Here is a 225782-nt window from a genome sequence, read left to right on the forward strand (position 1 = left end):
CGAGGTCAGCGGTACCAGTCAGGACTGACCGACCCAGGGCAACAGCGTTCGGGACGAAGAGGTCGCAGGTTCAAATCCTGTCACCCCGACACTGATCAGGGCCTGTCCAAAGTGGTTTTGGACAGGCCCTGAGTCGTCTGTACAGCAGTGAAGTACAGCAGCTAGCCGGTCAGGCTGTCGTTGAGCTTCAGGAGCGCTGCCCGCGCCACGTCGGTGGAGACCTGGGTGTAGATCTCCATCGTCACGTCCATCTGCGCGTGCCGCAGGATCTTCATAATCCACCCGAGGGTGTACTTCCAGCTCGACACCGCGATGTGGGGCGGTGTTGGCGGGCGGGGGCGTCAGGGTTGCCTTTCAAGTCGACGTGCGACCACGTCAGCGGTCGGGCTCCTCGGTCCGAGGTCCGCCAACCAGGGACATCACGATGTAGGCCCCGATAATCGACTCGTCTGCTTCCGCTCGGAGTAGGACGGCTTCGGCGTAGCGAGCGCCATCCGTCGGCTCTATGGCGGCGGACACAGCGACGGAACACCCCCGCGACGCGGGGAAGACGAACGACGGCCCGCGTCCCGCCACTGTTGCGCGGGAACACCCCCGCGTACGCGGGGAAGACCTCGCGCACGCCGAACTGTCCGGCCACGACGTCGAACGCGTGCTGACCGATGGGAACACCCCCGCGTACGCGGGGAAGACCCCGTCGTCTGGCAGTGCCGACTGCGACTCCCCGGAACACCCCCGCGTACGCGGGGAAGACACGGCAACGGTTTCCGCCTCTCCACAGACAGGAGGAACACCCCCGCGTACGCGGGGAAGACCTGGCCGTAGCCGGTCACGGCCGCGTGCAGGTGGGAACACCCCCGCGTACGCGGGGAAGACGGCACCGAGAGGTTCCTGCGCGCGGCGAAAGTCGGAACACCCCCGCGTACGCGGGGAAGACACTTCGTATGCAGGGACTTTACCTGTTGGTGCACGTGTTTTCATTCGGTGCGCCACAGTCTCGAATATCGCCGGTGGGCCTAGCCCTATGAGGTCATCCGCCGCACGTTCGGCGTGTTCCAGGAACTTGACGTCATGCGCGGCGGTGGGCACGCCCGCGAACAGCTCTCCACCTACCTGACGTCTCAGGTCGTGCCCCCTGCTCCGCAGCAACGAACCCACCACCGAGAACGGACGGGCGCTGTTCGAAGCAGCCGCAGAACAGCTCTACCTGCTCGGCTGGATGGCGTTCGACAACGGGGAACACTCTCTGGCCCAGCGCTACCTGATCCAGTCCTTGCGCATGCCCCAGACCGCCGGCAGCCCCGAGCTGAGCGCGCACGGTCCTGGCTGGGCTGTCCGATCAAGCGACGCTTACCGGCAACCCCGACCACGCCGTCCAACTCGCCAAGGCCGGCCGCGCCGGTCTCGCCCACGGCCACTCCGATGCCTGCCTGGCCGACCTCTGGGCGTTGCAGGGCCAGGCCGAGGCAGCGATGGTTGACGCCAAGGCAGCAGCCCGCAGCGTGCACCGGTCCGAAACCGCGTACGCCGACGTCGACCCCGAAAGGCTTCGAGTTCAAGGGGTCGAACGAGGTGCGGTCCACGTTCGACCCTTCGCCGTTGACCGTACTGGGGCGGGTTCGCGCGGGCGGTGGGGTTATTCGCCGGTTTTCCTTGCCGCCAGCACGATCTCTGTGTCGCACGGTACTTCTTTGCCCGCTTCGACGTTCTGCGCGGTCGTCGTCCAGTTCCGGTCCACTACCAGGAGGCGGCCCTGGCCTGTGGCGTCTTCTTCTTTCAGGCGGTAGAGGCCGGCGGCTTGCATGGTGTCCTGCGCCGTCTGGTGGACCAGACCGACCACGTTCGGGACCGTGCACGTCTTCGCGCCCGACGAGTCCGGGGGTGGCGTGGTGGCGGGCGGGGTGTCGGCGGGCGGGGTGGTGGCCGGGGCGGTGGCCGCTGGTGGGGGTTGGGTGACCGTTTCGGTGACGGTCGGGGGTGGGGTTGGGGTGCAGGCGGCTAGGAGGGTGAGCGTCAGGGCTGCGGCTAAGCGGGTGGGGCTCATGTGGGCACCTTTCGGGTCTTAGGACAGGTTCAGGAGCTTGGTAGCAGGCGGGTCAGGTGCGTGTGGCCCTCGGGTCTCAACGGTGCCGGGGGCCTGGGGTGCCGGGAGTCTGACCGGGTGCGCCGGGGTACCGGGGTTCATGTGGGTCAGCGTCCCCCTCCCAGTCTTGATGATGGCTACCTCGTGGGCACGTCGACGGAGCCGGGATCGTCTGCGCGTACGTGACGTCGCGCTTGCCCGCTTCGCTCCCTCACGCGCTCTCGGATGGAGTAGATCGATTACTGCGTGCGGTTATCTACTCGCGGTGGACTAGGTCGCACGATGGAGTGAACTTTGACCCGAGTAGCCGATTCCTGACGTAGCGTGGTGGAGTGTGCGAGCACTCGTCACTTTCTGTTACACCAAACGAGTGAGTATTGCTGATTCAACTCACGGAACGTAACGAGGGTCGGGACCGGCGCGAAGACGAGACAAGGCCTCGGTCACGAACGCTTCAGCGCTAGGGAGAGCCGAACATGAGCATCGTCTCCGCGATCAAACCCACCTCCGACAACTGGGTCCACCTCGTCGCCTGGGGCATGGTCGTCGCGGGCCTGGCCGGCGTGATGGTCGTGCTCGCCTCGCCCACGGCGGGCGTCGTGACCGGTCTCGTGCTGGCCATCGCGGGCCTCGCCGTGAACGCCCTCACGAAGGCCTCGCGCAAGATGGACCAGATCTTCGCCGAAGAACTCGATTAGCCAACGTCCGCGTATGACCGCGTATGACCGCGTACGAATCGCATGAACCGCGCACGGCGACCTCCGCACCGCCGCGCACCACACACCGCACCGCACCGCACGACGTCCGCAGCGTCGTGCCGGCACGGGGAGTTCCGACACGATCGGCCCCGGCACGATCGGGGGCATGGCAGACGACACGACCAGGGCCGAGCTCCTCCGGATCTACGGCACGGGCGACCTGGCGAACCACCCGGCCTTCTCCGGCGGCTTCATCAACTTCGGCTACTGGGCGGGCATCCCGCTCGACGGCGGGCTGACCACCGAGCAGCGCACCGCCTCCCAGGAGGCCCTGTACGACGTCGTCCTGGACGCCCTGGCCATCACCCCGCACGACCGCGTGCTGGAGGTCGGCTGCGGACGAGGCCGGGGCGCTCGGCGAATCCTCCTGCGCGACCCGCGCGGCCTCGACGGCATCGACCTGGTGCCCGAGCAGGTCGCCCGCGCCCGTGCGACGGCTCCGGCGGGGGTCACCTTCACGGTCGGCTCGGCGTCGCGGATGCCGTTCCCCGACCGCACGTTCGACCGGCTGCTGTCCGTCGAAGCCGCCCAGCACTTCGACGACCTCACCGCTTTCACGCGGGAGAGCGCCCGGGTGCTCGCGCCCGGTGGACGCTTCGCCGTCGCCTCGTTCTTCGCCTGCCACGACGGCGCGGCCCCACGGCTCGCCGAGCTCCTCCACACCTTCGCCAACGGTCTCGACCTGCCCCACCCGATCGACCTGTTCACCGCGGACCTGCGCGCCGCCGGCTTGGTCGACGTCCGCGCGGACAGCATCGGCGAGCACGTCTGGGCGGGTCTGGACCGGTGGTTGGAGCTCGGCGACACCCCGGACCGCTGGGACCGCCGGTGGCGCACCGCCGCCGACCTCGGCCTGCTGGACTACTACCTGGTCACCGCGCGCCAGCCGGCAGGATCGGAGGGGTGACGACGCACCCGACCGCCGATATCCCCGACCCGCTCTTCGACGACGCCGGAGCCGAGGCCCGCTGGCGGGACCGGTTCACCGCGCCGCGGGTCAGCCTGCCCGGCTGGGCGGACGACGCCCCGGACCGCAACCTCTACCTGTCGAACTCCAGCGGTGTCTGGGAGATCTACGCCTGGGACCGGGGCGCGGACACCCACCGCAAGGTCACCGACCGCCCGAACGGCACGTCGCACGGCGCGCTCAGCCCGGACGGCGAGACCATCTGGTGGTTCGCCGACAGCGACGGCGACGAGTTCGGCGTGTGGGTCAGCGAGCCGTTCCGCCCCGGCGCGGACGCGAAGCCCGCGGTCGAGGGCGTGCCGGCCGGTTACCCGGCGGGTCTGGAGATCGGGCACGGGCTGGTCGCCATCGGCACCTCCACCGACGACGGCACCACGGTCTACGTGTCGCGGGACGGCGGCCCGGCCGAGGTGGTCTACGCGCACGAGAACGACGGCGGGATCGCGGCGCTGTCCAAGGACGAGTCGCTGCTCGCGCTCGCGCACTCCGAGCACGGCGACAACCGGCACACCGCGCTGCGCGTGGTCACGCCGACCGGCGAGGCGGTCGGCGAGAAGTGGGACGGCCCCGGCAAGGGCCTGGACGCCATCGCCTTCAGCCCGGTGCCCGGCGACAACCGGCTGCTCGTGCTGCACGAGCGCCGGGGTCGCGAGGAGCTGCTGATCTGGGACGTCGCGGCGGACACCGAGACGGAGATCGCGATCGACCTGCCCGGCGAGATCAGCGCCGACTGGTACGAGGACGCCCGCTCGCTGCTGGTCGTGCACACGTTCCAGGCGCGCAACACGTTGCACCGCTACGACCTGGAGACCGGCGCGCTGTCCGCTCTGGACACCCCGCACGGGACGGTCGGCTCGGCGTCGGCGCGCCCGGACGGCGCGGTCGAGTTCTCCTGGTCGTCGGGCGCGCGGCCGGGCGTGGTGCGGGTGCTGGACGTGGACGGCGACGAGCGCGTGCTGCTCGAACCGCAGGGGCACCGGGCGGCTCCGTCCGTGGAGCTCCAGGACGTGTTCGTCGGTGACGTGCACGCGCTGGTCGCCCGGCCCGAGGGTGCGCCGGACGGCCCGCTGCCGACGGTGTTCAGCCTGCACGGCGGCCCGCACTCGGCGGACGAGGACCGGTTCTCGGCCTACCGCGCGGTGTGGCTGGACGCCGGGTACGCCGTGGTGCACGTCAACTACCGGGGCTCCACCGGCTACGGCTCGGCGTGGCGGGACGCGATCGAGGGCCGGCCGGGCCTGACCGAGCTGGAGGACGTGGCCGCCGTGCACGACTGGGCCGTGTCGTCCGGTTTCGCGGACCCGGCGAAGTGCGTGGTCAACGGCGCGTCGTGGGGCGGGTACCTGGCCCTGCTGGCGCTGGGCACGCAGCCGGAGCGCTGGGCGGCGGGCGTCGCGGGCGTGCCGGTGGCCGACTACCTGGCGGCGTACGAGGACGAGATGGAGCCGCTGCGCGCGTTCGACCGGGCGCTGTTCGGCGGTTCGCCCGAGGAGGTGCCGGACCGGTACCGCGAGTGCTCGCCGCTGACCTACGTGGACGCGGTGCGCGCGCCGGTGCTGGTGCTGGCGGGCGAGAACGACCCGCGCTGCCCGATCCGGCAGATCGACAACTACCTGGACCGGCTGGCGGCGCGCGGGGCGGCGTACGAGGTGTACCGGTACGACGCCGGGCACGGGTCGCTGGTCGTGGCGGAGACGATCCGGCAGACGGCGGCCGAGGTCGCGTTCGTCCGGAAGTTCCTCTGAGCCACCGGCGCGGACGGGCCCGCGGACCCGGGTGACCGGGTCCGCGGGCTGCCGACGGGGTGTGCGGGCGGGTCAGGCCTGCTGGGCCTGCCACATCCAGTGGGCCTGTTCGAGCTGCTTGGTGATCTCGATCAGCAGGTCCTGGCTGACCAGGTCGGACTTGTCGGTCTCGTCGATCCGGGAGCGCATGCGCTCGACCAGCTTGGCCAGGGCGGTCACGACGGCCGCGATGACGTCGTCCTCCTTGAGCCAGTTGTCCGGGATCTGCGGCACACCCGACGACTCGGCCACGGTCTTCGCCTTGCCGTTCGGCGAGATGCCGAGCGCGGACGCCCGTTCGGCGACCTCGTCGGTGTAGGTGCGCGCCGTGGTGACCAGTTCGTCGAGCTGGAGGTGGACGCTGCGGAAGTTCTTGCCGACCACGTTCCAGTGCGCCTGCTTCGCGACCAGCGACAGGTCGATCAGGTCGACCAGGGTGGCCTGGAGCACCGCCGCGACGGCCTTCTTGTCCGACTCGGACAGCGGACTGGTGATCGGGGACTTGGCCATGGTGCTAGCGCCTCCTTCACACGGTGGCGGTGAGAGCCACCTCGATGTTGCCGCGCGTGGCGTTGGAGTACGGGCAGATCCGGTGGGCCCGCGCGACCAGGTCGTCGGCCACCGGCTGCTCCACCCCGGGCAGGTGCGCGTGCAGGGCCACGGTGAGCTGGTAGCCGCCCCCGCCGTCCGGGCCGATGCCGACCCTCGCGGTGACCTCGGTCGCGGGCGTCGGCACCTTCACCTGGCGGGCGGCGACCTTCAGCGCGCTGTGGAAGCACGCCGCGTACCCGGCCGCGAACAACTGCTCGGGATTCGTCCGGTCACCGCCGGGACCGCCCAGCTCGGTGGGCGTGGTCAGCCGCAGGTCGAGCACGCCGTCCGCCGAGCGGACCTCGCCGTCGCGGCCGTCGCCGACCGCGGTCGCCTCCGCCGTGTAGAGCACCTGCATCACGTTCTCCTTCGAGCTGGTGGCTCGGAGTTCCTCTTTCCCCTCGACACCCGGTTCGCACCGGACCGCTCCGCGTGGGGCGGCAGCTCACGCCGGTCAAGGCTTACCCGTCCAGTAGAGCCGTCAACCGGCTTGTGACATGGCGAACGTGGCGACCTGTCGCCCGATCGTGCGCAAAGTGTCCGCGACCGTGGGATCGGAGCAGCCCCCTTCGAGGTCGAACTCGACCTCGCCGGAGTTGATCGCCGAGCCGAGCGGGGTGGGCCAGCCGCGCAGCGCGTGCACGATGGAGCGCAGCGCGGTCAGCGTGGTGACCGACGCCTGCCAGCCGCGCGCGGTGGCCACGCAGCCGACCGCGCGGCCGTCCAGGTAGACCCGGGAGTCCCCGCGCAGGTCCTCGACGTAGTCCAGGGCGTTCTTGACCAGGCCGGACACCGTGCCGTGGTAGCCGGGCGAGACGAGCACCACGCCGTCCGCCGCGCGCAGCGCCTCGACCAGGCGGCGGGCGTTGTCCGGGCGGTCGGCGACGGCCGGGTCGTAGAACGGCAGCACCAGCTCCGGGCCGCTCACCTCGATGACCTCCGCGCCCGCGTCCGCCGCACCGGAGAGCGCGATCCGCAGCGCGCGTTCGGACTGCGAATTCGGGCGCAGCGATCCGCCGATGCCCACCACCGTGACCGTCATGCCCCCGATCCTGCCACCTCGACCTAGCTGGAGGTCCACACCCTGGCAGCGGGTCCTACTCGCGGGTAACCTGCGTCTCATGTCGAAGCTCGCCGAGTCGTTGCCCCCCGGTTTCCTGGCCGGTGCCCTGCGATTCGCGTTCGGCCTGCCCCGGCCGCTGCGCAGGCTGATCACCGGCCCGCCGATCACGTTGGACGGCCAGCGCCTGCACCCCGAAGCCCACCTGCTGCTGCGGCTCCAGCAGCTCAGCGGCGAGGACTGGCGGACCACTTCGCCCGCCGCCACCCGGGCGGCGCTGACCCGGAGCAACGCCCTGGTGTCCGGACCGGCGGTCGAGGGCGTCGCGGTCCGCGCGGTGACCATGGACGGCGTCGGCGGCCGTTTCTACACCCCGCACGGCCTGCCCGGTGGCTCGCCGCTGCTCGTCTTCTACCACGGCGGCGGCTGGGTCAGCGGTGACCTGGACAGCCACGACAACCTGTGCCGGTTCCTGGCCGTCGAGGCGGGCGTGCGGGTGCTGTCGGCGGACTACCGGCTCGCCCCCGAGCACCCCTTCCCGGCCGCGACCGACGACGCCCGCACGGCGTTCGAGTGGGCCGCGGCGAACGCCGCCGAACTGCGCGTCGACCCGACCCGGATCGCGATCGGCGGGGACAGCGCGGGCGGGAACCTGGCGGCCGTGACGGCGCTGCACGCCGGCGCGGTGAAACCGGTGTTCCTGCTGCTGTTCTACCCGGCGGTGGACGCGACCGCGCGACGCCGGTCGCGGGAGGTCTTCGGCAACGGGTTCTTCCTGACCGACGCCAAGATGGACTGGTTCCTGAACCACTACGCGCCGTCCCGCTCGGCGCACGCCGACCCCAGGCTGTCGGTGCTGCTGGCCGAGGACCTGAGCGGGCTGCCGCCGACCTACCTGGCCACCGCCGGGTTCGACCCGTTGCGCGACGAGGGCGAGGAGTTCGCGGAGAAGCTCGCGGCGCAGGGGGTCCCGGTGGTGCTGCGGCGGTACGAGGGGCTGTTCCACGGCTACGCGAACATCCTCGGCGTGGGCGGCGTGTTCCGGGAGGCGGTCGCGGAAGCGGTCGGGGCGTTGCGCACCGGACTGGCCCTGGCCAACGCGCGCAAGGGCGTGGCCGAGACGGCGTGAGGGTCCGGCCGGCCCCGGCGCGGGTTCGCCCCGGGGCCGGGCGGGCGGACAGCACGGCGGGCGGACAGCGCGGCGGGGAGGAGCCGGAGCCCCTCCCCGCCGTGACGACCGATCCGGTCGGTAGTGCCTACTTGCCGAAGGCGGCGGCGATCTTGTCGCCGATCTCCTTGTCGACGCTGCGCCAGTACGCGAAGACGCGCTCCAGCACCGGGGCGGACACGCCGTTGCCCGCGTGGTTGATCACGGTCTGCACCAGGCGCTCGCGCTGGGCCTCGTCCATGACCTCGCGGACCAGGGTGCCGGCCTGGCCGAAGTCGTCGTCCTCGGCGTGCAGCGTGTACGCCGAGCGCACGACGCCGTCCTCCACGCCGTACGCGGACACCGTCTCGCCGGCCGTGGCGGCGCTCGCGTGCGGGCCGCCGTACGAGTTCGGGGCGTACACCGGGTCGGACGCGTTGGAGTACCGCATCGCGCCGTCCTTGGAGTACGAGTTGACCGGGGACTTCGGCCGGTTCACCGGGAGCTGGGCGTAGTTCGCGCCGATCCGGTACCGGTGGGCGTCCGGGTAGGCGAAGATGCGGCCGATCAGCATCTTGTCCGGGGACGTGCCGATGCCGGGCACCAGGTTGGTGGGCTCGAACGCGGCCTGCTCGATCTCCGCGAAGTAGTCCGCCGGGTTCCGGTCCAGGACCAGCTTGCCGACGGTGATCAGCGGGTAGTCCCCGTGCGGCCAGACCTTGGTCAGGTCGAACGGGTTGAAGCGGTAGTCCTTGGCGTCCTCGTACGGCATGACCTGGACCTTGAGCGTCCACGACGGGAACTCGCCGCGCTCGATGGCGTGCCACAGGTCGGCGCGGTGCGCGTCGGCGTCCTCGCCGGCGATCCGGGCGGCCTCGTCGGAGGTCAGGGTCTCGATGCCCTGGTCGGACTTGAAGTGGTACTTCACCCAGAACTTCTCGCCGGCCGCGTTCTCCCACAGGTACGTGTGCGAGCCGTAGCCGTTCTGGTGCCGCCACGTCTTCGGGATGCCCCGGTCGCCCATCAGCCACGTCACCTGGTGCGCGGTCTGCGGCTGCAACGTCCAGAAGTCCCACTGCATGTCGTGGTCGCGGCGGCCGGTGTCGGCGCGGCGCTTCTGGGAGCGGATGAAGTCCGGGAACTTGATCGGGTCGCGCAGGAAGAACACCGGCGTGTTGTTGCCGACGAGGTCGTAGTTGCCCTCGCTGGTGTAGAACTTCAGCGCGAAGCCGCGCGGGTCGCGCCACGTGTCGGGCGAGCCCAGCTCGCCGGCGACGGTCGAGAAGCGCAGCAGCGTCTCGGTCTTCACGCCCGGCTGGAACAGCGCGGCCTTGGTGAAGCGGCTGACGTCCTCGGTGGTCTCGAAGTGGCCGAACGCACCGCCGCCCTTGGCGTGCACGACCCGCTCGGGCACGCGCTCGCGGTTGAACTGGGCGTTCTTCTCGATCAGGTAGTGGTCCTGGAGCAGGATCGGGCCGTTCGCGCCCAGCGTCAGGGAGTGGTCGTCGCTGGCGACCGGGATGCCCGCGTTGTTGGTCGTGTGACGCACTTCGGTCACGCTTGTAGCTCCTTCTTCGGATGCGGCGGTCAGGTGGTCGGACGACAGTCCGGGCACGTACCCCAGAACAGGACCTCTGCCTCGTCCACGGCGAAGCCGACCGTGTCCGAGGGCTCCAGGCAGGGCGCGGCACCGTGGACGCAGTCGACGTCCTCGGTCCGCCCGCAGTGCCGGCACACGAGGTGGTGGTGGTTGTCACCGATCCGCGTCTCGTACCGGGCCGGGTGCCCGGCGGGCTCGATGCGGCGCAGCAGGCCGGTTCGCGCGCACACGTTGAGCACGTCGTAGACGGCCTGCGTGGACACGGCCCCCAACCTGGCCCGCACGCCTTCCGCAACCTGGTCGGCGGTCGCGTGCGGGTGCTCGGCGAGCCAGCCCAGGACCGCGATCCGGGGCGCGGTGATGCGCAGTCCGGCGTCCTTGAGCAGCTCACGTGGTCCTGGGGTCATAGCTCCACCACCTCATCACGTTTTCTGGAATCAGTCAAGAAAACGAAGGGTTAAACCTCTTGCCCGCACGCGTGAAGATGGGCTGGTGAACCTCGCGCCCTACCTCGCGGTCCTGCGCACGCCCCGGCTGCCGTCGCTGATGCTGCTGATGCTCGTCGCCCGGGTGCCCGCGACGGCGGCGGGCATGACGATCACCATGCACGTGCTGCTCAGCCTCGAACGGGGCTACGGCGCGGCGGGCCTGGTCGGGGCGATGGCCACCGTCGGCATCGCGGTCGGCGCGCCGCTGATGGGCCGGCTCACCGACCGGCGCGGGCTGCGCGCGATGCTCCTGCTCTCCATGCTGTCCGAGGCGCTGTTCTGGTTCATCGCGCCGTTCCTGTCGTTCGAGGTGCTGCTGGTCACCTGCTTCGTGTCCGGGATCGCGGTGATGCCGGTCATGCAGATCGGCCGGCAGGTCACCACCGCCCTGGTCGGCGAGGCGGGGCGGCGGACCGCGCTGGCGATGGACTCGATGGCCGTCGAGGTCGCGTTCATGGCCGGACCGGCGCTGGGCGTCCTCCTCACCACGCACTGGCACAGCCGGGTCGCGATGTGGGCGATCGGCGCGTCCATGGTGGTGTTCGGGCTGGTCCTGTACGCGGTGAACCCGCCCATCCGGGACGACGCGGACCACGGCGCGCCGGTGCCGCGCGCCCAGTGGCTGACCGGCCCGGTGGTCGGCGTGCTGATCAGCGCGGGCGGCGCGACGTTCGTGCTCTCCGGGGTCGAGGTCGCCGTGGTCGCGAGCATGCGCGGGATGGGGTTGACCCCCTGGACGGGCGCGCTGATCGTGGTCATGTGCGTGGCGTCGCTGATCGGCGGGTTCGTCTACGGCGGCCTGGACCGGGTGCCGCCGGTGTGGGTGATGATGGGCCTGATGGGGGTGCTCGCGGTGCCGATCGGGCTGTTCGTCGGCACGCCGTGGGTGCTGGCGCTCGCGCTGGTGCCGACGAACCTCCTGTGCGCGCCGACCATCGCCGGCACCGGCGAGGCGATCACCCGGATGACGCCGGGCTCGGCGCGGGGCGAGGCGATGGGGTTGCAGGGGTCGGCGTTCACGCTGGGCGCGGCGCTCGGCGCGCCGTTCGCCGGGTTCGTGATCGACCACTCGTCGCCCGCGTGGGGGTACTTCGTGGCGGGCCTGGGCGCGGTGGCGATCGCCGCCGGCTCGTTGGCGCTGACGTCCAGGAGTCGCGGACCGCGCGTGGCGCTGCCCCGGTGAACACGCCCCCGGGGCCACCGGCCGCCGCGCTCAGAAACCCAGCGCGCTCAGGGCTTCGTAGAGCTGCTCCACGACCGGGCGGTGCCGGGCGTAGTAGTGCTGCGCGACGGCGTCCGGCTTGATCACGTGCGTCGGCTTGATCAACGTCGCCGCCGCGCGCAGGTCCGGCAGCTCGCCCAGCGCGTACCACGCCAGCAGCCCCGCGCCGACGCCCGAGCCCTCGCTGTCCTCGGCCGCCTCCAGGTCCAGCCCGAGCGCCGACGCCAGCACCGAACCCCACAGGGCGCTGCGGAACGCGCCGCCCGTCACCCGCACGGCGTGCACCTCGGCCACCGACCGCACCGCGTCCAGCACCAGCGCCATCTGCTGCGCCACGCCCTCCACCAGCGCCCGGGTGATCTCCGCGCGACCGTGCTCCCGCCGCACCCCGATCAACGCCGACCGCGCGTCCGGGTCCCACCACGGGGCCCGCTCCCCCAGCAGGTACGGCAGCGCGACCACGCCCGCCGCCCCCGGCGGGACGCCCTCGGCCTCCCGCAGCAACGTCGGCACGTCCACCTGGAACGTGTCGGCGGCCCACTGCGCGACGACACCGCCGTTGCTCACCGCACCGCCCGAGACCCACAAGCCGTCGGCGATGGCGTAGCAGAACACCCGTCCCCGCTCGTCCACGGAGGGCCGGTCGCGCACCACCCGGAGCGCACCGCTGGTCCCCATGGACACCGCCGCGACGCCCGGCACCACCGCGCCGACGCCGAGGTTCGCCATCGGGCCGTCACCGCCGCCGAGCACCACCGGCACCCCGCGCGGGATGCCGGGCACGTCCAGGACGAGCGGGAACGCCGTGGTGGGCGGCAGGAGTTCGGGCAGCGCCGCCGCGCGCACCCCGGCGAACGCCAGGGCGTCGGGGTGCCAGGCCAGCGACCGCAGGTCCATCAACCCGGTGCCGGACGCGGACGAGTGCTCGGTGGCCAGTCGGCCGGTCAGGCGCAGGGCGACGAAGTCCTTGAGCCCGCACCAGGAATGGGCCGTGATCCCGTGCGCGGTGAACCAGGCCAGCTTCACCAGCGGCGACATCGGGTGCACGGGCGTGCCGGTGGCCCGGTGCAGCGCACGGCCCTCGGGCGTGCCGCGCAGGCGGGACGCCTCGGCCACCGCCCGGTTGTCGGCCCAGCTCAACGACGGGGTGACCGGCATCCCGCTGGAACCCAGGCCCAGCAACGTGTGCATCGCGCCGGTCAGCACCAGCGCGCGCACCCGGTGCCCCTGCGCGGCGACCTCCGCCAACGCCCGGAGCGCCGCCTGGAAGACCACTTCGGGATCGTGCGTCGCCTCGCCCGACGGCGTGGTGCGCATCGGGTACCCGTGCTCCGCCGAGGCGAGCACACCCGCGTTCCGGTCGACCGCGATGACCTTGGTGGCCGTCGTGCCGAGATCCACTGCCAGCACTGCCTCAGCCATGCCGCGAACCTACCCGCCCGCCGCCCGCGCCGGGCCGTCCCGCCCGTACCCGGAGGAACCGACGACCCCGCCGGAGCCCGGTGGACCGGGTTCCGGCGGGGTCGGGAGGGGGTGGTGGCTAGAGCCGGCCGACCAGTTCTTCGGCGATCTCGTAGGTGTTCAGCGCCGCGCCCTTGCGCAGGTTGTCCCCGCACACGAAGAAGTCCAGCGTGTTCGGGAAGTCCAGCGCCTGGCGCACCCGGCCCACGTAGGTCGGGTCCTCGCCCACGACGTCCACGGGCGTCGGGAACTCCTTCGCCGCCGGGTCGTCCACCAGCACGATGGTCGGCTGCTCGGCGAGGATCTTGTGCGCCTGCTCGACGGTCACCTCGCGGGCGAAGGTCGCGTGCACGGCCAACGAGTGCGTGGTCACCACGGGCACCCGGACGCAGGTGGCGGACACCTTGAGGTCCGGGATGCCGAGGATCTTGCGCGACTCGTCGCGGACCTTGAGCTCCTCGCTGGTCCAGCCGTCGTCCTTGAGCGACCCGGCCCACGGCACCACGTTCAGCGCCAGCGGGGCCGGGAACGGGGAGTCGGAGACCGGCAGGCCCGCCGCCTCCAGGGCTTCCCGCACGTCGCCGGCGCGGACGCCGACCTCCTTGCCCGCCAACGCCTCCAGCTCGGCGTACAGCCGGTCGATCGCGGACTGGCCGCCACCGGACGCCGCCTGGTACGACGCCACCACCAGCTCGCGCAACCCGAACTCGCGGTGCAGCGCGCCGAGCGCGGCCATCATGGACAGCGTCGTGCAGTTCGGGTTCGCGATGATCCCCTTGGGGCGCGCGGAGATCTCGGCCGCGTTCACCTCGGGCACCACCAGCGGCACGTCCGGGTCCATCCGGAACGCGCCGGAGTTGTCGACCGCCACCGCGCCGCGTTCCGCCGCGATCGGTGCCCACTGGGCGGACACCTCGTCCGGCACGTCGAACATGGCGACGTCGACGCCGTCGAACGCCTCCGGCGACAGCGCGACGACGGTCAGCTCCGCGCCGCGCACGGTGATCTTCCTGCCCGCCGACCGGGGCGAGGCGATCAGCCTGATCTCGCCCCACGGCACCGACGGCCGGCGGTTGATGATGTCGATCATGACGGTGCCCACGGCACCGGTCGCGCCCACCAGGGCCAGCGTCGGGCTCATCGTCCACTCCCCGCGTACACCACGGCCTGCTCGTCCCCGCCCAGCTCGAACGCGTCGTGCAGCGCACGGACCGCGTCGTCCAACTGGGTGTCCCGGCAGATGACCGAGATCCGGATCTCCGAGGTCGAGATGATCTCGATGTTGACCCCGGCCGTCGCCAGGGCCTCGCAGAACGTCGCCGTCACGCCGGGGTGCGAGCGCATCCCCGCGCCGATCAGCGACACCTTGCCCACGTGGTCGTCGTAGAGGACGGCTTCGAAGCCGATCTCCGCGCGCACCTTCTCCAACGCCGCCACCGCGCGCGGGCCGTCGTCCTTCGACAGCGTGAAGGTCACGTCGGTGCGGCCGGACACGGCCTGGGAGACGTTCTGCACGACCATGTCGATGTCGAGTTCCGCCTCGGCCACGACCCGGAAGATCCGAGCCGCCACGCCGGGGTGGTCGGGGACCGCGGTCACGGTCACCTTGGCCTCGGACCGGTCGTGCGCGACGCCGGTGATCATCGCCTGTTCCACGGGAAGGTCCTCCACTGACCCGGACACGATGGTCCCGGGCTTGTTGCTGAACGAAGATCGGACGTGCACCGGGACGCCGTAGCGACGGGCGTACTCGACGCAGCGGAGCATGAGCACCTTGGCCCCGCACGCGGCCATTTCGAGCATCTCCTCGTAGGTGATGGTCTCCAGCCGGCGGGCGTTGGGCACGATGCGCGGATCGGCGGTGAAAACGCCGTCCACATCGGTGTAGATCTCGCACACGTCGGCTTTGAGGGCCGCCGCCAGCGCCACGGCGGTGGTGTCGGTGCCGCCCCGGCCGAGCGTGGTGATCTCCTTGCTGTCCTGGCTCACGCCCTGGAAGCCAGCGACGATCGCGATGGCCCCCTCGGACAGCGCGTCCTGGATGCGGCTGGGCGTCACGTCGATGATGCGCGCCTTGCCGTGCACGGACGTGGTCAGCACACCGGCCTGCGAGCCGGTGTACGAGCGCGCCTGCGCGCCCAGCGAGTGGATCGCCATCGCCAGCAACGACATGGAGATGCGCTCACCGGAGGTGAGCAGCATGTCCAGCTCGCGGGCGGGCGGTACCGGGGACACCTGGCGGGCGAGGTCGAGCAGCTCGTCGGTCGTGTCGCCCATCGCGGAGACGGCCACCACGACGTCGTTGCCGGCTTTGCGGGTCGCGACGATGCGCTCGGCCACCCGTTTGATCCGCTCGGCGTCCCCGACCGAGGAACCGCCGTACTTCTGGACGACGAGCGCCACAGATCCTCTCCCTCCGAGCCGAAGCCTGAGCGGGGAAACCCCAGCTCGAAGGGCAGACTACCCGTCCGGCGAGGCGGACAGCGGGGACCGTGACGGGCACTACCCTCGTGGTCGTGTCAACCCTGGAGGCCGTCCACGTGGAGCCGGAGGGCGCACCGGTGCCGGTGCGCGAGCGGCTGGCGCGCGCGGCGAGACACCGGGTGACCTCGGCGCTCGCGCCGGCCGTGCTCTACCTGCTGGTCCGGGAAACCGGGCTGCTGGTGCTCCGGGTGATGTCCGAGCGGTGGGACAAGGACCTGACCCGGGTCCTCACCGCGTGGGACGGGCAGTGGTTCCTGGGCATCGCCGAGGGCGGCTACGCGAACGTGGACCGCGGGCTGGTCGACGCGTTCTCCCGGCGCACCGACGAGACGCCGCTGGCGTTCTTCCCCGGCTACCCGGCACTGGTGCGGTGGGTGGACCACCTGCCCGGCGTCACGCCGGTCGGCGCGGGGTTCGCGGTGTCGCTGGTGAGCGGGCTGTGCTGCGCGTACGGCCTGCACCGGCTGGGGCGGCGGGTGTTCGGCGGGTCGCGCCGGGCCGGGCTGGTCCTGGTGGTGCTGTTCGCCGCGTCGCCGATGGCGGTCGTGCTGTCGATGACCTACTCCGAGGCCACGTTCTGCGCGCTGGCGGCGTGGTCGCTGGTCGGCGTGCTGGAACGGCGGTGGCTGCTCGCGGGCGCGTGCTGCGCGGCGGCCGGGCTCGTGCGGCCCACGGCGGCGGCGCTGGTCCTCGCGGTGTGCGCGGCGGCGGTCGTGGCCGCGATCACCCGGAAGGACGGCGTCCGGCCGTGGGTGGGCGGGGCGATCGCGCCGCTGGGCCTGCTCGGCTACCTCGGGTACGCGGCGGTGCGCACCGGCCGGTGGAACGGCTGGTTCGCGGTGCAGCAGGAGGGCTGGGACTCCCGCTTCGACGGTGGCGCGGCCACCTGGAAGTTCGCGCTGCTCGTGCTGGGCGACCCGCGCTCGGTGCTGGAGCTGGCCACGGTGTGGTTCCTGGTCGTGGCGATCGCGCTGGTGGTGGTCGGGCTGCGGCGCGGCCTGGAGTGGCCGCTGGTCGTGTACGGGGTGGGCGTGCTGGCCATGGACCTCGGGTCGAACGGGCTGATGAACTCCAAGGCGCGGCTGCTGCTGCCCGCGTTCACGCTGCTGGTCCCGGTGGCGCTCGCGCTGGCGCGGCGGCGGACGTCCACGGCGGTGGCGGTGCTGGTCGGGATCGCGGTGTTCAGCGCGTGGTTCGGCGCGTACGCCATCACGGCTTGGCAGTATGCGATCTGATGAAACTCAACCCGATCATCGCCGACCGCTGGAGCCCGCGCGCGTTCGACGCGGACGCCACCGTGGACCAGGCCGACCTGACCCTGCTGCTGGAGGCCGCCCGGTGGGCTCCCTCGCACGGCAACACCCAACCCGCGCGGTTCCTGGTGGGACAGCGCGGCGACGACACCTTCCGACGGATCTTCGACGTGCTGCGGCCCGGCAACCAGACGTGGGCGGGGCGCGCGTCCGCGCTGCTGCTCGGCGCACGGGCGACGACCGACGAGCGCGGACCGGTGCCGAACACCGAGTTCGGGCTGGGGCTGGCCGTGCAGAACCTGGCGCTGCAAGCCGTCGACCTGGGTCTGGTGACCCACCAGATGGGCGGTTTCGACCACGAGGCCGCAGCGCGGGAGTTCGCGCTCCCCGAAGATGTTGTGCCCGTCGTGGTCGTCGCCGTAGGAAAACTCGGTGACGCCGACCTCCTGCCGGAGGAACTGCGGGCGCGGGAACTGCGGGAGCGCGAGCGCAAACCGCTGTCCGAGATCGTGTTCACCGGTACGTGGGGAACGCCGTGGTCCACCGGAGAGCGGTCCGACCACCGCTGACCGGACCACGTGCCGCAACGACGTCGGCGGGCCGGGGCTCGTCCGCCCCGACCCGCCGACGTGACCGCGCGGACTACCTGGCCACGGCACGGGCCAGCAGGCCGGTGACGACCAGCCAGAACACCGCCGCCAAGCCGTAGTTGACGATGACGTCGAGGTTGGCGTTGCCGAACTGGAACAGGCCGGGGAAGAACAGCGCCAGCGGCTCCGCGAGCTGCTGGATGAACCGGAAGAACGCGTTGGCCTGGTTCGCCCCGAAGAGGAGCATGAGGATGTAGAGCACCTCGATGAGCGCGAAGACAGCGCCGACACCGCTGATCACCCGGGCAGCGGTGAAGCCTCCGCTGCGCGTTGAGGTTCGTGATCTGGACATGCGAAAGAGATGCCCGACGCCCTGCCGGGTGAAACACGAACGGGTGAAATTCCACCATCTGGGCGCTCGGTTCCACCTACGGGCGGATTCCGGTTATTGTGTCGGCGTGGCACGTGCCCTCCTGCTTCGCCGCCGTGACGGGGTCTGACCAGACCGGCCCCCCGTCGCGGCTTCGAGCGTTGCCGCCGGTCGTCATCCCACGGCCCGCAGGAGCCTTTTCGCCATGACGACTTCACCCGACGCGTACACCTCGGGCGTCAGCCGCATCCGTCCCCCCGCCCGCCCCGCGCCGGCCGACCAGCCCGCGTGGAACCCGCAGCGCGGCACCTCGATGCCCGTCCACCGCTACCGGCCCTTCCACGAGCTGGTCGAGGTGGTCGACGTACCCGACCGGACCTGGCCGGCCAAGCGGATCACGCAGGCCCCGCTGTGGTGCGCGGTCGACCTGCGGGACGGCAACCAGGCGCTGATCGACCCCATGTCGCCCGCCCGCAAGCGCAAGATGTTCGACCTGCTGGTGCGCATGGGCTACAAGGAGATCGAGGTCGGGTTCCCGGCCGCGTCGCAGACCGACTTCGACTTCGTCCGGGAGATCGTCGAGGACGGCGCGATCCCGCCGGACGTGACCGTCCAGGTGCTCACCCAGTGCCGCCCGGAGCTGATCACGCGCACGTTCGAGGCGCTGCGCGGCGCGGGCAGGGCCATCGTGCACTTCTACAACTCGACCTCGGTCCTGCAACGCCGCGTGGTGTTCAAGGCCGACCGCGAGGGCATCAAGAAGATCGCCACCGACGCGGCCCGGTTCGCGCTGGAGGAGGCGGAGAAGTACCCCGAGACCGAGTTCCGCTACGAGTACTCCCCCGAGTCCTACACCGGCACCGAGCTGTCCTACGCCCTGGAGGTGTGCGACGCCGTCTCCGAGGTCATCCGGCCCACGCCGGACAAGCCGCTGATCATCAACCTGCCGGCCACCGTCGAGATGGCCACGCCGAACGTGTACGCCGACTCGATCGAGTGGATGTCGCGCAACCTGGCCCGCCGCGACTCGATCCTGCTGTCGCTGCACCCGCACAACGACCGGGGCACCGGCGTGGCCGCCGCCGAGCTGGGCTACCTGGCGGGCGCGGACCGGATCGAGGGCTGCCTGTTCGGCAACGGCGAGCGCACCGGCAACGTCTGCCTGGTCACGCTGGCGATGAACCTGTTCAGCCAGGGCGTCGACCCGCAGATCGACTTCTCCGACATCGACGAGATCCGCCGCACGGTCGAGTACTGCAACCAGCTCCCGGTGGCCGAGCGCCACCCGTACGGCGGCGACCTGGTGTTCACCGCCTTCTCCGGCTCGCACCAGGACGCGATCAAGAAGGGCTTCGAGGCCCTGGAGGACGCCGCCAAGGCCGCCGGGCAGCACGTGGACGAGTTCCCGTGGGAGGTCCCCTACCTGCCGATCGACCCGAAGGACGTGGGCCGCAGCTACGAGGCCGTCATCCGGGTCAACTCGCAGTCCGGCAAGGGCGGCGTGGCCTACCTGATGAAGACCGAGCACCACCTGGACCTGCCGCGCCGGCTCCAGGTCGAGTTCTCCAAGGTGGTCCAGGAGGTCACCGACACGCACGGCGGCGAGATCTCGCCGAAGGACATGTGGGACTCGTTCTCGGTGGAGTACCTGGACGGGGCGGTGCCGCTGAAGCTGGTGCGGCAGAAGGTGAGCGCCGACGGCGGCGGCCACGAGAAGATCAAGGCCGTGGTGGTCGTGGACGGGGAGTCCCAGGAGATCACCGGCACCGGCAACGGCCCGATCGCCGCGTTCGTGGACGCCCTGGCCACCGTCGGCTACGACGTGCGGGTGCTGGACTACTCGGAGCACGCCATGGGTGCGGGCGACGACGCCCGCGCCGCCGCGTACCTGGAGTGCGCCGTGGGCGACCGGGTCCTGTGGGGCGTCGGCATCGACAGCTCCACGGTCTCCGCGTCCCTGCGCGCGGTCGTCTCAGCCCTGAACCGGGCCCACCGCTGACCTTCGCCGGCCGCGTTCACCGACCGCGCGCCGGCCGCGTTCGTCAGCCGCGCTCGGCGGCGAGGAAGGCGGCCCACCGCGCGGCCGGGAAGCCGAGCGCGGGGCCGTCGGCGTTCTTGGAGTCGCGCACCCCGGTCCCGGCCGGGGTCGCGCGGACTTCGACGCAGTTGCCGTTGTCCGCCGAGTACGTGGACTTGATCCAGCGGGGGGCGGGGACGGTCATGGTGATCTCCGGTTGCTACAGATCCCTGAGCCGCGAGGTGATCAGGGATCGGGACTCCCGGCGCGACAGCGCCGCTTCGCGAAGATTCTTCGCGGACATGCTATAGGAACGGACCTGCGCGGGGTCCTGCACGTTGAGCGCCCCCTCCTGGAGTTCGACGTACACGGCGTCGCGGAAGTTGTCGAAGCCGAGCAGCACGAACGGACCCGTCGAAGCCGAGTGCACCCCGACGCCGGTCCGGATCACCTGGATGTCCACATTGGACCGCCGGTCCAGTTCCAGCAGGTGTTCGAGCTGGCCGCGCATGGTGTCGTCACCGCCGACCGGCCGGTGGAGCGTGGACTCCTCGATGATCGCGTGCAGCACCAGCGGGCGCTCGACCTCCGACAGCCGCCGCTGGCGCTCCATCCGGAAGTGGACGACGCGGTCGCCCCGGTCGGGCCGGACCCGCCGGGAGAACGCCGTCACGGCGGTGGCGTACGCCTCCGTCTGGAGGAGGGCCGGCAGCACGATCGGCTCGTAGGTGAACTCGGTCGACGCGAGCCGTTCGAGCCCGACGAACGTCCGGAACCAGTCCGGGACCACGTCGGTCCACGCACCCCACCAGGTGCTCTCGTCGTCCTGGCCGGCCAGGGCCACGACGCGGTCGATGTCGGCGCGGTCCGCGCCGTAGAACCCCAGCAGCATGGCGACTTCATCGGGGCGCTGGCGGTACAGGCCCGCCTCGATCTGGCTGATCTTGCCCGAGGTGCACCCGATGACCTTGGCCGCCTCGGTGCCCTTCTTCCGCGCCCGATCGCGGTGCTCGCGCAGTTCGTTGCCGATCAGCCAGCTCAACGCCGAGGCCTCAGCCACCCGTCCTCCTCCGTGTCGGGGCAAGTCTGCCCGGTGGCGCGGCCGGCTCGACAGTCACCCGATTGTGGAATACCTAAAATCTTAGGTGTGTCTATAGCTTAGTTCTGTGCACAGGACGGTGCCCGAGTCGCCGGGAGGCGTGATGTTCCCAGAACCGGATGCCCGGACGCGTGACCGGCCGGGCCTGATCACGTGGACGACCGCGTGGGAGGACGCCGGGCCGGCGCTGGACCTGCTGTGCCGCGCGGCCGAGCGCATCGACATCCTGTCCCCGACCGGAGTGCCCGCGCTGACCGGGCTCGACCCCGCCCGGTGCACCGCCTACGTCTCCGAGGGCACCACCGCCGACCGGTCCGACGTCACGGTCCGCGTCATCCCGTGGCGGGTCGGGCTCTACCCGGGGATCGGGCGGGTGGTCACCCTCTTCCGGCTGCCCGGAGGCCGCGCGGTCGTCCACTACCCCTGCCCCCACGGTGCGGTCTTCACCGAAGACCCCGCCGAGTGCCGCGCCGCGCGCGAGGTGTTCGACCGCCTCCCCGCCTACGCGGCTGAACGTTCGCTGAAGAGGCCGGCCGGTGGGGAGCGATCCGGGCCCGGTTAGCGTTGCCGGGTCATGACCGCCCTGCTGGTGCTCTTCGTGGTCGCCGCCGTGCCGCTGCTGCCCACGGAGGCGGTGCTGATCGGTGCCGGCGTGCTCGCCGCGTCCGGCGAGCTGCCGCTGCTCGCGGTGATCCCGGTGGCGGCGGTCGGGTGCTTCCTGGCCGACCTGGTCAACTACGCGCTGGGGCGCAGCGCCGGGATGCGGGCGCTGCGGCGGTTGCGCCGGCGGCCGGGGCCGCGCGCGGTGGTCGAGTGGACCGCCGACCGGCTCGCCGATCGCGGGGAGCCGGTCCTGATCGCGGTGCGCTGGGTGCCGGGCGGCGGGGTGGTGGCGGCGCTGCTGGCCGGTGCGGTGCGGTGGCCGGTGCGGCGGTTCGTGCCGGTCGCGTTCGCCGGGTCGGCGCTGTGGTGCGCCTGGACCGCCCTGCTCGGGTACTTCGGCGGGCAGGTGGTGGAGGAGCCGCTCGCCGCCGTCGCCCTGTCGTGGGGCGTGGCGCTGCTGGTCGGCGTGCCGGCGGGGATGGCGGTGCGGTCCGCGCGGCGCAGGGCCGTCACGCCCGCCGGGTAGCCCGGTCCAGAGCCGCGCGCACGGCCGCGCGGGCGTGCGCGTAGACGTCCGGGTCGTCGTGCAGCACGGACCGGGCGTTGGCCAGTTGCAGGTAGGCGACCAGCTCGAACGCGAGCTGCGCCGGGTCGGCCGCCAGGTCCGGCACGTCCGCCGCGGCGGTCCGGATCAACTCGACCCAGCCCCGGTCGAACTCGGCGATCGAGTCGCGCACCCGGCCGGTGCGGGCGTCGAACTCGGCCTGCACGGAGTAGAAGAAGCACCCGCCGGGGAACGTGCGGCGCTCGGAGTACGCGAGCCACCCGTCCAGCAGGCGTTCCAGCCGGGCCAGGCCGGTCGCCGCGCCGGCGGGGGTGATCACCTCGTCGACGAAGATCCTGGCCGCCGCGCGCACGGTGGCGAGCTGGAGCTCCTCCTTCGACCCGAAGTGCGCGAACACGCCGCTCTTGCTGATCTCCAGCTCGGTCGCCAGCCGGCCGATGGACAGCCCCTCCAGCCCCTCCACCGACGCGATCACGGCGGCCCGCCGCAGGATCTGCCGCCGGGTCTGCTCGCCGCGCTCCACGCGTCCGTCGACCTTCACCCCACCCACGCTAGCCCCCTTGACCACCCGGCAACTAATTGTACGATCGTTCGTACAACTTCCAAGGGGGCCTCGTGGACCTGCTCGAACTCGACCGGACCGCCATCGACCGCACCACCGCGCTGGTCGCGGCACTCGACCCGGAGCACTACGACCTGCCCACGCCGTGCGCGGGCTGGACCGTCCGGGACGTGGTGCGGCACCTGGTCGACATGGCGATCCAGTACGACGCCGGCGCGCGCGACGGGAAGCCCCGCGCGCGGATCTCCGACGACCTCGTCGCGGCCTACATGGCGGCGGGCGACCTGGTCACCGGGTCGTTCCGGGCCGAGGGCTTCCTGGACCGGGACGCGCTGCTGCCCGGCTTCGGCACGCACCCCGGCCGCAACCTGGTCGGCGCGCACCTGGTGGACACCGTGGTCCACTCGTGGGACCTCGCCCGCGCGCTGGGACGTGACGGCGTTGTGGAGGACGACCTCGCGCTCGTGGCCTACCAGGTGGCCCGCCGCTACCCGGACACGCCGGACGTGCGGGGCCCGGGGGCGGCGTTCGCGTCGCCCGTGGACGTCGCCGAGGACGCCCCGACCACCGACCGGCTGGTCGCGCTGCTCGGCCGTTCGCCCGACTGGCGGCCCTGACCGACCGCGCGGGGTGCCGCCCAGGGGGAGGCACCCCGCGCGGGGGTCACGGGTTGAGCGCCTCGGTCACCGACGCCGGGCCGACCAGGGGGACGTCCGGCGAGAGGCCGTCGTCCTCCTGGACCAGCACGGCCTCGACCTCGTGCGGTCGGATCTTCCCGGCGCGGATGTCCTCCGCCCAGTGGCAGGCGACCTTGTGGCCCGGCAGCACCTCGCGCAGCGGGGGGCGGTCGGACGCGCACTTCGTGTCCTGCTTCCACGGGCACCGGGTGTGGAACCGGCACCCGGTCGGCGGGTTCGCGGGCGAGGGCAGGTCGCCCTTGAGGAGAATCCGCTCGCGGCGGTCCTCCACCAGCGGGTCCGGCACCGGGATCGCCGACAGCAGCGCCCTGGTGTACGGGTGCAGCGGCTCGGCGTAGAGGGCGTCCGAGGTCGCCTCCTCCACCAGACCGCCCAGGTACATCACGCCGACCCGGTCCGAGATGTGCCGCACCACGGCCAGGTCGTGCGCGATCACCAGGTAGGTGAGCCCGAACTGCTCCTGCAACTCCTCCAGCAGGTTCACCACCTGCGCCTGCACCGACACGTCGAGCGCGGACACCGGCTCGTCGGCGATGATCAGGTCCGGTTCGACGGCGAGCGCGCGGGCGATGCCGATGCGCTGCCGCTGACCGCCGGAGAACTCGTGCGGGTACTTGCGCAGCGACGTGGACGGCAGGCCCACGGCGGTCAGCAGGTCCCGCAACCGCTTGCCGGTGGCCTCCTTGCCCTTGTCCAGGCCGTGCGCCCGCAGGCCCTCGACCAGGATCGACTCCACGGACTGCCGGGGGTCCAGGGACGACATGGGGTCCTGGAACACCATCTGCATCCGCCGCCGCGTGGTGCGCAGCGCCTCGCCCTTGAGCGTGGTCAGGTCGGTGCCGTCGAACACCACCCGGCCGGCGGTCGGCTCGGTCAGCCGCAGGATCGCCCGCCCGAGGGTGGACTTGCCGCAGCCGGACTCGCCGACCAGGCCGTAGGTCTCGCCGCGCCGGACGCTCAGGTCCACCCCGTCCACGGCGTACACGTACCCGACCGTCCGGTCCAGCACGATGCCCCGCTTGATCGGGAAGTGCACCTTGATGCCCTGCACGGACATCAACTCGTCCGCGACGGGCTCCGCGACAGGCTCCACGACCGCACTCAGCGGCCCGTCGGGCACCGCCGCCGCTCCGCTCTGCGAGCTCATGCCGTCACCTCCTCGGGCACCGGGGGCTGGACCGGGTTGTGGCAGCGCAACAGCCTGCCGGAGCCCAGGTCCTCCTGCTCGGGCGTCGTCCGGACGCACACGTCCAGTGCGTTCGGGCAGCGCGGCGCGAACGCGCACCCGTGGTCCCACGGGATGTTGTCGGCCACGGACCCCTTGATGGGTTGCAGCTTCTCGCCGCGCGGCGCGTCCAGTCGCGGGATCGAGGCCAGCAGCCCGTGCGTGTACGGGTGGCGCGGCTGCGCGAACAGGTCGTGCCGCTGCGCCTTCTCCACGACCCGGCCGCCGTAGAGGACGTTGACCTCGTCGCACAGCCCGGCCACGACGCCCAGGTCGTGCGTGATCATCACCAGCGCGGTGCCCAGGTCCTGCACGAGTTCCTTCAGCAGGGCCAGGATCTGCGCCTGGATGGTCACGTCCAGGGCGGTGGTCGGCTCGTCCGCGATGAGCAGCCGGGGCCGGCACGCCAGCGCGATCGCGATCAGCGCGCGCTGCCGCATCCCGCCGGAGAGCTGGTGCGGGTACTCGGTCAGCCGCCGGGTCGGGTCGGGGATGCCGACCTTCTCCAGCAGTCCCGCCGCCTCCACCATCGCCTTCTTGCGCGACATGTCCCGGTGCCGCTCCAGCACCTCGGTCACCTGCACGCCGATCGGGATGACCGGGTTCAGCGACGACAGCGGGTCCTGGAAGACCATGCCGAGGTCCCGGCCGCGCCGGTCGCGCATCTCCTTGTCCGACAGCGACAGCAGGTTCGTGCCCTCGTAGGACACGGTCCCGCTGACCCGCGCGCCGCGCTTGGGCAGCAGCCCCATCACGGCCAGCGAGGTGACCGACTTGCCGCAGCCGGACTCGCCGACCAGGCCCACGGTCTGGCCCGGCTCCACGTCGAAGCTCACGTGGTCGACGGCGGTGAAGGGCTTCTCCCCCTTGCGCTCGAAAACCACGGTGAGGTCACGCACTTCCAGCAACGCCATGACTCACCGCCTGCTCTTGGGGTCGAGGGCCTCGCGCAGGGTCTCGCCCATGAGGGTGAACCCGAGCGCCACCACGATGATGCAGCCCGCCGGCCAGACCGCCAGGTGCGGGTGGGTGTCGAACACGTTCTGCACGTCGCCCAGCATCTGCCCCCACTCCGGAATCCGGTCGTCGGGGTTGCCCAGGCCGAGGAACGACAGCGCCGCCGCGTCGATGATGGCCGTGGCCAGCACCAGCGTGGACTGCACGATCACCGGGCCGAGCGAGTTGGGCAGCATGTGGCGGAACACGATCGCGCCCGGCTTCACGCCCAGCGCGGTGGCCGCGAGGACGTGGTCGCTGTGCCGCTGCGCGAGCATGGAACCGCGCAGCAGCCGGGCGAAGACCGGGATCTGCACCACCGCCACCGCGACGATGACGGTGAACTGGTTGGGACTGGCGAACAGCGCGCTGATGCTGAACGCCAGCAGCAGGCTCGGCAGCGACAGCATGACGTCGACGATCCGCATGACCGCGGAGTCGACCCAGCCGCCCAGCGCGCCGGCCAGCGTGCCCAGGGTCAGGCCGCCGGTCAGCCCGATCAGGGTGGCCAGCACGCCGACGATCAACGTCTGCTGCGAGCCGACCAGCAACCGGGAGAAGAAGTCCCGGCCCTGGAGGTCGCCGCCCAGCGGGTGGCCGTCCTGGGGCGGCGGGATCTCGTTGCGCGCCTTGACCACCTGGTCGATGAGCATGGGTTGGGACGGGTCCTGCGGTGCCAACCACGGCGCGAACAGGGAGATCAGCACGAACAGGCCGATGATGACCGCGCCGGTGAGGAACACCGGGCTGCTGCGCAGCGTCCGCCACGCGCTCGCGGCCAGGCTGACCCCGGCGTCGTCGGCGCTCGACGCGGCGAGCGCGTCGATGCGGTCCTTCTTGTTGCGTCCGACTTTGTCGGTGGGAGTGACCATCGCGGGCTACCTCGTCCTGATCCGCGGGTCGATGAACGCGTACGAGAGGTCCACCAGCAGGTTGACCAGCACGTAGACGACCGTGGCCATGATGATCAACAACAGCAGCACCGGGTAGTCCCGTCGTTCGAACCCGATCGCCAGCGCCTGGCCGACCCCGGGCAGCGAGAACACCTTCTCGGTCAGCACCGCGCCGGCGAGCAGCGCACCGGTCTGGAGACCGATCGTGGTGACGACGGGGAGCATCGCGTTGCGCAGGACGTGCCGCCGCCGGATGGTCGGGGCGGTGAGGCCCTTGGACTCGGCGGTGCGCACGTAGTCCTCTTCGAGGACGTCGAGCACGGCCGCCCGGGTGATCCGGAAGACCACCGCGAACGGGATCGTGGCCAGCGCGACGGCGGGCAGGATCAGGTGCTCGATCGAGTTCCACACGGCGTCCCACTCCTGGGTGATGACGCCGTCGAACACGAAGAAACCGGTCACCCGGGTCGCGCCGATCTCGTCCTGGCGACCCTCCGTCGGCAGGCCCAGCACCGAGGACAGGGTGTCCTTGAGGACGTAGGCCAGGAAGAACACCGGGACGGCGACGCCGATCAGCGAGCCGCCGACGCTGAGGTTGTCGAACCAACCGCCGCGCCGCTTGGCGGCCATGTAGCCGAGCGGGATGCCGATCGCGATGGCGATCACGATCGCCAGGAAGCTGAGCTCGATGGTGGCGGGGAACCGCTGGAGGAAGACGTCCATGGCCGGCTTGCCGGGCTGGACACCGGTCGAGGTGCCGAAGTCGCCGGACAGGGCGCGGCCGAGGAACTTGAAGTACTGGACGACGATCGGCTGGTCCAAGCCGAGCTGTCGGGTGAGGGCTTCCCGCGACTCGGGCGTGGCGCGCTCTCCCAGGAGGGCCGAAACCGGCCCACCCGGGAGAGCGCGCAACCACGCGAAGAGCAGCAGGGACAGCACCAGCACCACGCCGACCAGCTGGATGAGCCGTCGGATCGTGTAGCGGAGCATTGAGCTACCCCGTTGTCTCAGTCAGCTCGTCAGCCCTTGGAGGCCGTGCCGAACCGCTCGTCGGTCAGCGGGCTGGGCGTGACGCCCTGGATCTCCTTCTTGAACACGATCGCCGGCGGGGAGTGCGAGATGGCGATGGCCGGCAGGTACTCCTGCATCAGCTTCTTGTTCAGGTCCTCGTACAGCTTGGTCCGCTTGTCGGCGTCCGGCTCGGCGTTCGCCGCGGCCAGGCTCGTCGCGAGGGTCTCGCCCCACGGCGACTTGCCGGTGCTGAAGCGGTTGTCGGTGCGGCCGAAGAACGTGCCGACCCAGTTGTGCGCGGTGCCGTTGTCACCGGTCCAGCCGAGCAGGAACAGGTCCGGGACGTGGCCGTCGACGTCGGTCAGGTAGCCGCCGTTCCACGGCTTGCTGACGGCCTCGACCTTGACGCCGGCCTTCTGGAGGTCCCCGGCGATCGCGCCGTAGAGGTCCTTCGGGCTGGGCATGTACGGCCGGGTGACCTCGGTCGGCCAGTAGAACTTCAGCGTCAGGTCGGACGCGCCGGCCTCGGCGAGCAGCGTCTTGGCCTTCTCGGTGTCGAACTTGACGGCGGTCAGCGACTTGTCGTAGCCGTCGACGCCCGGCGGCATGAACTGGGTGGCGACGGTCGCGCCCTCCGGGAGCTGCGACTTGACGAGCTGCTCGCGGTTGATCGCGTACTCCAGCGCCTGGCGGACCTTGAGGTCCTGGAGCTTCGGGTTGTTCGACTGGTTGATGCCCAGGTACAGCACGTTGAACGGCGGGCGGACCTTGACGTCGAAGCCGTCGCTCTTCAGCCCGGCCCAGTCGGCCGCGTTCGGCAGGTCGTAGCCGTCGATGTCGCCGGCCTTGAGCGCCTGCTTGCGGGCGGTCTCGTCCGGGATGATCTTGAAGACGACCCGGTCCAGCTTGGCCTTGGTGCCGTGGTAGTCGTCGTTGCGGACGATCTCCACCACGTTGTTGGCCTCGTCGAACTTGCCGAACTTGAACGGGCCGGTGCCGGTCGGGTGCTCTTTGGCGTAGGCCGGGTAGGTGAACGCGTCACCGGCCGTCGCGACGTTGTCCGCGTCGTACTTCTTCAGCGCCTCGGGGCTGGAGATCGAGAACGACGTGAAGCCCAGCACCGACGGGAACTGCGAAGTCGCCGAGGTCAACTCGACGACCGCGGTCTTCGGGTCCTTGGCCGCGCACGACTTGAACAGCGACGGCTTGTCCGGGGTGTCCGCGAAGCCGCCGAAGTTGTCCAGCCAGTACTGGGAAACCGCTTCGCTCTGCGCGGCACCCTTCTGGTTGTACCAACGGTCGAAGTTGGCGCAGACCGCTTCAGCGTTGAACGGAGTGCCGTCGTGGAATTTCACATTTTCTTTGAGTGTGAACGTCCACGTCTTGCCATCCGAGGAGGAGTCCCACTTCGTCGCGAGAGCGGGCTCTACGTCGGCGGTGCCCGGCTTGAAGCCGACCAGGCCCTCGAACAACTGGCGGGAGACGCGGAAGGTCTCGCCGTCCGTGGCGTAGAACGGGTCGAACAGCTTGGGGGCACCGGCTGCGCCGAAGGTCAGCGTGCCACCCGACTTGCCGGACCCGGATTCGTCACCGCGCTCGGATTGCGCGCAAGCGGACAGTGCGAGCGCGGCGACGCCGGTCAGGCCGATCGCGGCCGTCCAGCGACGCCGGGCCGTTCGGGAATGAGCCATCAAACACCCCTAGTGGAAATCCGGGATCTCACGGTGTGGTCAGCGACCCTAACCGGTCACCACAACCCTTCAGAGGTAACACAGGTCACGATCCGGCCACGTGAATGACCATTCTCGTACTTCTGGCGCACGTTCGCTGACCCAACGTGACGACATCCCGGCGGGCAAACGCTCTCCTACGCTGTACAACGGACAACAGAAAGCCGCACGCACGCGGAGGGGAGGTCGGGGATGGGCCCACAGGTCGAGTTCCGCGTCCTCGGGCCGTTGCAGGTGCTGGTCGACGGCGAACAGGTGGTCGTCCGCGCAGGTCGTCAGCGGTCTCTGCTGGTCTCGCTGCTCATGCGGGCCGGCTCCAGCGTCCCGGTCGACGAGCTCGCGGAGCACATCTGGGGCGCGGAACCGCCGGCCCGCGCGCGCGGCACGCTCCAGACCTACGTGATGAGACTTCGGCAGGTCCTCGGACCCGCCGTCCCGATCCGCACCGTCCCCGACGCGTACCTGATCGACGTCGACGAGCGGACCATCGACGTCGTCCGCTTCGAGCAGCTCGTCGAGGAGGGCGAGCAGGAGCGCGCGGCGGGCCGGCTGGAGTCGGCGTCCGCGATCTTCACCGCCGCCCTCGGCCTGTGGCGCGGCCCGGCGATGGTCGACGTGCCGTCCGAGGTGCTGCACCGCGACGAGGTGGCCCGGCTGGGCGAGCGCCGGCTGCACGCCGAGGAGCGCCGGGTCGAGGTCGACCTGGAGCTGGGCCGGCACGCCGAGCTGGTGCCCGAGCTGTACCGGCTGACCGGCGAGCACCCGCTCCGCGAGCGGCTGTGGTCGCAGCTCGTGGTGGCGCTGTACCGGTCCGGCCGGCAGGCCGACGCGCTCGGCGCGTACCGCAAGGTCAGCGGCCTGCTGGCGGAGGAGCTGGGCATCGACCCCGGCGACGAGCTGCGCCGGGTGCACCAGCAGGTGCTGGCCGGCGCGCCGGCGCTCGACCTCGGTGCCGCCGCGCCCGCGCGGCGCGACCGGGTGGTGCCCTCCCAGCTCCCCGCCGACATCGGCGACTTCGTCGGCCGCGAGCAGGCCGTGCAGTTGATCGAAGCCCTGCTGCGCACCGCGCAGGGCGTGCCCGTGGTGACGCTGGCCGGGCCGCCGGGCGTCGGCAAGACCGCGCTGGCCGTGCACGCGGCGCACCGGATGCGGCGGCACTTCCCGGACGGCCAGCTCTACGTGAACCTGCGCGGCTACGCCCAGGGCCCGCCGCTGAACGCGGTGGACGTGCTGCCGAGGTTCCTGCGCGCGCAGGGCGTGCCGCCCGAGTCCGTGCCGCTGGACCAGGACGAGCAAGAGGCCCTGTTCCGGTCCCGGCTCACCGACCAGCAGGTGCTGCTGGTGCTGGACAACGCGGCCAACGCCGAGCAGATCCGGCCGCTGCTGCCCGGCTCGCCGGGGTGCGCGGTGCTGGTGACCAGCCGGGACACCCTGCGCGGACTGGCGGTCAGCCACGCCGCGTCCAACGTGCGGCTCGACGTGCTCGACCGCGAGGAGACCCGGGCGCTGCTGGCCGGGATGCTCGGCGAGGAGGCGGTGGCCCGGCAGGCGGACGCGGCGGCGGAACTCGCCGAGCTGTGCGCGCACCTGCCGCTGGCGCTGCGGATCGCGGCGGCCAACCTGCTGTCCCGGCCGGAGACCACCATCGCGTCGTACGTGGAGGAGCTGCGCGCGGGCAACCGGCTCGCCGCGCTGGCCGTGGAGGGCGACGAGCGGGCCGCCGTGCACGCCGCGTTCGACCTGTCCTACACCGCGCTCAAACCCGAGCTGGCGACGCTGTTCCGGCTGCTGAGCCTGGCACCCGGCGACATCACGCCGGACGTGGCGGCGGCCCTGGGCGGGCTGACCACCCAGGACGCCCGGCGCAGGCTGGACCGGCTGGCCACGGCGAACCTGGTGGACAACCACGCGCCCGGCCGCTACCAGTTCCACGACCTGCTGCGGGACTACGCCGCCGAGCGGCTCGCGTTCGACGACGGGCCGGTGGAGGGCGACCTCGCGCACCGCCGGCTGCTGGACTGGTCGATCCGCTCGGTGGACAACGCGACCGAGGCGGTCAAGTCGAGCATGATGCGGCTGCCGCGCGAGTCGGCGGTCACCGGCGTGACCCCCCGACTGTTCTCCACCCCCGCCGAGGCGCTGGCGTGGCTGGACACCGAGCGGGCCAACCTGGTCGCCCTGGTGCTGCACGCGTCGAACCGGCGGCCGGACACCGACTGCTGGCAGCTCGCGGACGCCCTGCGCCGCTACTTCTACTCGCAGGGCCTGCCGGTCGAGTGGCTGGCGACGGCGAAGGCGGGGCTCGCCGTGGCGCAGGTGATCGGGGACCCGGTCGGCGAGGTCGCGATGCTGGCCTCGCTGGGCACCCTGTACTGGGTGATCGGCCAGCACCGGGTGGCCGTGGACTACTTCCGCCGCGCCATCCCGATCCAGCAGCGCACCGGGGCCGCCCCCGACGCCGAGGCCGGGGTGCTGATCAACCTGGGCGGGGTCTACATCGACCTGGGCGAGCTGGAGACGGCGGCGGACTGCCTGGAGCGGGCGCTGGTGATCACCCGCGAGATCGGGGCGCTCCAGCAGGAGGGCATCGCCCAGATCAACCTCGGCGGCGTCTACCTCCAGCTCGGCCAGCTCGACCGGGCGGTGTCGTCGTTCGAGCAGTCGCTGGACGTCGGCAACCGGCTCGGCGTGTGGATCACCCAGGCCGACAGCTACCGCTCGCTGGCCGAGGTGCACCTGTTCCAGGGCCGGCCGGAGCGCGCCGCCGAGCTCTACGAGCGGGCGGGCGACCTGTACGAGCGGGCCGGTGCCCGGGGCTTCGCGCACATCCCGCACGAGGGGCTGGCGCACACGTACGTGATGCGCGGCCGGTACGCGGACGCGATCTCCGAGGCGTCCCGGGCGCTGGCGATGGCGGAGGAGCTCGGCAACCTCAAGGGCGTGTGCGACGCCAAGAACGCGCTCGGCGAGGCCCTGCACGGCGTCGGGCGCACCGACGAGGCCGTGCAGCGGCACACCGAGGCGCTGCGGATCGCCGAGGAGACCGGGTACCCGTGGGGGCTCTGCGCGGCCCGGCAGGGCCTGGCCCACGCCCACCACGCGGCGGGCCGGCTGGACGAGGCGAAGTACTCGGCGAACCAGGCGCTGGACAGCGCCGTCCGGTACCGGCTGCGGCTGGCCGAGGTCGGCGGGCTGGCGCTGGTCGGCCGGGTCTGGCTGGAGCTCGGCGACGTGCCGCAGGCCGTGGACTACGCGAAGCGGTCGCTCGACCTGAGCCGCGGCACCGGGCAGCGGTTCGTGCAGGCGCGGGCCGAGCACCTGACCGGCGACGCGGCGGCGGCCACCGGCGACCGGGAGACCGCCCGCGCCCACTGGACCACCGCGCTGGAGCGGTTCACCGCCATCGGCTCGCCCGAGGCGGCCGTGGTCGGGGCGGTGCTGGACGGGCTCAGTCGACCGTGACCACCCGGTCGGCGCGGGCGCGGGTGCCGTCCACGGCGAACCAGCCCCGTTCGAAGGACTGCCAGCGGACCAGGTGGGCGCGGCTGCGCTCGCCGTCGCGGGCCACGGCCCGCTCCAGCCGGCCCGCCGGGTCGGGGTGCTCGACCCAGACGGCCTCGTCCAGCCGGTCCGCGATCGACCGGCGGGCCGCCGAGACCCCCTCCAGCACCAGCACCTCCGGCACGGCGAAGGTCACCTCGGCACCCGGCCGGGGCCACCCGTGCGACCAGTCCACCCGCCGGTAGCGCGCGGGCCGGCCCGCCCACAGCGGGTCGAGCACGCCGGAGACCAGGCGCGGCCACCACGACACCGGGTCGTCCCAGGTGGCGAAGTGGTCGGTCGGCACCAGCGCCGCGCCGAGCCGCCCGGCCAGCGCCGCCGCCCACGTCGACTTGCCCGACCCGGACGGCCCGTCGACCGCGATCAGCCTCACATGCTGCGCCGGCCGGACAGCGCCCGGCCGAGGGTGAGCTCGTCCGCGAACTCCAGGTCGCCGCCCATCGGCAGACCCGACGCGAGCCGCGTCACGGTCAGGCCGGGGAAGTCGCGCAGCATCCGGACCAGGTAGGTCGCGGTCGCCTCGCCCTCGGTGTTCGGGTCGGTGGCGATGATGATCTCGTCGACCTCGGTGCCGATCCGGGTCAGCAACTGCCGGATGCGGAGCTGGTCGGGGCCCACCCCGGACAACGGGTCCAGCGCGCCGCCCAGCACGTGGTAGCGGCCCTTGAACTCGCGGGTCCGCTCGACCGCCAGCACGTCCTTCGGCTCCTCGACCACACAGATCAGGGTCAGGTCGCGGCGCGGGTCGCGGCAGATGCGGCAGGTCGTCTCGGCCGAGACGTTGCCGCACACGTCGCAGAACACCACGCCGTCCTTCACCTTCTGCAAGACGTCCTGGAGCCGGCCGATGTCGGCCGGGTCCGCCGCGAGCAGGTGGAAGGCGATGCGCTGGGCGCTCTTGGGACCGACGCCCGGCAGCCTGCCGAGTTCGTCGATCAAGTCCTGGACGGGCCCCTCGTACATCAGCCGAACAGCCCGCCGAGGCCGCCCATGTCGTCCAGGCCGCCCATGCCGGACGCGAGCGGGCCCATCTTCTGCGAGGCGAGCTCCTGCGCGGCGCGGTTCGCGTCCCGCACGGCCGCGACGACCAGGTCGGACAGCGTCTCGACGTCGTCCGGGTCGACCGCCTTCGGGTCGATCTCCAGGCTCTTCAGCTCGCCGTTGCCGGACACCACGGCGGTCACCAGACCGCCGCCCGCGGTGCCGGAGACCTCGGCGTCGGCCAGCTCCTGCTGGGCGACCGCGAGTTGCTGCTGCATCTTCTGCGCCTGCTGGAGGATCTGTTGCATGTTCGGCCCACCGGGTTGCACCGCGGGTTCCTCTCCGTCGGGGGTAGGCCACCAGGGTAGCCGCGTGGATCAGCCCTTCAGCGGGCGCGCACCGAGCTGCTCGGCGAGCAGCTTCAGCACGACGGCCTCCGGGTCGAGCCGTTCGCCCGTGTCGTCGTCACCGGGCCGGGCGGCCTCGGCGAGCATCTCCTCCTCGTCCACCGGTTCCGGCGGAAGGGGCTCGTCCGGGTCCGGCGGCTCGGGCGGCAGCGGCACGTCGTCGGCCGGCGCGGCCCGGCCCGGCGCGGGCCGGGGGGGTTGTTCCGGCGCGCGGGCCTGGCTGGGCCGGGTCGGCGCGGGCCGCTGCGGGCGGGCCTGCTGGGGCGGGCGGGCGGACGCGGGGGCCGCGTCGCCGTGCACGCAGGAGACCTGCCAGGTGCCGCCGAAGGTCTGGCCGAGCGCGGACGCGATCGCGTCGACGTTGCGCTGCTCCGCGAGCCGGCGGGCCAGCGGGGCGGACTTGTGGCTGATCGTGACGGACGTGCCGACCACGTCGCCGATCGTGGCGCTGGTGAGCAGCGCCCCGGCACTCGGCCCGGCGATCCCCCGCACGATCCCGCACAGGTCGGGCCACCGCCGCCGGATCTCCCCCGCGTCCGTACCCGGCGCGCTCGCGGGGGCGGGTTCGGGCTCGGCGGACGCGGACTCGGCGGACGCGGGCTCGGCGGGTTCGACCTCGGCGGGCTCGGGGTCATGTTCGGGTTCGGCGGGCTCGGGCTCGTAGCCGGCCGGTTCGCTCGGAGGGGGCACGCTGTCGAGGGGCGAACTGCCGACGACCTCGACGGGCGCGGCCTGAGCCGGCGCGGGCCGGGCCGACGCAGGTTGTGCCGACGCGGGCTGGGTCGGCTCGGGTTGAACCGGTGCGGACTGGGTCTGCGCGGGTTCGTCGGCGGGGGCCGGGCGTCGGGAAGGCCGTTGGAAGGTCCGCCCGCTCTCCGGCGCACCACCCGCAGCGCCGACCGGCGCGGAGCCACCGTGCGCAGCACCACTCACAGCACCGCCGCCACTCCCCGCGCTGCCACCCACAGCCCCACCCACGGCACCACTCGCAGAACCGGCGGGTGCGGCATTCCCGGCCGGCGGGCCGTGCTTCTCCAACTGCTCGATCCGTTGCAGCAGCGCCGCTTCGGTGTCGCTCGCCGAGGGCAGCAGCATGCGGGCCGCGACCAGCTCCAGCAGCAGCCGGGCCGCGGTCGACCCGCGCATCTCGGTCAACCCCTGGTGCAGGACCTCGGCCCACCGGGTGACCGTCGCGGGCCGGGTCGCCTCGCGCTGCGCGACCATCTTGACCACCACGTCGTCCGGCGCGGACACCAGGCCGCGATCGGCGGCGTCCGGGACGGCGTGCAGCAGCACCAGGTCCCGCAGCCGGTCCAGCAGGTCCGAGGCGAACCGGCGCGGGTCGTGCCCGGCGTCGACCAGCCGGTCGATGGTGCCGAACACCGCCGACCCGTCGCGTGCCGACAGGCCGTCCACCACGTCGTCGATCAGCGCCACGTCGGTCACGCCGAGCAGCGAGATCGCCCGCTCGTACTTGACACCGTCCGCGCCCGCGCCCGACAGGAGCTGGTCCATCACCGACTGGGTGTCCCGCGCCGACCCGCCGCCCGCCCGGATGACCAGCGGGAACACCGACGGCTCCACGGCGACGCCCTCGGCGGCGCAGTTGCGCTCCAGCAGCGCGCGCATCGAGGACGGCGGGATCAGCCGGAACGGGTAGTGGTGCGTGCGCGACCGGATCGTCGGCAGCACCTTGTCCGGCTCGGTGGTCGCGAAGATGAAGATCAGGTGCTCCGGCGGCTCCTCCACGATCTTCAGCAGGGCGTTGAAGCCCTGCGTCGTGACCATGTGCGCCTCGTCGATGATGAACACCCGGTAGCGCGATTCCGCCGGCGCGTAGAACGCCTTGTCGCGCAGCTCGCGGGCGTCGTCCACGCCGCCGTGCGACGCGGCGTCGAGCTCCACCACGTCGACGCTGCCCACGCCGTTGGGCGCGAGGCCGACGCACGAGTTGCACTCGCCGCACGGATCGGGCGTGGGCCCGTTCACGCAGTTCAGCGAGCGCGCGAGAATCCGGGCGGAAGACGTCTTGCCACACCCGCGCGGCCCCGAGAACAGGTACGCGTGGTTGACCCGCCCCGCCCCGAGCGCCGTGCGCAGCGGGTCGGTGACGTGCTCCTGCCCGACCACCTCCGCGAAGGTGGCCGGCCGGTACTTGCGGTAGAGGGCGAGCGCCACAGCGCAGACCCTACCGAAGGGGTCCGACACAGAAAGGGGACCCCGTGCACCCACCAGAGCCCGCTTATCCTTGCTGCCTTCCGGCCCTGGGGAAGTTCGCGAGATGTGTGCCGCACGAGGTCCGCAGCAAGTCTAGCCGATGGCCGGCACCGGCCGGCACCGGCCGGCACAGACCCGACCCCACCGGGCGCGGTGGGGTGCGGACCAGGCACGACGTCCGGGAGGTTCCCGGCCGGCGCGGTCAGGTGCGCACGTCGTTCCACGCCTGGATCAGCTCGTCGATCGCGTTGACGTCCAGCGGCACCGGGTCGCGCGGGTCGCCCGTGCGCCAGTAGGTGATGAACCCGTCCTGGACGCCGTACACGAGCGCGGTCCGCTGTCGACTGTCCACTTCGGTCACCACGACGCAGCGGAGCTGGTCGGTGGTCGCACCGTCGCGGAGCATCCGGCGCAGGTCGTCCCACAGGGTCAGCAGCCGGTCGGACTCCTGCCGGGTGAACTCGACCGCCGTCAGCTCGCTCTCCTCCAGCCAGGCCCAGACGCCCCCGTCGGCCAGGGCCTTCAGCCACAGGTGCAGGCGCTCGCCGGACGCCGACGAGCACAGGTAGCACTCCGCGTCAACGGACGGCACTGATCCCTCCAGCCGTGGGTGCGGTGGTCAGGTCAGGTCCGGTGCCGGGCACCGAACCTGCGCGCGATCTCCGTCAACAGGTCCTCGTCGGACACGGTGGACAGGTCCCATGGTCGCGCCCGGCGGCCGGGCGCGCTCGGGTCGTCGGCGACGATCCCGACCAGCCGGAGGGCTTCCGCGACGTCCGCCCCCACGGCGCGCGCGACCCGCTCAACAGTGGTTTTGGTGGTGCCGACGGCGTAGTGGGCACCGTCGCGGACGGCGTAACCGCGCTCCAACTGCCGCACCTTCGCGTGACTGACTTCCGCCAGTCGGGCGACTTCCGCCACGGACAGCCCGGTCACCCGGCGCGCCTGCCGTAAGTACGGGCCCAGCGGCCAGTCCGGCAGTCGGTCCGGGCCGTCCTCCGGGTGGGTCATGACCCCCAGCCTTCCGCAAACAATCGCAAACCGGCAACCCGGCGTCGTGCGCCCCAAACTCGGACTTGCGCGGGCGCAACGTCGACCACCTGGGCAAACTCCGGCAAACGCCTTCCCTGTGTTTGTTAGTTTGTCTACAGTTTGCGTCATGACACGGTTACCGATAGATCGCGTCCGCCTGACCCACCTCCGGGTGGTGTCGCGCCGGACCCTGACCCAGTTGGCCGCCGAGGTCGGCTGCACGAAGGGTGCGCTGTCCGGCATCGAACGCGGGCACCGCGCGCCCAGCCCCGCCCTGCTCGGCAAACTCGCCGACGCCCTCCACGTCACCCCGGACGACCTGCTGCTCCGGGAGTGCCGGTGACCGGGGAGCACACCCGATGAACCGAGCCCAGGTAGCCGCGCTGCTGGCCGCCGCGGCGGCGCTCGACCCGGCGTTCCCGCCCCAGGACGACGCCGGGTTGGCGACGTGGGCCGCGCACCTGGCCGACGTGCCCGTGACCACGGCGATCGAAGCGCTGCGAACCCACTACCCGGACCGCGCCCGGCCGATCGTGCCCACCGATGTCGTCGCGTACTGGCAGTCGACCCTGGCGCACTCGCCCGGCCGGCGGTGCACCGTGCTGGTGCTGCCGAACGCCCGCCTGCCCGCCGACCCGCGCCACCGCGTCCAGGCGTTGACCGACCTGCGCGCCGCGACCGCGACCCTGGCCCGCGCCACCGGCGTCCCGCCGCTCGGCCCGTGCGCGCTGCGCCTGAGGTGGACCGTCCCCGACGGCCACCGCCGCGACCCCGACCACGTGACCGCGAGCGTGATGGCGTGCGCCGACGGCCTGGCCGACGCCGGCGTGCTCGAAGAGCTGGTGGACCACGGGGCCGAATTGGCGCGCGGCGACGCGCCGACCCTGGTCATCGAACTCCGGCCCGCACTGTGACCAGCCGTTTTGGTCGGGCCATCACCCGTTGGGTAGGCTCCTCCACGGAGGATTCGCATAGCGGCCTAGTGCGCACGACTGGAAATCGTGTTGGGTTAACCCCCTCACGGGTTCAAATCCCGTATCCTCCGCCACGACGAGGCCCCGCCCGGTACACCCGGACGGGGCCTCTCGCGTGTCTACCCGGCGCGTTCCCGCCGGTCACGGCCTCGGCAGGCGCTCCAGCAGGTCCTCCAGCAGGAAGACCAGCCGGTCGACCTGCGCGTGCCCCGTGCTCGGGCGCAGCTTCACGACCTGCGGGTCGTGGTCGCTGGCCTGGTCGGCGAACTCCGCGTTGACGTGCACCACGTCGTACCGGTAGCGGTTGATGTTGGCGCTGATCAGGATGTGGTCCAGGGTCTGCGAGTTGCCGTCGAACACGTAGCTGTAGCGCTCCGCCGGCGGCAATGTCGAGATCAGGTCGACGACCGAACCGCCGGCGGTGAGCGTGGCGATCACGGGCGAGAACTGGAAGTCGTTGATGTCACCCGCCAGGACGACGTTCGCGCCCCGGTCGACGGCCTTCACCTGGTCCACGAACCCGCGCAACGCCGTGGCCTGCGCCGCGCGCTGCACCTCCGACGACCGCACCGGCTCCTGGTAGCGGCCGTGCAACGACTGGTCGCCGCCCTTCGAGTTGAAGTGGTTCGCCACCACGAACACCGTGCGTCCCCGGAACGTGAACTGGCCCGCCAGCGGCTTGCGGCTGGCGTTCCACGCCGGGTTCGCGGGGTCGATGCGGCCCGGTGACGCGGACAGCGCCGCGCGGCCGTTCTGCTTCACCACCGACACCGGGGTCGTCGCGTCGCCGCCGGCGCGGTCCACGAAGGACACCCGCGCCGGGTTGAACAGGAACGCCACCCGGATGTTGCCGCCCGGCTCGCCGCCGTCCGCCTTGTTCGACGGGTCGATCTGCCGCCACTCGTAGCGCGGACCGCCCGCCGCGACGATCGCGTCCACGAACTTCGTGAACGTCGCGTCGGCCGCGACCGTGCCGTCGTCCGTCGCGCCGTTGTTGTCCTGGATCTCCTCCAGCACCACGACGTCCGGCGACGACAGGTTCTTCACCACGGCGGCGGCCAGGCGGTCGAACTTGGCCTGGTCGTTGGTCGCGGCGAGGTTCTCGACGTTGTACGTGGCGACGGACAGCTCGTAAGAGCGCGCCGCGTCGGTCTTCTCCGGCGTGATGCCGCCGGACGCGTAAGTGCCCACGGACTTCGTGGCCAGCGTGTAGCCGCCGAAGTTGGTGTACTCGACGTTGCCCACGGTCGCGCCGCGCCACACGTCACCCACGTTGCTGACCTGCGGGGCGGCGCTGCCCGCCTTGACCTTGATCCGGCCGCTGTTGGGCTGGTCGTAGCCGAGGTAGTTGGTGCCGCCGCGCGCGGTCGGGTTCTGGGTCGGCTTGGTGGTGATCCACGACTCGCCGAAGGAGTTCGTCGGGCCCACCACGCGCGCGTCGTCCACCTGGACGTACATGCCTTCGAGGGACTCGTAGTAGTCCTGGCCGTACGTCGCCGGGACGAGGTCGAGCGCCTCGATGCTGCCACCGCCCGCAGTCGGGAGGAAGCCGTCCGGCGGGGCCAGCACGACCGGCGCGGGCAGCGCGTTGCCCTGGGACAGCACGGTGACCGTCGCGTTGGTGATCTCGGTGAGCGTCAGGTTGGCGTTGCCCGCCGTGTCACCGCCCGGCCGGTACTCCGCGATCGTGCCGCCCACCAGGACGGAGTCGCCCGGGGTGACGGTCGGCGCGACGTCGGCGGTGTAGACGAAAACGCCCTCGCTGGTGCGCGGGTCGGCGTCCGGGGCGGTGTCCTGCACCCAGAAGCCCCGGTCACCGGTGGCGCGGGTGGCCGTGACGACGCCGGGGACGCCCGCGACCTTCGCGCCGGTCAGCGGCGAGACGCGGGTGGTGCCCTGGATGTCGCGAATCCGCTTGTCGCCCGGTTCCGGCTCCGGCTCCTCGTCGCCGGGGCCCTGGCCGCCGGCGTTGACCGGCGTGGGCGCGCCGACGGTGAAGTCGGCGGCGTTGTCGTCGGTGTCGGTCAGCGACGGACGCGCGGCGGACGTGGTGTTGGTCAGGTTGCCGGTGGGCGTGCCCTCGCGGACGACGGTCGCCGTGCCGTAGCCGACCAGGTCGCGCACGCGGGTGTCGGCGGCGCAGTCGGCGGCGGTCTTGCAGGTCAGCGCCGTGGAGGTGGCGACGAGCGCGACCGTGCCGCCGGTGGCGGACAGGGCGGTCGTGCCGGTGGCGTCGGGCGCGGGCAGCGCGACCGTGCCGCCGGCCCCCTTCGCCCCGGCCACCAGGTACCGCCCGCCGGGCCCGACCGCGCCGGTCAACGGCGTGACCTGCCACTGGCTGGCCGGACTGGCACCGGCCGGCAGGTACTGGACGCTCCAGCCGGCCAGCGAGACCGGCGCGGAACCCCGGTTGGCCAGCTCGACGAAGTCCTGGGTGAGCGTCGCGCCGGAGTTGCCCCCGCCGCCGTAGACCTCGGCGATCAGGGCGTCCGGACTGGGTGCGGCGGACGCGGGCGTGACCAGGGCGAGCGACACGGCCGAAGCGGCGGTGACCGCTAATCCGACGCGGAGCGGAGTGGGTCTCAACGGAGCCTCCGGAAGTGGGCGGGTCCGCGCATCCTCCCCGGAACGAGTGAACTCCGGAAGAAGCCGTCACTAACTGTTGCCCATGCGTACGAGTGTTTTCCGGGCTTCGGCGGCCCGGCGGACGAGCGTGACCGGCGGCGCTCCGGTCCGGGCGCGGAATCGAGGTCAACACCCGTTCGAGGCCGGCGGACCACGGTGGTCACCGAGTGTCGTGCCGCATCGGGCCGCCCGTCGCCGTGCGCCTAACTCGCCCGGGGGATTCCCACGATCACTCGAACGTGTGTTCGATATTAGGGTAGGGTTGAGCACGTGCCCGTCCGGTGGCCCTCCCAGCGCCGGCCGGCACAAGCGCGCACAACGGGGGCGCACACGCCTGACGAGGCGGGTCGCGCCCCCGATGCGCGACCACCATCGGACCACACCCGGTCAGCGCGGAGGCCCGGCACCCACACGGGTGCCGGGCCTCCGCTGCACGGACCTCGCCCGCCGACCTTCGCCCTGCCGGCAGACCTCCGCGCCGTTACCGGGCTGCGTCCCGCTAGCGGGGCTTCCGCAGCAGGAGCAGGTAGTAGCCCAGGTGGTCGCGGGTGTAGGAGCACATCAGCCGGATCACCGGCCGCATCCGCTCGAAGAACTCCGAGCCGTAGCGGTCGACGACGTCGTCCTGCCGCTGGGCGTAGAGGAGCTCCATCAGGTCCCCGGAGAAGGACAGGTTCTGCGTCTGGTTCTCGACGTCGACCACTTCGAGGCCGGCGGTGTCCGCCATCTCCAGGAGCTTCGCCGGGGTGGTCGGGAGCCCGCAGAGCCACGTCTCCCGGAACGCGGCCACCTGCTCGTCGGTCGGCGTCCCGCGCGCGGTGAAGTCGCTGACCAGGAAGTGGCCACCGGGCCGCAGGACCCGCGCGACCTCCCGGAAGGCTTGCTGCCGGTCGTCCAGGTGCGGGAACGCGTCGATCGACAGGGCGGCGTCGAAGGAGTCGTCCGCGAAGTCGAGGGCCAGGACGTTGCCGTGGCGGAAGGAGACGCGATCGGCGAGCCCCGCCGACCGGGCCGCCTCGCCGGCCCGGGTGACCTGGTCGCGGCTGACGGTGATCCCGGTGACCCGAGCCCCGCTGCGCCGGGCGATCCGGACGGCGGGCCGCCCGTTGCCGCACCCGATGTCCAGCAGGTGGTCGTCGGCGGTGAGGGCGAGCAGGTCGAGGTGGTGGTCGGTCTGCCGCTCCTGGGCGCGGTTGGCCAGGTCGGTGAGCGTGCTCGCGGGCTCGGTCTCCCCAGGCCGGGACCACAGGCCGATGTGCAGCCCGACGTCCCCGACGGTCAGGGCGTAGAGGTCGCCGAACTCGTCATACGCGGCCCCGACCTCGTCCGGACTGGGCGCGGCGTCGTGACCACCTGTTTCTGCCATCTCCGTGACCCCCTCGACACTCGCGATTACGTGACCTAAGTCACGCTACTTGGCTCAGAGGCGCACGGAACGCCGCCGACAAGGGGACTCATCTAGGCCAAGCGCGGAGAACCAACCGCGCGCAAGGGACTGCGACACCGCCCATGCGCCCACCCCAGGCGGCGCGCCCGAACAAGGACCGCTACAACGCTCGCTGAGTGCGTTCCCACCGAGACTGGCCGTCGCCGACCCCTTCCGACGGCCACGGCGCGACCGTGCGTTCAACCGCCCTCGGGGCACCCCCGTATCGCGCGTTTCGATGGAGACGCGGCGTGCGGTCGGTGGGACACTGGGGTTCATGAGCGAACAGCGGACGCTGACCGCAGCGGTGCACCAAGAAGAGGATTGGTACATCGCCCAGTGTCTTGAGGTCGACGTGGCAAGCCAGGGCCAGTCGATCCAGGAGGCGTTGGCCAACCTCCGCGAGGCTGTCGCGCTGTACCTGTCCGAGGTGCCCGAACCCGAGGTCACCGCCACCCCGCTGGTGACCTCGTTCCAGGTGCCCGGCACGGCCGCGTGAGCCCGGCTCTGTCCGACCTCCCCGTCAGGAAGGTCACCCGCGCACTGGAGTCGCTGGAGTTCGAGCACACCCGCACCAAAGGGAGCCACGCCGTCTACCGCCACCAGGACGGCCGCACGGTCATCGTGCCCCTGCACGGCACCGTCAAGCGCGGAACTCTCGCGTCGATCATCCGTCAGGCGGGGCTCACCCCTGCGGAGTTCCTCGCTCTCCTGTAGCCGCCGCCCCCATCCCTCCCCGGAATCGGTAACTGCGGTAACCGCACAGGTCACACACGACGAATCTTGGCATGGGTACTCCTTGACGGTGCACGGGCCGAACTACGGCAAGACGTTCACAGGAGGGAAGCGGCCACCGTGGCGACGCTAAAGGTTTGGTACGACCAACAGCCGGAGAACGACCTCGGCCCCGGCGACCCCGCCTTCATCGTCACCACCGAGGACGAACTCACCGCCTTGATCGACCGCGTGAATGCGACATCAGCCATCCAGCCGTGCCCGTCGCTGATCGAGGTGTCGATCACCGAAGACCCCTACGGCTTTCCCACCCTGAACGCCGGCATCGGCCATGACCGTGGCCACGTTCGACTCAGCGGACGAGATGAACTCCGGGCCACACGTGGGGACTCGACTGCGGCAGGGACGGGCGTCTACGACTTCCAAGGACACGAAACCCTGGTCCCCGTGAGCTACGAGGTACCGCCGGCCACGGTTCGCGGCGTCCTCGCAGCGTTCCTCGAACACGGCGGCAAGTGGTGCGGGAAGCGTCCGGCGACCCGTTCGCGGAATTCCGCGTAGTCGACGGCGGCCAGGATGAACTGATGCCGCCCGAGGTCGACTCGCAGGCTCAGTGCGAAATGCCCATCCAGATCGCCTGGTACACGCTTTCAGGAATTCCACGGTCGCGTCCACGATGGAGTACTAGCCCAGGAACAGGAAGAGGATGGCGACCCGTCGTGATTGGTACGACCTGCCCGAGGAGCTGCGGCAGGCCGTGGAGCACCGGACCGGGCAGGTGACGGCGACGACCTCACCGGAGGCCGGCCGGAACTCGGAACTGGCCGTGACCCTGTCGACGGCCTCGGGGCCGGTGTTCTGCAAGGGGATCACGACGGGCTCGCCCCTGGTGACCATGCACCGCAACGAACTCGCCGTAGGTCCCCACCTCCCCGCCGACCTCGCGCCGCGCCTGCTGTGGCACATCGACGCGGCGGGGTGGCTGCTCCTCGGGTTCGAGCACCTCGCCGGTCACCACGCCGATCTCTCCCCCGAATCCGACGACCTCCCCGCAGTCGCCGACGCGGTGGCCCGACTCCACCGCACCACCCCGCCACCGACCCCACGACGCCCGATGGCGAACCAGTGGGCGCACGGCCTCAGGACCGAACTCGCCTCGCCGCTCCCGGACGACGCCGACCCGTGGTCCGCGACCAATGCCGACCTCGTCTCCGACTGGGCCGCGAAAGCCCCCGACCACATGCACGGCGACCACCTGGTCCACTCCGACCTCAACCCGGCGAACTTCCTGATCACCGACACCGCGAAGGTCGTCGACTGGGCCTGGTGGCGGACCGGAGCCCCGTGGATCGACCCCGCGTTGCTCGTGATCCGGCTGATCGCCGCCGGACACCCGCCCGACGCGGCTGAACACTGGGCAGCCCGCCATTCGCCCGATTTCGCCGCGACACCATCCGACGCGCTCACCGCGTTCGCCGCGTCGACACTTCGCCTCTGGGAGCGCCGATTCGCGAACACGCCACCCACCGCAGCCGCACGCACGTGGACGCGGCACCGAATGAGCTCAGACGCCCGCTGAGAAGCAGGCCGAAAGCACGGGGGACGTGTGACCACCGGACCACCCGCGCCGCCCACCTGACGGGCCGACTGCCACCGGGGCGGCCACCGAACGTCAGAGCCCCGGTTGCCATGATCGGCAACCGGGGCTCTGAGCAGCGGTGGCGGTGGGATTTGAACCCACGGAGGCGTTAACCTCACACGCTTTCGAGGCGTGCTCCTTCGGCCGCTCGGACACGCCACCGCCGAGAACAATACAAGACCCCCGCACCCGATCTCCAGCGGGGTCAGCGCCACACCTTCATCACCTCGGCCAGGCGCACCCTGGCCCTCGCCAGCCGCCCCCGCACGGACTCCTCGGTGGCACCCACCACCACCGCCATCTCGGCGTACGACAGGCCGTCCACCTCGGCCAACAGCCACACCGCGCGCTGCGGCCCGGGGAGGTCGCGCAGGGCCGCCCTCAGCGCCGCCACGGCCGCCACGGTCTCCGCCACCGTCGACGGGTCGCGTGGTGCCTGGCCCAGGCCCACGGGGGTCGCGCCGCGATCCGGCAGTTCGCCGACCGGCTCCGTCCGTGAGCGCCTCAGCACCCCCAGGCACTGCCGGTACGCGACGCGGAACAGCCACGTCCGGACCGCAGCGGGCTCGGTGAGGGAGTCCAGTCGCCGCCACGCGGTGGCGAACACCTCCTGGGTGACGTCCTCCGCTTCGGCCCGGTCACCAAGGACCCGGTACGCCAGGCCGAACACCCGCTTCGAGTAGCGGCGCACCAGCACCTCGAACGCGGCCAAGTCACCCCGGGCGACGCCGCCTGCCAGTGCGGCGTCCGCGATCTCGACGGACACCCGTCCAATCGTGGCAGCGGGCGCACCCCCGCGCAGATCAGCGGGTTCCCCCACGCGGGGGAATTCCACGCCGATCCGATTCGACCGGCACGGGGGCTCGCATCACCCGAATCGGCGGGTGAGAGCCGCACACGCACCAGAACACAGGGTCGCCGCGACCCGAATCCCGATCAAGCGGCGACGTGCTCAACGCAAAACCGCTCAGCGCAAACCGCTCAGCGCACAACCACTCGGCGCGCCACCGTTCACGCACCGAGAAGCCGGGCCGGCACCCTCGTGGCACCGGCCCGGACCTCTGCCTACCTGTTGAACTTGTCCTTCGCGTCCTGCACGGAGCCGGCTGCCTTGTCCCGCAGGTCGTGGCCGGTTTCCTTGACCTCGCCCACGGTCTGGTCCTTCTTGCCGGAGGCCTCAAGGTCTTCGTTGTCGGTCTTCTGGCCGAGCTTCTCCTTGGCCTCGCCGATCAACTGCTCGGCCTTGTCCTTGGCCTGGTCGAAAACGCCCATGGCGGCTTTCCCCTTCCCGACAAGTGTCCTTCCACCCGTGGGGTGCCTCCTCCGAACGGCCCATAACGCATATGTGATGGGCGTCACAGGTCCGCGAAGAAGGATTCCACCAGTTCCGCGCACTCCTCGGCCAGCACTCCCCCGACCACTTCGGGCCGGTGGTTGAGCCTGCGGTCGCGCACGACGTCCCACAGCGAGCCGACCGCGCCGGTCTTGGGCTCCCACGCCCCGAACACCACCCGGTCGACCCTGGCCAGCACCAGCGCGCCGGCGCACATCGTGCACGGCTCGACGGTCACCGCGAGGGTGCACCCGGCCAGTCGCCACCCGTCGCCGAGCACGGCCGCCGCCGCGCGGAGGGCCAGCACCTCGGCGTGCGCGGTCGGGTCCCCGGTCGCTTCCCGGGCGTTGCACGCCCGCGCCAGCTCGACCCCGTCCGGACCGACCACGACCGCGCCGATCGGCACGTCCCCGGTCAGCGGCGCGCGCCGGGCGACCTCGATGGCCGTCCGGACCAGCTCCCGGTCCCGGCCCGCCGCACCGGTCACGCCTGGATGGTGTCCAGCAGCTTGGTGAACTCGTCGCCGAAGCCGCACCGCTGGGCGATCATCTGGAGCTGCTCGTCCGGGTACAGGTCGACCTCGTCCACGATCACCTGCAACTCGTGCTGCGGCATCCCCAGATCGGTGAGGACGGCCAGGTCACCCTCGGGCCACAGCTCCTCGTCCTCCTCGTCGGGTGGGTCGACCCGCAGGAGGTCCAGCACGTCGGCCGCGATGTCGTAGTCCAGCGCCGCCGCCGCGTCGGACAGCAGCAGCGACACCCCGCCGGGCACCGGGCGCAGGACGATGAAGAACTCGTCGTCTACCGCGAGCAGTCCGAAGACGGCACCGGTGGAGCGGAGTTGGCGCAGTTCCGTGATCGCCGCGTCGAGCTCGGACAGCGCCGAGCCGTCCATCCTGCTGCACCGCCAGCGGCCGTCTTCCCGAACCACCGCGACGGCGAAGCCGTTCACCGGCTCCTGGTGTGCCATGTGCACACCGTAGGGCCACCGCACCGCACCCGGTAGCACGGGGGCCTCGGCCGGAGGCAGCAGGGGCTTTCCGGTGCCACTATCGAGGGATGAGCACAACGCTGCCGAACGCACGGACGAGCGCACCCGAGCCCCGGTTCACCGGGCTGGTGGAGGCGGCTCGTGCGCTACAGCCCCGGACGGTCGCCTTGCGACGGCAGGTGCACCGCAACCCCGAGCAGGGGCTGGACCTGCCCGCCACGCAGGCGGCGATCCAGCACTCGTTGGCGGGTCTGCCGCTGGAGATCACCACGGGCAAGTCCAGCACGTCCCTGGTGGCGGTCCTGCGCGGCGCGCGGCCGGGACCGACCGTCCTGCTGCGGGGCGACATGGACGCGCTGCCGCTCCAGGAGGAGACCGGCCTGGCGTACGCGTCGGAGGTCGCGGGCTCGATGCACGCGTGCGGGCACGACACCCACGTGGCGATGCTGGCGTCGGCCGCCCGGCTGCTGTCCTCCCGGCGCGACGCGCTGACCGGCCAGGTCGTGTTCATGTTCCAGCCGGGCGAGGAGGGGATGCACGGCGCGAAGCACATGCTCGACGAGGGCCTGCTCGACGTCGCCGGCACCCCCGTCGAGAAGGCGTTCGCCCTGCACATCACCTCGACGCTGCAATCGGGCGTCGTGGTCTCCCGCCCCGGACCCACCATGGCCTCGGCGGACACCTTCCACGTCACGATCACCGGGCGCGGCGGGCACGGCGCGATGCCGCACGACGCGACCGACCCGATCCCGCCGGCCGCCGCGCTGGTCGGCGCGCTCCAGACGATGGTCGCCCGCCGGGTCAACGTGCACCGGCCGGCCGTGGTGTCGGTGACCAACATCAAGGCGGGCACCACCACCAACATCATCCCGGAGACCGCCCTGGTCGAGGGCACGATCCGGACGTTGAGCGAGGACACCAGGGCGCTGGTGCACCAGGAGCTCCAGCAGGTCTGCGAGCACGTCGCCGCCGCGCACGGCTGCACGGCCCGGGTGCGGGTCATCGCCGGCTACCCGGTGACGGTGAACGACGACGAGGTCGGCCCGCACGTCCTGGACGTCACCGCCGCCGCCCTGGGCAGCCGCTGGGCCGCCCCGATGGACGACCCGCTGATGGGCGCGGAGGACTTCTCCTACGTGCTGCAACGCGTCCCGGGCGCGATGTCGTTCCTCGGCGCGTGCCCGCGCGGCGTGGACCTGGCCCAGGCCGAGCCCAACCACTCCAACCGGGTGCTGTTCGACGAGGCCGCGATGGAGCACGGCGTGGTCGTGCACACCGCGTTCGCGCTCGACGCCCTGCGCTGACCCGCGCGGACCGGGGCGCGGGACCGGGCGAACCGCCCGCCCGGGACGGGGTCGCGCCCCGGTTCCGGGCGGCCCGGCGGCGAGCGTGGCCGTGCGGGGGTGCCGCTTCCGGCAGGATGTCCCCGTGCGTGACGTGTGCGTGGTCGGACTCGGGTTGATCGGTGGTTCGGTGCTGCGCGCGGCAGCGGCGGCCGGGCGGGCGGTGTGGGGCGCGACGGCGTCCGAGCAGGACGCGGAGGCCGCGCGGGCCGACGGGTACGCCGTGACCGGCCTCGCCGAGGCGCTGGAGCGGGCCCGGGAGCGGGACGCCCTGGTCGTGGTGGCCGTGCCGCTGCCCAACGTGGAGGACGTGCTCCGCGCGCTGCCCGCCGGCGTGCGGCTGACCGACGTGGTCAGCGTGAAGGGCCCGGTGCGGGACCTGGTGGCACGGGTCGCGCCGGACGCCCGGTACGTCGGCGGCCACCCGATGGCGGGCACGTCGGCGTCCGGCTGGGCGGCCGGGCGGTCCGACCTGTTCCGCGACGCCGCCTGGGTGGTGTCGGCCGAGGACGGGACCGACGTGGACGTGCTCACCGACGTGATCGGGCTCGCGCTGGCCGCCGGGGCGCACGTCGTCCCCGCCACGGCCGACGAGCACGACGCCGCCGTGGCCCGGATCTCGCACCTGCCGCACCTGCTGGCCGCCGTGCTGGCCAGCGTCGGCGCGGACGGCGGGCCGCTCGCGCTGGCCCTGGCCGCCGGGTCGTTCGGCGACGGCACGCGGGTCGCGGGCAGCCGGCCCGAGCTGGTCCGGGCGATGTGCGAGGGCAACCGCTCGGCGCTGCTGGGCGCGGTGGACGACGCGCTCGGCCGGCTCGGCGCGGCTCGCGGGTCGCTGGCGTCCACCGGCGGGCTGGCCAAGACCCTCGACGCCGGCCACGAGGCCCGGCTGGCGCTGGTCGAGCGGCAGGAGGCCGGCGGCACGAGCCTGACCGTCGACCTCACGTCCCCGGAGGCGTTGGCGGCGCTGCGGGCCCTCGGCTCGCGCGGCGGGCGCGTCGTCGGGCTGGACGGCAGCACCGCGCTCGCGCGGACCACCTAGGGTCGACGGGTGAAGCTCGGCAAGCTCGCCGCCTGGGTCGGCGGCCTCGCGGTGATCGGCGGCGCGGTGGTGGCGCTGCGCCACGAGTCCGCGCCGGCCGTGCCGCCGGAGTTCACCCGGTACCTGGACCAGCGGGTCGAGTACGTCGCCGACAGCGCGCCGGTGCGCGAACCGAGCGACCTGCACCTCACCGCCCTGGACCGGACGAGCCTGCGGGTGGACTGGACGGCCACCGGCGGTGTCGCGTACGGCGGGTTCGAGGTGCGGTGGTCGGACCGGGTGCGGCTGGTGCAGTCGACCGAGACCGAGCTGACCGGTCTGGACGCCGACACCGACGTCGAGGTCGAGGTGCGGGCGGTCGACGGGCTGGGCCGGCGGTCGTCGCCCGCCTCGGCCAGTGCGGTGCCCCGGCTGCTGCACGACGAGTCGTGGGACGACCACCTCGTGCCGCCGCTCGACGTGCTCGACGGCCCGATCGCGCTCAACCCGCTCCGCTGGCGGGTGTTCGACGGCGGCAACGCCGACTGCCTGGGCCTGCGCGCGCTCAACGGCCGACGCCTCGAAGTCGGCTGCGACGCCCTGGACCTCCAGTCCAACGTGCCGCTGCGGCTGGGCGCGCCGCAGCCGGACGGCGCGGTCGGCCGGGTCGTGTTCACCACGGACGGCCCGAACTTCGCGCGGTCCGGCGACGCCGAGATGGTGCTCGCGCTGCTGCCCGACCCGTTCCACGACATCGGGCGGCTGAGCCGGCCGCACCCGCCGGGCGCGCTGGCCCTGCGGATCACCTCCTACGGGGCGAGCTTCGAGGTCGGTCCCGGCATCCCGACCACCTCCCGGGTGGTGCCGATCGGCGGCACGTCGCGGCTGCCCGCACCGGGCGTGCGGCACCGCTGGGAGCTGCGGGTCCTGCCGGACGCCGTGGTGGCGCTGCGGGACGGCGAAGCGCTGGCCGCCGCGTCGGTGGCGGTGCCGTGGGCGGTCGCCCGGCCGCGCCTGGCGTTCCGCAACGCCCGGCACACCCAGCTCGACGTGTTCGGCGTCGGCGGCGCGCCGGAGGGCCCGGTGCCGTCGTCGGTGGTGCCGCTGGGGCTCGGCGCGGTGCGGGCCGAGGCGGTCGCCCTCGGCACGGTGCCCGCGCCCCGGCTGGCGGGCGGCACGTCGGCCCGGGTGACCGCGTCGGTGATCGCGGTCAGCGGGGACGTGCGGGACGTGCCGATCACCGTCGAGTTCGGCGGGCGGTCCGCGCCGGCGGCGTTCATGGCCTCCGGCGGGTCGGACAAGTCCGCCGTGCTCTACGCGGACTTCCCGCTCACCGAACCGGCGGGCGACACCGAGGTCCGGTTGCGCGGCGCGCAGAAGTTCCTGGTCAACGACTCGCACGTGGTGGTGGCCGACGGGCCCGACGCGCCGCGCCCGCTGCCCCGCCTCACCGATCGCGGGCTGCCGGACGTGCGGGCGGCCCCGGCGACCGTGGTCGTCGTGCACGACACCGGGCCCACCGGCGTGTTCCCGCGCGGCGGCCGGGCCAGGCTGGTGGTCGAGCTGCTCGCCGAACCCGTCCGCGAGCTCGCCGCGATCAAGGGCGTCGAGGTCGACCTGGACGGCGAGCGGATCGTCACCCTGCCGACCGGCGGCTCGGTCGGCGGGCGGCACGAGTTCCTGCTGGACCTCGCGGACCTGCCGAGCGGCGCGCACCGGGTGGCGGTGCGGGTGCTCCCGGTGGACGACCGGGGCGGGGTGCGGGCCGCGGACCAGTCCTTCGAGATCGGCGCGGGCTAGGTCTCGGGTGCGCAACACCTGGTGACCCCGATCACCCGGGCGCATAGCTTGACGCCATGGACCGTCGCCGGATCGCCGTCATCGCCGCCGGCCTGGTGCTCTTCGGCGGGGTCGTGGCGGTGCTGCGCACCACGGGCGCGGACGACCCGTCCGCCGGACCGCCCACGTCCGTGCCGCCGCCGACCTCGCTCGCGCCGTTCGCCGCGGAGGGCGTGCTGGTGCCGACGCCCGGTGCCGCGCCGAACACCCCGGAGGGGGTGCGGGTGCTGCCCGGACCGGGCCGGGTGCAGGTGCTGTGGACCGGTGACGCGCCCGGCTACGAGATCGGGTGGGGTCGCGACGGCCGGATCGACCACCACCGGCTCGTCGCCCAGACCGCGACCCAGCTCGACGGGCTGGACGACGGCGCGGAGTACCAGGTCGAGGTGCGCGCCGTGGACGCCTACGGGCAGCGCTCCGAGCCGGCCGGCGGACGGGCGACGCCGAGGTCGGCGCGGTCCGGCGAGTACGCGGTGCTCGACCTGTTCGACCAGGCGGACGCGCCCGACCCGGCGCGCTGGCGGCTCGCCGTCCGACCGAACTGCGCCCGCGCCACCCCCGGCCGGGGCGACGACGGCCGGCGGCTGGTGATCAGCAGCAACTGCGCGGCGGCCCCGGCGGTGCTGCGGTCGCGCACGCCGTTCGTGCTGCGCGACGCCGACGACCGGGGCCGGTTCATCGTCGAGACCGACGCGCCCGGCGCGGACGGCGAACTGACCCTGGACCTGGTGCCCGGCCCGGTGAGCACGGTGAGCGGCGACGGCCTGCCGCCCGGTGCGATCCGGCTGCGGGTGGCGTCCGGCAACGGCACGACCACCGCCGAGGTGCTGACCGCCGAGGGCGCGCCGACCACGTCGGTGCGCGCGGTGCCGGTGCTGGAGCGGGGCCTGACCCACCGCTGGGAACTGGCGCTGCGGCGGGATGGCGCACGGGTGCTGGTGGACGGCGAGGTGGTGGCCACCAGCCCGGCCGTGCCGACCTGGACCGAGGCGACCGCGCTGGTCTCGGTCTCCGGGCCGACCGGCCAGCGGGTCACCCTCAGCCTGGCCGCGTTCGACGCCGCGCCCGCGACCCCGCCGCCGGCCGTGCCCGCGCCGGAAGTGCGGGTCGTGGTCGCGCCGGAGCCGGCGCAGGGCGGCACCACGCCGATCCCGGGCGTGACCGGCGGGCAACTGCGGCTGACCCTGCTGCACTCCGACCCGTCGCCCACCGCGCCGGAGTTCACCCTGGCGGTGGGTGAGCAGCGGGTGCCGCTGCGCCCCGCCGTGCCGGGCGCGCCGTGGCGGGCCGGGGTCGGCTACCCGGTGGTGGCGGACCTGCCGGCGGCGGCGCTGGTGCGCACCGGCGACCACGTGCGGGCGACCGTGGTGACGCCGCTGCGCGTGCAGGCCACGCACGCCGACCTGGAGCTCACCGCCGCCCCCGGCGCGTCCACGAGCCCGCCGAGCACCGAGACGACCCCGTTGAACGGGCTGGAGGCGGTCCTGGCGCGGGCCGACGGCACGGTTCTGGACGCGGCCGGGCGGCCGGTGCCCGAAGGTGCGCCGATCCAGCGCGGGCGGGTGGTGTTCGACCTGGTGCTGGACGGGCGGTCCGGGCAGCGCGGCACGGGCCTGGCGGGCCTGGCCGGGTTCGTCGTGCGGCTGGACGGCGACCGGGTGGCAGCGGTGCCGACGAACCTGGCCGGACCGGGCATCGCCGGGAACTACCGGCTGGCGCTGGACACCGGAGGGCTGTCGTCCGGACCGCACATGATCGAGGTCAAGCTGTTCGGCACCGACCCGGCCACCCGCCCCACCTCGGCGTTCGTCTCGTTCTCAGTCGACTAGCCAGGCTTCCGCCGGCGACCTCCGGGCGGTTCCCCGGCCGCGTGACGGCGTATCGGGACGGTTGCTGGTCCACGTGGCCGACGGTTTCGGTCCATGTGGTCGACGGTTTGGGTCACGCGGCCGACGGTTTCCGGTTCGCCTGGCTGACGGTTTCCAGTCACGCGGCTGATGATTTCCGGTCACGCGGCTGGTGATTTCCGGTCACGCCGCTGACAGCTTCCGGTCACGTGGCTGACGGTTTCCGGTGCACGTGGCCGGGAGCCTGCGATGGCCTCCGGTGCCAAGATGAGAGCCATGCACCGCCCGCTGATCCTCGACGCCGCCCGCACCCCGTTCGGCCGCTACCGCGGCGGGCTGTCGGGGGTGCGCGTGGACGACCTGGCCGCGCTGCCCATCACCGAACTGCTGCGCAGACACCGGGTGGACCCGGCGCGGGTGGACGACGTGCTGTACGGCAACACGAACGGCGCGGGCGAGGAGAACCGGAACATCGGCCGGATGGCGGCGCTGCTCGCGGGCCTGCCGCCCACCGTGCCGGGGGTCGCCGTGAACCGGCTGTGCGCGTCCGGCGGCGAGGCGATCGTGCAGGCCGGGCGGGCCCTGGCGACGGGCGACGCGGACCTGCTCGTGGCGGGTGGTGTGGAGGGCATGACGCGCGCCCCGTTCGTGGTGCCGCGCGCCGACAAGGCGTTCGCGGACCGGATGGAAGCGGTGTCCACCACCCTGGGCTGGCGGCTGGTGAACCGCCGAATGCGTGCAGAGTGGACGGTGCCGCTCGGCCGGGCCGCCGAGGACGTGGCGGTGGCGCTCGGCATCACCCGCGAGCAGATGGATTTGTACTCGCTGCGCTCGCACCGGCGGGCCTCGGCGGCGTGGGACGCGGGCGTGCACGTCGGGTTCGCGTTCCCGGTCCAGCTACCGGACGGCTCGGCGGTCCGGCGCGACGAGTCGGTGCGCCCGGAGACGTCCCTGGAGAAGCTCGGGAAGCTGGCGTCGGCGTTCTCCGACTCGGGCCCCGTGACGGCCGGCAACTCGTCCCCGATCAACGACGGCGCGACGGCGCTCCTGATGGGCACCGAGGAAGTCGCCACCGACCTGGGCATCACCCCGCTGGGCGAGGTTCTGGGCAGCGCGGTCACCGCCGACGAACCCCACCGCTTCACCCTCGCCCCGGTCGCGGCGATCCGGAAACTGTTGGCGCGCCTGCGAATCTCCGGCGCGGACGTGGACCTGTGGGAGATCAACGAGGCATTCGCCGCGATGGCGCTGTCCGTCCTGCACCACCTGCCGGAGGTGGAGCGGGAAAAGGTGAACGTGCACGGCGGCGCAATCGCCTACGGCCACCCCCTGAGCGCGTCGATGCCCCGAGTGGTGGTCGACCTGTGCCGACACCTACGAGCACGCGGCGGCGGCCTGGGCATCGCGGCGGCCTGCGTAGGCGTAGGCCAGGGCATGGCCATCGCGGTCCGCGTCTAGCCACACCCACAGCGCCCCGGCAGTCAGCACGCCCCGCAGAAGCCCCGCGCCAGGTTCGCCCGCAGCCCTGCGCTGGGTCCGGTGGTGGGCCTCGGTTCGGCCTTCCGGGCTGGGTCCGGTGTGGCCTGGCGGACTGGCCCGGCGGACTGGCTTTGCCGACTGGTCCGGCGGACTGGCTTTGGCGGCTGACCTTGCGAGTGGCCGGGGGCGCGTTCCTCATGACTGTGAGGGAGGGGTGGGGGGGCGCGGGTGGTGGGTTCAGTGGTGTGGGGTTCAGGCGGACGTTCATTCTTCACCGAGTGTCGGAAACAGTGTTTCCGTACGTATTTCCGACTTCTTCACTCGGTTGTGGGACGAATGGCGCTGTTGCCGGGGCATTGACGTCCCACTGGTGCGGATTACCGCACCAGTCTAGCCCGCGTGCGTTGGCCTGGGGTCGATCAGCAGGTCGCCAAATCAGGCTGTGGGGCGGCAATGCCCCGTTCGACCCTCCCGAAAGGACTGCGGGCGGTCGGATGCGATGCGCGGTCAGATGCGGTGCACGGTCAGATGCGTCAAGCGGTCAGATGCGGTGGGCGATTCGCGGGTAGTCCAGCACCAGGCCGGCCTTGTCGACCGTGATGTCCTGTTGGAACTCACCGCTCTCGAACGACACCACGGACTGCTCCTCCCCCACCGACACGGTCCGGTACGTCTGGTGCACCAACCGCACCGACAGGTCGGGCAGCGTCACGTACACGACCGGCAGTTCCTGTTCACCCGGCTCGTTCTGCAAGCCGAGCCGGCGGATCGGGATCGCGTTGAACAGCACCGCGAATTGCACGTCCACGTCGACCGCGCCGTCGAAGTCGACCCGTTCCGCGCCTCGGCCGGAGTCGACCAGCCACACGCCCTCGGACGACCGGGACACCGAGATCTGACGCTCTTCGGACACCGTCGCGGTGCGCAGCAGGAGCCGGGTGACCGCGCCGGTCTCGCCGACGGACACCTCGAACGACCCGCTGAACTGCTCGTCGGGTCCGGCCGACACCAGTCTGCCGGACGCCCGCAGCCTCGGTTCGGACAGCAGGAACCGGACCTGCTCCAGTCGGGCCACGTCGTAGCCCTGCCAGGTCACGATCTGCGCGGAAGGCGAGCGGGTGTCTCCCTGGGGCACTGCCCGCTCAGCCGTGTTGAACGAATTCACTCTCCACCCGGAAGGATGTCCTTGGCCTTCTCGGCCACGCCCTTGACCTGCTCTTCGTGACCGAACCTGCCGGCGATGAAGCCGGCTGCGGCGTCGATGCCCTGGTCCACCTTCTCGTGGTTCTGCTCGGCCAGTTCGAGCGCCTTGTTCTTGATCTCGTCGAAGTTCATCGTGCTCCCTCGCACTCCTGACGCAGGCTACCCGAATCGCCCTCGCGTCCCCAGCTCCAAACGCTACCTCCGGCACCTGACGGGAGCCCAGCCGCCGCCGGAGCGGACACACCGAGCGTGGTCCTCACCACGGCACACCGCCACCCGACACCGCCACCTGATACTCCAAGCAGGCACCCAGCCGGCGCACCAACTCGCAGAGCCGCCTGGCAGTGCTCTCGCGGCTGTGGGCAACCGGTCCGACGTGACCGGCTCCGGAAGACCCCGTCGTGGCCGTGGGGCGGGGTGGGGAGGGTTCGGTGCCCGGACCACCGTCGCTTCGGTCACCGCGCGCGGCGACCACCGGTCGGAAGCCCGGGGAGCCGGTCAGCAGCTCCCGCACCGTGACCGCCTTTCGCACAAGCCCGTGAACGCGGAACGGGCCCCCTCGGTGTTCCGAGGGGGCCCGTTCCGAGACCACAGGCGAGGCCGCGACTTCCTGGCGGCCCGCCGACCTGCCGGAAGCAGGTCCGTCACCTGCCGGAAGCAGGTCAGTCTTACGCGACCGGTAGTACGCGGCCGGTACTACCCGGCCCCGTACTACCCAGCCGGTACTACGCGGTCTTCTTGCGGCGCACGATGATCATTGCCGCGGCACCCGCGCCGAGCAGGCCGAGGCCGATCAGCAGCGGCACGAAGATGGACGCACCGGTGGAGGCCAGGTCGTCCTCGTTGCCGCCGGGGCCCGCCGGGGCTTCGGTCGTCGTCGTGGTGGGCGCGACCGTGGTCGTGGTCGTGGTGGTGGCCTCGGCCGGCGAGGTGGTCGTGGTGGTCGGCGTGGTGGTGGTCGTGTTCTCCGACCACTTGGCCTTCGCCTTGTCCAGGGCGTCCACCTGCGTCGGCTTGGCGATCACCAGCGACTGGGTCTGCTTGTTGCGGTCGCTGGCCACGAACAACCGGCCGTGGTGCAACTGGGCGGTGGCGCGGACGGTGAACTCGACCGAGCCGGGCGCGACGCCCTCGTCGACCTTGATGAAGATCTCGCCGACCTTGGTCTCGGCCTTCGCCGACAGGTCACCCTGCTGCACGACGTCGAGCGGCTTGCCGTCCTTGTCGGTGAGGGCGACGCCCTGGGGGATGCCCGCCTCGACGATGACCTTGTCCGCCGTCGTCTTGACGGTGAACGGGCCGATCAGCGAGCCCGCCGAGCCTTCGAGCTCCTTCGGGTCGACGGTCAGCGTCGGGGCCGGCTCGTCGCCGATGCCGACGTTGTCCGGACCGGTGAGCTTCTTGTAGATCGCGAGGACGTCCTCGTCGACGTTGTCCTCGTCCTCGACGGTCGAGTTCTTCTCGTCGAGGGTGATCTCGTCGGTGAAGTGCCAGATGGCGGCCTGGGTGGCCACGATGACCGCGCTGACCTTGACGGTCTTGAGGTCGGGGACCCCGGCCGCTTCCGCGACGTCCTTGAAGGGGACCGTCGGGTAGCTGTTGTGGAGGATCCAGTTGACCTTGGCCGCGTTCTCCTTGAACTTCGTGTTCGAGTTCGGGTGCTCGTTCCAGGGCACCTCTTCGAGCGGCGTGTTGTCCAGGAGTCGCGTCGGCAGCTCCACGCAGTACGCGGTGGCGGTCTGCGACTTGCCGTTCTCGATGATCTTGAGCCCGATGAGCTTGGCGTTCGTGCCCCCGGCGTCGACGGGCTTGCCGTCCTTGTCGATCAGGTTCAGGCCCATGCCGGGCTCGTCCGCCCCGGCGTCGGGCGTCACCTTGACGGCGTCGGCCGCGGCCGGGAGGGCGGACATGAACAGGAGCGAAGCGCCGAGGACCGCAGCCCCCATGCGCTTCAGGGTCAACCGGGGTGCCATGTGTCTCCTTGAGGCTCGCTGGAAGCCCGTGGTGTCGTTCAAGGCGGCGGTCCTGGCCGGATCCGGCGGGCTGCACGGGTGCAGAGGTGCGCCGACACCGGATCGTCAGGAATGGCCGGAACACTATCCGATTGGGTTTCCCCCGAACGTGTACGGGGAATACTGTGGGTAGCACCCATCCCGATCAGCCAAAATGGATCGCGACCGTCCACAGAGGATGATCGAACACCCGGTCGGACCAGTGCGAACAGCGTGTCGAATGGCCGTTTCGCCTACTGGCGAATGGCCCGCACCACTGCGACGAAGATGGAATCACCGCAGGTCAGAGGCTGTATGACCCAGCTCACGTCGCAGAGAGCGCGCCGAACCGACGCAACACCGTTGCGGAAAAGATATCTAGGCGACCAGCTCGGCGGGGACCACCGGGCGCACGTCGCCCACGCGCAGCGACGTGCCTGGAAGGCACAAATCCCTGGCCGTAGGCGGCTGACCAGCGAGAATCCACCGGCACAGCGCTGCGAGCTGGTATGACACCAACGGGGGAACGGCATCACCCAGATGCCGGTACGCATTGCCGATGATCGACACGTCGAACCGGAACTTCCGGGGGAACCCCTGGAGCAGCGCCATCTCCCGCACCGTGCACAGCCGGTCCTGCTCCGGGTGCGCGTAGCGACCGTTGCCGACGTGCCCGCACTCCCGCTTGATGGTCCGCGCCGGCTCGTCCCACCACATCCGCCCGTAGACGTCCGGGTGCGATCCCCACTTCCCGTCTTCGATGATCTTGTGCTGCGCCGGGTTCAGCAACCGCTCGGCCGGTGACCCGACCAGGTCGCCCCACGACCCGCCGTTCGCCGGGATGGCCATCATCCGGTCCAGCGACCGGCCGCGCCGGAACGACGGCGACACGTGCACCGGGTCCTCGGGGTCGGCCTCGCCCGCCGGCACGCGCGGCAGCTTGCCGATCGCCCGCCGCACCGTCACCGCCGCCGGGCGCACCTCCCAGCCCGCCCACAGGTCGTCCATCGTCCGCAGCGGCACGCCGCGGTCCACCGCGACCACCACCGCCCGCTCGCGCAACTGGGGCAGCCCGAACCGGGACAGCATGTGCGACGAGGCGTCCACCTCGTACCCGAGCTCCAGCAACTGGTCGACCAGCCCGTCGAGGTGGTGCCGCTGCTTGCCCTTCACCAGCTCGCGGGCGTTCTCCAGCAGCATGACGCGCGGTCGCAGCTCGGCCACGTACGCCGCGACCCGCCCGACCAGCGAGTTGCGCGGGTCGTCCCGCAGGTGGTTGGCGGCGGTGATCCGGGTGAAGCCCGAGCACGGCGGGCACGCCACCAGCACGTCCAGCTCGCCGCGCCGCAGCCCCCACACCTCGCGCAGCACGCCCGGGTCCAGCCGGCCCAGGTCGACCTGCAACGGGTCGACGCCGATGTTGTCCCGGTAGGTCCCGTTGCAGCGCAACGATCCCAGCCGCGAGGAGGGCTTGCCGATCTGCGCGTCCGCCGCGCCCACGACGGTGAAGTCGCGGTGCGCCTGGAACCCCAGGCTCATGCCGCCCGCGCCCGAGAACAGGTCGACAACCTTGTAGGAGGGTCCGCGCACGCCGATGATCGTACGACCTCGGCGCAACGTTCCGTACCCGCGCCGTTGCGCCGTTCAGGGGCACCGATCCGTTAGCTTCCCGCACATGGAGCTACCCCTCGCCTGGCAACGGCCGGATCCGTTGCGCGGCTTGGCGAAGACCCCGTGGGCCGAGCTGGCCCGGGGGGCGGGTGTCGACGACCTCTTGCGCCGCACGGCGAAGGGCGACCAGGAGGCGTGCGGCGAACTCGAAAGACGGCTGCTGGACGACGACACGGTCTCCGAGGCGAGCGTGCACGCGGTGCCGTTCCTGGTGGAGCTCGGCGCGAACTACAAGGTGCCCGGAGCGTCCCGCGATCGGGTGATCTTCCTGCTGGCCGCGATGGCGTTGGCGGGTGCCGGCTTCACTGCGGACGGCCGGCGCACCCGCCGCCGCTGGAACCCGCTGCGCCGCGAACTCCCCCGGGTGGCACCGGACTGGATCACCCACGTGCGGTACGCCGTCGCGAAGGGCGCGCCGAAGGTGTTCGACGCGCTGGGCGGCGCTGAGGTGGCGTGCTCGATGGCGCTGGCGATCGCGGTGCCCGAGGTGGCACCCAAGCACGTCGTGGACGTCGCCCAGGGCATCGCGTTCGGGGGCAGCCGCCCGCCGGCCCTGGTGGAGGCCGCGTGCGTGGCGCTGCACCTGCTGCTGGACGAGGACACCGACGACGCGTGGGCGCACGCGATCGCCCAGGGCGACCCGGACCTGCTGCGCGCCTACGAGAACGGGGACTTCCCGGCCCACCAGCCGGCGGCGGTGACCGCGCAGCTGATGGGCTACCACTACGCCTTCCAGGCGGCCTACGGCTAGCGCCGGCCGTCAGGCGGTGACCGCGTCCAGCTCGACCACGGGGACCGCCGCGATCTCGTCCTCGACCGGCACGGCGGGTTCCAGCGGGCCCAGCGCGGTCTGCCACTCCTGGTCGGCCAGGGCGAACGCGGCCACGGTCAGCGCCACCACCGGGCGGCCCGGGGGTAGCTGGTCGGCGGCGAGGTCCAGCTCCAGCCGCGCGCCCAGCGGCGAGGGCCGCAGCCGCAGCGCGCCGTGCGGGACCTCCTCGGGGTGCGCGAACCGGCACGACCACTCGGTGAACACGATCGGCCGTTCCACGGTCTCGGTCGGGTTGACCGCGCGCACGTTCGCGCCGACCGTCCCGTGCCGGTAGGCGTCGGCGGCGGCGACCAGCAGCTCCTCGAACTCGATGGACGAGACGCCCAGGTCGTGGCCGGCGACCAGGGCCACCTGCACCAGGGCCAGCGGGAGCTGCGGGAGGGCGTCCTCGAAGCACACCATCGCGCCGCCGTAGCGGGTGTTGATCTCGGTGGGCAGGAAGCCGTCGGCGGTGGCGATGCCGTCCAGGGTGAACGTGCCGCGGTAGTCGACGGTCTCGCGCAGCCGTTCGCCGACCCGGCGGGCCAGGTTGCGCATCTCCTCGCGGATGCGGGCCGGCGGGTCGTAGTACGACGCGCACCCCGCGTAGAGGAAGCGGGCCTGGCCGGCGCGGCGCGGGACGACCATCTCGATCGGCCGCAGCACCGCCGTGCCGTCCGGGAACACGATCCCGTGCACGCTCACCGGGATTCCCTCCAGGAACGGCATCACCCGGACGAAGTCGCACTTGGGCCCGAGCACCGCGAACGCGTCCAGCGCCTCCTGCCGGTCGCGGACCCGGCGCACGAAGTTCGCGCCGCCGTTGATGGCGGGCCCGTCGCCGGACCACACCACGCCCGCGCCCCGGTCGAGCTTCAGCGTGGCGTCCCAGAGGGCCTCGAAGTCCAGGTCCAGCACCACGGCCGGGGCGCGCGGCGCGGACAGCTCGTCCCACAGCGCGTCGATCGTGGTCTTGTTCTCCAGCTCCACCCACTCGGGGCGGCGGGCGTTGAGCACCGGCCGGCCCGCGAACTCGGGCGTGTGCAGGTAGGGGGTGCTGATCACCAGGGCTTCGCCGGCCGGGTCGAAGTCGGCGAGGACTTCCCGGACCCGGCGGGTGGGCGAGGTGAGCAGCCTGGTCAGCCGGTTCTGCTCGACCGCGACGAAGCCGCCCGCGATGCCCAGCGTGACCCAGCGGGCCACCCCGGAGTCGTGCAGGGGCGCGTGATCGTCCGTCGACAGCACGAGGGTGTGGCGAGCGCCCAACTGGTGCAGCTCACCGGCGCGCGTACTGAGCCGGGTGCCTCCCGCGAGCACGACCAGGCGGTCGCCGAACAGGGTGCCGAGGCGCTCGTGGAGCGCGGAAAGGACGTGATCCATCGCCGAGAACTCGCTTTACGAGAAGCAGACGAGACAACCGGCGAGCGCCGGGTGCCACGAACTGTAGAGGCAGGCGAGTGGGACGGCCCAGCACGGTCCGGCAACGACCGGGTGACACTTGCCGAGGGCGGTCGGGGCGACCGCGCCGGATCATCGAGCGGCGTCGCGAAGTACCTGGTCGACCTGGTTCAGGAAGGCTCGGCGGGAGTTCGTCCTCAGGGCCGGGAGGGTGAGGCCGGACAGCGCGTCGTCCACGGAGGGCGGCGCGGCGGCGACGATGGTCGCGGCGGTCTCCAGGAAGCGCCGGCGCTTCGCCTCCTGGGCGGCGTGATCCGCAAGAACGCCCTCGATGCTCGTGTGCATGACTGGATGCGGGTAACTCACTTGGGTTGTATCGGCCGGGCAGGACAACACCTTTAGGGGCAATTTTCCCCAGGTCGCCGACCCCCGTCCGGGTGGCGTCGTGCTGGGATGGCCGACATGCGCGTTCTGGTCACCGGGAGCCGCGGCTACCTGGGGCGAAGCATTGTTGACCAACTCATCAACGCCGGTCACGAGGTGATCCCGTTCGCCGGGGACATCCGCCGCGCGGACATCCCCTCTTCGGACGGCGTGATCCATCTGGCGGCACTGGCCCGCGTCCGGGAATCGTTCAACGATCCCCTCTCGTACTACGACGTGAACGTCACCGGGACCCTCCGATTGTTGAAATTCAAACCACCGAGGTTCGTGCTGGCGTCCACAGCGGGCGTTTACGGCACGCCGCGTGGCCACGTGCTCACCGAAGAGCACCCGCGCGAGCCGACGAACCCCTACGCCGCGACCAAAGCCGCCGCCGAGGACGCCCTGGCGTGGACCGCCCGGACCGGCGCGCTGTCCGCCACGACGCTGCGGCTGTTCAACCTCGCGGGCGGCGGTGACCGCGACGACACCCGCGTGGTGACCAGGGCGTGCGCGGTGGCGGCGGGGCGGCTGCCGTCGATGGAGGTCTACGGCGACGGGTCGGCGGTGCGGGACTTCGTGCACGTCGCCGACGCGGCGCGGGCGTTCGTGCTGGCCCTGGAGAACAGCGGACCGGGGCACGAGGCGTACAACGTGGGCGCGACACCGGCTTCGGTCGCCGACGTGCTGGCGGCGGTGCACCGGGTGACCGGCCGGCCGGTGGCCGCGGACCGGAAACCCGCGCACCCCGGCGAGACCGGGGTGCTGCGCGCCGACACCGCCAAGCTGCGCGCCCTGGGCTGGCGGCCGGCGGAGTCGGACCTCGACTCGCTGATCCGCTCGCAGTGGGCGGCGGAAACGACGCGCCGGACGGTGTGACGCCACCCGGCGTTGCCCTGCGCGGGAGCGGCGGGGCCGACCCGTCAGGTCCGACCGCCCACACCCCGGGGGACCGTCCACATCGGCCCGGTCGGGATCGAGCGCCCGGCACCGGCTCAGCCGTTGTCGGTGCGGCGCTGGGGCACCGGCACGCGGTCCAGGTCGGCGGCCACCACGACCTCGCCGGAGAACACCTCGGCCGCCTCGGCGTGGAACAGCGCCGGGTCGGTGTAGCGCTGCGAGAAGTGCGTCAGCACCAGCTTCCGCACCCCGCACTCGGCCGCCACCCGCGCGGCCTGGGCCGCCGTGAGGTGCCCGTGCCCGGTGGCCAGGCGCTCGTCGACGTGGAGGTAGGTCGACTCGACGACCAGCAGGTCCGCCCCGTCCGCCAGCTCGAACACCCCGTCGCACAGCCGGGTGTCCATGATGAACGCGAACCGCTGCCCCGGCCGGGGCGCGCTGACCTCCTCGCGCTGGACGGGCGTCAGGTCGCGGATCGCGCGGCCGTGGATGCCGAGCGCGGCCAGGCGTTCCGGCAGCATCCGCCGGCCGTCCGGCTCGACCAGGCGGTAGCCGTAGGTCTCCAGCGAGTGGTCCAGCCGGCGGGCCTCCAGCACGCCGAACGGCCCGGTCGCGATCGGGCCGGGACCGGTCACCGGCAGTTCCCGCAGGTCGAGCGCGTCGTAGAACGCGCTGGCATGCCGCAGGCGCTCGAAGAAGTGCGCGCCGGAGGCCGGGTAGTGCGCGTGCACCGGGTGTTCCGCGCGGTCCAGCGACAGCCGTTGGACGATCCCCGGCAGGCCCAGGCAGTGATCGCCGTGGAAGTGGGTCAGGCAGATCCGGGTGATGTCGCGGGCGGGCACGCCGGCCAGCAGGAGCTGCCGCTGCGCGCCCTCGCCCGGGTCGAACAGGAAGCCCTCGTCGTCCCAGCGCAGCAGGTAGCCGTTGTGGTTGCGGGTGCGGGTGGGGACCTGGCTCGCGGTGCCGAGCACGACCAGCTCACGGGGGGACACGTGGCAGAGTCTGCGGCATGGAAAGTCTGCGCGTGGTGTCCGAGTGGCCGGTGGAGCACGCGGCCACGGCCGTGGTCGACGCGGAGGGGCGCGTGCTCGGCACGTCCGGACCGCTGGACCACCGCTTCCCGCTGGCCTCGGTGACCAAGCTGCTCACCTCCTACGCGGTGCTGGTCGCCGTGGAGGAGGGCGCGGTCGAGTGGGACCTCCCCGCCGGCCCCGAGGGCTCGACGCTGCGGCACCTGATCGCGCACGCGTCCGGGCTGGCGTTCGACTCGGCGGACGTGCAGGCCGCGCCGGGCACCAAGCGGATCTACTCCAACACCGGGTTCGAGGTGCTCGCCGACGCGGTGGCCGGCGCGACCGGCATCCCGTTCGCCGACTACCTCGCCGAGGGGGTGTTCGCCCCGCTGGGCATGTCGTCCTCCAGCCTGGACGGCTCGGCCGCGGCCGGGGCCACCTCCACCGTCGCCGACCTGGTCCGGTTCGCGGCCGAGGTGCAGCACCCAAAGCTGGTGTCGGCGAAGCTGGTGGCGGAGGCGACCTCCGTGGTGTTCCCCGGCCTGCGCGGTGTCCTGCCCGGCTACGGGCTCCAGCGCGCGAACGACTGGGGGCTGGGTTTCGAGATCAAGGCCGCGAAGTCGCCGCACTGGACCGGGGCGTCGAGCTCGCCCCGGACGGTCGGGCACTTCGGCCAGAGCGGCACCTTCCTGTGGTCCGACCCGGACGCGGGGGTGGCGTGCGTGGCCCTGACCGACCGCCGGTTCGGCGAGTGGGCGGTGGCGGCGTGGCCGCCGTTCACCGACGGGGTGCTGGCCGAACTGCGCTAGAGGACCACCACGGCCTGGCCGCGCACCCGGCCGCACCGGACGTCCTCGATGGCCTCGGCCACCCGGTCGAGCTCGTAGACCCGCCCGACGACCGGCGTGACCGCGCCCGACTCGACGTACTCGCGCATGGTCACCAGGTCGGCGTGGCGGTCCTGGTGCACCAGGGCCCGGACCCTGAACCGGCGGAACGGCGCGACGAGCACCCCGCGCAGCCAGCGGTCGGTGCCCATGAACAGCCGGCCGCCGGTGCCGCCGACGAACACCAGCGTCCCGCCGGGTTTCAGCACGGCGGCGCAGGCGGCCAGCGGCGGGTTGCCGTAGATGTCGACCAGGACGTCGAACCGCTCGCCGAGGTCCCGGAGGTCGTGCTCCCGGTAGTCCACGACCCGGTCCGCGCCCAGCGACCGCACCAGGTCCGCCTTGTCCGCGCCGCAGATGCCGGTGACCCGCGCGCCGAGCGCCTTGGCGATCTGCACGGCGTAGGTGCCGACGCAGCCGGACGCCCCGGAGATCAGCACGTCCTGCCCCGGCTCGACCTCCCCGAGGTCCCGCACCGCTTGCAGCGCGGTGAACGACGCGATGGGCATGGCCGCCGCCTGCGCCGTGGAGGTGTTCCGCGGCTTGCGGGTGAGCTGCCCGGCGGGCACCGACACGTACTCGGCGAACGACCCGCCGTGCCAGCCGAACACCTCGTCGTCGACCCGGACGTCGCGCACGCCCGCGCCGACCTCGGTGACCGTGCCCGCGAACTCCAGCCCGAACACGGGGTTGGCGGGTCTTCGCAGCCCGGTCACGAACCGCGCGGCGTAGGGCAGGCCGAGCACCAGGTGCCAGTCCGTCCCGGACACCGGCGACGCGCCGACCCGCACCAGCACCTCGCCCGCCCCGACCACGGGCACCGCGAGGTCGCGCACCGACAGCACGTCCGCCGGGACCCCGTACCGCTCCTGCACGACCGCTCTCACGACTCCTCCTCCGGGTACTGGAACACCTCGACCAGCGGGACGCCGAACACCCGGGCGATCTGGAAGGCCATCTCCAGCGTCGGCGAGTACTTGCCCTGCTCGATCGCGTTGATCGTCTGGCGGGTCACGTCGACCCGCGCGGCCAGGTCGGCCTGCGTCATCCCGCCGTGCGCGAACCGCAGCGCGCGGATGGTGTTGGTGACCTTCGTGGGCTTGCCCAAGGCTCAGAACCCCCGCCGGTAGGCGTGCAGCTTCACCAGCGAGCCGGCCACCGCGCCCAGCGTGAAGACCGCGTACATGGCGTTGGCGATCCAGAAGTGCCGCGCCTCGCCCAGGGCGAGCGCGAACGGCAGCACCATGCCCACGGCCACCAGCAGGCCGCCGACGTACTCGCCGCGCCGGTCGATCTCCCGGTCGCGCACGTCGCCGCGGTGCCGGTCGCCGGGCTCGGCGACCGCGACGACCACCCGTCCGAGGACGGACAGCGCGACCGAGATGCCGACCGCCCACAGCAGCGCCGCCGCGTACGGCGTGTCCACCAGGGCGCGCCCGTCGGCCAGGTCGACCAGCCTGACCAGGTAGGCGGCGTAGGTCACCAGGCCGACCACCAGGTAGACCCACGTGCCCTTCTCCTCGTACGACAACGGCCCCTCCGGGGTGTAAAGAAAACTTGACATGGCCAGTGTCAAGCAAGCGCGACACCATGTCAAGCATCTTTGACACAACCCGGGCCGGAACGCAGTCGTGCCGGGGTCGCCACGGCGACCCCGGCACGATGTGCTCGAAACTGCTGGTGCCGGTGCGGACTAGCCGCGCCGACCACTTCCTCCCCGCACTGCCCCGGGGGTTACTTCTTGCGGTGCCACACCACCTGCTGCGACGGGCCGTACAGGACGATGTTGCCGTCGTTCTGCACCACGAAGTTGACGCCCACCGAGTTCGGCGTGTTGGTGGACCACCGCGACACACCGGCGTTGGAGTAGAGCACCACGTTGCCGTCGTACTGGAAGTACAGGCGGGTCGCGTCGGTGTTCCACGTCTTGCTCGACCACTGCGCCGCACCGGCGCGGTTGTAGAGCACCAGGTTGCCGTCGTTCTGGAGCACCAGCTTGTACTCGCCGTTGAACGACGTCCGGAACTGGCCGCGAACGAGCTCCTCGCCGGGGTTGATCCGGTCCTGGCGCGCCGGCAGACCCGGCAGGACGCCCGAGTGCAGCAGGACGTTCGCCGTGCCCGCCGACGGGTTGGTGATCTTGTCCTTGGTGCCGGCGTTCACCACGGCGGTGCGCACCGCGCCCGGCGTGGAGTTCGGCTGGCTGCGCAGGTAGGCCGCGGCCACACCCGCGACGTGCGGGGACGACATGGACGTGCCGCTGCCGTCGAGGTAGGAGGAGTCGTCGTAGGCAGCCGCCGAGGTGATCTCCACGCCCGGCGCGTACAGGTCGACGCACGTGCCGAAGTTCGAGAAGTACGCCTGCGCGTCGTGCCGGTCGGACGCGGCCACCGTGATGGCGTCCGGCACGCGGGCCGGCGACTGGGCGCACGCGTCGGCGTTCGAGTTGCCCGCCGCCACCACGACGGTGACGCCGGCCGCGATCGTCCGGTTCACCGCGAGGTCGAGGGTGTCGTTCGCGTCGCCGCCGAGGCTCAGGTTCGCCACGGCCGGGCTGACCTTGTTGGCGGCCACCCAGTCGAGGCCGGCGATCACGGTGCCGACCGTGCCGTTGCCCTCGCAGTCCAGCACCTTGACCGCGTGCAGCCGGGCCGCCTTCGCGACACCGACGTTCGTGCCGCCGACCGTGCCGGCGACGTGCGTGCCGTGGCCCTCGCAGTCGGTGTTGTCCGTGTCGGCGGAGTTGAAGTCGAACGACGCCCGACCGCCGAACTCGGCGTGCGTCGTCCGGATGCCGGTGTCGACCACGTAGACGTGGACGCCGTCACCGTTGCCCTGGTAGGCGTACTGGTTGTCCAACGGCAGGCTGCGCTGGTCGAGCCGGTCGATCCCCCACGACGGCGGGTTCGCCTGGACCTCCGACTTGCGCACCTTCTGGTCCTGGACGACCGACGCGACGGACGGGTCCGCCGCGAGCGCGCGCGCCACGTCCTCGGACATGGTCGCCGCGAAGCCGTCGATCACCTGCTGGTAGCGGTGGGTGACCTTGACACCCTCGCGGGTCGAGGCGGCCTCGATCCCCGCGCGCTCCTTGAGCACCACGATGTAGCTGCCCGGGACAGCGTTCGCGCTGTCCGCGCCCGAGATTGTGCCCCCCTGAGCCGAAGCCGGTGCCACGCTCAGCCCCACGATCGCGGCCGTGGCGATTCCCACGCCGGCCAACCGTCTCCAGGGCGCGCCGAACTCTCCCATGCCTGGGTCCCCTCATGCAGGTACTGGATTACGAGAGGTTCGCGCGAACCGTGGTCAACTCTAGGGATTCCGACCCACCGGCACACTCGCATTACCGAAGATGATCCACCGGGACGGGAATTCCGCCCCTGCGGGCAGAAATGTTACGCCATTCGGCCCAGCAGGGGCTCCCACCAGCGGATCAACGCACCAGATGTCAATGCTCCCAACGGGTTACACCGCTGGAACGGGCACCGGGCCCTTTCCACCGGTTCTGCGGAGAACGTCCGAGGGAACGGGTCGCGACAGCCCGGCTCGACGTTCGAAAATGCACTCCGGGACATTTCAGGAGATCTTTCGAGCACCCGGAAACCCGGCTCGCGGTGAATGGCGCGGAGGGTCGACGGCAATCGACGGATCACGCCGCCGCGCGCGAGGACTCCGCTAGGATCACGTCCCTCCTCGGTGGCGACCCGGGTGGCCCGGACCAGGTCCGCCGGCGCGCTCGACCCGGGTCAACCGAACAGGATCGGCGCTCACCCGTGCGAATAGAGTTCGACGACGTCCGGTTCCGGTACGGCAGGAAGTCGGTGCTGTCCGGCGTGGACTGGACCATCGGCAGCGGGGTCACCGGGCTGCTGGGCCCCAACGGCGCGGGGAAGACCACGCTGCTCAACGTGCTGGTCGGGTTGGCGAAACCGCATTCCGGCACGCTCCGCTTCCACGGCGGCACCTCCGGCACCATCGGGTTCGTGCCGCAGCGGTTCTCGCTCGTCGGCGGGATGCGGGTGGTGGACACCGTCGCGTACGCGGCGTGGGTCAACGGGGTGGACCGGCCCGCCTGCGCCGCCGCCGCGCTGCGCGCCCTGGCGGCGGTCCGCCTGGACGACCTGGCCACCGCGCGGGTCCGGACGCTGTCCGGCGGGCAGCGCCAGCGGGTGGGCGTGGCGGCGGCCCTGGCCCACGAGCCGGACGTGCTGGTGCTCGACGAGCCGACGGTGGGCCTCGACCCGGCGCAGCGGATGCGGTTGCGCGAGGTCGTCGCCGACCTCGGGCGCACCAGGACGGTGCTGCTGTCCACGCACCTGATCGAGGACATCTCCCACCTGTGCCGGCGGGTCGGCGTGCTCGCCGACGGCCGGCTGGTGTTCGACGGGAGCGAGGCGGAACTGATCGGGCTGGTCGACAGCGCACCGGCCTCGGGCGTGCTCGGCTCGCCGTTCGAACGCGCCTACCAGGCGCTGGTCGCCGGGCTCGGGGCCGACCGTGGCTGACCTCGACACCGCCGACCCGGTGCGGCACGGCGACCCGCCGGCCGTGCCCGGTGTTCGGACGCGGTTCCCGCTGGGCGTCTGGCCGGTCGCGCTGCCGGCCTCGGCGATCACCGCCGTGGTGGTCGCCGCGACCTGGTCCATGCGCTCCTGGCCGTACCAGGAGTGGGTGCGGACCTCCGCCGAGTTCCACCAGCAGAACACGTTCACGGCTCCGATCGCGGCGGCGGCGGCCACGTACTTCGCCGGGCGGCTGCTCCCGCCGTCCCGGATCTTCGCGCTGCCCTCCGCAGCCCGCGCCGGCCTGCGCACCGCCGTGCCGCAACTGGGTCTGCTCGTCGGCGCGTTCGTCGGCGCGTACCTGCTCGGACTCGCGCCGCTGGTCGTCGTGACGCTGCGCGACGCCGAGTCCGGCGGCCTGGACGTCGGCGCGGCGCTGACCGGGCTGCTCGGCCTGGCCCTGGCGACCGCGTTCGGGTACCTGGTCGGCGTGGTGACCCGGACCTCCCTGACCGCACCGCTGTCCTTCGTCCTGCTCTTCGGTGCCGCGGTGGCGGGGAGCGGCGGGGACAGGTTCTCGGCGCTGATGCCGGTGCTCCACCTCGAACCCCCGCTCGGCCTCGTGCAGTCGACTCCGTTCGTCGCCTACCGGCTGGCGTTCCTGACGGTGTCGACGGTCGCGGTCGTGTGGGCGGTCGTCGGTCTGCTCCGGAGGCACCGCGTCAGCGGCAGCCTGTTCCGCAGCGCCGCCGCGCTGCTGCCGTTGCTGCTGCCCGTGGTGGTGGCCGTGCCGCCGCTGTGGTCCACACCGGCGCTCTTCGCCTACGAGACCGAGCCGGTGCACGTGTGCCGGACGAGCGGCACCGTCGAGTACTGCGTGCACGAGGGGCACCGCTCCAGACTGGACATCGTGGTGGCCGCGACGGAAGCCGCTCTACAGCGGTCCGGCAGGCCCGCGCCGTTCACCCGGATTCGGGACGAGGCGCTGCGCGGATACCCGATCGACCGGACACCGGTCTGGAGCCCGGAAGCGAAGGACACGATCCTCTGGGTGACGATCCAACCTTCGAGCCCCACGGACGACCGGCCGACCAGCGCCGTCAACGTGCTGTCCGGGCTGGCCGGCTGCTTCGGACGGCGGGAGAACGCCGATCCCCGGTCGGCCGAGCTGGCCCTGGAGCTCGGCCGGTGGTTGGACGGGACGGCCGCGCCCGAGAACTCGTTCGTCGACCTGCCCGAACCCGTTGTGCAGCAGTGGATCGCGTCCAACGGCGACCGGATCGCCGGCTGCGCCCTGACCCCGGAGACCCTCCCCCGCCGATGATCCGCCTCGTCCTGGCATCGAGATCGTGCCACCTGCTCGTGATCGCGGTCCTCGCGCTGGGCGCGCTGAGCGCGCTCCTGGACAACCACACCGTGGTGATCCACCTGTCGGCGGCCCACCGGCAGAACCGCCTGGCGTTCCCCGAGCTGTGCGCGGTGGTCGGGGTCGTGGTCGCGGTCGCGTTGCTGCGACCGCGCTTCCGGGAGTGGGACCGGTTGGGGACGCACCGCGCGACCGTCGTGTCGGTCGCGTTCGCCCTGGCGGGAATGCTGCTGCCGCTGGTGATCCTGGTCCTCGGGTCGCTGCGGTTGCCCGACGCGGTCCCGTGGGCCTGGCAGGTCTCCAACTACCTCGTCTTCGCCGGCGTCGCGTTCTGCCTCGGTCCGCTGGTGGGGCCGGCCCTGGCCGGCGGGGCGACGCTGGTCCTCTACTTCGGCGCGGCGGTGGTGAACCACCTGGTCCCCCGGGGCGTCCTGCCGGTGACGGGGTACCCGGGGCCGGCGACGCACTGGGCGTTCGCGGCCCTGGTGGTGCTCCTGGCCCTGGTCGTGCACGGCCGGACCCGGGGAGCCGGCCGGTGGTCGCGCCGGTTGGCGCGGTGAGCTCCGGCCCGTCGCGGGGCCCGGTCGTCCCGGGCCCCGCGCCAGGTCAGCGGCCGGTGCCGCAGAGGGCCACGGTCGCGAGCTTCCGGTGCGCCGCGTCGAACTTCTCGCGGGACGCGGGGTCGCCGCCGTCCAGGACGCCGTGCGTGATGGAGAACTCGACCCGCTTGCCGCGATCGGGCGTGCTGAACATGTAGGAGGTCACGCTCTGCGTGCCGCCGGTGTGGCCGACCGCCGTGCAGTCCGGCGTGAACCGGTACTCGAACAGGCCGAGCCCGACGCGGTCGACACCCGAGGCCGGCACCGTCTTGCGCATCTCGGCCAGCGAGCGGGACGACAGCAGCCTGCCCCCGACGAGCGAGCTGATGAACGTGTCGAGGTCCTCGGTGCTGGAGATGATCTCACCCGCAGCGCCCGCCCACGACGGGTTCATCAGGGTGTTGTCCACGACCTTGAGCCTGCCCTTGTGCTGGTAGGCGATGTAGCTGTGCGCGTTCGGGCCGGGGATGCCGGTTCTGGTGCCCGGCAGGCTGGTGCCGCGCAGGCCGAGCGGCTTCACGATCCGGCGCTCGACCTGGGTCGCGTAGTCGGTCTTGGCGACCTTCTCGATCAGCAGGCCGGCCAGCGCGTAGTTGGTGTTGGAGTAGGAGTGCCGGGCTCCCGGCTCGAACCGCGCGGGCTTGGCGAGAGCCGACTTGACCAGGTCGCGGGCCTGGTAGGTGCGGAACCGGTTGTCGACGTAGTCCTGGCCCCAGATGGGGATGCCCGGGTCGGCGGTGCCGTCGGCCTTGGCGTCGCCGGTGTAGTTGTAGAGGCCGCTGGTGTGCTGGAGCACCATGCGGACGGTGATCCGGCGGTCGAGCCCGTACTCGGGGAGGTAGCGGGACAGCGACTCGTCCAGCCGGACCTCGCCCTCGTCGACCAGTTGCAGGACGACGGTCGCGACGAACGCCTTGGTGATGCTCCCCGCCCGGAAGCTCCAGTCGGCGTCGGGCTTCCTGGACCTGCCGAGCTCCGCCACCCCGGCGCTCCCGGTCCAGTCCCCGCGCTTGTCGTGCACCCGCACCACGACCCCGGCCCCACCGGCCGCCACGACGTCGTCCATGGCCTGCCGCAACTCCGTCCGCTGGCGGGAGGTCTGCGCGGAGGTGTCCTCCGTCGAAGCCCCGGCCTGCGCGGCAACCCCGGTCAACAACGCCAACGTGAGGGCCGTGGTCCCGACCCGTCGCATAGCTGTGTTCATTCGAATTCCCCTTGTACGCCCCGGGATCATTCCCGGAGACTGCCCGTTCACGGCGTGTCCTCGGCGAGCGCTCGCTACGTTCGACCCTAAGAACCGTTGGGGCGGAACAGAATCTCGCCAACACCCGGACGGGGTGGTGCCAACACGACCCCGTTGGGGGGACAGCCGAATGTCGGACGTCGACGCAGGTCATGGCCGGGAGCGAACCCGACCCGTCGGGAGGCGGGCCGACGGCAACCTTGAGGGCACACGTCGCCTCGTCGTGGGGAGCTGTCTCCTGCTGCTCTCGGCAACGATGACCGTCACCTTCTGATCCGCAGGAACCGGTCAACACGCTGACCAGGCGTTCCTCTTCGTCTGCCGTTGGTGCAGACGGTGCCGCGTTGTTGCGCCGGGCAGCCAAAGGAGTGCTGCTACTTTGCCGGTGAGTAGGTCGCTCATGCCTTCCGGAGGTCACGCCGATGAGCCAGCCCGTCTACCCCGTCTCGATCAAGGGTGTGGTGGTGCGTTACGACCGGGTGTTGCTGCTGAAGAACGAGCGCGAGGAGTGGGAACTGCCCGGCGGCCGGATCGAACCCGGCGAGACGCCCGAGCAGTGCGTGGCGCGGGAGATTTTCGAGGAAACGCAGTGGCAGGTGACCACCGGCCCGATCCTCGACACGTGGATGTACTACATCGACGTGGCGGGGAAGAACGTGTTCATCGTGACCTACGGCTGCTACCCGGACGGTGACGCCGATCCCGTGCTTTCCCACGAGCACAAGGAGATCGGCCTGTTCACCGAGTCCGAGGTGCGCGGGCTGACTATGCCGGACGGGTACAAGCGTTCGATCGGGAGTTGGTTCGCCCGTCTGCGCGAGACCGGCCGGGAACTGATCCGGTAGCCACTCCTGACGGGGGGACGCAGAAGGAAACGGCGGCGGTGTCGAGAAGACAAGGGCGTTGGAGCCTGTTCATCGCCTCGCCCAGCCACAGCAGCAGGCCGCGTTGGCGGCTTCGTCTGCGAAGCCGATTGCGTCGGTGGCCGGCCGGGCTGGAGAGTCGGCGGTGAGCTCAAGTCGTCGGGCCTACCACTGGATGTTGCCGTTCGGCGGGACCGACTTGGTGCAGCTCGCCAAGCAGTGCCAGGCACGACTGGAAGACCCGCGTTTCGATCTCGTGCCCTTGAACGTCTTGCACCTGACGGTGAGACGAGTCGGGTTCTTGGACCAGGTAGTCACGGAGGTTGCCGCCACAGCCGCAGACGCCGCCCGGAAGCGGTGTCTGCGGCTGTCGCCGTTCAAGGTGGAGATCGGCCCGCTGGCAGGTTCGCGCGGTGCCCGGAGCTTCAGCGTGTCCCCCTGGTCAGCGCTTTTCCCGATGCACCAGGCGTTGGCGGACGCCGTGCGTGATGTGGTCGGCGATCAGTCGCACATGGACACCCGGTCCTTCCGGCCGCACCTGAGCATCGCCTACGCCAACACCGACGTGGCCGTCAGGCCGCTGCTGCCGGTGATCGACGAGCTGCGCGCGCTGCCGGCCGTGAGCGCGACCGTGTCCGAGGTGGCGCTGGTGAAACTGCGCCGGGAGGGCACGGTCTACCGGTTCGACACGCTGTTCAGCGTCCCGCTCGGCCCGGTGCCGATGCCCGCCTGACACCGCGAAGGCCGACACTGCCTTGCCGATGTCGTGAACCGGGCCGGTACAGGTACAGGTGAGACCTGATTCGAAACAGAGAGGGCGGTGCCGACTGGCACCGCCCTCTGACTTGCGCGCTCGGCAGGATTCGAACCTGCAACCTTCTGATCCGTAGAGGTGAGCAGGTCGGCCCGCACGATCCACTTGGTCCGTTCGCGCTGGTGAGTGTCCGTTGGGCAGTCCAGGTCAGGGCCTCCGGCCTCCGGTCCCGCCCCGTCCAAGCAGTCCGTGAGACGACTGTGAGACGGAGGCCAACCGATGTCGACGCCCACCCACTCCCCCAATCGCACCCCCGACGACCTCCCGCACCAGCCGCTGAGCGGCAGTGACCTGGTGGAGCAGTGGTCAGCGCCCCCGGCTTTACACCGCCTCGGCCGCCCACGCCCAGGGCAGCGCCACCGATCACGCGGTGCGCGAGACCTTGAGGCACCGGGTGCCGAGGATGCCGGCCGAAGTCGTGGATGGTCGCCTGGCGACCAGGGCAGGCTTCACCTTCTGCTCCTTCATGTCGATCGCCGCCAACGTCCTCCACCTGGCTGCCGGCGTCATAGCGATCTCCAGCTCCACTCAGCGTGGACGCGCGGCCAGCAACTGGGGGCACGGACTGTTGTCGGAGATGTACACCTCCAACAACGGGTCGATCAGAGCGGCAAGTGCAAGCACACGGCTGTACCGATCTTTCAGGTCCAACCCGGTCAGCGGCTCATGGTGCGCGACCCGGTTACGCAGCCGGTGCAGTTTGTCGACATGTCCGTCGACCGTAGAACGGGCTGTTCCCGGTACGAAAGCGTGGTGCAGGTAGGGCACCCACAACGGTTGGTGCTGTCGTCGACTGGTCAGGTACCGCCAGAAGCCGAAGCTCAGCTCGGCGATGACCTTGCCCGACGCAGGCTGAACGGCGGTCATGCGGGCCGGTGTGGCCTGCTGGATCGCATGATTAAGCTGGTCACGAGACTTCTGATTGTCATCGACACGCTTGCCGTTGGACGCAGTCTTGATCTGCGGCGGGAAGAACGCGTGCGGCTGGAAGACCCAGTGTTGCCCGTTCGGTCCGACTCCCCGCATCAGCGCCCGGTCGTAAGCGTTGCGTAGCCCGACTTCGAGGTGGGCGAGATCGTGGTGGAAGGCCGACGAGATCGCGGTGTTCCACTCGTAGAGCTCGACTGCCAGCCGGCGATCTTGACCTGCGGCTTGGAGGTACACCGCGAACCTCGTGGCCGAGAGCCAGCCTTCGACCCAGCCGCCCGTACCAACCGCAGTCATCTACACCTCTCGTAACGACCGGCTTGACGAGCCGGGTTACCTCGGTTCGTCAAGTTTGCTACACTGACTCTCGAATAGCCCCGGATGTGCCCCTGACCTGCTGGTCATGCCGCCGGGGCTTTGAACTTTCACCGACTGCCGCACCTCGCTGGACCGACGATCAGCATAGGGTGCCCCTGGGTCGAGCCGTAGCTACTCTCGACACCGCTGCGGACGTGAAGCCCCGGTGTCGTCGCACGGGTTGCGACAAGCGACGTTGACACCCTCGCGACTGCACTCCACGTCAGGCGACGACCTGATGAAGGTCGCACCGCACCTGGCCAGTGGTAGCCGTGGAGTGCAGTGCGCCTGCACCCCTGGTTGACCGAGGTTGAGCTGGTTGACCGAGGCGGAGCCGGCCACCTCGGCAGTGGTCGCAGGCTTGCTGGGGGCTCCCCCTGGCCCTCGGTGCCGTGCCACGCCCGCGCCCACCCAGGGCAGTTGTTCCCTACCCGCTCAGCCAAGTCGGTTACACCAAGCGGTTGTGCCATGCCGCCGGCCTCGTCAAGGCGGTCAGCCAGGTCCTGCCACGGACACCCCACCATGGACCGGAAACGGTGGCCGGCCGCAAGACCGCGTTGCTGCCTGGAGATCCCGAACAGCCTGGCGCGCAGCGGTTCGAGCCCAGCTTCAGGAACGCTCACCGACCGCCTGTGACTCCTGACAAGCCCTGGAAATCGATCGCCAGGCGACGGCAGTGGTGCGAGGTCCGGTTGGAGCTGCGAGACAGCAGCCCTCTGCACAACAAATCAGGGCCCTCGTTCGGCTAACCGAACGGGGGCCCTGACCTGAACTAACTCTTGCGCGCTCGGCAGGATTCGAACCTGCAACCTTCTGATCCGTAGTTCCCGCTGACTCGTCCTGATCAATCCGGACGGGTCCAGCAAGACCGGGAACATCCAGGTCAGCAGCCCTGAGCGTGCATCGCAGAACCCCCTCGTCCGGCCCGGTTCAAGAACGTCCGGGCACCCGTCGGGCACCCATCGAGACCACTCAAGACCTCCGTGATCACGAGTCTTGGGAGCTCCACTTGTCCATCCACGACAAGGCCACCACCGAACGCCACCAGGCCCCGCCCAACCAGTCCCCCGCCACCGCTACGGCGGTGCGCCGATGAGCGTCGAGGCCATGGTCTGGGTGCTGAACGACGCCCCGATCCCCACCGACCGCAAGGACGCCTCCAGCCTGGCGATCACCCTGGTCGGCTTGGCGAACCACGCCGACCCATCAGGCCGCAACGCCTTCCCGTCTGTCGCCACCCTGGTCCGCTATACCCGCCTGAGCGAACGCACCGTCCGCCGGGCACTGGACACGCTGGAGGAGCTAAAGCTCATCAGCCCCTCCGACCCGGAGATCGTCGCCGCGTACATCAAGCGAGCCGACCGCCGTCCAAAGGGCTGGGACCTGGCGATGCGGAACGAGGTGCCATCACGGCACCCCGCACCCGATCACGGGGAGCCGGCACGACACCTCGCACCAGTACACGGGGTGTCATCCGCGCCGAACGGGGTGCCAACACGACGTCCACGGGGTGCCGTGGTGACACCCGAACCGTCCTTGAACCGTACGAGAACCTTCCAGCCCCGCGGGCACGCGCCCGAAGCGCGCCCGCTCCGACCGGTCTGCGGCCACTGCGACGCTCGCGACTCCGATCCCATCTCGGCCCGAGTCGTCTGGCTCAACGAAGACCGAACCGAGTCGGCGCTGTGCCATCACTGCCACCCCCGAGCCCACGAAGCCGGGGAGGCGGACCGGTGAGCGCACCTTCCCCCGAACTCGTCACGACCATCCGGCAAGCGCTCGAAGCTGCGCGGGCCGCCGGCCAGCCACCACCAGGCCGCCCAACCCTGGTGCATCTCACCGGTGCCACGGACCACGCGGTACGCAAAGCCCTGGCGGAGCTGGCGACCGAGGACGCCAGCTCTGGCGACACCCTGGCGAGTCCGCCACCAGCCACGCCACCAACCCAAACCAGCGATGGCCGTTTCGTGGCTTGGGCAGGCTTCGTCTTCGGCTCAGTCATGTCGATCGCCGCCAACGTCCTCCAGACCTGGCTACCAGCAGAACACCAACCGCCTGGCTGGTCACCAGGTCTCGCGCCCCAGATTGGAGCCGCAGTCTGGCCCATCGGCTTCCTGCTCTCCGTAGAAGTTCTCTCCCGCATCCGGTGGCCCAGAGGCTGGCAATGGACCCTCGCCCGGTTCGCCGGCACCGGCACCGTTGCCCTCGGCTCAGCCGCTATCTCCTACGGCCACCTCCGAAGCCTGCTGTTGGCGTGGCATACGGCCCAGTGGCTGCCGCTGTCGGACCGCTCGTACTCGACGGTCTTATGATCAACTCCGGGTTTGCACTTCTGGCGATGAGCCGGCTTGGTGTCCTATCTCGGCACCTCGGACGTTAGCTGGTTCCGTCCGCCTCCAAGACCATTCCCCATACCGCGTGCGGAAAACTGCCGCACGCAGCCTAGCCGCCACGGATACGCCGAATCCTCTCTTTCTCGACAGCTCGCGCATATTCTCTTTTGAATATTTCCACCCCAGTACGACCCACCAGAGCTACAGATGCATCATCCGATTGAGCAAATACCTCAAATTGCTCAATGATACTCTTGAGACGATCGGATTCTTCACCCCAGCCCACACCGAAAACGGCACGATAGGCGATCAACTCCGGAGAGACGCCTCTCGGAACGAGCAGCCTGGCGAGATCCGGAATACTCGGTTCAGGACCGCCTAGACCGTCCTTGCAATCAAGCACCTCCACAGGTGACAGCAGGGCTGAATCCAGCATTTGCGCCAGCCATTCAAGGTCTCTACCTGGCATACTTCTGCGCAAAGCCCAACGCAGACCAGACTGCCCATAGCGCTCCATCATTCGGGTCTTAAATTCCGATGGCAAAACGTAGAGATGCGTCAGTAGGTCATGCGGCACCGAGTAGTTGACATCTTTTAGCGCTCGGTCGAACTGACGCCCAAATAGCCCGTAAAGAGACTTAGGACATTCAGCTGCCATGTATTCGAGCAATGCTCTCAGGACGTGATCTTGAAGGTGTGGAATTACAGAAGGATCGAAGGAATTGATGGCTTCAGACCACAACACTGCCAACTCCGCTGGCGGCCACACATCATCTAGGTGTCCGGCTTCGAACATCGCCATTGCAGCCACGCCGCGAACCACCTCGCTAGGCGCCTTCAGAATGGCTTGCCGATGCGCAATAGGCGTACGATCCCCAAAGAACAGAGCTTCCAAAACGCCGTAGTCGGACAACTGCAATCTTGCGAGGCAAATGCCCAGGAGTTCTGACGACACACTCTCTTCCGAAAACACCGCACTGAGCGTTGTCCAGCGTGCATTCTCTGTCGCCAAACATTCCTCTAAAGTCTCTGTCGCAAACCGCCTACCGCCAGAGACCGCAGCCTCAAGGATAGGCGCAGCTTCCGGAAAAAGTCCACAAGAAAGCAAAGCCTGAATCCACTCCTGAAAACCATTTACGTCGATACAATTCGCCAGCGCCGTACATGCCCACTGGACACTGCTAGGCCAGCCTCGACCGACGACTGCGCTCTGCTCTTTGATCTCGGCAAGTCGCAAGGAAACAACCAGCGCCCCTTCGTCACACCACGGTGCTACGAGCTCATTCACCGCGTTGCGTTGCCTTTCAGTTGCCTCACGCCTATCAGACTTGCGCTCCACGTAGGCGAAGAATGTATCTCGTACAGGGTCGGGGTCCAGGGCGATCTCGACATCAAACCAGCCTGCAGTACTCCTGAGCGCTGCCTCCAGCCCCGGTTGTCCAAGCGTGAGGGGGCGCAGATCTTGCAGCAGAGCCCGGGCGAGCTGCGCAGATTTCTCAATTGAGTCCGCCGAGTGGCTCGCACCAAAGGGCTGGTCAAAGCCGCCACCAATACGCAGCCACGCCGCCGCTGCGTCAATAGCCGCTTTAACCGTTCGCGTCGGCGCAGACGTTAGCCGCTGGCGCAAAAACGGCCATATTTCGTCGTAGACTTCCTGCATTTCTTGGGGACTCAACACAGTCTCAACCAAGATTAGCTCGTGTCGGTCGGCCGGATTCGCATGATTGCCACTGCGTTGAAAAGAAAGGACAGTAGAAAGGACAGAGTTATAGACATTCCAGACATCGATGCTGTCGCCGCGACTAGTAATCCAACTTTCCGCCTCAACAACGATCGCTCGACGTAGCCCATCTTGTGGGCTGAGTTCAGGATGCTGCTGCCTGACCAAGTCCTCTATCTTGCGCAACGGATGATTCGGATTAGAGTTAGTTGGCCGGTCGTCGATCAAAGCTGCATCAAGTAGAATTCTAATTCCGTCAACAAGCGAGTATCTATTTACAAGCCGCGAGGCAACGACGACCAATGGCTCCAGGCGCCTGCCGTCGACATCATCCAACTCATGAAGTGAGTCGAATTCCTCAGTGATCCATTCGAGTACCTGGCGTCCAGTTACCACACCGATCAGCGCGTAGGACTCAACCAGGTGCTGACGCCGTTTAGAGTCTTCACCATCTGCCTCAAGAACCTCCTGTAGCATCCGAGTAGCAGTTGCCACAGCGGATTCTACGCCAAGCCGTGCAGCGTGGATGGCACTTTCTGAGAGCTGAGCAAGCTTTTCGGGCCAACCAACACCGAGGTCTTCCAATTTGACAACCGGAACGTCGGACCGAAAGGAATGCTCAGCCACGAGGACGCCTGCAAGCAATGGTGGACGCACGTAATACGCACGAGTGTTTCCGTTTTCCCCGGCGTACTGGCTGACATCCACGAGGCCGTTACGTGCTACACCAAGCAGAAGAGGACGCACTCTAGAGGAGGGAAGGTCGAGTGTGGTCGCAAGCCTGCCAATCTGGTCATCGGTGATGCCTCCGAGGGCAGCGATAGCCGTCAGCACATCAAGTGCTTCAGCACCAACACTTGCTCGACGAAGATAGCGCGTCACTTCGCCGAGCAGCACTCGGCCGTCGACAATTGACTCCCATCTGCGTGTTCTTGTCAGAATATCTGCAAGGGTTGTGGCCCACCCGGGGCGACCCTCGGCCTGGTCAAGGATTTGCTGTCGCGCAAGAGTGCTGGTGACACCCATCGCCTGGATGATCTGATCGACGCTGGACCGCTCAAGTAGGTCGACTTCAACTTCTTGAGCTGCTCGAAGCTCATCGCGAATAGCGTCGGTCTCATCAGGCCAACAGATCGCGATAATCTTGTACTGGAGAACATCGCCCTCCTGACGACGGAGCATGACGAGCCAGCGCACAAGATCGCAATGTTGACCAGCATCATCTACTGCGACTCGACTTGGCCTCAGCCACCGAAGGTCATCTGCAAGCTTTCCAGAATCGGCGTCGTGGTCGACGAATATAATGTCTTCGACTGCGGTAAGGAGACGAGTCTTGCCCACACCTGGCCGCCCGGTAACGATCACGTCTTCGTCACCATATTCAGCTAGCTTGGCCAGCTCGCTCTCACGACCAATCAGCGGTAGGTGCGCCCACGGTGATTCCGCTAGGTCGGCTGGCGTGCGAGAAAGCGTAATGGGCTCGTTTGACAAGCCCAGCAATTTCTGCCGCCACTCGCCATCAATGCGGAGCCTGCTGACGAAGAATTCGCGCCCGAAGTAGGCATCAATCGTGACATTCCAGTCAGCAGCCTTGTTTTCTAGCTTGGAGCGTTGTAACTGACTGAGATCTGCAGGATTAGCAAGCACAACGCGTTCTACAATTACCCCGTGCTTAGCCATACTCCTCAAACCTCGAACAAGGTTTGCCTTCACCCCGTCAAAGGTTCGAGATGCGGTGACCAAGACTCTCATGGGCACCTCAACCTGGGCCGAATAGATATCCGCATCGCGGCCCCAGTCAGTACCACCCGGCACCGACGACAACCCCTCGTATACACCTCCTAGAAGGTCAGTTGCACATCGCTCGAACACTTGATGATTCAAGGACTGGCTGGCCAACGCCTCGCTGATGTGATCAAGTTCATGCATAGCAGCGCACCTCCGGCGAGACAGATACCGTACTCACTATTCCGGCGATTATACACCGGCCCTGAAAGGGCCTACCTACATCGAGAAGCGCCAGCTTTCGACACGTATAGCGAGCAGCCTGAAGCGCCGAGCAAGATAGACCGAAGAGTACCTCTTCGGCCACAGTGACCATGCGCGGTGGCATACTGGCAGCATTGGAGTAGACAGCTAATCGAAGGACTGCAGGGTGGCCCACCCGACCTGCGGTGGCGGCGCTGGTTGCGTCGTGGACGTGTCTTGGGGGACATGGTGCGGGGTGGGGATGAGGCTCGTTCGGGTCGGTATCGGGATCGTGTGCGGGGTGCGGCGCGTGAGCGACGAGGCGCTCTCCGTTACACGGATGCCGAGTGGGATTTGGTTTGTCGGGCTGCGGCTTTTGACGCTATGAAGCCTGGGGCTTGGGCTCAGGAGGCTGCTGCTGAGGCTGCGCGGCGGCGGGTTCTTGGTGGGCCTGGTGATGGGGACCAGATTCGGCAGGTGCTCGCGGAGTTGCGTGATCAGCAGCGTGTTCTGCGCTCGATCGGCCAACTGCTTAACCAGTTCATGAAGGCTGTCCATTCGGCCGAGAGCCAGGTAAGCGAGCCTCAGGCGTTGGCAGTGTTCCGGGTTGTTCGGAGGGCGGTTGAGCGGTCTGAGCAGGTGACTGCGGACATCCGGGCTAGGTGGTTGTCGTGATTGCCAAGGTTGTTCGGGGGTACCGGCCTGCTGGGCTGATTCGGTATCTGTTCGGACCTGGACAGGCTGAGGAGCATCGGAACCCTCGGGTTGTTGCTGCTTGGGATGGGGCTCCTTGGCTTCGTCAGCCTGAGAAGTTGGCGTCAGTAGTGGTTGGCGGCGAGGTTGTCGAGGCTGGAGAGTTCGACTTTGACCTCAAGCCGTTGACAGCTGCGATGCAGGCGATGGTGAAGCTCGCTGGGTTGCCGTTGAGCACGCCGCCAGCGATCTCTGACGAGTGGGCTGAGCGGGTTCGGCTTGGGGCTGTGCCGAAGGATGCGCCCTCGTGGGTTCGGCACTACCGGTACGACCCCAAGAAGAAGGCTGTGGTGTTGCGGCCTGGGTATGTGTGGCACACGCCTGTTCGGCTAGCTCCTGGTGACCCGACGCTGACGGATGAGCAGTGGGAGACGGTTGCTGAGCGGCTGATGAAAGCCACCAGAATTCATCAGGCTGGGTGTCGGTGGATCGCGGTTCGGCACGCTGATGATCACATCCACCTCATGGCGACGCTGGTGTCTGAGGTGACTGCCAAGCCGTTTCATCCGTACCGGGACTTCCTGGCCTTGCGGCGGGAGTGTCGGGCCATTGAGCGTGACCTTGGGTTGGTCGTCACGGCCGACGTGGACAAGACCGCGGTTCGTCAGCCCTCGCGCAAGGAGAAGGGCAAGGCCGATCGGGAGGGACGTGCCATCACTCCGCGGGAGGAGTTGCAGCGGGTTGTTGCGCGGGCTGCGGCTGAGGCCCGGGATGGTCAGGAGTTCCTGGGTTCGCTTGAGCGGGCCGGGGTTGCTCCGCAGGTGGTGCGAGATGGGCGCGGGATGGTGTTGGGGTATTCCGTCGCCCTGCCTGACGACCTGACCCGTCAGGGGAAGCAGGTGCGGTACTCGGGCTCGAAGTTGGCCGCTGACCTTTCGTGGCCGAAGCTCCAGAATCGGTGGGCCGAGCTTTCCGGTGGTGGGCTTCGGCCTGCCGGGACTTGGCTTGCACCGGCCGAGCGGGAGGCTGTGTTGGAGGAAGCCGTCCGGGTGGTTCAGCTTGCTACCAAGCGGGTTCAGGTCAATCGGTTGACCGGTGGGCAGAGTCAGGCGGTCGACGGGATTGTGCACGCGACTGGCGAACTGCTGGTGGTGTTGGCGCAGGGATGGGATGGACGGGCCGGTGCGGCGCTGGTCGAGATCGGCGCTGGGTACGACCGGGCCGCTCGTACTCCTCATCTCGTGGTTCCTGAGAGGCGCGGGAACTTGGGGTTCCAGTTGCGGCAGGCCGCGCGGGAGGTCGCGGGAGTGGGGATGCTGTCGCGCGTCGACGCCCGTACTCGGGCGGGGTTCCTGGTTGTGACGCTGGTTCTTGCTCTCGTGTCGCTACTGGTGGAGATCAGCGAGTGGCAGAAGGCTCGTGGGCGGGTGCATCAAGGGGAGGCCGCGGCGGTGGCCGCTGGGCGGCTTTCGGCGCTTTCTGGACCACGGCCGGTGAAGGAAGCGGCGGCGGTGTCTCGGCGTCCTGGGCGGACGCTGGAGCAGCCGCCGCGTCGGTTGGTGCCGGTGGTGGAGTCGCGAGGACGAGGTCGCTAGAGGCTGTTCATTGCCTCGTCCAGCCACAACAGGTGGGCCTTGGTGCCTTCGATCGTCGCCATGCGGGTGAAGGTCCCGAGGGCATTTTCAGCGGTGTCGGTGAGGGTGCGGAAGTCTCCCTCGATCGTGACCACCTCGACGTGGTCGGGGAAGACCAGGCCGTAGGCGGCGATCTCGGCGTCGTGGCGGGTTCCGTACTCGTTGGCGATGGCGAAGAGCCTCGGAGCGTGCTCGTGGGCCAGGCCGTGCAGGAATCGGTGGAATCCTGCTTCGGTCCATTGGGGTTCTGTGTCGGGCTGGTCGGTCATGCCTGCTGTCCTTCGATGCTGTGGATCAGGTCCGCCAGCTCTTGGCCGGTCAGGAGGGTGTTGCCGGTCTGCTCGGGTGATGTCCACCAACCGACGGAATCGGTGCCGACGGCGGTGGGCGGGAGCGGGATCGTCGTGCCCTCGTCCACGAGTCGGACGTGGTCGGTTACCAGGGACGGAGGTGTGGGCGGGCGGTACAGGACGAAGGCGATGGGCAGGTCCGGGATCTGCACGACCGGTGTCGGGCGGGTGGTGAACCAGGGGTGTCGGACGAGTCGTTCGGTGAGACTGAGCGGGATTGAGACCGCGCCCAGCTTGGGGCCGACGACGGCAAGTACCGCTTGGCCGCGGCGAGTTGGCGTGTCCCACCATTCGCGTACCTGGGCTAGGTCCGTGGTCGCGGTGTCGGCTGGTTGGAGGGCTACACGGGTGACGGGTTCGCCTGTGATGGGGTCGACGAAGCGGCCCTCATGCCAGACCGCGCCAGGCACGACGGGTAGATCCATTGCGGCGTAGGCAAGGGCTGCTTGGAGGGCCGTGTCGTCGGTGGCGAGGTCGAGGGGTGGTTGAGGGTTCGAGCGCCTGGCGGCCTTCTCCGCGATGGCCTTGGCCAGCTCGGTGAGGTCCTCGGACAGGGACGTTTCGAGTTCTTCCAAGGGGAAGGACGATGCGTCGTCGGGATGGCGGCCGGCTTCGTCGATGAGGCGGACGATGTACCTGCCGAGGCGGGTGTTCAGCTCGGTCAGCCAGGCGTTGTAGAGCAGTTCCTCCCTGGTCACGCGACACCTTCCCGGGGCCTCACCGGCACGGTCTCGAACAGGTCCTCGAACTGCATCGGAGCCAGGGCGATCAATGCTCCGGCGATGAAGAACGGGCCGGGCTGTAGGTGACCGGCTCTGGTCCGGGAGACGGTCGAGCGGTTGAGGCCCATCGCTTTGGCCAGGGCGTAGTCGGAGACGAAGGCAGCGAGGGTCACGGCCCTCTCGAATGCCTTGGTGCGGAGCCTGACTGTGTGCGGCGGCGGGGCGGGGTTCGTGCGTCTGGGTGTTCTGGTGGGTGCGGCCATGGTGGTCCCGTGTGTCCTGTGGATGGTGGGCACCGAGCGTGATCATCGGTATTCGACCTACGTCGGGGCGTAGGCCAGCCAAGCGTCGGACACTAGTTGTGCGGAAGCATGTGCGTACGGTTGTCACACCTGCCGTCACCTGCGGATAGACTTACCTGGAGCGACTCGCTGCGAGACTCGGGAGCGTGGAGGACATGGCACGCGAAGCGGCAGACGTCCTGGAATCGCGCCGGGCTCTCGGGGAGAAGCTGGCGACGTTCCGTAGTGCCGCTCGGATGACGCAGGCGCAGCTGGGGCAGGCGACCTTCAGCGACCGGACCCGTATCGCGCATCTGGAGAAGGGGCGGGCTCGGGCTGACCGCCACTTCTGGCAGGCCGCTGACGAAGCGTTGGGGGCCAGCGGGGTTCTGTTGGCCTCGTTCGTCGAGTTCGTGGAGACCAAACACCGGATGGAGCGGGAGGTACGGGAGGCCGAGCTGGCTGCGATGCGCGAACGCGTCGACGGCTGGCGGTTGTCCGGAGCTGCAGTTGAAGGTGATCGCGGGGTCTCGGCGGTGGCCGAGTTGTTGGGGCCCGCTCAGACGCTCGATCTCCTGGACACCTACACGCGATCGGTCATCGCCCGGTACGAGCTGGAGGGGCCGCAGCGGCTTGCGCCCGAGGTCTTGGCGTTGCGGAGGCTTGGGCACCAGCTCACCGGCCGGGTGTCTGGCGCTGAGCGGACTCGACTCACGTTGGCCAGCGCACGTCATGCGGCGCTGTTGGCCTACATGTCGGTGAACCTCAGCCGGTTCGATGATGCCGAGCGGTTCGCGTTGGAGGCGTCGATGCTCGCCACGGCCCTGGGTGACGCTCCCCTGCTGGCTTGGATCAAGGGCACGCAGAGCTTCGCGGCGTACTACCAGGAGCGGTACCAGGAGGCGCTGAACGTCGCCCAGGTCGGCGTTGGACTGGCCGGGAGTGACCTCCAGCGGATACGGCTGTTGTCCAACGGGGTGGCGCGGGCTGCGGGCAAGCTGGGTGACCGGCGTACGGCGGAGCGGGCCGCTGGTGAGGCGTTGGAGTTGGCCGAGCACGCCGAGGTCCCCAGCGGCATGACTTCGTGTATCGACTTCCTGCCGTACGGCCGGGCCAGGGCCGTCGCCAACGCGGCAACCGCGCAGCTCTCCCTGGGCAACCACAAAGAGGTTCTGCGGCTGACCGGTGACCTTCGGGCTGCGGTGGCGGACTCGGGATCGGACTGGAGTCGATCACTGGTCAGCCTCGATGAGGCAACGGCGCTGGCGGTTGGGCGTGAGGCGGATCTGGAGCACGCTGCGGCGGTTGGGCAGGCTGCGTTGGCGGCTTCGTCTGCGAAGCCGATTGCGTCGGTGGCCAGCCGGGCTGGAGAGTTGGCCGTGAGCCTCAAGCTGCACGGGTCGAGTCGTGCGAGCGACGAGTTCACCGCGGCGCTGCACGCGTGGCGAAGAGACACCAGGGAGATGCTTACGTGACTGCCTTCCCGTCGCGGCTGCCGGACGATCTCGATGACCTCGACGTGATCCGGAGCCATGACTGGAAGTCGTTCTCCTCGTTGGACCGGATGCAGAACCACTGGGCACGCCCCGAGTGGCCGTCCGGGCGTCGGGCCTACTACTGGATGTTGCCGTTCGACGGGACCGACCTGGTCCAACTCGCCAAGCAGTGCCAGGCCCGACTGGAGGACCCGCGCTTCGATCTCGTGCCGCTGGACGCCTTGCACCTGACCGTCGGACGAGTGGGGTTCACGGAGCAGGTGGCAGCAGAGGTTGCAACGACAACCGCAGACGCCGCCCGGAAGCGGTGTCTGCGGTTGTCGCCGTTCAAGGTGGAGATCGGCCCGCTGGCAGGTTCGCGCGGTGCCTTGAGGTTCAGCGTGTCCCCCTGGTCATCGCTTTTCCCGATGCACCAGGCGTTGGCGGACGCCGTGCGTGATGTGGTCGGCGACCGGGCGCACATGAACACCCGGTACTTCCGGCCGCACCTGAGCATCGCCTACGCCAACACCGATGTGGCCGTCAGGCCACTGCTGCCGATGATCGACGAGCTGCGCGACCTGCCACCCGTGACCGCAGCCGTGTCCGAGGTGGCGCTGGTGGAGCTGCGCCGGGAGGGCACGGTCTACCGGTTCGACACGCTGTTGAGCGTCTCGCTCGGCTCGGGGCCGACCGTCTCGGCTTAACCACCCCCGTCCGACAGCGCACGGACGATCGACGCGGTGACGACCTTGTAGTGCCCGCCGAGTCTCATGACCTTGGCCGGGAACTCACCGCGTGCGATCAGGTCGTACGCCTTGCTGCGGGAGATGTTGAAGGCGGTTGCCGCAGTGGCGACGCTGACCGCAGCCGGCCATCGTCGGATCTCGGCAAGTCGCACACGGCGGCGTACCGGCCGCCGTCCCCGCCTTCTGGATGGATCGGAACAACTCATAACTATCCCCCCGGGTAGTCAGTTGCTCGTGACACGAACAACTCAACCAGTGTTAGAGTCGTTTCAGTTGCTTGTCAAGAGCGCAAGCGAACCACCACACTGAGTGGATGAGCCAAGAGCGGATGGTGGGCACTGTTGTAGGTGGAAACCTGGAGCGCCTGCGCCGTCTGGCCCGGATGACGCAGCACGAGGCAGCGCGCCTGTTCGCCAGGCGCGGCACCCCGCTCAGCCGGAGCAAGATCGCGGCCATTGAGGCCGGCGAACGCCCGAACCTGTCGTTCGCGGACGTCCTGGCCATTGCTCACGCCTTCAACGTCGAGTTGGCCGAGCTGTTCGCGGGCGACGACGACGTGACGCTCTCCAACCGGCTCACCCTGCCCAGCACGAGGATCAGAGACCTGATCACCGGCGCACCGGGCGTCGACGGGGGCACGCGGTGGGGCCTCGAATGGCGGCGCGAGCTGCTCGACCTGACCCACGTCGACCCCGAGATCGACCAGGAACTCCAGACCTCGGAGGCGGACCGGGCGCTTGCGCTCCGGCTTCGGATACCGCCGGAGACCGTGATCGCCGTGGCGGTGGAGTTGTGGGGCCGGACGCTGTCCGAGGAACGAGACCTGCGCGTCGAGGGCCTAGGCGGTTTGGACGGCGCGGAGCGCGGCGCTCACCGCGGGCACATCACCCGCGAGCTGTCCCAGGAGATCCAGTCCGAACTGGTGGCGCAGGGGTTGCTCGCCGAAGTCGTGGACGAGAGCGACCAACGAAGTCCTGAGTAGAACGGAGAGCAAGAAGTGGCAGGGGGGATACGTCGTCGGTGCCGATGCCGGGACGCCGACGGCAAGGACATGGGAAGCCGGTGCCCCAAGCTGGCCCAGCGCAATCATGGGGCCTGGCAGGTGCGACAGGAGTTGGCACCGGCGCTCGACGGCACCCGGCGGACGTTCCGCCGGGACGGGTACGAGACCAAGGCCAAGGCTCAGACCGACCTGGACCGGGTGCGGGAACTGTTGGCGCTGGCCGAACCAGACGACCCAGAGGACCGCGAGGCGATCAGCGCGATGCTGGCCGCGTTGGACAAGCGGGAGCGTCTGCCGGAAACCGAGACCGTACGACGGCAGCTCAAGGCAGGGCTCCCGTTGGCGGACAAAGGCACCATCGGCGAATGGCTCGACACCTGGCATGGCCAGGAACGCACCGCCGAGCCACCGAGGTCTCCTACGAGTCGCACATCAGGCTCTACCTCAAGCCGAAGATCGGACACATTCGCCGGGACCGGCTGACCGTGGCCCACGTCGTCGAGATGTTCAACCGGATCGAGGACGACAACGACGCCATCGAGGCCAACAACTCCGACCGCCGCGCCCTTGAGTCCCGGATCAGGAACACGCCCAAGCGGGCGCTGCGAGAGCAGTTGGCCGAGCTGCCGCCCTACCGGCGGCCGGTTCGCGGATCGTCGCAGCAGCGCATTCTGGCGACGCTCCGCGCAGCCTTGAACGACGCCATCCGGCAACAGCTCGCCACGTTCAACCCGGCCGCGCACGTGACAGTCGAAGCCACCAAGGTCCGGCCGTTAATCTGGACGTCGGAGCGGGTCGAGCAGTGGCGCAGGACGGGGCTGCGGCCGGGCCCGGTGATGGTGTGGACGCCGGAGCAGGCCGGGGGCTTCCTGGACCACGTGGCCGAGCACGACCCGGACTACGAAGCTCTCTGGCACGTGGCGACGTTCCGTGGAACGCGGCGGGGTGAGCTGGCGGGCCTGGGGTGGACGGACACCAACCTGGACGGTGCCACGCTCCAAATCCTCACCCAGCTCACCGAAGTTGACTACCAGGTGACCGAAGGCGCTCCGAAGTCCGCCGCCGGCGAGCGGACCGTCTCGCTCGACCGGGAGGGTGTTCGGCTCCTACGCCAACACCGACGCCACCAGTGGGCGGAGCGGCAACGGTTGGGGTCGTTGTGGGTCGAGTCAGGCCGGGTGTTCACGAAGCCGGACGGGTCGGAGCTTCGACCGTCGTGGATCAGTGATCGGTTCGCTCGGTTGTCCGCTGCGGCCGGGGTGCCGCCGATCCGGCTGCACGACCTCCGGCACGTCGCCGCGACCCTGATGCTCGCCGCCAGCGTCGACCTGAAGGTCATCCAGGAGACGCTGGGGCACTCGACGCTCGCCACGACCAGCGATCTCTACACCAGCGTCCTGCCGGAAGTGGCGAACGCCGCAGCCGAAGCGACGAGGTCGATCGTGCCGCGAAGAAAAACGCTCGGGCACCCATCGGGCACCCACGGGCCGCCGACAACGATAGCGGAACAACGAGGTGATGCCCTGAGATAGCAAAAACCGCAGCAAGAGGGTGGTCTCACTGCGGTTCTGCGATGCGCGCTCGGCAGGATTCGAACCTGCAACCTTCTGATCCGTAGTCAGATGCTCTATCCGTTGAGCTACGAGCGCATCGATTTTCAGTTGTCACCCGGCCGAGGCCGAGTGTTGCGGAGGCTCCGGGATTTGAACCCGGGATGGGCGTGAACCCAAACCGCATTAGCAGTGCGGCGCCATAGACCAGACTAGGCGAAGCCTCCCGGAGCCCTCGGCTACGACGCATAGATTACACAGGTCGGTGCGGGCGTGGCAAAACGCCCCCCTCTTACCCCCGTCCTCGCTGGTCAGAGGGGGTAAAAGGGGTGTTCACCAGGGGTTCAGGAGGGCGTCTTGTGGCGCACGTCTCGGTCGAGGACCGGGAATCAGCTCCCGGCCAGGGTCAGGAAGGGGGTGAGGGACTCCGGGTTGCGCAGGGCGTCCCGGCTCACGGCCTGGTCCGGCGGGGTGCCGGCCAGGATCTTCTTGACCGGGACCTCGCACTTCTTGCCGTTCAACGTCCTCGGGATCTCCGCCACGGCCACGAACCTGTCCGGGACGTGGCGCGGGGACAGGTTGGTCCTCAATTCCTTCTTCAGCACCGGTTCCAGGTCCGCCAGGGCGACTCCGGCCTCCAGCACCAGGAAGCACAGCAGTTCGCCGTCCGCCCCGCCCGCTCCCGACGTGTCGATCACCAGGGAGTCGGCCACGCCGTCCAGACCCTCCACGACCCGGTAGAACTCGCTGGTGCCCATGCGCACCCCGCCCCGGTTCAGGGTCGAGTCGCTCCGGCCGTAGATGACGGCCGAACCCCTGGGGGTGATCCGGATCCAGTCACCGTGCCGCCACACGCCCGGGTACGTGTCGAAGTACGCCTCGTGGAGCCTGGTCCCGTCGTCGTCGCCCCAGAAGAAGACCGGCATGGACGGCATCGGCTGGGTGATCACCAGCTCGCCGACCTGGTCCACGACCGGCTTCCCCTGCTCGTCGTACGCGTGCACGGACGCGCCCAGCGCCCGGCACGACAGCTCTCCCAGCCACACCGGGAGGTCGGGGGACGCCGCGACGAACGCGGTGCACAGGTCCGTGCCACCGGACACGGACGCGATCTGGACGTCCTTCCCGATGGCGTCGGCGATCCACCGGAAACCCTCCGGGCTCAACGGCGCACCGGTCGAGCCGACCACCCTCAACCCGGTGAGGTCGTAACGCTCCGCGGGCTTGAGCCCTTCTTTCAGGCACGACTGGATGTACGGCGCGGACGTCCCGAAGTACGTCACCCGGTGCTGCTCGGCCAAGTGCCACAGCACCGACAGGTCGGGGTGCGCGGGACTGCCGTCGAACAGGACGATCGTGGTGCCGACCAGCAGCCCGGACACCAGGAAGTTCCACATCATCCAACCGGTGGTGGTGAACCAGAAGAACCGGTCCCCGGGCCCGAGGTCGCTGTGCAGGGCGAGCATCTTCAGGTGCTCCAGCACGATCCCGCCGTGCCCCTGCACGATCCCCTTGGGCAGCCCCGTGGTGCCCGACGAGTACAGGACCCACAGCGGGTGGTCGAACGGGACGGGTTCGAAGGTCAGCTCCGCGTCGGCGTGCTCGGCCAGCAGCGCGTTCCAGTCGACCGTGCCGGGCAGCGTGCCGCCGAGGTAGTCGATGAGGACCGCGGCCTTCAGCGACGGGATCGCGGCTTTGAGCTGCTCCACGGTCGGCCGCACGTCGAACCCGCGCCCGTTGTACCGGTACCCGTCGACGGCGATCAGCACGGTCGGCTCGATCTGGGTGAACCGGTCGGCGATGGCGCGCGCGCCGAAGTCCGGCGAGCACGACGACCACACCGCACCCAGCGACGCCGCCGCCAGGAACGCGATCAGGGCCTCGGGCGAGTTCGGCACCAGGGCGACGACCCGGTCACCGCGCCGCACCCCCAGCGCCACCAGGCCGGCCCGCGCGGCGGCCACCCGACGCCGCAACTGGCGGTAGGTGAGCTGCGCGGCGAGCCCGTCCTCGCGGTGGAACACGACGGCCAGGTCGTCGGTGTCGCGCCGCAACGCGTGCTCGGCGTAGTTCAGCGTCGCGCCGGGGAACCACTCCGCGCCGGGCATCACCCGCTCGGTGAGCACGGCGGTGGGCGCGCTGTGGAACTTCACCTCGAAGTACTCCGCGACCGCGCCCCAGAAGGCCTCCAGCTCGGTGACCGACCACTCCCACAGCTCGGGGTGGTCGGAGAACTCCAGGCCCTTCTCGGCGGCGAGCCACGAGCGGAACGCGGCCGGGTGGCTGTCGGCCACCCGGTCGGGGCGCGGACGCCACAGCAGCTCTGCCTCGCCGGCGACGGTGCCGGCACGCGTGTCGGTCATACCTGCGTTCCTAGCTCATCGGAGCGCGCGGAACCACAGTCGCGGAACACACATTCGAGGGGGTCCGATAGTCGGACGCGGCTACTGGTTGCGGCCGGCCGTCGCGAGGAGTTCGTCCACGGCGGAGGTGAGGCGCGGCGCGTCGGTCGGCGCGATCACCAGCCACGCGTCGTTCCGGCGCACCAGGTACCGGCCGTCGGCCGTGTCCAGCCACGAGATGGCGTCGCCCGTGGGGTGCAGGTAGCCGGCCCGGTTGCGGGCGATCACGCCCACCTGGCCGCCGCCGCTGCGCGTGGTCACGGCGCGCATCAGGGTGTTCGCCTCGGGCTCGCGCATCCCGACGGTGCGCAGCACGTCGAGGAAGCCCTCGGTGCCGTCGTCGACGCCGGCGCGGCCCGCCGCCAGGTAGTCCTCCCACCGCACGTTCACCGAGCGGCCGGTGCCGGGCGGCGCGCCCGGCAGGGTCGACACGGTCCGCGAGGCCAGGGCGGTGGGCCGGAAGCCGGTCACCTGGACCTGGTCGCCGAGCCGGCCCGCGAACGCGCCGTGCCACGCCGCCGTGGCCAGGCCGCGGGCCTGCTCGCCGTTCAGGGTGAAGACGACCTCCAGGCCGACCTCGAACTCGGCCAGGCCGCGCAGGACCCCGTACAGCTCCTCGTCGGGGCGCTGCACGGTGCCCAGCCCGCGTGCGAACAGGTCGCGGGACGCGATCTCGACCAACCGCGCCCGCTCCTGCCGGGTGTGCCCGTAGTGCCTGGTGCCGAGCGGGACCGGGTGGGCGTCGTGGTGGACCGCCTGCCACAGCAGGAAGAACTCCAGGGCGCTGAGCCGGAAGATGCGCTCGGTCACAGGCCGATCACCGGCGGCGCTGCCTTGCGGTCCACGCCGAACACGTTGTCGTCGTCTTCCAGGTACCCCGGCCGGTGCCGCTCGTTGCCACCCCCACCGGGGGTGCTCGCGACGGGCGGCGGTGCGGCCATCGGGGCCGCGCCGATCATGCCGTGCTGCGGCGTGACCGACTTGGGTGCCTGGAACTGGCTGGTCACGCCACCGGGGCTGCCGCCGGGCGAGCGGTCGTTGACGATCGCGCCGCTGCCCATCCCGGGCGGGCCGAGCGGAGCGGGCCCGAGGGCACCGCCGCCACCGCCGCCGGAACCGACCGGCACGGGCATCGCGCCGCGCCCGCCCGTGAACCCGCCTCGGCCGGAGCCCACACCACCGGAGCCCGCACCACCGAAGGCCGCACCGCCACCACCGCGCCCCTGGGACGGGGTGGTGGTGTTGCGCTCCTGCTGACCGGCGGGCTGGTTCGGGTTGACCACGCCGGTGACCGGGCCGCCGTCGGGCGGCGGCGCGACCGGCTGGGGCGCGAGCACCACGGGCGGCGGGACCGGCGGCGCGACCGGGTTGGTCGGCGGGCTGAACGACGGCACGGTGCGGTCGACCGCGTACGAGTTCTGCTGGAACAGCGCCATCACCTCGGCCGCCTGCCGGTGCGTGGCGTCGGCCGCCACCACCGAGTCGACGACCGGCGCGCCCACCGCCTCCAGCCCGGCGAACGGGCTCGGCTGCCCGATCGGCGGTGCGGCGCGGTGGTCCACCGGGCTGCCCAGGTCGCCGCCGCGGTCCTCGGTCAGCAGCCGCTGCTGCGCGCCGAGCGGCGCGCGGAACGCGGGCTGCTGCTGGACCAGCGCCGCGCGGACGTCGGCCTGCGGCGCGGCCACGGGCGGCGTGCCGCCCCCGGTGACCGGCGCGACGGTGGGCGGTGCGGGCGACGGCGCGGGCATCATCTGCCGCGCGGTCTCCACGTGCTGGATCTCCTCGCCGATGCACTTGGCGACGTTGTCCGCGTGGCCGCTGGTGTTGAGCGCCCACTTCTCCACCGACTCCAGCGCCTCGCGGGCGCGGTCGGCGGAATCGCCCGCCCACGCCTGCTGGGACTGCGAGATCGCCTTGGCCAGCAGCTCCTGCACCTCGTCCAGCGCCTTGCCGACCATCGCCCAGTCCGCCTGCGCGGAACCGGCCGCCTTCAGGTCGACGCCGGTGTGCACCATGTCGTAGAGGGCCTGGTGGGTGAACGACATCCAGTCGACCTTCTGGCCGAGGTCGCTGGGCGGCGGCTCGCGGTGGTGCTCCCCGCCGTTGTCGCCGCCGCCGCTGCCGCCACCGTTGTGGCCGTGGTGGCTCCCACCGTGGTTGCCGTGTCCCCGGCCGCCGCGCCTGTCGTCGCTCACGAGCCCTTGACCTCCCCAGCCGAGTTGAAGGCGTTCGCCGCGTCGTCGTCGGCCTCTTCGAGGTTGCGCGCCGCGTCGCGGATGGTCTCCTCGACCTCGAACAGCACCTGCATGAAGTCGCCGATGACGTTGACCGCGGACGCCTCGTCGCCGACCGCGACCTCGCGCAGCCGGCGGCTGATCGCCTCGCCGACCCAGTTCCTGCCGAACTGGAGCTCGACGTCCAGGCTGGTCACGGCCTTGGTGTGGACGTTGTCCACCAGGCCGCGGGCCTGCGTGATCAGCTTCAGCAGGTCCTGCACGGCCTGCTTGTCCAGGTCGAGCCGCACCCGGCCCTTGTCCACCGCGTCCAGCGCGGTGGTCGCCTTGTCCAGGTCGGTCTGCGCCGCCGCCGCGAAGCTCGCGCCCGGCGGGGTCGTGGCCGTGCCCGGGTCCGCGGTGCCGACCGCGCCCGGACCGGCCGTGCCGACCGGATCGGGAGTGCCCACCGGATCGGGTGGGCCCGCTGTGGGCGGTGTCACGACCTGGGTCGACATCGGATCGCCCGTGCCGGAACCGACCGGGGTCGCCGTGACGGCGTCCGGTGGAACCACGACGGGCGGCCCGGAGGACACCAGAGGTGGCAGCACGTCCGGTGTGATCACCTGCGTCGTAGTGGTGTCGACAGCCGGCGCCGGCACCGAGTGCGGTGCGGAGACCGGTGCGGGCTGTGTGAATGAAACGGTGTTGCCGTCGCTCATGGTTACCCCCTGCACTGCGGTCTTCGCCGCAGCCGCGCCGCGCGTTACCCAGCAGCGTCCGCATCGGCATACCGGACGCTCCCCTTAGATGTACCGGGAAGGCCGTCTGGTTCCAAGCCGCTGGAAAGACTCTCTGCCGCGAGTAGGTGGCCGATCACCGCAGATGCGAGTCGAACCAGTTCAGCGCGCGCTGCCACGCCTCGGCGCTCGCCTCGGGGGTGGTGTCGAACCGGTGGCTGGTGTCCCGGAACCGGACCACGTCGGTGGCGACCGGCGCGTCCGCCGCCGCGTCGCGGAGCTTCTCCACGTCGCTGAACGGGATCTCGGCGTCGTCGTCGCCGTAGAGCCCGAGCCACGGGCACGCCAACTCCTCCGCGACCTCCACCAACGACGGCAGCCCCTCGGACAGCGGTGCCAGGATGCCGCCCCCACCGACGGTGACCGCCGCACCGATGCTTCGGCTTCCCGCAACGACCATCGCGACCGATCCGCCCAGGTCGAAGCCCATGACCCCGAGCCGGTCGCTGCTCACGCCCTGTTGCCCCAACCACACGAAGGCGACGTCCGTGTCGGCCAGCACGGATTCGCCCGACAACTCGCTGACCCGTTCCGCCGCGTCCGCCGGTTCGTCCTCCGCACCGTGGTAGAGGTGCGGCGCGACGGCCAGCCAGCCCTCCGCCGCGAGTCCGCTCACCAGACCGCGGACGGTGTCGGTCACACCGCGCGTCTCGTGCAGCACGACCAAGCCGCCGCGCACGACGTTCTCCGGCTCCGCGACGGTCAGCCGCAGGCTGCGGCCGTCGGTGAGGGGGAGCGTCTCGGTGCGGGTAGGTGTCATGGTGCAACCCTTCCACGTGGGGGTGAACGGCAGTCAACGTGAGCAACCGAACGGCAGGTATGCCCCATCCGGGTGTTGAGCGGCTAACGTCCAGCTCAGAACCGGAAGGAGTCCTCGGATGACGGTGCGAACCCGCGCAGACCTCTCCGCGCTACCCAGTTATGTCCCGGGCAAAACCATCCCGGGTGCGATCAAGCTGGCCAGCAACGAGGTGTCGGCCGGACCACTGCCCAGCGTGGTGCGGGCGATCGCGGAAGCGGCCACCGCCGTGAACCGCTACCCCGACAGCGCCGCCACCGACCTCGTGGCGCGGCTGGGCGACAAGCTCGGTGTCCCCGCCGCCCAGGTGGCCGTGGGCTGCGGATCGGTGACGCTGTGCCAGCAGCTCGTGCAGGCGACCTGCACTGAGGCCGACGAGGTGGTGTTCCCGTGGCGGTCGTTCGAGGCCTACCCGATCATCACGCACGTCGTCGGCGCAGGTCAGACCAGGGTCCCGCTGACCGCGGGGCACGGCTTGGACCTCGCGGCGATGCTCGCCGCGATCACGCCCAGGACCAGGTTGGTGTTCGTGTGCAACCCGAACAACCCGACCGGGACGGCGCTGCGGCGGGACGAGATCGAGCGGTTCATCGAGCAGGTGCCGGCGGAGACGCTGGTCGTGCTGGACGAGGCGTACAAGGAGTTCGTCGACGACCCGGACGTGCCGGACGGCGTCGAGCTGGCCAAGGCCCAGTGGGCGGCCGGGCGGGACAACGTGGCGGTGCTGCGGACGTTCTCCAAGGCGTACGGCCTGGCCGGGCTGCGGGTGGGGTACGCGGTGGGCTCCCCGGAGCTGGCCGAGACCCTGCGCAAGGTCTTCGTGCCGTTCAGCGTGAACGCGCTGGCGCAGGTGGCGGCCCTGGCCTCGCTGGACGCCGAGGACGAGCTGATGGTCCGGTGCCGGGCGATCGTGGCCGAGCGGGGCCGGGTGCGCGGCGCGCTGCTGGAGGCCGGGTACGAGGTGCCGGTCACGCAGGCGAACTTCGTCTGGCTGCCGCTGGGTGAGCGGACCGCGGCGTTCAACGAGCACTGCCTGGAGCACAAGGTCGTGGTGCGCGCGTTCGCCGGTGACGGCGCGCGGGTGACCATCGGCGAGCCGGAGGAGAACGACGCGTTCCTGGCCGCCGCCCGCGCGTTCGGCGGGTAGGGGTCAGCGGGTCAGGATCTGCACGATGGCCACGGTTCCCACCACGACGATCAGCGCGCGCAGCGCGACCGGTGGGAGCCGGCGGCCGACCTTCGCCCCGAGCTGGCCGCCGACGACGGAGCCGACCGCGAGCAGCAGCACGGCGTCCCAGGCGACGTCGGCGATGAAGATGAACAGCACGCCCGCGATCAGGTTCACGAACGCGGTCAGCACGTTCTTCAGGGCGTTCATCCGCTGGATGTGCTCGCTCATCAGCACGCCCATCAGGCCCATCACCAGCACGCCCTGGGCGGCCCCGAAGTAGCCGCCGTAGATGCCGGCCAGGAAGACGCCGACCCACAGCGCGACGCCGCCGTGCTCGTGGCGCTCGCGCTCGGCGAGCTTGCGGTTGAGCCACGGCTGGAGCACGACCAGCACCAGGGCGATCGCGATCAGCACCGGCACGATCGCGGCGAACGCGTCCTCGGGCAGCTTGATCAGCAGGACCGCGCCGACCACGCCGCCGAGCAGCGACGCGGGCAGCAGCCGCTTGACCCGGGGACCCTGACCGGTCAGCTCGCGGCGGTAGCCGACGGCCCCGCTGAACGAGCCGGGCACGAGGCCGAGGCTGTTCGACACGTTCGCGGTGACCGGCGGGAACCCCACCGCCAGCAGCACCGGGAAGGTGATCAGGGTGCCCGACCCGACGACCGTGTTGATCCCGCCGGCCAACACCCCGGCGATGACGACGAGGACCGCTTCCAACGTCGTCACGGGCACGTCTCCCTCGTTCGGCGCAATTGGTTAGCGACGCTAACACTGCGGGCTGCGGAACGCGGTGTGGCTCGCACGACACCCGGCCCGGCGGGCAGGAAGGGCCTCGCCGCTCCACCTCCACAAGGCACGTCGGGGGCCGGCGAGCGAGGTGGGATCGGTGCGGCCTGCCGTGAAGATCCGGAAGGTGGGGCGGCGGGTGAAAAAATCGCACATCAATGTCCACTACCTGATGAAAGTGCGGTGTGGCTCGTGCGCGAATTGGCTGGTGTCAATCGCCAGAAAGACACAGGTGTTGGCCATCCGAGCTCGAAAAGTGGTGTTGATTACTGGATATCCACTCAGACCAATGGCAAGCCGCTCGACCTGCGAGCGGACCACGACGCGTGGAAGCAGTTGCTCGCGGAGACCGGTGTCAGGGACGCGCGGCACACCGCCGCGACGGTCCTTCTGGCAAACGCACGTCACGGCGGCCATGCGTGACGCCGCAGCTCACAGGCTCGTCGTCCATACCCGTCCATACCCGTCCACACTGGTTCGCCCTCGTTGCCACACCGGTAGCTACACCTGTGTGGTGTGGTCCTGTCCGTTCTCGGCTGCTCGCTGCTCAGCGGCCAAAGCGTGCTCCACCCAGTCAAGGAATGCGGGAAGCCGGCTGTCGGCGCTGAAGCAGTCCCGCCCGGTTCCCATGATCTCGTGCTGAAGGTGCGGCCACTCCAGCCGCAAGGCGTTGTAGTGAGCCTGCCCCACCCGCTCGTCGGGGTGTCGGCGCATGTACTCGTCCACCAGGTCGAGGTACCGGCTGATCAAATCCATGACACCCCCTCGCCCTGAACGCCAGCCGCTCCACCTCCGTTGGCCGCTGGTGCGAAGCGTCGGCGGGCGTCGATCGCCGTGCCCAGCCCACCTAATCGCGGGACCGCGCGATCGTCATGGCCCAGAGCGGCCGGAAACAGCTCGACGATCACACGTGCCACCGCCGGCGGCGCGCCTTGAGAAGATCACGGCGAACTCGGCTGAAGGCGTTGCCACACCCGTTGCTGCACAGAGGGGGCGCTACCCGGTGTCAGAACCGCGTCGCACCCCCTCCTACGTGCGGAAGCGGAGGGATTTGAACCCCCGGACGGTTGCCCGTCTCCCGCTTTCAAGGCGGGTGCATTCGGCCGCTCTGCCACGCTTCCCGGTGTCGCGGTCCAGCAGGTTACCCGTCCAGGCCGCGCAGGTGGGTGATGACCCGGTCGAAGACCTTCGCCACGACCTCCTGCTCCTCACGCGTCAGCAGGTCGACCATGTGCGCCCGCACGCCTTGGACGTGGGTCGGTGCGGAGCCCTCCAGGGTTCTCACGCCCTTCTCGGTCAGCTCGGCGAACACGCCGCGACCGTCTTCCGGGCACTCCCGGCGGCGCAGGAGACCTTCCCGCTCCATCCGCGCCACCTGGTGCGACACCCGGCTCTTCGAGGACGCCACCTCGTCCGCGAGCTGTGACATCCGCATCCGCAACCCGCGCTGTTCGGACACCCGCACCAGGACCTCGTAGTCGGCCAGCGACAGGTCGTGGCGGTCCTGGAGTTCGCGGTGCAGGCGGTCTTCGAGCATGGCCGCGCCGATCACGTAGTTCCGCCACGCCCGCATCTCGCCGTCGTCCAGCCATCGGGGTCCCTGATCCGTCACCTCTCAAGGCTATGCCGCACATCTCCGTTAACGGACGATCCACGCGGATGTCTGGTGCCGGTCAACCTCGGACGGCAAACTCCCTGCCCTGGTGCGCCCTCCTACCGGGCGCTGTCAGGGAGGGGACCCTTGATGACCTCGTTCGGACGGACCACCGCCGCGCTGGCGCTCAGCGCCGCGGCCGGGCTCGCCGTCACCCTCGCGCAGACCCCGGCCCAGGCTCACGACCAGCCCGTGCGCACGGTCGACGTCCGGCTGATCGGCATCAACGACCTGCACGGCAACATCGAGCCGCCGACCGGGTCGTCCGGCCGGGTCACGCTCTCCGACGGCACGCAGGTGGAGGCGGGTGGCGCGGCGTACAACGCGACGCACATCAAGAACCTGCGGGCGCAGGTGCGCAACTCCGTCATCGTCGGCCAGGGCGACCTGATCGGCGCGTCGCCGATCGTGTCCGCGCTGTTCCACGACGAGCCGACGCTGGAGGTGCTCGACCGGGTCGGCCTGGACGCCACGGCGGCCGGCAACCACGAGTTCGACGAGGGCTACCGGGAGCTGCTGCGCGTCCAGCACGGCGGCTGCCACCCGACCGACGGCTGCCAGTTCCGGGACCGCTACGACGGTGCGGGGTTCCCGATCCTGGGCGCGAACGTCACCCTGGCCAGGAGCGGCCTGCCCGCGCTGCCCCCGTTCTGGGTGGAGTTCCGCGACGGCGTGCCGATCGGCTTCATCGGCATGCCGTTGAAGGACGTGCCGCTCCTGGTCGACCCGAACGGCGTCGAAGACCTGAAGTTCGGTGACGAGATCGCCGCCGCCGACAAGTACGCCGACCTGCTCAACCGGCTCGGCGTCAAGTCCATCGTGCTGCTGGTCCACCAGGGCGACAACACCCGGGGCGGCGGTCCGGACGACTGCGCGCTGGGCGCGGACAAGGGCCCTGGCCAGATCATCGCCGAGGGCGTGTCGCCGAAGGTCGACGCGGTCTTCTCCGGCCACAGCCACCAGCACTACAACTGCGTGGTGCGGGACCCGGCGGGCAACCCCCGCCCGTTCGTCGAGGGCCTCGCGTTCGGCCGCGAGCTGTCCGTGGTGGACCTGAAGATCGACCGCCGGACCCGCGACGTGGTCCGCTCCGCCACGGTCGCCCGGAACCACGTGGTGACCAGGGACGTCACGCCGGACCCGGCCATCCAGTCCGTGATCGACCTGGCCAAGTCCAAGTCGGGCCCGATCGCGAACCGCCCGGTGGGTTCGATCTCCGCGGACGTCCCGCGAGCGCAGAACGCGGCGGGCGAGTCCGCGCTGGGCAACCTCATCGCCGACTCGCAACTGGCCGCCACCACCGGCAACGGCGCGGTGCTCGCGCTGATGAACCCCGGCGGCGTGCGGGCCGACCTCACCCACGCCTCGTCGCCCGCCGGCGAGGGCGACGGCGTGGTCACCTACGGCGAGGCGTTCACCGTGCAGCCGTTCGGCAACATCCTCCAGACGGTCACGCTGACCGGCGCGCAGATCAAGGCGGCGCTGGAGCAGCAGTGGCAGGTGGTGAACGGCGCGCAGCGCCAGATCGTGCTCCAACCGAGCGCGGGCCTGTCCTACCGGTGGTCGGCGTCGGCCGCGATCGGCTCCAAGGTGTCCGACGTGGTGCTGAACGGCACGCCGCTGGACCCGGCCGCGAGCTACCGCGTCACCATCAACTCGTTCCTCCAGGCCGGGGGTGACGGCTTCAGCGTCTTCACCGGCGGCACGGACATCACCGGCGGCGGCATCGACCTGGACGCGTTCAGCGCGTACCTGGGCGCACACCCGAACACCGCTCCCCCGGCCCTGGGCCGGATCAGCACCGTCGCGTGACCTCGGCGCGACGCGGGCGGGGACGGTCCCGCCCGCGTCGCGCTCCCGGCCCCACCGGCCGGGGTTCACCAGTTCAGGGATTAGGCCAAAGGTTGTAGAACCGGCCGATCAAGCGCATCCTCGGATGAGGACCTGCCGCCCGGCGACGCGAGACCCGAAGCCGTGACCGGCACGCCCGGAAGGGGTAGGTGGTGCGGTGCAGAAAAGTCCTCGCTGTGACGATCCGCGTTCGACCGCGACCCCGCGGGCGGGATGGCGGAGACCGTCCCGGTCGCGAACGTAAGCGGTTCGACCGAGGTTTCGAGCGCGCGGCGCTGTCAGCGTGCACGACGCGTTAGACGCTGTTGACCGCGGCACTCTGAGGTGCCCGTCTCGCACGGCGGCACCGACCGGGGTCCACGCCACCTCGTCGACGAGCCGGATCAGTCACTTCCACAAGGTAGGAAACCCAGGTGCGGCACCCCCATGTCGGGTCCCGCACCTGGGTCTTGTGCACCCCGGGGATGGCCCGGTGCGCCCTCGGGACGGTGCGGCACGGGAGTTCGAAGGCGGGCGACGGGCGGGAACGTAGGGGCGGGCGCAGCGGCGGGTGGGGTTGAGTCGCGCGCCATCGGGGAACTGTGGTCGTGGCGAGCCCGCCGATCGCCCGCGCCCGGTTATCGTGGTGCCGCCTTGTGAGGCCCCTGGTTGGAGGACACGCGGTGCAGTTCAACGAGAACGCCGAACTCGACACGTCCCAGGTCTCCGACCAGCGGGGCGGCGGCGGCGGGGTCGGCGGCCGGGTCGCGCTCGGCGGCGGTGGCCTGGGCATCGTCGGCCTGATCATCTACTTCGTGCTGTCCCAGCTCGGGGGCGGCGGGCAACTGCCGACCGGGTCGGGCTTCCAGGACGTCGGCCGCAACCAGCAGGTCGGGTCCGAGGAGATCAAGACCAAGTGCCGGACCGGTGCGGACGCCAACCGGAACGCGGACTGCCGCGCGGTGGCGTTCATCAACTCGATCCAGGGCTACTGGACCGACCAGTTCGCCCGGTCGGGGCGCACCTACCAGGCGGCGCAGACGAACTTCTTCTCGGGCGGCGTGCAGACCCGCTGCGGCAACGCCACGTCCGCCGTCGGCCCGTTCTACTGCCCGGCCGACGCGCAGGTGTACATCGACCTGAACTTCTTCCAGGAGCTCCAGCAGAAGTTCGGCGCGACCGGCGGCCCGTTCGTGGAGGCCTACGTGCTGGCCCACGAGTACGGCCACCACATCCAGAACCTGCTCGGCACGTCGGAGCGGGTGAGCTCGCGCAGCGGCCCCAAGTCGGACTCGGTGCGGCTGGAACTCCAGGCCGACTGCTACGCGGGCGCGTGGGCCAACCACGCCACCACCGTGCCGACGTCGTCCGGCAAGCCGCTGATCACCGACGTGACCCAGGACGACATCGCGGCGGCGCTGGACGCGGCGGCCCGGATCGGCGACGACTACATCCAGGAGGAGCTCGGCGGCGGCCGGATCGACACCACGCAGTTCACCCACGGCTCGTCCGCCCAGCGCCAGAAGTGGTACACGCTCGGCTACGACACCGGTGACCCGGCGCGCTGCGACACGTTCGGCACCGACGACCTCGGCTGACGACCCGCCCAGGGAATTCACCGCGGCAAAGTTCACCCGGAAGGGTTAAGCAGCGGCGGAGGGGCCGATTCTGAACTGGTCTCCGGAACCGGCCCCCTCGTCCTGCCGGGTGCTACGCCACGACGTCGTGCGAGTGGTCGTGGGCCTCGACGTGCAGGGTCTTCGCCGCCGCCGCGCGCGTCGCCGCGCGGGCCTTGCGCGGCGGGACGCCGTTCACGTCCTCGGTGCTGATCGCGTAGGACGCGGTGACCCAGGCGAGCGCGTCCGAGTTCCGGTCCAGCGCCTTGCGGTCGACGTTGCCCAGGTTGTCGCCGGGCAGGTGGTAGTTCGGGTCGTACGGCAGGCCCGCCGTGCCGCCCCACTTGGCCACCTGCGCCGCGGTCTTGACCACCTCGGCACCGGTGAACAGGCCGCCGGCCGGGATGCCCTGGCGGATGAACTCGCCGTAGTCCGACCGGCCGGTGAAGTCCGTGCCCTCGACCTGGATCTTCTTCTCGACGGTCAGGTAGTCCACGAAGGACTTCTCGATCTGCGCCGAGCCGTAGGGGCCGGCACCCGCGCCGACGCCGTCGGAGTTGTCGCCGTCGTAGACGAAGTAGCCCGCGTTCGGCGAGCCGATCATGTCGAAGTTCAGGTACAGCGCGATGTCGAGCTGCTGCTCCGGCGTCAGTGCCTTCACGTAGGCGATGGACCCGAGCAAGCCGAGCTCCTCCGCGCCCCACCAGCCGAACCGCACCGCGTTGGTGACCTTCGGCGAGCCGCCGAGCTGCAACGCGGTCTCCAGCAGGCCGGCCGAGCCGGTGCCGTTGTCGTTGATGCCGGGGCCGACCGCGACGCTGTCGAGGTGCGCGCCGGCGAACACGACGTTGTCCTGGCGGCCGGTCCTGGTCTGCGCGATGACGTTGCGCGAGACCCGGTCCTCCGAGTGGTACCGCAGGTCCACGGTCACCGGCTGACCCGCCTTGCCGAACAGCGCGGTGCCGTCGGCCTGGGACACGCCGCCGACCGGGATGACGCCCTGCGCGCCGAGCGTGAAGCCGTCCAGGCTGCCCGGCTCGTTGTTCGCCACGACGACGGCGATCGCGCCGGCCGCCGCCGCGTTGCGGTGCTTGATGTCGAACGTGCACGCGCCGCGCCGGATCAGCGCGATCGAGCCGGTGAAGTCCTGGCCCGCGAAGTCGGACGCCTCGCAGCCGGGCGTGGCGTCCTCGGGCACGGCCCGCAGCGGGCCGGTGACGCCGCCCACCGGGGTCAGCGGCGAGAAGATCAGCGGCAGGTTCTCGTACGTGGTGGCCCCGACCTTGGCCGTGGCCGCGTCGGTGACCCGCACCGGGTAGGTGAACGCCGGGGTGCTGACGTCGAAGCCCGCACCGCGCAGCTTGCCGGCGACGTAGTCGACGCTGGCGTCGTACCCCGCGGTGCCGGCGGCGCGGTTGCCGCCGTTGCGGTCCGCGATCCGCTGGAAGGCGATCAGGTGGCGGTTGACCCCGTCCGCGGACACGTTCTTGGTGAGCTTCTTGGCCAGCGCCGGACCGTCGAGCCCGGCGGGCCCCGCGTCGGCGGCCGGCGCGGCGGCTAGGGCGAGGGATGCGGACGCGGCGATGACGAGCGCGCGTCGGATCCCGGTTCTACCTGACATGAGCGACTTCCCCTTCACTCGGATGCCGAACCCTCACCTCTGGCACGCGGAGAAATCAATCCGTCACTCGACGGGTTCTCGCCCAGTGAGCAACTCCAGACACGACGTGACACCCGCTGCGCCGAGCGCCCACGCCGGGCGGCGGAAGTCCTCGCGGGCCAGGACCAGGCGCACCTGCTCGGCCCGCGCACCGCGCCGGACCTGGGCGAACGTGCCGTCGGGCCGGTAGCCCAACCGCCGGCTGACGGCGAGCGAGGCCGGGTTGTCCGCGAACGCGCCGGAACGGGCGAGGCGCGCGCCCAGGTGGTCGAACGCGAACGCCACCACGGCCGCGCGCATCTCGGTGCCGATGCCCCGGCCCTGGTGCCGCCGCCCGATCCAGGAGCCGGTCCCGACCTCGCCGAGCACGGCGAACGACTCGGCCGACAGGCCCTGCACGCCGATCACCCGGCCGTCCAGCCGGACGAGGAAGTTCACCTCCCACCGCCGCGCGGACAGGCTCGCCCGGAGCGCCCAGAAGTGCTGCACCACGTTGACGCCCAGGCGTTCCCGGGGCGCGTCGGTCCACGCGACGGCGAACGGCATCTCGTCCGGCGGGTGCACGCCGAGCAACGCCTCCTCGACCAGCTCGGCGAGGCCGGCGTCGTCGTCCGGGCGCAGTTCGAGCCGGGGCGTGCGGAGCACGAGGTGCCTCAACGGCCAGGCGTCCATGCCCGACGATGGTGCCGAGAACGCGCCACGGCGGCCACCGCATTACCGTCGGGGTCCATGCACGCGATCACGATTCGTGAACCAGGCGGCCCCGACGTCCTCACGTGGAGCGAGGTTCGGGATACCGAACCCGGCCCCGGCGAGGTGCTCCTCGCCGTGGCGGCCACCGCCGTCAACCGCGCGGACCTGCTGCAACGCCAGGGGCACTACCCGCCGCCGCCCGGCGCGTCGGACGTACCGGGCCTGGAGTGCTCCGGCACGGTCGCCGCGCTCGGCGACGGTGTGACGGGGTGGCGGGTCGGCGACGAGGTGTGCGCGCTGCTCGCGGGCGGCGGTTACGGGGAGCGGGTCGTGGTCCCGGCCGCCCAGTTGCTGCCGGTGCCCGACGGCGTGGACCTGGTGACGGCCGCGTCGCTGCCCGAGGTGGCGTGCACGGTGTGGTCCAACGTGGTGGTGCTGGCGCGCCTCACGGCCGGGGAGACGCTCCTGGTGCACGGCGGCGCGGGCGGCATCGGCACGCACGCCATCCAGGTCGGCAAGGCGCTCGGCGCGCGGGTGGCCGTGACGGCGGGGTCGGACGAGCGCCTGGCGCGCTGCCGCGAGCTCGGCGCGGACATCGCGGTGAACTACCGGACCCGGGACTTCGTGGCCGAGGTCGGCGAGGCGGACGTCGTGCTGGACAACATGGGCGCGTCCTACCTGGACCGCAACCTCGACGTGCTGGCCCGCGACGGGCGGCTGGCCGTCATCGGGTTGCAGGGCGGGGCGAAGGGCGAGCTGAACATCGGCAAGCTGCTCGCCAAGCGGGCGACCATCACCGGGACGGGGCTGCGGTCCCGGCCGGTCGACGGGCCGCACGGGAAGGGCGCGATCGTGGCGGACGTGCGCGCACGGCTGTGGCCGCTGGTGGCGTCCGGGCAGGTCAAGCCCGTCGTGCACGAGGTGCTGCCGATCCGCCGGGCCGCCGACGCGCACCGCGCGCTGGAGGACGGCAAGGACGTGTTCGGCAAGCTGGTGCTCGCGTTCTGAGGCCACCGGTCCCCGCGCGGTGACCGGTGGCGGACGACGGTCGCGGCCCGGTCGGAGAGCTCGGCGGGGTGTCCGGGCGGACCGTCGGAGGCGGGCGCTAGTGCAGCGCCGTCGCGGTGGCGACGGACGTGCGGGGCGCGGTCCGGAAGCGGAGGGCGAACTCCTCCGTCCACCGGGCCAGCACGCCGTGCTCGGCGGGGTGGTCCGCGTCGTCGACCAGGACCGCCGCGCCGGGCGCGAGCACGCCCCGGAACACCGGCACCGCCGGGTAGCGCGCGTCGGCGGTCAGCGGGCCGTCCACGAGCAGCAGGTCCACCAGGCCGTAGCGCTCCACGAAGGCCGTCACCTCGTCGTGCACGAGCTGGGGGTGGTACCACTGCGCGCCGCCCAGCGCGGCCGGGTGCGGGGACAGGGGCGCGTGCACGACGCGGGCCACGTGGCCCAGGCCCTCGCGGCGGAGCTGGCTGGCCACGAACGCCGCCGTGCGCTCGTCGTGCTCGACGGAGAGCACGTGGCCGAAGCCGCGCCGGGCCAGCAGCCGGGCCAGCAGCACGGACGACGACCCGCAGCCGCACTCCACGATGACCGTGCGCGAGCCCAGCAGCACCTCGTCCACCACGGCGGCCAGCGCCGACGGGCGCAGTTCGTGCGCCGTGGTGGGCAGGTACTCCGACATCAGGGGGCTCAGGCGGTGCAGCGCGGCGAGGTCGGCCAGTTGTCGGGACAGAGCGTCGTCCACCACACCTCCGGCTACCCCAGCTCGGCGACCGCCCGCACGAGTTCGTCCACTTCGACCGCGTTCGTGTAGTGCGCCAGGCCGACCCGGATCGCTCCGCCGACCTCGCCCACCCCCAGGACCGAGAAGACGCCGTGCTGACCCGAGTCGGCGAACGCGCAGACGCCGCGTTCGGACAGGTGCTCGACACCGTCGGTCGACTTCACGCCGGCCACCGTGAACGCCAGCGCCGGGACCCGCCGCATGGCGTCGCCGATCACCATGACGTGACGGAGCGATCGCAGTTCGTTGATGAGATTAGCCAGAAGACCCGCCTGATAGGCCTTCACCGACCCCAGCGACGTCAGCAGCCGCTCGCGGCGGGGGCCGACGGCGGCGTCGTCCAGGCCCGCCAGGTACTCCACCGAGGCCACCAGGCCGGCCAGCAGCGGGTAGGCGTGCGGGCCGAGTTCGAGGCGTTCCGGTCCGCGCGCGCCGGGCTCGACGGCGACCGACGGCAGCAGGTCCAGGCGGGAGGGGTCGCGGAACACCAGCGCGCCCACCGGCGGCCCGCCCCAGGCGTTCGCCGAGACCGCGACCACGTCGGCGTCCATGGACGTGATGTCCAGCGGCACGAACGGCGCGGCCGACGAGGCGTCCACCACCACCAGCGCCTCGGTGCGGCGGGCGGACTGGGCGATCTTGGCGAGGTCCGGGCGGGAGCCGACCGAGCCGGACGCGGCGGTGACCGCGACCAGCTTGCACCGGTCGGTGATGAGCTCGTCGTACTGCCAGGCGGGCAGCTCGCAGGTCTCGATGTCGACCTCGGCCCACCGGACCACGCTGCCGGTGCGCTGGGCGGCCCGCTGCCACGGCGCGATGTTCGACGAGTGGTCGAGGCGGGACACCACGACCTCGTCGCCGAGGAACCAGTTGTCGGACACGGCGTCGGACAGGCGTTGCAGCAGGACGGCGCTGCTCGGGCCGAGGACCACCCCGGCCGGATCGGCCCCGACCAGGTCCGCGACCGCCCGGCGGGCCGCGTCCACGATGGCCTCGGCGCGTTGCGAGGCCGGGAAGATGCCGCCCGGTCCGGAGACCGGTGCGCGCAGCGCGGTGGAGACGGCCGTGGCCACCTGCTCGGGGACCTGCATCCCCGCCGGTGCGTCCAGGTGTACCCAGCCGTCGCCGAGCGCGGGGAACAGCCCACGGACCCGTGCGACGTCGAACGCCATGCCGCACACCGTACGGAGGAGACCGGGGCGAGCGACAGAGGGGCCAGGGGTTGTCCGCCGGCGCGGCCCGGCGCACGGCCGCTTTGCGCCGCCTTGGTCCGTTTGCCGGAGTTCACCACCCGTCCGGGCGATTTTCGGGGCGGCTCGCGGCGGACGCGCGGGACCGGGACCACCGCCGGCGGACCACCCGGTTCGCACCGGGGTGCCGCGTCGCGTCAGGATGGGCGCATGAGCGAGGCAGCGGAGAACGAACGGCAGGTCTTGGTGGTCGGACCGGACGGGATGCCGGTCGGCGCGGCTCGACTGCCGGTGGGTGACGAGGGCGGCGGCCCGGACGTCACGGACCTGGTCGAGCAGCCGGCCAAGGTGATGCGGATCGGCACGATGATCAAGCAGCTCCTGGAGGAGGTGCGGGCCGCTCCTCTCGACGAGGCGTCCCGCAACCGGCTCAAGGAGATCCACAAGCGGTCCATCGACGAGCTGGAGGACGGGCTCGCGCCCGAGCTGCGGGACGAGCTGGAGCGGCTGTCCCTCCCGTTCACCGAGGAGGGCACGCCGTCCGACGCCGAGCTGCGCATCGCGCAGGCCCAGCTCGTGGGCTGGCTGGAGGGTCTCTTCCACGGCATCCAGACCGCCCTGTTCGCCCAGCAGATGGCAGCGCGCGTCCAACTGGAGCAGATGCGCGGTCGCGCCCTGCCCGCCGGCTCCTCGGCCGAGTCCGACCACCACCCGCAGCGCGGCGGTCAGTACCTGTAGCCGACCTGTAGCCGCGCGGCGATCGGATAACGGCCACTGGACAGCGGTCCGGCCGTTGCCCGAACGTGTGTCGCGTTCTCAGCGGTGAAGGTGGGAGAGGAGAGCTCACGTGCTCGACCGGGTGCGACACAACCGAGTGGTGGAAGAGGCGCGCAGTCGGCTGCGCGGCAAGCTGATGAGGGCCATCGACGACGTCGTCGGCCCCTACCACCGGGCCCACGCCGAACGCCTCGACCGGTTGCAGGGCGAGCTGGACGACCTCCGCGAGGAGCTGCGCCACCGCTCCGAGCGCGTGGCCGAGGACCTCCGGCGGTTCGAGATCAGGGCGCGGCGCGACATCGTGTTCGCGGGCGAGCGGGAAGCGGCCACCGACTCCGCGCGGTTCGTCCGGGACGAGATGACCTCCGCCCCGCACTTCGACCACCCGCACGCGACCCTCGAACACGCCCTCTCGCTGGTCGGGCACGACGGCCTGGCGCTGGAGTTCGGCGTCTACGCGGGCACCACGCTGAAGATCATCGCCGCCGCCCGCGAGGGCTCCGGGGTGTACGGCTTCGACTCGTTCGAGGGCCTGCCGGAGCACTGGCGCAGCGGGTTCCCGGCCGGGATGTTCACCGTGGACGACCTGCCGGACGTGCCGGGTGCGGACCTGGTGGTCGGCTGGTTCGACGACACGCTGCCCGGCTTCCTGGAGGAGCACCCCGGCCCGGTGACGTTCCTGCACGTCGACTGCGACCTGTACTCGTCCACCCGGACGGTGCTGGACCTGGTCGGGCCCCGGCTGGTGCCGGGCAGCGTCATCGTGTTCGACGAGTACTTCAACTTCCCCGGCTGGCGTGAGCACGAGCACAAGGCGTGGACGGAGTACGTCGAGCGCACCGGAACCACGTTCAGCTACGAGGGGTACACGTACGACCACGAACAGGTGATCTTGAAGATCACCGGTGTGCCGGACGTGCCGTCCGCCGAGGTAACCGCACCGTGACAGCCCGGCGACAGGTGGACCTACCTGTCGCCGGTAGTCTCAGTACTCGTGCAACACACGAGTACCGTCGATCCGCCTGAGGTCCCCCCGGCACCCGACTCCCGCACGTTCGCGCGCGCGTTCGGCGACCTCCGCGATGCGTGGCAGCAACGCGAGCTGTGGGGCCACCTCGGGTGGCAGGACATCAAGCAGCGCTACCGCCGGTCGGTCATCGGTCCGCTGTGGATCACCATTTCGATGGGCACCACGGCACTGGCGCTGGGTCTGCTGTACTCGCAGCTCCTGGGCCAGGAGCTGAGCACCTTCCTGCCGTACGTGACCGTCGGGTTCATCGTCTGGAACTTCATCCTGGGCGTGATCACCGAGGGCACCGAGGTCTTCATCGCGAACGAGGGCCTGATCAAGCACCTGCCCGCGCCGGTCACCGTGCACGTGCTGCGCATGGTGTGGCGGCAGGTGCTGTTCTTCGCGCACAACCTGGTCGTCTACGTGGTGGTGCTCGCCGTCTTCTTCCCGGCGCTGACCAGCCAGTACGTCATGGAGGGCGACAAGGTCGTCCACCCGGGCATCTCGTGGACGATCGTGCTCGCCGTCCCGGCGTTCGCGCTGCTGGTCGTGAACGCGGTGTGGGTGGCGCTGCTGTTCGGCATCATCAGCACCCGCTTCCGCGACATCCCGCCGGTCATCCACAGCTTCATCCAGCTCGTGTTCTTCATGACCCCGATCGTGTGGCACGTCGGTGTGCTCAACAAGTTCACCGACGGTGACGCCAACTGGAAGATCCTGATCGCCGAGTTCAACCCGATCTACCACTTCCTGGAGATCGTGCGCGCTCCGCTGCTCGGCCAGCAGCAGGACTGGCACCACTGGGTCGTCGTCGGCGGGTTCACCGTCGTCGGCTGGGCGGTGGCGGTCCTGGCGCTGCGCAACTACCGTGCCCGCGTCTCCTACTGGGTCTGAGTGAGGCCGCAACCTATGGTCAGCATCGACGTCTGGAACGCCTCGGTCGACTTCCCGATCTTCGACGCCAAGTCGAGGTCGCTGAAGAAGCTCGCGCTGGGCAAGGTCGGCGGCAAGATCGGCGCGGAAGGCCGCGTACCGATCATCGAGGCGCTGCACGACATCAACATCTCGCTGCGGCACGGTGACCGCGTGGGCCTGGTGGGGCACAACGGCGCGGGCAAGTCCACGCTGCTGCGGCTGCTCTCGGGCATCTACGAGCCCACCCGGGGCAGCTCCCGCATCCAGGGCAAGGTCGCCCCGGTCTTCGACCTCGGCGTGGGCATGGACCCCGAGCTCTCCGGCTACGAGAACATCATGATCCGGGGCCTGTTCCTCGGCATGGGCCGCAAGGAGATGGAGAAGCGGGTCGACGACATCACCGAGTTCACCGAGCTCGGCGACTACCTGTCGATGCCGCTGCGCACCTACTCCACCGGTATGCGGGTGCGGCTCGCGCTGGGCGTGGTCACGTCGATCGACCCGGAGATCCTGCTGCTCGACGAGGGCATCGGCGCGGTCGACGCGGCGTTCCTGGAGAAGGCCCGGGACCGGCTCAACGACCTGGTGGCGCGGTCGGGCATCCTGGTCTTCGCGAACCACTCGGACGACATGCTGGTCGAGCTGTGCAACACGGCCATCTGGATGGACGAGGGCCGGGTGAAGATGCACGGCTCGCTGCGCGAGGTCGTGAAGACCTACAAGGGCCGCGATCCGTACGAGCACCTGAACGCGGACACACTGGCGCGGATCGGCCAGTCGCCGGTGCTGAGCGGGAACGGTGGCGAGTAGACCGTGGGCGCGTTGCCGAAGGGGTCCGTCGTCGGGGTGGTGGTGACCCGCCACCGCCGCGAGCTGCTGGCCCAGTCGCTGAAGGTGCTGGCCTCGCAGACCAGGCCGCTGGACCACCTGGTGGTCGTGGACAACGGACCCGACCAGCCGGTGGACGACCTGGTCGACCAGTGCCCGATCCCGACCACCTACCTGGCCTCGCACCGCAACCTCGGTGGCGCGGGCGGGTTCGCGCTCGGCATGCTGCACGCGCTCTCGCTGGGCGCGGACTGGCTGTGGCTGGCCGACGACGACGGCCGGCCCGCCGACGAGACCGTGCTGGAGGTGCTGCTGGCCGAGGCGGACCGGCGCGGGCTGGCCGCGATCTCGCCGGTGGTGTCCAACATCGAGCAGCCGGAGAAGCTGGCGTTCCCGCTGCGCCGCGGCCTGACCTGGAAGCGGCGCACCGCGGACCTGGGCGTGGACTTCCTGCCCGGCATCGCGTCGCTGTTCAACGGCGCGCTGTTCCGGGCGTCCACGGTCGACGTCATCGGCGTGCCCGACTACCGGCTGTTCTTCCGCGGCGACGAGGTGGAGATCCACCGCCGGCTGGTGCGCACCGGGCTGCCGTTCGGCACCTCGCTGAAGGTGCACTACCTGCACCCGGACGGCTCGGACGAGTTCAAGCCGATGCTCGGCGGCCGGTTCCACGCGCAGGACCCGGAGAACCCGGTCAAGCGGTACTACACCTACCGGAACCGGGGTTACCTGCTGTCCCAGCCGGGGATGCGCAAACTCGGCCTGCTGGAGTTCTTCCGGTTCGGGCTGTACTTCATCGGCGTGCGGAAAGACCCGAAGGCATTCGTCGAATGGCTCAAGCTGGTCCGCCAGGGACAGCGCGAGAGGTTCTTCCGCAAATAGCCGGAGCGGTGCCCGGGAATCCGGTCCGCTCTGCGCGTAATCGCCGGCGGCGAACCGGCCTTGCCCGGTGGGCGGTGCGGGCGTTGGCTGGCGGCATGTCTTCTGAAGCGCGTAAGACCAGCCTCGTCCTGCACCTCGCCGCGAACCCGGACCCGATTTCGATCCGGGTCTCCCAGGACGTCGTGGCCGATCTCGGACCACGCCTGATCCAGGTCGTCCGGAACGGGCACACGCAATCCGTCACCACCGCCGACGGCAAGGAGTTCGTGGTGAACTTCGCGCACGTCGTCGCCGCGCACTTCGATTAGCTGGGAGGTTCGGCGGATCGACCGGGAAACGGAGAAGCGGTGTGGCACCGGAGTGCCACACCGCTCGTCCGAAGCGGAGTCGGCCTGCCCGGCAGGCCGCTCCGGTACCGCTCTAGTTCTCGAACACCTTGCGCCACGCCTCGACCGAGGTCAGCTCGGGCAGCGCGTCCCGGTACACCTTCTTGAGCCGCGGCCACTCCTGGCCCAGCCGGCGGTAGTTGCGCACCGCGCGCGCCATGAGCTGCTTGAACTCCTTCGGGTCGCGCTTGCGGAACGCGACACCGGAGCCGTCCGCGCTGGACACCGTCGCCGAGTCCAGGTTGCCCAGCAGGAACCAGCGGGCGTTCGTCGCCGGCACGTTGATCTGCGGGCGCTGCGCGGTGGACGCGTCCGGCGCGCGCAGGTTGTGCACCAGCGCCTTGGCCGCCTCGGCGGCGATGGTCGCCGGGTTCGTCGGCGGCTTCAGCATCGCCTCGGCGCGCACCATGTCGAACGTGGGCGGCGGGAACTCGCGGGCCGAGGGCAGCACCTGGGCGTCGGAGTAGGTCTTGCGCAGCGCCTGGATCTCGGGCAGCGCCGTGCGCAGCGACTCGAACAGCTTGGACGGGCCGGCGAGGAAGTCCTCGATGGCCTTCTGCTGCACCGCGACGGTCGAGTACTCCATCGACAGCAGGTGCCGCAGCGACAGCTTCAGACCCTGCTTGAGCAGCGTCGAGCGGATGTCGTACGGGCTGTGCAGCGCCGCCATCACCAGCCGGTTGCGGGTGTGGAAGTAGGCCTGCCAGTCCGTGGCGTCGTTCTTGTCGGTCCACGGCATGTGCCACACCGCGGAACCGGGCAGCGACACCGTCGGGAAGCCGTTCTCCAGGGCGCGCAGCGAGTACTCCGCGTCGTCCCACTTGATGAACAGCGGCAGCGGGTAGCCGGTGCGCTGCACGACCTCACGCGGGAACAGGCACATCCACCAGCCGTTGTAGGTGGAGTTGATGCGCAGGTGCAGTTCCTCGGTCTCGCGCAGCGACTCCGTGGCGAAGTCGTGGTCGGTGACCGCGCCGGGCGCGGGCCGCCAGAAACCGGAGGCCAGGTCCACGACCTCGCCCATGCTGTGCAGGCGGGCGCGGGCCTGGAGGTTGAGCATGTGGCTGCCGACGATGACCGGCTGCGCCGCCGCGCGGGCGAACGCGTTGGAGCGCAGCACCGCGTCCGGCTCCAGCCGGATGTCGTCGTCCATGAGCATGATCTGGTCGACGTCGGTGTGCTCGATCGCCTCGTACAGGCCCCGGGTGAACCCGCCCGAGCCGCCCAGGTTGTCCTGCTCGATCACTTCGAGCTTGTCGCCGAGCAGCTTGACCGCCTCGGCGTAGCCCTCGGTGTCCCGGACCTTGACCGCGCCCTGGTCGGCGACGAACACCTTCTGCACGACGTCCAGCACGGTCGGGTCCTCGCCGAGCGCGCGCAGCGCGATCACCGCGTCGACCGGCCGCATCGTGGTCATGCCGATGGCGACCTTCTGCGGCGGGAGCGCCTCGTCGGCGGTCCACGCGGCCTCACCGATCTCCAGCGCCGTGTCGTCGGTGAACACGTCGAACCAGATCCAGCCGCCGTCCTCGAACGGCTTGAGGTGCACCCGGAACTCGACGTCGGCCCACGCGTCGGACGAGCGGATCGGCCTGCCGTCCAGGTGGATCGGGTCGCCGTTCGGCTTCGAGCGGTACACGTCCAACCGGCCGGCCCCGCGCACCCGCAGGCGCAGCACGACCTCGTCGACGACCGTCCAGCGCTTCCAGTAGCTGGCCGGGAAGGCGTTGAAGTAGGAGGCGAACGACACCTTGGCCGACGCCGGGACGGTCACCGAACGGCGCGACGAGACGTGCGAGTGCACGTTCTCCGGCTCGTCCAGGTAGAGCGGACGGACGTCCAGCGGGTCCTCGTCGCGGGGCAGGATCACCCGCTGGAGCACCTTGCTCGGGTCGATGCCGCCACTGGAGCTGTGCTCGGTCACGTGCTTTCCTCCGGCGAACCAGCGGAGCGGTTCGAGAATCGGGTGTCGGCGACCACCCGCGTCGTCGAGGTGGCCAGCGGTTCAGGTGGTACCGGCGACCATACCGCGTCGCCCGAAAAGGGCGACGCGGTGCCGGTCGGGGTGTCCCGGGGTGATCAGTCCAGGGTGCCGTCGAGCGGCGTGCCCTCGGTGAGGTGCGGGGCGATCTTGTTGTCGAACGCCGTCAGCGCCGCTCCGATGGCCATGTGCATGTCGAGGTACTTGTAGGTACCCAGCCGCCCGCCGAACAACACGTTGTGCTCGGCCGCCTCGCGCTTGGCCAGCTCGCGGTACCGCTCCAGCTTGGCGCGGTCCTCGGCGGTGTTGATCGGGTAGTACGGCTCGTCGTCCTTCTCCGCGGAGCGGGAGTACTCGCGGACGATGACCGTCTTGTCGGTCGGGTAGTCGCGCTCCGGGTGGAAGTGCCGGAACTCGTGGATGCGGGTGTAGGGCACGTCCGCGTCGTTGTAGTTCATCACCGGGGTGCCCTGGAAGTCGCCGGTCGGCAGGACCTCCTGCTCGAAGTCCAGCGTGCGCCAGCCCAGCCAGCCCTCGGAGTAGTCGAAGTACCGGTCGACCGGGCCGGTGTAGACGACCGGCGTGCCCGCCGGAACCTCGTCCTTGACGTCGAAGAAGTCGGTGGACAGCCGCACCTCGATGTTCGGGTGGTCGGCCATCTTCTCCAGCCACGCCGTGTAGCCGTCCTTGGGGAGGCCCTCGTACGTGTCGTTGAAGTACCGGTTGTCGAACGTGTAGCGGACCGGGAGCCGGCTGATGACCGCCGCCGGGAGCTCCTTCGGGTCGGTCTGCCACTGCTTCGCGGAGTAGTCCCGCACGAACGCCTCGTAGAGGGGGCGGCCGACCAGCGAGATCGCCTTCTCCTCCAGGTTCGTCGCGTCCTTGGCGTCGATCTCGGCGGCGTGCTCGGCCACCCAGGCGCGCGCCTCGTCGGGGGTCAGGTAGCGGCCGACGAACTGCGTGATCAGGCCCAGGCCCATCGGGAACTGGTACGCCGTGCCGTCGTGCATGGCGAACACCCGGTGCTGGTAGCCGGTGAACTCGGTGAACTGGTTGACGTAGTCCCAGACCCGCTTGTTCGAGGTGTGGAAGAGGTGCGCGCCGTAGCGGTGCACCTCGATCCCGGTCTCGGGTTCGGCCTCGGAGTAGGCGTTGCCACCGATGTGCTCACGGCGTTCCAGGACCAGCACGCGCTTGTCCAACTGGCTGGCGGCACGCTCGGCGACGGTCAGGCCGTAGAAGCCGGAACCGACCACGATCAGGTCATATCCTGCGAAGCTCACGGCGCTTGAGCCTACGGCAGTGACCCGCCGTGACAGTTCCCACCCCTTGGCCGCGACCGGTCCGGGCCCACCGATCGGATTCACCGATTCCCCCGTCCGGGGAGTTCGGCGCGAGCGGTGCCGGCCGGGTCCCCGAAGTCGCTCGACGGGAGATCACGGCGTCCGGGGACCGACCGCGACGCACACGCCACCAGGACCACCCGATCACGCACAGCCACCACCGCGACGGGTGGTCGGGCTGCCGAGGCCACCGGGGCACGAGGCCCGGTCGTGCCGCGACCGGGTTACTTCTGGAGCTGCTCCTCGGCCGCCGTCACGCGGCCGTCCAGCTCCCGTTGCACGTCCTCCAGCTCGCAGCGCAGCAACGCGATCTCCTCCACGGTCGTGCGCACCTCTTCCTCCAGGTGCCCGACCTCGCTGCTCAACTGCAACACCACGAACAGCAGCACCACGGCCGCCACCGCGAACAGGAAGTTGGCTGCCAGTTGCACCCCGGTCAGGTGGGCCAGCCACGACGGCAACCCGGGTACCGCGCCGAGCACCACCACGCCGAGCCCGACCAGCAACCACATCGCCGCGTACTTCTCGCGCAGCTTCCGCCGCCGCATCATCTCGACGACGATGATCAGCACCACGACCGCGAGCACGATGCTCAACAACCGCCACATTGGCATGATGGCCGACCTCCTAGGCCGCTTCGTTCGAGCCCTGGACGGGCTTGCGGCGCATCAGGGCCAGCAGCAACGCCAGCGACGCGCGCATCAGGTAGACGGCGGACTTCACGGGCGAGGTGCTGGGCGTGCCGCCCATCCGCATCCGCATGGCGACGGGCACCTGGCGCACCTTCAGGCCACCGCGCACGGCCATCACCAACGATTCCAGCGTGTCGCCGAGGTACTCCGCCGGGTAGTGCTGCGCGAACATCGCCACCGCGCGCGGCCCCGAGGCCTTGAACCCCGACGTGACGTCGGTCAGCTTCTCGCCGGACAGCCACGACAGCACGGTCGAGAACAACTTCATGGCCCACCAGCGGGGCCCCCTGGCCTTGTACTCGCCCTTGCCCGCGAACCGCGCGCCGATCACCAGGTCGGCGGTCGCCAGCTCGCGCAGCAGCTCCGGCACCTCGGCGGGGTTGTGCTGACCGTCCGCGTCGACCTGGACGACGACCTGGTAGCCGTGCCGCGCGGCGTACCGGAAGCCGGTCCGCAGGGCACCGCCGACACCGAGGTTCACCGGGAGCCGCGCCACCTGCGCGCCGCTCTCCCGCGCGCGCTGCGCCGTCCGGTCGGTCGACCCGTCGTCCACGACGAGCATGCCGACCTCGGGCAGTTCGGAGCGCACCTCGGCGATGATCTTGTCGATGTTGTGCTCCTCGTTGAGTGCCGGGAGCACGATCAGCACTCGACGCAGGTCGATCGAGTCAGACACAGGGGCAGCCTAGCGACCCTCGTGCGAGGTGCCGCCGGCACGTTCCCGAAGCACGAGCCACGCGCCGAGCGCGAGCCCGGCGGTGGGTGCGACGACCAACCCGAGGACCGCCCGCACGACGATGTCACCGGGCGACAGCCAGAGCACGAGCACGCTCAGCGCGGCGACCACCGCCCACAGCGAGACCAGCGCGCCCAGGTGCTTGCGCGCCACCAGGACGGCCGCCAGCAGCATCACCGCGCCGAGCAGCACGGACGACCACACCAGCGCGGCCACCACCCAGGACTCGACCGCGTAGTCGGAGCCGAACACGAACCCGATGGCCCACGGCCCCAGCAGCGCGCCCAGCGCGGCACCCGCGCCGGCGACGCCGACCGCGACGGCCGCGCCCTTGGCCAGCAGCGCCCGCAACCTGCGCCGGCCGCCCTCGTCGACCGACAGCCGCACCACCGCCGGCACCGCCATCGCCTGCACCGGCGACAGCAGCAGCAGCGGCAGCCGCGCCACGGTCAGCGTCAGGAACATCGCCGCCAGCGCGCCGCTCTCCTCGGGCGGCTGGAACAACCTCGCGATCGCCGGGTACCCGGTGAGCACGCTCGCGGTCAGCCCGGCGCTGAGCACGAGCACGAACATCCGCCGCGCGACCACGCCCCACGGCTCGCGGTCCCCGCTCCGGAGGTCCACCAGCGAACGCCCGCGCCAGGCGAACACCAGCCAGGCGAACGACCCGACCGCGACCGCGACGGTCAGCGGCAGCAGCCCGGTCACGCCGGCCACCACGAGAGCGCCCAGCAGCACCGCGCGGAGCAGCGCCTCGGTGACCACCAGCCCGCTGTACGGCTTGACCCGGTGGTGCCCGATGAGCAGCCCGCGCAGGCCGAACTGGAACGCGAACCCGATGACGGCGGCTGCCGCGACCAGGGCGATGGTGCCGCCCCCGTCGCCGAACAGCCGGTCGGCGACCGGCGGCAGCGACACGGTGACGCCGAGCAGCACGGCGGCGACCGCGCACACCGCGACCACCTGGACCGCGCCGAACCCGGACCGCCGGCCGGCCACGTCGGCCAGCGCCGCCTGCCGGGACACCTCCTGCTCGACCGGCGACAGCGCCGACCCCGCGCCGAACACCAGGCCCCAGAAGGTCAGGAAGACCTCGTTGTCGGCCGTGGTGAACACCCGGGCGGTCACCATCAGCAGCGGGTATCCGAGGCCGGCCGCGAGCAGCGTCGCGAGGCCGACGGTACCCAGCGAGCGGGTCGCCGCGGGTGCCTCGCTCACCTGCCGAGCCGCTTCCGCAGCGCCAGCGCCAGACCTCGCGCCGCGCCCGCGCCGAAGCACGCGGCGAACAGCGTCAGCAGCTTGACGACGGCCAGCGACTGGTCCTTGGACCCGCCGCTCCTGCGCACCACCGCACCCGCCGCCGCCGAACCGGCGGCGGCCAGCGCGAGCGCGGCCTTCGGCTTGCGCAGCAGCAGGAACAGCCCGGCCACGCCGACGCCGGCGGCGGCGAACGCGGCGTTGCGCACCGGGCCGGGCGAGTCGAGGTAGCCGTCCACGAACGTGCTGCCCCGGAAGTAGGCGTGCCTGGTGAACTTCGACAGCGAGTCGCGGCTGTTGTACTCGGCGGCGAAGCCGGGCGCGATGAAGATCGGGCCCTGCTCGGCGATCCAGCGCAACATCCGGGTGTCGTCGCTGGCCAGGCGCACGTCGTCGTACAGCGACGAGAACGACCGCGCGGCCTGCTCCAGCACCGCGCGCGGCGCGAGGAACAGCCCGGTGCCCTTGGGGAACGCGTCGAAGTCCTCGGCGGTGAACGAGGTGAGGCGCGGGTCGGCCACGTACCGCCGCCAGCCGACCGCGACCAGGCCCTGCATGAAGGCCCCGTACGGGTTGCCGGTGTTGTCGGTGTTGATGTGGCCGTTCCACACCGTGCGCTCGGGGTGCGCGGTGAGCTGGTCACGCAGGAACGCCAGCGAACCGGGTTCCAGGATCACGCGGCTGTCGAGCATCAGCACCAGCTCGCCGGCGGCCTTGGTGATGCCGGCCAGGCGCGCGGCGAACCGACCGCCGTTGGGCTGGGTCAGCACCGTCACGCCGGGCAGCTCGGCGAGCCGCGCGGGCGTCTCGTCGGTGCTCCCGTCGTCCACGACGACGATCTCGGCGTCCCAGCGGGCGTTCTCCAGGGCGGTGCGCAGCGCACCGACCGAGCGCCCGATCCAGTCGGGCTCGTTGAACACCGGGATGACAATGCTGAGACTGGGCACGCTGTTCCGGCTCGTCACGCCGCACAGTATCCAGCGGTCGGGGGGCCGGGCTCCCGGGGGGCCGGGCTCGTCGGGAGCACCGGGGCCGCCGTCACAGCCGGGGCAACCGGTAGACCGACACCGAGCCGGAGCGGAAGCCGAGCTCCAGCCCCGGCAGGCCGTCCAGGTCCCGGAGCCCGGCGGCCGTGGAGAACACGAAGCCGCCGACCCAGTTCTCCGGCGACGAGCCCGCGCCGATCGTCGGCGCGCGGCTGTCGACGTAGACCCACCGGATGTTGGACTCGGTCAGCATCCGCCGGACCTCGGGGTCGTCCGGGTAGCGGTTGAAGTCCCGGAGCAGGCGGTAGGTCTGCGGTGTCTTCGCGTTGCCCAGCGAGCTGGTGTTGACGATCGGCACGCCGCGCTCGACGTAGAGGAACGTGGACCCGTCGTTGGCCGAGTTCAGCACCCGCTCGCCCGGCCGCACCCGGTCCGCGAGCCACCGGATGGCCTTGCGGTCGTCGCCGTCGACCCGGGTGAAGTCCGGGTGGGCGTACCGGGTGGCCAGGTAGCGCGACTCCACCCGCGAGTAGTCCACGCCCGGCCACGCCAGGTAGACCAGCCCGGCCGCGAAGGCCAGCGCCGCCGCCGTCCACCGGGTCCGGGACCGCACGGCCGGCGCGGCGCGCCCCGCCCGCAGCGCGAGCGCGGACGCGGCGAGCACGACGCCGAGCCCGGCGAGGACCGGCGCGAACAGCGACAGGTGCGACCAGATGCGCAGGTGGGCGTGGTAGAAGAAGCCGGTGACCACCGCGTCCGGGCCGGCCGCCGGGCTGGTCGCGTAGGCCACCTCGACCGCGAGCCAGGTCAGCCACGCGGTGAGCGGGCCGAACCCGCGCCGGGCGAGCAGCAGGACGACCACGCCGAACAGCGTGACGACCGCCGCCGCCACCTGGGAGCGGCCGGCGTTGCCCGGGACGTACCCGGTGTAGATCATCGTGATCGCGTTGCCCACGGCGGCGCTCAGCGGTGCGGGCCCGACGTCCGCGCCCGCGCCGGACGAGCCGCCGGCGACGCCGAACACCTGCGCCAGCACCGGGACACCGGCCACCACGGCCACCCCGCCGGCCACCAGGAGCCGGGGCAGCGCCACGCCGATCCGCCGCGCACCGCCCCGGGTCAGCAGGTCGCCGAGGCACCAGCCGACCAGGCTGACCGCGACCGACGCGAGCGCGCTCGGGTGGATCGCCAGCGCGCCCATCGCGCCGATGCCGGCCCCGACCGCCGCGCTCCAACTGCGCCGCAGCGTCAGCAGCGCGGCCAGCACGCCGGGGGTCAGCACCAGCGTGGTCGCGTTGGGCAGGATGCCGCCCTCGTGGATCAGCGAGAACACCGGCCGGTAGAGGCCGACCGCGACCACGGCGGCGACACCGGCGGCGAGCACGGCGGTGGGCGGGGCGAGCCGCGCCCGGGTCGCGGCCACGTAGGCGAGGGTGGCGATCGAGGTCGCCCAGCCGACGCCGAGGACGACGACCGTCACCGCGTTCACCGCGACGACCGTGTTGCCGAGGACCGTCGTGACCGGTGCCATCAGCAGGTGCAGCCCGGCGGGGTAGAACGCGATGCCCGAATCGGTCAGCACGTCGGTGGGCATCAACTGCCACGGTGCCCCGTGACCGGTCCGCGCGATGTAGGCGGTCACGATGTGGTGGGTGATCATGTCGTGCTCCTGGCCCACCGTGGACAGCGCTCCCAGGCCGCGCAACCACGTCAGCGCGGACAGCCCCACCGCGCCGAGCACCAGCACCAGCCCGGCGGCCCAGACCACCCTCGCCCGCGTCACCCGCCACCACCGGGGCGCGGCGGGCGGGTCGCGGCGCAACCGCCACCCGCCGACCACGAGGGCCACCAGCGTGACCACCGCCAGCGGCCACGGCCCGTAGGGCAGGCCGACCACCGCGCAGGCGACGGCCACGAGCGTGGCCACACCGACCGACACGGCGGGCGAGAGCCCCAGGAGCCACACCGGTCGGCGGACGCCGAGGGCGAGCAGCAAGGCGGTTCCGGGCAGCGCGACCGCGAGGAACGCGAACACCAGGGCGGCCAGATCGCGAATGATCACCGGGCCACCGGGCCCGGCAGGAGGTGCGTCATCAAGTCCCCGTCGACATCGACGTCATCGGAAGGACCGAATGCTGTCGCCCGCTCGCCGTCCCGACAAGGGGCCACAATGCAAAAATCGTATTGGTACCCTATGCAAGGAGAAGCCTGCGGTCCATGCATTCCGGATGATCTTCGCGGTAGCAGCGGGTACGACTCGATGATCTACTGGAGCGCGAGAAGCGTCACGTGAACGAAACGGACAACTGTCACTTTCCTGCTCCACCGATGATCTGAGATCCGTCACCGACCTCCGCCCTGCCGGCCGCCGGCACTGAACCCGCAACAATCGCCGCCAGTCCCACCACCGTCGACCAGTTCACCTGCTCGCCCAGCAGCAGCCAACCGAGCACCACTGTCACCCCAGGCGACAGGTAGAACGCCAAGGTCGCCTTGCTCGGTCCAGCTCGTGCGATCAGGCCGTAGAAGACGGTGAGCGTCAGGGCCGTGAACACCACGCCGAGCGCCACCAGGGCTGACACGCTGGCGAACGGTGGCATCTGATCGGGCAGCAGCAGTACGGCCGGAATGGCGGTTGCCGCGCTGCTCACCAGCATGGCCGAAGTAGCGACGCCAAGCGGCTGGGCAAAACTCAGTTTGCGGTGGATCAGGATCGAACCCACGGCGTAACACAAAGCAGCCACGGTGACCAAGATGCCACCGAGCAGCAGGTGCGAACTGCCGCCGATGTCCACCCCGAACAGCAGCGCGATACCGGCGAAGCCCAGGACCAGTCCAAGGATTCCCCTGACCCCCTCCGGTCTCTCGTCAGGTGCGAACCAGGCAGCGAGTACCGCGACGAACAGCGGCTGCGCCCCGATGAGCACCCCCGTGAGACCAGCGGACAGCCATTGCTGCCCATAGGTGAGAAGCAGCAAAGGTGCGGTGGACTGCACAAGGACGGTCACCAGCACCCACCACGGGCGTTTCAGCAGTGGCCTCAAGGCATCGCGCCGGATGGCCAGTGGTGCCAGGAACAGTGCAGCAAGGAAAACCCTGCCGAACACCACGACCACCGGCGGAAAGCCACGCAGTGCGACCGCGATGACCAAGTAGGCCGCGCCCCACAGGAAGGACAATGTTCCGAGCAGCAGCCAGTTCCTGCGGTTCATCACCTGGCGCTTCCGGTGCGGTCTTCACTCCCAGTCGGCACGGAGCCGATGCTACGGGGCTGCCTCAAGCAATGCTGTTCTGCTATCACCGCAGGCGGCAGTTTCATGGAAAGAGCCACCGTGCCTGTCGGCAACGGTGGCTCTGACCTGTCCTTGGCAGAAGCGCTAGAACCGGCTACTCGGGTACGCCTTACGGCCGGGTCGAGCCCTCCGGCAGCACCTCGTAGACCACTGCGGCACTGTTCTCGTACACCTTACGCAGGTGCTGCACGGCATCCAGGTCACGCATTCCCGGCGGCCGTTCGCCCTTTCGCTGCACCATTCCCTCGCCCACGATGGCGTACCGGATGTTGATCCGGTTCACCAGCTCGCGCACCCGGGGATCGGTGTCCAGGCGGTTGAAGTTGTCCTCCAGCCACCAGACGTCGCTGTTCTCGGGCGGGCCGTAGTAGTTCCAGTTCATCGGCGTCACGCCCGCCAGCGGGTACATCCACACCGCGCCGTCGCGGACGTCGTTCGCCACGACCTCGCCGGGCTTGGCGTGCTCGCCCAGCCACTGGTAAGCCGCCACCTCGTCCTCGCTCACCACTTCGCCGTTGTAGTGCCAGCCCAGGCGGGTGGTGTTCGTGGTCAGGTTGCCGCCGCTGCCCACGGCCAGGACGGCGACCACGACGGCCGCAACACCCACCGGCACCGCCGTCGCGGTCCACGGCCGGTCCGCGCGCTTGCGGACCAGCGCGGTGACCCCGCTGCCGACGGCGTGCGTGAACTCGCCGATCGCGATCGCGCCCACCAGCGGGAACAGCGCGGCGATGCGCCACGCGTCGTTGTAGAACGGCCCGGTCAGCACGGACAGGAACCCCAGCTTGTGCGACACGGCGGAGATGAACATCGCCGCGAACACCGCGTACGCGCCCACCGCCCACACGACCCGGCGACGCCACAGCAGCACCAGCACGCCCAGCAGCGCGGGCACGCCGGTCCAGTAGAACGGCGGCGGGTCGCTGGAGGAGAACAGCGCGGCCTGCTCGAACGCGCCGAACGCCGTGCCCAGCACCGGCCACTCGGCCCCGGTGATGCCGCCGACGTTCGCCAGCGCGGGCAGCACGACCGGCACCGCGAACAGCACGCTGAGCACGCCGGTCAGCACGACCGGCCGCCACGCCCGCTTCCAGTCGATCTTCTCCAGCCGCAGCAGCAGCGCCACGACCAGCATCAGGACGTAGATGGCGACGACGAACGCCAGGCTGGTGTGCAGGCCGACCAGACCGGCCAGGGCCACCGCGACGGCGACCGGCGCGCCGATCCCCCGCCGCCCGTCGGCCAGCGGCTTGAGCAGCGCCAGCACGGCCGGCACCAGCGCCACCGCGGCCACGAACGGCCACAGCGGACCGCGCCACAGCAGGTCGTACGGGAACGTGCCGAACCACGACGACACGGCCGCCGCCATGGCCACCCCGACCGGCGGGAGCCGCCACGCCAGGCCGAACGCGGCGATGCCCAGCGGCCACGCCAGCAGCACCATCATCGCGGCGAAGTTGAGCAGCACCGCCATGTCGACCGCCCCGGTGTCGAACACCGGCGCGAGCAGCGAGTGGTACGTGTTCGGGTAGAAGTACCCGGCCTTGCCGGGCGTGTTCGCCAGCGTCGCCAGGTCGGCGGGCGAGAGGTTGCCGTGCTCGGCGATCCACCGGACGGCGCTGCCGTGGTACGGCGCGTCCCAGTCCTGGCTCACCGCCTGCACGGACTTCACCCCGCGCAGGTACGTGACCACGCCCCACGCCAGGCCCAGCGCGACGCCGACGCCGACCACCACGTGGTCCCGCCGGGTCCGCGGCTCGGCCGGTTCGGCGGGCGGCTCGACCGGCGCGCGCCGGTTCACCAGCCACGCGGCGACGGCGGCCAGCGCGACCAGCAGCGCCGCCCACCCGAGGGACGTGGCGGTGTTCCAGGTCAGACCGACCCTCGGGAACACCACCACGGCGAGCGAGACCATGCCGAACGTCAGCGCGGGGGCGATGGCGGCCAGGGTCCAGCCCCGGAGCCTCAGCGCGAGTCCCAGGGCGAGTCCCGGCACCCAGTAGGCCAGGACGACCAGGGCGATCATCTGTTGTTCCCCTGTGCTTTCCGGGCGTCCGCGGTGGGACGGCTCGTCATCGTGCGGCGGCCGACTGCGCCCGCACGGCGGCCACAGCCCGGTGGGAGGGCAGGATCGACGCCCGCTCGGCGTCCGCGTCCACCTTCCCGGCGATCAGGTCGAGGAAGCGGTCGAGCTGGGTGGCCAGCGGCTCCCGCGCGGTGACCAGCTCGGGGATCTCGATGATCGCCTGCTGGCGGTAGCCCCGGCCGTCCGGCGTGGCGGCGTCCTGGGACACGTGGTGGTAGATCGTGATGTTGCGGGTCAGGAGGTCGACCTCGATCAGCCGGTCGAGTTCGGTGATGGACAGCGTGCGGATCTTGCGCTGCCCGATCCGGCTGGCCGACACCGAGGCGATGGCCCCGGACGGGAAGCCCATCAGCGTGTTCACGACGTCCTCCGCGCCGGGCACGGAGTCCGGGTGGAACTGGCCGACGCCCGCCGAGAAGGTGTTCGGCTCCGCGCCGCCCATGCAGCGGATCGCCAGGTCGACGTCGTGCACGAGCAGGTCCCACGCGACGCCGGTGCGGATGCGCGCCGCGTACGGCGAGTGCCGCACGGCGGACACGTACACCGGCTCGGTGACCAGGTCCAGCGCCGTCATCACGGCCGGGTTGTAGCGCTCCAGCAGGCCGCACATGATCGGCAGGCCGTGCCGCGCGGCGAGCGCCAGCACCTCCTCGGTCTGCGCGAGGTCGGCGCACACCGGCTTCTCCACGAGCAGCGGCTTGCCCTGGCCCAGGACCTCCAGCGCCAGCCCGTAGTGGGTCTCGGTGGCCGACGCGAGGATGACCGCGTCCACGTCGGACAGGTCGCCGATCTCCGGTGACCAGGCCGCGCCGTAGGTCTCGGCGACCTTCGTGCCGACCTCCTCGCGCGGGTCGACGATGCGGGTCAGCTCGCAGCGCTCGCTCTGACTGGTGACGCGGGCGTGCAGGGACCCCATGGAGCCCACGCCGACGAGGGCGATCTTCGGGGTCATGCGCCCAGCACCTCGCGCACCGCGCCCACGACCGCGTCCAGCTCGGCGTCGGTCAGCTTCGGGTGCACCGGCAGCGACAGGGCCTGGCGGGCGACCTTCTCGGCCACCGGCACGTCGGAGATCACGACGTTCGGGTTGTCCCGGTAGCAGTCGTAGTCGAAGACCGTCTTCGGGTAGTAGATGCCGTTGCCGATGCCCTTCTCGGTGAGCTTGGCGGCGACCTCGTCGCGGCTTACGGGGGCGTCGTCGGTGATCAGCACGGTGTACTGGTGCCACACGTGGGTGCGGCCGGGCAGCGTGCGCGGGGTCTTGAGGCCGGTGATGTCGGCGAGGCCCTTGCTCAGCGCCTCGGCGTTGCGCTGCCGCGCCTCGGTGATGGTGGCCAACTGCTCCAACTGCGGGATGCCGATCGCGGCGTGCACGTCGGTCATCCGGTAGTTGTGGCCCGCCACCTCGTACTGGTAGCGCTGCCGCATGCCCTGGTTGCGCAGCACGCGCAGCCGGTCCGCCAGGGTGTCGTCGGCGGTGGTGATCACGCCGCCCTCGGCGGTGGTGATGTTCTTGGTCGCGTACAGCGAGAAGCAGCCCAGGCCGTAGCTGCCGGCGGGCTTGCCCTCGAAGGTCGCGCCGACCGCCTGCGCGGCGTCCTCGACGATCGCCAGGCCGTGCCGCGCGGCCAGCGGCACCAGCCGGCCCATGTCGGCCATCTGGCCGTACAGGTGCACCGGCATGAGGACCTTGGTGGCGGGCGTGACCGCCCGCGCCACCGCCTCCGGGTCGACGTTGAAGTCGTCCTCGGAGATGTCCGCGAACCGGGCCGTCGCGCCCGCTTCGAGGATCGCGTTCAGCGTCGCCACGAAGGTGAACGGCGAGGTCACGACCTCGTCGCCGGGCTTGAGGCCGAGCACCTGGAGGGACGCGACCAGCGCCGTGGTGCCGTTGTTCACGGCCACCGCGTGCGGCACGCCGGCGACCTTGCCGAACTCATCCTCGAACCGCTTGACCATGGGGCCCTGCGCGATGGCTCCGGACCGCAGGACCTGGAGCACCAACTCCTCGGCCGCCGCCACGTCAACGACAGTGATGGGGATCATTCAGCAGCTCTCCGCCTTCGGGATTACCTGGCAACACGATCGGCACGGTGCCTTCGGCCTGCTACGCGGGGCACCACGCTACCTCTACGGACGCGCGGCATCCGGCCTGGGTTGGCCTGCTCGCCGCGACCGCCGCGAGCGGCGCGGCACGACCGCCGTGCCCGGCGCGGCACGGCCCGGTGGCGTGGCGGGGTCAGAACCAGCGCTCAAGCACCATCGCCACCCCGTCCTCGGCGTTGGGCCCGGTGACCTCGTCGGCGGCGGCCAGCGCGTCCTCGTGGCCGTTGGCCATCGCCACGCCGTGACCGGCCCAGGTGAGCATCTCGACGTCGTTCGGCATGTCGCCGAACGCGACCACGTCCGCCCGGTCGACGCCCAGCCGCTCCGCGACGTCGGCGAGGCCCGTGGCCTTCGTCACGCCGGGCGCGGCCAGCTCGACCAGGCCCATGGTCGTGGAGAAGGTCGCGTCGACCTGGTCGCCGAGCAGCTCCCCGATCGCCAGCGCCATCTCCCCGCTGGTCATCTCCCGGTGCCGGACCAGCAGCTTGACCACCGGCCGGGTGAGCATCCCGGTCCGGTCGCCGTTCGGCTCGGGGCCCTCGGGCCACGGGTGGGCGTAGCCGTCCTCGGCGATGAACTGCGGCACGGTCTCGTCGAACGCGGACGCGCCGGTGCGCTCCACCGCGAACGCCACGCCGGGCAGCACGCCGTCCAGCGCGCTCATGATGTCGCCCAGCAGCACCGGGTCGAGCGTGCGCTGCCAGATCACCCGGTCCTGGCCGAGGTGGTAGAGCACCGCCCCGTTCGCGCACACCGCGTACCCGTCGAGGCCCGCCGCCTGGGCGATGTCCGGCACCCAGCGCGGCGGGCGGCCGGTGGCCAGCACGAACGGCACGCCGGCCGCCACCACCCGGCCCACCGCCGCCGCCGTGCGGTCGGTCACCCGGTGCAGCGGGCTGAGCAGGGTTCCGTCGACGTCCGAGGCCACCAGTCCAGGTCTTTCCACACCACCGATGATGCCTGGTCCGACTTCGGCCCGGGACCGGCACCTGGTTACCGTACGTCCGTGCGCACCGGCATCGTCATCCTTCCCGAGCACCGCTGGTGGTTCGCCGAACCCCGGTGGCGGGCCGCCGAGGAGTACGGCTTCCACCACGCGTGGACGTACGACCACCTGGGCTGGCGCTCCCTGGTGGACGGTCCGTGGTTCGGCGCGGTGCCGACCCTGACCGCCGCCGCGATGGTGACGGAGCGCATCCGCCTCGGCACGTTCGTGGCAAGTCCGAACTTCCGCCACCCGGTGCCGTTCGCCCGTGAGCTGCTCGCCCTGGACGACGTGTCCGACGGCCGGTTCACGCTCGGCGTCGGCGCGGGCGGCGACGGCTACGACACCGAGGTGCTGGGCGAACCGGCGCGCACCCCGGCCGTGCGCACCGCCCGGTTCGCCGAGTTCGTGGAGCTGCTGGACGAGCTGCTGCGCAAGGACCGGACGACGTGGCGCGGCGAGCACTTCAGCGCCGTGGACGCCCGCAGCGCGCCCGGCGGCGTGCAGCGGCCCCGGATGCCGTTCCTGGTCGCCGCGAACGGCCCGAAGGCGATGCGGGTCGCCGCGACCTTCGGCCAGGGGTGGGTCACCACCGGCCCTCAGGCCGACGACCTCGACGAGTGGTGGCGCGGTGTCGCCGGCCTCGCCGAGCGGTTCACCGGCATCGAGCGGGAGACCGGCCGATACGTCGACCGGTACCTGAACCTCGATTCGGCCCCGGTGTACTCGCTGACCAGCGTGGAGACGTTCCGGGACGCGGTCGGCCGGGCCGCGGAGCTCGGCTTCACCGACGTCGTCGCGCACTGGCCCCGGCACGACGGCGTGTACGCGGGCCGGGAATCGGTGCTGGAGGAGATCGCCGCCGACGTGCTGCCCGCCCTGGGCTGACGCCGCGTAGATTCACGCCCCGTGCGGCACATCGTGGTTATCGGCGGCGGGATCGTCGGCTTGGCGGTGGCGAACGAACTCGCCTCGCGCGGTGATCGGGTGACGGTGCTGGAGAAGGAGGGGCACTGGGGTGCCCACCAGACCGGCCACAACAGCAACGTGGTGCACGCCGGGCTGTACTACAAGCCGGGGTCGCTCAAGGCGGCGATGTCCGTCGCCGGCAACCGGTCCATGATCGGGTTCGCCCGCGCGCACGACGTGCCCGTCGAGGTGTGCGGCAAGCTCGTCGTGGCCACGTCGGAGGCGGAGCTGCCGGGGCTGCACGCGCTGGCCGAGCGCGCCGAGGCCAACGGCGTGCCCGCGAAGCTCATCTCCGCCGAGGAGGCCCGGGAGCACGAACCCGAGGTCGCGTGCGTCCGGGCGCTGCGCGTGGAGAGCACCGGCATCATCGACTTCCCCGCCGTGTGCCGGGCCCTCGTCGCCCGGCTGGCCGACCACGACCTGCGGCTGCACGCGCCCGCGCTGGCGATCCGCTCGCGCGGCGGCAAGGTCGAGGTGGCCACGCCGCAGGGCGTCGTGCGGGCGGACGTGCTGGTGAACTGCGCCGGCCTGCACAGCGACCGGGTGGCCCGGCTCGCCGGCCTCACGCCCGAGGCCCGGATCGTCCCGTTCCGCGGCGAGTACTTCGAGCTGCGCCGGCCCGAGCTCGTGCGCGGCCTGATCTACCCGGTGCCCGACCCCACCCTGCCGTTCCTGGGCGTGCACCTGACCCGGATGCTGGACGGCAGCGTGCACTGCGGGCCCAACGCCGTGCTGGCGCTGCGCCGCGAGGGCTACCGGTGGCGCGACTTCAGCGCGCGGGACGTGGCCGAGGTCGCCCGGTTCCCCGGCACCTGGAAGCTGGCCCGCAAGTACGCCCGGACCGGTCTGGAGGAGGTGCTGAGGTCGTTCTCCCGCAAGCGGTTCGCGGAGAGCCTGGCCCGGCTCGTGCCCGCCGTCCGGGAGGACGACCTGGTCCCCGCGTCGGCGGGCGTGCGCGCGCAGGCCATGCGCCCGGACGGCTCGCTGGTGGACGACTTCCTGGTGCAGAGCGCGCCCGGCCAGGTGCACGTGCTCAACGCCCCGTCCCCGGCGGCCACCGGATCACTGGAGATCGCGAAGCACGTCGCGGACCTGACGCGGGATTAGGACGCCGGCCTCGCCCCGGTATTCTGCGGGGCGTGATCTCCTTCATCCTCGGCACCACCGCGGAACTGATCAAGATCGCCCCGGTGTTCCACGCGATCGCGGACCGGGGCGTGAAACCGCAGATCTGGTTCACCGCGCAGCACGTCGACCACGTCGCCGAGACGCTGGCCGACCTCCGGTTGCCGGAACCGGCCGTGTGGCTGGTGCCGAAGGAGCAGGCGGTGCACATCGAGCGGCCCGCGCAGGTCCCCGGCTGGGCCGCGACCGTGCTCCGCAACGCGTGGACCCGGCGCGCCGAGCTGCGGTCGATCCTGACCGACGACGGCCACCCGCCGCTGGTCATCGTGCACGGCGACACGTTCACCACGCCGTACGGCGCGCTGATCGGCAAGCGCATCCTCAAGTCCCGGGTCGCCCACGTGGAGGCCGGTGCCCGCTCCGGCAGCCTGCTGTCCCCGCTCCCCGAGGAGCTGAACCGCAAGCTCGCCGCCAAGATCGTCGACCTGCACTTCGCCCCCACGGCGAAGGAGGTCCGCAACCTCCGCAACGCGCGTGGCGCGGTCGTCAACACCGGTGCGAACACGGCCATCGACGCGATGCGCCTGGCCCTCGACGCCGAGCCCACGTTCCCGCTGCCGCCGGAGTTCGGTCTGGCCACGCTGCACCGCTTCGAGCTGGTGTCGCGCGCGGACAAGTACCGGGAAGCGCTGGAGCTGCTGCGCGAGGCCAGCGAGCGGATGCCGATCCTGTACCTGGCGGGCCCGCCCGAGCAGGACCGGATCAAGCAGTACGGCCTGGGCGACCTGTTCGACGACGAGCGCTTCATCCTCAAGCCCAAGCTCCGCTACCTGGCGTTCCTGCCGGTGATGGCGCGGGCGAAGTTCGTGGTGACGGACTCCGGCGGCCTCCAGGCGGAGTGCAACTACCTGGGCGTGCCGTGCGCGATCCACCGCGAGCGCACCGAGGACCGCCACGGCCCCGGCACGACCCTCCTGCTGACCGGCATGAACGGCGACAAGCTCCGGTCGTTCCTGGACGACTACGAGTCCTACCGCCTGCCGAACCGGATGGACGACTTCCACCCGAGCAAGATCGTCGTGGACACCCTGGCGCAGCTCGGCTACTGCTGACCCGCGTGCTCCCGGGTGGCCCGCGCCGGCCACCCGGGATGGTCACCCCGGGCGGCCGGCCGGCGCGTCAGGTGGCGACGGTGACCAGCCTGGTGAACTCCGACAGCAGGTCGTAGCCGTCCCACAGCGGCGAGAACGTCAACGCCGAGCCGAACGGGACGATCCGGTCGATCCCGCGCCCGGCCAGCGAACGCGCCAGGTCCTCCAGCTCCTCCTGGGCGAAGCCGAACACCGACAGCGTCTGGTCCTTGCGCCGCACCAGCGGCGCGAACTCGGCCAGCGACGCCAGCGTGGCCATCGGGAACGTCCCCGCGCCCAGCCACTCCCTCGGCACGTCCGCCGCACCGGTCAGCTCCAGCGTGGTCACGGCGTTGCCCGCGAAGGTGATCGAGGTCGCGTGGCCGTCCGCCGCCACGCCGTAGGCCGACACCCGCTTCTGCACCGCCATGGCGGGCTCGACCACGTGCCCCTTGTCGGCCAGGACCTCGCCCAGCAGGGCCAGGAACTCACCGCGGCCCCGCTCGGCGCGCTCGACGTCGCCCACCCAGAACAACGCCCGGGGCGACGCGCACGCGGCCTGGTCGAACCAGTACGAGTCGTTGTAGAACCCGACCACCGCGTCCCGCCGCCGCTCGGCGGAGGCCGTGGCCCACCCGTCCACCGACAGCACCGCGAACGACGCCCGGTCGGGGAAGGTGACGTCCCGCGCGTGCGGGGGCAGCGGGTGCTTGCGGACCTCGGTCACCGCCCGGTCCCCGCCCCAGATGACCCGCAGGTCGCAGGCGGCCGACAGGGCGGCCGTCACCGAGTCGTCCCGGTCGTAGGTCACCATCACCTGGGTGCGCGCCACCACGGGGTCGGCCGTGGCCAGCGCCTCGTTCAACGCGTCCACGACCGCCGACGCCGCACCGGCCGAGCGCGGCGAGATCCGCACCACGTTCCGGTTGCCCGCCAGCGCCGACAGCGCCCACGAGTACACGAAGATCGTGTCCACGTTCGCCGGCGGCACGTGGAACACCGTGCCGCGCGGGAACCTCAGCACCCCGGCGCGCTCCGGCGACGCCAGCACCTTGGCGATCTCGCCGCGCCGCAGGAAGAACCCGAGCGACGCCAGCTCCGGGTACCGCCGCGCGACGGCCGGCGCGAGCAGCCTGCGCGCGAACGCCACCAGGAAGTCCACGATCCGCTCGTCGCCGACCCGCAGCGGCTCGCCGACCGGCTCGGCCAGCTCCGCCAGCAGTTCGGCGACCTCGACGTCCGGCCCGGCCGGGAAGCGCCGCTTCACGCCACCGCTCCGGAGAACGTGTCCGAGCACCCTCGGGCCTCGGCGCGCGGCAGCCGGCCCAGCACCGAGAACCGCTTCCCGGGCCAGTCGCCGTCGTCGATCCCGTGCACCACACCGAGGTCCTCGGTGAGCAGCACGTGACCGGGGTAGGAGCGCGGGAGCGTCGACACCACCTCGATGACACCGGGCACGCCGACCGGCCGCTCCTCCCAGGTGTCCGGGTCGCGGATGATCACGTCGGCGAACTCGGGGCAGTACAACGAGTTCCCGGACGGTCCCTCCAGGAACACGGTCCCGATCTGCTCGATCATCCCGTAGTAGTTGTGAATCCGGGTCAACCCGGTGTCCTCGGCGAACCGCCGGCGGAACTCGGCGTTGTCCACCGCGATGTCGATCAGCTTCTTCCAGCCGCCGGAGTGGATCAGGATGCCGTTCGACAGGTCCAGCGAGTGCTCCCGCGCGACCTCGTAGAGGTACTGCCACACCATGAAGGTGAAGCCGAAGATCAGGAAGGGCTCGGAGCCGTACTTGGCCAGGAACTCCTTGACCGCAACGACGTCCGGCCGGTCGTCCTCGTCCAGCGCGTAGACGTGGTTGCGGCCGAAGTTCGCCATGCCCAGCACTCCCGCGCCGCGCGCCGAGAACGAGCGCCGGTTCTTGATGATGCCGACGGTGTCCACCATCAGCATCGGCAACCGCTTGCCGCCCAGCACTTCGGTCAGCGTCGCGCCGAGCTGGCGCGGCTGGACGGCGGCGGCGTCCTTGTCGAGGTAGATCCGCGACGCGCCCGCACCGGTCGTGCCGGAGGAGGTGAGCACCTTGAACACCTCGTCGTCCGGGATGCTCTTCAGGTCGTGCGTCTTGAACATCCGCACCGGCAGCCACGGCAGGTCCGCCAACGCCTCGAACGTCGTCGGCGTGCCCAGCGAGGACAAGATCCGGTCGTAGGGTGGGCAGTGCTCGCGGTGGTGCGCGGTGAGCTCGGTGAGCTCCGCGAGCAACGCGGCCTCCCGCTCGGCCTGAGGTCGGGCGAACACGCTCATACCTGTGCCTCCAGCGCCCGGTAGTCGACCTTCCCGCTGGCCAGCAGCGGGAACCCGTCGACCGGGCGCACGTCGAAACCCGTCACGTGCAGGTGCAGCGCCTCGGCCAGCGCCTTCGCCGCCGCCTTGCACCGGTCCGCGGCCACGCCGTCCAGCCACACCACGACCTTGTCGCCGGCGGGCACCGCGGCGGCCACGCCGAACTCCTTGACCAGCCGCTCCAGGTCGTCGAGGTTGACCCGGTTGCCGAACACCTTGCCGATCCGCTTGAGCCGGCCGGTGACGTACAGGTACCCCTCGGCGTCCAGGTACCCCAGGTCGCCGGTGGCCAGCACGCCGCCCACCTGGTCGGGCAGCGCCAGTTCGGCCTCCGACTCGGCGTAGCCCATCATCACGTTCGGACCCCGGTAGACGATCTCGCCGACGGCCTCCGGCGTGACCACCTCGGCACCGTCGTCCAGGCGCACCGCGAACGACCCGCCGGGCAGCGCCCGACCGGCCGACCCGAGCTTGTCCGCCAGCCGCTCGGCCGGGACGGTCGCCATCCGGGGTCCGGCCTCGGTCTGCCCGTACATCACGAACATCCGGCCACCGACCGCCGTCATCCGGTCGTCGAACTCGGTCACCAGCTCGGTCCGCAGCCGCCCGCCCGCCTGGGTCAGCGTGCGCAGCGTCGGGTACTTCGCCGGGTCGAACCGCAGCCGGCGCAACATCTCGTAGTGGTAGGGCACGCCGGCCAGCGAGGTGGCCCCGTACTCGGCCACCGCGTCCCAGAACGGCCGCGCGACCACGCCCGAGCCCTCCAGCAGCACGGTCGCGCCGCGCAGGAGGTGGCTGTTGAGCACCGACATCCCGTAGCTGTAGTGCAGCGGCAACGTCGTGGGCGCGACCTCGTCCGGCCCGATACCCAGCACGTCGGCGATGGCGGACGCGTTGGCCAGCAGCGCCGACCGCGACAGCCGCACGAACTTGGGGTTGCCGGTCGACCCGCTGGTCGGCAGCAGCACCGCCAGGTCCGGGTGCGATGCGACACCGGCGGCGTCCGCGCGCACCCAGTCCGCGCCGTACCCCGGTGCGGGCTCGCCCGCCGGGCCGACCACGGCGGCCGGCCGGAACCGGGCCACCAGGTCGTCGAGCACCTCCCGGTCCTGCGCCGGGTCGAGCAGCGCCACCGCGCGCCCGGCCTCGAACGCGCCCAGGTAGGCCAGCACGGACGGCAGGTCCAGGCCGACCCGCAGGAACAGGACGCCGGGCGGCAGCGCCGCGTACGACGACGCCACTTCGGCGACGCGCGCCGCCAGCTCGTCGCCCGCCACGAGCTCGCCCGACGCGGCGTCGCGCAACCGCGCCCCGGGGTGCACCAGCGTCACAGCACCAGACCTCCGTCGATGCCCAGCACCTGGCCGGTGACGAACGACGCGTCGTCGCCCGCGAGGAACCGGATGACCGCCGCGACCTCCTCGGCGGTGCCGAGCCGGCCGAGCGCGGTGTCCGCCTCGACCTTCGCCAGCACGTCGGCGGACTGCTCGGCGACCAGGTCCGTGCGGATCACGCCCGGCGCGACCGCGTTCACCCGGATGCCGTACCGGCCGAGTTCCTTGGCCGCCGACTTCGCGGTCGCCGAGAGGGCCGCCTTGGACGCCGCGTACACCGTCTGGCCCGCGTTGCCGCGCTCGCCGACGACGGACCCGAGCAGCACGATCGACCCGGACCGCTTGCGCATCATGGCCCGCGCCGCCGCCTGCACGCAGGTGATCGTGCCGGCCACGTTCGTGGCCAGCGTGGTGCCGATGTGGTCGTCGGTGAGCATCCCGATCAGCCCGCCTTCGAGCACGCCCGCGCTCGCCACCAGCACGTCGATCCGGCCGTGCTCCTTGGCCACCGCCTTGAACACGTCCCGGACCGCCGCCGAGTCGGTCACGTCCAGCGCCACGCCGGACACCCGCCCGCCGAGTTCGGCGGCCCGCGACGCGGCCACCCCGGCGTCGCGCCCGGTGATCACCACCGTCGCGCCCGCCCCGGCCAGCGCGGCGGCCGTCGCGAACCCGATGCCGCGGGTGCCGCCGGTGACCACCGCGACCCTGCCGTCGAAGCTGCTCACCGGCTACTCACCGACGCCGAGGCCCCGCAGCATGTCGCCCGCGACCTTGAAGCTGCTCAGGTCGATGACCTGCTCGGTCTCGAACTGCACGTCGAACTCGTCCTCGATGGCCGCGACCAGCGCCATGTGGCCGACCGAGTCCCACTCGTCGATGTCGCGGTACTTGAGGTTCGCCACGTCCACGTCGTCGCCAAGCTGGAGCGCGTCCACGAAGACGGTGCGGAGGCGGTCGTCAATCGACATGCTGCTCTCAATCTCTCTGGTGGATCCGCTGGGCCGGAGCCCCGGTCAGTGCTGGGGACCGCGCGCCGCCCACGCCTTGAGCAGGGCGGCCAGCTCCTCGGGCAGGTCCGCCGGCACGACGGGGTCCTTCCCCGTGAGGAAACCCGTCAGACCCGCGATCGATTCCTCGGAGCAGCCGCGCCGCCGGAGCCCGACCGCGTTGACGCCGGTCGTGCGGGCCGGGTTGCCCACCGTGACGGTGAACGCGCCGACCTCCTTGCGGACCGCCGAGCCCATGCCGACCATCGCGCCCGGACCGATCGTGGTCCGCTGGTGCACCACCGTGCCCAGCCCGATGTTCGCGCCCGACCAGACGTGACAGTGGCCGGCGATCTGCACCGCGCTGGTCACGATCACGCCGTCGTCCAGCCGGACGTCGTGCGCGAGGTGCGCGCGGCCCATCAGGTAGCAGTCGTCGCCGACCGCGGTGGCCTCGGTCACGCCCTGGTTGACCGTGACGAACTCGCGGATGCGGTTGCGGTCGCCGATCACCACGCCCGGACCGCCGACCTCGCCGTCCCAGCCGGCCAGGTGGTCCGCGCCCAGGTACTCCGCCGGGCCGCCGATGCTCACGTGCGGGCCGATGAAGTTGCCGTCGCCGATCCGCGCCGGACCGGCCACGACGGTGTACGGGCCGATCACGTTGTCGTCGCCGAGCTCGACCTCCGCGCCGATGATCGCGGTCTGGTGAATGCGGTTCGCCACCTGCTCGTCCCTGCCCCGTGGATGATGTGCGTCACCCACGTCACCAGCGGTTACGCCGGGCGCAGGTCGGTGCCCCACTGTACCGGAGGAGCGCTCACCCGACCTGGAGCACGTCCAGGCCCAGGAACGGCCGCAGCGCCGCCGGCACCGCGACGGAGCCGTCGGCCCGCTGGTGGTTCTCCAGGATCGCGACGATCCACCGGGTGGTGGCCAGCGTGCCGTTGAGGGTGGCGGCGATCTGCGGCTTGCCGTTCTCGTCCCGGTAGCGGGTGTTGAGCCGGCGCGCCTGGAACGTGGTGCAGTTCGAGGTGGAGGTGAGCTCGCGGTAGGCCCGCTGGGTCGGAATCCACGCCTCGCAGTCGAACTTGCGCGCGGCGCTCGTGCCCAGGTCGCCGGCGGCCGTGTCGATCACCCGGTAGGGCACCTCGACCTTGGCCAGCATCTCCTCTTCCCAGGCCAGCAGCCGCACGTGCTCGGCCTCGGCGTCCTCGGGCCGCACGTAGGAGAACATCTCCACCTTGTTGAACTGGTGGACCCGGATGATGCCCCGGGTGTCCTTGCCGTACGAGCCGGCCTCGCGCCGGTAGCACGACGACCAGCCCGCGTAGCGGCGCTCGCCGTCCAGGATCTCGTCGGAGTGGTAGCCCGCCAGCGGCACCTCCGACGTGCCGACCAGGTACAGGTCGTCGTCGCGCAGCCGGTAGACCTCGCTCGCGTGCGCGCCGAGGAACCCGGTGCCCGCCATGATCTCCGGGCGGACCAGGGTCGGCGTGATCATCAGGGTGAACCCGGCGCGGGTGGCCTGCGCCACCGCCATGTTCAGCAGCGCCAGCTCCAACTGCGCCAGCACCCCGGTCAGGAAGTAGAACCGCGAGCCGGCGACCTTCGCGCCGCGCTCCATGTCGATGCCGCCCAGCCGGGTGCCCAGGTCGAGGTGGTCCAGCGGCTCGAAGTCGAACTCGCGCGGCTCGCCCACGTGCTTGAGCACCACGAAGTCGTCCTCGCCGCCGTGCGGCGCGTCCGGGTGCACAACGTTCGGCACGGCCCGGTGCAGCTCGTCCAGCTCGCCCTCGGCCAGCGACTGCTCGGCCTCGGCGGCCTTGACCTCGGCGGCCAGCTCCTTGCCCCGGGCCAGCAGCGCCTCGCGCTCCTCGCCCCGGGCCCGGCCGACCTGCTTGCCGAACGCCTTCTGCTCGCCGCGCAGCCCGTCCGCGCGGGCGATGGCCGCACGCCGCTTCTCGTCGGCGGACAGCAGCGCGTCGACCACGGCTTCGTCCTCGCCACGCGCGCGCTGCGACGCGCGGACGGCTTCCGGGTTCTCGCGCAAGGCCTTCAGGTCAATCACGAGGGCAAAGGGTAGACGACTTGCGCACACACCTGTACGGCCCCGCCCGCACGCACCTGCGCGACCCGCACTCCACACACTTGTGCGACCCGCACTGCACACACCTGTGCGACCCGCACTGCGGAGGCCCCGCCCGGACGTCCGGGCGGGGCCTCCGCGATGCCGTGCCGAGGACTAGCTGATCGCGACGGCGACCACGAGACCGAGGGCGACGTGCGCGCTGGCCACGACGACGCTGGCGGGCGCGAACTTGTCCGACTCGATCAGCCGGCCGATGTCCAGCCGGGTCACCCACTCCAGCAGCCGCACCGCCAGGACCTGCACGATGATGCCGACGAAGCCGAAGATCAGGGCCGAGAGCAGGCCCTCGTCGAGCTTGCCCGCCGAGCTGTAGATCGCGACCACGATGATCAGCGCCATGCTCACCAGGCCGGCCGCCGTCACGATCACCGCGTTCGGCGCGCCCGATCGCACCAGGGCGGAGAGCTTGCCGGGCGTGGTGAAGTCGATGGCGTAGAAGCCCACGACCATCAGCACGAGGCCGGCGACGGCGTACAGGGCGATCGCGCCGACGCCCCGGCCGATCGCGGAGCCGAAGCCCGGGTCCAACGCGAGTTCGCTGATCACTGCCACTCCATTCATTCGACAATCCGATGCGGGACGAACGCCGCGCCATCGTCGGTCACCAGGCCGACCGTCTCGCGGATGCCGAGCCCGGCCGCCGTGTCGCCGACCACCCAGGCACCCAGGGCGGGGCGGTAGCCGTCGAACTCGGGGAGCGGGTCGAACAGCTGGTAGACGAAGCCTTCCTTGCCGTACACGCCACCGGTCTGCGTTTCGTAACCCGGTGCCACGATCTGGATGTTCGCGCCCTCCCGGCCCAGCCGGGGCTTGCGGACGTACTCGGTCAGCAGGCCCGGCTCGTCCAGGAACGCGGGCAGCAGGTTCGGGTGACCGGGGTACATCTCCCACATCACCGCGAGCAGCGCCTTGTTGGAGAGCAGCATCTTCCACAGCGGCTCGACCCACAGCGTGCCCGGCAGGCTCTGCACCGCGAAGCGGCCGAACTGCTCGTCGGCCACCCACTCCCAGGGGTAGAGCTTCACGACCGTGCCCATCGGGGCCTCTTCGAGGTCGACGAACCGGTTCAGCGCCGAGTCCCAGCCGATCTCCTCGATCGCCAGGCCCACGGTGTTCATGCCCGCCTCGGCGGCCGTCTCCTGGAGGTAGGCGACGGTGACGTGGTCCTCACCCGACGGGTCGGCCCCGGACCAGGTGAAGTGCAGCTCGTTGGAGGGCAGCAGGTCGCGCAGCTCGGTCCACCGCTCCACCAGCTTCTCGTGGATCGAGTTCCACTGGTCGTCGTCGGGGAAGACGTCGGTCTTCCAGTTCCACTGGACGACCGAGGCCTCCAGCAGCGACGTCGGGGTGTCCGCGTTGTACTCCAGCATCTTCGCCGGGCCGCGCCCGTCGTAGCGCAGGTCGAACCGGCCGTAGACGTGCGGGTCGCGGCGCTTCCACGACTCGGCGATCGCCGGCCACAACCACTCCTGGATGCCGAAGTCCCGGAAGCGCTCGGTGAGCACCACGTTGTCGACGGCTTCCAGGCACATGCTGTGCAGCAGCTCGACGTCGGCTTCGAGCGACAGGACGTCGCTCATGTCGAAGACGTAGTGGGCCGACTCGTCCCAGTACGGGCGGGGGCTGCCGTCCGCCGCGCGCGCGGGCGCGCCGAACACCAGCCCCTGCTCGGACACCGTGCGCTGCCAGTTCGGACGGGGCGCGGACGTCTCCCGGCGCACTCAGCTCCCCCCGCTCTTGCTGCCGCCGGAGACGCCGAAGCCGCCGCGCTGGATCGTGGTGCCGGACTTGGTCTTCACGTTCGCGCCCTTGGGCACGGTGTAGGTGCCGCCGCTGACCTTCTGGCCGGCGGGGACGCTGGGGCCGCCGTAGTGGTAGCGGTAGGAGCTGCCGCCGATGTAGATGAACCCGCCGCTGGTGTAACCGCCGTGCGACCGCGCGTAGTTGTCGTCGCAGTACTGGTCGTCGACCACGACGCCGTCCTGCGTGCACTGGGCTTCGACGTCGTCGGGGCTGGAGGCGGCGTACCAGATCGCCACCACGCCCGCCACGCCCACGGCGACACCGCCGCCGATCAGCAGCCGCTTGCGCAGCTTCTTCTTGCGGGCGAGCTCCAGCTCCTCGGCGCGCTCGGCCTCCTGGCGGCGGTGGATCGCCTCGGCGCGGGCCCGCTGCTCGGCCAGCGTCGGCGGCCGGGGCTGTGTGACGCCCGCCTCCTGCTTCCGGACCTGCCCGCGCTTCTGGCCGGCCTGCCCGCCCGACGCGGGTACCGCGCCCGAACGGGGGCCGGACTGCCCGGCCGCCGGCGGCGACGTCGGCGGCACGTACGGCGGTGGCGTGCCGCCGCCCGCGCCGGGCGTCGAAGCACCACCGGTCGACCCACCTGACGTGGGCTTCTCCGGCTTCGGCAGGCCCTGCGGGGGCGTCCCGGGCGCGGCGGAACCACCGGGCGCGGCGCTGGGGCCGGTCCGGTCGTCGCGGTTGTCGCGGTCGTTACGGTCGTTCTCAGTCATCAGCCACTCCACTCCCGGCGGGGACGGTACAGAGATCGGCCGCCAAATGGGTGACGAGTGTCTTAAAAGCAACACACTCCACCCGCCCGATGGGATTCGGCGTCGGTCCAGGCATCATGGAGTAGATGTCCAGGAGCGCTCGTTGGTTTCGTCGAGGTGACCAGTTGGTCATGCTCGGCGCGTTCGTCGGCGCGTTCGCGCTGCTCGGGCTCAGCACGTTCACTTCGTGGCCGGTCGGTACCGGCGCGGTGGTCGCGAGTACGACGGAGGTCGTCAACCCTGTCTACACCTCCCAGCCGGGTGACTGCCTGAACTGGACCCGGAGCAACCTGTCGGACGTGGCGAAGGTCGACTGCTCGGCCCAGCACATGTTCGAGGTCACCGGGGTCGAGGACATCGGCGGCACGCACGGCCCGCAGGCCCCGTTCCCGACCGACGAGCAGTGGCAGGCGATCAGCGAGGAGCGCTGCGCGAAGACGTCGCTGGCGTACCTGGGCGGCAGGTTCGACCCGGCCGGGAAGTACTCGGTCGGCCCGCTGAACCCCGGCGAGCGCCTGTGGCAGTCCGGGCAGCGGACGCTGCACTGCGGGCTCCAGGTCGCGGGCCCGGCGGGCGGCCTGCTGCCCGCGTACGGGTCGGCGAAGACCCAGGACCAGTCGGCGGTCTACGACCCGGGCGTGTGCCTGGGGATCACCGAGGCGCTCGGCGTGGGCGACCCGGTGGACTGCGCCGACCCGCACACGTTCGAGATCGTCGGCGTGGTGGCGCTGCCGGCGGGCGACTTCCCGGCGCTGGACAAGCAGGACGAGTTCCTGTCCGGCGAGTGCCCCCGGCTCGCGGCCGACTACAGCGGCGGCGTGGACTTCAAGGCCAAGGGCCTCATCGTGACCTGGGACACCAGGGCGCAGGAGAGCTGGGCGGCGGGTTCGTTCCGGGTGAACTGCAAGGTCGGCGCGACCCCGGCACCGGACAACAAGGGCCTGACGGCGTGGGAGAAGAGCGTCCGCAACCCCGACGCCCCGCCGCTGACCACCGCGAACCCGCCCCAGACGACGGCGGTGCAGCAGGACGAGCCGACCGGCGCGCCGCTGCACTCGGAGTCCAAGTCGGGCACCGGCACGACCTCGGCGACGACGTCCGCGTCCACGTCCGCGAAGCCCACCACGACGAGCACCACCACGACCGAACCGACGAGGTGACACCGTGCCGGCGGAGATGTCCCGACAGCGGTTCGAGGAGCTGGTGGCCGAAGCCCTCGACCTGATCCCGCCGGAGTTCGCGGCGGCGATGAACAACGTGGTCGTCCTGGTCGAGGACCGGCACCCGGAGGACCCCGGGCTGCTGGGGCTCTACCACGGGATCGCGTTGACCCTGCGGACCTCGGACTACGCGGGCGTCCTGCCGGACCGGGTGACGATCTACCGGGAGGCGATCCTGGACATCTGCGAGACGGAGGACGACGTGGTCGAGGAGGTGGCGATCACCGTGGTCCACGAGATCGCCCACCACTTCGGCATCGACGACGCCAAGCTCCACGAGCTGGGCTGGGGCTGACCGCCCGACCGACCACCGCTCGGAGCTGCCGAAGCGAGGGCCACCTGGTCGGGGCTCCGGAAGTCCAGTGGTCTCCACGGCGGGTTCGGCTCCGGGGAGCACCACGACGTTGTTCCGCGCGGCGGGCGGCGGCTCCGAGCCGTGCCGGTAGCCTGGCACCACCACCCCACCGTGGCGCGGCACCCGCACCAGCGATCAAGGCACCACGAACAGTGGGCCGGTCCACCCGACAGCCGGGACGGTGTGCATGGACATCGACGACGCCCAAATCGGCAGGCGAGTACGAGAAGTCCGCTCCTGGCGGCAGATGAACCTGAGCGTCGCCGCAGGGTTGGCGGGGATCAGCCCCGGCTACCTGTCGATGATCGAACGAGGTCTGCGACCGGTGACCAAGAGGTCTCTGCTGGAGGCACTGGCACAGGCGTTGCGCGTTTCCCCCACGGACCTGACCGGTGCCCCGTACCGGCCAGACGATCCGGTGGGCAACGCGGCGCACTCGGCCTTGGACGACATCGAGACCGCCTTGGCGGAGTGGCTTCCCGGCGAAGTTCCCGACAGTGGCCCGGCACGCCCGTGGACGCAGGTCGAGTCCGACATGGACCGGTTGACGGCGCTGCGACGCCGGTCCGACTACGCAGGTCAAGGCGAGATACTTCCTCCCTTGATCCGCGACCTGCTGATCCATGCCCACGGCGAGCACCGGCAAAGCGCGCTCAGCGGCTTGATCGAAGCGTACTTGGCCGCCGGAAACGTGTCGGCACGCCTCGGCAGAAACGCACTGGCTTTTGTGGCCGGCGAACGAGCGCTGGTCAGCGCAGAACTCGATGGTCAGCCCGAATGGCGGGCGGCTGCCGCGTGGATACGCGCGCACCTCCTGTCCGCAGTCTCGCGCCCGCGCCAGTACAGCCTGTCGATCGCGGTGGCCGAATTCCCAGGCGCACGCCTGGAAACCCGTGGAATGGGACATCTGACCGCCGCGCTCGCCGCCGCCTCACAATCCGATGCCGACACCGCCCGCGCCCACTTGGACGCTGCGGCGGAGATCGCCACCCGGCCTGGAATCGACCCGGACTGGGGTCGGGGCCTTCACAATTTCAGCTCAGCGAATGTCGGCACATGGCGGGTCGCGATCGGAACCGAACTCGGCGACGGAGGGAAGGTCGGCGAGATCGCACGAACTGTCGAGTGGCAGGTGATGCCGGTTTCGAGGCAGGGTGCCTTCTGGATGGACCTGGGACGAGGACTGCTCCAGGACAAGAAGACCCGCGAGCGCGGACTGAAGGCGATCCTCCAGGCCGAGGCGCTTACACCTCAGCAGGTCCGGATCAACCCGTTCGCCCGTGAGGCCGTGTCGGATCTCTTGCGACGGGCGAAGCGCGAAGCCGGTGGGGCGGATCTGCGCGCCCTCGCCTGGAGGATGGGCATCGCCCCGAACGGGTGATCGTCCGACCTGTTTCACAACCGGTTAAACAGCCGATCAAGGCTCCCTCTAGCGTCATATTCCGATTCCGGGAGGTGACGCCAGATGAACTGTTCGTCGTTGCAGCAGGTGCCCGCACTGCGCCAGAACAGCCGTTCGCCGGCCGTACGTGGCAGTCCCAGCAGTGGGCGCACAACGTGGTGCTCCATTGCGCAAATCCGTCTCTCGCTTCGCACAGAACCCCACCGACACCAGAGCTGTCCAGGTTTTGTGCATCCTTCCCGCTGCCACACGGCACAGCCCACCGGCAGGCCTGTCGCGCAAACCCCTGAAGGCAGAAAATGACCGACCAAATTCCTGAGAGAATCCTCTCGGCCGCCCGGATCGCGATGACCGAAGGCGCAGTGGTGGACGCGGAAAAACTATTGACGCACCTGTGGCTGACGCTTCCCGACGGCGCGGACCCGCCTTATCTGGACGAACTGAAGAGCACCAGTGTCGAACTGGCCGACCGGTTCCCACTGGAGGATTCCACCTCGAACCTCATGTACTGCGCCACCGTGGCCTACGCGAAGGCAGGTGCCTTCCTCGCCGCCACCGGTACCGCTGAACGAATGCTCTCGGTCTGGCGCGCCCGGTGTCAGCGAAAACCGACTGCGGATACCCTCTGCCACCATGCCCACGCGCTGGACACCGTGGCCGGCACCTACCAGGCCCGGGGGATGTCCGCTGCGGTCCGGGGACTGCTCGTCGAACTGGCCGAGTGGCATTTCACCTCGGGCAACGACGTGGGGTTCGCCTGGGCTCTGCGCGAACTGGGCGCGCTGGCGCTTCTGGCAGGCGACTGGGACAACGCGGCCAAGAAGTTCCACTCCGCTCAGCGGATCTACGACGACGAAGCCCACGACCCCGCAGTGGCACAGGAACGGGCGGAATGCCAGGTGCTCTCCGGACGGCTGGCCTACGCAACAGGTGACGTCGACTCTGCCCGGCAGTGGTTCGGACAAGCGCTGGAAAACTTGTCGGGAGAAGCTGTCGAGGAGGTTCACGCACTTCTCCGCGCAGCGGGCTCGGGTGAACCACTCCCCGAACTCGAAGTGTTGCGGGTCGGCGTCTTCGGGAGGCCGATCCGGGAAATCGCCGAATCACTGATGCCGCCCCCGCTGACCGCCGAGGTGTGACTCGACAGCAGACGGCCTGCAACCATCAACCATGAAAGGTTTCGCCGGGACAAACTGACTGTCGTCAAATACGTTGCCAGGCCTGCCCGTCAGAGGTGGAGTTGCCGCTATCGCGTTGCGCACCTCTTCGAAGGGCCGGCCGCAGCCCAGTTCACCGCTCAGGTGATCGTGTCGACGCCGGTCCACGAGGTGCAGGTCCAGCCGTTGCCGGTGTTCTCCAGGATCACCCGGCCGGTGTTGGGGAGCAGGCCCGCCTCGGCCAGGGCCGGTCGCACGTTGGTGGCCAGCGCCAGGGCCGCCATCCGCACCGCGCCGCCGTGGCTGACCAGGACGAACGTGTCCTCTGCCGCGTGCCGCGCCGCCAGCTCGTCCACGGCGGTCAGGAAGCGGTCGAGGACCTGGCGGCCACTCTCGCCGCCGGGGATGGCCGCGTCGAGGTTGCCCTCCGCCCACTGGTGGACCGCCGCCAGGAAGAGCTCGAACGCCTCCTTGTCGTGGCGGCCCTCCAGGTCGCCGCAGAAGATCTCCTGGACGCCGTCCACCACCTGCACCGCCAGGCCGAAGGCGGCGGCCACGGGCGCGGCGGTCTGCTGGGCCCGCACCGCCGTGCTGGCGTAGACCGCCGCCACCCGCTCGGTCGCCAGCGACGACGCCAGCGCGTTCGCCTGCACCACGCCCGCCTCGGTGAGCGGCGGGCCCGGCGGGAGCGTGTCGAGCGCCATCTTCAGGTTCGACGCGGTTTCGCCGTGCCTCACCAGGATGAGTTTCACGCCCCCCGCCCCTCCCGCAGCGACGCGACCCACTCGGCCGCCGCCACGAAGTCCCCGGTGCCCGCCGGTGCCCCGCCCGGCTCGGCCTTCGGGTACGAGCCGAGGAAGCGGGTGTCCGGGCAGTGCCTGCGCAGCGCGGCCAGCGCGTCGCCCACCCCCGGCTCGGCCGCGTGCCCGTCGAGGTCGATGTAGAACCGGTACTCGCCGAGCCTGCCCTTCGTGGGCCTGGACTCGATCCTGGTCAGGTTGATCCGCCGCAGCGCCAGTTCCGCCAGCAGGTCCGACAGCGCGCCCACCCGGTCCGTCGCGGTCACCACGACCGACGTCCGGTCGTGGCCGGTGGGCTCCGGGAGGCGGCCGGGGCGGCGCAGCAGGAGGAACCTGGTCTTCGCGTCGCGCACGTCGGCCACGTCCGTCGCCAGCACCTCCAGCGGGTAGTGCCGGACGGCCACCGGCGCGCTCACCGCGGCGTCGAACTCGCCCGCCAGCACGGACCGCGCGGCGGCGGCGGTGGACGTGGTCGCGACGGCGGTCGCGGTCGGCAGGTTCTCGGCGATCCAGTGCCGCACCTGGGCCAGGGCGTGCGGGTGGCTGGCGATGGTCCTGGGCTCGCCGCCGCCGGGCCGCACGAGCACGCTGAAGCGCACGTCCAGCACCGTCTCGGCGGTCGCGACGAGGGGGTCGCCCTCGGCCAGCGCGTCCATGGTGGCGGGCACCGCGCCCTCCACCGAGTTCTCCACCGGCACGCAGGCCGCGTCCACCTCGCCGCGCCGGGCGGCGGCGAGAGCGGCGGGCACGGTGTCGAAGGGCACGAGTTCGTCGTCGGCGGAGAAGGCGCGCGCGGCCTGCTCGGTGAAGGTTCCCTGCGGTCCGAAGTAGGCGAGCACGGCGCAACGATACGAGCACCACGGCACGTGATCACCGCTGAGTCGAGGATCACCCGCCAGGCGGGGGCCCGCCCCTGTTCCACCCGACCCCCGAGTCCTGGAATGCTTGCGGCTGTGTCCGCCGATACGGAGAGTGAGATCACCGCTCCGGTAGCTGTTCCCCGTCTGGTGCTCTGCGCTGTCGACGAGCCGCTCGCGACCGCGTGGTCGGGTGTCGCCGAGGGCCGCGACGGGGTCGAGGTGCACCGGGGTTCGGTGCTCGACATCGTGGCCGAGGCCGTGGTGAGCCCGGCGAACTCCTCGGGGTGGATGCGCGGCGGGATCGACGCCGTGTACGCCCGAGCGTTCCCCCTGGTCGAGGCGCACGTGCGCAGCGGCGTCCTGGCCCTGCACGGCGGCGAGCTGCCGGTGGGCGAGGCGTTGGTGGTGCCCACCGGCGAGACCCAGCCGGAGTGGCTGATCAGCGCGCCCACCGTGCGCCGGCCGGGCGAGCACCTGCCGGCCGACACCGTGCACCCGTACCTGGCGGCGCGCGCGGTGCTGCGGTCGTGGCGGGACGGCCGGCTGGAGGACGGCCGCCCCCTGCGGGACGTGGTGCGGACGATCGCCATGCCCGGTCTGGGCACGGGGGTGGGCGGGGTCGCGCCGAAGACGTGCGCGCGGCAGGTCGCCGCCGCCTGGGACGAGGTCTTCAGCGCGCTGCCCAGGACGTGAGGCCGGTGTAGTCCAGATCACACTGGTTGTGCACAGGTCTGTGGACAACATGTGCACGCCCTGTGGACAACTACCGTGGTGCCACCCATCTCTCCAGGTCCAGCTCATCGGTGATGGGGATGCCGTAGTCCCCGACCGACCGGATCTCGGGCTTGAGCCGGCGGGACTCGCGGACGGCGTCGGGGCGCAGTGCGGTGAGTCGGAACCCCCGGCGCTGGTAGAACCGCAGCGCGTCGAGGTTGTCGTTGGTGGTGGTGAGCCGGATTCGCGAGCAGCCGAGCTGCCTGGCCCGCTGCACGGCGGCGTCGACCAGCGAGCTGCCGACCCCCCTGCCTCTTCGCAGCGCGTCGATGGTGACGATCTCCATCAGGCCGTCCGACGAGGCGTAGGTCAGCAGTCCGACCACCTGTTCCTGGTGTTCCACCAGGAACCCGGGCAGGCTGGCGGGGAAGAAGACCTGCCCGTGGGCCACGGCGGTGTGCGCGCCCCACAGTTCCAGAACCAGTCGGCCGACGACGATCCGGTCGGCTTCCTCGATCACGCGTACGAGCATGCCTTGCACTGTCTTGGCGTCCGTGTGCGGCCGGTACCGGCATTCGACCTATGGTGGGTTCGTGCCCGTGCGCGTGTTGCTGGTAGACGACCACGAAGTGGTGCGCAGGGGACTGCGCGAACTGCTGGACGACGAGGACGACATCACCGTGGTCGCCGAGGCGGGCGGGGTGGACGAGGCCTTCGTGCGCGCGACGGCGACGAGTCCCGACGTGGCCGTGGTGGACGTCCGGCTGCCCGACGGGACCGGGGTCGAGCTGTGCCGCCGGCTGCGCGACGTGGGCGTGCGCTGCCTGGTGCTGACCGCGTTCGACGACGAGGAGGCGCTGGTCGGCGCGATCATGGCGGGCGCGTCGGGCTACCTGCTCAAACAGGTGCGGGGCCAGGACCTGGTGGTGGCGGTGCGGGAGGTCGCGGCGGGCCGGTCGCTGCTGGACTCGCAGACCACGGCGCGGGTGCTGGAGCGGATGCGCCGACCGCCGGAGGTGGACGTGCTCGACGCGCTGACCGAGCAGGAGCGGCGGGTGCTGGACCTGATCGGCGAGGGCATGACGAACCGGCAGATCGCGGAGCGCCTCTTCCTGGCCGAGAAGACGGTCAAGAACTACGTCACCTCGGTGCTCGCGAAGCTCGGCATGGAACGCCGCACGCAGGCCGCCGCCTGGGTCGCCCGCCGCTCCCGCTGACCCCGCCGACCCCGCCGCTCCCGCCGACCCGCGACCGGACCCGCCGGCCGCGTGCGGGCGAGGGGTCAGCCGTGGGTCAGGGGCACGTGCCAGGTGATGGTGGTGCCGGTGCGCGGGGACGACGAGACCTCGCAGCCGCCGCCCGCCGCGAGTGCGCGTTCCTCCAGGTGCCGCAGCCCGCGCCGGGCCACCCCGGGCGGGATGCCGCACCCGTCGTCGGCCACCCGCAGCACGAGCCGCGCGGCGCTCTTCGCGAGCCCGATCCGGACGTGCCGCGCCCCGGAGTGCCGCACCACGTTCGACAGCGCCTCCCGCAACGCCGCCCGTGCGTGGTCGGCGAGTTCCGGCGGCACGGAGCCGAGTTCGCCCTCGATCCGCACCTCGGGCTCGAAGCCGAGCAGCTCCCCCGCCGTGTGCGCCTCGGCCAGCACCGAGCCGCGCAGGTCGGCGTCGCCGGGCCGGCCGGGGTCGGCGCTGCGCAGGGCGCGCACGGTGGCCCGCACCTCGGCCATGGTCTGGTCGAGCTGGTCCACGCAGTCCGCGAGCCGCCGGGCCTCGCGCCCCTCCAGCTTCAGCCGCCGGTCGAGCAGGTCGAGCTGCACGCCGGTCGCGTACAGCCGCTGGATGATCACGTCGTGCAGGTCCCGCGCGATCCGCTCGCGCTCCTGGTAGACCGCCACCCGCTGGCGCGCGGTGAACCCCTCGGCGAGCACGACGGCGAGCCCGGCCTGGGCGGCGAACGCGGTCAGCACGTCGACGGTGTCCGCGCTGAACGGTGCCGCGCCCTTCCGCCGGTACACGGCGAGCGCCCCGATCCGGCGTTCCCTGGTCCCGAACGGTGCGACCGCGAACGGCCCGTAGCCGCGCAACGGCCTCGGCACGAACGGCGCGGTGCGCGGGTCGGTGGTGAAGTCCGCGGAGACCACGGCGACGCCGGTGCGCGCGGCGCGCGCGGCGGAGGACCGGTCGGACAGCACGATCCCGACCGGGTCGTCGTCGCCGGAGGACGCTTCGACGGTGAGCGTGCCGTCGGGGCCGGTCACCATGGCCAGGCCGAGGTCGGCCTCGGCGAGTTCGACGGCGCGCCGCACGACCAGCGGCAGCACGGCGTCCGGGTCGTCGCCGGCCAGCGCGGCGGTGGTGATCTCGGTCGACGCGGCGAGCACCAGGGCGGGGTCCACGGCCGTCAACGGTAGGCCCCGACCCCGACCCTCCCCCGGGACACCTCCACCACGAGGTCCGCCCGCGCCGCCTCGTCGGGCCGGTGGGTGATGTGCAGGACGGTCCGGTCGAGCCCGTCGACCAGGTCGAGCAGGTCGCGCGCGGACCGCTCGTCCAGGTGCGCGGTGGGTTCGTCGAGCAGCAGGACGTCGGCGTCGAACAGCAGCGCGCGGGCCAGCGCCACCCGCTGGGCCTCGCCGCCGGACAGCAGCGCGGGCCCGATCGCGGTGTCCAGGTCGATCCGCAGGCCGACCCGCGCCAGCACCTCCCGCAGCCGGTCGTCGGACGCGGCGGGGTCGCCGATGCGCAGGTTGTCCCGCACGGACGTGGTCACCAGCACGGGCTCCTGCGGGCACCAGGCGACGCGCTCGGGCCGCCGCACGACCCCGGCGGACGCGTCCGCGAACCCGAGCAGCACCGCGAACAGCGTCGACTTCCCGGCCCCTGACGGGCCCACCACGGCCACCTTCGCCCCGCGCGGAATCCGGCAGCTCACGTCCTCCAGCACGGGCTCCGCCCTCCCCGGCCACCCGACCGTCACGTGCTCCAGCACCACGACGTCGCCGTCGGCCCGCGGGTCGGTCCGCTGTGGCACCAGCGGACCGACCCGCTCCGCAGCGGCCGGGACGTCCCCCACGTCCCCGGCGCGCGGCACGATCGGTGGCTCCTGCTCCGACTGGACCGGGAGGTGCCCGGATGATCGTTCGACGATCCTCCCGTAGGACTCCCGCAACGACGCCAGGTGCTGAGCCGCCGGCGGCAACGCCCCGAGCACCTCGGCCAGCGCCAGCGGCACCAGTCCCAACAGCGGCACGAGCAGCGGGTCGACCCCCGACGCCAACGCCGTGCACGCCACCACCGCGAATCCCAGCGCCAGGTGCACGACCCCCGTCGCGGCACCCGCGCCGAACGCCTGCCGCCGCGCCAGCCCGGCCAGTTCGGCGTCGTGGTCGGCCAACGCCGCCCGCGCCTTCCGGTCCGCGCCGAACGCGATCAGGTCCGGCGCGGCGGTCAGCAGGGTCAGCACGTCTTCGGACACCCGCCGCCGACCGCGCGCCAGCACCGCGCTCGCCCGCCGTTCCACGGCCACCGCGACCACGGGTGCCAGCGTCCCCCCGACGACGAGCGCCACCGCCAGCGCCAGCCCGGCCCACGGCGAGACCAGCGCGAACAGCACCACCGCCGCCGCTCCCACCCCTGCCGCGACCAGCGGCGGCTGCACCACCCTCGGCACCAGGTCGCGGACCGCGTCCACGTCGTCCACCAGCCGGGTCAGCTCCGCGCGCCCCGGCCGCAGCCCCCGCCACAGCCGCACCCGCAGGTGCTCGGCGAACCGGAAGGCCGCGTCGTGCGACACGAGCCGTTCCAGGTACCGCAGCGCACCCTTGGCCAGCGCGAACGTCCGCACGCCCACGACCAGCACGGACAGCGTGAGGATCGGCGGCTGGGTGGCGGCCTTCGCGATCAGGTACGCGGCCAGCGCGGTCAGCGCGACCCCGCTGGCCGAGGCGGCGACCCCCAGCGCCGCCCCGGCCAGCACCCGGGCGGTCGGCCGAGGCGTGCGGGGACGCGCCGGCGGACCGGCCGCGTGCCCGACCAGGACGGTGGTCACCGCCGCGTCGGTGGTCGCGACCACCCGGTGGGTGGCCAGCAGCACCGCCGCGCCCCGGTCGGCGGCCCGCCGCACGGCGGCCATGACCAGCGCGGCGGTCGCGGCGTCGAGGTGCGCGGTCGGCTCGTCCAGCAGCAGCACCGTCGCGCCGTCCGCGACGCGGGTCAGCGCGCGGGCGATCGCGACCCGGTGGCGCTCCCCGGTCGAGAGCTCGACGAGCGGGCGGTGCAGCAGGTGGTCGGCGGCGACCTCGGCCAGCACGTCGACGTCGACCCGGCCGGTGGTCAGCTCCAGCTCGTCGGCGACGGTCCGCCCGGCGAACGCGGGTCGCTGCGGCACCCAGGCGATCGCGTCCCGGTCGACCAGCACCTCACCGCCGTCCGGCGGCACGAACCCGAGCAGCACCGCGAACAGCGTCGACTTGCCCGCCCCGCTGGGCGCGTCCAGCCGGTGCACCTCGCCCGGCCGCACGGTCAGGCTGATCCCGTCCGGCGCGAACCGGTCGCGCCGCCGCACCCGCAGGTTGCGCACCTCGATGCCGGCGACCTGCCCGTCGGCCGTCGCCGGGCCCCTGCCGGGGCACGCGCCCGCCCGCGTCGCCACGGTGAGCCGGCCGAGCGTGCGCGGTCCGGCCGGCCGGCGCGGCGCGGGCACCGGCACCTCGGCCACCCGCCGCACCGCCTCCACGCCGTCCTCCGACGCGTGGTGGGCGGCACCGGCCGCGCGCAGCGGGAGGTAGCACTCGGGCGCGAGGATCAGCACGACCAGCCCGGTGAGCAGGGTCAGTTCGCCGGACACCAGCCGCAGCCCGATGCCGACCGCGATCAGCGCGACCGACAGCGAGGCGACGATCTCCAGCACCAGCGCCGAGAGGAACGCGACCCGCAGCGTCCCCATGGTGGCCTTGCGGTACCGCTCGCCGACCGCCCGCACCGCCGCCGCCTGCGCCTGGGCCCGCCCGAACGCGCTGAGCACGGGCAGCGCCCGCACGAGTTCCGCGAGCCGGCCGGAGAGCCGTTCCAGCGCCGAGGCCGCCGCCGCGACCCGCGCCGACGTGAACCGGCCGATCAGGATCGCGAAGACCGGGATCAGCGGCAGAGTCACCGCGATCAGCACGGCCGAGGTCGGGTCGGTGGCCAGCACCCACGCGCCCACCAGGACCGGCACGACGGCGGTGGTCACCAGCGCGGGCAGGTACCGGGTGAAGTAGGCGTCCAGGGCGTCCAGGCCCCTGGTGGCGAGCACCGCCAGCTCGGCCGGGCCGCGCGCGGTGATCCACGCGGGTCCCAGCCCCAGCGCCCGGTCCAGCACGGCCGCGCGGAGCTCTTCCTTCGCGCCGGCGGCGGCCCGCGCCGCGACGGTCTCGGTGGCCCAGGCCAGGCCGGCCCGCACGCACACCGCGAACGCCAACGACACCAGTGATCCGCCCGCGACCAGCGCGGACGCCAGGGCGACGGCCTGCCACACCAGTGCGCCGGCCGACAGCGCCGCCAACCCGCCGCACCAGGCCAGCGCCCGGCGCGCCGACGGCGAAAGGGACGGCAGCGCGCCGAGCGGGCCCTTCCCCGGCTTCTTGGCGGAAGGGGCTCCGGGGACGTTCACAGCACGACCGTAATCGCCGGGTGCCCGCCCCTCGCAGGTACGACGGTCCCGTCCCGCGCGGGACCTAGGTCCCGTCCCGCGCTGCGCCGACCGGGGGTTTCCGGCGGACCGGTGCGCGGGAGCGGCTGCTCAGCGCCGCTCCGGCCCTGGCCGGACCGGACGTCCCGCCGTTCAAGGCCGGGTACCGCTGCGAGGACGGGCACTAGGGCACGTGCACCTTCGGGATGTGCCGGGTGCCGATCCGCTTGCGGAACACCCAGTACGTCCAGCCCTGGTAGACCAGCACGGCCGGGGTGCCGAACGCGGCCACCCACGTCATCACGGTCAGCGTGTACGGGCTCGACGCGGTGTTCGCCACCGTCAACGTGTACGCGGGGTCCAGGGTGGACGGCAGGACGTTCGGGTAGAGCGCGCCGAACAGCGCCACCACCGCGCCCGCCACCGCGACGCCCATCAGCGCGAACGCCTGGCCCTCGCGCCGCAGGTACAGCCGCGCCACCGCCCCGGACGCGGCCAGCGCCACACCGATCGACGCCGCGCAGGTCCACACCGTGCCGAACCGGACCTGCACCACCAGCAGCAGGACCACCAGCGGCAGCAACGCCACCGGCGCGATCCGAAGCGCGATCGCGCGGGCCCGTTCCCGCACCTCGCCCTCGGTCTTGAGGGTCAGGAACACCGCACCGTGCACGAGGGCGTACCCGGCGACCGCCAGGGCACCCAGCACGGTCTCCCAGGTGATCGCGGCGAACGGCGAGCCCACCCGGTCGCCGGCGGCGTCCAGCGGCAGGCCGAACACGCTGGCCGACAGCACCAGGCCGACGCCCAGCGGAGCGATCCACGAGCCGGCGAAGATCACCCGGTCCCAGTTCTTCCGCCAGCGCGCCGAGTCGACCTTGCCGCGGTACTCGAACGCCACCCCGCGCCCGATCAGCGCCAGCAGGAACAGCACCAGCGGGAGGTAGGTCGCGCTGAACAGCGAGGCGTACCAGCCGGGGAACGCGGCGAACGTCGCGCCGCCCGCCACCAGCAACCACACCTCGTTGCCGTCCCAGACCGGACCGATCGTGTTGATCAGCACCCGGCGCTCGGTCTCGTCCCGGCCGAGCACCGGCAGCAGCATGCCGACGCCGAAGTCGAAGCCCTCCAGGAACAGGTAGCCCAGCCACAGCAGGGCGATCACGCAGAACCAGAACGTCTCCACGGCTCCCCCTCAGTACGCGAACGACAGGACGTCGTCGTCGCTCTTCTCGTCCGGCTGGTCGGGTTTCCCGTCCGGCAGCACGCCCGCGACCCCGCCGCGCACGTACTTGCGGATCAGGAACACCTCGACGCAGGCCAGCACGCCGTAGACCGTCGTCAGCGCGATCAACGAGGTCAGCACCTCGCCGACGGTCGAGTTCGAGACCGCCCGCGCGGTGAACATCCACACGCCGTCCACGCCGCTCGGGTTCGGCACCACCACGAACGGCTGGCGGCCCATCTCGGTGAAGATCCAGCCGAAGCTGTTGCCCAGGAACGGCGTCGCGATGCCACCCAGCGCCAGCCACGCGAACCAGCGCCCGCCCGGCGTGCGACCGCCCCGGGTCAGCCACAGCACCAGCAGGCCGACGCCCGCGCCGATCGCGCCGAACCCGATCATCAGCCGGAAGCCCCAGTAGGTGACCACCAGGTTGGGCACGTAGTCGATCGGCTCGCCCGACAGCTCGCCCAACCGCTCGTCCACCGGGTAGTTGGTCCCGTACTTCTCCCGGTACTGCGGGAGGAGGTCCTCGACACCCTGGACCTCGGTGGTGAAGTCGTTGTGCGCCAGGAACGACAACAGCGCGGGCACGGTGATGCTCTTGACGTTCTCGCAGTCCGGCCGGGTCACGTCGCCGACCGCGAACACCGAGAACGAGGCCGGCGACTCGGTGTGGCACAGGGCCTCGGCGGCGGCCATCTTCATCGGCTGCTGCTCGAACATCAGCTTGCCCTGGAAGTCGCCGCTGACCGCCAGCCCGGCGAACGCCACCACGCCGACCCACGTGCCGAGCTTCACCGACGACCGCCACACCGGCCCGTCGGCCGACCTGCGCCACAGGTGCCACGCGGCGATGCCGACCAGGAACGCGCCGGCCACCGCGAACGCGCCGAAGACCGTGTGCGGGAAGGCCGCGAGCACGGTGTTGTTGCCCAGCACCGCCCAGATCGAGGTCAGCCGGGCCCGGCCGTCGACCAGCTCCGCGCCCACCGGGTGCTGCATCCACGAGTTCGCGGCCAGGATGAAGTAGGCCGAGGCGATCGAGGCCAGCGAGAACGCCCACACGCAGGCGAGGTGCGCCCGGCGCGGCAGGCGGTCCCAGCCGAAGATCCACAGGCCGAGGAACGTCGACTCGACGAAGAACGCGACCAGGCCCTCCATCGCCAGCGGCGCGCCGAACACGTCGCCGACGAACCGCGAGTAGGCGCTCCAGGTCATGCCGAACTGGAACTCCTGCACGATGCCGGTCACCACGCCCATGGCGAAGTTGATCAGCAGCAGCTTGCCCCAGAACTTGGTCATCGCGAGGTACTTGCGGTCCCCCGTGCGCACCCAGGCCGTCTGCATCCCGGCGACCAGCAGCGACAGGCCGATCGTCAACGGCACCATCAGGAAGTGGTAGACGGTGGTGATGCCGAACTGCCACCGCGCCAGGTCGAGAACGTCCACGGCACGACGGTAGGTCGGCAGGCGGCTCCCGCTCAGGTACGACGGTCCCGTGCGGACCGGGACCAAGGTCCCCCGGGTGCGGTCGGCGTCACGTCGACCTGCGCGGATGCGTGGACTACGCTGGGTGGTGCCAGAGGGGAGTAGTTCCCGCGACCGCGTCTGCGCCGAGCGGTCCGGCGAGGTGATCGACATACTGGTCCGTCTTCGAACGGATCCGGTCCCTCACCCGTCTTCACGACGGGCGAACGAGACCTCCGGCCGGGCAGTGCACCACGCCCGGTCGGGGTCGTGCTGCCTCCGTCCGGGTCCCACCGGACGTGGAGGTACTCGTGGCACCGGAACTCCTCGCGCTCGCTACGGCGTTCGGCGTCATCTTCCTCGCCGAACTGCCGGACAAGACGATGGTCGCCACCCTCGTGCTCACCACCCGGTACCGGGCCTGGCCCGTGTTCGTCGGGGTCACCGCCGCGTTCGCCGTCCAGTGCGTGGTGGCGGCGACGTTCGGCGGTGTGCTGACGCTGCTGCCGGACCGGCTGGTGGCCGGCGTGGTGGCGGCGCTGTTCGGCATCGGCGCGTTCCTGCTGCTCAAGGAGAGCTTCGCCGGCGACGACGACGAGTCGGCCGAGTCCGGCAACGGCGGGTCGGTGACGTTCTGGCGCGCGGCGCTGACGTCGTTCGGCGTGCTGTTCGCGGCGGAGTGGGGCGACGCCTCGCAGCTCGCCACGGCGGCGCTGTCGGCGCGCTACGGCGCTCCGGTGTTCGTGGGGGTGGGCGCGTTCCTGGCGCTGGTCGTGGTGGCGGGGATCGCGGTGCTCGTCGGGCGCAAGATCGCCGGGCGCATCCCGACCCACCTGATCCAGCGGGTCAGCGGGTCGATCTTCGCGGTGTTCGCCGTGGTCGCGGCGTGGCAGGCGATCGCCGGCTGAGCGGAGCGGCCCGCCGCACCACCGGCCGGTCGTCCACCGGCCGGTCGTCCACCAGTCCGGCGGTCCTGCGGGCACCACGGCCCCCGAGGCCGTCCGGCGGACGGCGCGGCCGTCACCGCAGCGCTTCCGCGACCTCCTGGGCCGCGCGCACCACCTGGGGCCCCACGACGTCCCCGTCCAGCTTCTCCAGGGCCACCACGCCGACGCTGGCCCGCAGGCCGGGCACCCCGCGCACCGGCGCGGCCACCCCGAACGCGCCGGGCTGCAACTCGCCGGTGGAGTGGACCCACGGCCGACCCTCCACCGACAGCCCGATCGCCTTGCCCGCCGCGCCCCGGTGCACGGGGTGGCGGGAGCCGACCCGGTAGGCCACGTGGTAGGCCGTCCAGGACGGCTCGACCACCGCGACCGCCTGGGCCTCGGTCCCGTCCGCCACCGTCAGGTGGGAGGTGGCACCCACGTGCTCGGCCAGCGTCCGCAGGGCGGGCTGGGCCGCCAGCCGCAACTGCGGCAGCACGTTGGACGCCAACCGCAGCACGCCCAGCCCGAGCCGCACCTTCGAGCCCTCGCGCCGCACCAGCCCGCGCGACTGGAGCGGCACCAGCAGCCGGTACACCGCCGCGCGGGACGCGCCGATGGCGGCGGCCAGCTCGCTGATCGAGGGGGCTTCCGACTCGGCGTCGGCCACCGCCTGGAGCAGGGCCAGGCCCCGCTCCAGGGTCAACGAACTCTCCTTGGACCCGGCGGGCACCGGTAGTCGGCCGCGCGGGTCGGGTCTGACCACCGGACGCCCCTACCTTTCCGTGTCGGCGGGCGCGATCGTGCCGACCACCTCGGCCAGACCGACCAGCGAGCCGTGTTCGCCGGGGGCGGTCGCGGTGATCCGCACCGTGTCGCCGTCCTCCAGGAACGTCCGGCCGCCGTCGACGTCGACCTGCTCCTGCCCGCCCCAGCTCAGCTCCAGGAAGGAGCCGCGCTCGTCACGGGAGGGACCGGAGACGGTGCCCGACGCGATCAAGTCGCCCGGCCGAACGGTAGCGCCGTTCGCCGACAGGTGCGCGAGCTGCTGCGCGAACGTCCACGACATCTCGCGGAACGGCGGCTTCGAGACCAGCGTCCCGTTCCACTCGACCTCCAGCCGGACGTCCAGCCCCCACGGGCGCTCTTCGGCCAGGTAGGGCAGCACGTCGTTGCCCAGCGGCGGCGGCGTCACGCGGGCGACCGCGAACGCCTCCAGCGGCGTGATCCACGCCGAGACGGACGTCGCGAACGACTTGCCCAGGAACGGGCCGAGCGGCTGGTACTCCCACGCCTGGATGTCGCGGGCGGACCAGTCGTTGACCAGGGCCACGCCGAACACGTGGTCGACGGCCTGCGACGGCGTCAACCGCGACGCCACCGGCCCGCCGCACACGAACCCGACCTCGGCTTCGATGTCGAGCCGCTGGGACGGTCCGAACACCGGCCCCTCGGGCGTCTTGCGCTGCCCGTGCGGGCGCACGACCGGCGTGCCGGAGACGACGACCGTCCCGGCCCGCCCGTGGTAGCCGATGGGGATGTGCGTCCAGTTCGGCAGCAGCGCGTCACCGTCGGGCCGGAAGATCCGGCCGACGTTCTCGGCGTGGTGCCGCGACGAGTAGAAGTCGACGTAGTCGGCGACCTGGAACGGCAGGACCTCGCCGCCCAGGGCCGCCAGGACGGCCCCACGCGGCGCTGAGGCGGCCGTGACGAGTTCCAGGAGCCGCGCCCGCAGTTCGCTCCACGCGGGCCGCCCCGCCGCCAGCAGCGGGGTCAGATCGCCCGCCGACACCAGCGGGGCCAGCACCCCGAAGCGGTCGGCGATGGGCCGCAGGGGCAACGCCTGGTCGCCCACGCGCACGGCGATGCCGTCATCGCCCAGCACGCCGTAAGGCAGGGTCTGCGGCCCGAAGGGCGCGTCGGCGACGAACGCCGGGTCTTCGATCCAGGTCACAAGAGGCCCAGTTCTTCGAGGTCGGTGATGGGCTCGGCGAGGGAGCACGAGCCGTAGGAGGCGAATACCCCGCGCACGGCGTGCGCGGCCTGGTCGGACAGCCCGCCGGCCTCCGCCGCGAGCGCCCCGGCGTCCGACGACGACAGGGCTTCCCGGACGTCACCGCCCGACAGTGCGCGCGCGGTCGCGACGAGCAGGTTCAGGAACCCGTGGTGGGTGAACCCGGTCTTCTCGTCGGTGTACCGGACGGCGTGGTGCAGCCCGGCGGTGGCCTTGAACGCGACGCCGCCCGCCGCGACCACCGACAGGAAGTCGGCGACCTCGTCCACGCCGGGGAAGTTCTCCCGGGAGAGACCTCCGCAGCGCAGCTTGGGCCAGCTCCCGTGCTCGATGACGCGGCGCACGCCGTCGAGCCACTCGGGGGCACCCCGGCGGGGTTCCACCACGCGGATCACGTCCTCCGGGACGAACTCGGAGACGCGTTCCAGCCACACCTCGTCCACGTCGGACGGGGCGGGCATCTCGACCATGCGCAGCGCGAGGAGCTCGCTGCGCGATTCGACGATCGACACGGCCTTGGGCACGCCGCCCAACCCGGTGTCGATGATCAAGGACAGGGCGACGGGTTTCACCGGCTTGACCTTGATCAGTTCGGTGATCAGCTCGGCCAGACGAGACGCGGGACACAGGAAAAGTCCCACCGCGCCTGCCCATTCGCCGACTCGCGCGTCGAGGTGACCGCGGACGGCGTCGGGCATGGTCGCGTTGCCCGGCGGGAACAGCGCGGCGTCGTCGACGAGCCGCGCGAGCAGGGGCGGAGTGCCGCGTGGACCGGGCGCACGGAGTTCGAAGGCGCTTGACACGGCTGACACGCTAGTGGCGTACCGGTCAATGAACAAAGATGTCCGACTATCGAACGCCCGGAGTGAACGATGGCGTACTACCGCCAGGTGGGTGAGATCCCCCGAAAGCGCCACACGCAGTTCCGCACACCGGAGGGCGGGCTGTACGCGGAAGAGCTGATGGGCGTCGAGGGATTCTCGGCCGACTCGGCCTTGCTCTACCACCGCCACCTGCCGACGGCGATCGTGAACGCGGAGACCGTCGAGGAGCACCGGGGCCCGCTCGCGCCGAACCTGCCGCTGAAGCCGCGCGCGTTCAAAACCCAGGATCTGACCTGGTCGGGGGACGTGGACGCGGTCACCGGCCGACGTCGTCTGTTCGGCAACGCGGACGTGACGATCGGCTTCGTCACCGCGAACGCCCCGAGCCCGCTGTACCGCAACGCGGCCGGCGACGAGCTCCTGTACGTCCAGTCCGGCGACGGCGTCGTCGAGACCATCTACGGCGCTCTCGCGGTGGGCGAGGGCGATTACGTCGTGTTGCCGACGTCGTGCACGTACCGCGTGGTGCCCGACAGCCCGATGAACATCCTCGTGCTGGAGGCGACCGGTCACATCGGACCGCCGAAGCGCTACCTGTCGGCCAAGGGGCAGTTCCTGGAGCACTCGCCGTACTGCGAGCGCGACCTCCGCGGCCCGGTCGAGCCGCTCCTGGTCGACGGCGAGGACGTCGAGGTGATCGTGCGCCACCGTGCGGGCCTCACGAAGTTCACCTACGCGAACCACCCGTTCGACGTCGTGGGGTGGGACGGCTGCCTGTACCCGTGGGTGTTCCACATCCGCGACTTCGAGCCGATCACGGGCCGCGTGCACCAGCCGCCGCCCGTGCACCAGACGTTCGAGGGCCCGAACTTCGTGGTGTGCTCGTTCATGCCGCGCAAGGTCGACTACCACCCCCTCGCGGTCCCCGTGCCGTACAACCACGCGAACGTCGACTCGGACGAGCTGATGTTCTACGTCGGCGGCAACTACGAGGCCCGCAAGGGCTCCGGCATCGGCGTCGGCTCGCTGTCGCTGCACCCCTCGGGCTGCACGCACGGCCCGCAGCCGGGCGCGGTGGAGGCGTCGCTGGGCGCGGACTTCTTCGACGAGACCGCCGTCATGGTCGACACGTTCCGGCCGCTGGAGCTCGGCGAGGCGGCGCTGGCCGCCGAGGACCCGGGGTACGCCTGGACGTGGGCCCGCCGGGGGCCCGACCTGGGGTGATCGTCTTTTTGTCGGTGGTCGCCGCTACCTTCGGCGGTCATGGACGCACAAGCGGTTCTGGCCCTGGCACCCGACGGCCAGGTGGCCAGCAGCGCCACCCGGCTGGCCGGGTCGTCGGGCTGGTCCGGGTCGGGTCGCAGCGCCGAGGCGCTGTGGGGGCTGTGCAAGGGCAGCGGCCGGACGCCCTACCGGGTGTGCGTCGACCTGTCCGACCGGGCCGCGAAGTGCTCGTGCCCGTCCCGGAAGTTCCCCTGCAAGCACGGCCTCGCGCTGCAACTGCGGCACGCCCGCGAACCGCTGGCGGTCGGTGACGCGCCGGACTGGGTGGTGGAGTGGCTGGACCGGCGGCAGCAGGTCGCCGCGCCGGTCGACACCTCGCCCGAGGCCGAGGAGCGCCGGGCCCGCGCGAAGGAGAAGACCGCGCGCAACCGGGCCGAGGCGGTGCGCGGCGGCGTGGCCGGGCTGGCCGACTGGCTGACCGACGTGGTCGGCGCGGGCATCGCCGGCCTGCCCGCGCGGGACGCGGCCTGGTGGCACGCGATCGGCGCGCGGATGGTGGACGCGCAGGCGAAGGGCCTGGCCACCGCGCTGGAGGAGGTCCGCTCGGTGGTCGCGGCGGGTCACCCGACCTGGGCGCACGAGGCGGCGGACCGGCTGGGCGGGCTGCACCTGCTGGTGCGGCTGGCCGACGCGGACCACGACGTGGTGCGCCGCCGGCTGGGCTTCTCGGTCGCCGAGGAGGAGGTGCGGGCCGGCGCGGCGTGGTCCGACCGCTGGCTGCCGCTGCTGAAGCTGGAGACCGACGACGGCCTGGTGCGCTCGATCCGGCAGTGGCTGTGGGGTCGCGAGCACGGCTGGGTGGTCGCCGTCCGGCACGCGGGCGGCGGCCCGCGCCCGCTCCCGCCGCTGGCGCACGGCGTCGAGGTGCGGGGCGTGCTGCACCCGTACCCGGCGGGCGGGCTGGGCGGTCCGGCCACGCCCCGGGTCGCGGTGGGCGACGTGGTGGGCGAGGAGGCGGCGGGCCCGCTGACCGCGCCGCCGGGCTGGCGGGAGGCGCTGGCGGACCTGGCGGACGGCCTGGCGGCCGATCCGTGGCTCCGGCTGCACCCGCTGGGCTGCGCGGGGGTCCGGCTGACGGCCGACACGCGGCATCTGCTCGACGCGGCGGGCCGTGGCCTGCCGGTGCGCGACGACCCGGCGCTGGACCAGGCGGTGGCGCTGACGGCGGGCGAGCCGTTCGACGCGTGGGGCCTGTGGAACGGCCGAGAGCTGCGCCTGGGCGCGGTGGCCGAACCCGGCCGCGCGCCGGAGGTCGTCGGATGAACCGCACCACGACCCCGGGCTTCCCGGACCCGACGACCGCACCCCGCGCCACCGACCCGACCGGCCGCGCACCGCACCCCGGCGAGCGGGGGCCGCGCGCGGGAGCCCGCTCCCGCCCGACCGCACCCCGGCGGCCGGACCGGATCACCGCCGAGCGGCCGGGTCCCGGGGTCCGCTCCCCCGCCGATCCCCGCCGCCGCGCGCGGCGGTCGAGCGCGCGGGCCGGGTCCGGCCACGCGCCGGAGGTCGTCCGATGAGCCTGGAAGCCGAGTGGGACGACACCGTGCAGGCGCTGCTGGTCGGCGCGCACCGGGCCGGCGTGGAGCCGGCCGAGCTGCTCGACCGCTGTGCCGCGCTGGGCGTGGCGGCGCACGCGGCCCGGTTGCCGGCCGTGCTCGACGTGCCGCCGCTGGCCGCCGCGCCCGCGTCCGCCGACCGGCGCGCCGACCGGGCGGCGCGGTCCGTGCTGGCGCAGGTCCTCGCCCTGGACGACCAGATCCTGCTCACCGAGTGGTGCGGTCTGGCCGCCGCGCGCGGGATCGTGGCGCACCCCCGTGAGCTGCCCGCGCTGCTCGGCCTGGCCACCGCCCACCCCGGTCTGCGCCAGGCGGTCGGCAAGGTGCTCGGCGGGCGCGGGCGGTGGCTGGCCACCGTGCGCCCGGCCTGGGCGTGGGCCGTCGACGGGTCGGCCGACGGGATCGACCTGGAGTCGGCGCTGGACCTGCCCGGCACCGCCCGGACCTCGGCGCTGCGCCGGGCCCGCGCCGCCGATCCGGCCGGCACCCGGGAGTTCCTGACCGCGCAGTTCGCCGTGCAGCGCCGGGCGACGGACCGGCAGGCCCTGGTCGCCGCGCTGGAGACCGGCCTGTCGGCGGCGGACGAGCCGCTGCTGGAGCGGGCGCTGGACGACCGCGCGATCGGCGTGCACGACGAGGCGCTCCGGCTGCTGCGCGGCCTCCCCGGTTCCCGGCTGGCCGAGCGGGTCGCGGAACGCCTGCACCGCGGCCTGTGGTTGACCGCGGACGGGTTCGACGTGCAGGGCGACGAGCTGTGGGCGGACCGCGAGCCGGAGCCGGAGGAGGCCCGCGACCTGCTGCGGGACGGTTCGGAAACGGGCGTCGCGGGCCGGTTGCGGGGTGCCGCGGCGAGCGTGCCGCCGGCGCACTGGACGAACCGGCTGGGCACCGACGACGCGGGTGCCGCCGCCGAGCTGGAACGCGGCCCGTGGGCGGCGGCGCTGCTGCGCGGCGTGGCCCAGCGGCTGCGGCTCGCGGTGGACGCCGGCCCGTGGTCGGTCGCCGCGACCCGGACGCTGACCGGCATGGAGCAACTGGAGATGCTGGCGACGCTGCCCGCCGAACTGGCCGCCCGGACCATCGCCGAGGTGTCCCGGAACTGGAACTACGACCTGCTGGACCACGCCTGCTCGCAACTGCCCGCGCCGTGGTCGCCGGCCGCGACCGAAGACCTGCTGGCGCGCTACGCCGACCTGCGCGACCCGCGCTGGCGGGCGGGCCGCCCGCCGGCCGTGCTGCTCACCCGGGGCGACGCCGAGGTGCTCGGCGCGCACTGGGCCCGGATCACCGCGCGGTGGCCCGAGCAGACCGCCGACCTCGACGTGCTCCGCCTGCGGATGCAGCTCCGCGACGCCTTCGCCACCCCACCGGAAGGACTCTCCCCGTGACCACCGAAACCGTGCTGCGCCCGTCCGCGGAGCAGCAGTACGCCGCCGAGCTCGACGCCCTGGCGCGCACGGACGACCGGGCCCGCCCGCCGCGCTGGCGGATGTCGCCGCAGGCCGTCGTGCGGTACGTGCTGGGCGGCACGCTGTCGGACGGGACGGTGATCAGCCCGAAGTACGTCGGTGACCGCCGGTTGGTGGAGATCGCCGTGGGCACCCTGGTGACGGACCGGGCGCTGCTGCTGGTGGGCGTGCCGGGCACCGCGAAGTCGTGGCTGTCCGAGCACATCGCGGCGGCGGTGAGCGGCGATTCGACCCGGGTCGTGCAGGGCACGGCGGGCACCGGGGAGGACTCGGTCCGCTACGGCTGGAACTACGCCCGGCTGATCGCCGAGGGGCCGAGCGAGGCGGCGATCGTGCCGAGCCCGGTGATGTCGGCGATGCGCGAGGGCGCGGTGGCCCGGATCGAGGAGCTCAGCCGGATGCCCGCCGAGGTGCAGGACTCGTTCATCACCATCCTGTCGGAGAAGTCGCTCCCGGTGCCGGAGCTCGGCATCCAGGTCCAGGCCGTGCCCGGCTTCACGGTGATCGCGACCGCGAACGACCGCGACCGGGGCGTGAACCAGATGTCGTCGGCCCTGGCCCGCCGCTTCAACACCGTCGTGCTGCCGCCGCCCGCCACCGAGGACGACGAGGTGCGGATCGTGTCCGCCCGCGCGGCGCAGCTCGGGCGGGCGCTGGAGCTGCCGGCCGAACCGCCCGCGCTGGAGGAGGTGCGCCGGGTGGTCCGGATCTTCCGCGAGCTGCGCAACGGGTCCACTGTGGACGGTCGCACCCAGCTCAAGAAGCCCAGCGGCAGCCTGTCCACCGCCGAGGCGATCTCGGTGATCACCAGCGGCATGGCCCTGGCCGGCCACTTCGGCGACGGCACGATCACCGCCGACGAGCTGGCGTCGGGCCTGCTGGGCGCGGTGGTGAAGGACCGCGTCTCGGACACCGCCGCGTGGCGGGAGTACCTGGAGGCCGTGGTCAAGGAGCGCGCCGAGTGGCGCGACCTCTACCGAGCGTGCCAGGACCGCTGATGGCCCGTGGACTCCCGGACCGGGTGACCCTGCTCGGCATCCGCCACCACGGCCCCGGCTCGGCCCGCATGGTCGAGGCGGCGCTGGAGCGCACGACACCCGAGCTGGTCCTGATCGAGGGCCCGCCGGAGGGTGACGCGCTGCTCAGGCACCTGCCGGACCTGGTGCCGCCGGTCGCCCTGCTGCTGCACGACGAGGCCGAGCCGTCGAGCGCCGCGTTCTGGCCGTTCGCCGAGTTCTCCCCGGAGTGGCGGGCCGTGGTGTGGGCCCACGCGAACGACGTGGAGGTCCGCTTCTTCGACCTCCCGGCCGCCGCGTCCCTGGCCGACACCCCCACCCCGCCCGACGCCCCGGCGGCCGACCCACCACCCTCCACCGACCCGCCCGCGACCACCCCGACCGCCCTCGACCCGTTGGGCGTGCTCGCCGAGGCGGCGGGCTTCGACGACCCGGAACGCTGGTGGGAGGACGTGGTCGAGCACCACACCGACCCGGCGGACCTGGCCGAGGCGGTGACCGAGGCGATGACCGCGCTGCGCGAGGAGTTCGCCGACGAGGTCGACGCCCGGACCCTGCGCCGGGAGGCGGCGATGCGGCAGAACCTGCGCCGGGCGCTGAAGGACACCGAGGGCGGCATCGCCGTCGTGTGCGGCGCGTGGCACGTCCCCGCGCTGACCGGGCTCCCTCCCGCGACCGCCGACGCGGCCGTCCTGAAGGGCCTGCCGCGCAAGAAGGTCTCCGGCACGTGGGTCCCGTGGAGCCACGGGAAGCTGGCCACCGCGTCCGGCTACGGCGCGGGCATCGACTCACCGGGGTGGTACGCCCACCTGTGGGAGTGCGCCCCGAAGGGCGACACGATCGCGCGCTGGTTCTCCCGCGCCAGTGCCGTCCTGCGCGCCGAAGACCTCCCCGCCTCGACGGCGAGCGCCGTGGAGGCGGTCCGGTTGGCCGACACGCTGGCGGCCATGCGGGGTCGTCCGTCACCGGGCCTGTCGGAGGTCCTGGAGGCCGCGAGAGCCGTGCTCTGCCACGGCGAACAGGTGCCGCTGGACCTGGTGCACGCCAGGCTGGTCGTCGGCGAGCGACTCGGCGAGGTGGGCGAGGACGTCCCGACCTCGCCGCTGGCGGCGGACCTGAACCGGCTGACCAGACGCCTGCGCCTGCCGTTCAACGCGACCCCGGGACCGATCCGCCTCGACCTGCGCAAGGACACCGACCGGGAACGCTCGAAACTGCTGCGCAGGCTGGAGGTCCTCGGCGTCCCGTGGGGCAGCCCGGACACCACCCGGACGCTGGGCACGTTCGCCGAGGCGTGGCAACTGCACTGGAAGCCGGAGTTCGCGGTCGCCCTGGCGACCGCGGCCCGCCACGGCACCACCGTGGAGGCGGCGGCCCGGCAGGTGCTCACCCGGCGCGCGGCGGGGACCACCCGGGTCGTCGACGCCGCCGACACCCTCGGCCAGGCCGTCGGCTGCGAGATCGACGGCGCGGTGACAGCCGCCCGGACGGCCCTGGACCGCTGCGCGGCAGCCGCGACCGACGCCCTGGAACTGCTGGCGGCCCTGCCGGGCCTGGCCACCACGGTCCGCTACGGCTCGGTGCGCGGCACCGATCCCGAGCTCCTGCGGGTGGCGCTGCACGGCCTGCTGACCCGAGGCGCGGTCGGCCTGCCGCTGGCGTGCCGCTCGGTGGACGACGACACGGCGGAACGCGCCGTGACGGCGGTGGACGGAGCCGACGACGCCGTGCGGCTGGCCGCCGACGAGGACCACCGGGTGACCTGGCGGCGCGCGCTGGAAGCCCTGGTGGCCATGCCCGAGGCGCACGGCCTGCCCACCGGCCGGGCGACCAGGCTCCTGTGGGAGGCGGGCGCTCTGGACTCGGACGCGGTGGCCGCGCGCCTGCACCGGGCGGTCTCGCTGACAGCGGGCGCGACGGCCTTCGTCGCGGGCTTCCTGCGCGGTTCGGCGGCCCTGCTCACCGCCGACCCGAGGCTGTTCGGCGTGGTGGACGAGTGGCTGTCCGGCCTGGCCGGTGCCGACTTCGAGGCGGCGCTCCCCCTGCTGCGCCGGGCCATCACCGACTTCACCCCCGCCGAGCGCCGCATGCTGGGCGACCGGGTCAAGGGCACCACCACGACCACCAGCGGCAGCGCGGACTGGGACGAAGCCCTGGCCACCAGGCTCGCCACCCACATCCGGTCCCTCCTCGCCGCCCCGTGACCGACGAGGACAGGCCCCACCCACCGCCGAACCACCACCACCCGTCGAACCACCGCCAACCGGGGCCACCGGCCCGACGCGCCGAGGAGTCCGCATGACCGACGAACGCCTGCGCCGCTGGCGACTGCTGCTCGGCGGGGCGGCCGGCGAGCTGTCCGCCCTCGCCGAAGACGACCGCCGCCGCGACTCGGCCCTGACCGGCCTCTACGGCGGCGGGGGTGGGGACGCCCCGGATGCCGACGGCAAGCGCAGCGCGGGGCTCGGCGGGTCGTCCCCGGTCCTGCACCGGTGGTTGGGCGACATCCGCACGTACTTCCCGTCCTCCGTCGTCCAGGTCATGCAGCGCGACGCCGTCGACCGCCTCGGGCTGCGCCAGCTCCTCCTCGAACCCGAACTGCTGTCCGCCGTGGAGCCGGACGTGAACCTGGTGGGCACGCTCCTCTCGCTGTCCTCCGCGATCCCGTCCCGCACCCGGGAGACCGCCCGCGCCGTGGTCCGCAAGGTCGTGGAGGAGATCGAACGCCGTCTCGCGGACCGCCTGCTGGCCGCCGTCCACGGCGCGATCGACCACTCCAAACGCACGAGCCGCCCGCGCCTGGCCGACGTCGACTGGTCGCGCACGATCCGCGCCAACCTCAAGCACTACCAACTGGAACAGCGCACGGTGGTGGTCCAGACCCTGGTCGGCAACACCCGCCGGAGCCGGTCGTCGGCGCTCAAGGACGTGATCCTGCTGGTGGACCAGTCGGGCTCGATGGCCGAGTCCGTCGTCTACTCGGCGGTGATGGGCGCGAGCCTGGCCTCGCTCAAGGCGGTGGACACGAAGCTGGTCGTGTTCGACACCGAGGTGGTCGACCTGACCGAGGAGCTCAAGGACCCGGTCGACCTGCTGTTCGCCACGCAGCTCGGCGGTGGCACGGACATCAACCGGGCGGTCGCGTACGGGCAGTCGCTGGTCCGCCGGCCGAGCGACACGGTCATGGTCCTGATCAGCGACCTCTACGAGGGCGGCGTGGCGCGCGAGCTGCAACGCCGGGTCCGCGAGCTGGTGCGGAGCGGGGTCACGGTCGTGGTGCTGCTGGCGTTGTCGGACAGCGGGACCCCCGCCTACGACCACGAGTTGGCGGCGAAATTGTCCGACCTCGGCGCGCCCTCGTTCGCCTGCACGCCGGACCGCTTCCCGGACCTGCTGGCGACGGCGCTGCGCAAGGAGGACGTGGCGGCCTGGGCGGAGCGGAACGACATCCCGGTCGGCCGCTGAACCCCCGGTGGGCTAGCGGATCACGACGCGGCCGAGGGTCACGAACGGCGTGCCGCGAGTCAGCACGGCGGTGCGACCGCGCTCATCGGGGCCGGCGATCCACAGCCGGCCGGTGCGCCGCACCTGTTCCCGCACCCGCTCGGGCATTTCCGGCAGCCGGAGGAACGTCCGGTCCGACCCGGCGGTCTCCAGGTACGCCTGCCGGCCGACGCGGGCGCGTCCGGGCACGAACGACACCGCCTGCTGGTGCCACGGGAACGCGTCCACGAGCCGCCGCATCACCCGCCGGCTGAAGAAGTGCCGCAGCCCCGGCACCGCGAACTCGACGCACAGCGGGATCAGCACCAGCACCCACCGCGACCCGATCCACACCGACACCAGCCACAGCGCGAGGAACGACAGCAGCGACAGCGCGACGAAACCGACCGCACGGCGATCCGCCCGGGTCAGGCACCGCCGCGTCCACTCCTCGCCCACCACCACTCCCACGAAACCAGATAATGTCCCCACCGACCGGTGTAGCCGGAAAAATGATCATCAAAACGCGTGGAGACATAGCTCTCAGCAACCCGCCGCACCCGACCGCCGGCCCGTGCGGTGCCGCACCCGGCGGGGTCAGCGCCGCCGCACGCGGGCCGGGAACAGGCGGGGCACGCCCCGGAAGGTGAGCACCGTGTTCCCCTCCCGGTCGGGCGCGACGAGCCACGCCCGCCGGTGCCGGCCGATCCGCCCGCGCACCACCGGTCCGGCGCTCACGTCCAGCACGAGCGACCGCTCGCCGTGCACGACGAGCAGCCCGTTGCGCCAGTGCACCCGCGCGTACCGCCACTCGCGGTCGGCCGGCAGGCGCGCCGACGGCCGTCGCCGGGTGGCCGCGACCACCACCACCAGCACCGCGAACCCGAGCAGCACCACCGGCAGGTCGGACCGCACGTCCGCGACGAGCACCAGCGCCAACTGCCCGCCGAACGCGAGCACGCCGAGGACGACCCACGCGAACGCCCGTCGACTTGCGATCTCCAGGCAGTGCCGGGTCCACTGGTCATCGAGCGCCGCCCCCTCGGTGGACGGCTCCTTCGGCACGACCAACGACCACCTCCGCCAAGGCGGTGCCCAGGCTAGGGCCACCACCCCCGCCGCGTCAGCGGGCAACCACGAAGTGATCCGCCGATAGTGGGACTACCGCGCACGGCCGCCTCCAAGTTAGGCTGCCCTAAGTTGGGAGGTGAGCGGTGACCGAGAACCGTCGACCGCCCGCCCCGCACCCGGCGGAGCGCGCGCGCACCATCGCCGCCCGGGGTGGGCGCGCGGCCCTGTTGCCGTCGGACGGCACGGAGAACCGGGTGGCCCCGGTGCTGCACCACGTGCACGCCTGCGGCGACGCCACGCTCCTGCTGCCGGACGAGCACCCGCTCACCAGGGCGGCGCGCGGCACCGAGATCACCGCGATGCTGGAGATCGCCGACCACGCGGCCGTGCAGTTGCGGGAGCCGGTGCGCGGCCTGCTGTGGATCACCGGCTGGCTGCGCGCGCTCGACCCGCAGGAGGCGCGCGCCGCGTGCCTCGCCGTGGCCGACGAACGCCCGGACCCGCGCCTGCTCGACGTCGGCCACGGCGCGTCCGTGCTCCGGCTGAGCCCGGCGTCGCTGGTCGTGGCGGACGCGGAGGGCACGACGTCGCTGCGCCCCGACTTGTTCGCGCAGGCCGACCCCGACCCGTTCCACCAGCAGGAGGACCACTGGCTGCGGCACCTGGAGCTGTCGCACCGGGACGTCGTGAGCCTGCTCGCCGGGCACCTGCCCGAGCAGTTGCGCGGCGGTCACGTCCGCCCGCTCGGCCTGGACCGGTTCGGGCTGCGGCTGCGGGTGGAGACCTCCGAGGAGGACCACGACATCCGGATCGCGTTCTCCCGGCCGGTGTCGACGGCGGGCGAACTGGCGGTGGAGCTGCGCAGGCTGATGGGCTGCCCGTTCCTGGCGCAGCGGGGCTAACCTGCGCAGGTGATCGAGGAGCACCCCGCGACCCACCCCGCCGACCACCGCGCGTACCGGATCGAGATCGTCCTGGTGTTCGCGGTGACGCTGGGCCTCTCGGGGTTGCGCAGCCTGGTCAGGCTCGTGGACAGCCTGCTCCAGACGACGCCGTTGAACCAGCAGTCGGTGGCGGTCAACGCGCCGCAGGCCCGGTTCGGGCTGCTGGACCTCGTCGCGCAGTTGCTCTACTTCGGCCAACTGGCCGCGTGGGGCGGGCTCGGCCTCTACCTGCTGTGGCGCGGCGGCACGAAGCTCAAGGTGCTGGGCCTGGACCGCACCCGGATCGGCCCGGACGCCCTGGGCAGCCTCGGCCTGGCGGCGGTCATCGGCATCCCCGGCCTCGTCCTGTACTTCGCGGCGTGGAAGCTTGGTCTGAACCTCGCCGTGCAACCGTCCACCCTGGACGACTCGTGGTGGATGAGCGGCGCGCTGGTGCTGTCCGCGTTCGGCAACGCCTGGGCCGAGGAGGTCCTGGTCGTCGGTTTCCTGATCACCCGGCTCAAGCAGCTCGGTTGGCGCGACGGCACGGCGCTGCTGGCCAGTTCGGTCCTGCGCGGCAGCTACCACCTGTACCAGGGCTTCGGCGGGTTCGTCGGGAACGTGGTGATGGGCCTGGTGTTCGGCCGGGTCTGGCAGCGCACGAACCGGCTGTGGGTCCTGATCCTCGCGCACACCCTGCTCGACGTGGTCGCCTTTCTCGGCTACACCTTGTTGCGCGGCAAGGTCTCCTGGCTCCCCTAGGCACACCGGCCTCGCGGCGCGCCCCGGCACGACCGGCGGGGTGACGCGCGCTCGGGGAGCCCCCTTGCCGGCACGGCCGAACTCCGGCAGACGAGGGGACGATCCGAAGTGTCGACACCGCACCACCGCGTTCTGGCGCTGGCCGCCGGCCTCGCCGTGACGAGCACCCTGCTCCTCGCGCCGACCGCGCTCGCCGAGACCACGACGACCGGCCCGACCGGTATCAGGATCGACCTGCCCGCGCTCAGCGGGCGGTACCCGGTCGGCACCACCGACCTGCACCTGGTGGACCACGCCCGGCAGGACCCGTGGCGGCCCGCCGACGAGCGCGAGCTGATGATCACCGTCACCTACCCGGCGCAGCGCACCGGGCAGCGCGCCGACTGGATGACGCCGGGCGTGGCACGCGCGGTCGGCGAGGTCGCGACCAGCCCGTACCTGCTCGACGTGCCCGCCGACACCGTCGACTGGAGCGGCTCCAAGAGGCGGGCGCGCACCGGCGCGACCGCCGAGCGCACGCGCGGCGACTGGCCCGTGGTGCTGTTCTCCCACGGGTTCGGCAGCACCAAGGAGCTCAACGCGGGCCTGACCGACGACCTGGCGAGCCGGGGTTACGTCGTGGCGTCCCTCTCGCACACCGGCGAGGCGGCGGCCGTGGAGTTCCCGGACGGCCGGGTCGTCCCGGGCACCGTCGACCAGGAGGACGCGCCGTCCCGCAAGGCGGCGATCGACGCCCGCGTCGCCGACAGCCGGTTCGTGCTCGACCAGCTCACCAGGCTGGACCGGGGCGACAACCCGGACGCCGAGCGGGACCCGCTGCCGCGCGGCCTGGCCGGTTCGCTGGACCTGTCGAAGGTCGGCATCTACGGCCACTCCTACGGCGGCTACACCGCCGGCGAGACGATGTACCACGACCGCCGGTTCGACGCGGGCATCAACATCGACGGCGCGATGGGCTGGGGAGAGGACGGCGAGGTCGTCGAGCACGGCCTGAACCGGCCCTTCCTGCTGGTGGGCGGTGACTTCCTGGACCCGGCGACGGGCCGGGTGGTCGAGCACTCGCACGTCGACACCGCCCTGGACCCGACGTGGGCGGCGTTCTGGCCGAAGCAGCGGGGCTGGAAGCGGGACCTGCACTTCGACCGGAGCACCCACTACAGCTTCACCGACCTCCAGATCGTCGCGCCGCAGCTCGCCCGGGTGCTCAAGCCCGGCAAGAAGGAGGAGCTGGTCGGCGCGATCGACGCCACCCGGTCGCTCGACGCGCAGCACGAGTACTTCGGCGGGTTCTTCGACCACCACCTCAAGCGCCGCGAGGGCCGGCTGTTCGGCCCGGCCGGCCCGGCGCGCCACCCCGACACGAGGTTCATCGCCTGACCTGCGGTCCGCCTAGGGTGGACCCATGTTGACTCTCGCCGACGAGCTGGCCCTGCTGGCCTACGACGACGACGGCTCGTGCCGGCTGGGCCAGCCCTCCCTGGGCTACGGCCTGGCCGGCGCGGTGCTGGTGGAGCTGGCCGTCGCGGGGCGCGTCGACGTGGTGGACAAGCGGGTCGCGGCGCTGAGCACGGCACCCCTGGGCCACCCGGTCCTGGACGCGGCGCTGAGCACCATCGCCGACGACAAGCTGCGCAAGCCCAAGGAGTGGGTGGAGAAGCTCGCCAAGGGCCTCACCGACGACGTGCTGGACGGGCTGGCCGACCAGGAGGTGCTGCGCCGTCAGCAGGACAAGGTGCTGTGGGTGTTCCCGCGCACCAGGTTCCCCTCGCCCGGCGGGGTGGAGCCGCCGGTGGAGACCGAGGTGCGCCGCCGGCTCGCGGCGGCGATCGGGTCCGACGGCCCGGTGGACCCGCGCACGGCGGCGCTGTGCTCGATCATCAAGGCCGTCCAGTTCGACCGGAAGGTCTTCGCCGCCCAGCCCCGGGACCGGGTGAAGGCGCGGCTGAAGGAGATCTCCGGGGGCGAGTGGGCGGCGGACGCCATCCGCAAGGCCGTCGAGGAGGTCCAGGCGGCCCTCACCGCCGTGATGGTCGCGGTGATCATCCCGTCGACCATGACCTGACCGGTCCCCCGGGGCGGCCCCGCTGCTCGGCGCGGACGTCGACCAGGTCCTAGGCGACCAGGAGGAACCTCTCGGCGGTGCGCGCGGCGGCGGCGAGCACCGTCCGCGCGGTGCCGGCGGAGTCGACCAGCGCCGGGTCGAACTCCTCCGGCGGCACCGCCGAGTTCTCCGCGATCCACCGCCGGGGCTCCCCGAGCGCACCGGCCAGCGCGCGCCACCCGGCCACGTGCGCGGCGTCCCCGGTGGCCAGGTGCGCGAGCCGTTCGCCGATCCGGGCCAACCCGGTGCCACCACCGGGCAGCACGCCGTCGTGCGCGGCGCTGCGGACCGCGCGCACGGTCCGCTCGACCCGTCCGACGTCCGCCGCGCAGGCCCGGATGTACGCGCCCGTGTCGACCACCGCGAAGACCGCGCCGGACGACGCACCGAGCGGGCCGCCCATCACGATGGTGTCCCGGTCCGTGGCCACCACGCCGGCCGCCCGGCCGAGCGCCTTCCCGTCGGCCGCCGCGACCAGGTCGGCGTCCAGCACCAGCCCGCCCACGACGGCCGGCAACCGGCGGACCATCCCGGGTTCCGCCGTCACCACGACCACCCGGCGGTCCGGTTCCGACAGGCGCACCAGGTCCGCCAGCAGCCCGTCGGACAGCTCCTCGCACACCACGAGCAGGTCGTTCCGGGTTTCCAACCTGCCCACGAGCGCGAGCACCCGCGCGGGCAGCGGCTCGGCGAACAGCACGACCAGGGCGTCGGTCAGCACGGCCTCCTGCCGCGCGGGGGCCGTGACGAACTGCGCCGACGCGTACCCGCCGGTGAACCTCAGGCCCCGGGCGGTCTCGTAGGACATCCCGGGCCGGTTGCTCTCCTCGACCAGCACCGCGCCGCGCCGCCCGGTCATCGAGACCACGTCCTCCACCAGCTTGCCGATCGCGTCGTCGCAGGCCGCCGAAGCGGCCACCCGGCCCAGGTCGGCGAGTTCCAGCGGCTGCTTCGAGGTGCGGACCAGCCGGTCGGCCACCTCGGCGGCCTCCCGCACGCCGCGCAGCAGCCGCACCGGGTTGTGCCCGTCGCGCATGGCCTCGACGAGCCGGGTCAGCGCGCCCCGCGCCACGGCCACCGCCGTCGCGCCGCCGTCCCCGCACTCCCGGTGCACGGCGGTGACCAGCTCCCGCACGTAGGAGGCACCCAGCGAGTCCCGGGGGTCGTCCGGGCGGAAGGCGGTCGCGATGGCCGCCGCGTCGCCCAGCTCCACCGGCCGGCCGTCCACGAACACCACGGCCCGCCGTCCCAGCGGGCCCAGCGTCCGGCACACCGGCTCGGCCGCCGCCCGGAAACCCCGCGCCACCAACAACTGCCCGGACGTGTACGACGCCGACCGGCGCACCGCGACCGGCACGCCGCCCGCCCGCGCGACCCGCAGCGCCGCGCCGGAGGTCTGCGCGAAGAACTGCGGTGTCTGGTCCGGACGCCGCCGGCGCACCTCGCGCGACGCGTAGGAGAACAGCTCGTTGACGTCCACCCACCCGTCGCCGTCCAGGTCCGCCGCCCCGCTCGACAAGCCCTCGATCAGCACGTCGGTGAACAGCGACGCGCGCGGGGCTTCCAGCGACAGGGTGTCCTCCTCGAACGCGTACTCGTAGGCGTTCGAGGCGGTCAGCACCACGTACCCGGTGGACGCGTCGAGCACGGGCGCGTCACCGGCCTTGAACCCCTCCACGAACGCGCCGCTGAAGCAGCAGTCGAGCACCAGGACCCGCCCGGCGGCCCGGCAGTCCTCCAACTGCTCGTGCACGAACGACCGGGGCACGGCGCTGCCCGCCGGCCGGTCCCGCACGGTGTTCGCGGCGGCGAAGTAGAGCCGCCGGGTGGGCGTGGTCAGGCCGTGGCAGGAGAAGTACACCAGCACCAGGTCGTCCGGGGACCGCGCGGCCAGCACGTCCTCGACGCCCCGCCGGATCTCGTCGTCGGCCGCGTCCCGCAGCACCCGGACCTCGGTGAACCCACCCACGTCGGGGTCCTCCAGCAGCGCCGCGAGGCGCTCCACGTCCTGGGCGGGCGCGCGCAGCCGGCTCAGCCCGACGTCCTGGTACTCCCCGGTCGCGACGAGCAGCGCGTAGCGCCCCACCTCAGCCCTCGTCCTCCGGCTGCGACTGCTCCTTGAGCCACTGCTCGACGAGGGCCTTCTGGGTGCGCGCGTCGCCGCCGTGGACGGTGATGGACTCCTGGCCCTTCTTGATCACGATCTTGCGCGCGCTGCCGCGCTGCACGAACGCCGTCACGACGGACGCGACGGCGGCGGCCACGGCGGCCGGCACCGCGCCGTTGAGCAGGAGTTCCGTCAGGGCCAGGCCGGGGCCGGACTTCGCGCCGTCGGGCAGTGTCGCGGGCGCGTGCCGGACGTCCACCCGGGCACCCCGCAGCAGCTCGTCCAACAGCATGTTCGTCGCCGACGCCGCGCTCCCCGGCGCGTCGACCGTCAAGTGGAACAAGGCGATCCCCTCCCCGTAGGTGCACGATCATCCCAGGAGCCGGGGCCGGCGAGGCAGTCCACGTCACAACGCAACGTTTAAACCTCCGAAACCTCCTCACACTTAACGAATCGCTGCATTCAGCCGTTCATACGATCGAGTTTCGCCAGGCTAGGCCACTCAGAGCTGCATACTTCGCCGCTGCCGAGTTACCCTCGACCACGTGACTGCGCACATCTCCCGGACGGAACTCGACCACGGCTCGCCCTCCCCCGTGCCGAGGGTCGACAGCGAGGTCGGTCCACTGCGCACGGTGCTGCTGCACCGGCCCGGCGCGGAGCTCAAGCGCCTGACCCCGCGCAACAACGACCAACTGCTGTTCGACGGTGTGCCGTGGGTGGACCGCGCCCAGGAGGAGCACGACGCGTTCGCCGAGGTGCTGCGCGGCCGGGGCGTGGAAGTGCTGCTGCTGTCCGACCTGCTGGTCGCCGCGCTGCACGACGACCGGGCGCGGATCGCGGGCATCCACAGCGCGGTCGACGAGCGCCGGCTCGGCATCGACCTGGCCGACGCGCTGCGCTCCCACCTGGAGTCGGTGACGCCGGACCAGTTGGCCACCGCGCTGATGACCGGCATGACGTTCGAGGAGCTGCCGGCCGCCGAGGGCGTGTCGCTGGTGCGCAAGATGCACCACCCGATCGACTTCGCGGTCGACCCGCTGCCGAACCTGCTGTTCACCCGCGACTCGTCGGTGTGGGTGGGCGACCGGGTGGCCATCACGTCCCTGGCGCTGCCCGCGCGAGAGCGGGAGACCGCGCTGACCGACCTGATCTACGCCTACCACCCGAGGTTCCGCAAGACCGGCCGCGCCTACGGGGCGCACTCCGCGCCCGTGGAGGGCGGCGACGTGCTGCTGCTCTCCCCGGGCGTGCTGGCGATCGGCGTCGGGGAGCGCACCACGCCGGCGGGCGCGGAGTCGTTCGCCCGGTCCGCGCTCAGCGACGGCCTCGCGCACACCGTGCTGGCCGTGCCGATCACCCAGGAGCGCGCGACCATGCACCTGGACACCGTGTGCACGATGGTCGACCGGGACGCCGTGGTGATGTACCCGGCGGTGCGCGACAACCTGTTCGCCTACCCGGTCCGGTCGGACGGCGACGGCGGTGTCGTGGTCGAGGACCGCGCGCCGTTCCTGGAGGCCGCCGCCGACGCCATGGGCATCGCGAAGCTGCGGGTCATCGACACCGGCCTGGACCCGGTGACCGCCGAGCGCGAGCAGTGGGACGACGGCAACAACACGCTCGCGGTGGGACCGGGCCTGGTCGTGGCCTACGAGCGGAACGTCGAGACCAACGCCCGGTTGGAGGACGCGGGTGTCGAGGTGCTCCGGATCAGCGGCTCGGAACTGGGCTCGGGCCGGGGCGGGCCGCGCTGCATGTCCTGCCCGATCGACCGCGCGGCGCTCGCCCGGTAATAGCGGGAAGGTATGCCTCACTTAACTGAAGTCAGGCAAACCTCAGTAAGGCCAGCCTTGGTGAGGCAAACCTCTCCATACCATTATTAGCCTTGCCTGCAATGCATTGTTTCACTCTTTCGGCTAATGTCCAGGACATGGCCTCCAACGTGAAGCAGATTCCGGCCCGGACCTCCCGGTTCCACGACCTGTTGCAGGAGCAGGTGCGGCACGAGTTCGCCGCGTCGCAGCAGTACACCGCGATCGCGGTCTGGTACGACAACCAGGACCTGCCGCGCCTCGCCGCGCACTTCTACGCGCAGGCCGTCGAAGAGCGCAACCACGCGATGATGATCGTGCAGTACCTGATGGACATCGAGCTCAAGGTCGGCATCCCCGGTGTGGCCGAGGTCCGCAACGACTTCGCCAGCGCGCGCGAGCCGGTCGAGCTGGCCCTCCAGCAGGAGCGGACGGTGACCGACCAGATCGTGGCGCTCGCCCGGACCGCCCGCGACGAGGGCGACTACCTGGGCGAGCAGTTCCTCCAGTGGTTCCTCAAGGAGCAGGTGGAGGAGGTCGCGTCGATGACCACGTTGCTCACCGTGATCGACCGCGCCGACGGCAACCTGTTCCACGTCGAGAACTTCCTGGTCCGCGAGGCGAGCGACGAGGGCTCCGACCCGACCGCCCCGCCGGTGGCCGGCGGCGCTCTGTAAGAACCCCGCACGAGGCCCCCCGCGCGCCGTCCGTTCAACCGAACGGGCGGCGCGCGCCGCGCGTCCGGGGAATGGGCGGCGGCCGTCCGGCCGACCATTTCCGAACACCCTCGCGACACCACCACCGCAGCGCGGAACAATGCGCGGCGAGTGGTCCCGGTCACGCCGGCGGGAATTCCCACGGCCACCCGGGGGAACTCCCGCGCGCCGACCGGATCGGCTCAGAGCACCGGCAGCGGTCGGAACACCCCGTCGGTGTCGGGCGTGAACTCCTGCACGGCCACCACGGCGTCCGCCGGGACCGGGCCGTAGACGTGCGGGAACCACGGTCCCGACTCGTCGCCGTCGCCCGGCTCCCACAGCACCGGCAGACCCTCGGGGTCGACCACCAGCAGCACCAGGTCGTGCCGGCCGGAGTACAGCCGGTTCGCCGGCAGGTGGACCGTGCCCGGGTCCGAGCAGTGCACGAACCCGTCCGGGTCGAGCGGGATCGCGCCGGCCTCCCGGTCGCGCGCCCACTCGGTCCGTGAAGAGATCCTCAGCAGCATCCGTCCACACCTCCCCTGACCCTGTCCACAACTTTGTCCCCAGCCCCTGTGGACAACTGGGGAAACGTCTGTGGACAACTCACCGCAGGGTGATCTGCCGCCCCCGCAGCCCGTCCCGCGACCGCCGCTCGGCCTCGGTCAGCGGCTCGCTGTCCAGGCTGGTCAGCGCCTCCTGCAAACGCTTGCCCAACCCCTCGGCCGGGGACGCCCACTCGCTGGAGTGCATCTCCCGGTCCAGGTCCCACACCGGCACCAGCAGGCCGTGCGCCCGGAACGACCCCGCGTACCGGGAACCCTCGCCCAGGTCCAGCTCGCCGCGCCCGGACAGCCGGGCCAGCGCCGCCAGGAGCTGCTCCTCGGGCTCCGGGCGCACCCAGCGCAGGTGCGCCTTGTCGCCCGCGTCCACCCAGTACGCCGCGTGCACGCCCGGCGCGTCCAGCCGCTCGGTCGGCAGGATCGCCGCGTTGGCGCGCTCCAGGGACAGCGCCACGTCGCCGGTCGGCTCGTTGTCCGGCGGCATCCACCACGCGAAGTCGGTGTGCAGCTCGGGCGTGAGGTTCACGTCCGCGTCCAGGAGGTCCTGGAGCCGGCCGGGGTTCGTGCCGTCGTCCGGGCCGACCACCGGGAGGGCGTCACCGGTCTCGGCGGACAGCACCCACTGCACGGCGCGGGCCAGGTCGCGGCTCAGATCACCCGAACGCGTCTGGACCTGGAGGCCGACGAACGCGGTGCCGTCGGCGCGGATCAGCGCGGCGGCGGCCATCGGCAGCACCGACGCCAGCGTGACCTCCCGCTCGGCGTCCCGGAGGGGCAGCTTCGCCGTCGCCGACGGCACGAACTCCCGCAGCGCGATCAGCTCGGTCTCCGCCGCCAGCCCCTCGAACGGCCGGGACACGATGACGTCCGCCCCACCGCCGGCCCCGCCGTGGCAGGCCTTGTAGCGCTTGCCGGAGCCACACGGACAGGGTTGGCGCGGGTTGACGCCGTCCGCCGACTGGTTCTTCACGGCCGTCCGCTTCGCCACCGCCGCCTCCTTCAGGTCGTGCCCGTCAGGGCTGGTCCGGCGTCAAGTTAGCCGCTAGCACGCCGCGCGTCTGCGCCGGGTTGTCGGTCGCCAGGAACCGCACGCCGCGCTCGACGCACAACGCGATGTCGGCGGGCTCGTCCACCGTCCAGCAGTACGCGCCGGCACCCCGCCCGGGGTGGCGCTTGAGCAGCTCGACGCCCGGCCCGGCGAGGTCGGCGAAGGACGGCAGCCGCTGCGGCCAGTACCGCCCGAACAGCAGCACGGTCGGCACGGCGGGCGCGAGCGCCTTGAACCGGCGGACGGCGGCCGGCGAGAACGACATCATCAGGGTGTCGACCCGGTGGCCGGTCAGCAGTTCGGCGAGCGCGCGCTCCACCTCGCCCCGGTAGCGCACCGGGTGCTTGGTCTCCACGAACAGCCGCACGCCGCTGTCCGCGACCAGCTCCAGCAGGTCCACCAGGGTCAGCACGGGCGCGGGCTCCCCGCCGAGCCGCACGCCGAAGTCGTGCCGGCGCAGCTCGTCGAGGGTCATCGCGCTCACCACGCCGCGCCCGTCGCTGGTGCGGTCGATGGTGCGGTCGTGGACGCACACCAGGTGCCCGTCGCGGGTCAGCCGGACGTCGCACTCGACGCCGTCCGCGCCCTGGGCGACGGCCAGCTCGTACGCGGCGAGGGTGTGCTCGGGCCGGAGGGCGGACGCCCCGCGGTGGGCGATCAGTTCGGGCGGCACGGTGGGGAATGCTCCTGGTGGAGTACCGAACGGGTCAACTCGCCCCCTTCTGGTCACGGGCCGCTGAATATTTGACAGAACAACCACTCACCGATGGACGCGAGCCGAGCTCAAGACCTACCGTCCGTGACCGTGGCTCCCTTCGACCAACATGATGCGGCCTTCATCGCCGATCCGTACCCGGTGTTCGCCGCCCTGCGCGCGCGGGCCGAGGTCCACTGGCACGAAGGGATGGGCGTCGCCCTGGCGGTGTCGCACGCGTCCGCGTCCGCCGTGCTGCGCCACCGCGGCCTGGGCCGGCTGTGGACCGACGCGCGGCCCGTCGCGGAGTTCGCCGCCTTCAACCTGCTGCACCGCAACTCGCTGCTGGAGAACGAGCCCCCCACGCACACCCGGCTGCGCCGGCTCGTCGCCGCCGCGTTCGGTCGCGGCCACGTCGAGCGGCTGCGCCCGTGGATCACCGAGCTGGCCGACCGCCTGGTGGACGGACTGGTCGCGGAGGTGCGCGCGGAGGGCCAGGCCGACCTGCTCTCGCACGTCGCCGCACCGCTGCCGGTCGAGGTCATCGCCGAGCTGCTGGGCGTGCCCGCCGTCGACCGCGCGCTGCTCCAGCCGTGGTCCAACGCGATCGTGAAGATGTACGAGTTCGACCTGGCCCCGGACAAGAAGGCGGCGGCCGAGCGGGCCGCCGGCGAGTTCACGGCCTACCTGCGTGACCTCGTCGCCCGGCGGCGCGCCTCGCCCGGCGACGACCTCGTGTCCGACCTCGTCGCGGTCACCGACGCGGACGGCGCGAAGCTCACCGAGGACGAACTCGTCGCCACGGCCGTCCTGCTGCTCATGGCGGGCCACGAGGCCACCGTCAACGTCATCGGCAACGGCGTGCACGCCCTCCTGGCCCACCGCGACCAGTGGGAAAGGGTGGTAGCGGATCAGTCCCTCCTCTCCACGGCGGTCGAGGAACTGATCCGCTACGACTCGCCCCTCCAGCTCTTCGAGCGGACCGCCACCGAACGGGTGGAGATCGGCGGGTTCGTCGTCGAGGAGGGTCGGAAGATCGCGGCGCTGCTGGGCGCGGCGGCGCGGGACCCGAAGGTGTTCGACCACCCGGACGTGCTGGACGTGAGCCGCACGCCGAACGCCCACCTGGGGTTCGGGATGGGCATCCACTACTGCCTGGGCGCACCGCTGGCGCGGATCGAGGTGCGGGCGGCGCTGTCGTCGCTGAGCCGCAAGATGCCCGGGGCGGTGCCGGCGGCCGAGCCGCGCCGCCGGGCCGAGTTCGTCATCCGGGGGTTGCACGAACTGCCGCTGGGCGACGGCCAGTAGCGGCGCGGGAGCGCGAAGCCCCGGTCGTCGAGCACCGCGCGGAGCCGGTCCGGGTAGTCGGTGATGATCCCGTCGACACCGTCGTCGATCAGCTTGCCCATCGTGGCGGTGTCGTCCACCGTCCACGGGATGACCTTGAGGTGGTGCCGGTGCGCCTCGTCCACCAGGGCTTTCGTGGTGAACGGGACGTAGCCGGGATCGCCGACCGCGCCGTTCTGCGGGTTGCCGTGCACCGGGGAGAGCGCGGACGCGCCGAAGCTCCGCACCGCCTCGACGACGCTGCCGCCGAAGTCCGCGAGGTCCAGACCGCCGGTCCACGGCGAGCCGGGACGCAGGAACTCCGGCTGGGTGAGCGCGACCAGCGGGAGGTGCGGGTCCTTCGCGCGCCACAACATCAGGGTGCCCCAGTCGAAGGACTGGATGGTCACGTTGCGGTGGAAACCGGACTCGCGGATCTCGCGGGACACCACCTCCACGAACCGTTCGCGCGGCGCGGTCTCGTGCGGGGCGGCGGCCTCCACCTTGGTCTCGATGGTGAACCGGACGTGCCAGGCGCGGTACTCCCGGACGAGGGCGAAGAGTTCGGCCAGGGTCGGCATCGACGCGCCCGGCGAGGTGGCCTGACCGGGGAAGTCCGGGTGCGGGCGGGAACCGCAGTCGAGCGTGCGGACCTGCGCGAAGGTGAGGTCCTTGACGTACTCGCCGACGTAGGGGAAGTCGGGGTCGTCCGGCGTGGCGGGCGCGGTGTCGGCGCACTTGACCGGGTCGGTCCGGCGGTCGTGGGTGATGACCTCGCGGCCGTCCTCGGTGATCTGAACGTCGAGTTCGAGCGTGGTCACCCCGGTTTCGAGGGCCTTGGCGAACGCGGCGAGCGTGCTCTCCACGGTCAGCCCGATCCCGCCCCGGTGGGCCTGGAGGTCGAAGTGCCGCCGGGGGTGCGCGTCGGCCACGCCGGGCAGCAGGGCCCCCACCACCACGACAACCACCGCGAGTACCCGCATCAGGCCACCGTGGCACGGCGGGGGTCAGGAACCCAAGCCCCGCAGGAAGAACGCCCACTGAACAGCGGAGAACGCGAGGACGTCGGCGGCGGGGCTCTTGGAGTCCCGCACACCGACCGCCGCCCCCGCGAACGCCACCTCGACGCAATTCCCTCCGCTTCCCTGCCCGCTGCGACCACTCTTGCGCCACACCACACCAGTGAAGTCCACAGTGGACAAAGACATCGCCTCTTTCACTCGGCCAGCATCCGCTCCAGCAGGGCGACCGACTCCTCCGGGCTCAACGCCTGGTTGGCCAAGTGCCCGAAGGCCACCTTAGCCTCGATGGCCAGCTTCTCTTTTTCCATGTGCAGTGAACCGAAGGGGTGTTCCACGTAGAGCACGGCGGGGTCGGCGGGATCGGGGAAGTTCAACAGGGTGAAGCCGCCGTTCATCGAGCCGTGCGCACCTCGCTCATCGAGCAGGACGCGAACGGTCACGTTCCGCAGCTCGGCCATGCGGTGGATGTGCACCACCTGCTCGCGCATGACCTCCGCCCCGCCGACCGCCTTGCGCAGCGCGGACTCGTCGATGATCGCGTCGAGCCGCAACAGGTTCTGCGCATCGGTCAGCCGCTGCTGCCTGATCCGACGCGCCCGGACATCGGTCTCCCGCGCGCGTTTGGTACGCCGCAAGGGGTGTGCTTCGAACAGCGCGCGGGCGTACTCGGACGTCTGCAACAGGCCAGGCACCACTACGACGCTGACTTCGCGGATCTCGCTCGCTTCCGCTTCCACGTCTATGTAACCCAGGCTCTCGACGCCCAGTGCGATCCACCAGCCGCGTTCGCGGGCTTGGACGGTTTCCCCGACCAGGTCGGGGTCGAAACAATCGTAGAGATCCATCATCGACTTGACCAGGTGGACGTCGACCAGGGTCTCCCCCTTCTCTATCCGGTGCAGGGCGGACCTGGTCTTGAACAAGGCCTGGGCGGCGACGTCGAGCGTCATGTTGGCGGAAGTCCGCATCCGGGCGAGCTTCCTGCCGAGGCGGCGTCGACGGAACGGTGGTTGGGTGCTCACGACATCGAGTATGCCGGCGAAAAGATCGATTTCGGGATTCCCGGAAGTGTTCACCTCAAAGAGTGTTCGTCCCGCCAGCACAGTGGTCCCCATGGAAGCGAACCTGTTCTCGTTGGTGCCCGCGTCCGATCCGACCCTGGTCTTCGCCTGGGGCATGGAGATCGTGGACGACGACCGCACCGAGGCCGTCCTGTACCGCCGGGACCCGGGCACCGGGCGCGGCATGGTCGCCCGGCACACCTCGGCGGAAGCCGCGCTGCACCGCTGGGGCCGGCTGGTCCCGCTGCGGCTGGTGTGGGAGTTCGAGGACGACACCGCGTTCCAGGCCACCGGTGCGGCGGAACGCGGTTGAGCCGCCCCGCCGACCCGGTTCCGCTCTCCCTAACGCGGTGAGCCGGACGCCCGCACCGAGCGCAACAGGGGCTCCGGGGCGTCTTTCACGTCCACCACGCGCATCCGCCGCAACGCGTTGGTCGGCACCGGCAGCAGCAGCCCGGTGATCCGCCGCACCAGCACGGCCGTCAGGACCGCCACGGCAGCGGCCAGCAGGTCGGTGATCGCGTGCAGCAGCACCCCGTCCGCCAACGCCTCCACCCCCGACCGGAACGACCACGCGAAGGTCCCGGCGGCGAACAGCGCCGCGCCCGCCCACAGCCCCCACCACCAGCGGACCAGCCGGGACGGCCGGGGGCGGGCGTCGGCGGGCAGGCGCAGCGCGGCGTGCTCCAGCTCCGCCGCGACCGAGCCGGGCACCACCAGGTTCAGGCCGGGGACGAGCACGCCGGCGAGCACTTCGCCGTCCGACCGCGACGGCCCGTAGCCGGCGGCCGAGGCCGCCGCGTTCCGGGCCCGGCGCAGCCACAGCAGGGTGAGGACGAGACCGGCCACCGCCGCCGCGACCGCGACGACGGACGAGGCCCCGACCATCGCGTCGGACACGTCGACGGTCTCGGCGGCCAGCGCGCCGTGCCGGCTGAGCAGCAGCAGCGCGTACCGCCAGACCTCGCTGCCCGCCGCCCACAGCGCGGCGACCCCGGCCAGCACGAGGACGTGCGACGCGGTCCGCGCCAGGCGCTGCACCTGGTCCACCGAGTCGACGGGCCCGGCGGCCGTGGCGACGGACGTCGGCCAGCGCCACGCCAGCAGCGGGAAACCCCACCGGGGCGGCACCGGGTAGGACGGGGGGCCGCCGTACGGGCGCGGCGGCGGGGCCGGCTGACGGCGCGGGTACGCCCCGGGCGGCGGGCTCGCCACCCAGTCCACGCGCATCGGCTGGAGCCCCATGTCAGATGACCTCGGGCTCCGCGCCGTCGACCTCGCCGACGAGCGGCCGGCCGGCCGCCGCCCACCCCTGCATCCCGCCGTCGACGTTGGTGGCGTCCCAGCCGTTGGCGTTGAGGTACTGCGTGACCTTCGCGGACCGGCCGCCGACGCGGCACACCACGTAGAACTCGCTGTCGCCGGGCAGGTCGCCGAGCCGCTGGGCGAGCTCGCTCATCGGGATGTGCAGCGCACCCGGCGCGTGGCCGGCCACCCACTCGTCGGCCTCGCGCACGTCGAGCAGCACTTTGCCGTCGGGCAGCTCGGCGGGCACCGACGACACTTCAACGCTGGGAACGGTCACGGGGTCATGCTGCCATGCGCCCCGGTAAGCGTGGGATAAGGCGGCGCTGCGCCCCCGCCCGCCCGGCCGGACACCCGCCGCGCGCCCCACCGGCCGTCCGGCGGGGCGCGCGGATCACCGGGCTAGTGCTCGGCGGCCTTCTCGGCACCCACGCCGGTCAGCGCGCGCACCTCCATCTCGGCGTACTTCTCCTTGTCGTTCTCCTTCGACAGCACCGCGCCCAACCAGCCGAGGAAGAACGCGACCGGGATCGAGACGATGCCGGGGTTGGAGAGCGGGAACAGGTCGAAGTCCGCGTCGGGGAAGATCGCCTTCGCGTTGCCGGAGACCACGGGCGACAGGACGATCAGCGTGATCGTCACCACGAGCCCGCCGTAGATCGACCACAGCGCGCCGGCGGTGTTGAACCGCTTCCAGAACAGCGAGTACAGGATGGTCGGCAGGTTCGCCGACGCGGCGACCGCGAACGCCAGCGCCACCAGGAACGCGATGTTCTGGCTGCCGACCGCGATGCCGCCGACGATGGACACGAGGCCGATCACGATCGCCGTCCGCCGCGCCACCCTGACCTCGGCCTTCTTGTCCTCGACCACGCCCTTCTTGATGATGTTGACGTAGATGTCGTGCGCGAACGACGCCGACGCGGTGATCGTCAGGCCCGCCACCACGGCGAGGATGGTCGCGAAGGCGACCGCCGCGATGAGGCCGAGCAGCACCGGGCCGCCGAGGGCCTCGGCGAGCAGCGGGGCCGCCGAGTTCGGGCCGCTGGGTGCCGCGTTGATCTTCTCCGGGCCGACCAGCGCCGCCGCGCCGTAGCCGAGCACCAGCGTGAACAGGTAGAAGACGCCGATCAGCCAGATCGCCCAGACCACCGAGCGGCGGGCCTCCTTGGCGGTGGGCACGGTGTAGAAGCGCATCAGGATGTGCGGCAGGCCCGCCGTGCCCAGCACCAGGGCGAGCGCCAGGGACAGGAAGTCCAACCGGGTGATCGCGGACTTGCCGAACTGGAGGCCGGGGCCGAGCAGCTTCTCGCCGGCGTCGGGTGCGTTCCGCACGGCCTCGCCGAGCAGGCCGGAGATGTCGAACCCGAACTTGGCCAGCACCCACAGGGTCATCACGCCCGCGCCGAGGATCAGCAGCACGGCCTTGATGATCTGCACCCACGTGGTGCCCTTCATGCCGCCGATCAGCACGTACACGATCATCAGCGCGCCGACGACGGCGACCACGACGGCCTGGCCCAGCCGGCCCTCGACGCCGAGCAGCAGCGCGACCAGGCCGCCCGCGCCGGCCATCTGCGCGAGCAGGTAGAAGAACGACACGACCATGGTGGACGTGGCCGCCGCCGCGCGGACCGGGCGCTGCCGCATCCGGAAGCTCAGCACGTCGCCCATCGTGAACTTGCCGGTGTTGCGGAGCAGCTCGGCCACCAGCAGCAGGGCGATCAGCCACGCCACCAGGAAGCCGATCGAGTACAGGAAGCCGTCGTAGCCGTTGACCGCGATCGCGCCGGCGATGCCGAGGAACGAGGCCGCGGAGAGGTAGTCGCCGGCGATGGCGATGCCGTTCTGCGGACCGGTGAACGCGCGGCCGGCGGCCAGGTAGTCGGCGGCGGTCTTGGTGTTGCGGCTGGCCCGGATCACCACGAACAGGGTGGCGGCGACGAACGCCGCGAAGATGCCGATGTTGAGGACGGCGTTGCTGTTCACGCCCGACCCCCTTCGAGCTCGTCGCGGAGGGCCTCCGCGCGGGGGTCGAGGTTCTTGGTGGCGTGCCGCACGTAGAGGGTGGTGATGGCGAACGTGGACACGAACTGGAGCAGGCCGAAGATCAGGCCGACGTTGACGTTGCCGAACACCTTGGTCGACATGAAGTCGTGCGCGTAGTCGGCGAGCAGGACGTAGGCGAGGTACCAGGCCAGGAAGAGCCCGGCCATGGGGAACACGAACCCGCGGAGCCTGCGGCGGAGTTCGACGAATTCGGGGCGGGACTGCACTTCGACCCAGTCGGGGGCCGCCCCCGCGGGGGTCGTGCCGTCCGAGGTGTTCTCGGTGGTGCTCATGATCCCCTCCTCGCGCTTGTCGACGGTGTGAACGGCACGTGACCCTCCCGGTGCGTTCCGATACCGGCTGCACCGTAGGGAGACGTGGGTCACGTCTGAAAGACCCCGTCCGTGGACTTGCGCTCAACAGTCGGGTGATGCGATGAGCGGTAGGAATGCTGAGACGAACAACCTGTGCCGTCTGCCCCCTCGCCCGTCACCGGATCGAGGGTTTGAGATTCACCTGGCCGTGAAACGCGATTACTCGGTGCGGTCACACCGCAGGGCTGAACGGGTGGTGCCCGTCCGCTGCGCCACCACCCGCCGGGGTCACCCGTTCCCCGGGCGTCCCACGCACGACACCGACACTCCCGTGGCGAAGAGCACACCACCGGGGACCACGTCGCCGGGCCCCGGCCCCGAGCCCGGTCCCCAGACCCGCCCACGGTGGGCCCGACAAAGCCGGACGTCATTCCATCGAGTGATAAACAGGCCGTGCGGGTCGGTTTCCGGAAATCCGGCTAACGGCGGGCGGGGCATTCCCGACTAACCGGCAACTGACACGTTTCGCCTGGCAGGAGGCGTACCACGGGTTATCGGCCACCGACCGGCGGACCACTCGCCGTGTTCGGGAGCGGTGCGGCGGTCCGCCGGGCGCGGAGGACCGCCGCGCCAACCCGCGCTAATTCGACCGGGTCGGCGGGTCCTGGTGCCCGCCGCCCCGCGCCCTCTCCTCCGGTGGTGTGCCGAACCGCTGCACGTCCCGGTCGCGCATGAACCCCAGCGGGTCCGGCGCGTGGAACCGCAGCAGGATCTGGCTCACGTCCTCCGGTACGCGCCGACTGGTCAGCCGGCTGATCATCACCATCGTCAGGAACGACACCGGCACCGTCACCAGCGCCGGCATCGAGAACACCGACGGCACCCAGCCGCCCGTGTAGGAGCTCACCACGGTCACCACCTGCGACCCGATCACCAGCCCGCCGCCGACCACCAGGCCGGCGATCGCGCCCACCCACGTCAGGCCGCGCCACCAGATCCCCAGCACCAGCAGCGGGCAGAACGTCGACGCCGCGAGCGCGAACGACATCGCCACCGTCAACGACGCGTCCGCGCGCGGCAGCAGCAGCGCCAACCCGATCGCCACCGTGCCGGTCAGCACCGTCGCCCACCGGAAGTCCCGCACCTTGCCCGGCAGGATGTCCGTCGACACCACCCCCGCCACGCTCACCACCAGGCCCGACGACGTGGACAGGAACGCCGCGAACGCGCCCGCCGCCACGATCGCGCCCAACACCTGGCCCAGCACGTTCGGCTGCATCGTGGTCGGCAGCAGCAGCACCGCCGCGTCCGTCTTGCCGGTCACCAGCAGTTGCGGCAGGTACTGGCGGGAGATGACCCCCAGCACCGTCGGGAACAGGTAGAACAGGCCCAGCAGGTACAGCACGTGCAGCGCGGTCCGGCGGGCCGCCTTGCCGTCCGGGTTCGTGTAGAAGCGCACCAGGACGTGCGGCAGGCCCATCGTGCCCAGGAACGTCGCGAAGATCAGCGAGTAGGTCTCGAACAGCCCGCCCAGCCCACCGGTCTGCGGTTTCAGCCAGTTCTCGTTGCCGGTCGGCGAATCGTCCACCACCGGCACCGGCGAGCCCTGCTCGAACCGCAGCACCGTGCCCTTGCCGATGCCGTACTCGCCGGGCTGCCAGTACACCTCGCCGTCCGCGCGCCCGCCGTTGACCTCACCGGTCGCCGACAGCCGCATCGGCACCACGACCTGCACGCGCACCGGGTCGGCGGTGGTGACCGTGACGGCTTCGTGGAAGCGCAGCACGCCCCCCTCGTCCACCGACTTCGCCCCGTTGCCCGGACCGCCCAGGAACACCGCGAACAGCACGAACGTCGGCGCGGCGATCGCGAACAGCTTGCCCCAGTACTGGAACGCCTGGACCAGCGTGATCGCCCGCATCCCGCCGCCCAGCACGTTCACCACGACGATCACCGTCACCACCGCGCCGCCCAGCCACGCGGGCAGGCCGGTGATCGTGTTCAACGTCAGCCCGGCCGACTGCAACTGCGGCACCAGGTACAGCACGCCGATGCAGATCACGAAGAACGTGCACACCCGGCGCAGGTTCGTCGAACCCAGCCGCGCCTCGGCGAAGTCCGGCAGCGTGTACGCGCCCGAGCGGCGCAGCGGTGCCGCGACGAACAGCATCATCGCCAGGTAGCCGGCGGTGAACCCGATGGGGTACCAGAGCGCGTCGATGCCGTCCTTGAGCACCAGGCCGGCCACGCCGAGGAACGACGCCGCCGACAGGTACTCGCCGGAGATCGCCGCCGCGTTGCGGGTCGCCGGGATCGCCCGGCGCGCCACCAGGAAGTCCGGCGTCGTGTTGGCCCGCCGCGAACCCACGTAGCCCAGCAGGAACGTGATCGCCGCGACGAGCACGACCAGCACCAGGCTCCACAGGTTCTGGATCACCGGTCCACCGAGCTCACGAAGTCGTGCTCGTGGCGTTCGGCGAGTCTTCGGTACGCGTAGCCCACCCCGTAGCAGAGCGGGAACGGCAGCACGCCCAGCATCAGCCACGGCAGCCGCACGCCCGCCAGCTCGACGTCCGACAGGGCGGGTACGAAGAAGAACAGCAGCGGCAGCAGGGCCAGCAGCGTCAACGTGCCGCCGCCGAGCAGGAACGCGGTCTTGAGCTGCTGCCGGATCAGGTCGCGGACCAGCTTCTCCCCGACGCTGGTCTGCTCCTCCAGCTCGATGATCGTGCGCAGCACCCGGCCCCGGCCGCGCGGGTCGGCCAGCACCACCCGCCGGCGGCGGTTCTTGCGCGCCGCGACCGACAGCCAGGCATCCCGCTCACCCGGCTGCGGTTGGTCGGGCTGCCCCGGCGGGCCGGAGTGCCTGCTCATCCCCAACTGCTCTTGGGGGGCCGGACGATCCGCTCCTTGAGCTCACGGGTGTGCCGCCGGCTCACCGGCAGCTCCTTCGCGCCCTCGCCCGCGCCGATGACCACCGCGTAGCCGTTCGAGGTCATCCGCAGCTCGGTCACCAGCGGCAGCGCCACCAGGAAGGAGCGGTGGATGCGCACGAACCCCGCGTTCTCCCAGCGCTCCTCCAACTGGGCGAGCGGGATGCGGACCAGGTGGCTCTGGCCGTCGTTGGTGTGCAGGCGCGCGTAGTCGCCCTGCGCTTCGACGTAGCGGACGGTGGCGCGGGGCACGAGCTTGATCGTGCCGCCCAGCTCGACCGGGATCACCTCGTCGTCGGTGGGCTCCTGCGCGGCCGGCTCCGGCGTGACGGCCGGGGTCACCGCCACCCGCTCCACCACCCGCGAGATCGCCTTGTTGATGCGGTCCTCGTTGATCGGCTTGGTCACGAAGTCCAGCGCGCCCACCTCGAACGCCACCACCGCCTCGGAGTGCTCCACGCCGGTGACGAACACCAGCGCCGGCGGCGCGCGGAACGCGCCCAGCACGCGCGCCAGGTCCGTGCCGCTGAGGCCGGGCATGTTGATGTCCGCGAACACCGCGTCGACCGGCGGCAGGCCGGCCCGGGTGCGGTCCATCACCTCGGGGTCGTAGTCACCCCGGAGGATGCGCAGGGCCTCGGCCGCGTCGAAGGCGGTGAGGACGCGCCGAATGTGCGGGCTGCTCTCCAGCAGGTACTTGATCTCGCTCAGACCGGGTGCCTCGTCGTCCACCGCCAGAACGAGGAGGCCGGTGTTGTCGTGGGTGCTCACTGTGCCGCGCATCTTGCCCATTTACGCCGGTCTGTGTCTACGTGGGGTGGGGGGAGGGGACGGGACCGTGACCTCCGGTCACGTCACAACCCGAATCGCGACCAGCGCGCCCGCTCCTCCAGCGCGGCCAGCGCGGCCGGCACGAAGTCCCCCGATCGGGTGGTGCTGCCGGCGAGCCCGAGACGGGCGAGCAGCGGCCGGCGGGGCTCGGCGACGGCGATCTCGGCGTCCGGGTAGCGCTTGGCGACGACCGAGCGCAACGTGCCCAGCCCGTCCACGAGTCCCAGGTCCCGGGCCTTCGCACCGGTCCACACCTCACCGGTGAACAGCTCGTCGTCGGAAGCGGTGAGCTTCGGCCCGCGCCGCTCCCGCACCCACGCGGTGAACTGCTCGTGCAGGTCGACGTGCAGGCCCTTGAGCCACTCGACGTCCTCGGGCTTGACCGGCTGGAACGGGTCGAGCCGGACCTTGTGCTCCCCCGAGGTGAAGACGCGGCGCTGGATGCCGTGGCGCTCCAGCAGCCCGTCGAGCCCGAACCCGGCGCTGACCACGCCGATCGAGCCGACGAGCGAGGTGCCGTGGGCGAAGATCTCGTCACCCGCGCAGGCCAGCCAGTAGCCGCCGGACGCGGCGAGGTCCTCGCAGAACGCGAGGACGGGGACCTTCTTCTTGTTCGCGAGCTCCCGGATGCGCTCGGCGACCAGCGCGGACTGGGTCGGCGCGCCGCCCGGCGAGTTGATCAGCAGGGCGACGGCGACCAGGCGGTCGTGGCCGAAGGCGCGGGTGAGGGCGCTCTCGACGGTCTGGAGGCTGATCGTGTTGCGGGCCATGGGGGTCGGGGTGGGCGTGATCACCCCGTGCAACCGCACGGCGGCGACCACCGGGCCGCGCTCGGTGCGGTCGCTGACGATTTTGGGCAGCCGGGCCGCGATCTTGTCCGTCACGCTCATGCGACGACCTTACGTCGGCACCGGCGGACGGGGGTGGCGGAGCTAACATCGGCCGATGACGTTCAACCCGATCCGGTGGCTGGAGCGGTACGTCGAGTGGTGGGACGACCGGGGCCGGCAGAACGCGGACGGCCCGACCTCCATGCACATCTACTGGATGTGGATCATCTGGTCGGTGTGCGCGGTGGTGCTGGTGACCACCCTGGCCGTCGCCGCGTCCTGACCCCCGGACCCCCGCGCCGGTGACGTGATCAGGCGCGGACCACGGGCTGTTCCGCCGTCTCCTCCAGGTTGTGCGGCACCAGCGGGAGGTTGGTGCGGACGCCCGGCGAGTACTTGGGCACCTTGAGGATGATCTTCATGCCGGCGTCCGGTGCCGTCTCGACCACCAGGGCGTAGTCGTCGCCGAAGACCGCGCGCATCCGGTGGTTGATGTTGCCCAGGCCCACGTGCGCGCCGGTCTGGTGGGCGTCCTTCAGGTCTTCGAAGAGGCGGTCCGGGTCCATGCCCAGGCCGTCGTCCTCGACCGAGATCAGGGCTTCCGCGCCGTTGTCCTCGGCGATGATCGTCAGCAGGCCGCCGCCCGGCTTCTTCGCCAGGCCGTGCCGGACCGCGTTCTCCACCAGCGGTTGGAGGACCAGGAACGGCAGCACCACCTGGAGCACCTCGGGGGCGATCTTCAGCCGCACGTTGAGCCTCGGGCCGTACCGCGCCTGCTCGATCGTCAGGTAGCGGTGGATGTTGGTCAGCTCGTCGGCCAGCGTGGTGAAGAACCCGTCGGTCCGGAAGGAGTACCTGGTGAACTCGGCGAACTCCTGCAACAGCTCCCGCGCGTGCGCCGGGTCGGTCCGGATCAGGGACGAGATCGTGTTGAGCGCGTTGTACACGAAGTGCGGCGAGATCTGCGCCCGCAGCGCCCGGACCTCGGCCTGCGCCAGCGCCTGCCGGGACTTCTGCAACACCTCCAGCTCCAGTTGCGTCGAGACGAACCTGGCCGTCTCCTCCGCCATCCGGATCTGCCGCTTGTTGGCCACCCCGCTGACCACGATCAGCGTCCCGGCGACCTCGGACTCGACGATCAGCGGCACGATCACCGCCGAGTGCAGCGAGCACGGGCCGGGCAGCTCGCAGTCGAGCTTGCGGTGTTCGACGTGCTCCTTGTGGCACTCGCCGATGGCCCGCTCGATGTAGCTCCGCAGGAATTCGTAGTGGTCGTTGGCACCGCCGTCCCACGACAGCAACGTGCCCTCGTGGTCGGTGATGCCGACCGCGACGCACCGCAGCATCTCGCGCAGGTGCGGCGTGGCCTTGTCGGCCGCGTCCTGGGTGAGCCCTTCTCGCAGGTCGGCGGACGCCTTGGACATCCGGTGCAGCATGTCCATCACGGCGTCTTCGACCGACGTGCTCACCCGTCGGGCACGGCACAGCATCACGAAGAGGCCCAGCACGGCGAGGGTCGCGATGACACCGAGCACCGCGCGCTCGGTCAGGAGGTCACGCACGGCGTCCATGCTGTGCCGTGGAGTGGCCTCGAAGCAAGGGGGTGGCCGCCGGAACGGGTCGACATCCGGTGAATTCACCTTCGACAGGTGGCCTCTCCCGGCCGCGCCGCTCGGCCCGCCGACCGACGATCACCTGCACGTTGCGTCAGCGGCGGGGTGCGCATCTCCCCGGTCGGGCGGGTCACCACCGGATCGGGCGATCTTCGGTCACGAATCGACACCCCCGAAGCGGGAGCGCTACTTGAGCAGGCGTGACATGCGGCGGTCGGCCAGGGACTTGCCGCCGGTCTGGCAGGTGGGGCAGTACTGGAATGCCTTGTCCGCGAACGACACCTCGCGCACCGTGTCCCCGCAGACCGGGCACGGCAGCCCGTTCCGCGCGTGCACCCGCAGCCCCGACCGCTTCTCGCCCTTCAACCGCGCCGCCGACTGCCCCGCGGACCGCGCCACGGCGTCCGTCAGCACCCCGGTCAACGCCTCGTGCAACCGGTCCAGCGCCTCGGCGTCCAACTTCCCCGCGGTCGCGTAGGGCGACAGCCGGGCCGTGTGCAGGATCTCGTCCGAGTAGGCGTTCCCCACCCCGGCCATGAGCGTCTGGTCCGTCAGCGCCGTCTTCAACCGCTCGGTGCGCCCGGCGAACAACTCCCCCAGCTCCACCCGCGACACGGACAGCGCGTCCGGTCCCAACCGGGCGATGCCCGGCACGGTCCGGGGATCGGCGGTCACCCACGCCGCGAGACCCTTCCTGGTGCCCGCCTCGGTCAGGTCGAACCCCGGCCCCTCCCCCGGCGGACCCAGGTGGACGCGCAGCGCCAGCGGCCCCTTGCCGGGCTTGAGCGGCGCGGCGGACATCGTGTCCGACCACCTCAGCCACCCGGCCCGCGCCAGGTGCACGACCAGGTGCAGCCCGTCGCAGTCCAGGTCCAGGTGCTTGCCGTACCGCCCCGCCCCGGTCACCGGACGACCCCGGAGGTCGGTCCACGGCGGCGTGGCCGTCTTCAAGACCTGCAACGACGCCACGTCGACGCGGTGCACGACGCGGCCCACGGCGTGGTCGCGCAGGTGGTCGGCCAGCGCCTCGACCTCGGGTAGTTCCGGCACCCGACCAGTGTCACCCGCGAAACCCGATCAGTCGACCTCGGCCGGCCTCAGTCGACCGGCTGCAACGGTCCGTCCAGGTCCGGCAGCGAGTACATCTCGATCTTGCGGGCCACGTTGGAGACCTCGTTGCGCACGGTCAGGAACCCGCGCACGGACCCCACCCAGCGCTCCGGCGGCAGCTCGTCGGTCTTCTTCGCCTCGGCCGCGACCAGCCACGGCCGGCGCACCGCCCACCGGACGGGGAAGAACAGGAACACCAGCACCAGGGCGAAGATGAGCCACGCCGGCACGACCACGTCCTGGGGTGTCCAGGCGATCAGGATCACGCCCATCACCACCACGAACGTCAGCATGAGCACGCCCGGCCCGTGGCCGCCGCTCACGTCGTGCTCGAAGTCGGCGTCGGCGGACGGGTTGCGCCACTCGATCTGGCTGCGCACCGTCCACATCCGGCCGTCCGCACCGCGCACCAGCCGCGTCATCACCGTGCTCCTCAGGCGTCGAACGATCACTCAGCGGCCTCAACGCTACCGGCAAACGGCTACGACCAGTGGGTGAACCCGGGCGGTCGCGGGCCGTGATCAGGCCGGTCTCAGGGGTGCCGGCGTCGGGTGCAGCGTCACCGTCGTGGGGGTGACGGTGGGCGTGGCCGTGGTGGTCGTGGTGCCCACCAGCGCGGTCGGCGGTTCCGAGGTGGTCGGTTCGGACGACACCGGGTCGCCCGCGGGGTCCTGGAAGAGCCGGAAGTCGTCGGTCGTCGTGGTCACGCCGGTCGACGCACCCGGTGCGGGCACCGGCGTGGACGCGGGGGCGGTCCTGGCCGGCGGGGTGGTCACCGCGGTCCGCTCCCGGGTGCGCTCGACGGTCCGCACGGGCGGCGGTGGCGGGGACGTCTCGCTGGTCGGCACACCGGTGACGGTCGGCTGGGCGGAGCGCAGCTCCAGCACGTCGTGGCCGTTCGGGGTGTCCGGGCCGGCGTTCACCAGCGCCGGGCCGGGCGCTCCGGTGAACGAGCCCGCCAGCACGCCGAAGAACCCCACCGCGACGACCGACGCGGACGCCGCGAGCACCAGCTTGACCCGGCCGGCGAGCCACGCGGCCTTGCCCAGCACGGCGGGTCCGAGCAGGGCGGTCGCGGCCACCGGGACGGCGATGCCCGCCGCGTGCGCCCGCAGCGTCGAGCACACCTCGGTGAGCTCGGCGTGCAGGGAGTTGCAGGACGAGCAGGTCTGGAGGTGCTTGCGGATGCGCCGGTGCTCCGCGCCCTGGACGCCGCCGGCGGTGTAGTTGCCGAGCTTCGCGACCACGGAGTTGCACGCGCGCGGCCCGACGTCCTCGGCCAGGTGCGCCTGGAGGTACGCGGCGCGCAGCCCCTCGCGGGCCCGGCGGGCCAGGGCGGCCATCGCGTTGGCGCTCAGGCCGAAGCTGGGCGCGACGGCGGCGGGCCGCTCGCCCTCCACCTCGACCTGCCACAGCACGGTCCGCCAGCGCTCCGGGAGGCTGGTGAACGCCCGCGAGATCAGCGCGTGCTCGGGCCGCGACGCGGTGGCGTCCGGGAACGGCTCGACCCGGCGGGACAGCTCCTCGTCCTCCACCGGCACGTCGCGCCGCCGTCCGCTCCACTCCCACGCGACGCGGCGGGCGACGGTCAGCAGGTAGGTGCGCACGTGGTCGGTCGGCCCGGTGCCCCGGCGGATCGCCTGGAGGACGCGGAAGAACGCCTCGGCGGTCAGGTCGTCGGCCTCGGCGTGTTCACGGACGTGCCGGAGCGCGAACCTGCGCACCGCCTCCGCGTGCCTGGAGAACAGCTCCCCGAACGCCGAGTCGTCGCCGGACCTGACCCTGGCGAGCAGTTCCCGGTCGAAATCGGCATCTCCGGCCATCCCGCCCGGCACCTCCCGCCCGCACTGTGGTCCGAGGTCAAGATGCCACAGCCGGCCGGGAGCGCCCCGAAGTGATAGCGACCCGATACCGAAGACCCGACACTCGTCGTGGGCCGTTCGGCGCAGTGGACCACGCTGGGTGCCCCCGTGCGCACTGCTCGCACTCGGTGACGGGCCGGTTACGGGTAGGCGTCAGGTGGTGCGCGGCCCCCTCGCGCTGGGCCGTTCGACCGGTAGGGTCCCGCCTCGTGGGCGATTGGCGCACGAGGGCTTCGGCCCTCCTCCCCGAGTTGAGCGCCGTCGTCGAGCGCGAGTCGTGGTCCTGCCACGTGTTCCTGTCGGAGCTGTGGCAGCTCGCGGCCGAGGCGCACCGGGCCGGCGACGACGACGTGCTGCGCCGCGTCTACGGGTTCGCGCACTGGTGCTTCCACCAGCCCGAGCAGTTCCTGTCCAACGCGTCGGTGGTCAGCTTCTACGAGCACGTGTTCGACGAGTGGGAGTTGCGGGACGACGTCGCGCCCTGGTTGCCGGCGGAGGTCGTGGACCGGGTGCGACCGCTGTGGGAGTGGCGCTGGCCCGCCGAGAGGTTGTCCGAGGTGGACCGGCTGCTGGGCGCGAGCCCACCCCCCGGTCGCAACGCGGTGTGAGGCGTGGTCTATAGTTCTTCGTGTCAGGCGGATGTAGCGCAGTTGGTAGCGCATCACCTTGCCAAGGTGAGGGTCGCGAGTTCGAGTCTCGTCATCCGCTCTCCCGAAAAGGGGCCCCGGTGTGTCGCGGGGCCCCTTTTCGCATGTCCGGGCGGTGATCTGGCCCGCGCGGGACCGGCGTCGGCGGGTGATCGCCATTAGGTTTGGCGGCGAAGGTTCTTCCGACGTTCCGGAGATGGAGTCCACCACCATGGCCACCACGCGCAAGGCGACCACCCACTGGGAAGGCGACCTGCTCAACGGCAGCGGCACCGTGACCCTGGAGTCGTCCGCCATCGGCTCCTACGCGGTGTCCTGGCCGTCGCGCGCCGAAGAGGCGAACGGCAAGACCAGCCCCGAGGAGCTGATCGCGGCGGCCCACTCGTCCTGCTACTCGATGGCGCTCTCGCACGGCCTGGCGCAGGCGGGCACCCCGCCCACGCGGGTCGACACCTCGGCCGAGGTGACCTTCCAGCCCGGCACCGGCATCACCGGCATCCACCTGACGGTCGTGGCGTCCGTGCCGGGTCTGAGCGCCGACGAGTTCGCCGGGGCCGCCGAGACCGCCAAGCAGAACTGCCCGGTCAGCCAGGCGCTGGCGGGCACCACGATCACGCTGACCGCCGAACTCGCGGAGTGATCCAGGCACCGGCCCGACGCCACGCGCGCCGGGCCGGTGCCCGACACCCCGGGAGCGATTTGACCCGCGGTGAGGATGCCGGTACTCAGGGTCAATGCTCACCGCAGCGGGGGGTCCGACGCGACTCGCCATCGGCGCGCTGGCCGGTGTCGTCCTCGCCGCCCTGTTCGCGCACCGCACGCCGGCCGACGCGCCCCAGGCGGTCCAGCCGGTGGGCGAGGCGCAGGTCGTCGTGGTGACCAGCAGCCCACCGCCCGGCCGAACCACCACGACCACCGCCACGACCACCGCCGGCACCCGGCCGAGCACCACCACGACCACCACGACGACGACCACCACGACCACGGCGGGCACCACGTCGACCACGGCCGCGACCACCGCCGCGACGACGACGACCACCCGGCCGACGACCACGACGACGCGGCCCACCACCACGACGTCCGAGACCACCACCACGACCACCAGGCCGTGTGGATTGATCTTCTGCTGATTCAACCTGCCGGTGGCCCGCTCCGGGTGATTTGGCAAGATCCCGGCGTGACGTTCAGCCAGGAGCCTGACCAGTCCCCGCAGAACAAGTTCCAGCCGAGCAACGACGCGCCGACCCTCCGCATGCCGCCCGTCGCCACCCAGAACCGGCTCGCGACGACCGCGAGGGCGTCCTCCGCCTCGACGGTCGCGACGGTGGAACGGACGTCCACAGCCGGAGCGCGGGCCACCATCCCGGCCCCGGCCTCACGGCCGAGCACCCCGAAGTCCGCACCCGCCCCCGCCGTGGCCAAGGCAGCGCCCCCGGCGGTCCCGAAGGCCGCACCGGCCGCACCCGCGCCGGCCGGCCCCCCGGTGGAGGCCGTGGCGGGCGCGCCGAGGAGCGAGATCGCGGACGCGGCGACACCCGCCCCGATGGCGGGTGTCCTGTCGCCGGCGGCCGAGACCGCCGTGGAGCGATCGGCGCGCGGCTTGTTCACGCCCGCGATCCCGATCGCGGGTGCGCCCGTGGACGCGGGCGCGGCGGTCGAAGCGCCGGCGGCACCGCCCACCGCGCCGACACCCACCGCGCCGACACCCGCCGCACCCACGCCCACCGCCGCGCCCAAGCCGGTCGTCGCGCCCAAGCCGGTCAATGGGGCACAGCCGGTCGTCGCGCCCAAGCCCCAGTCCGTCGTGGCGCAACCGGTCGCCGGCATCCAGGCGGCGATCTCCACCCAGGCGGCGGTCGTGGCGAAGCCCGTCGAGAAGCCCGCGCCGCCGAGCTCGACCGCGCAGGCCGCGACGGTCGTGTTCGCACCCGTCGCCAAGCCGGCACCCACCCCGGCACCGGCACCGGCACCCACCCCGGCACCGGCACCGGCACCGGCACCGAAGGCGGTCACGGCGGTCACGGCGGCGCAGGGCGAGGACGCCGAGGCGTCCGGGTCGGCGCAGGGCGGGTCGAAGAGCGCGCTGAAGCGGCTCGCGCGGCGGATCGTCGGACCGACCCTCCTGACCAGGCGCAACTGAGCGGCGGCCCCGCCGTGGCGGGGCCGCCTTCCGGCGCACGGGGACGGGTCAGCGGAAACCCGGCGGATCTCGCGGTGGTGATCAACGTCCCCTCACGGTCACCCCAAAAATGCGGGTGTTACTCCATATAGTCCAGTAATGAATACGTCATTCGGACTAGAGCGATGTGGGTGTCGACGTCACTCCCACGCGCGTACGGCTCATCTACGGCAACGACAGCATCACAAGTGACGGATGCCCGAAGGCCCCGTCGGCCCATAGGTCACAATGACGACCGCGCGGCGACTTTGGAGGGGCGGATGGCCTGGCAAGAGGACCTGGCGGAGCTGGACAGGACGTTGGCGGAGGGTCGGATCAGCGCCGACGACTACCGCAGGCGTCGTGACGAGCTCCTGGCTTCCGCCTCGGGCGCGGCGCCGCAACAACCCCCGCAGGGCAACGGCCCGTTCGGCGCGCCCTTCCGCTGGGAGGCCTCGCAGCCTCCCCAGGGCGGCCCGAACCCGGACGCGACCCAGGTGGTGACACCCGGCCAGCCGCCGGTGCCGCCGCCGAACCCGGACGCCACGCAGGTGGTCAGCAGTCCACGACCGCCGGACGCGGAGCGCACCCAGTACGTGCGACCGGTCGCGCCCCCGCCGAACCAGTTGCCCCCGCAGCAGCAACAGCAACAGCAGCAGCCCCCGCAGGGCGGTTGGGGCGGCGGTGCTCCGCCGAACACCCCGCCGTGGGGCAACGACCAGGGCTTCGGCGTGGTCGGCGAGCAGACGCCGAGCTGGATCGCGCAGGGCCCCGAGGTGTTCGACGAGAGCAGCGGTGGCGGCGGCAAGAAGTGGCTGGCGATCGTCGGCGTGGTGCTGGTGCTGGCGCTGGTCGGCGGCGGCATCTGGTTCTTCACCACCCGCGACGGCGGCACGACGGCCGGCGGCGAGACCACGCAGACCACCGCTCCCCCGACCACGACCACGACCAAGCCGAAGGACGGCCTGGAGATCGCGAAGCTGCCCGGCGTGAGCCAGGACCAGTCCGGCGTGAAGAACTTCGCCGACGTGGTGTCCGGCAAGCTGCTCACCGCCGAGGAGAACGAGGCGTTGCAGGCGTCCGGCGCGGGCCGGTCCCGGCTGGGCGGCTCGGTGGTGTCCGGCGGCACGCTGTACACGCAGGTGCTGACCGTGCGGACGAACGGCGCGACCGAGGCGAAGACCGCCCGCGACGCGCTGGGCGTGCTCCAGGCGAAGTACGCGTTGCAGCCCTACACCGGCACGCTGCCCACGGGCGTCACGGCCTTCCAGGCCGCGCCGGCGGGCAACACCCTCGGCGTGGTGCGCGCGCACTACATCTCCAAGGACGTCGTGGTCCGCGTCCAGGTGACCGGCAAGGACTTCGCGCAGGTCACCAAGGCGTTCGACGAGTTGCTGGAGGCGCAGCTCGAACAACTGGCCGTGGATGCCTGATCGGCGGGTCGCCGGCAGCGCGGTGGTCGTCGGCGGGCCGGCCGCGGCGAGCGACCTGGCCCGCTCCTACCGGGAGCACCACCCGGACCACGACTTCGTGGTGCTGGTCGCCGACGCGTGGGAGGACGCCGGGGAACTGCCCGGCGGCACCGTGCTCGCGGCGCGCGACCTGGGCGTCCCCCGGGACGAGTACCTGCGGGCGGCGACCTGCGCCACGTCGGCCGAGCTGGTCCGGTTCGCCGCGCCGCTGCTGGTCCGGCGACTGCTCGACCGGTACGACCTGGTCGTGCACCTCGTGCCGGACTCGCTGGTGCTGGGCCGGCTGCCGGACTTCCCGACCGGCCTGACGCTGGTGCCGGCGCTGCTCGCGCCGCTGCCCGACGACGGCCGGCACCCCCGGCGGGTCGGCGGGTTCACCGAGAACTTCGTGGCGGTGGGCCGCGACGCGACGGCGTTCGCGGACTTCTGGGTCGACCGCGCCCGCGCCGACCTGGTCGCGGACACCCCGAGCGGGTGGGCCTCGGACGCCGCCGCCCTCTTCCCGCACCACGTGGCGCGCGACCCCGGGCTGGGCGTCGCCGCCTGGAACCTGCACGAGCGCGAGCCGTCCCGGGTCCTCGTGGTCGACTTCACCGGCCACGAGGACCCGTGGCTGGTCGCGCCGGGCCACGACCGCGTGCTGCTGTCCGCGCACCCGGGCTGGCGGCGGCTCTACGACCGGCACACCCCGACCGCGTCCCGCGCCGCGACCCCTTCCGCGTTCGACGCGTTCCCCGACGGCGAGCCGATCACCGACGTGATGCGCACGGTGTTCAAGGAGGCGCTGCGGGTCGAGCCGGACCCGTGGGACGACAGCCCCCCGGTCCCGCCGCCGCACGCGTTCGACGGCACCGCCTTCCGGGACTGGCTCACCTCACCCGCGACGCCGGCGCAGCGCGTGGCCGGCATGAACCGGCTGCTGCACGGCGCGTGGCGGTCCCGGGTCGACCTGCGGGTCGCGTTCCCGCACCCGCTGGACGTCCGGGACACCGGTTTCCGCGACTGGTGCGCGCGGCACGGCGTGCACGAGGGCGTGCCGGTGTGGGCGCTGCCGACGCCCCCGGTCGAGCCGGCCCCGCCGACGACGGCGTTCGGCGTGAACGTCGCCGGCTACCACACGGCGGAGCTGGGCATCGGCGAGATGGGCCGGGTGATCCTGGACGTCGTGGCCGCCGCCGGCATCCCGCACGTGTCCGTGGTGGACGAGCAGTCGGTGCGGGGCACCGTGCGCACCGGTGTGGCCGCGCCGGACTCGGTGGGCCGGCCCCGCTACCCGGTGAGCCTGATCACGGTCAACGGCGACTTCACCCGCCCGCTGCTGGAGGCCGACCCCGAGGTGGGGCACGGCCGGTACCGGATCGGGCTGTGGGCGTGGGAGCTGGAGGAGTTCCCGCCGAACATGCACCACTTCGGACTGGTCGACGAGGTGTGGACGGTCAGCGACTTCGTCCGTCGGGCGATCGAGCCGCACTCGCCGGTCCCGGTGCGGACCGTGCCGGTGCCGGTGGTGGAGCGCGCCCTGGTGCGCGCCGAGCCGCGCCGTCCCGGTGAGACCACGGGTTTCCTGTTCGCGTTCGACTTCAACAGCACCGCGCAGCGCAAGAACCCGTGGGGCGTGGTGACGGCGTTCCAGCGGGCCTTCCCCGACCGCGCGGACGTGCGCCTGGTCGTCAAGTCGACCAATGCCCACCTCCACCCGCGCGCGGCGGAACGGCTGCGGCTGCACGTCGCCGGCGACCCGCGGATCACCCTGGTCGAGCGGTACCTGAGCGCGGACGAGCTGGCCGACCTGTACGCGGCCAGCCACGCCTACGTGTCGCTGCACCGCAGCGAGGGCTTCGGGCTGACCGTCGCCGAGGCGATGATGCGCGGCCTCGCCGTCGTGGCCACCGACTACGGCGGCACGACCGAGTTCGTGGACGCCTCGGTCGGCTGGCCGATCCCGCACGGCATGACGGCCGTCGGGCCGGGCTGGTCGCCGTACCAGCCGGGCGCGCGCTGGGCCGAGCCCGACCTGGACGCCGCCGCGCGCGCCCTGCGCGAGATCGCCGACGACCCGGAGGAGGCGCACCGGCGCGGCCTGGCCGCCCGGGAGCACCTGGTCCGCACCCGGTCGTCCGACGCCGCCGCCGCGTGGCTGCGCGCCCACCTGGACGACGCGCACCGGACGTGGCTCGCCCGGACCGCACCGCCACCGCCGCCACCGCCGCGACCGCCGCTGGTGCGCGCCGCGCGCCGGGTGCTCGGACCGGCGGCCGGCCCGATCCGCCACGCGCTGGGCCGGGTGGAAGCCATACTGGGTCGGCGATGACCGTTCACGAAGAGGCCGATCCGAACGCCGGGACCGTGCTGCCGCCGGTGCACGAATCGCTGCTGCCGACCGAACACGCCCTGCACCGCCCCCGGCACAGCGCCACCCAGCGGACGTCGTTGATCTGCGCGGTGGTGTTCCTCGCGCTGCCCGCCGTGGCGTTCGTGCTGGGCGCGCACCCGCGCGAGTTCGAGAACCGGGCGCTGACCGGGTTCCCCGGCATCACCGAGATCGACCGGCTCCAGCCGTGGGCGAGCGACCACCTGCCGCTGCGCGAGCAGGCGATCGGCTTCTACGACGCGATCAGCCGGGGCGTGTTCGGCGAACCGCCCGCGCGGCCCAAGTCCGACCAGGGCGGCGCGGTCATCCCGACCGAGACCAGCAAGCCCGCCAAGCCGGAGCGGCCACCGGTGACCTTCCCGGACGTCGTGGAGGGCACGAACGGCTGGCTGTACCTGGGCAACGAGCTGGCCAGCCACTGCGCGCAGTCCCTCGGCACGGACGAGATCGTCCGCCGGCTGCGGGCGCTGCGCGACGGCGTGACGGCGACCGGCCGGAAGTTCGTCGTGGTCGTCGCGCCGGACAAGGCGACGCTCTACCCGCAGAACCTGCCGGCGGACCTGCCCGGCCGGGAGTGCCACCGCGAGGTCGTGGACGAGTTCTGGGCGGCGGTGTCCAAAGAGGACTACGTGCTGGACGTGCGGGAGGACCTGAAGGACTGGGGCGAGCGGCTCGGCTCGCCGGTCTACGGCCCGGTCGACGCGCACTGGGGCGAGGAGGGCGGCGTGGTGGTCGCCCGCCGGCTCGCCGAGAAGCTGCGGCCCGGCCTCACCTCGACGTGGCGGGTGGACGAGGGCCCGGCGTGGCAGTCCGCCGCCGACCTGCCGCCGCTGATCGGCCGCACCGGCACCACCACCGGCCTGTCCTACCGGATCCTGCCGGACGGCAAGACCTCGCGCACCCGTGACGACACGCCCCGCGACCTGGGCAAGCCGCTGCGGCTCGCCACGACCTCCGGTCCCGGCACGTTCGGCGCGCGGGTCGGCATGCTCGGCGACTCGTTCACCATCCGCACCACCAAGTACCTGGGCAGCGCGTTCGCCGACCTGACGATCATGCACCACGGCCAGCTCGCGGCGGATCGCGGCGAGGCCGCCGGGAAGATGCTCGCGGACACCGGCGCGGTCGTGGTCGAGGTCGCCGAGCGGAGCCTCGCGGGCGGCACGCTGAGCCTGCTGAACCCGGTCGTCGTGGACAGCCTGGTGCGCGAGCTGAAGGCGAAGCCGGTCCGCTGACCCGGTTGCGCCCATCCGGGCGGGGCACCTGGCCTAGACTGGACCCAGCCGCTCTCGGCGACTTCGCCCGCAATCTTCCGTTGGACGGTCCATGTCGCAAGCACGCCTGGCGGACGCCATCGTCCGCCTGGATCAGCACCGGAACCTTCACCTGCCGCTGCGCTCCCGGGACCTGTTCGGCAGATTCCTGTTGCGCCTGCTGTGGAAGCGCCAGCTCAAGTGGCAGGTGGACTTCAACCTCGCGGTCCGCGACGCGGTCGCCGCCCTGAGCCAGGGCGGCGGCGCGAGCGGCGCGGGTGGCACGAGCGGCGCGGCCTCCGAGGAGGAGCTGGAGAAGCTGCGCGCCGCCGACCAGAACATCATGGCCGGCCTCAACCAGCGGCTGTACGCGGCGATCGGCGGCGTCCGCACCGAGGTCACCGACCTGCGGCTGCGGCTGGTCGACCGGGAGACCGCGACCGACGAGGTCGCCGCCCGGCTGGACCGGATCGAACGGCGGCTGGCCGAGCTGGACTCGGCGGCGCTGGACACCCGGCTGCGGCACGCCCAGCTCGACCTGTTCCTGGACCGGGCGCGGGCCACCGCGCCCGACGTCGAGGTGACCGCCGTGCCGGACCGGGCGGCCGGTCTGGAGATCCCGGTGGCGAACCTGCTCGACGGCCCCGAGGAGCGCGTCCGGGCCGCCCGCGAGACCTACCTCCCGGTGGTCCGCGCGGCCGGCGGCCCGGTGCTGGACGTGTCGCCGAGCCGCGGCGAGTGGCTGGAGGTGCTGCGCTCGGCGGACGTGCCCGCCTCCGGCGCGTCGGCCAACCCGTTCGTGGTCAAGCACTGCGCCGAACTCGGCCTGCCGGTGGCGGAGGTCGACCCGCTGGACGCGCTGGCGCGGGCCGGGAAGCGGTCGCTGGGCGCGGTCACCGCGTTCCGGTTCGCCGAGCGGCAGGACCCGGCGGTGCTGGCCCGGTTCTTCGACCTGGCCGCGCGGGCGCTCCAGGCCGGCGGCGTGCTGGTGCTGGAGACGCCCGACCCGGAGGGGCCGGCCCTGGCCGACTTCCACGTCGACCCGTTCGCGCGGCGGCCGGTGCACCCGACGTTCCTGCGGTTCCTGGCGGAGGTCGCCGGGTTCTACAAGATCGAGGTGCGCTACCCCGACAGCGGACCGCTGGACGGGTGGCCCGAGGCGGCGACCGACGCGGCCCGGCCCGGCCGGTACTGCCTGCTCGCGTGGATGTGACCATGCGGGTCGGCATGTGGAGCCCGCTGCCGCCCGAGCGCAGCGGGATCGCGGACTACACCTACGAGCTGCTCGGCCCGCTGGGCGGGGAGGTGTCGCTGACCGCCGTGGCGCGGTCCGCCGGCGCGTCCTCGCCGGTGCCGGTGGTGTCGCCCGCCGAGGCGACCGGGCTGCCGGTCTACCAGATGGGCAACCACGCGGGCGTGCACTCGTGGATCTACCGGCGGGCGCTGGCCGAGCCGGGGGTGGTGGTGCTGCACGACACGTCCCTGCTGGACTTCCACCAGGGTTTCCACGGCGGTCTGGGCACGCGCGCGTTCCGCGACGAACTCGTCTACGCGCACGGCCCGATCTGGGGCGACCCGGGGGACCCGGCGCTGCTGCACGGGTGGCCGGCGGTCGAGGCGGACGGGACCCGCTACCTGGACGCCATGACGATGACCATGGAGCGGCGGCTGCTGGCCGCGAGCAGGGGCGTCATCGTGCACGACCCGTACACCGCGTCCCGGCTGCGCGAGCGGTACCCGGCGCTGCCGGTGTCCGTGGTGAACTCCGGCGCGCCGGTGCGCGACGACGCCGAGCGCGCGGCCGTGCGGGCCCGGTTCGGGTGGGACGACGACAACGTGGTGTTCGGCGTGTTCGGCGGCTTCAACCGGATCAAGCGGATTCTGGTGGTGGTGCTGGCGTTCGCGCAGGCGCGCCGGCGGTGGCCGCACGCCCGGCTGCTGATCGCCGGGCACGTGGACTACCCCGACGTGCACGCCGACGTGGTGCGGGCCCTGGAGCAGTACGGGCTGGCGCACTCGGTGCACCTGGAGCTAAGCCCGGCCAAGGACGACTTCGAGCGGCTGATCGGCGCGACCGACGCCGTGGTGAACCTGCGCTGGCCCACGGCCGGCGAGACCAGCGCGGTGATGATGCGGGCGTTCGGCGCGGGCCGGGCGGTGATCACCAGCGACCTGCCGCAGAACCGGCACTACGACGAGGAGTTCTGCTTCCGGGTGCCGCTGGAGCCGCAGGCCGAGGCCGAGGCGCTGGCCGCGCTGATGGAGCGGATGATCGTCGAGCCCGGCGAGGTGCGGGCGGCGGGCGGGCTCGCCCGGGACTGGGTCGCGTCGGCGGCGTCGTGGCCGGCGGTCGCGCGCCAGTACCGGGAGGCGCTGGAGGCGTCGGTCGACCACGCGCCGCAGGTCGCGCGGGCGGCGGTACCCGCCGACGTGACCGCGCCGCTGGAGATCGCGGTGCCGGGCGTGAACCTGTTCGCGGACATGCGGGCCACGACCGGGCTGTCCGAGTCGTTCCGGCGGGCCGGGGCGGCGCTGCGCGACACCGACGTCGGCCTGACCTACACCGAGTTCAACTCGCGCGCCCCGGTCCGGACGGTCGCGGTGCCGCGCGAGATGTCCGAGCTGCGCGGCGGCAAGGACTACCCGGTCGACCTGTGGATGGTGAACCTCAACGAGTTCCAGCTCATCCCGGACTCGGCGCTGGACCGCTACACGATCGCGCTGTGGGCGTGGGAGCTGCCGGAGATCCTGGACTACACGCTGGTCCAGCTACCCCGGGTGGACGAGCTGTGGGTGGTGTCGTCGTTCGTCGGCGACGCGTTCCGCACCGTCACCGACATCCCGATCACGGTGGTGCCCAACGTGATCCCGGAGGTGTCGGCGGAACCGGACCGGGCCCGGTTCGGCCTGGCCGACGACGCGTTCGTGGTCCTGTTCACGTTCAGCGCGTCGTCCAGCGACGCCCGCAAGAACCCGTGGGGCGTGATCGACGCGTTCCGCCGGGCGTTCCCGGCGCACGAGCGCGGCACCCGGGCGCACCTGGTGGTCAAGGCGGTCGACCTGGACATCTTCCCGCTGATGGCGGCGGCGCTGGCCGACGCCGTGGCGGGCGTGGGCGGGACGTTGATCTCCGACGACCTGAGCCGCGCCGAGATGGACGCGCTGCTCGCGTCGTGCGACGTGTACGCGTCGCTGCACCGCTCCGAGGGCTACGGGCTGGGCATGGCGGAAGCGATGATGCTCGGCAAACCGGTCGTGGCCACCGGCTACGGCGGCAACACCGACTTCATGCCGCCGGGCGCGGCGGCCACCGTCGGCTACGGCATCCGCCCGATCACCGCCAAGGACCACCGCTACGACAACCGGTTCGCCGACTGGTACCGCCCCGGGCAGCTCTGGGCGGAACCGGACGTGGCGCAGGCCGGCCAGTGGCTGCGGCGGTTCGCCGACAGCCCGGCGCTGCGGGCGCGCACGGGCGAACGGGCGCGGCAGGCGATCCGGGAGCACAGCGGCGCGGACGCCGTCGGTGCGGTCATGCGCGACCGGATCAGGCGCATCTACCACGAGGGCAGGCACCTCGGCGGCGTGCACCGGAGGTGAGCCCACCGCCGGCCCGGCCCGCTCGCGCGGGTCGGGTCAGCGGTTCTCCAGCTCCACCAGCCGCGCTTCCAGCGCCGCCAGCCGCCGGTTCGACCTCCCGAGCCGGAGCTCGGCCTCGCGCAGCGCGGTCCGCAGCTCCTCGATGTGCGCGGCGTCCTTGACCCGGGCCTCCTGCGCCTCGCGCACGGTGCTCTCCATCCGGCGGATGTAGCCGATCTCGGCCACCCGCGCGGCGCGCTGCCCGGCGTGCTCGGCCCGCACGTACTGGTCGAACACGTTCGCCGGCGCGGACAGCACGGTCCGCGCCTCGGTGTCGGACTCCCGCGCGTAGAACCGGTTGAGCCCGTCGAAGAGCACGAACGCGTAGCCGGCCGCGAGCATCAGCGGCTCCCAGCCCGCGTGGCTGGGCGTCGGCGAGCCGGGCTCGGTCGCCTCGACCAGGACCACCCTCGGCGCGTGCCGGGTCCAGTCCGCGCCCTCGATGACGGCCTGCTCCGCGCCCTCGACGTCGATCTTGAGGAAGTCCACCGGGCCGGGGAACTCGTCCAGCACGTCGGCGAGCGTGCGCACCGGCACCTCGACCTCGTCGACCCGCAGCTCGGCGCGGTAGCCGGTGGCCAGGTCGGCGTCCAGGGTGGACCAGCCGGAGCGGTCCGCGACGACGTGCAGGGTCGCGGTGCCCGGGGACGCGCCGATCGCGACGGCCAGCGTGACGTCCTCCGGCCGGGCTTCGCGCAGCCGGTCGGCCTGGGCCGGGATCGGCTCGATGTTGAGGCCGCGCCAGCCGAGGTCGTAGAAGTGCTTGGTCACCGAGTCCTGGACCGCGTCGGCCGCGCCGACGTCGACGTACCGGCCGGTGCCGCGCCCGTGGAACAGCCGGGCGAGCACGACGTCCTCGCCGTTCTGCGCGTACGAGATCACCGCCGGCCCGCCTTGCGCGCTTCCACGTCCAGGTCGTGGTCGACCATCATCGCGACCAGCTCGGCGAACTCGACCTCGGGCTTCCAGCCGAGCTTCTCGTGGGCCTTGGCGGCGTCGCCGACCAGCAGGTCCACTTCGGCCGGGCGGAAGAAGCGCGGGTCCTGGGTCACGTGCCGCTCCCAGTCGTCGATGCCCGCGTGGGCGAACGCGGCGCTGACGAAGTCGCGCACCCGGTGCGTGCGGCCGGTGGCGATCACGTAGTCGTCGGGCCCGTCCTGCTGGAGCATCTGCCACATGGCCTGCACGTAGTCGCCCGCGAAACCCCAGTCGCGGCGCGGCTCCAGGTCGCCCAGCACCAGGCTGTCCTGGAGGCCGAGCTTGATCCGGGCCACCGCGTTGGTGATCTTGCGGGTGACGAACTCCAGGCCGCGCCGGGGCGACTCGTGGTTGAACAGGATGCCGGAGCAGGCGTAGAGGCCGTAGCTGTCGCGGTAGTTGACGGTGATGTCGTGGCCGAAGACCTTGGCCACGCCGTACGGGGACCGGGGGTAGAACGGGGTGGTCTCGCGCTGCGGCGTCTCCCGCACCTTGCCGAACATCTCGGAGCTGGACGCCTGGTAGAAGCGGATCGGGTTGTTGGTGCTGCCGCCCGCCATGCGGATGGCCTCCAGCATCCGGAGGACACCCAGACCGGTGACGTTCGAGGTCAGCTCGGCCTGCTTGAAGCTGAGCGCGACGAACGAGATGGCCGCGAGGTTGTAGACCTCGTCCGGCTGGGTCTGCTCGACGGCGGAGATGAGGCTGGTCAGGTCCTGGAGGTCGGCCGAGACCACCTCCACGAAGGGCAGTTCCTGCTGCACCATCTCGGCGCGCGGGTTGCTCTGGCCCTTGACCAGCCCGAAGACCTCGTACCCCTTGCCGTGCAGGAGCTCGGCGAGATATCGGCCGTCCTGACCGGTGATGCCGGTGATCAATGCACGCGCCACCGCGCAAGGATAGCCGTGGGCGTGCCCTCCCCTTCACCCGATCCGGGAAGACCGGCGGGGCGGGGGTTGGCCGTCCGGGCGGCAGGCAACCCACCCGACATGTGCGACGTCTGTTCTGGTGACGACTTCCCCCGAGTGACCCGGAGACGCGGATGTGGTTTGCTGTGAGCCTGGTCACTTTGGGAGCGGTTACATTTTTCGCGCGCACGGTTTGGACGCTGCGGTGCGTCTCGAAAACAGACCGGGATCGTCCTCGCATTGAGACCACAACGTCCACCTAGGCCCTATGGCCGATTGTGCGCTTGCCGTACGATCCTTTTCAGGTCAGCAGACCTGTACCTGCTAGGGGACCTCGGATACAGAGGTAGGTGCGCCATGGATCTCGCACTGGGCAAGGTCATCGAGCTGCGCGAGAGCGGCTTCCAGTTCCTCCACCTCCGGGACGAGGGCGGACAGCTCGATCGCATCATGGCGTTCAAGCAACGCAGGGGCTTCATCGACTCCATCCTGTTCTGGTCCGAGACCGAGGCGCGCGCAGGCCGCCTACCTGCGGTTCGGGACAGCACGCGGGCCGCGCAGGCGGTCTGGATCTACGAGGGCCCGCTGGTCGAGGCCGTCGACCGGCTGCTCGACCTGCCCGAGCCGGGTTCCCGCAACGCGCCCACGCTGATGAAGCGGACCGCGTCGGACCTGGCCGTGGTGACGACGCTGCCGTTCAAGCTGAAGCTGCCGCCGGGCGCGATCGCCTGACACCGCACCGCACCCAGCCCCGCGTGGAGAACGCGGGGCTGTTCGAGTTGGTCACCCTCCGTGCATTTTATCCGGAGTGCGCTCGCCTTCCGTGACGGGAATATGCACCCTTGTCGAAGCCCTCCGGGAATGTGCGCCCAATACGCCTATACCGTGGGTTACCGGAGGTATAACAATTCCTCATACTGTCGGGTTATGGCCTCCGGGACGCACCAAACCCGATTCACGGGCGAGCGCGACCGGTGGTGCCCGATCCCCGCGCACCGGTTTCCCACCACCCGACTCCGGACGAGTCCGCGAAGTGGCCGGACCGATGACCAGGTGCCCGGCGATGTCGTCGGTCCGGCAGCCGACGGCCGGGTTGTGCTCTCCGGCCACCACTCCGGGTGAAGAACTCCACTCGGAGGAGGTAGCGAGCTTGATCCGAGGGGCCGAACTGCGAAATTTTCCGGCCATGAACCTCAGGAGCGCCACCACGGGAACGGCCGCCGTCCTCGGCGGTACCGGTGCCGCCGCCGTGGCCTTCCTGGGCGGAACCGCGCACGCACCGGAGGCGGACCCACGCCCTCCCACCGCGAACGCGGACCCGGGCGTCGGCTGACCGACACCCACCAGAGCCGGAACGGTCCCGGCCCCCTCCCCCTCGGGCCGGGGCCGTTCCAACCCCCGTCACCGCACGGCGATCCGGTCGGGCGGGGGCGATCGGGTCGGGTCAGCGACCGACGGCGTAGCCCTGGTTGCCGCGCGCGTTGGCCGCGCCGCGGAGCAGGCCGCCCTGCGGGTCGCGGGCCGCGGCGGACATCCGGCCGAGGGCCCACGGGCCCGCGTCGACGACCGCGTGGCCCCGTTCCCGCAGCGCTTCCAGCGCCGCCGCGCCCAGGCGCGACTCGACCACCAGCTCACCGGGCGTCCACGCGCGCGGGTAGAACGAGCTCGGGAACGCGTTGCTGTGCCACATCGGCGAGTCGATGGCCTCCTGGAGGTTCAGGCCGCCGACCACGTGCGCCAGCCAGAAACCGAGCTGCCACTGGTCCTGCTGGTCGCCGCCCGGCGTGCCGAACGCGGCGTATGGCGAACCGTCGCGCAGCGCCAGCGACGGGGACAGCGTGATGCGGGGGCGCTTGCCCGGGGCCAGGGAGTTGGGCAGGCCCTCGTCCAGCCAGAACATCTGCGCGCGGGTGCCCAGGCAGAACCCGAGCGACGGGATCGTCGGGGACGACTGGAGCCAGCCGCCGGACGGGGTCGCCGACACCAGGTTGCCCCAGCGGTCCACCACGTCGATGTGCACCGTGTCGCCGCGAACCGCACCCGTCCGCGAGACGGTGGGCTCGCCGAGTGCGCCGCCGCCGTCCCGCACGGCGACGGAACTGCCGGCGAGCACGTGCGCCGGGAACACCGGCGTCCGCCCGCCGGGGGACCCCGGGCGCAGCTCCAGGGACGCCGTCTCGCCCACCAGCGCGCTCCTGGCCTGGGCGTAGTCCTTCGACAGCAGGGCTTCCAGCGGCACGTCGCCGCTGTCGCCGTACCAGGCTTCGCGGTCCGCGAACGCCAGCTTGGCGCACTCCACCGCCAGGTGGACGGTCTCCTCGGTCGGCACACCGTCCACGTAGGACAACCGGTCCGCGAACGGCTCCAGCAGCCGCAACTGCTGCAACAGCACGGGTCCCTGCGACCACGCGCCGATCTTCGCGACCGTCCACTCACCGAAGTCCGCGGTCACCGCGTCCTCGTAGGTCGCCTGCCACGACGCCATGTCCTGACCGGTCAGCACGCCGGCGTGGTCCGCGCCCGAGTCGTCGCGGAACGCGGTCCGGCAGAACTCCTCGACCTGCGCCGCCACGAAGCCCTGCGACCACGCCCGCCGCGCCGCCTCGATCTGCGCCTCCCGGTCGCTCCCGGCGGCCTCGCCGGCCGCGAGCAGCCACTCCCACGTGTCGGCCAGCTTCGGGTTGCGGAACCGCGCTCCCGGCCGGGGCGGCGCGCCGCCCGCCAGCCACAGGCCGGCCGAGGACGTCCAGTGCTCGCGGAAGAGGTCCGAGACCGTCTCGATGGTCGCCGACACCCGCTCCAGCAGCGGGAACCCGTCGCGCGCGTACCCGATGGCGTACCCGAGCACGTCCCGCAGCGACCTGGTCCCGTGGTCCCGCAGCAGGGTGAGCCAGCCGTCCCACGCGCCCGGCACGGTGGCCGCGAGCAACCCGCTGCCCGGCACCAGGTCCAGGCCGAGCCCGCGGTAGTGGTCGGGGGTGGCACCGGCGGGGGCGACGCCCTGGCCGCACAGCACCTTCGGCGTGCCGTCACCAGCCGTGGTGAACACCACGGGCACCTCGCCGCCGGGACCGTTGAGGTGCGGTTCGACGACTTGCAGCACGAAGCCGGCGGTGACGGCCGCGTCGAACGCGTTGCCGCCGTCCTCCAGCACCGCCATGCCCGCGCTGGAGGCGAGCCAGTGCGTGGACGCGACCATGCCGTGGGTGCCGACGAGTTCCGGGCGGGTTGTGAACACGCGGACAACCTACGTGGACATCCCACCGTTTGGTTACCCTCGCGAACTAAATCGTGTCCTGGCGCGCGACCCCGTCCGGCCCGGCCTCGGCGGGCTGCTCGCGGCCGGGCACCCGGGCCGGCAAACCCGCGCGGCGCAAGGCATCCACGTCGGGGTGGTCGCGGGCGGCGAGGACGGCGGCACCGCCCGCCGACCCGGCCGGGCGACCCCCGGAACCCGGGCCGCTCCGTGAGCAACACCACCGCATCGGCATCCCGAACCACCAGGTGAGCGCCCTCCACGGCCCGCAGCGGGAGGTTCGCGGCCGAAGTCGGACGCGGGTCGAACGCAAGTCGGATGCGGAGAGTGAGGTGAGTAGTCCTCTGGGGGTACGCGGAACAGCCCTGGCGGCGGACGCGGGACCACGCCCCGGACGTGCATCGTTCAGGTATGGAACTGCTGCTGATCACCCTGCTCTTCGCGGGCCTGGCACTGCTCGCGGCCGTGCCCCTGGTCGCACTGCTGCACCTCTCCGACCACCGGTCGCTGAACGGGCGTTAACCTCCAGTCCCGGCAGAGCGGCGGGGCGACGGAGGGTGGGCGGCATGAAGATCGAGGGAACCGCGGCGATCGTCACCGGCGGGGCGTCCGGGCTGGGCAACGCGACCGCGCGGGCGCTGGCCGCGAAGGGCGCGAGCGTGTTCGCCCTGGACATCCGGGTGGACGACGCGGAACCCGTCGAGGGCGTCACCTACCTGGCCGCCGACGTGACCTCCGAGGAGGACGTGCGGGCGGCCGTGGACACCGCCGCCGGCTCCGGCGTCCCGCTGCGCGTGGTGGTGAACTGCGCGGGCATCGGCCCGTCCACCCGCACCGTCGGCAAGTCCGGCCCCCACCCGCTGGACCTGTACCGCAAGGTCATCGACGTCAACCTGGTCGGCACGTTCAACGTGCTGCGGCTCGCGGCGGCGGCGATGGGCGGAACCGAGCCGCTGGAGCACGGCCAGCGCGGCATCGTGATCAACACGGCGTCCATCGCGGCCTACGACGGCCAGATCGGCCAGGTCGCCTACGCGTCGTCCAAGGCCGCCGTGGTGGGGATGACGCTGCCGGCCGCGCGCGACCTGTCGTCCGTGGGCGTGCGGGTGATGACGATCGCGCCGGGCATCGTGGACACCCCGATGCTGGCCACCGTCTCCGAGGAGTTCCGGGCGGGCCTGGCGGCGGGCGTGCCGTTCCCGAAGCGGCTGGCGCTGCCCGAGGAGTACGCGCAACTGGCCGTGTCGATCGTGGAGCACGACTACCTGAACGGCGAGGTCATCCGGATGGACGGCGCTCTCCGCATGGCACCCCGGTAGTCGGCGCGGCCAGTCTGTACTGGGCAAACCCGCTTCCCGCGCCGGGGCCGGCAGCACGGATCGGGACGGCTGTTCGCCAACCCGTGCAGACGGCACCTGCGCCTGATCCGACCTCGACGAAGCGCCCCCCACAAGGTCAACGGCTCCGTCGGGAACCATCCGCCACCCCTCAGCGTTGTGTGGCAGTCAACAGGATGGGGTATTGCCCATTTACCCACACATCACTAGCCTGGAGACAGCCGCCGACACCAACTAGCCACCACCGACACTGCGACGCCCCCGTCCTTGACGAGGACTGGCCAGACACCGTGTCGCGGAGCATCCCGGGCTTCACGAGCGCGTCACTGCCGCAACAGTGACGGCTTGCTCGGCCCAGCTCGCAACCTGATCGAGGGGCTCACCATGACGACACTCGAAGGATTCCGCCCCATCACCGAAGTAGCCGCCGACGAGCGCTCGCGCATCGCATTCGGCAAGGCAGGAGTCCACAAGGACGACCGCTACGCCGTGTCGATCAACGATGAAGGCGCTATCCTGCTCACCCCGCTGGCCAGCATCCCGAAGCGGGAGTTGATGGTCTGGGAGAACGACGAGCTGAGGGCATCGCTATTCCGCGGCCTGGCAGACGCCGCAGAGGGCAAGGTGCAGAAGCTCGACTGGGTCACCGCTGACGTCGAGATCGACGAAGAGGACGAGTGAGCGCTCCACCCTACGAACTCCGGTACACCGCCGAGGCTTCAGCAGTTCTAGAGGATCTTCGAGGGAAGCAGCAGTACGCCAAGAAGCTCAAGAAGATCCGGAAGGCGCTGGCCCAACTGGAGAAGTCGGGCCCGCGCTACCCGGCATTGCGCTCGCACCAGTACCAGTCAGTGCCAGGGCCGAACGGCACTCAGCTGTGGGAGTCCTACGTCGAGAACAAGACTCCCTCAGCTTGGCGGATGTGGTGGATCTACGGCCTTGAGGAAGATCAGATCACGATCGTGACGATCGGACCGCACCCGTAAGCAGCCTGCACTTCGTCAGGACATCCCCTCCGCAGGGGTCTTCGCCACAGGCCCCGCCTGTACCGCGAGTCCGCGCGGCCTCTCCGGGGTCGATGTGCCCCCGGTGACGGCGTTCTCCGCACCCCCCGCTGGTCGGTCAGAGGTCGCCGGCGAACGGGAGGTCGTCCATCGCGTCCGAGGTCATCCACTCGCGCAGCGCGTGGGTGGCCCGGACGTCGTCCTCGTTGTACTCCAGCAGCCGCCGCCGCTGGTCCGGGTCGGGTGGCGGGCCGTCCACGCCGACGGCGTCGCGGTACCAGCGCATGGAGTTCTCGCCGCCCGCCTCCGGGTCGCGCCAGGAGAACCCGGCGACCGGGGCGATCGTCTTGAGGCCCTTGCCGTGGGCGCACAGGAACTGCCGCTGGACGATGCCGAACAGGTCGACCCACGAGTCGGACGTGATGAACTCGCGCACCTGGGCTGCGGTCGGGATGCCGGGCCGCCCCTTGAACCGCTCGGCCGAGCCGAGCAGCCAGCGGTTCTCGGCGAGCTCGTTGTAGCAGTACGCGCGGAAGGTCAGGCCGCGGGCGCGGGCGCGCAGCCGCACCCCGGTCAGCCAGCCCCAGAACTCGGCGAACGACCTGGCCTCGTCGTCGCACGGCAGCGGGTCCCAGGTGGCGAACGCGCGGTAGCCGGGCTCCTCGCCGACGTCCGCGCCGGACAGCAGGCAGCCCCACAGGTACGCGCCGAGGTCGCCGAAGCTCTCCATGTCGACGTCCACCTCGACGTCCGCGCGCGGCACGTCCATGGTCGGCACCCGACGCACGACGGTCAGGTCGCGCAGCCACGCCCGCGCCAAGACCACCGCGTCCGGGTAGAGCATCCCGACCAGCGGGGTGACCGGCTCCACCCCCGGGTCGAGGGCGGCCAGGTCGTCCACCGTGGACACACCGGTCTTGCGCAGCGCCACGGCGTCCTCGCCGCGCACGACCAGGCTCACGTCCCGCGCGGTCCGCAGGTCGACTTCGCACACCGGCCACCACGGGCACGACCGGCACTCCACGATCCGCGACGGCCGCGCGAGCGGCTGCGCGCCGGTCGCGGCGGCGGAGGCCACGGACAGCCGGTCGGAGAACCGGGAGTCGTACTCGGCCAGCGCGGTCCGGCCGCCGGGCCAGGTGGGCGCGTCCAGGTCGTGCCACACCACGACGTCGCCGTCCATGCCGACCACGCCGCCGTAGGAGCGGCCGGCGGCGGCGAACCCGGACGCCTGGAGCTGGCGCTGGGCGTGGGCGAGTCGGAGCTGGTCACGGGGCTGCGGGCGGATCTTGCGCAGCGGGTCGACGCGCGCGCCGCCGGGCAGCGGGTGGGACAGCGGCGAGGTGCGCGCGCCGGTGCCCGGGTCGGTGACCTTGTGCCGCACGACGAGCACCGGCACGTACCCGGTGGTGTCCTTGACCAGCAGGTCGATGCCGCCGCGCCGGCCGCCGCGCGGGTCGCGGGGCAGCGCCGCGCCCCAGATGAACCGCACGCCGGCCCGCAGGGCGGCTTCGGTGACGCGTTCGCGGTCGGCACCGGGCACGTCCTGCGGGATCTCCATCAGGTCGGAACCCACGACCCGGCCGAGCGCCTCGGCGACGACCCGCCGGTGCTCGGTCGCGTCGGCCTTGCGGAGCAGGCCGGTGGGGTCCGGGGGCGCTGTGGGCGCGTCGCGCATCGCCGGATCGTGTTCGAGGTGCACCCGCCGCCGGCAACGAGTGACCACGCCGGCGTCCAACTGCACCTGGGAAGTCACGGCAAGCAGGGTATGCCGCCGCGCCGACGCTTGTACCGGCAACCTGATGGACCGGACTCGATCTTCCGTGCGGGACAGCGGCCCGACCTCTACTGTTCCGGTCAGGAGGTGCGGCGATGGCACGCGAACGGAGCAAGGGTTTCACCCCCGGCCGGGCGAGGAACCTGGTCGGCGTGGCCAAGGTCGTCGCCCCCGCGCTGATCCCCGTGGTCGCGCCGCTGGCGGCCCGCGCGGCGGCGGCGGTGGGCGACCGCTACGACCGGTACCGCGCCCGCAAGCTGGGCGTGCCGGTGGACGAGGTGACCCGGTACTCGGGGCACGGCGCGCGGCTGCACGCCCGGATCGCCGGTTTCGCGCAGGCGCTGGAGGCGGTGCGCGCCCAGGACCGCGACTACGTGGAGTCCACCGAGGCGCGCCTGACCCAGCTCACGGCCGCCGTGCGGGCGGCCGAGCGGATGCCCTCGCCACGCCGCAAAGCCGCCCACCGCGCCGTGGGCACCGACCTCGACGCGCTGGAAGCCGAGCTGCTCAAGCGTCTCGGCGTGTCCTGACGATCTGCTCCACGGTGCGCGACGCGGCCCCCTCCGACCCGTGGACCACCTCGTCCATGACCTCGGCGACGCGTTCCTCCCGGCGGATGAGCGGGTCGGTGCGCAGGTCGCGGGCCAGCGCCACGCACAGCCCGACCATGACCACCGCGAACGGCAGCGCGGCGATGATCGTCAGGTTTTGCAGCCCGGTCAGTGCGTTCGAGCCGCCGACCAGCAGCATCACCGCGGCGACCGCGCCGGTCAGCACGCCCCAGAACACCACGACGCCCTTCGACGGCGCGATCGAGCCGCGCTCCGAGAGCGTACCCATCACCACCGACGCGGCGTCCGCGCCGGACACGAAGAAGATGGCCACCAGGATGATCACCAGCACGACCGCGACGCTCGCCAGCGGGAAGCGGCCGAGCATCGCGAACAACTGGCTCTCCGCGGAGGCTTCGCCGGCCAGGTCGGTGCCGGTGCGCTGGAGGTGGATCGCGGTCCCCCCGAACACGCAGAACCACACCAGGCTGACCGCGCTGGGCACGCCGATCACGCCGGCCACGAACTGCCGGATGGTCCGCCCCCGGCTGATCCGGGCGATGAACATGCCGACGAACGGCGTCCACGAGATCCACCACGCCCAGTAGAAGATCGTCCAGCCGGCCAGCCACGCCTCGGTGGCGTCGCCGCCGGACGCCGCGGTGCGGCCCGCCATGTCGGCCAGCTCGCGGAAGTAGTCGCCGATCGCGGTCGGGATCAGGTTCAGCACGAACACCGAGGGCCCGACCACGAACACGAACACCGCCAGCACCACGGCCAGCACCATGTTGGTGTTCGACAGCCACTGGATGCCCCTGGCCACCCCGGACACCGCCGACGCGACGAACACCGCGGTCAGCACCGCGATGACACCCACCAGGACGGCGTTGCCGACCTCCCAGCCGGCCGTGGTGAGGCCGCTGCCGATCTGGAGCGCGCCCAGGCCCAGGGAGGCGGCCGAGCCGAACAGGGTGGCGAAGATGGCCAGCACGTCGATCGCGCGGCCGGCCGGGCCGGCCGCGCGGCGCGGCCCGAGCAGCGGGGCGAAGGCGGCGCTGATGAGCTGGCTGCGACCGCGCCGGAAGCTGCCGTAGGCGATGGCCAGGCCGACCACGGCGTAGATCGCCCACGGGTGGACGGTCCAGTGGAACAGGGTGGTCGCCATCGCGTTCTGGAGGGCCGCGTCGCTGCCGGCGGGGACCGTGCCCGGCGGCGGTTTCACGAAGTGGGACAGCGGTTCGTTGACCCCGTAGAACATCAGGCCGATGCCCATGCCCGCGCTGAACATCATCGCGATCCACGAGACCGTCCTGAACTCGGGCCGCTCGTCGGTCCGACCGAGCGGTATCCGGCCGTACCGGCTGACCGCGAGCCACAGCGCGAAGAGCACGAAACCCGACGCGAACAGCACGAACGCCCAGCCCAGGTGGCGGATGACCCAGTCCAGGGCGGCTCTCGACGCCGCCGCGAGGGACTCGGTGCCGAGGACACCCCACACCAGGAAGGCGACCGCCACGGCGGCGGCCACGCCGAAGACGAGCGGGTCGACGCGGCCGGGGCGTCGGGCCCCCGGCTCGCCGGGCAGCGACTGTTCGACGGGTTCGGGCACGGCTTTCACGGGTAGCCCTTACCGCCGTCCGGCGCAACCCGAACCCCCCGACCACCAGAGCGGCTCACACCTTCGAGCGCTGGTCTCCTACGCTCTGCGCATGACCAGACGTCCGGCCTCGACCCGCTTCGCGCGGGCCGTTCTCCTGGCCGTGACGTCCGCCGCACTCAGCGTGGCCGCGCACGGGGCGGCCGGGGGCGACCTGACCGAGTTCGCGCCCGCGCTGCCGCTGACCGCGCTGATCGCCCTCGCGGGCACGGCGCTGGCCGAGCGCGGGCGCAGCCCGTGGACGATCCTGGCCACGCTCGGCGTGGCGCAGGTCGGCCAGCACGCCCTGCTCAACCTGGGCCACCACGTCCCCGAGGGACCCGGCACGGGCTTCGACCCGCTCGCCATGACCGCCGCGCACGCGGTGGCCGCCCTGCTCACCGGGCTGCTGCTGGCCAGGGCGGACAGCGCGCTGTCCGCGCTCGCGTGGGCGGTGTCCCGGCTGGCCCCGGTCCTGCTCTCGTTCGCCCCCGTCGAGCACCGGACGTGCCCGCTGCCGTCGTCCCCGACGCCGGACACGTTGACCGCCGTGGTGCTGCGGCGCGTGAACGGCCGCAGGGGCCCACCCGCACTCCTGATCACCCGACTCGGCTGACCCCCCCTCTGGTAATCAGGAGAAGCACCTTCATGTCTGCACATCGATTTGGCGCGCGCACGTTCGCCAAGGGCGGTGCCGTGCTCGCGGCGACCGCCTTCCTCGCGCTGGGCACGGCGGGCCCGGCCTCGGCGCACGTGACCGCGTCCACCCCGAAGGACGCCGTCCAGGGCGGCTACACCAAGGTCACCATCCGGGTGCCGAACGAGCGCCCGGCCAACGGCACCGTGAAGCTGGAGCTCACGCTGCCCGCCGAGTACCCGCTGGCGTCGGTCAGCACCAGGCCCACCGCCGGCTGGAAGGTCGAGGCGGTCAAGGCCACGCTCGACAAGCCGGTGAAGGCCCACGGCGCGGAGGTCACCGAAGCGGTCCGCACGGTCGTCTGGACCGCCGACCCCGGTGTCCGGATCGAGCCGGGCCAGTTCAACGAGTTCGACCTGTCCATCGGCCCGCTGCCGGACAACACCGACAAGCTGGTCATGCCGACCAAGCAGACCTACGACAACGGCGAGGTCGTCGACTGGAACACCCCGCCGCCCGCCGAGGGCGGCGAGGAGCCGGAGAAGCCCGCGCCGGTGCTCAACCTGGTGAAGAAGGCCGAGGGTGCCGACCACCACGGCGAGGCCACCGCGACGGCCGGGTCCGACGACCACGCCGCCGGCACGCCGGGCCAGGACACCACCGCCCGCTGGCTGGGCGGCGCGGGCCTGGCCGTGGGCGCGCTGGGCCTGGGCTTCGGCACCGGGGCCGTGCTGCGGTCGCGGCGCGCGGGCAAGCCGACCGCATGAGGCGGGCGCTCTTGCTGACCCTGGTCGCGCTCCTCGCGGGCGGGCTGGCGCTGCTCGGCTCCGGCACCGCGCTCGCGCACAACGTGCTGATCAGCAGCGACCCGAAGGACGGCCAGTCGCTGGAGGCCGGACCGGCGGAGATCACCCTGGTGTTCGACCAGCCGGTGCAGGGCGGTGACAAGTTCAACACCATCACCGTCAAGGGTCCCGAGGACTCCCGGTGGGAGGACGGCGGCGAGCCGGTCATCCGGAACAACTCGGTGGTCTTCAAGGTCCGCCCGCTCGGCCCGGCGGCCGAGTACCAGGTGGGCTACCGCATCCTGTCCGCGGACGGGCACCCGGTGTCCGGGAACCTGAAGTTCACCACCACCAAGGCCGGTCCCGGCACGCCGAACGCGGCGACCGAGACGGCCGAGTCGTCCGCGCGGTCGTCCGAGGAGGACGGCGGCGTGCCCATCTGGGTGTGGATCGTCGGCGCGGTGGTGCTGCTCGGCGGCGGCGTGTTCTTCGCCCTGCGCGGCGGCTCGGGTGGTCCGGGGGAGTCCGCGCGGCGATGACGACGAACCGGACCACCACCCCCGCCAACCGGTACTGGGTGCTGGGCGGCCTGCTCGGCGGCGGTGCCGTCGGCGCGTTCCTGGGCCTGGGCCTGTCGACGACCCCCGTGGACGTCGGCATCGCCGAGCCGGGGGTGGTGGTCCAGTTCGGCCAACCGCTGGTGCGGACCCTGCTCGACCTGGCCGCGACGGTCGTCGTGGGGCTGAGCCTGCTGCCGAAGCTGCTCGGCTTCTCCCGGCCGAACCTCACCGAACCGGTCATGCGCGTCGCCCGCCCGGCCGCCGTGGTCGGTGCGGCGGTGTGGGTGTTCACCGCGCTGGTGTCGATCGTCGTCCGGGCCCACGAGACCCGGCCGGACGTGGCCGTGACCATGGACTCGGTCGTCGACTACGTGCAGCGGGTCGGCGCGGGGCAGGGGCTGCTGTTCAGCGCGGTGTGCGCGGCGGTCTACCTGTGGATCGGCGTCCTGGCGGTGCGCAGGGGCGAGTCGGTACCGGCCGAGCTGCGCATCCTGGTCGCCATGTTCGGGCTGCTGCCGCTGCCGGTGACGGGGCACGCGTCGAACTGGAAGTACCACGACTACTCCATGATCTCGATGGAGCTGCACGTGCTGGGCGCGGCGGCGTGGACCGGCGGGCTGGGCGCGCTGGTCGTGCTGGTGGCGCACCGGCGGGGGTTGCTGGCGGAAGCGCTGCCGAAGTTCTCGAAGCTGGCCACGGTGAGCCTGGTCGTGGTGTCGGTGACGGGGCTGTTCAACGGGCTGCTGGAACTGGCGCTGAACCCGGTGAACACGCTGCCCGGGTCGTTGTTCACCACCTCGTACGGGCTGATCCTGGTCGGGAAGATCGCGTGCGCGGCGGTGCTGGCGGTGCTGGGGGCGAACATCCGGTGGCGGATGCTGCCGCACATCGCGCGGCACAGGACGACGGCGATCGTGGGCTGGGCGGCGTTCGAGCTGACGGTGATGGGCGTGGCCTTCGGCCTGGCCGTCGTGCTGTCCCGCGCCCCGGTGGCTTAGCGACGCCCCGCGTCGTTCCGGCCCGACGACGTCCGCCGCGCGGGAATGTCGTACCCACCTGATCTACTCGGCCCGTGGATCGACTCACCCTGGTACTGGGAGCGACCGGTTCGACCGGACGGCGGGTGGCTGCCCGGCTCGGCGCGCGCGGGCACCCCGTCCGCAGGGCGTCGCGGCGCGGCGACGTCCCGTTCGACTGGACCGACCGCGACACGTGGCGGCCGGCCCTGGCCGGGGCGCACGGCCTCTACCTGATGGCCCCGCACGAGCTGCCCGTCGACCCGGCCTTCCTGCACGAGGCCGTCGAGCAGGGCGTGCGCCGGGTCGTGCTGCTCTCCAGCCGGGGCGTCGAGGAGATGGGCGACGAACGGCTGCTCGCCGCCGAGGAGGAGGTCCGGGCCTCGGGCACCGACTGGACGATCGTCCGCCCGGACTGGTTCGCCCAGAACTTCGACGAGGGCTTCTTCCGCCCCGCCGTGGACGCGGGCCGGCTCGCCGTCCCCCTCGGCGACACCCCGCAGGGGTTCGTGGACGCCGAGGACATCGCGGCCGTCGCCGCCACCGCGCTGACCGCGCCCGGCCACGAGGGGCGCACCTACGAGCTGACCGGCCCGCGCGCGCTGACCTTCGCCGAGGCGTTCGCGCTGATCGGCGCGGCCTCGGGCCGCGAGCTCGTGTTCGACGGCTCCCCCGAGGGCTACCGGGCCCAGCAGGAGCACCTGGGCGCGCCCGCCGGGCAGACCGAGGCCGAGATCGCCGCCTTCGCGCGCGTCCGGCCCGCGACGACCACCGATGCCGTCGCGGCGGTCACCGGGCGGACGCCGATCGACTTCGCCGACTACGCCACGCGGGTGTGGGGGGTCGTGCGGTGAGTGGACCGTTCGGCGCGGTGAGCTGCGCCGAGCGGTCTAGTCGCTGACCAGCCGCGCGGTCGGGTCCTCGCGCAGCCTGCCCAACGCCGCCACGGTCCGGTGACCGCGCCGGTCGAGCTCCTTCGCGTCGATCCAGCCCTGCGCGAAGTAGCGGTAGTCCTGGGCGAGCGCGACCAGCTCGGCGAGGTAGTCGGCGGACCGGCGACGCCGTTCCTCGTCGAACGACGCGAGCAGCGGCAACTGGGTGTCCACGACCTCGTCCAGCATCCGCGCCGCCTCCAGCGCGCGCTTCGTGCGCCTGCGCCGAGCACCCACCACATGTCCGAACACGTGCACCTCACCGCAGTCACGCAGCCCCGTCGCTGCGTGAGTCGGAATCGGCGGTCCGGGCGTTACCGGTTCGTTCCCCCACGCGCGCGCGTCAGCGGTAGGGCGACCACGGCGTCGTGGTATCGCCCAGCCGCAGCGCGGTCAGGCGTCGGCGCAGCTCGTCCCGCACATCGGGGTGACTGCGCAGGATCGGCAGCACGCTGGTGGTGAGCTTGAGCTCCCGGACTTCCCGCAGCACCGGGAAACCCGCCCACCGGGTCACGTCGAACCCGTACACCCCGGCCATCTGCCGGTACCACCGCGCGGGGTGGCCGAACCGGGCCACGCCGATCGGCAGGGTGCTCAGGTCCCACTCCCTCGGCCCGTGGCTGGTGGAGTCGAAGTCGCAGAGCACCGGCCCGTGCGGGCTGGGGATGAGGTTCCCGGGGTGCGCGTCGCCGTGCACGACGCCCTCCGGCAGCGCGGTCGTCAGGCCGGCCAGGCGCTCCTCCAGCGCGGCCACCCGCTCCTCCAGGAAATCGCGGTCCGGCGTCGACAGCTCCTCGGCATCCGCGATGCGCCCGCGCACGTCGTCCAACGGTGTCCAGCGCGGCAGCGCGAACGGGGGCGCGGGCAGCGAGTGCAGTCGGCGCAACAGGTTTCCCAGGTCGCGGCCGTCGACGGGCGGACCGCCGGACGGCACGGTGTGCCAGATCGTCGCCTGGTGCTCGCCCACGGTCAGGGGCTGCGGGAACTCCTCGACCAGCCGCACCGCGGGCACGTCGTGCGAGGCCAGCCAGCGGGCCACCCGCACGACCTTCGCGGCCCGGTGCCGCAGCGCCATCGACCCGACGATCCGCACCACCACCCGGTCGGCGGGGAGGTCGAACACGGCGTTGGAGGTGAACTTCACCAAGCGGGCGTCCCGGTGCGCCAACCCGAGGTCGGCGCAGATCCGCTCCAGCACGGTGGTCAGCGTGGCAGGGGTGAACCTGCCGTTCAGCCCGACGCCCAGGATCAGGCCGCGCTGTCGGTGCCGGTGAACTTGGCGACCCGGTCGGCCAGTTCACGTGCGTCGGGGTTGTTGCGGCGCTTCTCCGCCTCGACCTGCAACGGGAGCATGCGGTCCTTGGTGCGCACCGACTTCAGGCCCTCGGACAGGTCGATCGCCTGCTTGCCGATCCGCGCGCCGTGGTCGATGTCGCCCTCCAGCAGGTGGTTGATCGACAGCGAGGTCAGGTTGAACGACCGGCTGCGGCTCATCTCCTCGCCGAACCCGTTGATGGCCTTGGACAGGGCCGGGATCGCGATGCGGGTGTACTTCTTCGCGTCGACGGTGAGCGCGAGCTCGGTGTGCACGGTGCCGATCATCGCCGAGAGGTCGTTGGAGTCGAAGAACTTCGCCCACGCGGGCGCTTCGCCGATGTTGGCGCGCGCGAACTCGTCGCGGGCCCGGCCGAGCAGCTTCAGCGCCTGGTCGTCGGAGCCCATCTTGGCGTAGGCCCACGCCTCGTTGGCGCACAGGATGC

Annotated in this window: 217 protein-coding genes, 6 tRNA genes, 1 other RNA gene, 2 pseudogenes and 1 CRISPR repeat array (1 of these 227 running past the window's edge); of the genes and pseudogenes, 98 read left to right on the forward strand and 128 right to left on the reverse strand. The window is 71.7% G+C overall.

The window, feature by feature from the left end:
- The first annotated feature begins 524 nt into the window (after positions 1-524).
- Positions 525-937: direct repeats of the CRISPR family, unit length 28 nt; unit sequence GGAACACCCCCGCGTACGCGGGGAAGAC.
- Positions 938-1636: 699 nt separating this feature from the next.
- A complete protein-coding gene (locus tag AB0G01_RS02835; RefSeq protein ID WP_360938975.1) occupies positions 1637-1840 on the reverse strand; it encodes a hypothetical protein in 204 nt (67 codons plus the stop codon).
- Positions 1841-2559: 719 nt separating this feature from the next.
- Here AB0G01_RS02835 and AB0G01_RS02840 point away from each other — a divergent pair.
- The 3 genes from AB0G01_RS02840 (at position 2560) to AB0G01_RS02850 (ending at position 5553) form a co-directional block, all read left to right on the forward strand.
- Positions 2560-2781 (forward strand): hypothetical protein, encoded by a 222-nt coding sequence (locus tag AB0G01_RS02840; RefSeq protein ID WP_360938977.1) that lies wholly within the window; start codon positions 2560-2562, stop codon positions 2779-2781.
- Between the two features lie 166 nt (positions 2782-2947).
- Positions 2948-3748 (forward strand): methyltransferase domain-containing protein, encoded by an 801-nt coding sequence (locus AB0G01_RS02845; protein ID WP_360938979.1) that lies wholly within the window; start codon positions 2948-2950, stop codon positions 3746-3748.
- Positions 3745-5553, forward strand: a complete 1809-nt coding sequence (locus AB0G01_RS02850) for a prolyl oligopeptidase family serine peptidase (protein WP_360938981.1) — start codon at positions 3745-3747, stop codon at positions 5551-5553. Before AB0G01_RS02845 ends, AB0G01_RS02850 begins: the two co-directional genes overlap by 4 nt.
- Positions 5554-5625: 72 nt before the next feature.
- Here AB0G01_RS02850 and AB0G01_RS02855 read toward each other — a convergent pair whose 3' ends face one another.
- The 3 genes from AB0G01_RS02855 to AB0G01_RS02865 all read right to left on the reverse strand — a co-directional run bounded on the left by AB0G01_RS02855 (position 5626) and on the right by AB0G01_RS02865 (position 7225).
- Positions 5626-6102 carry a DNA starvation/stationary phase protection protein gene (locus tag AB0G01_RS02855; RefSeq protein ID WP_360938983.1) on the reverse strand — a complete coding sequence of 159 codons (477 nt, stop codon included), beginning with the start codon at positions 6100-6102 and terminating at the stop codon, positions 5626-5628.
- Positions 6103-6118: 16 nt separating this feature from the next.
- Positions 6119-6541 (reverse strand): organic hydroperoxide resistance protein, encoded by a 423-nt coding sequence (locus tag AB0G01_RS02860; RefSeq protein ID WP_360938985.1) that lies wholly within the window; start codon positions 6539-6541, stop codon positions 6119-6121.
- A gap of 123 nt (positions 6542-6664) precedes the next feature.
- Positions 6665-7225 carry an NAD(P)H-dependent oxidoreductase gene (locus AB0G01_RS02865; RefSeq protein WP_360938987.1) on the reverse strand — a complete coding sequence of 187 codons (561 nt, stop codon included), beginning with the start codon at positions 7223-7225 and terminating at the stop codon, positions 6665-6667.
- A gap of 79 nt (positions 7226-7304) precedes the next feature.
- Between AB0G01_RS02865 and AB0G01_RS02870 the strand changes: the two genes are divergently transcribed.
- The gene (locus tag AB0G01_RS02870; protein ID WP_360938989.1) at positions 7305-8372 is read left to right on the forward strand and encodes an alpha/beta hydrolase; all 1068 of its coding nucleotides are present in this window, start codon (positions 7305-7307) and stop codon (positions 8370-8372) included.
- A 127-nt stretch (positions 8373-8499) separates the two neighbouring features.
- On the opposite strand, the gene AB0G01_RS02875 is transcribed toward AB0G01_RS02870, so the two are convergent.
- Positions 8500-9948: a catalase gene (locus tag AB0G01_RS02875; protein ID WP_360938991.1), complete on the reverse strand. Its 1449-nt coding sequence runs from the start codon at positions 9946-9948 to the stop codon at positions 8500-8502.
- A gap of 29 nt (positions 9949-9977) precedes the next feature.
- On the reverse strand, positions 9978-10397 hold the full coding sequence (locus tag AB0G01_RS02880) for a Fur family transcriptional regulator (protein WP_360938993.1): 420 nt from the start codon (positions 10395-10397) through the stop codon (positions 9978-9980).
- 85 nt (positions 10398-10482) lie between these two features.
- Between AB0G01_RS02880 and AB0G01_RS02885 the strand changes: the two genes are divergently transcribed.
- Entirely contained in the window at positions 10483-11661 is a 1179-nt protein-coding gene (locus AB0G01_RS02885) for an MFS transporter (RefSeq protein WP_360938995.1), read from the forward strand.
- Positions 11662-11691: 30 nt separating this feature from the next.
- Here the strand turns inward: AB0G01_RS02885 and AB0G01_RS02890 are convergent, their stop codons facing one another.
- From AB0G01_RS02890 to AB0G01_RS02900, 3 genes are all read right to left on the reverse strand, one after another.
- Entirely contained in the window at positions 11692-13122 is a 1431-nt protein-coding gene (locus AB0G01_RS02890) for a gluconokinase (protein WP_360938997.1), read from the reverse strand.
- 118 nt (positions 13123-13240) lie between these two features.
- On the reverse strand, positions 13241-14302 hold the full coding sequence (locus AB0G01_RS02895; protein WP_360938999.1) for an aspartate-semialdehyde dehydrogenase: 1062 nt from the start codon (positions 14300-14302) through the stop codon (positions 13241-13243).
- Complete coding sequence (locus tag AB0G01_RS02900) at positions 14299-15564, reverse strand: aspartate kinase (protein WP_360939001.1); 1266 nt, start codon at positions 15562-15564, stop codon at positions 14299-14301. The genes AB0G01_RS02895 and AB0G01_RS02900 overlap by 4 nt, the downstream gene beginning before the upstream one ends.
- A gap of 113 nt (positions 15565-15677) precedes the next feature.
- Here AB0G01_RS02900 and AB0G01_RS02905 point away from each other — a divergent pair, with 113 nt between their 5' ends.
- Entirely contained in the window at positions 15678-16880 is a 1203-nt protein-coding gene (locus AB0G01_RS02905) for a hypothetical protein (RefSeq protein WP_360939003.1), read from the forward strand.
- Entirely contained in the window at positions 16880-17467 is a 588-nt protein-coding gene (locus tag AB0G01_RS02910; protein ID WP_360939005.1) for a nitroreductase family protein, read from the forward strand. The genes AB0G01_RS02905 and AB0G01_RS02910 overlap by 1 nt, the downstream gene beginning before the upstream one ends.
- Before the next feature lie 73 nt (positions 17468-17540).
- Here the strand turns inward: AB0G01_RS02910 and AB0G01_RS02915 are convergent, their stop codons facing one another.
- Entirely contained in the window at positions 17541-17840 is a 300-nt protein-coding gene (locus AB0G01_RS02915; RefSeq protein ID WP_360939007.1) for a hypothetical protein, read from the reverse strand.
- A 223-nt stretch (positions 17841-18063) separates the two neighbouring features.
- On the opposite strand from AB0G01_RS02915, the gene leuA reads away from it, so the two are divergent.
- Positions 18064-19857 carry a 2-isopropylmalate synthase gene (gene leuA / locus AB0G01_RS02920; protein ID WP_360939009.1) on the forward strand — a complete coding sequence of 598 codons (1794 nt, stop codon included), beginning with the start codon at positions 18064-18066 and terminating at the stop codon, positions 19855-19857.
- 43 nt (positions 19858-19900) lie between these two features.
- Here leuA and AB0G01_RS02925 read toward each other — a convergent pair whose 3' ends face one another.
- On the reverse strand, positions 19901-20080 hold the full coding sequence (locus AB0G01_RS02925) for a DUF397 domain-containing protein (RefSeq protein ID WP_360939011.1): 180 nt from the start codon (positions 20078-20080) through the stop codon (positions 19901-19903).
- A 15-nt stretch (positions 20081-20095) separates the two neighbouring features.
- The gene (locus AB0G01_RS02930) at positions 20096-20935 is read right to left on the reverse strand and encodes a helix-turn-helix transcriptional regulator (protein WP_360939013.1); all 840 of its coding nucleotides are present in this window, start codon (positions 20933-20935) and stop codon (positions 20096-20098) included.
- A 142-nt stretch (positions 20936-21077) separates the two neighbouring features.
- On the opposite strand from AB0G01_RS02930, the gene AB0G01_RS02935 reads away from it, so the two are divergent.
- Together AB0G01_RS02935 and AB0G01_RS02940 are read left to right on the forward strand one after the other, a co-directional pair.
- Entirely contained in the window at positions 21078-21536 is a 459-nt protein-coding gene (locus AB0G01_RS02935) for a Scr1 family TA system antitoxin-like transcriptional regulator (RefSeq protein ID WP_360939015.1), read from the forward strand.
- 12 nt (positions 21537-21548) lie between these two features.
- On the forward strand, positions 21549-22103 hold the full coding sequence (locus tag AB0G01_RS02940) for a VTT domain-containing protein (protein WP_360939017.1): 555 nt from the start codon (positions 21549-21551) through the stop codon (positions 22101-22103).
- On the opposite strand, the gene AB0G01_RS02945 is transcribed toward AB0G01_RS02940, so the two are convergent.
- Entirely contained in the window at positions 22087-22683 is a 597-nt protein-coding gene (locus AB0G01_RS02945) for a TetR/AcrR family transcriptional regulator (RefSeq protein ID WP_360939019.1), read from the reverse strand. The genes AB0G01_RS02940 and AB0G01_RS02945 overlap by 17 nt on opposite strands.
- A gap of 74 nt (positions 22684-22757) precedes the next feature.
- On the opposite strand from AB0G01_RS02945, the gene AB0G01_RS02950 reads away from it, so the two are divergent.
- A complete protein-coding gene (locus AB0G01_RS02950; RefSeq protein ID WP_360939021.1) occupies positions 22758-23321 on the forward strand; it encodes a TIGR03086 family metal-binding protein in 564 nt (187 codons plus the stop codon).
- 46 nt (positions 23322-23367) lie between these two features.
- Here the strand turns inward: AB0G01_RS02950 and AB0G01_RS02955 are convergent, their stop codons facing one another.
- The 5 genes from AB0G01_RS02955 to AB0G01_RS02975 all read right to left on the reverse strand — a co-directional run bounded on the left by AB0G01_RS02955 (position 23368) and on the right by AB0G01_RS02975 (position 29218).
- Positions 23368-24459: an oligopeptide/dipeptide ABC transporter ATP-binding protein gene (locus AB0G01_RS02955; RefSeq protein WP_360939852.1), complete on the reverse strand. Its 1092-nt coding sequence runs from the start codon at positions 24457-24459 to the stop codon at positions 23368-23370.
- An 86-nt stretch (positions 24460-24545) separates the two neighbouring features.
- Positions 24546-25541 carry an ABC transporter ATP-binding protein gene (locus AB0G01_RS02960; RefSeq protein ID WP_360939023.1) on the reverse strand — a complete coding sequence of 332 codons (996 nt, stop codon included), beginning with the start codon at positions 25539-25541 and terminating at the stop codon, positions 24546-24548.
- Positions 25542-25544: 3 nt separating this feature from the next.
- A complete protein-coding gene (locus AB0G01_RS02965; RefSeq protein ID WP_360939025.1) occupies positions 25545-26495 on the reverse strand; it encodes an ABC transporter permease in 951 nt (316 codons plus the stop codon).
- A 6-nt stretch (positions 26496-26501) separates the two neighbouring features.
- Positions 26502-27506: an ABC transporter permease gene (locus AB0G01_RS02970; protein ID WP_360939027.1), complete on the reverse strand. Its 1005-nt coding sequence runs from the start codon at positions 27504-27506 to the stop codon at positions 26502-26504.
- Positions 27507-27535: 29 nt separating this feature from the next.
- On the reverse strand, positions 27536-29218 hold the full coding sequence (locus tag AB0G01_RS02975; protein ID WP_360939029.1) for an ABC transporter substrate-binding protein: 1683 nt from the start codon (positions 29216-29218) through the stop codon (positions 27536-27538).
- Positions 29219-29449: 231 nt separating this feature from the next.
- Here AB0G01_RS02975 and AB0G01_RS02980 point away from each other — a divergent pair, with 231 nt between their 5' ends.
- Positions 29450-32719: a BTAD domain-containing putative transcriptional regulator gene (locus AB0G01_RS02980; RefSeq protein ID WP_360939031.1), complete on the forward strand. Its 3270-nt coding sequence runs from the start codon at positions 29450-29452 to the stop codon at positions 32717-32719.
- Here AB0G01_RS02980 and AB0G01_RS02985 read toward each other — a convergent pair.
- The 7 genes from AB0G01_RS02985 to AB0G01_RS03015 all read right to left on the reverse strand — a co-directional run bounded on the left by AB0G01_RS02985 (position 32706) and on the right by AB0G01_RS03015 (position 37434).
- Positions 32706-33191: a hypothetical protein gene (locus AB0G01_RS02985; RefSeq protein WP_360939033.1), complete on the reverse strand. Its 486-nt coding sequence runs from the start codon at positions 33189-33191 to the stop codon at positions 32706-32708. The genes AB0G01_RS02980 and AB0G01_RS02985 overlap by 14 nt on opposite strands.
- Positions 33188-33781: a recombination mediator RecR gene (recR, locus tag AB0G01_RS02990; protein WP_360939035.1), complete on the reverse strand. Its 594-nt coding sequence runs from the start codon at positions 33779-33781 to the stop codon at positions 33188-33190. The genes AB0G01_RS02985 and recR overlap by 4 nt, the downstream gene beginning before the upstream one ends.
- Positions 33781-34107, reverse strand: coding sequence for a YbaB/EbfC family nucleoid-associated protein (locus tag AB0G01_RS02995; RefSeq protein WP_360939037.1), 327 nt, complete (start codon positions 34105-34107; stop codon positions 33781-33783). The genes recR and AB0G01_RS02995 overlap by 1 nt, the downstream gene beginning before the upstream one ends.
- A 69-nt stretch (positions 34108-34176) precedes the next feature.
- Positions 34177-36384 carry a DNA polymerase III subunit gamma and tau gene (locus AB0G01_RS03000; protein ID WP_360939039.1) on the reverse strand — a complete coding sequence of 736 codons (2208 nt, stop codon included), beginning with the start codon at positions 36382-36384 and terminating at the stop codon, positions 34177-34179.
- A gap of 31 nt (positions 36385-36415) precedes the next feature.
- Positions 36416-36510: signal recognition particle sRNA small type (ffs, locus tag AB0G01_RS03005), an RNA gene on the reverse strand.
- A gap of 115 nt (positions 36511-36625) precedes the next feature.
- Complete coding sequence (locus tag AB0G01_RS03010; RefSeq protein ID WP_360939041.1) at positions 36626-37015, reverse strand: hypothetical protein; 390 nt, start codon at positions 37013-37015, stop codon at positions 36626-36628.
- A 32-nt stretch (positions 37016-37047) separates the two neighbouring features.
- On the reverse strand, positions 37048-37434 hold the full coding sequence (locus AB0G01_RS03015; RefSeq protein WP_360939043.1) for a helix-turn-helix transcriptional regulator: 387 nt from the start codon (positions 37432-37434) through the stop codon (positions 37048-37050).
- Positions 37435-37582: 148 nt separating this feature from the next.
- Between AB0G01_RS03015 and AB0G01_RS03020 the strand changes: the two genes are divergently transcribed.
- From AB0G01_RS03020 to AB0G01_RS03030, 3 genes are all read left to right on the forward strand, one after another.
- Positions 37583-37798 (forward strand): helix-turn-helix transcriptional regulator, encoded by a 216-nt coding sequence (locus AB0G01_RS03020; RefSeq protein ID WP_360939045.1) that lies wholly within the window; start codon positions 37583-37585, stop codon positions 37796-37798.
- Positions 37799-37814: 16 nt separating this feature from the next.
- Entirely contained in the window at positions 37815-38369 is a 555-nt protein-coding gene (locus AB0G01_RS03025; protein WP_360939047.1) for a hypothetical protein, read from the forward strand.
- Between the two features lie 46 nt (positions 38370-38415).
- Positions 38416-38503 (forward strand) — tRNA-Ser (locus AB0G01_RS03030).
- 67 nt (positions 38504-38570) lie between these two features.
- On the opposite strand, the gene AB0G01_RS03035 is transcribed toward AB0G01_RS03030, so the two are convergent.
- Both AB0G01_RS03035 and AB0G01_RS03040 read right to left on the reverse strand, forming a co-directional pair.
- Complete coding sequence (locus AB0G01_RS03035) at positions 38571-40964, reverse strand: endonuclease/exonuclease/phosphatase family protein (protein ID WP_360939049.1); 2394 nt, start codon at positions 40962-40964, stop codon at positions 38571-38573.
- Positions 40965-41553: 589 nt separating this feature from the next.
- Positions 41554-42420, reverse strand: coding sequence for a methyltransferase domain-containing protein (locus AB0G01_RS03040; RefSeq protein ID WP_360939051.1), 867 nt, complete (start codon positions 42418-42420; stop codon positions 41554-41556).
- 337 nt (positions 42421-42757) lie between these two features.
- Here AB0G01_RS03040 and AB0G01_RS03045 point away from each other — a divergent pair, with 337 nt between their 5' ends.
- The 4 genes from AB0G01_RS03045 (at position 42758) to AB0G01_RS03060 (ending at position 44794) form a co-directional block, all read left to right on the forward strand.
- Positions 42758-42979 (forward strand): type II toxin-antitoxin system HicB family antitoxin, encoded by a 222-nt coding sequence (locus AB0G01_RS03045; RefSeq protein WP_360939053.1) that lies wholly within the window; start codon positions 42758-42760, stop codon positions 42977-42979.
- Complete coding sequence (locus AB0G01_RS03050; protein ID WP_360939055.1) at positions 42976-43197, forward strand: type II toxin-antitoxin system HicA family toxin; 222 nt, start codon at positions 42976-42978, stop codon at positions 43195-43197. The genes AB0G01_RS03045 and AB0G01_RS03050 overlap by 4 nt, the downstream gene beginning before the upstream one ends.
- Positions 43198-43335: 138 nt before the next feature.
- Positions 43336-43776 carry an Imm1 family immunity protein gene (locus AB0G01_RS03055; RefSeq protein WP_360939057.1) on the forward strand — a complete coding sequence of 147 codons (441 nt, stop codon included), beginning with the start codon at positions 43336-43338 and terminating at the stop codon, positions 43774-43776.
- A 145-nt stretch (positions 43777-43921) separates the two neighbouring features.
- Positions 43922-44794 carry a hypothetical protein gene (locus AB0G01_RS03060; protein WP_360939059.1) on the forward strand — a complete coding sequence of 291 codons (873 nt, stop codon included), beginning with the start codon at positions 43922-43924 and terminating at the stop codon, positions 44792-44794.
- 137 nt (positions 44795-44931) lie between these two features.
- Here AB0G01_RS03060 and AB0G01_RS03065 read toward each other — a convergent pair.
- The 5 genes from AB0G01_RS03065 to AB0G01_RS03085 all read right to left on the reverse strand — a co-directional run bounded on the left by AB0G01_RS03065 (position 44932) and on the right by AB0G01_RS03085 (position 47159).
- A tRNA-Ser gene (locus tag AB0G01_RS03065) sits at positions 44932-45016 on the reverse strand.
- A 43-nt stretch (positions 45017-45059) separates the two neighbouring features.
- Entirely contained in the window at positions 45060-45620 is a 561-nt protein-coding gene (locus AB0G01_RS03070; RefSeq protein ID WP_360939061.1) for an RNA polymerase sigma factor, read from the reverse strand.
- A gap of 299 nt (positions 45621-45919) precedes the next feature.
- Positions 45920-46126 (reverse strand): CsbD family protein, encoded by a 207-nt coding sequence (locus AB0G01_RS03075; RefSeq protein WP_360939063.1) that lies wholly within the window; start codon positions 46124-46126, stop codon positions 45920-45922.
- Between the two features lie 83 nt (positions 46127-46209).
- Positions 46210-46674 carry a nucleoside deaminase gene (locus AB0G01_RS03080; protein ID WP_360939065.1) on the reverse strand — a complete coding sequence of 155 codons (465 nt, stop codon included), beginning with the start codon at positions 46672-46674 and terminating at the stop codon, positions 46210-46212.
- Entirely contained in the window at positions 46671-47159 is a 489-nt protein-coding gene (locus AB0G01_RS03085) for a tRNA adenosine deaminase-associated protein (RefSeq protein WP_360939067.1), read from the reverse strand. Before AB0G01_RS03085 ends, AB0G01_RS03080 begins: the two co-directional genes overlap by 4 nt.
- 89 nt (positions 47160-47248) lie before the next feature.
- Between AB0G01_RS03085 and AB0G01_RS03090 the strand changes: the two genes are divergently transcribed.
- From AB0G01_RS03090 to AB0G01_RS03110, 5 genes are all read left to right on the forward strand, one after another.
- Positions 47249-48484: a M20 family metallopeptidase gene (locus AB0G01_RS03090; RefSeq protein WP_360939069.1), complete on the forward strand. Its 1236-nt coding sequence runs from the start codon at positions 47249-47251 to the stop codon at positions 48482-48484.
- Between the two features lie 124 nt (positions 48485-48608).
- Positions 48609-49565 (forward strand): prephenate dehydrogenase, encoded by a 957-nt coding sequence (locus AB0G01_RS03095; protein ID WP_360939071.1) that lies wholly within the window; start codon positions 48609-48611, stop codon positions 49563-49565.
- Between the two features lie 9 nt (positions 49566-49574).
- Entirely contained in the window at positions 49575-51344 is a 1770-nt protein-coding gene (locus AB0G01_RS03100) for a fibronectin type III domain-containing protein (protein ID WP_360939073.1), read from the forward strand.
- 56 nt (positions 51345-51400) lie between these two features.
- Complete coding sequence (locus tag AB0G01_RS03105; protein ID WP_360939075.1) at positions 51401-53212, forward strand: fibronectin type III domain-containing protein; 1812 nt, start codon at positions 51401-51403, stop codon at positions 53210-53212.
- A gap of 294 nt (positions 53213-53506) precedes the next feature.
- Entirely contained in the window at positions 53507-54688 is a 1182-nt protein-coding gene (locus AB0G01_RS03110; protein ID WP_360939077.1) for a thiolase family protein, read from the forward strand.
- 562 nt (positions 54689-55250) lie between these two features.
- Here the strand turns inward: AB0G01_RS03110 and AB0G01_RS03115 are convergent.
- From AB0G01_RS03115 to AB0G01_RS03130, 4 genes are all read right to left on the reverse strand, one after another.
- On the reverse strand, positions 55251-55844 hold the full coding sequence (locus AB0G01_RS03115) for a putative glycolipid-binding domain-containing protein (protein WP_360939079.1): 594 nt from the start codon (positions 55842-55844) through the stop codon (positions 55251-55253).
- 26 nt (positions 55845-55870) lie between these two features.
- Complete coding sequence (locus AB0G01_RS03120; protein WP_360939081.1) at positions 55871-56044, reverse strand: antitoxin; 174 nt, start codon at positions 56042-56044, stop codon at positions 55871-55873.
- Between the two features lie 593 nt (positions 56045-56637).
- Positions 56638-57885 (reverse strand): thioester domain-containing protein, encoded by a 1248-nt coding sequence (locus AB0G01_RS03125; protein WP_360939083.1) that lies wholly within the window; start codon positions 57883-57885, stop codon positions 56638-56640.
- A gap of 396 nt (positions 57886-58281) precedes the next feature.
- A complete protein-coding gene (locus AB0G01_RS03130) occupies positions 58282-59493 on the reverse strand; it encodes a DNA cytosine methyltransferase (protein WP_360939085.1) in 1212 nt (403 codons plus the stop codon).
- Positions 59494-59578: 85 nt separating this feature from the next.
- Between AB0G01_RS03130 and AB0G01_RS03135 the strand changes: the two genes are divergently transcribed.
- A complete protein-coding gene (locus AB0G01_RS03135; protein ID WP_360939087.1) occupies positions 59579-60325 on the forward strand; it encodes a hypothetical protein in 747 nt (248 codons plus the stop codon).
- Positions 60326-60334: 9 nt separating this feature from the next.
- Here the strand turns inward: AB0G01_RS03135 and AB0G01_RS03140 are convergent, their stop codons facing one another.
- Both AB0G01_RS03140 and AB0G01_RS03145 read right to left on the reverse strand, forming a co-directional pair.
- Positions 60335-61765, reverse strand: coding sequence for a hypothetical protein (locus AB0G01_RS03140; protein WP_360939089.1), 1431 nt, complete (start codon positions 61763-61765; stop codon positions 60335-60337).
- A gap of 150 nt (positions 61766-61915) precedes the next feature.
- Entirely contained in the window at positions 61916-62128 is a 213-nt protein-coding gene (locus AB0G01_RS03145) for a hypothetical protein (RefSeq protein WP_360939091.1), read from the reverse strand.
- Between the two features lie 117 nt (positions 62129-62245).
- On the opposite strand from AB0G01_RS03145, the gene AB0G01_RS03150 reads away from it, so the two are divergent.
- Positions 62246-63085, forward strand: coding sequence for an NAD-dependent epimerase/dehydratase family protein (locus AB0G01_RS03150; RefSeq protein ID WP_360939093.1), 840 nt, complete (start codon positions 62246-62248; stop codon positions 63083-63085).
- 116 nt (positions 63086-63201) lie between these two features.
- Here AB0G01_RS03150 and AB0G01_RS03155 read toward each other — a convergent pair whose 3' ends face one another.
- Positions 63202-64098, reverse strand: coding sequence for a ribonuclease Z (locus AB0G01_RS03155; protein ID WP_360939095.1), 897 nt, complete (start codon positions 64096-64098; stop codon positions 63202-63204).
- Positions 64099-64115: 17 nt separating this feature from the next.
- On the opposite strand from AB0G01_RS03155, the gene AB0G01_RS03160 reads away from it, so the two are divergent.
- On the forward strand, positions 64116-64928 hold the full coding sequence (locus AB0G01_RS03160; RefSeq protein WP_360939097.1) for a serine hydrolase domain-containing protein: 813 nt from the start codon (positions 64116-64118) through the stop codon (positions 64926-64928).
- On the opposite strand, the gene AB0G01_RS03165 is transcribed toward AB0G01_RS03160, so the two are convergent.
- The 4 genes from AB0G01_RS03165 to AB0G01_RS03180 form a co-directional block, all read right to left on the reverse strand.
- A complete protein-coding gene (locus AB0G01_RS03165) occupies positions 64925-65893 on the reverse strand; it encodes an NAD(P)-dependent alcohol dehydrogenase (RefSeq protein WP_360939099.1) in 969 nt (322 codons plus the stop codon). The genes AB0G01_RS03160 and AB0G01_RS03165 overlap by 4 nt on opposite strands.
- Positions 65890-66114 carry a helix-turn-helix transcriptional regulator gene (locus AB0G01_RS03170; RefSeq protein ID WP_360939101.1) on the reverse strand — a complete coding sequence of 75 codons (225 nt, stop codon included), beginning with the start codon at positions 66112-66114 and terminating at the stop codon, positions 65890-65892. The genes AB0G01_RS03165 and AB0G01_RS03170 overlap by 4 nt, the downstream gene beginning before the upstream one ends.
- A gap of 3 nt (positions 66115-66117) precedes the next feature.
- The gene (locus AB0G01_RS03175; protein ID WP_360939103.1) at positions 66118-66570 is read right to left on the reverse strand and encodes a hypothetical protein; all 453 of its coding nucleotides are present in this window, start codon (positions 66568-66570) and stop codon (positions 66118-66120) included.
- A 170-nt stretch (positions 66571-66740) separates the two neighbouring features.
- Complete coding sequence (locus AB0G01_RS03180; protein ID WP_360939105.1) at positions 66741-68219, reverse strand: S8 family serine peptidase; 1479 nt, start codon at positions 68217-68219, stop codon at positions 66741-66743.
- A gap of 560 nt (positions 68220-68779) precedes the next feature.
- Here AB0G01_RS03180 and AB0G01_RS03185 point away from each other — a divergent pair.
- The 3 genes from AB0G01_RS03185 to AB0G01_RS03195 are packed head-to-tail and all read left to right on the forward strand — an operon-like array spanning position 68780 to position 71434.
- Positions 68780-69511, forward strand: coding sequence for an ATP-binding cassette domain-containing protein (locus AB0G01_RS03185; RefSeq protein WP_360939107.1), 732 nt, complete (start codon positions 68780-68782; stop codon positions 69509-69511).
- Positions 69504-70832 (forward strand): hypothetical protein, encoded by a 1329-nt coding sequence (locus AB0G01_RS03190; RefSeq protein WP_360939109.1) that lies wholly within the window; start codon positions 69504-69506, stop codon positions 70830-70832. The genes AB0G01_RS03185 and AB0G01_RS03190 overlap by 8 nt, the downstream gene beginning before the upstream one ends.
- The gene (locus tag AB0G01_RS03195; protein WP_360939111.1) at positions 70829-71434 is read left to right on the forward strand and encodes a hypothetical protein; all 606 of its coding nucleotides are present in this window, start codon (positions 70829-70831) and stop codon (positions 71432-71434) included. Before AB0G01_RS03190 ends, AB0G01_RS03195 begins: the two co-directional genes overlap by 4 nt.
- Before the next feature lie 46 nt (positions 71435-71480).
- Here AB0G01_RS03195 and AB0G01_RS03200 read toward each other — a convergent pair whose 3' ends face one another.
- Positions 71481-72665 (reverse strand): serine hydrolase domain-containing protein, encoded by a 1185-nt coding sequence (locus AB0G01_RS03200; RefSeq protein ID WP_360939113.1) that lies wholly within the window; start codon positions 72663-72665, stop codon positions 71481-71483.
- A gap of 473 nt (positions 72666-73138) precedes the next feature.
- Between AB0G01_RS03200 and AB0G01_RS03205 the strand changes: the two genes are divergently transcribed.
- Together AB0G01_RS03205 and AB0G01_RS03210 are read left to right on the forward strand one after the other, a co-directional pair.
- Positions 73139-73561: an NUDIX domain-containing protein gene (locus AB0G01_RS03205; RefSeq protein WP_360939115.1), complete on the forward strand. Its 423-nt coding sequence runs from the start codon at positions 73139-73141 to the stop codon at positions 73559-73561.
- A 220-nt stretch (positions 73562-73781) separates the two neighbouring features.
- The gene (locus AB0G01_RS03210; RefSeq protein ID WP_360939117.1) at positions 73782-74312 is read left to right on the forward strand and encodes a 2'-5' RNA ligase family protein; all 531 of its coding nucleotides are present in this window, start codon (positions 73782-73784) and stop codon (positions 74310-74312) included.
- A 444-nt stretch (positions 74313-74756) separates the two neighbouring features.
- Here AB0G01_RS03210 and AB0G01_RS03215 read toward each other — a convergent pair whose 3' ends face one another.
- Positions 74757-74903 carry a hypothetical protein gene (locus tag AB0G01_RS03215; RefSeq protein WP_360939119.1) on the reverse strand — a complete coding sequence of 49 codons (147 nt, stop codon included), beginning with the start codon at positions 74901-74903 and terminating at the stop codon, positions 74757-74759.
- Positions 74904-74921: 18 nt separating this feature from the next.
- Positions 74922-75617: a hypothetical protein gene (locus AB0G01_RS03220; protein WP_360939121.1), complete on the reverse strand. Its 696-nt coding sequence runs from the start codon at positions 75615-75617 to the stop codon at positions 74922-74924.
- 1152 nt (positions 75618-76769) lie between these two features.
- On the opposite strand from AB0G01_RS03220, the gene AB0G01_RS03225 reads away from it, so the two are divergent.
- Together AB0G01_RS03225 and AB0G01_RS03230 are read left to right on the forward strand one after the other, a co-directional pair.
- Complete coding sequence (locus AB0G01_RS03225) at positions 76770-77414, forward strand: helix-turn-helix domain-containing protein (protein ID WP_360939123.1); 645 nt, start codon at positions 76770-76772, stop codon at positions 77412-77414.
- Positions 77411-77989 (forward strand): hypothetical protein, encoded by a 579-nt coding sequence (locus AB0G01_RS03230; protein ID WP_360939125.1) that lies wholly within the window; start codon positions 77411-77413, stop codon positions 77987-77989. The genes AB0G01_RS03225 and AB0G01_RS03230 overlap by 4 nt, the downstream gene beginning before the upstream one ends.
- Positions 77990-78119: 130 nt before the next feature.
- On the opposite strand, the gene AB0G01_RS03235 is transcribed toward AB0G01_RS03230, so the two are convergent.
- Positions 78120-81659, reverse strand: coding sequence for a hypothetical protein (locus AB0G01_RS03235; RefSeq protein WP_360939126.1), 3540 nt, complete (start codon positions 81657-81659; stop codon positions 78120-78122).
- 851 nt (positions 81660-82510) lie between these two features.
- On the opposite strand from AB0G01_RS03235, the gene AB0G01_RS03240 reads away from it, so the two are divergent.
- Positions 82511-83986 (forward strand): relaxase/mobilization nuclease domain-containing protein, encoded by a 1476-nt coding sequence (locus AB0G01_RS03240; protein ID WP_360939128.1) that lies wholly within the window; start codon positions 82511-82513, stop codon positions 83984-83986.
- Here AB0G01_RS03240 and AB0G01_RS03245 read toward each other — a convergent pair.
- From AB0G01_RS03245 to AB0G01_RS03255, 3 genes are read right to left on the reverse strand one after another with little or no spacing between them, the layout of a single operon-like run.
- On the reverse strand, positions 83983-84294 hold the full coding sequence (locus AB0G01_RS03245) for a hypothetical protein (protein ID WP_360939130.1): 312 nt from the start codon (positions 84292-84294) through the stop codon (positions 83983-83985). The two genes, AB0G01_RS03240 and AB0G01_RS03245, sit on opposite strands and share 4 nt — an antisense overlap.
- On the reverse strand, positions 84291-85073 hold the full coding sequence (locus AB0G01_RS03250; protein WP_360939132.1) for a hypothetical protein: 783 nt from the start codon (positions 85071-85073) through the stop codon (positions 84291-84293). The genes AB0G01_RS03245 and AB0G01_RS03250 overlap by 4 nt, the downstream gene beginning before the upstream one ends.
- A complete protein-coding gene (locus tag AB0G01_RS03255) occupies positions 85070-85270 on the reverse strand; it encodes a transcriptional regulator (RefSeq protein ID WP_360939134.1) in 201 nt (66 codons plus the stop codon). The genes AB0G01_RS03250 and AB0G01_RS03255 overlap by 4 nt, the downstream gene beginning before the upstream one ends.
- A 284-nt stretch (positions 85271-85554) precedes the next feature.
- On the opposite strand from AB0G01_RS03255, the gene AB0G01_RS03260 reads away from it, so the two are divergent.
- Positions 85555-86853 (forward strand): helix-turn-helix transcriptional regulator, encoded by a 1299-nt coding sequence (locus AB0G01_RS03260; protein ID WP_360939854.1) that lies wholly within the window; start codon positions 85555-85557, stop codon positions 86851-86853.
- Entirely contained in the window at positions 86850-87560 is a 711-nt protein-coding gene (locus tag AB0G01_RS03265; RefSeq protein WP_360939136.1) for a 2'-5' RNA ligase family protein, read from the forward strand. Before AB0G01_RS03260 ends, AB0G01_RS03265 begins: the two co-directional genes overlap by 4 nt.
- Here the strand turns inward: AB0G01_RS03265 and AB0G01_RS03270 are convergent.
- Positions 87557-87754, reverse strand: a complete 198-nt coding sequence (locus AB0G01_RS03270) for a helix-turn-helix domain-containing protein (protein ID WP_360939138.1) — start codon at positions 87752-87754, stop codon at positions 87557-87559. The two genes, AB0G01_RS03265 and AB0G01_RS03270, sit on opposite strands and share 4 nt — an antisense overlap.
- Positions 87755-87915: 161 nt before the next feature.
- On the opposite strand from AB0G01_RS03270, the gene AB0G01_RS03275 reads away from it, so the two are divergent.
- The 3 genes from AB0G01_RS03275 to AB0G01_RS03285 all read left to right on the forward strand — a co-directional run bounded on the left by AB0G01_RS03275 (position 87916) and on the right by AB0G01_RS03285 (position 90137).
- Complete coding sequence (locus AB0G01_RS03275) at positions 87916-88584, forward strand: helix-turn-helix transcriptional regulator (protein ID WP_360939140.1); 669 nt, start codon at positions 87916-87918, stop codon at positions 88582-88584.
- 69 nt (positions 88585-88653) lie between these two features.
- Positions 88654-89088 carry a hypothetical protein gene (locus AB0G01_RS03280; RefSeq protein WP_360939142.1) on the forward strand — a complete coding sequence of 145 codons (435 nt, stop codon included), beginning with the start codon at positions 88654-88656 and terminating at the stop codon, positions 89086-89088.
- The gene (locus tag AB0G01_RS03285) at positions 88971-90137 is read left to right on the forward strand and encodes a site-specific integrase (RefSeq protein ID WP_360939144.1); all 1167 of its coding nucleotides are present in this window, start codon (positions 88971-88973) and stop codon (positions 90135-90137) included. The genes AB0G01_RS03280 and AB0G01_RS03285 overlap by 118 nt, the downstream gene beginning before the upstream one ends.
- A gap of 44 nt (positions 90138-90181) precedes the next feature.
- Here the strand turns inward: AB0G01_RS03285 and AB0G01_RS03290 are convergent.
- The 7 genes from AB0G01_RS03290 to AB0G01_RS03320 all read right to left on the reverse strand — a co-directional run bounded on the left by AB0G01_RS03290 (position 90182) and on the right by AB0G01_RS03320 (position 96330).
- A tRNA-Arg gene (locus AB0G01_RS03290) sits at positions 90182-90254 on the reverse strand.
- Between the two features lie 39 nt (positions 90255-90293).
- Positions 90294-90382, reverse strand: a tRNA-Ser gene (locus tag AB0G01_RS03295).
- Positions 90383-90544: 162 nt separating this feature from the next.
- On the reverse strand, positions 90545-92518 hold the full coding sequence (locus AB0G01_RS03300; protein ID WP_360939146.1) for an acetoacetate--CoA ligase: 1974 nt from the start codon (positions 92516-92518) through the stop codon (positions 90545-90547).
- Between the two features lie 81 nt (positions 92519-92599).
- On the reverse strand, positions 92600-93367 hold the full coding sequence (locus tag AB0G01_RS03305) for an ESX secretion-associated protein EspG (protein ID WP_360939148.1): 768 nt from the start codon (positions 93365-93367) through the stop codon (positions 92600-92602).
- Positions 93364-94752, reverse strand: a complete 1389-nt coding sequence (locus AB0G01_RS03310; RefSeq protein ID WP_360939150.1) for a hypothetical protein — start codon at positions 94750-94752, stop codon at positions 93364-93366. Before AB0G01_RS03310 ends, AB0G01_RS03305 begins: the two co-directional genes overlap by 4 nt.
- Positions 94749-95396 (reverse strand): hypothetical protein, encoded by a 648-nt coding sequence (locus AB0G01_RS03315; RefSeq protein ID WP_360939152.1) that lies wholly within the window; start codon positions 95394-95396, stop codon positions 94749-94751. The genes AB0G01_RS03310 and AB0G01_RS03315 overlap by 4 nt, the downstream gene beginning before the upstream one ends.
- Positions 95397-95646: 250 nt before the next feature.
- Positions 95647-96330: a dienelactone hydrolase family protein gene (locus AB0G01_RS03320; RefSeq protein WP_360939154.1), complete on the reverse strand. Its 684-nt coding sequence runs from the start codon at positions 96328-96330 to the stop codon at positions 95647-95649.
- A 118-nt stretch (positions 96331-96448) separates the two neighbouring features.
- Here AB0G01_RS03320 and hisC point away from each other — a divergent pair, with 118 nt between their 5' ends.
- Positions 96449-97516, forward strand: coding sequence for a histidinol-phosphate transaminase (gene hisC / locus AB0G01_RS03325; protein ID WP_360939156.1), 1068 nt, complete (start codon positions 96449-96451; stop codon positions 97514-97516).
- A gap of 3 nt (positions 97517-97519) precedes the next feature.
- Here the strand turns inward: hisC and AB0G01_RS03330 are convergent, their stop codons facing one another.
- Positions 97520-98269, reverse strand: a complete 750-nt coding sequence (locus AB0G01_RS03330) for a sulfite exporter TauE/SafE family protein (RefSeq protein ID WP_360939158.1) — start codon at positions 98267-98269, stop codon at positions 97520-97522.
- Between the two features lie 330 nt (positions 98270-98599).
- Between AB0G01_RS03330 and AB0G01_RS03335 the strand changes: the two are divergent.
- A pseudogene (locus AB0G01_RS03335) lies at positions 98600-98722 on the forward strand (integrase); the annotation flags it as partial.
- 108 nt (positions 98723-98830) lie between these two features.
- On the opposite strand, the gene AB0G01_RS03340 reads toward AB0G01_RS03335, so the two are convergent.
- From AB0G01_RS03340 to AB0G01_RS03350, 3 genes are all read right to left on the reverse strand, one after another.
- Positions 98831-99085, reverse strand: coding sequence for a hypothetical protein (locus AB0G01_RS03340; protein ID WP_360939160.1), 255 nt, complete (start codon positions 99083-99085; stop codon positions 98831-98833).
- 280 nt (positions 99086-99365) lie between these two features.
- Positions 99366-99450, reverse strand: a tRNA-Ser gene (locus tag AB0G01_RS03345).
- A gap of 20 nt (positions 99451-99470) precedes the next feature.
- Complete coding sequence (locus tag AB0G01_RS03350; protein ID WP_360939162.1) at positions 99471-99941, reverse strand: MarR family transcriptional regulator; 471 nt, start codon at positions 99939-99941, stop codon at positions 99471-99473.
- A gap of 132 nt (positions 99942-100073) precedes the next feature.
- On the opposite strand from AB0G01_RS03350, the gene AB0G01_RS03355 reads away from it, so the two are divergent.
- The gene (locus AB0G01_RS03355; RefSeq protein WP_360939164.1) at positions 100074-101795 is read left to right on the forward strand and encodes a bifunctional metallophosphatase/5'-nucleotidase; all 1722 of its coding nucleotides are present in this window, start codon (positions 100074-100076) and stop codon (positions 101793-101795) included.
- 701 nt (positions 101796-102496) lie between these two features.
- The gene (locus AB0G01_RS03360; RefSeq protein ID WP_360939166.1) at positions 102497-103411 is read left to right on the forward strand and encodes a neutral zinc metallopeptidase; all 915 of its coding nucleotides are present in this window, start codon (positions 102497-102499) and stop codon (positions 103409-103411) included.
- A 112-nt stretch (positions 103412-103523) separates the two neighbouring features.
- Here AB0G01_RS03360 and AB0G01_RS03365 read toward each other — a convergent pair whose 3' ends face one another.
- Complete coding sequence (locus AB0G01_RS03365) at positions 103524-105050, reverse strand: M28 family metallopeptidase (RefSeq protein WP_360939168.1); 1527 nt, start codon at positions 105048-105050, stop codon at positions 103524-103526.
- Positions 105051-105113: 63 nt separating this feature from the next.
- Positions 105114-105761: a GNAT family protein gene (locus AB0G01_RS03370; RefSeq protein ID WP_360939170.1), complete on the reverse strand. Its 648-nt coding sequence runs from the start codon at positions 105759-105761 to the stop codon at positions 105114-105116.
- A 57-nt stretch (positions 105762-105818) separates the two neighbouring features.
- On the opposite strand from AB0G01_RS03370, the gene AB0G01_RS03375 reads away from it, so the two are divergent.
- Positions 105819-106790 carry an NAD(P)H-quinone oxidoreductase gene (locus AB0G01_RS03375; RefSeq protein ID WP_360939172.1) on the forward strand — a complete coding sequence of 324 codons (972 nt, stop codon included), beginning with the start codon at positions 105819-105821 and terminating at the stop codon, positions 106788-106790.
- Between the two features lie 97 nt (positions 106791-106887).
- On the opposite strand, the gene AB0G01_RS03380 is transcribed toward AB0G01_RS03375, so the two are convergent.
- Both AB0G01_RS03380 and AB0G01_RS03385 read right to left on the reverse strand, forming a co-directional pair.
- Complete coding sequence (locus AB0G01_RS03380; protein ID WP_360939174.1) at positions 106888-107529, reverse strand: class I SAM-dependent methyltransferase; 642 nt, start codon at positions 107527-107529, stop codon at positions 106888-106890.
- 11 nt (positions 107530-107540) lie between these two features.
- Complete coding sequence (locus tag AB0G01_RS03385; protein WP_360939176.1) at positions 107541-108740, reverse strand: cysteine desulfurase-like protein; 1200 nt, start codon at positions 108738-108740, stop codon at positions 107541-107543.
- Positions 108741-109022: 282 nt separating this feature from the next.
- Here AB0G01_RS03385 and AB0G01_RS03390 point away from each other — a divergent pair, with 282 nt between their 5' ends.
- The 6 genes from AB0G01_RS03390 (at position 109023) to AB0G01_RS03415 (ending at position 113480) form a co-directional block, all read left to right on the forward strand.
- Entirely contained in the window at positions 109023-109496 is a 474-nt protein-coding gene (locus AB0G01_RS03390) for a bacterial proteasome activator family protein (protein WP_360939856.1), read from the forward strand.
- A gap of 109 nt (positions 109497-109605) precedes the next feature.
- Positions 109606-110481 carry a class I SAM-dependent methyltransferase gene (locus AB0G01_RS03395; RefSeq protein WP_360939178.1) on the forward strand — a complete coding sequence of 292 codons (876 nt, stop codon included), beginning with the start codon at positions 109606-109608 and terminating at the stop codon, positions 110479-110481.
- A 48-nt stretch (positions 110482-110529) separates the two neighbouring features.
- Positions 110530-111441 carry an ABC transporter permease gene (locus AB0G01_RS03400; RefSeq protein WP_360939180.1) on the forward strand — a complete coding sequence of 304 codons (912 nt, stop codon included), beginning with the start codon at positions 110530-110532 and terminating at the stop codon, positions 111439-111441.
- Between the two features lie 15 nt (positions 111442-111456).
- Positions 111457-112272: an ABC transporter ATP-binding protein gene (locus AB0G01_RS03405; RefSeq protein ID WP_360939182.1), complete on the forward strand. Its 816-nt coding sequence runs from the start codon at positions 111457-111459 to the stop codon at positions 112270-112272.
- Between the two features lie 3 nt (positions 112273-112275).
- On the forward strand, positions 112276-113172 hold the full coding sequence (locus AB0G01_RS03410) for a glycosyltransferase family 2 protein (protein WP_360939184.1): 897 nt from the start codon (positions 112276-112278) through the stop codon (positions 113170-113172).
- Between the two features lie 95 nt (positions 113173-113267).
- Positions 113268-113480: a hypothetical protein gene (locus AB0G01_RS03415; RefSeq protein WP_360939186.1), complete on the forward strand. Its 213-nt coding sequence runs from the start codon at positions 113268-113270 to the stop codon at positions 113478-113480.
- A 112-nt stretch (positions 113481-113592) separates the two neighbouring features.
- Here the strand turns inward: AB0G01_RS03415 and AB0G01_RS03420 are convergent, their stop codons facing one another.
- The 12 genes from AB0G01_RS03420 to AB0G01_RS03475 form a co-directional block, all read right to left on the reverse strand.
- On the reverse strand, positions 113593-115482 hold the full coding sequence (locus AB0G01_RS03420; protein ID WP_360939188.1) for a glycosyltransferase: 1890 nt from the start codon (positions 115480-115482) through the stop codon (positions 113593-113595).
- 155 nt (positions 115483-115637) lie between these two features.
- Positions 115638-116822, reverse strand: a complete 1185-nt coding sequence (glf, locus tag AB0G01_RS03425; RefSeq protein WP_360939190.1) for a UDP-galactopyranose mutase — start codon at positions 116820-116822, stop codon at positions 115638-115640.
- A 284-nt stretch (positions 116823-117106) separates the two neighbouring features.
- A complete protein-coding gene (locus AB0G01_RS03430; protein ID WP_360939192.1) occupies positions 117107-117496 on the reverse strand; it encodes a DUF2304 family protein in 390 nt (129 codons plus the stop codon).
- Positions 117497-117509: 13 nt separating this feature from the next.
- Positions 117510-118250: a glycosyltransferase family 2 protein gene (locus AB0G01_RS03435; RefSeq protein ID WP_360939194.1), complete on the reverse strand. Its 741-nt coding sequence runs from the start codon at positions 118248-118250 to the stop codon at positions 117510-117512.
- A gap of 9 nt (positions 118251-118259) precedes the next feature.
- Positions 118260-119528 (reverse strand): hypothetical protein, encoded by a 1269-nt coding sequence (locus AB0G01_RS03440; protein WP_360939196.1) that lies wholly within the window; start codon positions 119526-119528, stop codon positions 118260-118262.
- Positions 119525-120532 carry a glycosyltransferase gene (locus tag AB0G01_RS03445; RefSeq protein ID WP_360939198.1) on the reverse strand — a complete coding sequence of 336 codons (1008 nt, stop codon included), beginning with the start codon at positions 120530-120532 and terminating at the stop codon, positions 119525-119527. Before AB0G01_RS03445 ends, AB0G01_RS03440 begins: the two co-directional genes overlap by 4 nt.
- A 73-nt stretch (positions 120533-120605) precedes the next feature.
- Positions 120606-122615 (reverse strand): DUF6541 family protein, encoded by a 2010-nt coding sequence (locus AB0G01_RS03450; RefSeq protein ID WP_360939200.1) that lies wholly within the window; start codon positions 122613-122615, stop codon positions 120606-120608.
- A 247-nt stretch (positions 122616-122862) separates the two neighbouring features.
- Complete coding sequence (locus tag AB0G01_RS03455) at positions 122863-123765, reverse strand: DMT family transporter (protein ID WP_360939202.1); 903 nt, start codon at positions 123763-123765, stop codon at positions 122863-122865.
- 190 nt (positions 123766-123955) lie between these two features.
- Positions 123956-125872 carry a DUF6541 family protein gene (locus AB0G01_RS03460; protein ID WP_360939204.1) on the reverse strand — a complete coding sequence of 639 codons (1917 nt, stop codon included), beginning with the start codon at positions 125870-125872 and terminating at the stop codon, positions 123956-123958.
- Between the two features lie 46 nt (positions 125873-125918).
- Positions 125919-126884 carry a Gfo/Idh/MocA family oxidoreductase gene (locus AB0G01_RS03465; RefSeq protein ID WP_360939206.1) on the reverse strand — a complete coding sequence of 322 codons (966 nt, stop codon included), beginning with the start codon at positions 126882-126884 and terminating at the stop codon, positions 125919-125921.
- Positions 126881-127978 carry a DegT/DnrJ/EryC1/StrS family aminotransferase gene (locus AB0G01_RS03470; protein ID WP_360939208.1) on the reverse strand — a complete coding sequence of 366 codons (1098 nt, stop codon included), beginning with the start codon at positions 127976-127978 and terminating at the stop codon, positions 126881-126883. The genes AB0G01_RS03465 and AB0G01_RS03470 overlap by 4 nt, the downstream gene beginning before the upstream one ends.
- Positions 127979-128171: 193 nt before the next feature.
- Entirely contained in the window at positions 128172-128984 is an 813-nt protein-coding gene (locus tag AB0G01_RS03475) for an HAD family hydrolase (RefSeq protein WP_360939210.1), read from the reverse strand.
- A 60-nt stretch (positions 128985-129044) separates the two neighbouring features.
- On the opposite strand from AB0G01_RS03475, the gene AB0G01_RS03480 reads away from it, so the two are divergent.
- The 3 genes from AB0G01_RS03480 to AB0G01_RS03490 are packed head-to-tail and all read left to right on the forward strand — an operon-like array spanning position 129045 to position 132229.
- Positions 129045-129911, forward strand: a complete 867-nt coding sequence (locus AB0G01_RS03480) for an LLM class flavin-dependent oxidoreductase (protein ID WP_360939212.1) — start codon at positions 129045-129047, stop codon at positions 129909-129911.
- Between the two features lie 21 nt (positions 129912-129932).
- The gene (gene lhgO, locus AB0G01_RS03485; RefSeq protein WP_360939214.1) at positions 129933-131099 is read left to right on the forward strand and encodes an L-2-hydroxyglutarate oxidase; all 1167 of its coding nucleotides are present in this window, start codon (positions 129933-129935) and stop codon (positions 131097-131099) included.
- Positions 131100-131131: 32 nt separating this feature from the next.
- Positions 131132-132229 (forward strand): UDP-N-acetylglucosamine 2-epimerase, encoded by a 1098-nt coding sequence (locus AB0G01_RS03490; protein WP_360939216.1) that lies wholly within the window; start codon positions 131132-131134, stop codon positions 132227-132229.
- A 67-nt stretch (positions 132230-132296) separates the two neighbouring features.
- Here the strand turns inward: AB0G01_RS03490 and AB0G01_RS03495 are convergent, their stop codons facing one another.
- The 10 genes from AB0G01_RS03495 to AB0G01_RS03540 form a co-directional block, all read right to left on the reverse strand.
- Positions 132297-133514: an acyl-CoA reductase gene (locus AB0G01_RS03495; RefSeq protein WP_360939218.1), complete on the reverse strand. Its 1218-nt coding sequence runs from the start codon at positions 133512-133514 to the stop codon at positions 132297-132299.
- Entirely contained in the window at positions 133511-134557 is a 1047-nt protein-coding gene (locus tag AB0G01_RS03500; protein WP_360939220.1) for an acyl-protein synthetase, read from the reverse strand. The genes AB0G01_RS03495 and AB0G01_RS03500 overlap by 4 nt, the downstream gene beginning before the upstream one ends.
- Positions 134554-135927 (reverse strand): AMP-binding protein, encoded by a 1374-nt coding sequence (locus AB0G01_RS03505; protein ID WP_360939222.1) that lies wholly within the window; start codon positions 135925-135927, stop codon positions 134554-134556. Before AB0G01_RS03505 ends, AB0G01_RS03500 begins: the two co-directional genes overlap by 4 nt.
- Positions 135924-136658, reverse strand: a complete 735-nt coding sequence (locus AB0G01_RS03510; protein WP_360939224.1) for an SDR family oxidoreductase — start codon at positions 136656-136658, stop codon at positions 135924-135926. Before AB0G01_RS03510 ends, AB0G01_RS03505 begins: the two co-directional genes overlap by 4 nt.
- A 3-nt stretch (positions 136659-136661) precedes the next feature.
- Positions 136662-136901 carry an acyl carrier protein gene (locus tag AB0G01_RS03515; RefSeq protein WP_360939226.1) on the reverse strand — a complete coding sequence of 80 codons (240 nt, stop codon included), beginning with the start codon at positions 136899-136901 and terminating at the stop codon, positions 136662-136664.
- Positions 136902-136946: 45 nt separating this feature from the next.
- Complete coding sequence (locus AB0G01_RS03520; RefSeq protein WP_360939228.1) at positions 136947-137645, reverse strand: UDP-N-acetylglucosamine acyltransferase; 699 nt, start codon at positions 137643-137645, stop codon at positions 136947-136949.
- Positions 137646-137739: 94 nt separating this feature from the next.
- Positions 137740-138990, reverse strand: coding sequence for a serine--tRNA ligase (gene serS, locus AB0G01_RS03525; RefSeq protein ID WP_360939230.1), 1251 nt, complete (start codon positions 138988-138990; stop codon positions 137740-137742).
- Positions 138991-139164: 174 nt separating this feature from the next.
- Positions 139165-139617: a DUF350 domain-containing protein gene (locus AB0G01_RS03530; protein WP_360939232.1), complete on the reverse strand. Its 453-nt coding sequence runs from the start codon at positions 139615-139617 to the stop codon at positions 139165-139167.
- Positions 139618-139628: 11 nt separating this feature from the next.
- Positions 139629-140792, reverse strand: coding sequence for a glutathionylspermidine synthase family protein (locus AB0G01_RS03535; RefSeq protein ID WP_360939234.1), 1164 nt, complete (start codon positions 140790-140792; stop codon positions 139629-139631).
- On the reverse strand, positions 140793-141584 hold the full coding sequence (locus tag AB0G01_RS03540) for a hypothetical protein (RefSeq protein WP_360939236.1): 792 nt from the start codon (positions 141582-141584) through the stop codon (positions 140793-140795).
- A gap of 125 nt (positions 141585-141709) precedes the next feature.
- Between AB0G01_RS03540 and AB0G01_RS03545 the strand changes: the two genes are divergently transcribed.
- The 4 genes from AB0G01_RS03545 (at position 141710) to AB0G01_RS03560 (ending at position 145739) form a co-directional block, all read left to right on the forward strand.
- Positions 141710-142783 (forward strand): septum formation family protein, encoded by a 1074-nt coding sequence (locus AB0G01_RS03545; protein WP_360939238.1) that lies wholly within the window; start codon positions 141710-141712, stop codon positions 142781-142783.
- 4 nt (positions 142784-142787) lie between these two features.
- Positions 142788-143138: a metallopeptidase family protein gene (locus AB0G01_RS03550; RefSeq protein WP_360939240.1), complete on the forward strand. Its 351-nt coding sequence runs from the start codon at positions 142788-142790 to the stop codon at positions 143136-143138.
- A 247-nt stretch (positions 143139-143385) separates the two neighbouring features.
- The gene (locus AB0G01_RS03555; RefSeq protein ID WP_360939242.1) at positions 143386-144579 is read left to right on the forward strand and encodes a helix-turn-helix transcriptional regulator; all 1194 of its coding nucleotides are present in this window, start codon (positions 143386-143388) and stop codon (positions 144577-144579) included.
- Between the two features lie 320 nt (positions 144580-144899).
- Positions 144900-145739, forward strand: a complete 840-nt coding sequence (locus tag AB0G01_RS03560; RefSeq protein ID WP_360939246.1) for a hypothetical protein — start codon at positions 144900-144902, stop codon at positions 145737-145739.
- 158 nt (positions 145740-145897) lie between these two features.
- Here AB0G01_RS03560 and AB0G01_RS03565 read toward each other — a convergent pair whose 3' ends face one another.
- Together AB0G01_RS03565 and pheA are read right to left on the reverse strand one after the other, a co-directional pair.
- Positions 145898-146494: a histidine phosphatase family protein gene (locus tag AB0G01_RS03565; RefSeq protein WP_360939248.1), complete on the reverse strand. Its 597-nt coding sequence runs from the start codon at positions 146492-146494 to the stop codon at positions 145898-145900.
- Between the two features lie 11 nt (positions 146495-146505).
- The gene (pheA, locus tag AB0G01_RS03570) at positions 146506-147396 is read right to left on the reverse strand and encodes a prephenate dehydratase (protein ID WP_360939250.1); all 891 of its coding nucleotides are present in this window, start codon (positions 147394-147396) and stop codon (positions 146506-146508) included.
- A 102-nt stretch (positions 147397-147498) separates the two neighbouring features.
- Here pheA and AB0G01_RS03575 point away from each other — a divergent pair, with 102 nt between their 5' ends.
- A complete protein-coding gene (locus AB0G01_RS03575) occupies positions 147499-148110 on the forward strand; it encodes a macro domain-containing protein (protein ID WP_360939252.1) in 612 nt (203 codons plus the stop codon).
- A gap of 70 nt (positions 148111-148180) precedes the next feature.
- Here the strand turns inward: AB0G01_RS03575 and AB0G01_RS03580 are convergent, their stop codons facing one another.
- Positions 148181-148663, reverse strand: coding sequence for a GNAT family N-acetyltransferase (locus AB0G01_RS03580; RefSeq protein WP_360939254.1), 483 nt, complete (start codon positions 148661-148663; stop codon positions 148181-148183).
- A 61-nt stretch (positions 148664-148724) separates the two neighbouring features.
- Between AB0G01_RS03580 and AB0G01_RS03585 the strand changes: the two genes are divergently transcribed.
- Positions 148725-149348, forward strand: a complete 624-nt coding sequence (locus AB0G01_RS03585) for a response regulator transcription factor (RefSeq protein ID WP_360939256.1) — start codon at positions 148725-148727, stop codon at positions 149346-149348.
- Between the two features lie 65 nt (positions 149349-149413).
- Here the strand turns inward: AB0G01_RS03585 and AB0G01_RS03590 are convergent, their stop codons facing one another.
- The 4 genes from AB0G01_RS03590 to AB0G01_RS03605 form a co-directional block, all read right to left on the reverse strand.
- Entirely contained in the window at positions 149414-150538 is a 1125-nt protein-coding gene (locus AB0G01_RS03590) for a GAF domain-containing sensor histidine kinase (RefSeq protein ID WP_360939258.1), read from the reverse strand.
- Positions 150535-153783 carry a thiol reductant ABC exporter subunit CydD gene (gene cydD, locus AB0G01_RS03595; protein WP_360939260.1) on the reverse strand — a complete coding sequence of 1083 codons (3249 nt, stop codon included), beginning with the start codon at positions 153781-153783 and terminating at the stop codon, positions 150535-150537. Before cydD ends, AB0G01_RS03590 begins: the two co-directional genes overlap by 4 nt.
- Positions 153784-153985: 202 nt before the next feature.
- The gene (cydB, locus tag AB0G01_RS03600) at positions 153986-154987 is read right to left on the reverse strand and encodes a cytochrome d ubiquinol oxidase subunit II (RefSeq protein ID WP_360939262.1); all 1002 of its coding nucleotides are present in this window, start codon (positions 154985-154987) and stop codon (positions 153986-153988) included.
- Between the two features lie 9 nt (positions 154988-154996).
- On the reverse strand, positions 154997-156475 hold the full coding sequence (locus AB0G01_RS03605) for a cytochrome ubiquinol oxidase subunit I (RefSeq protein ID WP_360939264.1): 1479 nt from the start codon (positions 156473-156475) through the stop codon (positions 154997-154999).
- 329 nt (positions 156476-156804) lie between these two features.
- On the opposite strand from AB0G01_RS03605, the gene AB0G01_RS03610 reads away from it, so the two are divergent.
- Positions 156805-157401: a TMEM165/GDT1 family protein gene (locus AB0G01_RS03610; RefSeq protein ID WP_360939266.1), complete on the forward strand. Its 597-nt coding sequence runs from the start codon at positions 156805-156807 to the stop codon at positions 157399-157401.
- Positions 157402-157513: 112 nt separating this feature from the next.
- Here AB0G01_RS03610 and AB0G01_RS03615 read toward each other — a convergent pair whose 3' ends face one another.
- The 3 genes from AB0G01_RS03615 to AB0G01_RS03625 are packed head-to-tail and all read right to left on the reverse strand — an operon-like array spanning position 157514 to position 160236.
- A complete protein-coding gene (locus AB0G01_RS03615) occupies positions 157514-158185 on the reverse strand; it encodes a helix-turn-helix domain-containing protein (RefSeq protein ID WP_360939268.1) in 672 nt (223 codons plus the stop codon).
- A 9-nt stretch (positions 158186-158194) separates the two neighbouring features.
- Positions 158195-159373, reverse strand: a complete 1179-nt coding sequence (locus AB0G01_RS03620; RefSeq protein ID WP_360939270.1) for a fumarylacetoacetate hydrolase family protein — start codon at positions 159371-159373, stop codon at positions 158195-158197.
- Entirely contained in the window at positions 159370-160236 is an 867-nt protein-coding gene (locus AB0G01_RS03625; RefSeq protein ID WP_360939272.1) for a hypothetical protein, read from the reverse strand. The genes AB0G01_RS03620 and AB0G01_RS03625 overlap by 4 nt, the downstream gene beginning before the upstream one ends.
- A 69-nt stretch (positions 160237-160305) precedes the next feature.
- On the opposite strand from AB0G01_RS03625, the gene AB0G01_RS03630 reads away from it, so the two are divergent.
- The 7 genes from AB0G01_RS03630 (at position 160306) to AB0G01_RS03660 (ending at position 169050) form a co-directional block, all read left to right on the forward strand.
- Positions 160306-161481, forward strand: coding sequence for a homogentisate 1,2-dioxygenase (locus tag AB0G01_RS03630; RefSeq protein WP_360939274.1), 1176 nt, complete (start codon positions 160306-160308; stop codon positions 161479-161481).
- Positions 161482-161520: 39 nt separating this feature from the next.
- Positions 161521-162804 carry an SWIM zinc finger family protein gene (locus AB0G01_RS03635; RefSeq protein WP_360939276.1) on the forward strand — a complete coding sequence of 428 codons (1284 nt, stop codon included), beginning with the start codon at positions 161521-161523 and terminating at the stop codon, positions 162802-162804.
- Positions 162801-163061 carry a hypothetical protein gene (locus AB0G01_RS03640; RefSeq protein WP_360939278.1) on the forward strand — a complete coding sequence of 87 codons (261 nt, stop codon included), beginning with the start codon at positions 162801-162803 and terminating at the stop codon, positions 163059-163061. Before AB0G01_RS03635 ends, AB0G01_RS03640 begins: the two co-directional genes overlap by 4 nt.
- The gene (locus tag AB0G01_RS03645; protein ID WP_360939280.1) at positions 163058-164488 is read left to right on the forward strand and encodes a DUF5691 domain-containing protein; all 1431 of its coding nucleotides are present in this window, start codon (positions 163058-163060) and stop codon (positions 164486-164488) included. Before AB0G01_RS03640 ends, AB0G01_RS03645 begins: the two co-directional genes overlap by 4 nt.
- Positions 164485-165567, forward strand: coding sequence for an AAA family ATPase (locus AB0G01_RS03650; RefSeq protein ID WP_360939282.1), 1083 nt, complete (start codon positions 164485-164487; stop codon positions 165565-165567). Before AB0G01_RS03645 ends, AB0G01_RS03650 begins: the two co-directional genes overlap by 4 nt.
- A complete protein-coding gene (locus AB0G01_RS03655) occupies positions 165567-167789 on the forward strand; it encodes a DUF5682 family protein (RefSeq protein ID WP_360939284.1) in 2223 nt (740 codons plus the stop codon). Before AB0G01_RS03650 ends, AB0G01_RS03655 begins: the two co-directional genes overlap by 1 nt.
- 94 nt (positions 167790-167883) lie before the next feature.
- Positions 167884-169050 (forward strand): VWA domain-containing protein, encoded by a 1167-nt coding sequence (locus AB0G01_RS03660; protein ID WP_360939286.1) that lies wholly within the window; start codon positions 167884-167886, stop codon positions 169048-169050.
- Between the two features lie 12 nt (positions 169051-169062).
- Here the strand turns inward: AB0G01_RS03660 and AB0G01_RS03665 are convergent, their stop codons facing one another.
- The gene (locus AB0G01_RS03665) at positions 169063-169539 is read right to left on the reverse strand and encodes a hypothetical protein (RefSeq protein ID WP_360939288.1); all 477 of its coding nucleotides are present in this window, start codon (positions 169537-169539) and stop codon (positions 169063-169065) included.
- Positions 169540-169665: 126 nt separating this feature from the next.
- Positions 169666-170133: a hypothetical protein gene (locus AB0G01_RS03670; protein ID WP_360939290.1), complete on the reverse strand. Its 468-nt coding sequence runs from the start codon at positions 170131-170133 to the stop codon at positions 169666-169668.
- A gap of 149 nt (positions 170134-170282) precedes the next feature.
- Between AB0G01_RS03670 and AB0G01_RS03675 the strand changes: the two genes are divergently transcribed.
- The 4 genes from AB0G01_RS03675 to AB0G01_RS03690 all read left to right on the forward strand — a co-directional run bounded on the left by AB0G01_RS03675 (position 170283) and on the right by AB0G01_RS03690 (position 173886).
- Positions 170283-171041, forward strand: a complete 759-nt coding sequence (locus AB0G01_RS03675; protein WP_360939292.1) for a DUF2470 domain-containing protein — start codon at positions 170283-170285, stop codon at positions 171039-171041.
- Positions 171042-171050: 9 nt separating this feature from the next.
- Entirely contained in the window at positions 171051-171824 is a 774-nt protein-coding gene (locus AB0G01_RS03680) for a type II CAAX endopeptidase family protein (protein ID WP_360939294.1), read from the forward strand.
- A gap of 108 nt (positions 171825-171932) precedes the next feature.
- Positions 171933-173201: a prolyl oligopeptidase family serine peptidase gene (locus tag AB0G01_RS03685; protein ID WP_360939296.1), complete on the forward strand. Its 1269-nt coding sequence runs from the start codon at positions 171933-171935 to the stop codon at positions 173199-173201.
- A 25-nt stretch (positions 173202-173226) separates the two neighbouring features.
- A complete protein-coding gene (locus tag AB0G01_RS03690; protein WP_360939298.1) occupies positions 173227-173886 on the forward strand; it encodes a GPP34 family phosphoprotein in 660 nt (219 codons plus the stop codon).
- 49 nt (positions 173887-173935) lie between these two features.
- Here AB0G01_RS03690 and AB0G01_RS03695 read toward each other — a convergent pair whose 3' ends face one another.
- Together AB0G01_RS03695 and AB0G01_RS03700 are read right to left on the reverse strand one after the other, a co-directional pair.
- Entirely contained in the window at positions 173936-176011 is a 2076-nt protein-coding gene (locus tag AB0G01_RS03695; protein ID WP_360939300.1) for a TCP-1/cpn60 chaperonin family protein, read from the reverse strand.
- A 1-nt stretch (position 176012) separates the two neighbouring features.
- On the reverse strand, positions 176013-176375 hold the full coding sequence (locus tag AB0G01_RS03700) for a hypothetical protein (protein ID WP_360939302.1): 363 nt from the start codon (positions 176373-176375) through the stop codon (positions 176013-176015).
- A gap of 202 nt (positions 176376-176577) precedes the next feature.
- Between AB0G01_RS03700 and AB0G01_RS03705 the strand changes: the two genes are divergently transcribed.
- The gene (locus AB0G01_RS03705; protein WP_360939304.1) at positions 176578-177828 is read left to right on the forward strand and encodes an arginine deiminase; all 1251 of its coding nucleotides are present in this window, start codon (positions 176578-176580) and stop codon (positions 177826-177828) included.
- Between the two features lie 137 nt (positions 177829-177965).
- On the forward strand, positions 177966-178523 hold the full coding sequence (locus AB0G01_RS03710) for a ferritin (protein ID WP_360939306.1): 558 nt from the start codon (positions 177966-177968) through the stop codon (positions 178521-178523).
- A gap of 221 nt (positions 178524-178744) precedes the next feature.
- Here the strand turns inward: AB0G01_RS03710 and AB0G01_RS03715 are convergent, their stop codons facing one another.
- The 3 genes from AB0G01_RS03715 to AB0G01_RS03725 form a co-directional block, all read right to left on the reverse strand.
- Positions 178745-179071, reverse strand: coding sequence for a DUF952 domain-containing protein (locus AB0G01_RS03715; protein ID WP_360939308.1), 327 nt, complete (start codon positions 179069-179071; stop codon positions 178745-178747).
- 79 nt (positions 179072-179150) lie between these two features.
- Positions 179151-180095, reverse strand: coding sequence for a DUF5926 family protein (locus tag AB0G01_RS03720; protein WP_360939310.1), 945 nt, complete (start codon positions 180093-180095; stop codon positions 179151-179153).
- A gap of 25 nt (positions 180096-180120) precedes the next feature.
- A complete protein-coding gene (locus tag AB0G01_RS03725) occupies positions 180121-180828 on the reverse strand; it encodes a glycerophosphodiester phosphodiesterase family protein (protein ID WP_360939312.1) in 708 nt (235 codons plus the stop codon).
- 93 nt (positions 180829-180921) lie between these two features.
- Between AB0G01_RS03725 and AB0G01_RS03730 the strand changes: the two genes are divergently transcribed.
- Positions 180922-182157, forward strand: coding sequence for a cytochrome P450 (locus tag AB0G01_RS03730; RefSeq protein ID WP_360939314.1), 1236 nt, complete (start codon positions 180922-180924; stop codon positions 182155-182157).
- On the opposite strand, the pseudogene AB0G01_RS03735 reads toward AB0G01_RS03730, so the two are convergent.
- From AB0G01_RS03735 to AB0G01_RS03745, 3 genes and pseudogenes are all read right to left on the reverse strand, one after another.
- Positions 182154-183158 (reverse strand): annotated as a pseudogene (locus tag AB0G01_RS03735) (glycerophosphodiester phosphodiesterase family protein); the annotation flags it as partial. The gene AB0G01_RS03730 and the pseudogene AB0G01_RS03735 sit on opposite strands and share 4 nt — an antisense overlap.
- Before the next feature lie 24 nt (positions 183159-183182).
- Positions 183183-183383: a DUF397 domain-containing protein gene (locus AB0G01_RS03740; protein ID WP_360939316.1), complete on the reverse strand. Its 201-nt coding sequence runs from the start codon at positions 183381-183383 to the stop codon at positions 183183-183185.
- 8 nt (positions 183384-183391) lie between these two features.
- Positions 183392-184312, reverse strand: a complete 921-nt coding sequence (locus tag AB0G01_RS03745; RefSeq protein ID WP_360939318.1) for a helix-turn-helix transcriptional regulator — start codon at positions 184310-184312, stop codon at positions 183392-183394.
- Here AB0G01_RS03745 and AB0G01_RS03750 point away from each other — a divergent pair.
- On the forward strand, positions 184311-184571 hold the full coding sequence (locus AB0G01_RS03750; protein ID WP_360939320.1) for a hypothetical protein: 261 nt from the start codon (positions 184311-184313) through the stop codon (positions 184569-184571). The two genes, AB0G01_RS03745 and AB0G01_RS03750, sit on opposite strands and share 2 nt — an antisense overlap.
- A gap of 29 nt (positions 184572-184600) precedes the next feature.
- Here the strand turns inward: AB0G01_RS03750 and AB0G01_RS03755 are convergent, their stop codons facing one another.
- The 8 genes from AB0G01_RS03755 to AB0G01_RS03790 all read right to left on the reverse strand — a co-directional run bounded on the left by AB0G01_RS03755 (position 184601) and on the right by AB0G01_RS03790 (position 192580).
- A complete protein-coding gene (locus AB0G01_RS03755; RefSeq protein WP_360939322.1) occupies positions 184601-185503 on the reverse strand; it encodes a DUF4328 domain-containing protein in 903 nt (300 codons plus the stop codon).
- 1 nt (position 185504) lies between these two features.
- Positions 185505-185843 (reverse strand): rhodanese-like domain-containing protein, encoded by a 339-nt coding sequence (locus tag AB0G01_RS03760; RefSeq protein WP_360939324.1) that lies wholly within the window; start codon positions 185841-185843, stop codon positions 185505-185507.
- Between the two features lie 122 nt (positions 185844-185965).
- Entirely contained in the window at positions 185966-187552 is a 1587-nt protein-coding gene (locus AB0G01_RS03765; protein WP_360939326.1) for a cation acetate symporter, read from the reverse strand.
- Positions 187549-187905, reverse strand: a complete 357-nt coding sequence (locus AB0G01_RS03770; RefSeq protein ID WP_360939328.1) for a DUF485 domain-containing protein — start codon at positions 187903-187905, stop codon at positions 187549-187551. The genes AB0G01_RS03765 and AB0G01_RS03770 overlap by 4 nt, the downstream gene beginning before the upstream one ends.
- A gap of 661 nt (positions 187906-188566) precedes the next feature.
- On the reverse strand, positions 188567-190363 hold the full coding sequence (locus AB0G01_RS03775; RefSeq protein ID WP_360939330.1) for a cation acetate symporter: 1797 nt from the start codon (positions 190361-190363) through the stop codon (positions 188567-188569).
- Positions 190360-190800 carry a hypothetical protein gene (locus AB0G01_RS03780; protein WP_360939332.1) on the reverse strand — a complete coding sequence of 147 codons (441 nt, stop codon included), beginning with the start codon at positions 190798-190800 and terminating at the stop codon, positions 190360-190362. The genes AB0G01_RS03775 and AB0G01_RS03780 overlap by 4 nt, the downstream gene beginning before the upstream one ends.
- A complete protein-coding gene (locus AB0G01_RS03785) occupies positions 190797-191651 on the reverse strand; it encodes a LytTR family DNA-binding domain-containing protein (RefSeq protein WP_360939334.1) in 855 nt (284 codons plus the stop codon). Before AB0G01_RS03785 ends, AB0G01_RS03780 begins: the two co-directional genes overlap by 4 nt.
- Before the next feature lie 62 nt (positions 191652-191713).
- The gene (locus AB0G01_RS03790; RefSeq protein WP_360939336.1) at positions 191714-192580 is read right to left on the reverse strand and encodes a S49 family peptidase; all 867 of its coding nucleotides are present in this window, start codon (positions 192578-192580) and stop codon (positions 191714-191716) included.
- Between the two features lie 55 nt (positions 192581-192635).
- Between AB0G01_RS03790 and AB0G01_RS03795 the strand changes: the two genes are divergently transcribed.
- Entirely contained in the window at positions 192636-192803 is a 168-nt protein-coding gene (locus AB0G01_RS03795) for a hypothetical protein (protein ID WP_360939338.1), read from the forward strand.
- Between the two features lie 28 nt (positions 192804-192831).
- On the opposite strand, the gene AB0G01_RS03800 is transcribed toward AB0G01_RS03795, so the two are convergent.
- The 4 genes from AB0G01_RS03800 to AB0G01_RS03815 form a co-directional block, all read right to left on the reverse strand.
- A complete protein-coding gene (locus AB0G01_RS03800; protein WP_360939340.1) occupies positions 192832-194091 on the reverse strand; it encodes a histidine kinase in 1260 nt (419 codons plus the stop codon).
- Positions 194092-194319: 228 nt separating this feature from the next.
- Positions 194320-195183 (reverse strand): DNA-formamidopyrimidine glycosylase family protein, encoded by an 864-nt coding sequence (locus AB0G01_RS03805; RefSeq protein ID WP_360939342.1) that lies wholly within the window; start codon positions 195181-195183, stop codon positions 194320-194322.
- Between the two features lie 47 nt (positions 195184-195230).
- A complete protein-coding gene (locus tag AB0G01_RS03810; RefSeq protein ID WP_360939344.1) occupies positions 195231-195665 on the reverse strand; it encodes a DUF983 domain-containing protein in 435 nt (144 codons plus the stop codon).
- A 99-nt stretch (positions 195666-195764) separates the two neighbouring features.
- Positions 195765-197066, reverse strand: coding sequence for a sigma-70 family RNA polymerase sigma factor (locus tag AB0G01_RS03815; protein ID WP_360939346.1), 1302 nt, complete (start codon positions 197064-197066; stop codon positions 195765-195767).
- A 248-nt stretch (positions 197067-197314) separates the two neighbouring features.
- On the opposite strand from AB0G01_RS03815, the gene AB0G01_RS03820 reads away from it, so the two are divergent.
- The 10 genes from AB0G01_RS03820 (at position 197315) to AB0G01_RS03865 (ending at position 208606) form a co-directional block, all read left to right on the forward strand.
- Positions 197315-197713, forward strand: a complete 399-nt coding sequence (locus AB0G01_RS03820) for a hypothetical protein (protein WP_360939348.1) — start codon at positions 197315-197317, stop codon at positions 197711-197713.
- A gap of 27 nt (positions 197714-197740) precedes the next feature.
- Positions 197741-197813, forward strand: a tRNA-Gly gene (locus AB0G01_RS03825).
- A gap of 150 nt (positions 197814-197963) precedes the next feature.
- A complete protein-coding gene (locus AB0G01_RS03830) occupies positions 197964-198392 on the forward strand; it encodes an OsmC family protein (RefSeq protein ID WP_360939858.1) in 429 nt (142 codons plus the stop codon).
- A 94-nt stretch (positions 198393-198486) separates the two neighbouring features.
- Positions 198487-198882 carry a hypothetical protein gene (locus AB0G01_RS03835; protein ID WP_360939350.1) on the forward strand — a complete coding sequence of 132 codons (396 nt, stop codon included), beginning with the start codon at positions 198487-198489 and terminating at the stop codon, positions 198880-198882.
- Between the two features lie 47 nt (positions 198883-198929).
- The gene (locus AB0G01_RS03840) at positions 198930-199892 is read left to right on the forward strand and encodes a hypothetical protein (RefSeq protein ID WP_360939352.1); all 963 of its coding nucleotides are present in this window, start codon (positions 198930-198932) and stop codon (positions 199890-199892) included.
- Between the two features lie 299 nt (positions 199893-200191).
- Complete coding sequence (locus AB0G01_RS03845) at positions 200192-201343, forward strand: hypothetical protein (protein WP_360939354.1); 1152 nt, start codon at positions 200192-200194, stop codon at positions 201341-201343.
- Positions 201336-203693: a glycosyltransferase family 4 protein gene (locus AB0G01_RS03850; protein WP_360939356.1), complete on the forward strand. Its 2358-nt coding sequence runs from the start codon at positions 201336-201338 to the stop codon at positions 203691-203693. Before AB0G01_RS03845 ends, AB0G01_RS03850 begins: the two co-directional genes overlap by 8 nt.
- Complete coding sequence (locus AB0G01_RS03855; RefSeq protein WP_360939358.1) at positions 203690-204988, forward strand: hypothetical protein; 1299 nt, start codon at positions 203690-203692, stop codon at positions 204986-204988. The genes AB0G01_RS03850 and AB0G01_RS03855 overlap by 4 nt, the downstream gene beginning before the upstream one ends.
- Before the next feature lie 91 nt (positions 204989-205079).
- On the forward strand, positions 205080-206219 hold the full coding sequence (locus tag AB0G01_RS03860; RefSeq protein WP_360939360.1) for a hypothetical protein: 1140 nt from the start codon (positions 205080-205082) through the stop codon (positions 206217-206219).
- Positions 206220-206221: 2 nt separating this feature from the next.
- The gene (locus tag AB0G01_RS03865) at positions 206222-208606 is read left to right on the forward strand and encodes a glycosyltransferase (RefSeq protein ID WP_360939362.1); all 2385 of its coding nucleotides are present in this window, start codon (positions 206222-206224) and stop codon (positions 208604-208606) included.
- Positions 208607-208642: 36 nt separating this feature from the next.
- On the opposite strand, the gene AB0G01_RS03870 is transcribed toward AB0G01_RS03865, so the two are convergent.
- Positions 208643-209527: an FkbM family methyltransferase gene (locus AB0G01_RS03870; RefSeq protein ID WP_360939364.1), complete on the reverse strand. Its 885-nt coding sequence runs from the start codon at positions 209525-209527 to the stop codon at positions 208643-208645.
- Positions 209524-210513, reverse strand: coding sequence for a GDP-mannose 4,6-dehydratase (gene gmd / locus AB0G01_RS03875; protein WP_360939366.1), 990 nt, complete (start codon positions 210511-210513; stop codon positions 209524-209526). The genes AB0G01_RS03870 and gmd overlap by 4 nt, the downstream gene beginning before the upstream one ends.
- Before the next feature lie 375 nt (positions 210514-210888).
- On the opposite strand from gmd, the gene AB0G01_RS03880 reads away from it, so the two are divergent.
- On the forward strand, positions 210889-211263 hold the full coding sequence (locus AB0G01_RS03880) for a hypothetical protein (protein ID WP_360939368.1): 375 nt from the start codon (positions 210889-210891) through the stop codon (positions 211261-211263).
- Positions 211264-211717: 454 nt separating this feature from the next.
- Positions 211718-211864 carry a hypothetical protein gene (locus tag AB0G01_RS03885; RefSeq protein WP_360939370.1) on the forward strand — a complete coding sequence of 49 codons (147 nt, stop codon included), beginning with the start codon at positions 211718-211720 and terminating at the stop codon, positions 211862-211864.
- Between the two features lie 111 nt (positions 211865-211975).
- Here AB0G01_RS03885 and AB0G01_RS03890 read toward each other — a convergent pair whose 3' ends face one another.
- The gene (locus AB0G01_RS03890; RefSeq protein WP_360939372.1) at positions 211976-213769 is read right to left on the reverse strand and encodes a gamma-glutamyltransferase family protein; all 1794 of its coding nucleotides are present in this window, start codon (positions 213767-213769) and stop codon (positions 211976-211978) included.
- A gap of 584 nt (positions 213770-214353) precedes the next feature.
- Here AB0G01_RS03890 and AB0G01_RS03895 point away from each other — a divergent pair.
- The 3 genes from AB0G01_RS03895 to AB0G01_RS03905 all read left to right on the forward strand — a co-directional run bounded on the left by AB0G01_RS03895 (position 214354) and on the right by AB0G01_RS03905 (position 216110).
- Complete coding sequence (locus AB0G01_RS03895) at positions 214354-215106, forward strand: SDR family NAD(P)-dependent oxidoreductase (RefSeq protein WP_360939374.1); 753 nt, start codon at positions 214354-214356, stop codon at positions 215104-215106.
- A 402-nt stretch (positions 215107-215508) separates the two neighbouring features.
- Positions 215509-215805 (forward strand): hypothetical protein, encoded by a 297-nt coding sequence (locus tag AB0G01_RS03900; RefSeq protein ID WP_360939376.1) that lies wholly within the window; start codon positions 215509-215511, stop codon positions 215803-215805.
- Positions 215802-216110, forward strand: a complete 309-nt coding sequence (locus tag AB0G01_RS03905; protein ID WP_360939378.1) for a hypothetical protein — start codon at positions 215802-215804, stop codon at positions 216108-216110. Before AB0G01_RS03900 ends, AB0G01_RS03905 begins: the two co-directional genes overlap by 4 nt.
- 136 nt (positions 216111-216246) lie before the next feature.
- Here AB0G01_RS03905 and AB0G01_RS03910 read toward each other — a convergent pair whose 3' ends face one another.
- On the reverse strand, positions 216247-217884 hold the full coding sequence (locus tag AB0G01_RS03910) for a TM0106 family RecB-like putative nuclease (protein WP_360939380.1): 1638 nt from the start codon (positions 217882-217884) through the stop codon (positions 216247-216249).
- Between the two features lie 116 nt (positions 217885-218000).
- On the opposite strand from AB0G01_RS03910, the gene AB0G01_RS03915 reads away from it, so the two are divergent.
- Positions 218001-218435, forward strand: a complete 435-nt coding sequence (locus AB0G01_RS03915; protein WP_360939382.1) for a DUF6474 family protein — start codon at positions 218001-218003, stop codon at positions 218433-218435.
- On the opposite strand, the gene AB0G01_RS03920 is transcribed toward AB0G01_RS03915, so the two are convergent.
- A complete protein-coding gene (locus tag AB0G01_RS03920; RefSeq protein WP_360939860.1) occupies positions 218413-220065 on the reverse strand; it encodes a BCCT family transporter in 1653 nt (550 codons plus the stop codon). The two genes, AB0G01_RS03915 and AB0G01_RS03920, sit on opposite strands and share 23 nt — an antisense overlap.
- 100 nt (positions 220066-220165) lie before the next feature.
- Here AB0G01_RS03920 and AB0G01_RS03925 point away from each other — a divergent pair, with 100 nt between their 5' ends.
- The 5 genes from AB0G01_RS03925 (at position 220166) to AB0G01_RS03945 (ending at position 223944) form a co-directional block, all read left to right on the forward strand.
- Entirely contained in the window at positions 220166-220708 is a 543-nt protein-coding gene (locus AB0G01_RS03925) for a hypothetical protein (RefSeq protein WP_360939384.1), read from the forward strand.
- 32 nt (positions 220709-220740) lie between these two features.
- On the forward strand, positions 220741-221496 hold the full coding sequence (locus AB0G01_RS03930) for a YcnI family protein (RefSeq protein WP_360939386.1): 756 nt from the start codon (positions 220741-220743) through the stop codon (positions 221494-221496).
- Positions 221493-222053, forward strand: coding sequence for a copper resistance CopC family protein (locus AB0G01_RS03935; protein ID WP_360939388.1), 561 nt, complete (start codon positions 221493-221495; stop codon positions 222051-222053). Before AB0G01_RS03930 ends, AB0G01_RS03935 begins: the two co-directional genes overlap by 4 nt.
- The gene (locus tag AB0G01_RS03940; RefSeq protein ID WP_360939390.1) at positions 222050-223072 is read left to right on the forward strand and encodes a CopD family protein; all 1023 of its coding nucleotides are present in this window, start codon (positions 222050-222052) and stop codon (positions 223070-223072) included. The genes AB0G01_RS03935 and AB0G01_RS03940 overlap by 4 nt, the downstream gene beginning before the upstream one ends.
- Positions 223073-223146: 74 nt before the next feature.
- Positions 223147-223944 (forward strand): NAD(P)H-binding protein, encoded by a 798-nt coding sequence (locus tag AB0G01_RS03945; RefSeq protein WP_360939392.1) that lies wholly within the window; start codon positions 223147-223149, stop codon positions 223942-223944.
- A 36-nt stretch (positions 223945-223980) separates the two neighbouring features.
- On the opposite strand, the gene AB0G01_RS03950 is transcribed toward AB0G01_RS03945, so the two are convergent.
- From AB0G01_RS03950 to AB0G01_RS03960, 3 genes are all read right to left on the reverse strand, one after another.
- Complete coding sequence (locus AB0G01_RS03950) at positions 223981-224274, reverse strand: hypothetical protein (protein WP_360939394.1); 294 nt, start codon at positions 224272-224274, stop codon at positions 223981-223983.
- A 91-nt stretch (positions 224275-224365) separates the two neighbouring features.
- Positions 224366-225256: an aminoglycoside phosphotransferase family protein gene (locus tag AB0G01_RS03955; RefSeq protein ID WP_360939862.1), complete on the reverse strand. Its 891-nt coding sequence runs from the start codon at positions 225254-225256 to the stop codon at positions 224366-224368.
- Positions 225257-225270: 14 nt separating this feature from the next.
- Positions 225271-225782 carry the end of a helix-turn-helix transcriptional regulator gene (locus tag AB0G01_RS03960; RefSeq protein WP_360939396.1) on the reverse strand. 814 nt of this gene lie beyond the right edge of the window, so the window shows 512 of its 1326 coding nt (coding positions 815-1326); its start codon lies off the right edge, out of view — the gene reads right to left on this strand; it ends in the stop codon at positions 225271-225273.

This window comes from Actinosynnema sp. NPDC023587, assembly GCF_040640215.1.
Lineage (GTDB): Bacteria > Actinomycetota > Actinomycetes > Mycobacteriales > Pseudonocardiaceae > Actinosynnema.

Bases quoted from the DNA above. Each gene is read 5' to 3' on its own strand.
- AB0G01_RS03835 (WP_360939350.1), top strand. From the start codon at position 198,487: ATGCTCACCGCAGCGGGGGGTCCGACGCGACTCGCCATCGGCGCGCTG.
- AB0G01_RS03260 (WP_360939854.1), top strand. From the start codon at position 85,555: ATGGCACGCGAAGCGGCAGACGTCCTGGAATCGCGCCGGGCTCTCGGG.
- AB0G01_RS02860 (WP_360938985.1), bottom strand. From the start codon at position 6,541: ATGCAGGTGCTCTACACGGCGGAGGCGACCGCGGTCGGCGACGGCCGC.
- AB0G01_RS03780 (WP_360939332.1), bottom strand. From the start codon at position 190,800: ATGAGCAGGCACTCCGGCCCGCCGGGGCAGCCCGACCAACCGCAGCCG.
- leuA (WP_360939009.1), top strand. From the start codon at position 18,064: ATGACGACTTCACCCGACGCGTACACCTCGGGCGTCAGCCGCATCCGT.
- AB0G01_RS03140 (WP_360939089.1), bottom strand. From the start codon at position 61,765: ATGGATCACGTCCTTTCCGCGCTCCACGAGCGCCTCGGCACCCTGTTC.
- AB0G01_RS03105 (WP_360939075.1), top strand. From the start codon at position 51,401: ATGGACCGTCGCCGGATCGCCGTCATCGCCGCCGGCCTGGTGCTCTTC.
- AB0G01_RS02890 (WP_360938997.1), bottom strand. From the start codon at position 13,122: ATGGCTGAGGCAGTGCTGGCAGTGGATCTCGGCACGACGGCCACCAAG.
- AB0G01_RS03375 (WP_360939172.1), top strand. From the start codon at position 105,819: ATGCACGCGATCACGATTCGTGAACCAGGCGGCCCCGACGTCCTCACG.
- AB0G01_RS03215 (WP_360939119.1), bottom strand. From the start codon at position 74,903: ATGACGCCGGCAGCCAGGTGGAGGACGTTGGCGGCGATCGACATGAAG.
- AB0G01_RS02855 (WP_360938983.1), bottom strand. From the start codon at position 6,102: ATGGCCAAGTCCCCGATCACCAGTCCGCTGTCCGAGTCGGACAAGAAG.
- AB0G01_RS03390 (WP_360939856.1), top strand. From the start codon at position 109,023: ATGCCGGTCGGCGCGGCTCGACTGCCGGTGGGTGACGAGGGCGGCGGC.
- AB0G01_RS03150 (WP_360939093.1), top strand. From the start codon at position 62,246: ATGCGCGTTCTGGTCACCGGGAGCCGCGGCTACCTGGGGCGAAGCATT.
- AB0G01_RS03575 (WP_360939252.1), top strand. From the start codon at position 147,499: ATGCTTGCGGCTGTGTCCGCCGATACGGAGAGTGAGATCACCGCTCCG.
- AB0G01_RS03455 (WP_360939202.1), bottom strand. From the start codon at position 123,765: ATGAACCGCAGGAACTGGCTGCTGCTCGGAACATTGTCCTTCCTGTGG.
- AB0G01_RS03235 (WP_360939126.1), bottom strand. From the start codon at position 81,659: ATGCATGAACTTGATCACATCAGCGAGGCGTTGGCCAGCCAGTCCTTG.
- AB0G01_RS03930 (WP_360939386.1), top strand. From the start codon at position 220,741: ATGTCTGCACATCGATTTGGCGCGCGCACGTTCGCCAAGGGCGGTGCC.
- AB0G01_RS02865 (WP_360938987.1), bottom strand. From the start codon at position 7,225: ATGACGGTCACGGTGGTGGGCATCGGCGGATCGCTGCGCCCGAATTCG.
- AB0G01_RS03730 (WP_360939314.1), top strand. From the start codon at position 180,922: ATGGACGCGAGCCGAGCTCAAGACCTACCGTCCGTGACCGTGGCTCCC.
- AB0G01_RS03125 (WP_360939083.1), bottom strand. From the start codon at position 57,885: ATGGCACCCCGGTTGACCCTGAAGCGCATGGGGGCTGCGGTCCTCGGC.
- AB0G01_RS03220 (WP_360939121.1), bottom strand. From the start codon at position 75,617: ATGACTGCGGTTGGTACGGGCGGCTGGGTCGAAGGCTGGCTCTCGGCC.
- AB0G01_RS03560 (WP_360939246.1), top strand. From the start codon at position 144,900: ATGACCGACCAAATTCCTGAGAGAATCCTCTCGGCCGCCCGGATCGCG.
- AB0G01_RS03365 (WP_360939168.1), bottom strand. From the start codon at position 105,050: ATGTCAGGTAGAACCGGGATCCGACGCGCGCTCGTCATCGCCGCGTCC.
- AB0G01_RS03815 (WP_360939346.1), bottom strand. From the start codon at position 197,066: ATGGCCGGAGATGCCGATTTCGACCGGGAACTGCTCGCCAGGGTCAGG.
- AB0G01_RS03405 (WP_360939182.1), top strand. From the start codon at position 111,457: ATGGTCAGCATCGACGTCTGGAACGCCTCGGTCGACTTCCCGATCTTC.
- AB0G01_RS03300 (WP_360939146.1), bottom strand. From the start codon at position 92,518: ATGACCGACACGCGTGCCGGCACCGTCGCCGGCGAGGCAGAGCTGCTG.
- AB0G01_RS03020 (WP_360939045.1), top strand. From the start codon at position 37,583: ATGACACGGTTACCGATAGATCGCGTCCGCCTGACCCACCTCCGGGTG.
- AB0G01_RS03635 (WP_360939276.1), top strand. From the start codon at position 161,521: ATGGACGCACAAGCGGTTCTGGCCCTGGCACCCGACGGCCAGGTGGCC.
- AB0G01_RS03355 (WP_360939164.1), top strand. From the start codon at position 100,074: ATGACCTCGTTCGGACGGACCACCGCCGCGCTGGCGCTCAGCGCCGCG.
- AB0G01_RS03540 (WP_360939236.1), bottom strand. From the start codon at position 141,584: ATGACTGAGAACGACCGTAACGACCGCGACAACCGCGACGACCGGACC.
- AB0G01_RS03195 (WP_360939111.1), top strand. From the start codon at position 70,829: ATGATCCGCCTCGTCCTGGCATCGAGATCGTGCCACCTGCTCGTGATC.
- AB0G01_RS03015 (WP_360939043.1), bottom strand. From the start codon at position 37,434: ATGACCCACCCGGAGGACGGCCCGGACCGACTGCCGGACTGGCCGCTG.
- AB0G01_RS03385 (WP_360939176.1), bottom strand. From the start codon at position 108,740: ATGGCGTTCGACGTCGCACGGGTCCGTGGGCTGTTCCCCGCGCTCGGC.
- AB0G01_RS03830 (WP_360939858.1), top strand. From the start codon at position 197,964: ATGGCCACCACGCGCAAGGCGACCACCCACTGGGAAGGCGACCTGCTC.
- AB0G01_RS03465 (WP_360939206.1), bottom strand. From the start codon at position 126,884: ATGACCCCGAAGATCGCCCTCGTCGGCGTGGGCTCCATGGGGTCCCTG.
- AB0G01_RS03555 (WP_360939242.1), top strand. From the start codon at position 143,386: ATGGACATCGACGACGCCCAAATCGGCAGGCGAGTACGAGAAGTCCGC.
- AB0G01_RS03710 (WP_360939306.1), top strand. From the start codon at position 177,966: ATGGCCTCCAACGTGAAGCAGATTCCGGCCCGGACCTCCCGGTTCCAC.
- AB0G01_RS02940 (WP_360939017.1), top strand. From the start codon at position 21,549: ATGACCGCCCTGCTGGTGCTCTTCGTGGTCGCCGCCGTGCCGCTGCTG.
- AB0G01_RS03785 (WP_360939334.1), bottom strand. From the start codon at position 191,651: ATGGGCAAGATGCGCGGCACAGTGAGCACCCACGACAACACCGGCCTC.
- AB0G01_RS03750 (WP_360939320.1), top strand. From the start codon at position 184,311: ATGGAAGCGAACCTGTTCTCGTTGGTGCCCGCGTCCGATCCGACCCTG.
- AB0G01_RS03200 (WP_360939113.1), bottom strand. From the start codon at position 72,665: ATGCGACGGGTCGGGACCACGGCCCTCACGTTGGCGTTGTTGACCGGG.
- AB0G01_RS03745 (WP_360939318.1), bottom strand. From the start codon at position 184,312: ATGGGGACCACTGTGCTGGCGGGACGAACACTCTTTGAGGTGAACACT.
- AB0G01_RS03660 (WP_360939286.1), top strand. From the start codon at position 167,884: ATGACCGACGAACGCCTGCGCCGCTGGCGACTGCTGCTCGGCGGGGCG.
- AB0G01_RS03045 (WP_360939053.1), top strand. From the start codon at position 42,758: ATGAGCGAACAGCGGACGCTGACCGCAGCGGTGCACCAAGAAGAGGAT.
- AB0G01_RS02955 (WP_360939852.1), bottom strand. From the start codon at position 24,459: ATGTCCGTGCAGGGCATCAAGGTGCACTTCCCGATCAAGCGGGGCATC.
- AB0G01_RS03800 (WP_360939340.1), bottom strand. From the start codon at position 194,091: ATGGACGCCGTGCGTGACCTCCTGACCGAGCGCGCGGTGCTCGGTGTC.
- AB0G01_RS03145 (WP_360939091.1), bottom strand. From the start codon at position 62,128: ATGCACACGAGCATCGAGGGCGTTCTTGCGGATCACGCCGCCCAGGAG.
- AB0G01_RS03340 (WP_360939160.1), bottom strand. From the start codon at position 99,085: ATGGATTTGATCAGCCGGTACCTCGACCTGGTGGACGAGTACATGCGC.
- AB0G01_RS03120 (WP_360939081.1), bottom strand. From the start codon at position 56,044: ATGAACTTCGACGAGATCAAGAACAAGGCGCTCGAACTGGCCGAGCAG.
- AB0G01_RS03940 (WP_360939390.1), top strand. From the start codon at position 222,050: ATGACGACGAACCGGACCACCACCCCCGCCAACCGGTACTGGGTGCTG.
- AB0G01_RS03925 (WP_360939384.1), top strand. From the start codon at position 220,166: ATGACCAGACGTCCGGCCTCGACCCGCTTCGCGCGGGCCGTTCTCCTG.
- AB0G01_RS02995 (WP_360939037.1), bottom strand. From the start codon at position 34,107: ATGCAACAGATCCTCCAGCAGGCGCAGAAGATGCAGCAGCAACTCGCG.
- AB0G01_RS03075 (WP_360939063.1), bottom strand. From the start codon at position 46,126: ATGGGCGTTTTCGACCAGGCCAAGGACAAGGCCGAGCAGTTGATCGGC.
- recR (WP_360939035.1), bottom strand. From the start codon at position 33,781: ATGTACGAGGGGCCCGTCCAGGACTTGATCGACGAACTCGGCAGGCTG.
- AB0G01_RS03545 (WP_360939238.1), top strand. From the start codon at position 141,710: ATGTCCAGGAGCGCTCGTTGGTTTCGTCGAGGTGACCAGTTGGTCATG.
- AB0G01_RS03810 (WP_360939344.1), bottom strand. From the start codon at position 195,665: ATGACGCGGCTGGTGCGCGGTGCGGACGGCCGGATGTGGACGGTGCGC.
- AB0G01_RS03655 (WP_360939284.1), top strand. From the start codon at position 165,567: ATGGCCCGTGGACTCCCGGACCGGGTGACCCTGCTCGGCATCCGCCAC.
- AB0G01_RS03515 (WP_360939226.1), bottom strand. From the start codon at position 136,901: ATGTCGATTGACGACCGCCTCCGCACCGTCTTCGTGGACGCGCTCCAG.
- AB0G01_RS03795 (WP_360939338.1), top strand. From the start codon at position 192,636: ATGACGTTCAACCCGATCCGGTGGCTGGAGCGGTACGTCGAGTGGTGG.
- AB0G01_RS03060 (WP_360939059.1), top strand. From the start codon at position 43,922: ATGGCGACCCGTCGTGATTGGTACGACCTGCCCGAGGAGCTGCGGCAG.
- AB0G01_RS03135 (WP_360939087.1), top strand. From the start codon at position 59,579: ATGGAGCTACCCCTCGCCTGGCAACGGCCGGATCCGTTGCGCGGCTTG.
- AB0G01_RS03430 (WP_360939192.1), bottom strand. From the start codon at position 117,496: ATGCCAATGTGGCGGTTGTTGAGCATCGTGCTCGCGGTCGTGGTGCTG.
- AB0G01_RS03915 (WP_360939382.1), top strand. From the start codon at position 218,001: ATGGCACGCGAACGGAGCAAGGGTTTCACCCCCGGCCGGGCGAGGAAC.
- AB0G01_RS03880 (WP_360939368.1), top strand. From the start codon at position 210,889: ATGGATCTCGCACTGGGCAAGGTCATCGAGCTGCGCGAGAGCGGCTTC.
- AB0G01_RS03935 (WP_360939388.1), top strand. From the start codon at position 221,493: ATGAGGCGGGCGCTCTTGCTGACCCTGGTCGCGCTCCTCGCGGGCGGG.
- AB0G01_RS02965 (WP_360939025.1), bottom strand. From the start codon at position 26,495: ATGGTCACTCCCACCGACAAAGTCGGACGCAACAAGAAGGACCGCATC.
- AB0G01_RS02935 (WP_360939015.1), top strand. From the start codon at position 21,078: ATGTTCCCAGAACCGGATGCCCGGACGCGTGACCGGCCGGGCCTGATC.
- AB0G01_RS03770 (WP_360939328.1), bottom strand. From the start codon at position 187,905: ATGAGCACCACCGAGAACACCTCGGACGGCACGACCCCCGCGGGGGCG.
- AB0G01_RS03865 (WP_360939362.1), top strand. From the start codon at position 206,222: ATGCGGGTCGGCATGTGGAGCCCGCTGCCGCCCGAGCGCAGCGGGATC.
- AB0G01_RS03245 (WP_360939130.1), bottom strand. From the start codon at position 84,294: ATGACCGACCAGCCCGACACAGAACCCCAATGGACCGAAGCAGGATTC.
- AB0G01_RS03645 (WP_360939280.1), top strand. From the start codon at position 163,058: ATGAGCCTGGAAGCCGAGTGGGACGACACCGTGCAGGCGCTGCTGGTC.
- AB0G01_RS03755 (WP_360939322.1), bottom strand. From the start codon at position 185,503: ATGGGGCTCCAGCCGATGCGCGTGGACTGGGTGGCGAGCCCGCCGCCC.
- AB0G01_RS03860 (WP_360939360.1), top strand. From the start codon at position 205,080: ATGTCGCAAGCACGCCTGGCGGACGCCATCGTCCGCCTGGATCAGCAC.
- AB0G01_RS03850 (WP_360939356.1), top strand. From the start codon at position 201,336: ATGCCTGATCGGCGGGTCGCCGGCAGCGCGGTGGTCGTCGGCGGGCCG.
- AB0G01_RS03470 (WP_360939208.1), bottom strand. From the start codon at position 127,978: ATGATCCCCATCACTGTCGTTGACGTGGCGGCGGCCGAGGAGTTGGTG.
- AB0G01_RS03630 (WP_360939274.1), top strand. From the start codon at position 160,306: ATGGCGTACTACCGCCAGGTGGGTGAGATCCCCCGAAAGCGCCACACG.
- AB0G01_RS02925 (WP_360939011.1), bottom strand. From the start codon at position 20,080: ATGACCGTCCCCGCCCCCCGCTGGATCAAGTCCACGTACTCGGCGGAC.
- AB0G01_RS02980 (WP_360939031.1), top strand. From the start codon at position 29,450: ATGGGCCCACAGGTCGAGTTCCGCGTCCTCGGGCCGTTGCAGGTGCTG.
- AB0G01_RS03040 (WP_360939051.1), bottom strand. From the start codon at position 42,420: ATGGCAGAAACAGGTGGTCACGACGCCGCGCCCAGTCCGGACGAGGTC.
- AB0G01_RS03320 (WP_360939154.1), bottom strand. From the start codon at position 96,330: ATGACACCTACCCGCACCGAGACGCTCCCCCTCACCGACGGCCGCAGC.
- AB0G01_RS03415 (WP_360939186.1), top strand. From the start codon at position 113,268: ATGTCTTCTGAAGCGCGTAAGACCAGCCTCGTCCTGCACCTCGCCGCG.
- AB0G01_RS02970 (WP_360939027.1), bottom strand. From the start codon at position 27,506: ATGCTCCGCTACACGATCCGACGGCTCATCCAGCTGGTCGGCGTGGTG.
- AB0G01_RS03370 (WP_360939170.1), bottom strand. From the start codon at position 105,761: ATGGACGCCTGGCCGTTGAGGCACCTCGTGCTCCGCACGCCCCGGCTC.
- AB0G01_RS03205 (WP_360939115.1), top strand. From the start codon at position 73,139: ATGAGCCAGCCCGTCTACCCCGTCTCGATCAAGGGTGTGGTGGTGCGT.
- AB0G01_RS02960 (WP_360939023.1), bottom strand. From the start codon at position 25,541: ATGGCGTTGCTGGAAGTGCGTGACCTCACCGTGGTTTTCGAGCGCAAG.
- AB0G01_RS03275 (WP_360939140.1), top strand. From the start codon at position 87,916: ATGAGCCAAGAGCGGATGGTGGGCACTGTTGTAGGTGGAAACCTGGAG.
- AB0G01_RS03090 (WP_360939069.1), top strand. From the start codon at position 47,249: ATGAGCACAACGCTGCCGAACGCACGGACGAGCGCACCCGAGCCCCGG.
- AB0G01_RS03225 (WP_360939123.1), top strand. From the start codon at position 76,770: ATGAGCGTCGAGGCCATGGTCTGGGTGCTGAACGACGCCCCGATCCCC.
- AB0G01_RS03460 (WP_360939204.1), bottom strand. From the start codon at position 125,872: ATGATCGCCCTGGTCGTCCTGGCCTACTGGGTGCCGGGACTCGCCCTG.
- AB0G01_RS03900 (WP_360939376.1), top strand. From the start codon at position 215,509: ATGACGACACTCGAAGGATTCCGCCCCATCACCGAAGTAGCCGCCGAC.
- AB0G01_RS02910 (WP_360939005.1), top strand. From the start codon at position 16,880: ATGAAACTCAACCCGATCATCGCCGACCGCTGGAGCCCGCGCGCGTTC.
- hisC (WP_360939156.1), top strand. From the start codon at position 96,449: ATGACGGTGCGAACCCGCGCAGACCTCTCCGCGCTACCCAGTTATGTC.
- AB0G01_RS03740 (WP_360939316.1), bottom strand. From the start codon at position 183,383: ATGTCTTTGTCCACTGTGGACTTCACTGGTGTGGTGTGGCGCAAGAGT.
- AB0G01_RS02915 (WP_360939007.1), bottom strand. From the start codon at position 17,840: ATGTCCAGATCACGAACCTCAACGCGCAGCGGAGGCTTCACCGCTGCC.
- AB0G01_RS03690 (WP_360939298.1), top strand. From the start codon at position 173,227: ATGTTGACTCTCGCCGACGAGCTGGCCCTGCTGGCCTACGACGACGAC.
- AB0G01_RS02840 (WP_360938977.1), top strand. From the start codon at position 2,560: ATGAGCATCGTCTCCGCGATCAAACCCACCTCCGACAACTGGGTCCAC.
- AB0G01_RS03845 (WP_360939354.1), top strand. From the start codon at position 200,192: ATGGCCTGGCAAGAGGACCTGGCGGAGCTGGACAGGACGTTGGCGGAG.
- AB0G01_RS02870 (WP_360938989.1), top strand. From the start codon at position 7,305: ATGTCGAAGCTCGCCGAGTCGTTGCCCCCCGGTTTCCTGGCCGGTGCC.
- AB0G01_RS03500 (WP_360939220.1), bottom strand. From the start codon at position 134,557: ATGAGCGTGTTCGCCCGACCTCAGGCCGAGCGGGAGGCCGCGTTGCTC.
- AB0G01_RS03885 (WP_360939370.1), top strand. From the start codon at position 211,718: ATGAACCTCAGGAGCGCCACCACGGGAACGGCCGCCGTCCTCGGCGGT.
- AB0G01_RS03110 (WP_360939077.1), top strand. From the start codon at position 53,507: ATGCACCGCCCGCTGATCCTCGACGCCGCCCGCACCCCGTTCGGCCGC.
- AB0G01_RS03715 (WP_360939308.1), bottom strand. From the start codon at position 179,071: ATGCTGCTGAGGATCTCTTCACGGACCGAGTGGGCGCGCGACCGGGAG.
- AB0G01_RS02975 (WP_360939029.1), bottom strand. From the start codon at position 29,218: ATGGCTCATTCCCGAACGGCCCGGCGTCGCTGGACGGCCGCGATCGGC.
- AB0G01_RS03025 (WP_360939047.1), top strand. From the start codon at position 37,815: ATGAACCGAGCCCAGGTAGCCGCGCTGCTGGCCGCCGCGGCGGCGCTC.
- AB0G01_RS03895 (WP_360939374.1), top strand. From the start codon at position 214,354: ATGAAGATCGAGGGAACCGCGGCGATCGTCACCGGCGGGGCGTCCGGG.
- AB0G01_RS03640 (WP_360939278.1), top strand. From the start codon at position 162,801: ATGAACCGCACCACGACCCCGGGCTTCCCGGACCCGACGACCGCACCC.
- AB0G01_RS03085 (WP_360939067.1), bottom strand. From the start codon at position 47,159: ATGGCACACCAGGAGCCGGTGAACGGCTTCGCCGTCGCGGTGGTTCGG.
- AB0G01_RS03580 (WP_360939254.1), bottom strand. From the start codon at position 148,663: ATGCTCGTACGCGTGATCGAGGAAGCCGACCGGATCGTCGTCGGCCGA.
- AB0G01_RS03280 (WP_360939142.1), top strand. From the start codon at position 88,654: ATGGGAAGCCGGTGCCCCAAGCTGGCCCAGCGCAATCATGGGGCCTGG.
- AB0G01_RS03175 (WP_360939103.1), bottom strand. From the start codon at position 66,570: ATGTCAAGTTTTCTTTACACCCCGGAGGGGCCGTTGTCGTACGAGGAG.
- AB0G01_RS03160 (WP_360939097.1), top strand. From the start codon at position 64,116: ATGGAAAGTCTGCGCGTGGTGTCCGAGTGGCCGGTGGAGCACGCGGCC.
- AB0G01_RS02895 (WP_360938999.1), bottom strand. From the start codon at position 14,302: ATGAGCCCGACGCTGGCCCTGGTGGGCGCGACCGGTGCCGTGGGCACC.
- AB0G01_RS02845 (WP_360938979.1), top strand. From the start codon at position 2,948: ATGGCAGACGACACGACCAGGGCCGAGCTCCTCCGGATCTACGGCACG.
- AB0G01_RS03855 (WP_360939358.1), top strand. From the start codon at position 203,690: ATGACCGTTCACGAAGAGGCCGATCCGAACGCCGGGACCGTGCTGCCG.
- AB0G01_RS03790 (WP_360939336.1), bottom strand. From the start codon at position 192,580: ATGAGCGTGACGGACAAGATCGCGGCCCGGCTGCCCAAAATCGTCAGC.
- AB0G01_RS02880 (WP_360938993.1), bottom strand. From the start codon at position 10,397: ATGACCCCAGGACCACGTGAGCTGCTCAAGGACGCCGGACTGCGCATC.
- AB0G01_RS03285 (WP_360939144.1), top strand. From the start codon at position 88,971: ATGGCTCGACACCTGGCATGGCCAGGAACGCACCGCCGAGCCACCGAG.